This is a genomic window from Bradyrhizobium sp. LM2.9, from assembly GCF_054056555.1.
Genome location: NZ_JBSRYJ010000002.1, coordinates 55,051 through 285,736, shown reverse-complemented (window position 1 = coordinate 285,736; position 230,686 = coordinate 55,051). Strand labels below are relative to the sequence as shown.

The following is a 230,686-nucleotide window of genomic DNA, read 5'->3' as shown; positions in this document are numbered from 1 at the left end:
GGAGACCAAGATGCTAGAGATGACCACTTTTACTCACCCGATCGAACTGTCTGATGAAGAGCTCGACCTCGTGGCCGCAGGCAACGGCGGCTGTGGCTGCCATGATGGCGGATCACTGATCAGAACTGGCGACATCAATGTTCTCAGCGGAAACCAAGTTCAGGTAGGCGTGCTGTCCAACCAATCCCAAACCTTCGTGGGATAAGGGCATGATGCACCGGCGAACCGCTTCTCCATAAGGGGGAGCGGTTCATCGGTATACATCCGCGTCTTGCTGTGGCGGAAAGATACTCCGCGCAGCGCTTAAATATGAAGCAGCGCTTAAATATGAATAAGAGCACAGCAAGGTGCGTCCATGGCGAGTCAGCCAGCTCTATTTCGCAAGGAAGCTATCGACTTTTTGCGCCAGCGCCACAGCTGGGGTGAGGTCGTACTGCTGCAGCCGCTATCAAGCACGCTCCTTAGCTGGAGCCTGGCTGCGCTCGTTGGAGTCATCTTGTGTTTTCTATCCATCGCGCAATACGCGCGCAAGGAGACCGTGTCCGGGTATCTCACGCCGACCTCCGGCACAGCTAAGATTTTCGCACCACAACACGGTTTCATCAAGGCGATACAAGTGAAGGAAGGGCAAGAGGTTGCCGAGGGTGACCCGCTCCTGACCGTAGTCACTTCCCAAATCACCGCCAATGGCGATGACGTCAATTCCACCGTACTTGCAGTGTTGGCGCAGCAACGCAATGTGGTGGAGCGACAGATCGATGCGGAAGATAGCCGAACCGCCTCGGAACAGGATCGCCTCGCTGCCACGATCAAGGGGATCGAAGGAGAAATTGTTCAACTCGAGGAACAGCGAAGCATCCAAAACGAGCGACTGAAGCTTTCCGAGAGTTTTGTATCGACGGGTGCAAAGCTAACCGCAAGCGGTGCATTGCCAACGATTGAGCTGAAACGCCGCGAGCAGGCTGCACTTGAGCAAAAGCAGAGCGTGGTGTCACTCGATCAGCAGATCACCGCGCGACGCACCCAATTGACAGATGCTCGGCATACACTCGAGCAACTTCCAACTGTCGCCGCAGAGAGGATTCGAGTACTGCGTAATGATCTCTCCTCGATCGAACAGCGCGTGGCCGAGGTGAACGGGCGGCAGGCTTACGTTATCAAGGCGCCAACGGGTGGGCGCGTGTCCACGCTGCAGGCGACTGTTGGCCAGATCGCCGATCCAAGGCATATGCAGCTCGAAATAATTCCCCTTGATGCGCACCTGCAGGCGGAGCTGTTCTTTCCGACACGCGCGTTTGGTTTTGTGCGCCCCGGCCAGCAGGTTAGGATACTTTACGATGCATTTCCTTATCAGAAATTCGGCACCTACCGCGGCAGCGTGACAAAAGTCTCTCACACAATCCTGACCGGCAACGAAACGACCGGGCCGATCACCCTCAAGGAACCGGCTTACCGTGTGACTGCGGTTCTCGAACGGCCCGACATCGACGCCCATGGCCGTAAGATGCCGCTTCAGCCGGACATGCTGCTTAGGGCCGACGTTATTCTTGAGCAGCGGTCCCTCATGAGGTGGCTGCTTGACCCGGTGCTAAGCGCAAGGATGTAGCGCATGCAGGGACTATTGAATTTCAGCGGACGCAGATTCCTCCCGCTCATCAGGCAGACGGAGGCGACGGAATGCGGGCTCGCATGCCTCGCAATGGTCGCGTTCTATCATGGTCATCGAACTGACTTGAACACACTGCGTCGCCGGCATCCAGTGTCCCTAAAAGGTGTCACTCTCCGCGACCTTATGGAGATAGCAGCTCACCTGGGCCTGGCATGTCGACCGCTGCGAATCGAGATCGGCCACCTCTGCCAATTGCGCCTACCGGCTATTCTGCACTGGGACATGGCTCATTTCGTTGTACTGAAAGCGTACAGGAAGAAAGGGATCGTGGTGCACGATCCGGCAGCCGGCGAAAAATGGTTTCCCCTCACTGAAGCATCTAGACATCTCACCGGGGTCGCGCTCGAACTCTCGCCCACTGAAGAGTTCTGCCGCACAGACGAGCGAGTACGATTGCCGTTCTCGATATTCTGGAGCGGAATGAACGGCAACACTCATGCCCTCGCCCAAATATTGGTTCTGTCAGTAGTCATCGAAATTCTTCTCCTAGCCGCCCCTTTCTATATGCAGCTCACCGTTGACGAGGTCATCGCGAGAGGGGACGTCGATCTCCTGGTCGTACTCGGGCTAGGGTTCGCTCTCCTTCTCCTGATACAGGTCGGGTCGACCGCTACCCGCTCGTTCACTATACTTGTTCTGCAAAACACGTTGAGCTTTCAAATCGGCGCCCGGCTGTTCCATCATCTGGTGCGTTTGCCACTCTCATTCTTCGAAAAGCGGCACATCGGCGACATCCTTTCTCGCTTCAACTCGATCGAGCCCATTCGCAACGTGCTCGCGGAGGGACTGATCACGGGGTTGATCGACGGTCTCATGTCAGTGTTAATGCTGGCGCTAATGTTCACCTACAGCGTCCAACTCGGACTTGTCGTACTGCTGGCGTTCGCGTTGTACGCCGCCTTGCGGCTCGCTCTTTTCGGGCTGTTCCGGCAACGGAGCGAAGCGGCCATTCACAGCAAGGCAGACGAGAACTCCGCCTTCATCGAAACCGTGCGAGCGGTGCAAAGCGTAAAGTTACTCAACCGAGAGAACGAACGGGAGAGCCAGTGGCTGAACCGCTATGCTGCGTATATAAATGCCAACGTGCGGCTTGGTCGTGCAAGGGTCAGCTTCAAAGCGATGAACGACACGATATTCGGGTTGGAGAACGTAATCACGATCTACCTCGCCGCTCGCCTCGCACTAGACAACCTCATCACGGTTGGCATGATATTCGCGTTCGTCAGCTACAAGCTGCAGTTCGCTGGACGGACAGCGCTGCTGATCGAGAAGCTGGTGGATGTCCGCATTCTCGGGCTGCACCTCGAGCGTCTCGCCGACATTGCGCTCACCCCGATCGAGAGGGGGCACGACCGGGACCTGTCATATGTCCGACAGATGCGCGGCGCGATCGAACTGCGCAAGGTGTGCTTTCGGTATGCAGAACGAGAGCCTCTGATTCTTAATAACGTCAACCTATGCGTTGCTCCGGGACAATTCGTGACGATCATGGGACCCTCAGGTTGCGGCAAGTCAACCCTTGTCAAAATTATGCTTGGGCTGCTTGAGCCAACGAGCGGAGAGGTCCTGATCGACGGCCTTCCGCTGGGCCAGATCGGACCGCGCGCTTATCGCGAGCAAATTGGCGCGGTGATGCAGGAGGATCAATTGCTGTCGGGATCGATTGCCGACAATATCTGCTTTTTTGACACAACATTCGACCTGCAAGGGATGATCGAGTGCGCGCGGATTGCCGGCATCCACGACGACATCATGGCAATGCCGATGAGCTACAACAGCCTCATCGGTGACATGGGAAGCTCGTTGTCTAGCGGGCAGAAACAGCGAGTACTGCTTGCTCGCGCGCTCTATCGCCGACCAAAGATCCTGTTTCTGGACGAGGGCACGGCCCATCTCGACACCGAGAAGGAAAAAGAAATCAATGCGAATCTCCGGCACCTAAATATGACGCGCGTGAGCGTAGCGCACCGACCCGAAATTACCCAGGGAGCCGATATCATCTTCCATCTTGCCGCGGCGGCCGGGCCGTTTCAGGTCGGAATGACGAGCCTCAGACCAGAAGCGGGGCCTGCGCGAGATGTCGCGGTCACCGAGTTTTCCGAAGGTGCGAAATCGGTCGAGACCGCGCACGGACACGATGACTGCCTCGTTGACGCCACGGGCGATTGCTCGAAGCGCAATAATGGCTGGAAGGACGCCGAGGACGACGACTGCCATCCACACAAGGACTACTGCCAGCCGCGGAAAGAGTGCAACCCCAAGCCGTCTGACGACTGCGGCAAAGGCGACAACCCGGGTGAAGCGCTGGCCAAGATCGACTTCTCACGACGCTGATTTCGGCTCGCGATATGCACTGCGCACTCGCTTCGATGTCGTCCGACGACGCTCGGAGGGGCCATCGGCCGGCCAAACGCGAGACTGATTAATACCGTGATGGCCAGATTCTGGAGGGCAATCGAGATAATGGCCGTTGCCACAGAAGATGGGGCTTGCGCGCACCAAGTTGGGCTCCACTCCCACCAACCTCGGTCTCGCCATTAAAGATCACCATACAGACCGCTTCTGGAGTTGGGCGACGAAAGCCCGCTCAAGTATCTCTATTCGATCCCGAAGATGAAGAAGACGAAGAAGACGACGAACTAGAAGTGACCGTCTCTTGAACGCTGGCCTCTGGGGCTAGGGTTCGACCTGCGTCTGCACCACCTGCACAGCAGCCCACCCTCGTTGAGCCGCGAGGAGTAGGGACGCGCCGCTCCGTGCGCCCTCTCGCGATGCCTCTGAGCGAGGTTACGCCTTGGCTCCGTAGACACGGCGCCGATAGAACTTTTGCAATCTCCGGGCCGGTCGTTCCTCTTGCCGCTCTCGACCTCGGTGAACGCGGCTGCGGCCTACTCTGAGAATGTCTGTTTACCGGGGTAGACCGGAAGCCGCCGTGGTCCGGCCAAACCAACGCGAATGACCCATTGCAGAAATCCGTTCCCGCGATCTCGTGGACTGAGGCTGGAAGACCGCGCAAATACGGAAACACTCGGTTGGTTCACCGATCCTTCTCCTCTGTGCAAAAGATTTGAGAGATCGAGTACCCGCACCTGTTTCCAGCACGATCTGAAATCTGCGTAATCGATGCATTGAGACATTGGCTTTTAGCCCACTTTTGCACGGAGGTTCCACAAGGCAACACTTTCGCGCCGACTGGACAGTTTTCGGCGAATTCCCCAACGCATACCTGAAAAGACCTGATGGTCGTGCGTGTGTCAGAAGCTGTTAGCTTAAGATTATTCAATTTTCTATCCGCAAGGTTTGCAACCAAAATTGCCGCCTGAGACCGTGCGTCCTGTACATAGATTTGGTAAGCTTCGACGGCGTAAAAAATATCCGTCCCGAAGAGGGCCATCGTGGCGGCTAACAATAGGGAAGCAGGATCACGAATCGACAGAACTCGCCATTTGCGTCTGCTCCCCTTTCTCAGCGTTCGTGTAAGGCTATTCTCGCCATTCTCGAGTTCCTTCAATTTGTTCAACGGATCCCATGAATGCTTCGGAGCATCTTCTGGTATCAATCCATGGTCGATGAGTGACCGACGCGCGACGCTGAAACCGTGCGCGATAAGGGCGGTCACCTCGTAGGACGAGAACATATCGAGGTCAGTCCGAATCTTTGATAGCGTTCGCTGCCTTTCGACCGAAATTGGGTGATCGGTGCGGCCGTCCGCGCTTACTTGTTCATCGAGAACATCCTTAATGCTGAAAACTAGAGCGCTCGTTTCTGATTTAAGCGCACCGAGCTGAAGTTCGCTGACCCTGGTCATCAAGAGGTCGCTGGCGCGGACGTTCCGGCTCACCAGCCAAGTGTAGCTCTTGTCGTACTCTGAATCAAAATATCCTTCCGCGATGCTTACGATCAGCTTGTCAAAGACTTTGCTTCCGTCAGTGTTAGACCATATCCAGGGATTGATACCTAGATTATCGTACACCCCACCATCAGAGAGGTAGTGCGGATTTGGGAATTCGCCTTGCGAGCTTACAAGTGTCTGGTACGAGATTTCGATCGGCGGAAAGAGCGGCGGGAAGGCTGAGGACGCTGCAACAGCGAAGGACACTCGCATTTCGTCCGAAGTTATTAGGTCCGCTTCACCATCAGTGTTGAAACGAGTGAATCCTGTTGGTCCAAAGCAGCATGCAGAGCCGGATGTCAGGCTCGTACAGTTGAAGTAAACTTCGGGAACGCCCGATTGACGCAAATCTTCCAGGCGCCCATTCTTGAATAGTTGATCATAGTGGGACTGAAGCAGGTTCGAAATCGTCCAGCGCACCAACCTTGCTATTAGGCGCGGCATAAGCCAAATCCAGGCCAATATCCAAGAACGGACGATGCGGCCCCTAATGTCCTTTTGAACAAAACCGATTAACTCTTTTGCCGCCTCTTCAAATTTGTTCGGCTCGGCCGTGTAGCGACTCCAATTAAGCGCAAGGTGCGCAGCAATTACACTGCCACCGGACACCGCACCCACACGCTGCACAATTCCCTTACGACCAGCTTGGCCGCTTCCACCAAGGTATCCACTTTCATAGAGTAATCGGACAACGCCGAGATGAAAAAGGGTTGCGCGAAAGCCGCCGCCAGAGAGCGCCAGTCCAACGCGAACCCGTTCCTTCTCATCCATAACGGGCCTCCTATACGCTTTGAAACTTACCCTTCGTAAGGCTTGTGAGTATAGATAGCGTTGTCAGCGCCGGACAGCTTAAACCGGGTTCCTCGCCGTGGCGCACCGGTCGCGCTGACGGGAGCGCCTAGGCGTCTAGCTGACCTTGATGAACTGGCTCATCATGATCACCTCCGACACCCACCAGTGCCAGAAGTGAGTCCTGCTGGTGGCCCTTTTCAAACCTAACGCAACGGATCGGCGATGTCCGCTGATCGGGGAAAAGCGGAAGTTCGCGGCGCGCTGTCAGAGTGACGCGATTGACCCGGAACGGACTAATCCTTCAACTTGAGCCCAAGGTTTGGTGTCCAATAATGGTGGCCTGAAGGGTTGGCAAAAAACACTGATTGACTGACAGAAATAAAAACATTCCTTCAGCCCTCGAGGTTCACCCGAGGGCTCACAGCCGGGCCATCGTTCGTGACACCTGCACTGCGGACCACGCGCCCATGCCCCCGCTCGGCTGCGGTATGCCGCGCTCGGTGAGGGCCTTCGCGATCTCTCTCAGTGAGCCTGCGGCAGTCTTCCTGATCTCGGCAATGATCGGTGCTAGGTCGCTGGCCCTCTGTGCAGCACGGGCCCTCACGGCCTCCGTAGCGGCCTTCTGACCGACACCAGCAACCAGATGATGCTTCGCCTTCCGGTCCCACTGCCCATCGCGGGCAACCTTCGCAGCCAACGCGGCCTTGGTCCGCTCGCTGATAAGTCCCGCTTCCAGCTCCGCCACTGCGGACATCTGTTGCAGCATGAACCGCCCGACTGCACCGGCAGGAATTTGAGGGAGGTCGCAGAACAGCACGTCCACGCCGCCGTCAATCAGCGCCATCAGGAATGATTGGTTACGTGAGAGCCTGTCGAGTTTGGCTATTACAAGAACCGCCCGATGAACGCGACACGCAGCCAACGCGGCGGCCAACTGCGGCCGATCGACCTTTCGTCCGCTCTCGGTCTCTGTGAACTCGGAGACCGGAGGCCAACCACCGGAAGCATCAATGAAGCCCTGCACGGCAACCCGCTGTGCATCGAGGCCCAATCCAGAACGACCCTGCCGGTCTGTCGAGACGCGGTAGTACGCGACGACCTTCATCCCCCGCTTCTTGATCATGCTTCACCGCCCTTTGTACGCCGTACCATAACATCGCTACGCTGGTAGCGATGAAGTGATACTTTTGAGGGCGGGCATGGTGCTGTGGGGACGCGTTGCGGGCAAGTAGGACGACGGGTCGCCGCCGCCTCTGCTAGCCACTGAGGGAGAAGCCCACTGGTTCGCTTGATGTCGAGCGGCGCATCGAAGGCTCGACCCTCGAAATCATCGGATCGGCCGGATGAAGCCGACCGCTGGCCGCTCAAATTTGGGACGCGGTAGCAGAGATGGTGAAGGCATCGGCGATCAACAGACGCCGCCCCCGCTAGCCGATGTGCTCACAAGTTCTGTGAGCGGCCAATTGGGGTGGTCCTGACATTGCTTGAGCGAGAAGGATGCAAACCGCTGCTCAGGTTAGCGGTTGATTTTCCGAGAGATGCCGTACCAGACCATTTTCGGGGGTTCTAAGATTCGGAGAAAATTCGGTTCTCCGGCTTTCCTCAAGCCCATTTCGGAGGGCGCATGGGCGTTGTCCACGTCCGAAAAAGTAGGAAAACGGCCGAATTTCCGGCCAGTCTGCAGCGCCAAGTACGAGATGATCTTGGTGGTGTGGCGGAGGGAGAGGGATTCGAACTCCTGGTACGGCGGGTGGCAGTGGCGGTCGAACCAGTCTCCGCCGATAGTCTCTGCGAAACGGGAGCTTTTCGAGAAACAGCCGGAGACTTTCCGCCATTCAGCCCCGAAGATTGCGTGACCAGGAGCCTGGAGACCGAAGTGGAATGCAAAAGAAGCCCGGATTTCCGGGCTCGTGAGGCGCAGGTTGCAAACTTTAGCTAGCCGCGGGACTGGCTGGCTGGGGCGGGAGGGATCGAACCTCCGAATGGCGGAATCAAAATCCGTTTGATTATATAATGATTTCAAGGCGCATTTGGAAAAAATGGTCGAACACACTCCTGCAATTTCAATAGGTTGGCTGCTGTTCCAAATGAAAATGGGGATCGATTGAGCAACGCAGCTGCCCTTCGGATTCGCCTAGGCATGGCTCGCACTATCACGCCTGCAAGCGCCTTGAACTGAGCATCTGAAGATCCCGATAACCTGGACAGCAAGCACCTGGACAGCAGTCGCTGCGATTCTAAGCGCCAGGGCTTCCCGATCGGCGCAAGAAAGTCGTGCCGGCGCGGCAATCTAAGGTGGGTTAGTAGATGATGCGCTATCCTAGCAGCCCGCGAATCGCGGGGATTGCGATGCGCAAAGCCAAGGCTAAAGCTGCATTCGAGCAGAATGTTCGATGATTGGGAACGGGAGCTCGGCATCACCATCACTGCAGAGCACGACCCGAGCTTTTCCGACTTCTGTTCGTGGGCAGAGCGCAAGCACTTTTCGCACTACTTCAATCAGGCCGCCGCCTGTCGCGATGACGCTGAGCTGGAGATGGCTGCCTCCATTTGCTCCAGCTTGGCGTGATAGGCATCGACGGCGGCCTTCTTCACCGGGCCGAAGCCGCGGACATCATCCGCCAGAGAAAGTAGCCCGACTAGTCGCTGGTGGTTTGCTGGCGTGAGCTGCTTCAACGCTCTATCCGTTAGCGCTTCGTATTCAGGAATTAGCGCTCGCTCCATACGCCGTTCGGGCATGTAACCAAAAATGTCGAACGGGGTGCCTCGGAGCCGCTTCATGCGCGAAAGCATGCGCAGAACCGGCAACATGAATGCGACTGAGATCTCTCGCTTCTGCGGCCGCCCATTGACGGGCTTGCCTGCCAGAATTGGCGGCGCCAGGTTGAACGACAGTGTCGCGCCCCCCTGGAAAGTGCTTTTGATCTCGTTTGCGAGCGCGGGATCGCTCAGCAGGCGAGCGACCTCGTACTCATCCTTATAAGCGAGAAGCCGCCCATAGCCCCGGGCCACCGCCGTTGCGAGCGCTTGGGAGCCCGGAACGATGGCCTCTTCCACCGAGGCGACTTTGGCGACGAGCGCCCGGTAGCGGCGGGCGAGGAGTTCGCTTTGATACGCGACGAGACGTGCGCTGTGCACGTCCACAAGCTCATCCAGCGTCTTTGGCACGAACGGTGCTGCTGGTCGGCTGCGGCCCACCATCGCCTCAATCTGAGCCGAGTCATGGACGTACAGCCGCCCGAGCCTAAACGCCCGCAGGTTCATCGGCACGGCGACACCGTTCAATCGAATCGCTGCCTCGACGGAAGCCGGCCCGACCGGAAGCAAGCCATATTGCGAAGCTACGCCGAGGAGGACCAGCGTCGCAGCGATGCTGTCTCCCATCAGAGTCGCGCTGATGGATGATGCGTTAATGCTCAGCATGCGCTCACGGTCAACGCGTTGCGCGAGTCTGGCTTCCATCAAGTCGGGGGCGATCTTGAAGTCGCGGCTGAATTGAAAGTCGACCGTCGGACCGACATCGGCATTCAGCACGGCGCGCGTCTTGCCCGCGGCCAGGGTCGCCGCGGATTCATCGGCTAGGGCAGCGACAAGGTCGAACGCGATAAGTGAGGTCGCCTCGCCGCGGCCGATGCGTTGGGTCGCGATGGCATCCGCAGTGCGCCCGACACGGACATGACTGTACACGGCACCATTCTTTTGCGCGAGGCCCGTCATATCGAATAAGGAGGCGGCCTTGCCCTCGAGATGCGCCGCCATGCCGATCAGCGCCGCGACCGTGACCACGCCCATGCCGCCAACCCCGGCTAGTATGATGTTCTCCGTGCCGTCTTGGCGATTAGCGACGACTGGATCGCGCAGCTTCTCGAAGACGGATTCGTCGATCTCCGACGGCGCCGGCTTGCGTGGCTCCGCGTTCCGCACCGTGATGAAGGAGGGACAGAACCCGTTTAGGCAACTATAATCCTTGTTGCAGCTCGACTGGTCGATCCGCCGCTTCAGACCGAACGCAGTTTCGACCGGTTCCAGGCTTACGCAGGTCGATTGGACGGAGCAGTCCCCACATGCCTCGCACACGCCTTTTGCGATGAACAGGCGCTTCGGAGGGTCGGGGAATTTACCGCGCTTTCTCCGTCGCCGCTTCTCGGCCTCGCAGGTCTGCTCATAAATGAGCACGCTTGTGCCTTCAACCGCACGCAAACGCCGCTGAACTTCGTCGAGTCGATCGCGATGAAAGATCTCGACTTGGCTCGGCAGGACCGTGTTTTTGTGACGTCCGGGCTCGTCGCTCACGAGAACGATGGTTTTTACGCCCTCGTCGCGAACCTGTCGCGCGATGTCGGCCACCGAGATCGGCCCATCGACGGGCTGCCCCCCTGTCATTGCCACTGCGTCGTTGTACAGGATTTTGTAGGTGATGTTCACCTTGGCGGCGATGGCCGCTCGGATGGCGAGCAGTCCCGAGTGGTAGTAAGTTCCATCCCCCATGTTCTGGAAGATATGGTTCGTACCACTGAAGGGCGCGATTCCCACCCAGTTTCCGCCCTCGGCTCCCATGTGAACGGGAGGCAGCGCTTGCTCCGGCCGGACGAGGTTGATCATGCCGTGGCAACCGATGCCAGACATGCTCAGGCTTCCGTCAGGGATGCGGGTCGAGCGGTTATGCGGGCAGCCGGAGCAGAAATATGGAACGCGCTTTGGTGTCCCGACGATCTCGCTGGAAGGGCTCGACTGCTGGATGGCCGTCGTCGAGGGCGGGGAAACGCCCGAATCGCGCGCTAGAGCCTCGGCGCAGGTCTGCAACCTTGCGTCCAGCACTCCGAGCTGGGTAAGTCGACCGGCGATGGCCAATGCAATCTCGACCGGTTCAAGCAGCTTGACCGAGGAAAAAAGTGCTTCGCCGGCTTCATCAATCTTTCCAAGCAGCCGGGGCCGCTCTGACCGGTTGATCAGAATTGCTGCGGATTGCGCTTCGAGAAAGCTTTTCTTTTCTTCGACGAACAGAAGCGTGGCATGGCCTTCGGCGAACGCCGCCAGACCTTCCGGTTCGAGCGGCCAACTGCAGCCGACCTTATAGAGCGATATTCCGAGCTGTGCGGCCCCGTCCTCGTCCAATCCGAGCAACGCCAACCCCTGACGCACGTCGCCGTAGCTCTTACCTGCCGCAACGATTCCGAGCCGCGGTCGCGGCGCGCGGAATACGGTTCGATCCAGTTTGTTTGCGCGAACGAACTTGTGAACCAGAGGCAGACGCTTCTCAACAGCCACCTGCTCTTCGGCAAGCGGACTAAGGACGCCGGATCGGATGTGAATGCCATCAGCAGCTTCAGGCGGGATGACGATTTCAAAATCATCAAGCGCGAGGTCAGCCGTCATCGTCTGCTCGGCTGTCTCGTTTACGAGCTTCAGTCCGACCCATAGACCGCTATACCGCGACAGCGCATACCCGTAGAGGCCGAAGGTGACTATCTCGGCCGCTGTTGCCGGGTACAGAGACGGAATGAGGCAGGCCGCCATTGCCTGCTCGCTCTGATGCGCGACGGTTGAGGACTTGCCAGCATGGTCGTCGCCGTACAGGCAAAGCACGCCGCCAGTGGGGCTAGTCCCGGCATAGTTGCCATGCTTGAGCGCGTCAGTGGATCGATCGACGCCGGGGCCCTTACCGTACCAAGCCGCGAATACGCCATCGACCTTTGGATTTGGCAGAAACCCTAGCTGTTGGGTGCCGCGAACCGCGGTCGCCGCGAGATCCTCGTTCACCCCAGGCTGAAAGACAATTCCTGCGGCTGTCAGGCGGTCGCGGATCGCCCATAAAGCCGTATCAAGGTTGCCGACCGGGGACCCGCGGTAGCCGGAAACATAACCCGCAGTTTTAAGTCCGCGCGATCGATCCAGTTCGGATTGCACCAGCAGCATGCGCGCGATCGCTTGCATGCCGTTAATCAGAACAGGACCGCGGGTCACCGTCCACTTGTCATTGAGCGTGACCACTGACCCATCAGTGCGGCGCTCCGCCGGCAACGCTTTCCCGCGCTCCCCCAAATGCGGACCGCGCGTAACGGCAACCTTATTGTCGAGCGTGAGCCTCGAGCTATCGGTTCGATCTTGGGTTGCAGACATCTTTGCGTCGCTTTCGTTTCTCTCCCTGACGAGAGAACCTTAGCGCAAGTCTGCCTTCCACTCTGTCAAGTTGCCGACAATAGTCGGCCGCCTTTGGCGCGACGCTCCAACGCGCCGAAGTCATCAACAACAACTTTGCCGTAGGAGAGATGCACGATTCCGTCATTCTGAAACTCTCTCAGCACCTGATTGACGGATTGGCGCGTTGCACCGACCATCAGCCCGATCTCTTCCTGTGGAAGCTCAAGATGTCGGCTCCCGCTTGCATTCGGACGTGCGCATTCCAACAGCCGTGTTGCAATGCGCGCAGCACATGAGTCCAGCAGCGCGTCTGCGATGTAATCGCACGCCAGGCGCATGTGACCGCAAACGAGGCGCAAGAGCGCGTCCTCGAATTCCCGGTGAGCTCGCAGCACTTTGAAAGCGTCTCGATCAATGACCTGAACCTCAACGTCCGTATGAGCTTCGGTCGTGTGTGGTAGGCCTTTGCCGTCGACCAGATTGCTGTAACCGAAGCAATCGTTCCGTTCAAAAAAACTATATACCAGTTGGCGCCCATCCCAGTGCAGGTACGACATCCGGACCAGGCCACTGACGATGCGGTGAAATTCCTGCCCACGATCGTCTTGTACATAGATGACGTGTCCCGCGGGATACGTCCGAAATGTCGAGCGGCTTATGAACTCCTGGCGGATGGCCGGTGGCAGCGGCGCGAGAACGTCGAAAGTTCCCATCGCCGTGAACCAGTCGGATCCCGTCGGGCAGTTCCTTCGACATCGACCACCCCTTTTCAGGTTTGCGGACCCCCGAGCAGGTGTCAGTGCGAAATCTTCTCAAGTTCGAGGCCTCGCGTGCGAGGGCCCATCAGTCCGATCGCTAACATCACGATCGCCATCGCTCCTCCGATTAACAGGAACACGCCGACAACACCGAAGTGTTGGAGCGTGAAAGCGATGAAAAACGCATTCAAAATAGCGGAGAATCGGCTCCAGGAATACACAAATCCTGCGGCTCTTGCCCGGATACCGGTAGGGAATATCTCCTGCTGATACGTGTGGTAGGAGTAAGAAATGATGTTCCCGGCAAGCGTCAGCGACACGCCGAGCGCAATGATCGCCTCGGTACTGGAGGCCTGGCTGAACAGGAGGCCGCAAATGATGTTCACAGCAGCCATAACCACGATCACGTGTTTCCGTTCGATCCGGTCGGCTATCAGCATTCCGAGCAGCGGACCAACTGGCGCGGCGAGCGCAATCAATGTCGTATAGCCGAGGCTTGTCGAGACGGTGATGCCCTGCTTGATCAGCAGCGTCGGCACCCAGTTTGCAAAGCCGTAATATCCGACCGTCTGAAAGATATTGAAGATTATCATCATGATCGCCCGGCTGCGATAAGGCGGCACCCAGATTTCTGCGAATTTGCCATGTGGCACGACGGGCTCCGCAGGAGCAGGCGGGGGTAGCTTGGAACCGCAATCATTCGCCACCTTCCGTTCCAGGTCGCTCACGATGCGATCGGCCTCCTCGAGACGGCCCTTCATCGCCAGCCAGCGAGGGCTTTCCGGCAGCGCGCGGCGAATGAACCACACGCAAACCGCGCCAGCGCATCCGATCAACACGACCCAGCGCCAGCCGTCCCACCCGAACGGGTCAATCGGCACAAGCAAGTAAGAGATGAACGACACGACCGGAACGGCCGTGAACCCGACCGCCTGGACTAGGGCGAAGGCGCGCCCGCGTATCTGCTTGGGCGCAAATTCCGAAATGTAACAGCCAATTGTGATGAGCTCGACACCGAGGCCTATTCCGGCAAGGAACCGCCAGAAATTGATCGCGAATGCGGTTGACTGAAAGCACATGATCAAGTTGGCGCCACAGTACCACAGTAGCGAATAGGTGAAGATCGCGCGGCGACCGAATCGATCGGCAAGGAAGCCGCACGCCAGAGTGCCAATGAAGAGGCCGGAAAACAGCGCGGCAACGAAGCCCGCTAACCCTGTCATGCCGAACAAGCCCGGCGTCGTCGACGTCATGATGCCGGACCTGATCAACCCGGGCCCGATATACGCAGTGAAAAGCAGATCGTATCCCTCGAAGAAATTCCCGAGCGCCAATAGTGCAATCAGTTTCCAAACCGCTCGCGTTGGCGGCAAACGATCTAGCCGCGCTGAGATTTCACCGGCGTCCAGAGCGAGCGAGCGGGCGGCCACTTCACGCGAGCCGGGCGTCGGCATCTTGAACGCTGATGCCGCCTCTGTTGATATTGCCATCATATTCCTCCCTGATACGGCCTTTTTTTTGCGAGGCCGATCTTGCACGTACGATCACGTCATCTCGAACGCCCCCTGCAAGCGCTCGAGTCGCAAAGCCGACGTTGCGGCTTGTCGCATAGCCCCAGGCGTATCCGCTTTTTCGAACGCGAAGCGGACCTGCCCTCGAAAGGTGCATGTCGACGTGCTCCGCACCAAAGCGCGTGCAAATCGCTGTTTCATAGAGCAAGCGCCCTCAAGCATGGTACCGCTCCCGAAGTTCATCAAAGGAGACGATCTCGCCAGCTATCGCGCTCGCAACGACCGTTGGGGGGCTGGCAAGCCATACTTGCCCGGGTCCAGATCGGCCAGGAAAGTTGCGATTGATCGCACTGATGGTCACCTGATCCGCGGCCGCCGAAGTGCCGGGGCCGCAGTTGATGCAAGCTCCGCATGACGGTTGCAGGATCTCCGCGCCAGCCTGCTCGAAGGCTTCGAGATAGCCTTTGGCGGCGCAGTAGTCGCGCACATCGGTGGTACCGAATTGGAGAAAGAGCGCCACGTTCGGTTTGACGCGTAAGCCATGTGAGACAGCCCACGACAAGACTGCGTGATAATGGTCGAAGTCCTCGCGCTTGCCCGCCGTGCACGAGCCGCCATAGGTGATGTCCACCTTCGGGCGGCCGACTATAGAACTGAGTGGCACGCCGTTGCCTGTGTCACCCGGCCTGGCCACGATCGGTGTTAGTTTCGAGCAGTCGAATTCGATCGTCTCCGCATACTTCGCACCCGGGTCACTCTGCATCCATGGTTCAATGACAAAATCTATGCCGCGGCGTTCTCGCAGAAAGCGCAGCGTCTCAATATCCGGAGCTACGATTCCCGTGAAGCCGCCAAGCTCGGCTGTCATGTTTGTCAGCGTCGCGCGCTCGTCGGTGGAGAGTCCGGCTATCGCCGGGCCAGCATACTCGAATACCTTGCCCAGGCCTGCACCGGCTTTGATCCGTGGCGTTGCCAGCAGATGGAGCACGAGATCCTTGGCGGTCACCCCCGAGGGGAGAGAACCGGCCAGCTCGATTCTAATAGATTCTGGGGCCTTCAGGCGCACGACGCCCGTCATCAGCGCGTTCGCCATATCCGTGCTGCCGACCCCGAAGGCCAGGCAGCCGAGCGCGCCGCTATGGGTTGTATGCGAGTCAGTCCCGGTTACGACTTGCCCCGGCAATGCATAGCGCTCGGTTATGATCGCATGCGAAATGCCCTCGCTTCCTTCGCCCGCCAGTGTACCGTGGCTGCGCAACCCGTATTCACCGACGAACTTGCGATGCGCTTCAACCATATCATGTAGGCTGGACAGATTACCCGCCTTCAGATGCGCGATGCTGCGGTGTCTGTAGGAAAAGTGATCCTCGAATGCGACGACGCTGGCGGGATCGTGCAACGTCAACGGGCGACCAAACGCATCGTGCAGCATCTGCGCGATCATCCCGCCGTAAGCTTCATGGAAGAATCGCCAGTCGGCACGGACGAACGCACCAGCATCGGGCTGCAGAACTCTGGCGGTATCAGCGGTCACGACATGGTGTCGGTCGAGGATTTTCTCGGCTAGGGCCTTCGGGATTCCATCATTCGGCAATTCGCTCGCATCGCCGATAAGGCTGATACGTTCCCGGCCATAACGAAGGAGGCCGCCGCTACGGAGCACTGCCGCCTCTACGGGATCGCGCGATACCAAGAGCTCTTCAAGATCAATCACCTCGCGCTTCTGTAGCCGCTCGATGAGGCCGAAATCAGTGGACGTGAACAGACCGATGTTGTCTGCATTCTGCCGATAGATCCGCTCGAAGCTCGTCGCGATGACCAGCCGGACGCCGGCCCGCAATTCGGATAATGGGCTATGCTCGCGAGAAGAGCCCTTGCCATACCGGCTCCCTGCGACGGTGATGGCGAAATCCCCGTTCTTGACCGCATCCAACCCGATCGGATTACGGCCACCGACCTTCAGACCGATGTAGGGAATACTTGCCAAACGGTCGTCCCACATTGTCACTACGTGAGCCGGCGTGATTTCGTCCGTAGAGACGTCATCCCTGAGCTGCCCAGCTTCGGCGAGCGTCAAGTCTCCACCACCGAGCTGACGATCAAGGAGCAGCGGATCCGCGGTCAAAAAAAGGATCCGACCTTGCAGGTCAAGTTCTGCCATAACGCCCCCGTTGTCCGCCAGTATGGGTCCGCCGCAGACGAGCCAGGCCATCGCTGCAATCGGTGCTATGGTTGAAAATGCCGCCGCCGATCGCAACGGAACTAGAGTTCCTACACTCTCGTAGAAGGGAGGCTGCCGAAATAATGCGCTTCAATTTCATTCCCCTCCTCCGCCCGGGTCGCGCGCGACACGCAGGAGCAAGGAGCCCCCGGGCAATTCACCGTGCGTTAAGCGCCGGCATTTTTATCTCGCTCGCGTTTCCTCGACGCCCGAAATCATAATCCCATGTCTTGCTTCGATACTGTCAACTGCCCGACAGTTAGCTGCCGGAGAAAAATCCTCGGGCGCCGTGTCGAACCCGAGGCGCACCTTGGTGAGCGTGGCCCGAATCGCCTGCAATACGCCTGCGAAGGCGGCTTCGCTTGCCTTGACAATCGGATTATCCCGCGCCGGTAAGGCGCGACCGGGTACCCTTGCGCTCTTCGTCGCAATACTCTTGGCCGGGGGTGCTGTTCGCACTTGCGTTCACGAGCTGCCGGCCAGATAGGCAGCCGTCGCAGCGATCGCATCGGCCACCGGAATGTCGGCCTCGGTCAGTCCCTCGGGTAACACCACCAGCCCATCGCGATCGGCCACGAGGCGCCGGCCGGGAATGAAAGATACTTCTCCAAAGGTGACGGTGATGTCGGACGTGCCTTCGCCCGCGAGGGACGGTCTGTTGGGAACGGTTCCGAGGGCCTTCACCCCGATATCCATCGCGTCGATCTCCTCGCAGTCGCGGATGACTCCGTTCACGACGACGCCTGCCCAACCGTTATCCGAAGCACAATTTCGGCCATTCGGTCGCCGAACAGAGCAAACGATCGACTTCCAGCACCGTCGATGACCAGCACCTGATCATGTGCCGGCTGATTGGCCACCCGCTTGATTATGTTCATCCCTTCATCGTAGCGCACGGTGTGAATGAACCCGGCGAACGCTGGACGGCGCCCGAAGCTCATGAACTGGAGCTGGCAAGACTGGATATCTGCGCGCGCATCGCAAAGATCACTCGTTTTCAAGTTCATTCTGACCTCGCATGGTTGCAAGCAACACAAGATAGCAATCACGCATAGCCATGGAGAATCCGGCGTGGACATGCGTCAGTTCCTGGAACTGTCTGAATTTGTAGTGTCACGACACACCTGCCACCATCGAGCGCTGCAAGTGCTTGGCCATCAGCTTGGCCGCCTCGACATGCCGCCGCGATTCCAGCAAATCGAGCAGGCGCAAATGCTCACGCACATGCCGGCGGATACCGTCATGGTCGGCGAAGCTGCGATAAGCGAACAGCCGACGGATCGAGTTCACGCGCCTAAGCGATTCAACGAAAAAGGGATTGGCAGCTCCACGAATGATCTGCTCATGGAAGTCGCAGCCGCACTGATACATCTCGCCGATGGTCATCCTCTCGAACTCAACTTCCAGAACGCGCCGCTGGCGCTCGCGCAGTCTCGTGATCACCTCGTACGGCATGGCATAACCGGGCTGCGCGATCGCTGCCGGTTCGATCACTGCGCGGAATGCCATTGCTTGGGAAAGCGCTTCGGGGCTGGAGACCGTCTGGCTTCGGCGTGCAGGGTCCGGGGAAAAAGTGGTGATGCGGGCCCCGTCATGATGGCCTTGCGGCGTGTAACGAGCATGCAGCCCTCCCTCTATTTTATTTTCCATTTTTCTACCGACATGGTCCGGGAAATTTCATCCCGGCATCATGGCGATGGCACCCGACCGCTGCAGGTCCGCGACGTCGCCTAAGGAAAAGCCGATCTCATTCAGGACATCGCGCGTGTGCTGACCGATCTGTGGCGGATCGCGTCGGTTCTGCAGCCGCTGACCATCCATGGATACGGGCAGCAATGGTGTCTTGGCGCTACGACCGTCCGTCAGATGAATATCGGCGAGCCCGCCTGACGCATTGAGATGCGGATCGGCAAAGAGATCGCCGGGTTTGTTCACAGGCGCGTAAGGCAGGTCGAGCTTCTCAAGCGTGGCGGAGAGATCGACCTTGGTCCATTGCTTGAAGATCTTTGCGATCTCCGGAATGAGCCAGCCGCGCTGGTCGACGCGGTCCTGACCGGTGGCGAAGCGCGAATCACTCAGCCAAATCTCCCGGTCGAAGGCTCCGCAAAAGGCCTGCCATTGCTCCTCGCCCACGATGGTGACGAAGAGCTTCGAGCCATCCTTGGTGTCGAACAGGTCGTAAACCGGCCATGGACTGTCCTTGACGGAATAGGGGACTGACGGCTGGCCTGTGACGGTTTCGTACATCATCGCCTGCGCCATCAGGAACACATTGTTCTCGTAAAGCGCGCTCTGGATGTATCGCCCGCGGCCGGTACGCTGCCTTTCGGCGAGCGCTGCCTGAATGGCGATCACGCCGAACATGCCGCCCATGATGTCGTTGACCGACGCCCCGGCGCGCATCGGCCGATCGGGCAAACCGGTCATATAAGCGAGCCCGCCCATCATCTGCACGACTTCGTCGAGCGCGAGGCGATTCTCATAGGGGCCCGGCAGGTAGCCCTTCAGCGAGCAATAGATGACGTGCGGCGCGAAGCTTGCGACCGAGCCGTAGTCGAGCCCGGTACGCTTGAGCAGGCCGGGGCGGAAGTTTTCGATCATCACGTCGCTCTTCTCGATCAGGCGGCGTGCGACCGCCTGGCCTTCCGATGAGCTGGTGTCGATCGCCACGCTGCGCTTGTTGCGGCAGTAGGTTGCGAAGAAGCCCGCCGCCGGTCCCTTGAAGTTGCGGGTGCGATCGCCCTTGGGCGGCTCCACCTTCACGACATCGGCGCCGAGGTCGGCCAGGATGAGCCCGCAGGTCGGCCCCATGACCATCTGGCTGAACTCGACGACGCGCACACCCGCAAGCGGACGCAGGTCGTCGGCACGTGCCGTTGTGTCCTGCTCCGCCATGCTTACGCGACCCTCCGCAGTGCCTTCGGGATTCCCGCCTCGTGCAAATGGCCGGTCAAATGTTTGGCTGCAATGTTCGCGCTGAGAATGGCGCGCGTCGCCATCAGCCGGTCGAGATCGATACCGGTCGAAAGGCCCATCTCCTCCAGCATGAAGACGAGATCCTCGGTCACGATGTTGCCCCGCGCGCCAGGCGCGAACGGGCAACCGCCGAGACCGGACACCGCCGCATCGAAGCGGCGGATGCCGGCTTCCAATCCGGCGACGACATTGGCGAGGCCCAGGCCGAGGGTGTCATGCAAATGCAGCCGCAAGCTCATGGTAGCGCCCAGATCGTCTCGCACACCCTGGACGATCTGTTTTGATCAAAGGCGGCGTGGCGTAGCCGACGGTGTCGGCCAACCCGACCTCGTCGGCGCCCGCCTCGGCATAGGCCGCGGCCAATCGGCGGACCGCCCCCTCCCCGATGCGCCCCTCCAGTGAGCAGCCGAAGGCCGTCGCAATACCGCCGACGAGGTGCGGGCGATTGCCGCCCGGCCTGGCGTCGATCGCGGCACGCACGGCGCGGAAGCCTTCCAGTTGCTCCTCGATGGAGCGGCGAACATTGGCCTTGTTGTGAGTCTCGCTCACCGAGATCACGAAATAGATGGCGTCGACGCCCGCGGCGATGGCGCGCTCGGCGCCTTTGAAATTGGGAACCAATGCGCCGATGGTGACGGCTCTGTGCGCGAGCGCATGCGGCATCACAACATCAACATCGGCAAATTGCGGAACGACCTTGGGTGGCACGAAGGAGCCCGCGTCGATCTCGCGTACCCCCGCCGCGGCGATGGCGTCGATCAGCGCGCATTTCGCCTCGGTGGGAACGAAGATATCGAGGTTCTGCAGGCCGTCACGCGGACCAGTCTCGCAAATATGGACCTCAGGGACGTTCGACATCACTTAGACCTCCCGGAGACGTATTGTTATTTATTGCGACAACGAACAATCTATGAAAGGCTCTGTCAAGCCCAAATTCCGCGGTGTGCTCGTGCCGACCCTCGATAATCGCAAAAATCGGCCCGTCACGAATGGCGGCGCTCGGTCAACTTCAAGCCGCGCCGAGCTCACGGCACACCGAATTCTGGCGGTGGCGCGGCGGGAAGGCATGCAGCCGGGCGACCGGCTGATCGAGCAGCGCCTGGCGGACGAGCTCGATCTCTCACGCGGGCCGATCAGGTTGGGCCTGCAAGCACTTGCGACCGCCGGGCTGGCGACGAGCGAGCCCAATTGCGGCTTCGTCCTCGCCAAGGACACGCGCAGCGTGGCGGCAGAGTCGGCGCTCGCGACGTTCAGGCACGGCGACGAGGCGTATACCGCGATCGCTGCGGATCGCCTCTGCAACCGCCTGCCGGCGAACGTCACCGAATCCGAACTGATGCGTCGCTACGGGCTGAGCCGGCCGGAACTGCAGCGCCTGCTCGACCGCACGGCCGCGGAAGGCTGGATGGAGCGAATGCCGGGCTACGGCTGGCGCTTCGCCGAAATGTTGTCGAGTCCGGAAGCCTATGAACAGAGCCTCGCTTTCCGCGCCGTTATCGAGCCAGCCGCGATAACGCAACCGGGCTATCGCCTCTCCTCTGAAATCATCGAGCGGCTGCGTCAGCGCCACCTTCGGATTCTCGGAGGCGAATTCGAGCAAATGTCGCTCAGCGAGGTGTTCCAGTCAGGTTGCGAATTTCACGAAGAGATCATGCGCGGCACCGACAATTCGTTCTTCCTCGAAGCGCTCAAACGCGTGAACTCAATACGTCGCCTGTTCGCTTACGGTACATTTGCCGATAGACCGGGAATACGGCGCCACATCAAAGATCATCTTCGCATGCTCGACCTGCTCGACGCCGGACGCAACGCCGATGCCGCAAAGCTGATGATGCGTCACCTGCGACATTCGCCGCTCACTAGCGGTGGGTGAAAGAGTCAGCGGAATAGTTTGGTACACTAATAATCTACCCGACGATCGGAAACTTCGACGTACCGGAGATTAAGCCCAGCCAAATCTATGAATTGGTCCGGCCAGTCTGGGTCGAGAAGCGGGAGACACCTAGTGCCGGTGAATGAGGTTGATTGCGCCAATAGGGGCTACACCGAGCTACATTCGAGCATTTCCTTGACCGACGCCAACCCCGCTCTCTCACAGACGAGCTGCGCGCGACGGTGCTGGAGGATCTTCCGGAATTCGCGCAAGTTCGTAATGAGGAACTGCGCCACGATCGAGGCCTGGGCCTATGCGCTGGCGGAAGCGGATTTTCCGCGCGTCACAGCCATTCCGGGAGAGGCGACGCCTGGCGACTTCGCGCTGAAGCGCGGCAGCCAGGCGATACACCTGCGCAGCGTACCTCGTATCGCGATAGCGATCGCAGACGAGTTTGCCCGGGAATTTCCCGAAACCATGGTCGACCGCGACATCGTTCTGGCAGGTGCGCTGCTGCACGATGTCGGCAAGGCCTGGGAGTTCGACCGCGCCAACCGCAAGCGATGGGAAGCAGACAAATCGCAGGCCGGTTCGCCCTCACTGCGGCATCCAGTCTACGGCGCCCACATCTGCATCGCGGTGGGGCTGCCCGAGGAGATCGCACATTGCGCTCGGCCATTCCTCCGAGGGCGACTTGATGCAGCGCAGCCTCGAATGCCTGATCGTCCATCGCGCGGACCACATGTGGTCGATTGCAGGCGGTTCCGGCCTGCTTAAGGCGGAAACGGCGGGCATGCTCGAAACTAGAAAAGTAACGCCGCGCGCCTTGCGGTCGGCGAAAGATCGGGAGGAACAGGATGACAACGGCGAGAGGCCTGACGCGGCGGGGTAGCCTTGGCCTGCTCGGTGCGCTCGCAACTCCGTGGCTTGCCCGCGCGCAGAGCGATTATCCTAGCCGCATCATCAAGCTGATCGTGCCCTACGCAGCTGGCGCGGGCAGTGATGTCGTCGCGCGTTTCATCGCGGAGCGTATGCGCGACAAGCTGGGGCAATGGATCGTCATCGAGAACCGGCCCGGCGCGGGCGCGATTATTGGATCGCAATTCGTCGCAAAGTCGGTGTCCGACGGTTACACGTTGCTCCTCGGCGGCGTATCCACCCACGCGGTGAATCCGCGTCTGCGCAAGCTCGCCCCCTATGACGGCATCAACGACTTCACCTCGCTGGGACTGATCGGCACCGGGCCTCTGGTGATCTCGGTCAATCCTGGCGTGCCTGTCAACAATCTGCAGGAACTCATCGCCTACGGCAAGGCGAACCCAACCAAGCTCGCCTACGGTTCCGCGACGGGCGTCATTCTGCATCTCGCCGGCGAGTTGCTGAAGAACTTCGCGGGCTTCGAGATGCTGCATGTTCCCTATAGCGGAAACGGACCAGCGCTGACCGATGTGCTCGGCGGAAGGCTGCAAGTAATGGTCGACGCTGTCAGCAACTCGGCACCCTACATCGCCGATGGAAAATTGCGACCCTTGGTCGTCCCGTCGCGGCAGCGTACGCCGCTGCTGCCGGACTTGCCGAATTCGGCCGAGGCAGGCTTGCCCAACTATCAGGTCGAGACATGGTTCGCGCTCTACGGTCCGGCAGCCATGCCGGACGAAATCGTCGGCAAGATCAACACCGCACTAAATGCCGTGCTGCAGGAGCCCGACGCGGTCGCCCAGTTCGCCAAAGTCGGTCTAGACCCGCGGGCTACGAGCCCGGCTCAAGCGGCTGCGCTGCTCAAGGCGGAATCGGACGAGTGGGGCGGTGTCATCCGCCGGATCAGGCTGCAGGTGGAATAGGATCCTCGATTGACTGCCAAAGCGAAGGAACGCAATCATGAAAACACTGGCAAGAATTGGCATCATGGCACTCGCTCTCTGCGCCTCACCTCATCCGGGCGCGTTGTACGCCATAGCCGACGCACTACCTCAGGCGCCGATCGTTGGTGACCAGGATCTGTCGCCATTCTACCGCTGGACCGGCGCTTTGCCCGAGAAGCCAGGTCTCGTGCTACGCGAAGAAGATATACCCGATCAGCCAGAGATCGTTGCGGCCGCGTCGGCCAGGAGAATCCTGTACACTTCGACGGATGTAAGATGGCGATCCGGCATCATTCCGGTAAGCGGCACGCTCTATCTTCCGAAGGGGGCCGCGCCACAGGGCGGATGGCCGCTTGTTGCCTGGGCGCACGGCACGCTCGGCGTCGCCGACAGGTGCGCGCCATCCTGGAGCAGGCACCGGCCGCGCGATGGCGCGTACATCAACAATTGGCTGGAACAAGGTTTTGCCGTCGTTGCGACTGACTACCAGGGTCTTGGGGGGCCCGGCCCGCATCCTTATCTCAAGTGGGAAGCAGAAGGACGCTCAGTGCTCGATGCCGCTAGAGCGGCGGTCAACCAATCGAACGGACAGATCGCCAATGCCATCATCATCACGGGTCAGTCGCAAGGCTCCGGCGCCTCGCTCGGCGCAACGAGCCTCGCGCCTTCCTACGCGCCCGACCTCAACATCAAGGCATCGATCGCAACCGGCATCGTTTCCCGGTTTCCGGCGGCGGCCAATAAGCCTTCAAACGAGCAGTCTTTTGCGGGTTCACTTCCCCCGCAAATCGCCATTCTCATGATGATCGCTGGTGCTCTCGGGGACGTCGCAATAAAGCCAGACGACCTCGTTACTGAAATGGGGAAGCCACTGCTGCAGGCCGCCCGAGAGGGATGCAACGCGGAGCTTGCACAAGTCGTTCGCAGCAACGGTCTGACCGTGGCAAACAGCCTGAAAGATCCAGAGATTGCCGATCGTCTAAGCGTGGTAATCGAAATGAGTTCGGCTCGAATGCCAATACCGGTCTTTCTCGCCACCGGCCTGGCCGACAAGTTGATCCCACCGCAACGCCAATATGCCGCCGTTACAGCCCTATGCGAAGCCAGGAGCCATGTGGTTTGGAAAGCCTATGCCGGCGTGACCCATAACGGAACGGTCCACGCAGCCTACTCCGACGAACTTGCATTCGTTCAGGCCGCCTTGGCAGGGAACCCGATGCAGTCCAACTGCGCTTCGATTTCCGATCCGGGACTGCCGGGAGACCCGTTACCCGGCTTCAAATTCAACGATTGATGAGCCGCCGGTAAACCGCGCGATACGTCGAGTTCAGTCTTCGAAAAATGACTTCGCTCCTATCTCGCTGCTGGCGACTTGCCCTCTCGCTCTCGTCGTGCATCTCAGTGGCCGCCAATAGCCTTTGGGAATTTGTAGCGCTCGCCAAAGCGCAGCCGGGCAAGATAAACTTCGCCTCGGCCGGGCTTGGCACCGCCCATATCGAGGCGGCGGGTCGGCCGTCACCGATCTGATTGGCGGCCAGGTACAAATAAAGGGAACGGTTAGGCGCGGCTATCGAACACGGACCGGCGACCGCTGCCATTTCAATGTCGCAGCGTGCTCAAGGTGCTCGATCGCACCACATCAAACCTGAACCATTGCGCCGGCCGTTCCGTATTGGCGGCGCGGACTTTGAGTCGATAACTTCGCCGCCGAGCAAGTCGGCCGATTCCGAAGATGACGTCCAGAGAGCCGATCTTTGTGGTGCGGGCAATGGAAGTGACCGCTGGCGGCGGAACAATGCGATGGCACTTTTGGACCGGTTCGTTTCGGCGAATGCCCGCTTTGCGCCACAAGCAGCCAGTCGGAAGTCGATATCACGAAGATCCCGCGGCGCAAACGCAACTTCCGATTTACAGCGAGCAGCGGGCGTGGTCGCGCCACACGATGCGGCACACACTATGCCGGCCAGTCAGCGTTGCGAACCTGTCTGCCTTTCACTCTGTCAAGTTGCCGACAATAGTTTGCCGCCTTTGGCGCAGCGCTCCAAAGCGCCGAAGTCATCAACAACAACTTTGCCGGACTGCATAGTTCGCCGTCGGGCTCGCGATCTATTTTGCCTACGGCGGGAAGCGCCGCCGGATTTCGAAAGCGTCGTCCTAGCCGCGCCGCACGCTCGATCCGCCGTCGACCGGCAGCGTCACGCCGGTGATGAAGTTGGCCTCGTCGGAAGCCAGAAACAGCGCGGCGTTGGCGATGTCCCAGCCGGTGCCCATTTTCTTGCGCAATGGCACCTGACGATCGCGCTCGGCCTCGACCTCTGCGCGGGTCTTGTGCCATTCGCGCGCGCGGGTATCGACCGCCATCGGCGTGTTCATCAGCCCCGGCAGGATGACATTGGCGCGGATGCCGTATTCGGCGTTCTGATAGGCGAGCTGCTCGGTGAAGGCGACCATCGCCGATTTGGTGGCCTTGTAGGCGACATAAGGGTAGGTCGTGATCACCGCCATCGAGGAGATGTTGATGATGGCGCCGCTTTGTTGCTTGCGCATGATCGGGATGACGTGCTTGGCGGCGAGGATGCAGCTCTTCAGGTTGATGGCGACGCAGCGGTCGAAGGCTTCTTCGGTGATCGACAGAAGCTCGGCGTCGCCGCCGGCCAGGCTGACGCCGACATTGTTGTGCAGGACGTCGATCCGGCCCCAGCGCTTCATGGCCTCGGCCACCATCGCCTGGATCTCGGCGTGCCTGGTGACATCGGTCTTGCATGCGGCAGCCGTGCCCTGCTTCTCCGCGATCAAATCGACGGTTTCCTGCGCGGAAGCGAGGTTGTGGTCGACGCACAGAACCTTTGCGCCTTCGCGTGCGAAGGTGAGCGCGGTGGCCCGGCCGTTGCCCATGCCCTCGCCGGGGCTCTGGCCGGCGCCGACGACGATCGCAACCTTGTCTTTCAAGCGCATGTCAGTTCACTCCCGGGATCGGGTACTGCTGGAGTACCTCTTTGTAATAAGGCTCGTTGTCGATCTTCATGGTGGCGAGCACCCGCACGACGCCGCAATAGAAGGCGATGGTCAGGACGAGGTCGACCATGTGCTCGTCGGAGAGATGTGTCTTGATCTCGGCAAAAGTCGAATCCGACATCGCGGGCTCGCGCACCATCTCGCGGGCACCCTTCAGGATCACTTTCGCCAACGGCTCCAGCTTCGACGGTTTGCCCTCGGTTTCGGCCATCAGGCCTGCGATATCCTCGTCGGTGACGCCGAACTCACTACCGATCTTTACGTGATGGGTGAACTCGTATTCCGACTTCTCCATCCAACCGACTTGAAGGATCGCGAGCTCCCGCAGGCGCGGGTCGAGCTTGCTCTTGAAGCGGATATAGCCGCCGATGCCATTGAAGGCGCGCGCCATCTCCGGCGAATTGACCAAGAGCTTGTGCAGATTGGTGTTGCGCTTGAGTAGGTCGCGATATTCGGGCGCGACCTGGTCGGCCTCGAGATAGGGCAAGCGGGCCATTTCCGTTTCCTTTGTTGATGTGACTTAGTGTTCCTTCGGATTCACGTTCCGGTGCCTGCAGGGTGACACCGCCATCCACCGTCCGCACCCGTGATTTAGCGCGGGTAGTTGCTGAGTACCGCGAACCGCTGTCGCCGCGAGGTCCTCGTTCACTCCGGGCTGAAAGACAATTCCCGCCGCCTTTAGGCGGTCGCCGACAGCCCATAAAGCTGCATCAAGGTTGCAGACTGGCGACCCGCGATAGGCGGCAATGTACCCCGCCGTTTTAAGTCTGCGCGATCCGTTGCAGCGATCGCATCGGCCACCGGAATGTCCGCCTCGGTCAGGCCCTCGGGCAACACCACGACCCCATCGCGATCGGCCACGAGGCGCCGGCCGGGAATGAAAGATACTCCCCCAAAGGTAACGGTGATGTCGGACGTGCCTTCGCCCGCGAGGGACGGTCTGTTGGGAGCGGTCCCGTGGGCCTTCACCCCGATTTCCATCGCATCGATCTCCTCGCTGTCGCGGATAACTCCGTTCGCGACGACGCCCGCCCAACCGTTCCGAAGCACGATTTTCGGCCATTCGGTCGCCGAACAGAGCGAACGCCCAACTTCCGGCGCCGTCGATGACCAGTACCTGATCATGCGCCGGATGATTGGCCACCCGCTTGATTATATTCATCCCGGCGTTGTAGCGCACAGTGTGAATGAACCCGGCGAACGCAGGACGACGCCCGAAGCTCATGCACTGGAGCTGGCAAGACTGGATATCTGCACGCGTATCGCACAGATCACTCGTACTCAGGTTCATTCTGACTTCACATGGCTGCAGGCAGGCCGCTTCCGAGCGGCTGGTAACAATGCGGCCATCGAATTGCTCAACTGAAGCGCTATTTGTCTACGACTCGAGCGGGTAACGTGAGGGCTGCAATGGCGCCGATGGTTACCACCACCGTGATAAGGTACATGCCCAGCTCTGGATTCCCAGTGCGTACGTTTAACCAGCCGACAGCGAACGGGGACACGAATCCTGCCAGGTTCCCGAGAGAGTTCACGATGGCGATACCAATTGCCGCCGTTGCTCCCTGCATCATTGCCGTTGGGAACGCCCAAATCAAAATCGTCGCGGACAGTAGCCCAGCAGCAGCAACGGACAGGGCCAAGACAGTCGCAACGGGACCTCCTCCAATCGCCATTGCGCCTGCTAAGGCCGCGGCACCCATAAACATCGCCCCCGAAAAGTGTGCACGACGCATACGCGTTCGATCGGCCGTCCGGCCTGTCACCAGGATGGCGATAAGCGCAGCCGTGAAGGGGATCGCCGTAAGTAACCCCACCGTTAATTCGTTGCTCACACCCGAACGCATGATGAGCGAGGGCATCCAGAAGTTCAGACCATACAGCCCCATAAGTAAGCAGAAGTAGATGAAAGACAGCATCCAAACAGCGGGCAATCGAAACATCTCTGTTAGTGGAATGCCGGCCACCTTTTCCCGATTGTCGATCCTCAAATCTTCCTCAACCATCGACTTGTCTTCCTCCGACAACCATTTGGCACTTTTGATGTCATCGTTTAGAAAAATCAAAAGTAGAATCCCCGCGACGAGCGCTGGGAGCGCCTCAAGAACGAAGAGCCACCGCCACGGCGCCATGATCGTTGAGCCAGCGAAGGAGTGCAGAATCCATCCCGATATCGGCGCGCCGAGAATGAAGGCGAGAGGAATCGAAATGCCAACATACGAAGTGGCGCGACCTCTGCGACTGTTGGGAAACCATGTGCTAAGGTAGTAGATCACACCAGGCGCAAAGCCGGCTTCGGCGACGCCAATGAGGAATCGGACCACGTAGAACTGACCGGGTGTTTGAACAAACGCGGTCATGGCAGACATGATTCCCCACGTGATCACGATTCGCGCCAGCCAGCGCCTTGCACCAACCCGTGCCAAGATAGCGTTGCTCGGTACCTCAAAAAGGAAGTAGCCGATGAAAAAGATGCCTGCACCCAGGCCGTACACCGCATCGCTGAAATCAAGCGCGGATTGCATTTGTGCTTTGGCAAAGCCAACGTTGACGCGGTCGATTTGCGCAGCGATGAAAGCAAGCATCAAGACAGGCATCAGCCTCACAGTGATTCGCGCATACAGGCGATCCTTCAACGAGACGGCTGACGGCGGCGGAAAGGTCGACGGAATTGATGACATGTTTCCTCTGTTTCCATTTTTTCTGTCTTGTGGACGGCAGACGCAGGCTAATCAATCAGCTTTTGGCGGAGCACCCATGACAACTTTGGTCTCGATGAACTCGTCGAAGCCACATGGCGAAATGGTCGGCGGCCTACTCGATGTCTTCATTGCGCCTCCTATCTCAGAAACTCCGGACCTAGGCACGACACGCGATAGCGTCAGATCACAGCGATCGATCATTTCCGCGTAACGTCACCTGCCCCGCCGCCAATCAAATGTTTTGGATTTTCAACCGCCTTTTGGTATTCCTTGAATGAGCGTTCTGCCTCCGAACGCATAGCACCAACATCGGTGGACGCTGTGATGAAGTTGAACCCGTAGCCGATACTCCTCTTTATGGATTCGGTGCCCGATGCCAGCAACCCGACAATCAAGCCGCGGTTTTTCGCATGGCTTACGACGGAGGAAACTGCAGCATCCAGAACCTCATCATCGAAGAGCTTCGCTTCCGGTCGGCCAAGGGACATTGCCAAGTCCATGGTTCCCAAATAAATCCCACTCAGACCTTCAACCTGCGTGATTGCCTTGATGTTCTGGACCCCGAGTGCGGTTTCAATCATTGCAAATGTCGCAATGCTGGAGTTCGCCTGCTTCAGGTACTCGCCACCATACTGATTCAGCGGTAGTGTCGGGCCGAAACTTCGGCGACCCAGCGGCGGATAGTAAGAGTATTCCACCAGACGCGCAGCCTGCTCCGGCGTCTCAATCATTGGGCATGTGATGCCCATCGCCCCGGCATCCAACATCTTCATGATGATCCCCTCGTCTAACGAGGGCACTCTGACCAAAGGTGTCACATCCATGCGGCTGAGCAATTGAAGCATCGGGATCGCTTCAGAGCAGCCAATCAAGCCGTGCTGAAGGTCAACCGTTACACAGTCAAATCCTTGGGAGCCGAAAATCTCAGCACTGAATGTTCCGGGCATCATGCAATAGCCATTGCTTACGACACCCCGCTTTAAGGCGGCACGTTGTTTAACGGAGACTAGTGGCAAACGCATGATTCCGAATCCAGGTGTTCTCAGTTAAACGTTGTCGACTGCCACCAGCGTCCCGCTTGACGTCGACAAGGAGGCAAAGGTTGCCTTATGTGAGCTTGCAGCAGTCGCTGCCTTAAGGGGATCATTTCTCCAGCGGAAGACGTGGCTTTCCTATTCCCGTGCTTAGTTGCCGAAGCGCGACCTGAGTTCGGAGAAGGACAGCAGCTCGCCGCCTATCGCGCTTGCCGCTACGGTGGGTGGACTGGCGAGCCAAATCTGGCCTGGACCAGAGCGTCCTGGGAAGTTCCGGTTCTGCGCGCTCACCGTTACCTGGTCCGGCCTCAGCGATGCGCCCGGCCCGGAATTGGCACAGGCCCCGCAGTCGGGCAGCAGCACCGTCGCGCCAACTCGCTCAAACATTTTCGAGTAACCTTGAGCCTCGCAGTAATCGCGAACCGCCATTGTGCCGAATTGAAGGTAAAACTCGACTCCCTCGGCAACCCTCAAACCGTGATCGGCGGCCCATGACAAGACAGCGTAATAGGCATCGAAATCTTCGCGCTTGCCCCCCGTACAAGATCCTGCAAAGGCTATATCAATTTTGGGACGAGCGGCCAGACTAGCCAATGGGATGCCATTACCCGGATCGCCTGGAGAAGCGACCATGGGAGACAGCAGGGCCGTCTCTATGACGATGATGTCTGAGTAGTTTGCGCCCGGATCACTCTTCATCCAGGGCTCAAGGACAAAGTTGATGCCGCGTCTTTCCCGCAAAAATTCACAAGTCTTCTCGTCGGGCTCGACGATCCCGGCGAATCCCCCGAGTTCTCCGCCACCATATTTGTTAAGGTCGTTCGCTCATCGATCGACATGTGGCGCAGGCTCGTGCCACAGAACTCAAACACTTTTCCTATTCCCAAGCCTCCTCGGATCTTGGGATGAGCAAGCAAGTGCAATGCAAGGTCCTTGCCGGTAATACCCGCTGGCACCTCGCCGTTGAACTCGATGCGAATCGTTTCCGGCACCGTAAGGCGAACTGCTCCAGTAAGCATTGCGTTGGCCATGTCGGTAGTTCCTACCCCGAAGGCCAAACATCCCAGCGCTCCTGAGTGAGGAGTGTGAGAATCAGTTCCCACCAACACTTGGCCCGGTAGCGCGTAGCGTTCTGCCATGATCGGATGGCAAATGCCCTCGGACCCGCCGGGTCCCGGCAGATAGCCATGTGAGCGGATGCCGTACTCCCGCAGAAACTCTTCATGGACATCATGCATGACACTTACGCGTCGCGGCGGCGGGCCAGAATTAATGTATTTTGGATGTCGATTGATGTACGAAGCGTGCTCTGCAAATCCCAAAATGGAGCCGACATCCACAAGCTTCAACGGCCGGCCGAACGTGGCGTGCATCATGTGAGCCGCCATACCCGTGTAGACCTCAATAATATAGCGCCAGTCTGCGCGAACGAATGCGCCTTGGCCCGGAACCAATTCACCGCTGGTGTCATTACTCTCGATGACGTTCCGCGCCAAAATCTTTTCTGTGAGCGTCAAAGGCCGCGGATGCAACGCCGCTCGGCTACGTCTTACGACCTTTAAGTGCTCGCGCCCATAAAGGAGTAGTCCGCCCATTCGTAGAATGGAGGCCGCCAGCCTATCGCGTGGCGCGAGGAGTTCTTCAATCGCGATGCGTTCACCGCGCTGAATTCTTTCAATCAGACCGAAATCCGTTGATGTATATAGACCAATATTATCAGCATTCTGTCGGTAAATACGCTCGAAGCTTTCGGCAACGACAAGGCGTATTCCTGCATATCGCTCGGCTAAGGGACTATGTTCACGCGAGGAGCCCTTGCCATACCGTTTGCCCCCAACGGTAATTGAAAACCCTCCCGCAAGGGCAGCGTCCTCATTGATCGGCTGCGCCTCGCCTGCCGTAAACCCAGTGTAAACGTGCCGCCCCAACTGCTCATCAACGTAGAACAGGGAAGGGCCCGGAGTGATCTCGTCGGTCGATATGTCATTTCGCAGCGGGCCCACATCGCTGAGCCTCATATTCGCGCCGGATAGCTGAGCACGCAGCTTTTCCTCGTCACCGCAAAGAAAGAGAATGCGGCCCGGAAGATCTAGGTAAGTCATCGGCGTTTCCTCGTTGCCTCAAGTCTAGATTTCATCGGCAGGACGAAGAACTTCTCGTTAGGCAGCCCCCCGTTCTCCAAACGCGAAGCAGTCTCTACCTCAGACTTTTGGAGTTCGTGCGCCGTCCGGGCAAACAACGATTGGTACCTGCAAAACCCGCTCAAATCGCTAGAGCAAAGGGCACCGAGCACTGATTCATGCAATAGCATGCATAAAGTGGCCGCTACCCTGCGATGACGCGACCCGCCGCTTTCCCATTTGCGCACGGGTAGATGTCTACAGACGAGTGGACGAGGACAAATCTGAGCGATAGAATACCTTACGGTAAGCTTTGTCCGCGCGACGAACCAACGCGTGTGCGAGACCGTGAAAGAACTCGGTCTGACCACCGCGGACACTCAGAGACAACTCTCGATGCCAATCTTTCGACGAAATATACTGGTGCTCCTGGGTGCATTCGCGGCAGATTCTAATCGAGGCCGATCCAATGTTTAGAGGCCGCAGCTTCTATTTGCGGCGCATGGAATCGGAGCCTGTGGTTAGATACTTGCTGCCGTCAGGCCCCCTGTATTCTCAACATGTCGAGGCTGCGCGTATTCGTATTCGGGATTGGCTATGCGCACGCCACTAAATCCAAACATCTGGATTCGTAAGTTCGACCTCATGACATTGAGGCTGTTTGCCTCAATTACGGAAGAGAAGAACATCGGCCGGGCCGCATCGCGTGAGGCTATCGCAGCCTCTGCCGTGACTAAACGCATGCACGATCTTGAAGACACTTTCGGCTTCAAATTGCTCTATCGCGATCCGAAAGGGACGCGGCTGACGCCCGCGGGCGAAATTGTCGAGCGGCACGTGCGACACATCTTGAACAGCGTCGAAGATCTGCATCATGAGTTGGCCGAGTTCGCTGATGGTGTGCAAGGACATGTACGCATCTGGGCGACTAAATCGGCTTTTGTGGAGTACTTGGCGCAGGACATTAGCGAATTCGCGCGGGCCTATCCCATGGTCACGTTTGAAATCGTGGAAGAAGATAGCTCAGCTATCGTGCGAGCAGTGAGTGCGGGCATTGCCGACGTGGGGGTCTGCGTGGGGTTGAAGGAGCCAGTCGCGAAAGTATCGAGTCAGACCTATCGGCCCGATGTCCTCGTTGCAGTGATGGCACCACTGCATCCTCTTGCTGTCGCACAATCGCTCAATGCCGAGCAGTTGCTGGCTGCGGATGTCATCGCTTGGTCGGAGGCAAGTTCAACAATGCACGCCCTTCAATCAGCAGCGACAAAGCTTGGGCGCACGTTCGAACCGAAGTACCGGGTACGTTCCGGTGATGTGGCGCGCACGCTTGCGATTGCTGGATTAGGTATCGCGATCACACCGCTAGGGACGCTTCCCCCACTGGATCAGCCCGATCGTGCCACTTATGTGCCAATCCAAGAGGACTGGGCGCAACGAAAGCTCGAAATATTCGTTTCGACGGACCGAGCGCAGTCAATCGCGCTGCGGACCCTACTCAAGCACCTAATCGACGAAATAAGTTAGCCTGGTCGGCGCTCGAGTCGAGCCTGGGTGGTTACTCTAAAATGGCGGCAGTAGTTCCAGTGTACCCGACGCACGCCCGCGACTGGTGACCTGAAACTGGCGATCCGACTGCCGGCCAAATCGCCAAGATACACGGTCCCGTAGATCCCTGCCCCCGAATGCGACGCTTACGCTGCCGCAGCTTGCCTTACCCCACGGCTGGTAGGCACTCGCGATTTAAGACGTACCGGTTCACCATTTGGCAGGCCGCACTGCCCAGACTGCAGATAAACTCCATGGATCGCATATCAAGGAGAATTCATGGGCATCACGGTAGCGGACCTAGCATTTGTCGGTAGCGATTTGGAGCGCCCCGAGAGCGTCTTGGTCACATCGACCGACGTGTTCGCGGCAGATCACATTTGCGGGGTGACCCGACTAGGTGGAGCGCGAACACCGCTTCACGATGCGCCGGAGGGGTTTCTACCGAACGGCATCGCGCTAACACCAAATGGAGAGTTCCTTATTGCAAACCTCGGCGATGAGGGAGGCGTTTGGCGAATTGACGCCGACCACCATCTACACCCTTTCCTACTGGAGGTGGATGGGCGTCGGCTCAGAAACTGCAACTTCGTCGGCTTCGACGATTCGGGCCGCCTCTGGATCTCGGTATGCACTCAGCAGCGACCACGAACCAAAGCGTTCAATCGATACACGGCGGACGGTTACATCGTGCTAATAGATGAGCAGGGTGCGCGTATCGTTGCCGAGGGTCTGGGCTTTGCCAATGAGTGCCGTGCAGATCCGACCGGAAAATGGCTCTATGTCAACGAGAGCACATCGCGCCTGCTTTCACGCTTCCCCATAGAAATCGTTGATGGTCGGACTAGCCTTGGCTCGAAGGAGGTAGTGTATGCCTTCACCGATGGCGACTTCCCTGATGGCCTGAATTTTGATGTTGATGGTGGAGTGTGGGTGGCTTGCGTCCTCTCCAATCGGGTCGTTCGCATCGACCTAGCGGGCCGCCGTGAGGTCATCCTGGAGGATGCCGATCCGTGGCTGATCGCTGAGGCAGAAGAGAAATGGGAAGCCGATCAGCTCAGCGATGCCGTTGCACGAGCGGGTTTGACCCGATGTCTGCACAACGTGTCCTGCGTTGCGTTTGGAGGCGCCGACCTGAAAACCGTTTACCTAGGAAGTCTCGCGGGAAAAAAGCTCGCAACATTTAGATCGGGCATTGCGGGAGCGCGTCCCGTGCACTGGAACTACACATCAGCCATTCAGCGTTAAGAGGCCCAATGGCGACCGTCGGGCGCGCGGTATGCCTAGGTCAGGCGAATGCGTGCCAGTACGGGGGACAATTCCACGGGCGCGCACTCTCTACGCCCGTGACCATAGGAGCGTCGCCATTGAGCACTTTGCAGCGTTTGGTTCGCCCTACTATTTGGTCGAAAGCACAACCGAGAGTTCACTCCCGCAACTGCGCATAAGTCGCGCCATTGACAGTTCCCAACTAGAGGCAGAGCGCATCGAAAGTTCAAGATGTATCGCATCTTTCAAGCGTTTGTTGATCGGCTGACCGAAAGCGCGGATGCCGACGCTCTACGGCAAGGTATGGCCGAAACCGTGAATTCACTTGATCTTTGCTGCTTTGCTTATCTATCGGTATCGCCTGATCCAAAGATTGTACCGCAGCTGATCTCAACTTATCCTTCAAATTGGACAGCCCATTATGTGCAGCATCACTATGAGCGGTTCGATCCGGTAATTATTCGTGCGCTTGAGCAGCCCCTACCTTTCGAATGGGGCCTTGGAGTTGGACCACCAGTGCGTTCCGAATCCGAGCGTGAGCTATTTGAAGAGGCCGCTCGGTTTGGTATCCGATACGGATTCACAATACCAATTCACGACAAGAGCGGCGTTGTCGCCGCGGTGACCTTTGCGGCCGATGAGCGTCACTCCCGTTTCGAGCGTTCAATAAGGAAGCATGCAGAAGTTCTTCAACTCATGGCGATGTATTTTCACGCACATGCCCGCCGCAAGTTAGTGGCCGACGATGTGATTAATGGCGTTGTGTTATCACCACGCGAGATCGAATGTCTCAAATGGGCTGCCCAAGGTAAATCGGCGTGGGAAACAGGTCGCATCCTCGGCATCTCGCGTCATACCGTTGCGTTTCACCTTGATAATGCCAAGACAAAACTTGGGGTTCGCTCGACGATCCAAGCCGTGGTCCGTCTGACGGCTGCGCGACCGAACATATAGCAGCTACCAAACCATCCTCAACCCTCCGTTGTTAGGGAGGTGCGTCACGCCCTCGAATTTGACTTCAATGCAGCATAGTTTTCTGCGTTAGGAGGGCAAGATGATGCACCTGATTTCATCCGAGCATTGCGGAACTTTTGCCAAAGAGATCGCCGAAATGCACCGGCTACGATACCGCGTGTTCAAAGAAAGGCTTGATTGGGACGTCCAGACCAGCGGCGATATGGAGATTGATGAGTTCGACGCGCTCCGTCCGGTGTATCTCGTCCAGCGAGCAAACGATGGCCGCATTCAGGGCTGCGTGCGCCTGCTTCCATCTACTGGACCAACGATGCTGCGCGAAGCCTTTCCTTTGTTGTTGGAGGGGCTCGCGCCTCCCGCCAGTCCCACGATCTGGGAGAGCAGCCGTTTCGCGCTCGATGTCGGCGAAAGCACGCGGGATGCAGTTCGCGGATTAGCCAGCGCGACATACGAGCTCTTCGCCGGCATGATCGAATTTGGCTTATCTCGGGGGCTTACAGATATCATCACCGTTACAGATGCCAGAATGGATCGGATCCTGCGTCGTGCCGGCTGGCCGCTACGGGGATTTGGGGAACCCCGAAAATTCGGGAATACGCTAGCTGTTGCGGGTTATCTAGAGGTCTCGAGTAAAACTCTGGCGAAAGTGCGCGAGACAGGCGGTCTCCCTGGACCTGTTCTCTGGGCCCCCGTCATGTCGTCTGCTGCCTGAAGAAGACGCCCTACGAAGTTTGGCGACGGCGACGTCCTTGCTGAGCGGAGACGCGCAGGAACCGGTCCAGTTACCGAGAATCGGAAATAATGGCGATCGACGAAACAAGCGACAAGCGGCCTGCTGGAAGGACTCTCACGATAGACTTGCAGCAGCTGCGATTTGCGGTTGCCGCTAGTGACTGCGGAAGTCTCAGGCGAGCGGCCGACCTGCTTTCCGTTCGACACTCCTTGCTGAGCCGCTCCATCAGTCAGCTAGAGCATTTGATCGGAGCCACGATATTCGAACGCTCCAGTGGAGGGGTGAGACCAACACTCGCCGGGAAGAGAGTCCTGCGAATAGCGAGAATAGTCCTGGAACAGGTCGATGCACTTGTTGCAACAGGGAGATCTAATGGTCGGGGTGAAGCCGGCCGCATCTCGGTCGGATTCTGCACGTCCATTTCTGCCGGGAATCTGCGCGCTACCTTACTCGACTTCAGGAGGCGATTTCCGCATATTGACCTGGCAACGGTTGAGCGGCCGCGTATCCGCATGATGAATAGCCTTAGAAGTGGTACGCTCGACATAATCGTCGTCCCGGGAGACGCTCCATCATCGGAAAATCAAACTCTCAAGCTCTGGAGCGAACGGATACTTGTCACCTTGCCCGAACGCCATCCATTGGCGGCGCGCGAAGTGATCCATTGGACTGATCTGCGTGGCGAGACTGTTCTGCTAAGCCAACACGATCCTAGTCGTGAGCTTGAGGATCTCATGATCTCGAAGCTCGTATCTTCGGTCGACCGACCAAGGGTCGACCGGCACGACGTTAGCCGAGGCATTATCAAGAGCCTCATCAGTATGGGGCTTGGAATCAGTTTTGTTATGGAATCTGACACGGGAGCGAGCTTCGCCGGCCTTGTATATCGTGAGCTTCGAGACGGAACGGGATCAAGTCGAATAGATTTTTCCGCGCACTGGCGCGCCGATAACGAGAACCCGGCTTTGGGCGGTTTCCTGAAGGTATTGTCGGAACGCTATCGTTCGCCAGCATCTCCCGAATGAATTGCCCGTCTTAGCTTCGCAAACCCGCGGTCTGTGGCCATGAACCGCGCCAGCATAGGCGCAATCAGCTTGCTTGGATCGCTGATTGGCAGGCCTGATTCACTTGCGAGGGCTTTCGCGTATGTGGCGCAGATCTCGATGCACGGAAGCTGGCAATTCAAGGTTTATCTTCACAGGCTTGTCGTCGGGAAGCGTCGCAATCTTGAGCTTAGCCATAACTGCCGTCACCCTCTATATGATTCGAGAACTAGATCGCGATTGACAATCACTCGCACGGGGAATCCCGGACGGATGGTCAGCGTCGGCTGAATATTGAGGCTACGACGAACAACCTGCTGGCCGGTTTGATTCAGCGAGTCCGCTGCGCCGTGCCGCAAAGCCTGCATGATGGCACTGTCGTTGCTGTTGGTGTCGGACCCCGCGCCGAGCTCGGTGCCGACAGCAAGCAGCGTCGAAAGGGCGGCGGCTTTGAGCAATTCGCCCCAATGGTTGTCGATTTCGTCTTCGAGGCCGGCATATCCTGCTGCGTCTGCACCCGGCTGCCGCTCAAGAACGATCGAACGACCGTTCGGCATGATAAGGCGGGTCCAGACCAACAACACGCGTGACTGACCGAACGCAACCTGACTGTCGTAGACCCCGATCAAGCGGGCTCCTTGCGGGATAAGCAGGAGACGACCGGTCGGCGAATCGAAGACGCTTTCTGTTACCTGCGCGGTGATTTGCCCGGGCAAATCTGAACGGATGCCTGTGATGAGAGCTCCTGGAATAACCGTCCCCGCCTGCACCACGTACGGCGAAGCCGGCTTCGTGACGCGGTCCGGGCTTGTGGTACGGCGATCCACCGTTGCGTTGACGAAGGCAAGTTTGCGGTCCTGACCGTTCTGCGCAAAGCCGTCGTCAGCTCCCGGCATGGACAATGCGGCGGCGGCTCGGTCCACGCTCGAAGCCTGGGTTGCAGCGGACGTCGTCTCGCGAATATTGGTGGAGGCGAACAAGCGGCTGACACGCGCGGCTTGGATCTCCTGGTCACGGCGCTGCTGCTCCTGATCGAAGCCCGTCGTGGTCGTGGTTGGCGGCTGCCCCTGAGCGGCAAGGATTGGCCGGCCGAGATCACCAGGAAGCGGTGGGCCCAGCGAGGGCACCTGACGCGGAACGCCGGCATAGTCCCGCGGCAAGCCGGCGAGGCCATCAGCGACGTTATGGTGATCGGTGCTGTAGAGTTCGTCCGGCGCGGGTCCGCGAGAGCGGTTGCTTTGCAGAGCCCAAAGCACGGCACCCCCAACAAGAACCAATGCAACGGCGCTCCCTCCTGCCAGAACTTTAAGGGATAGCCTCGTGACGCGTGGATGATCTGCCCTTAACCTGAAGCCACGTGCCAATTCTTCCGACCTGTTCGGCTCGCCGGGCTGCCCGCTACTGTCATTGCTCTGAAGTGTGGTCATGACGACGGCCTCCCGTCGGTCCGGACAATCCGGACTTTCTGCTGATGCTCGCCACCGAGCCGCAACTCCGCGGCTGCAAAGAGCCGGTCGACGATCAGGACGTTGCCGTGGGCGCGGTAGTTCACGATCTCGGTCTTGCCGTCATGACCAATGACGAAGAGAGGCGGCATCTCGCCTTGAACGATGCCTTGCGGGAACTCGATATAGACCTTGCGTCCATCGTCATAAGCGGTCAGCGGCCGCCAGGGCGGACCGTCGCCCTCAATGGCATAGCGGAAACGACGCTGCGTCGGATCAGGCAATACCGGCGTCAAAGGCAGTGACCGCGTCTTGCCCTGCCGATCCTCCGGATAGTACCAAGCGACCGAAGGCATATAAGGCTTTTCGCGGGCGCGTAGCTCGATCAGGTAGGTGCGCCGATCGGTGTTGACGACAAGATTGGTTTCGATCGAAGCGCGGGTCGGCTTCACCAAAATGTGGACGCGGCGGGTATCTGCGCTGCCGCTTTCGGTATCGCCGACCACCCAACGAACGGTATCCCCTGCCGCGACCGGACCCGATCCCGTAAGTTGTTCGCCCTCCTCGAGCGCGATATCGGTGATCTGTCCGGGCGCGGCATAAACCTGGTACAGCGCACCCGGGCTGTAGGCATAGACCTGCGCGGCGTTAAAATATCCCTTCTTGCGTGGTTCGACGCGAGCTGCGCTGTTCGCCGTCTCCACCCGGTTCACCGGCTCGGTCTCCTCCTTGCTACCGGACTTGCCGCCAAGGGCCGGTTTCCACGGCGGCGGGACATGAAGCGGCTGCGGCTTGTCGTCAGCAGGTACCGGCGGCGGAGGCAATGGCGGAACATCACTGTCGTAGCTGATCTCCGGCGGCGTGAACGTGGAGCAACCACCCAAAGCTGAAGCGCAAAGTAGCAGTGCCGGAAATATCGCCTTTCGGAACGCCGAACCATCTGATCTGAATGAGACGGAGCGACTGCCCGAAGCACGGTGCGGAGAAGCCATATTGCGAAAACGCGTCTTCACTGCCCAAGCTCCTTCGACCAGTTGATGGCATGAACGTAGACGCCGAGGGGGTTCTTGCGCAGCCGATCGGCATCGCGTGGCGTCTCGATCACGACGCTAAGAATGGCAGTCCAGCGCTCGGTTGAACTGAGAGACCCGTTGTCGTAGGCGCGCTGAACCCACGCCACCCGAAAACTCTCCGTCGATGCGCGAATAACACTGGATACCTCGACCGAGACCTGCACTTTGCCGAGCCTGGCAAAGGGATCGTTGGTTCGGGCGTAGTCATTGAGAGCGGCAGCACCGCGATCGGTCGTAAAGTCGTAGGCCCGCAGCCAATTCTGACGCAGCACGATGGCGTCAGCCGGCAGACCCCTGACATCCTCGATGAATCGCGCCAGGTGGTAGGCGATCTGCGGGTCTGTCGGCTGGTAGTCTGTATTGGCCGGTGCCACGCGCTGTGCCTGGCCAAGACGATCGACCTCGACAACCCAGGGCGTGATCGTGCCTTGCGTCGACTGCCAGACGAGACTGCCGGCGAGACCCGTCGACAACGCGAGGCATCCGAATGCCATTAATCGCCAGTTTTTTGCCTGCACGCGGGCTGACCCGATACGGTCGTCCCAGACCTGCGCTGCTTTTTGATAGGGTGTGACCGGCTCGGGCGTGCGACCGTAGTGAACGGATGGACGTTTAAACATCAGTGGTTTCCTTCAGAGAGATCGATCGATGCGCCGCCTCCACCATGGTCGCCCGAGCGAACGGCATGGGTGACGGCTGATGCGCCATGGCTGACGGTCTGGGCACGCTTCATGCGCCGCGCCCACTCGGGCGGACTATCCGGCGCGGCGTTCCCGGTCTCAGCACCGGCGCCCCCGGTGGTTGGCACCTGCCCGGCCGATTGAGCGCTGTTACTGAGAGTTGCCGCGACCCGGCGCAGCGGGCTTGCCACGGCCGAGAGCCCGGCATCGGCAACACCGCTCAGGCCGCCACTGCGATAAGCCGCGGACGCACCGCTTGTGAGCGCGGCGCCGCCTCGCGCGGCTCCCGCCATCGCTCCGCCAGCGAGACCAGCACCGCCTGCAGCCAAGCCGGCGCCGGCGGCAACAATGCCGCCCGCTGCAAGTCCGGTCCCGACCGCGGCACCCGCGCCGAGTTGTGGTCCACCGGACACCAGGCCGTTCGCTATCCCTGGACCGAAAATGCCGAGACCGAGCAGCGACAATGCCGCCAGCACCAGCGCCATAGCGTCTTCGATGGTCGGCTGTCCGCTGTTGAACCCAGACGTGAACTGAGAGAACAGTGTCGAGCCGATGCCAACAATGACGGCAAGAACGAGAACTTTGATGCCTGACGAGACGACGTTACCGAGCACACGCTCAGCCGCAAATGCGGTCTTGCCGAACAAACCAAAGGGGATCAGTACGAAGCCGGCGAGCGTCGTCAGCTTGAATTCGATGAGGGTCACGAATAGCTGGATCGCCAGAATGAAGAAGGCGAGTAGCACAACGACCCAGGCGAATAACAGCACAACGATCTGGACGAAGTTCTCGAAAAAACTGATGTAACCCATCAGACTGGAGATCGAGTCGAGGATCGGCCGGCCGGCATCGAGGCCAACCTGGGCGATCCGTCCCGGCCGCAGAAAATCCGCGGATGACAGGCCCGTGCCGGGACGCCTTCAGCCCGAGACCGGCAAAGCTCTCGAAAACGATGCGGGCTAGATTGTTCCAGTTACCGATCAAGTAGGCGAAGACGCCGACGAATAGAGTCTTTTTGACGAGCCGTGCGATCAGATCGTCATCGGTCCCCCAGCTCCAGAACAAAGCCGCGAGGGTAATGTCGATTGCAGCCAACGTCGTTGCAAGAAAGCCAACTTCGCTGCCCAGAAGGCCGAAGCCAGAATCGATATAACGGGTATAGGTATCGAGGAACTGATCGATCACGCCGGTGCCGGTCATGGCTTACTCGCTCTCCGGGAGGGCCACCGATGGATAACCTTGCGGCATGCGGCTCTGATCCTTTGGCGGCAACTCAGACGGTTGGCTGGAGAGCGCGTCATTGCCAGCGGGAGCCGTCACACTTCCCTTCCGACCGAAAAACCGGCGTCGGTTCTCAGCCCAGATCCGGCGACAGTGGTCGTAGGTTGCCGTCTGCTCCGGCGTGACCGTTCGACAGCCCGCGAGGCTGGAGGCGAACGTGCCCGTGGTCTGTGGACCCGGCGAATTCGCCGCCGTTTCCTCGCCGTCACCGCGGAGCTGGATGGCGCATGCTGCCATCACCAACATCATGGACCCGGCCGCTGCGACAATTGGCAATCGTTTGAACCTGCTGAACGCGCTCATCAATGAAACATCTGCACGCTTGAGGATTGATAACCTTGGCCCGGGGTCAAAAACCGCCGCAGCTGCTCGCGGCCCTGATCCTGCGCCGCTGCGCGTTGAGCCGCTTCAAGGCTCTGCGCCCTACCCTGGGCGGCGACGGTTGCCGTGAGATCGCCGAGCTGCTGAGCCTGAAGCGCTAGGATCTGGTTGCCGGCCTGTGTCGCCTGCAGCGCGCCGCTTGCGCCCTGGCTCGATGTTACGAGCGCCGACGTCTGGGTGCGGTTGGTGTCGAGGTTGCCGACAACGCCGGCCTGCACACGCAAGGCGTCCTGCAGCGCGGCGACCGAGTTCTGCCAACGTGATTGCGCGTTGGTGATGAGTGCTTGATTGGATTGACTGCTCGTCGCCGGCGCATAATTAGTCGAGAACGCGCGGTCGATCTGCTGCACATCATAAGCAATGCGCTGGGCCTGAGCGAGCAATTGCTGGGTACGTTGGATCGACGATTGAAGTTGTTGTAGCGACGAGTATGGCAGGCTCGCCAGATTCTTCGCCTGGTTGATCAGCATCTGCGCCTGGTTTTGCAGCGACGTGATCTGGTTATTGATCTGCTGCAGCTCGCGCGCCGCCGTCAGGACATTCTGGACATAGTTGTTCGGATCGAAGACAATCCACTGCGCAGATGCTGGTGACACCGCAGCAAGCGACAACGCGACAGCGCTCGCCGCCGCAAGAACGCAAAGACGTCTCATAACAATGTCTCCAGATTGCTCAGATTTGGGATCAGATCCGTGGCCCACGAAGCGTCGCGATGCCGGAGCCAGGCGGGCACGAAGCCGTCGCGGCCGTGTTCTGCGAGTAGGCGTTCGATTGCCGCCTGGTCGGTCTTGGAAGAGGCCGCCGTAAAAGCGAGCGCGACTTCGCCCAGACCCAACTCGAACATCCGATTGCCGCGGCGGGACTGGCAGTAGTAGTCGCGCTTCGGTGTTGCCCGGCTCAACAGTTCGATCTGCCGGTCGTTGAGACCAAAGCGGCGATAGATCGCCGTGATCTGCGGCTCGATCGCGCGTTCGTTCGGCAGCAATATGCGGGTCGGACAGCTCTCAATGATGGCCGGCGCAATGCCTGAACCGTCGATGTCCGAGAGTGACTGCGTCGCGAAGATGACGGAGGCGTTCTTTTTGCGCAGGGTCTTCAGCCATTCGCGCAATTGTCCGGCAAAGTCCTCGTCATCAAGTGCGAGCCAGCCTTCGTCGACGATCAGAAGGGTTGGGCGGCCATCGAGACGTTCTCCAATGCGATGGAAGAGATAGGCAAGTACCGCTGGTGCGGCGCCGGTGCCGATCAGACCTTCGGTTTCAAAGGCCTGAACCGATGCTTCGCCGAGGCGCTCGAGTTCGGCATCTAGCAACCGGCCGTAGGGCCCGCCGAGGCAATAAGGTTGCAGGGCCCGCTTCAGTGCGCTCGACTGGAGCAACACCGACAAGCCTGTCAGGGTGCGCTCCTGGATTGGCGCCGAGGCCAACGACGTCAACGCGGACCACAGATGGTCCTTGGCCTCGGGCGTGATCTCGATCTTTTCCCGCGTCAGGATCGCGGCGATCCATTCGGTCGCCCAGCCCCGCTCGGAGGCGTCGTCGATCCAGGCCAGCGGCTGCAGCGCAACAGGTTCTGAGGCATCGTCCAACAGCGCTCCACCCAGATCATGCCAGTCGCCCCCCATAGCGATGGCAGCCGCCCGGATCGATCCGCCGAAATCGAAGGCAAAGATCTGCGCCCCCGGATAGCGGCGGAACTGCAACGCCATCAGCGCCAGCAGCACCGATTTACCGGCGCCGGTCGGACCAACCACCAGCGTATGACCGACGTCACCGACATGGAGAGAAAACCGGAACGGGGTCGAACCCTCGGCTTTTCCGAACAGAAGAGGCGGTGCCGCGAAGTGATGGTCCCTCACCTCGCCGGCCCAAACCGCGGATAGTGGAATCATATGGGCCAGGTTGAGGGTCGAGACCGGTGGTTGCCGGACATTGGCATAGGCATGTCCCGGCAAACTGCCGAGCCAGGCTTCGACAGCATTCACCGTCTCAGTCATCGAGGTGAAGTCGCGACCCTGGATCGTCTTTTCGACCAGACGCAGCTTCTCATCGGCCACGCGCGGGTCGTCATCCCATACGGTGACAGTCGCCGTGACAAAGGCTTCGCCGATCTGGTCCGAGCCTAGTTCCTGGATCGCGGCATCGGCGTCCATCGCCTTGTTGTGAGCGTCGGTGTCGAGAAGCGTCGATGCCTCGTTCGTCATCACCTCTTTGAGGATGGCGGCGATCGACTTTCTCTTGGCGAACCATTGCCGGCGGATCTTCGTCAGCAACTTGGTCGCATCGGTCTTGTCGAGCATGATCGCACGCGTCGACCAGCGATACGGAAATGCCAAACGATTCAGTTCGTCGAGTATTCCGGGCGTCGTCGCGGTCGGAAACCCGACGACAGTGAGAACGCGCAGACGCGATGTACCCACTATCGGCTCGAGGCCGCCGGTCAGCGGCTGATCCGCCAGCAGCGCATCGAGATACATCGGGATCTCGGGCACCCGCACTCGATGACGCTTCGTCGACACACAGGAGTGCAGATACGTCAGCGTCTCCGGGTCATCCAGCCAGGCGCATTCGGGCATAAAACCCTCGACCAGCTGGAGCACCCGATCGGTGCGGTCGACGAAACCGCGCAACACCTCGCGGGCGTCGGCGTTCTCGGTCCGATCGCGGCCCTCGTAGAGAAACCGCTCGGCCCGCGCGGCGTCCTCGGCCGGCGGCAGATAAAGAAAGGTGAGGAAATAGCTCGATTCATAGTGAGCTCCCGCCTCTTCGAATTGAGCTCTGCGCTCGGCATCGACCAGGGCGGACGCCACATCCGGAAACGTGCTTGCCGGATACCGGCTGGCAGAATGACGTTGAGCCTCGACAAAAACGACCCAGCCCGAACCGAGACGGCGCAAGGCGCTGTTGAGGCGGCCAGCGACGGCGACGAGTTCGGCGGGCACTGCGCTGTCGAGATCCGGTCCGCGGAACCTTGCGGTGCGCTGGAATGAGCCATCCTTGTTGAGGACGACGCCCTCCCCAACCAATGCGGCCCAAGGCAGGAAATCCGCGAGGCGGGTGTTTGAGCGGCGGTATTCGGCAAGATTCATCATGACTGAAAACTCAAATGCTGAGATGACCAGGAATGCGCAGATGACGGCGCACCACATCGACGAAGGCGGGGTCACGCTTGGCAGCCCACACCGCGGCCGCATGGCCGATCGCCCAGAGCAGGAGACCTGCGATCCAGAGCCGAAGACCGAGACCAAGGGCGGCTGCGAGCGTGCCGTTGACGATGGCGACGGCCCGGGGCGCACCACCCATCAGGATGGGCTCGGTGAGCGCACGATGCACGGGCGCCACGAAGCCGGCGACGGGCTCGTCCATCAGACCAGGACTCCGCCGCCGAACGAGAAGAACGACAGGAAGAAGCTCGATGCGGCGAAGGCGATCGAGAGGCCGAACACGATCTGGATCAACCGGCGAAAACCACCGGAGGAGTCGCCGAAGGCGAGCGTGAGACCCGTGACGATGATGATGATCACCGCGATGATCTTGGCGACCGGCCCCTCCACCGATTGCAGGATCTGATTGAGTGGCTGCTCCCACGGCATGTTGGAGCCGGCAGCCCAAGCCGGAGCTGCAGCGAATAGAACCATGCCTGATGCGGTGAGTGACATGGCACGTAGAGAAAGAACTGATCGAGGTCTCATGTTTGGTCTCCTGCTGGTGAGAGGTTGTAGTCGCCGGCGGGTCCGAGCCCGGTGACGCGGGCGAGTTCGGTGAGACGACGATCTGCGCCGCGGCCGGCAAGCACAGCGACGATGTTGATGGTCTCAGCGATCAGGGCGCGTGGAACGGTGATGACCGCTTCCTGAATGAGTTGCTCGAGCCGGCGCAGTGCGCCGAGCGCCGTCCCGGCATGAATGGTGCCGATGCCGCCGGGATGGCCGGTGCCCCAGGCCTTGAGCAGATCGAGCGCTTCGGCGCCGCGGACCTCACCGATGGGGATGCGGTCCGGCCGCAAACGAAGTGACGACCGCACGAGATCTGACAATGAGACCACGCCGTCCTTGGTGCGTAAGGCTACGAGGTTCGGCGCCTTGCACTGCAGTTCGCGCGTATCCTCGATCAGCACGACGCGGTCAGAGGTTTTGGCGACTTCCGCAAGAAGGGCGTTGGTCAACGTGGTCTTGCCGGTGGAGGTACCGCCAGCAACCAGAATGTTCCTGCGTTCGGCAACCGCGCTGCGCAAGGCCTCAGCCTGATCCGAGGTCATGATGCCGGCGGCGACGTAGTCGTCGAGCGTGAACACGGCGACCGCTGGCTTGCGGATAGCAAACGCAGGCGCCGCGACCACCGGCGGCAGCAGGCCTTCGAAGCGCTCGCCGGTCTCGGGCAGTTCAGCGGAAACGCGCGGCGCACCAGCATGCACTTCCGCACCGACGTGATGTGCCACCAGCCGAACGATGCGTTCTCCGTCAGCGGCCGAGAGGGTCTCTCCCGTGTCGGTCAAGCCGCTCGACAGCCGATCAATCCACAACCGGCCATCGGGGTTGAGCATCACCTCGACGATCGAGGCGTCCTCCAGGTATCGCGCAATAGCTGGGCCAAGCGCGCTGCGGAGCATGCGCGCGCCGCGCGAGATCGCCTCTGCTTGAGCCGAATGAATTGCCACCGCCGCCCCCAACAAAGAGGCCGCTTAAGAAGCGCCCTCAACTGGGGATAAGTAGAAAAGGCAGGAACTGGCCCGGCGCAACAATGGTCCTAAAGGCGATCGTAGATTGGCGTAGAAAGAGAAAGACTCGGCGAGATGAGTGACACCGAAGACTCTGCCATCAACGTCTTCCCCAACCTCCTGCGAAGTCCATCAGCTCCGGTCATCCGGCTTTTCGTTCACGATGTCGTCCGGGATCTCGCGTAGGAAACTCTGGCCCTTCTGTAAGCGGCGGCCAAGGGTCTCGATAAAACCTTCAAACCGCTCGCGGCCCTTGATCTGGGCGGCAGCCTGCGCGTCGTTCGGCAAGGGCGGCGTGATCGTCAGCCAGAAACGGACAAACAACGCCAGTGTTTCGGCGGTAAGGCCTACATCCCGCTCCAGCCTCTGCATTTGTCGCGACAGCCGATCGAGACGGCGCGCAAACGCCGCCTCGCGCCTGTCCTCCCCGTCCGGCGATAAGAACGAGGCGACGGCCGCTTCGACGATTGCCGATCGGGAAAGCTTCTTGCGGTCGGCAAGATCGGAGATCTGCCTCAGAAGCTCCGGCGGGAAATAAACGTTCATCCGGTCCCGCATGGTTTCACAACTCCATGCCATCATTCGGGTCAAGCGAGACCTGACGGGCGATGCCACGCATCTGCTGGCGCAGAATGCGGGCCTGACTGGCGGCATCGTCCGACTCGTCGTCGAGTACAATGGAAAACTCTTGCGCCGGCCTCGGGTCGGTCGTCTCCTTGGCGATGGCGACATGGTCGGGAAGCTCGGGTTCGCGGCGCAAGCCGCTATTGGCGGCATCCTGTTCCGCCTTCTGGATCTCACCAAGCAGCACGGCGTCCGGTGTCTGCGGTGTTAGAGCTGACCATCCGTCCGTCCGTGACGACCGGCCGGACTTCGCCGGATCAGGCGGCGTCAGCACCCGTTCGGTAAAACGGTGATCCTCGAAATAGCGAGCTTTCTTCGCGCGGATCGGGGGCGTCCCGGCAACCATGACGATCTCGTCAGTGGGCGGCAGCTGCATCACCTCGCCCGGCGTGAGCAGCGGCCTTGCCGTCTCCTGCCGCGAGACCATGAGGTGACCAAGCCACGGATTCAGCCTGTGACCAGCATAATTTTTCATGGCGCGCATCTCCGTCGCTGTCCCCAGCGCATCGGAGACACGCTTCGCCGTGCGCTCGTCGTTGGTGGCAAAGCTGACGCGGACATGGCAGTTGTCGAGGATCGAGTTGTTGGCACCATAGGCTTTCTCGATCTGGTTCAGCGATTGGGCGATCAGGAAGCTCTTGATGCCGTAACCTGCCATGAAGGCCAGCGCGGATTCGAAGAAGTCGAGCCGGCCAAGCGCCGGGAACTCGTCGAGCATCATCAGGATGCGGTGACGGCGATCCCTGGCATGTAGATCCTCGGTAAGCCTGCGGCCGATCTGGTTCAGCACCAGGCGGATCAGCGGCTTGGTCCGCGAGATATCGGACGGCGGCACCACGAGGTAGAGCGTCGCGGGCTGGGGATCGGCGCTCAGGTCGGCAATCCGCCAGTCGCAGCGGGACGTGACCTCGGCGACGACGGGGTCGCGGTAGAGGCCGAGAAACGACATGGCGGTGGAAAGCACGCCCGATCGTTCATTGTCAGACTTGTTCAGCAGCTCGCGCGCGGTCGAGGCAACGACGGGATGCGGACCTTTCTCGCCAAGGTGCGGCGTGGTCATCATCGCTTGCAGCGTCGTCTCAATCGGCCGCTTCGGATCCGAGAGGAACGCGGCAACACCGGCCAGTGTCTTGTCCACCTCGGCATAGAGGACATGCAGGATCGCGCCGACGAGCAGTGAATGGCTGGTCTTCTCCCAATGGTTCCGCTTGTCGAGTGATCCCTCCGGGTCGACCAGCACGTCGGCGACGTTCTGGACGTCACGCACCTCCCACTCGCCGCGGCGGACCTCGAGCAGCGGGTTGTACGCCGACGACTTGGCGTTGGTCGGATCGAACAGCAGCACGCGGCCATGCCGTGAGCGGTAACCCGCGGTGAGCTGCCAGTTCTCGCCCTTGATGTCGTGGACAATGGCCGAGCCCGGCCAGGTCAAGAGCGACGGAACGACCAGGCCGACGCCCTTGCCGGAGCGGGTCGGCGCGAAGCACAGCACATGCTCCGGGCCGTCATGACGCAGATAGTCATCGTCGAGCCTGCCGAGCACGACGCCATCTGCGCCGAGAAGCCCAACTGCCTTCACCTCACGCGGTTCGGCCCACCGAGCTGATCCATAGGTCTGGACATTCTTCGCCTCCCGCGCACGCCACACAGACATGCCGATCGCCGCCGCGATCGAGATGAAGCTGCCGGACGCGGCTATGAAGGCGCCCTCGACGAAGACCTGTGGCGCATAGGCGTCGTAGACGTACCACCACCAGAAGAAGACCGGCGGATAGTAGATGGGCATCCCGGCGAGTTCGAACCAGGGCCGGCCGAGCTCGGGCTGGAAGCCGAGCCTCCACGCCGTCCATTGCGTGGCGCCCCAGATCGTGAGCAACACGATCAGGAAGACGACGGTGATCTGGCCCCAGAGGATTTTGGTCGCGGACATGGCGAAAGTTTCCTTGTCTGTGATGAAGCGGTGTGGAGACGACAGAGCTACAAGCCCAGGTCTCGTTTGCGACCAAGGGTCCACTCGATGCCGCCGCCGTCCTTGGTGACGCCGGCGACGTGCTGGCCAAGCTTCTTGTCGATCTCGCGCGACCAGGGCACGAGTTGAAAACCGAGGCCGTTGTCGATCATGGCGAAGCGGCCGGAGGCGAGCGTCAGGCGTTGACGATAGGTGCCGTTCACATGCTCGCCGGTCGCGGCCTTCATGTGCGGCAATCCTGTCGTGGCTGAGAGTTTTGCGCCCGCCGCGTCCAGTTCGCGTCGACGCAAGGTGTTCAAGAGATCGCGCTGCATAATGACGCGCTGACCCTGCCGCCGGGCGAGCCCCTCGCCTGCGAGATGTTCGGCACGGGCCTGCATGGCGTCGCGCGCTTCGCGACCAAACCCGCCCATGGAGAGCGGCATGGGATCGCTCTCAACGAGGCGATGGTCGATCCAGGTCGCGCCGGGCGCGGTGATCTGCTGGTTGAGGTCGAAATCGCTGCGGTTGGCGAGCACCAACGTCGGTCGCGGGTCGTCCGATCCACCGAAGCGGCGCACCTCGACGATGCCGCCGATCGGCGGCGCCTGCTCGAAGGCCTCAACGCCCCGGAAACGAACATGGTGGGCGCGACCGTCCGTACCATCAATCACGGCATAGGCCTCGCCCGTCAGTTCGTTATGGAGTCCCCTGTCGACCAGCCGGCCGACGATCGGCGAGCCCGGCTTCTCACTATCGATCACATAATCGGCGACGCCACGGGCCTCCCCGCGGTCCGTGAAGGCGCGGTGCATGGTTTTGATGATGTCGCCGCGCATCCCGAGATCGCGAAGGTTGCGCTCGGCCTCCAGTCCGACCATCCATTCGCCGGGGCCGGCAGGCGCGGCAAGGCCCATCTTCTCCAGATGCTGGAGCCGTCCAATCATCAGGCGGCGGATTTCGAGGTCGGCCGCGCCGGTATTCTCGGGACGCAGGTCGATGGCGCCAGTTTCATCGGCGGCCAGACGGATCTCGACGTCGAGCCGCGTCCAGCGTTCGGCCGCGATCTCCTTTTCCAGGGCATTCCGAATCTCGTGCTCGGGCTTCGGACCAAGCTCGATAGAGGCCAACTCCTCGGCGCGCGAGCGCAGGCCCCGGCCGATGTAATCTCGCGAGATCACGAGGTCGGCGCCGGTCTGATCGACACCCCGCACGAGCAGATGGACATGCGGATTGTCCGTGTTCCAGTGGTCGACGGCGACCCAATCGAGCCGACTACCGAGATCGACCTCCATTTGCCTGGCTAGATCGCGCGTGAAGGCTTTGAGATCGGTCATCTCGGCGGCGTCCTCCGGCGAGACGATGAACCGAAAATGATGCCGGTCGTCCTTGCAGCGATCCGCGAAGGCTGCGTCGTCGGTGCGGTCACTACCGGCATCGAACATCACCGCCTTCTCACTGTTACGGGTGACACCGTCGCGCTTGAGGTACGAGAGATGAGTGGTCAGCGGCGCGGAACGGAAGGATCGACCCTGGTGACGAACGACGCGCGCCTTCACCACCACGCGCCGCGCCGGGCTGAACAGGCGGCTGCGGCTAAAACTGATCCGGCCGCGGCCAAAGGTCGAACGGCCATAGATCGAGGAGCGCTTTCCCGCCGCCCCACGCGACGGGCTGTGACCGGCCTTCTTCGCCGCGCGCAGCACCTGGTTGATGAAGCTCTTGGGCCTTGGCGCACGCGTGCCGCGGATGCGGCCAGGCCGGATGCGTAAATCGCTGTCGCGCACGCTCACGGCAACGGCTCCGCGGACATGAAATCACGGACAGTGCCGATTCCACTATTGAATTCGTTGGCGAAAGCATCAGGCGCGGCACGCGCCCCGACCGACCGGCACGCCCGAATCCAAGCCATGTCAATGGCTTGCGGTTCGACCGGCGAGCCCCTTTTATCTCGCCGTCCTGCCGTCGTGTTGTAGGCGTCCGAGTCCTGCACCACTCTTCGATAGTGTGTTCTCGTTCCATTTCGGGTTCTCTGCTGCATTGGAGGATCTCCGGTGGGTACGGAATATTTCAAGAACGAGGCGCTTCGTTCTTTCTGGTCGGTACACGTTGAAGCGTGGCGACGAAGCGGTCTGAGCAAGCGCAAATATTGTCGTCAGCATCGTCTCAGCGGCAGCACATTCGATCGCTGGCTGCGGCATCTGATTGACGCCGAAACCCTGAAAGTACGTGCGGAATTGCGCCGTGAGGAACGTCGGGAGCGGCTCCGCAAGAAGCGGAGTCCGGTGTCGAAGGACCAGCGCTGCAGAGCCGTGCAAGCGTTCTGGGCGATGCACGTCGAAGCGATGAGATGGTGCGGAATGGGCATGCAAGCGTATGCCAGGGCACATGGCATATCGCAGCACAGCCTGAGGCGGTGGCGCGATCTGATCGACGCCAATGAAGTGGAAATCGACTGGCGGACGCATCTTCATCCGAGTGCCCGCCCCCTAATAAGCACTAGTGCTAGCAGCGCTGCTAAAGAGTCCATCACCGGAACGCGCTTGACAGATGCGCCGACAGCTGATCCGCCGAGCGATGGACGTGCCAACCGGAGGCGCTTCAGCGACGAGGAAAAGCTCGCGATCGTGCGCGAGTCCGAACAACCCGGTGCCACCGCCGCCGACGTCTGCCGACGCCACGGCATCGTCAGCAGCATGCTGTTCCGGTGGCGGGTACAGTTCGGGTTTGGCAAGCGACCGCGGGCGAAATTGGTGGCGGTGAATGTCACCGGAGCGCAATCGGGAACGCTCGTCCTGAACGATCTGCTGCAGCCGCCTGACGGCATGACGGTCGTCGAATTGGACGATGGACGGCGCGTCTTCGCACTAATCAATTGCGGTCCAGAAGCAGTGCGCCGACATGTTGCTGAGCGGGAGATAGTACGATGATGATCGTGCCTGCCGGGGTGAAGGTGCATCTGGCCTTGGGATATACCGACATGCGCAAAGGCCTGGATGGGCTCGCTACGCTCGTTCAGGAACACCTCAAGAAGGATCCGTTCTCCGGTCATCTGTTTGCCTTCCGCGGCAGGAATGCGAGCAGACTGAAAATCCTGTTCTGGGACGGCAACGGACTCTGCCTGTTTACCAAGCGCATCGATCAAGGTGGCTTCATCTGGCCCAGAATGAGCGATCCAGGTGGCACCGTGACGCTGTCTCCAGCGCAGCTTGCGATGCTGATCGAAGGCATCGATTGGCGCACACCCGAGCGTCGATGGCGCCCCGCCATCGCGGGCTGAATCGCAGAAACCCGCATAGAATATAGCGAAGTTGCTTCTTCGAATCGGCATGTTCGAGTAGAATCGGACATGCAGCTCGATCTCAACAATCTGCCGTCGGATACGACGCTTCTGCATCGTTTGGTGCGCGACAACGCCGCGACCGTCGAGCATCAGGACAGCGAGATCGAGCGCCTTCAGGCAATCATTAAGAAGCTCCAGCGAGCGCAGTTTGGGCGTCGCTCCGAACGCCTTGATCCCGACCAGCTCGCGCTCACTCTGGAAGATATCGACAGCGATATCGGCCGCATTGAGGAAAGCCGGGCCATTGTAACGGAGCCGCCCGAGGCACCGTCGCGGCGCAAGGCGCTGCCCGACCACCTGCCGCGCGAGGACATTCTGCTTGACGTCGATGGTGAGGCTTGCAGCTGCTGCGGTGGCGCGCTGCATGCGATCGGCGAGAACGTCAGCGAGATGCTGGACTGGGTGCCGGCGCAGCTTCACGTGGTACGCATCACGCGCCCTAAATACGGCTGCCGAGCCTGCGGTAAGGTTGCCCAGGTACCTGCGCCAGAGCGGCCGATCGCCGGTGGATTGGCGACTCCAACCCTGCTCGCCCACGTGCTGGTCAGCAAATATTGCGATCACACGCCGCTCTATCGGAAGTCGCAAATCTTCGCCCGGCACGGCGTCGATCTCGGCCGCTCGACGCTGGCCGGATGGGTCGGCGGCGCATGCTGGTGGTTGGAAGTTCTGCACGAGCGATTGTGCAAGAACGTGTTTGCCTCCAACCATCTGTTCGCCGACGACACGCCGATCCCTGTGCTCGATCCGGGAAGAGGACGCACCAAGACCGGACGCCTGTGGGTCTACGCCCGCGAGCAGCGGCCCTGGAGCGGACCTGAACCGCCAGCGGCGGTCTATTTGTTCGCACCGGACCGGAAAGCGGAGCGACCGGTGGCGCATCTCGAACGGTTCAAGGGCGTCCTGCACGTCGATGGTTACGCGGGATTCGAGCGGCTGACCGGCAATGGAGATATCGTGCTCGCTGCCTGCTGGGCGCATACAAGACGCAAGTTCTACGAGGTTGCCGAGGCCACCGGTTCGCCCATGGCGACGGAAGCGTTGCGCCGGATCGGTGAACTCTATGCTATTGAAGCCCGCGTCCGTGGGCAGTCGTCTGCACATCGGCTCGCTGAGCGGCGCTCCTTCTCCAAGCCGGTCGCGCAGGCCCTGCATACCTGGCTCGAGGCGTAGCTTACTCGCGTGCCCGGCAGCAGCACGCTTGCCGAGGCGATCCGTTACGCGCTCTCGCGGTGGGACGGTCTGACACGCTTCCTGCAGGATGGCCGTATTGAACTCGACACCAACCCGGTGGAGCGCGCGATCAGGCCGGTGGCGCTCGGCCGCAAGAACCACCTCTTCGCCGGCAGCGATGGCGGCGGACATCGCTGGGCAGTCACCTGCTCGCTCATCGAGACCTGCAAGCTCAACGACGTCGAACCCTATGCCTATCTGCGTGACGTGCTGCAGCGTATGGTCGACGGACATCCTGTGAACCGTCTCGACGAACTGCTGCCGTGGAACTGGAAATCCGCAGAGCCCCTGTGATTTGAACCTGCGCCGCACGGATCTGCCAGCTTGCCCGTCATGCCAACGGCCACGAGCATCAGCTGCACTAGCCAAATATAGCGCGAAATGCCCATCCTAGAGGCACTAGCGGCCGCGAAGGGCCATACGGGCGACAACGCCTGAACAATATCGAGGCTATCCAATGGTCACTAAACGACATCAACCAAAGTTGTTCGAACGTCGTGGGGACGCACGTATCATAGACCGCAGTGATATCTCTCACTTCTTCGGCAAATGCGAGCTGTGCGGAAAGAAGGATGAGCTTCGGCCTTACGGCCCAAACCACGAAAATATCTGTTTCAACTGCGGCATGAAAAATAAGGAATTGGCGAAGAAGCGGTTCACCGACATGTTGGATGGTACCGGGCACTAAGGGACGAATGTCGGACATCGCGAAGGCGGAGGCTGCACTAGCTGAGGCCTCTCCAGATGGTTCATCTTTGCGATGTGACAGGGATATAGAGGTGACGCAGTCTTCCCGAAACGCAGCAGACGCAGGACTGCTTTCCGAAGCCATTGCCGCGCTTAGTGAGCTGGTCTCGCGCGCGCAGGAAGTCCACGATCGATCGTTCGACGATGGCCATTCCGCTGATACATGGCAGAGCGATGAACTCCGTGCCGCGATAAAGCGTGCCGAAGCGGTGATCGCGAAAGCGGAAGCTGTCATAGCTGAGCCCCGTATAGAGTAGGAGCTCCCCGAGTCGGCGCTTTGCCACCCGAGACCGCCAGGCTCGTCAAGACCCGACGTCATGTGCAGCCTCCGGACGCATACGTCGTACCTGCCCATTGCGCTCGCCTTTCCGCCCATTCATCTCCAACGTACGCCACTGCATGCCAGCTTGCGCATTCGCTCATCGCGAGCCCCCTGCATTAGATCTCGCGACGAACAACCCTGTTGCCGGTGGCACGATGGCCGAGATGTCGTGAACGGAGGTCGCCGCCGGAGCCCGATTTGACGAGCGCCCGGACTGCTGCGGGTCAGCGGTGTTCGTACTTTCAAATCGAGCAACAAAGAGCGCCGCTGCTGGTGGCCGCAGACCCGCGACGGCACTAGAAGCTGCGATGTCGCTACCGATGAGAGGCACAAGTTTCTGCAAATAGGCCTTGGTCTCGGCCGGCAGCGGACGACCGGTGAGATGTTCCTCGTAGCGACCAGGTCCCGCGTTGTAGGCTGCAAGGAAGCCCGGAGAGCCGTACCGGTCGTGCAGGTCCCGAAGGTAGGCAGTCCCCGCAAGAATGTTATCGCGGGGATCGTAGGGATTATTGCCGAGGTCGTACCGCAGGCGTAGTTCTGCCCACGTCTCCGGCATGATCTGCATCAGCCCCATGGCGCCTTTCGGTGACCTGGCACGCACGTCTCCGGCACCTTCGACGTCTATGACTGTGCGTATCCAACGCTCCGGCACGCCGAAGCGACGTGAGGCTTGCTCGACGAAATCCGCAAATGGCTCGCCAGTTGCATACCTTGCTGTGCGGTCCGCGGGTTGCGTCTCGGCGACAGCAGGAACGTTGCTCACGGTCAGCGCAGCGAACAACGGTACAACAGCGAGCAGGCTCCTCTCGAACAAACGCAAGCGTGCCGCCGTGCTCGCGCCCGTCCGGCGTAAAGCCGCTTCGCGCCGGCCTTTCGGCCGCCCTGGACCGCCGCTGCGCGCGTCGGCCTTGCAAGCTTTGGTCGGGACGGAGGAATGGTCCTGCACTTGGTCGAACAGAGGAATGGCAGGACGGGAACGAAGAACACGCACGATCATTCCTCCCACGTCCACACCGGGAGCGCACGGCCGATCACGGCCGACGCCGGAAGGAATCCGAAATATCGGCCGTCAAGGGAGTCGTCCGACTGCCAGTTCATGAGGAACAGCTCACCGTCGCCGACCACGCGGCAACCCTGCCATTTCGGCAGCGGCCGGCCGCGCCGGTCGCGATCTCGCGCCTCGCCCACTACAATTTCATCGACGGAAATCGAGAGCCCGTTTCTGCAGACCGTCTGCCCTGGCAGCGCCAAGACCCGCTTGAGCATGGGGATGCCGACCGGCAGATAGCCGTTCAGGTCGAGAAAGGTCGCAAGCGGCTCCGGCGGCTGAATGGCGACCAGCTCGGTGACATGGAAGCGCTTCGCCGATCGTAAGCTATAGAGACCGATTGGCACGCTCGCCGATGCGTTCCAAATGTAGAGTGGAAGAGGCTCCAGGGCGATCGTGGAGACGAGCGCAGCAGCAACCGCGAACGTCGTTATCAGCATCATCAGGCGGCGTGTCATCGCATCACCTTTTGACGATGAAGCCAAGCCTGGTGACGCGCTTTCGTATACGGACGCGGGTTTTCGTTGACGGACAGGCGGTTGTGAACGTGATGCCAATGATCAGGAGCGACGTCGGCGGGATCGATTCCGAGCGCCTCAACGGCATCGGTCATCTGCAACACTCTCTCGACCTTTGGCCAGCCAGAGAGACGCAGCAGAATCTCTCCACCGGGTGTCACATACGGTACGGTCGAGCAGCGCTGTCCCGGTGCAACCGCGCGCAAGATGTCAATCCGCGAAATGACCGTTCCAAAGTCATTGGACGTCCAACGAACGAAAGCAAAGATGCTGCCCGGCGCGAATGACAGCACACGTCGGTGGCGATCAATCTTCCGTTCCTCGATGATGCGGCCGAACCGAATGCGGTTTTTGATACGTTTCTCGAGCCACAGCACTTCTACTTCGGTGAGATCGCTCATGCCGCCGCTCCCGAAGACGGGAATGGGGAGCCGTAAGCATTGGCGGGGGTGAAGCACCTGTACGGCTTCTGCCGACAAGAAGGATTGACGGCCCGCGGTTGCCAGTCGCTTGCGATGCGGTTTCCGGCTTGGTCCGTTAGAGGAAATCCGAAGGATTTCTGGTTAGTAAAGTTAGAGCGGCTAGAAGGTGCGCAGAAACAAACTCTTAAGCCTGATTTCGGTCCCCGATAGCACGAGGATTGGGTCCTCGATAGCACGAGGGTTGCGGTCCCCGATAGCACGAGCTGATTCACAGGTTGTCCTCCGAATTTGGAATGAGACCGCGGCGCAGGCGTGCCGTTAAGGGATCAACAGGCGTAGGCGCGAAGTTCAGCCGCTCGGTGCCGTTCGGATCGCGTGTGAGCACGAGCTGATAGCCGGGCAGTGTCTGGCGTTGAACGATCTGCCTTACGTCGTAAGCAAAATGCTTGATCGGCGAGAGGATGCCGGACTTGGCATGGAGGTGCACAAGATCAAAGCTCCAGCCGCCGTCCTGACGACCGCCGTGCTTGCGCACGAGCCGGTAGAGCCACCGCTCAAGCCCGCCCGTCAGATCGAAATACGCGCGATCAATTGTCAGCACGAGCGCGTCATCGATGACGCCCGCATAGAACCAATCCGGCAAAATCAGCTCGAGCCCAAGCGGGCGACCATTAGCATCGGCAGTCTCCTTCCACTCGTTGATCCAGGAGAAGCGATGCCGCCGCCGTTCTGCCGGCTGACGGATCGACGTCAGCACGGTCGTTGACTGCAACCTGTCGAGACCCGCCTTCAGCCGGTCATAGTCGCGCGCGCTGGTGCCGCGGCCGACAAACGTCAGTATCTCGTAAGGCGTTGCAGCCATCAGGCGCGACGTCTTCAAGCCGGCGTCACGGGCTTCGACAATCTGGGACGCGGCCCAGATCAAAACGTCTGCATCCCAGATGGTCGCCATGCCGTGTTCCGGCACGGCTTCGACACGAATTGCGATCGCACCCGCGCGGAAATCGATTGGTAGAATCCGTTTTGTTTTGGCGAGCGAGAAGAACGGGTAAGCCATCAAATCCTGTGCGTCTCGGGGCGCGAGATCGCCGGGCAGCGCCCGAAAGAGCTCAAGCTGGTCACGCTCGGAATGGTGTTTGCGCCGCATGGTCACTGCTCTCACGCGGCGATCAGCGACGTTCCTGGCCCGCATACGGGCGCAGCACCGGGTGCCTCTTGGCGGGCAGCACGGTCCCCTTCCCGGGGTCGGACGTCGACGTCTTGGCGCCGAGATCGGCCCACGCCTTCAGATCATCCAGGGCGTAGACAACACGTCCGCCGATCTTCCGATACGTCGGCCCGGTGCCGTACGTGCGGTGCTTTTCCAGCGTACGACCGGAAAGGCCAAGGTAACGCGCGGCTTCTGGTGTACGCAGGAAGCGCGGAGGTAGACCGGCCGTCGAATCGGGCATTTGAGAACTCCAAGGTGACAACGCACCGCGCATAGCGGAGCCGGCCTGTCTGCGGTCATCATGGAGAAGAGCGATCTCGGAGGGGGATGCCGAATATTGAGGGTATGATTTTCGATACCCCTCGGCCGAGGGGCTACTTGTCCCGGCGGCCGGGCCGCAGAAGTTTGCGGTAACCTCCGCGTACTAACGCGAGGCCGCCTTGCACCAGGCGGACCGTTCGATTGCGCAAATCGTGCGTCTTCCAGGCGCGATCAGGGATGCGCTTTTTGCCGAACAGCGCTTCGGCGACAGTGCGATAGCTACCGCCACCGCTGCGAGCATCGAGCGCACGGATCGCGGCGCTCAGACGTTCGCGCCGCTGTTTAGGTAGTTTGTAAAATGCAGGACCTGGCGCGCGTCCGTTCATCGCGCGCCACAGCCGTCGGGCTGCAAACGCGCGAGCTTCCAAATCGCCATTAAACGGCAATTCGGCTGCGTATGACGCGCCGAGCACGGGAGGGCCTTTGGACCAGACACGGTGATCCATCGCCCCGATGCGAAGCACGATATGCCAACCGTCGGCTGCGCGGCGCACCTGCCCCGCTGTAAGGTCGTGCAGTGGCCGAGAGGCCGAACTGCGATCGGCGGTCGACGCGACCGTGACTGGAACAACGGTCGTTAGAACCTCAGGCGCCCAAAAGATAATCTGCTCGTCGAAGGACCGCTGGGGGTCATGGGCGAAAGCAGATGCCCCACCTCCTCCTGAACTCCGTGGTCGCTTCGCCATCTGGGCTGCTAGCGATCATCGCTTCGTAATCGCGTCGATAGTCCACGTTACGACGAAGACATTCCCAGGCGATGTCGGTGATTTCGGCGTCTTGTAGGCTCTTATAGGAATCCGGCGACCGCCAGTCGAATTCAGGCATTGCTTCCGCCCCATTGCACGCAGCTAACAAGGATTGCGGTGCAATAGTTATGAACGACGCGGTTGTAGGAAGCCCCTAGTTTGGCACCACGTGGTGCATGAGAATGACCACCGGTTGGCGAGAGAAGATTATTCGCTCGGCCAAAATTGTGCGGCGATTTTCTTCTATTTTGAGCCGGTGCCGCGTAAGAGACGACCTTGCTCAGTCACCCATTTGGCGCGCGCGAGGTGACTCTGGTATGCATTCCGCGCACGATCCGGCTCACGCACCGGGTCAATCTTGAGCACGAGCTGAGCGACTTCTCTCCAGTCAGCGCCCTCACCCTCTGCCTGCAGAAGTCGCATGTACGTCACAACATGCTGCTCGTCATACGGCGTCAGCTTCGGATCCGAGGGGGCAGCGTCCGCAATGTCGGGATCGAGCGGCGGCTTCTTCATGGCTTCCAATCCACTTACAACGATTCTAGACGCTTGGCCGCCAGAGTGGTGAACGCGTCCAAATTTAGCCGCATTCCGCCGATGGGGCCAGCACGTGATAGTTGAATACATATTATAGGAGATAAACCTCATAGTATGTAAAGCCGCAACTTGCGCCGATGGACATGCGCAAGTTGGTCGGTCGGAATTTCGCAAGACTGCGGAAGCAGAAGCGCTTCACGCAGGAGAAATTCGCCGAAGCGTCCGGCTTTACCCAACAGTATGTCAGTGACCTGGAGCGTGGCCGCCGCAATCCAACTGTCGTAACACTGTTTGAACTGGCAAGCACATTGGGCGTCAGTCACGTCGACCTCGTCCTGCCAGACGAAGAGGCGCGAAGCGAGCGATCAAAACCTGCAAAGCGGAAATGATCGGGTACGAAGCCAATTTTGAACAATCGTAGACCGTGACTTTCGCGAGCCGGGCCGGAGGCCCGGCGAGCGCCGGACGCGGATACGCGCCTTCGCCGCCGGTCCGGTTTGCCGGACCGGCGGCGATGCGTAGGCTACCGGGAAGTAGCCGCGCAACCGATTCCGATTGCGCGGCTCGCCTCTCAGATCGCGCGTTCCATCAAGCGCTTTGCCTTCCCTTCCAGTTCAAGCCTCGCGTCCTGATGCAACTTGGTGCGGGCCAGCGCCGTAATCCCCTGCACAAAATCAAAAATGCTTTCCGGCTTGCGGTTTTCCTCTCCTAGGACCGTTTCGATGATCTTCGTCGTCTCCGATCTGGAAAACCCGCCCTTGCGGAGGAAGCTTTCCCGGTCCTCGTCCGTCCGCGCAACGATCCGCTCGCGCGCGGCCTTGATGCCCGCAACGAATGGCGAGGGCGAGGAATTGGCGAAGCTCGTCAGCGCCGGCGCAGCTTCATGCGCAAAACGTTGCGCGGCAAATTTCGAATGCCGGATTGTGATCTGCTCGAAATTCTCGACGCCCCAAAGATTGCGGTTCATGCAGACGGCGCGAAGGTAGAAGCTCGCAATGCCGAGCGTCTTGCTACCGACTTCGCTGTTCCAGCAATAGAATCCCCGGAAATACAAGTCCGGTGATCCATCCGGCAACCGGCCCGCCTCGATCGGGTTGGTGTCATCGACCAGAAACAAGAAGACGTCGCGGTCGCTGGCGTAAAGCGTCGTCGTGTCCTTGGTCACGTCCACAAAGGGATTGTGAGTCATCGTCGACCAATCCAGCACGCCCGGCACCTTCCAACGCGTGTCGCCGGTGCCGTTGCCTGCGATCTTCATGACAGCGGCGACAAGCTCGTGATCCCAGATGCGACCATAGTCCGGCCCGGTGACGGCTCGAAGCTCGACCCGCCCGTTATCGGCTTCGAGGGTTTTCACGAGCTCGGCGCGGTGCGAAAGCAAGCCATGTTGCAGGTTGATGCCTGACAGAGCCGCGGGAAGTTGCCGCAGATAAGAGGTCGGCGCGCCAACCAGCGTACACAACTGGCCAAAGCTCCAATGGGTGGGCACTACGGGCTCGTCACGTCCCGGTACCATTAAGGCGAGTCGCTCGGAATTGTTGCTGTTGGCCTCCACCCGGATGGCCCGGCTTTCCACCGTCCGTGCCTGCGCGCGCTCGGCGCGTCCGCGCACGGCGTCATAGAGGTCGGGCAGGTTCAAATAACGTTCGTCATCCGGTCGCGAGAACCATTCCGACGATACGCGGCCAATCCGCTGGCCGCGCGATACATCCACACGAAAGCCGCCGGAAGCGGACTGTTGGCCTTGCGACAAAGTCATCATGTTCATGGTCGTTTCTCCTATGGGCTGAGGTTGAAGCGCAGCGCTGCGCTGCAACCCTGCCCGTCGGCGAGACCTGGGGTAGCAAGGGCAAGGGCGGCCGGAGCGGAGGGGGATCACCCGCCTGACAAGGGCGCGCTTGATAAGCGCGCGTCTGCACGCGCCATGACGATCGTGGTCGTCATGAAGATCCTTGGCGCGGAAGACCGGGGATACCGGTCCGGCCGGCACCGTCAGGTGCTTCACCCTTGCCCGCGCGAGGGCGGAGCCCTTAGCGATTCACTTCAAAAGAACAATGCTCTTCCTGCTTCCCTGCAAGGCGGTAGCAGAAACGCAAAAAGCCCCGCCTCCGAAGGAGGCGGGGCGGATGATCCAGATGGATCAGTCGCCGTTGCGGCGGGACCAGATCAGGGTGAAGCCCTCGTCGCCCTCGACCTTCACCAGCGAGGCGTAGATCGGTGCCGGAAAGCTCGGATCGTCGAGCTTGACCGAGAGGTATTCGCGTTCGGTCTCGCGGGCTGTCTTTTTCCAGGCGGCGCCGAATTCGGTGGTACCGGCGAAGATGCGAAAGTCGGGCGCCTTGTCGTTGTCCTTCTCGGACGGGGCGAACCTTGCCTTGATGTTGAGCGTCAGCGTCTTGATCGAGCCGACGTAGCCATTGTCCGAAGCGGTGAAGGTGCCGATGGTGGCCATGGTAATCTCCGTTGGTTGCTCGGGCCGCGCCCATCGCGGCCTCGATGGCGATCCTTGGCCCGGGGGAGCGATCGGCCCGCAGCCGTCAGGCCCGCAGCGCAGCGGAGGACGGCGGTAAGCCTGCTTTTTTGTCTTCCGCGAGGAATGCCGCCCCTTTGCGGCAGGGGAAAAAAGCAGGCGTAGCCGTTGCGGGAAGGCGATCGAGGCTCTTGCCGTCCCTCGGGCTTGATCAGCCCATTCGAGGTTGCGTTGGACGCCGCCCATGAAAGAGCTGACGGAGATCACCATGGCTGCCGGCATTCAAGCAGCACAAGGACCTGACTTGATCGGTCGAACACACGCTGACATCAGCGCATCAACGGCGATAGAAACGCACAAGAGAGAACGATGAGCGACCGATTTCGCATGTTGTCGTGGCGCATCGGAACGCCACTGGAAAGAGCCCCCGCCGAAAAACGATCCGAGCGGCGGCGGTCATTCATTCGATCAAGGACCGGGCCAAGGGCACGCCGCAGCTGATGAAGCGGGCCAGACGACAATTCAATGTTCGCGGTTCGCTACGATCGGCACTGATCGGAAGGACCCGCATTCCGTCCTCCAGGTGTGGGCTTGCGTTTGTCGCTGCCTTTGCATCAATTGAACCGGCCGCGCGCCGAGGCGCGCGGCCGAAATTTTTGTTAGTTCGCCGGGGCCGCATGCGCGGCCCCGGCTGAGAACTCACTCTGCAGCCTCCGAATAGGCATCGTCGCTTGCCCAGCAGTGGGCCTATCGGATTGCTCTTGCGGCTTGGCCGTCCTCAGAACGGCGGGCAGCCAGTCGGTCGCAGCGAGCAACTGCTGGGCAGCTTCCGCCATATCGACCTTCTTCATATCTGCCATTCGCTCGGCAGCCTCGCCGCTTACACCGTCGCAGACGGCCTCCAGAATGCGGGCCTTGGTGACGCGACCGAGATAGCTGCGCACGGTCGGCCGCCAGTAGCCGGTCATGTCGAGGGAAACGGCTTCCGCCAGGCGGTCGGCTGTTGCCAAAGCGCGGGGCCTTCGCTCCCACGGCAGTTTGACCGCGTTGACGGTCAGCGCGACACAATGGGCGAACAAGGCCATGCGGCTGTCGGGATCAAGCTCGGCGACGAACGCCCAAAGGCTCGTGACGTCGCGCGGTATCTGCCTTGCCCAATTGGCGTGGCGGTCCGCCCAAACTTTACCAGCAGGTGTGTCCTCGATCCCGTCCGCATGGCCTGTCAAATCCGTCTTGATTGGTTGGATACCGACAACATGGGCGTCCGCGCCGAGATAGAAGATTTGCGCAGCGAGTGCATGCGTGACCGCGACGATAGCGGCTTCCGGCTGTTCGCTCAGATTGAGCCGGAGGCCCAAGGTTCGATGCGCCGTGAGGTCACGAACGAGAACGTCAGACAACGGGGGGTCGTCCTCTTCCTCGTCGGCGGCGCCCGCACCCTCCCCGCTCTCATCTTGTATTGCCTGATCATCCGCTCCCTCCGGATCACCTGCCATTGAGGCTTCCGCGGTTTGCTCCGCTTCGGATTGCGGCTTTTCGTCCGCGGGCCGCATGAAACCGCGCTCGATCCGGATGGCACCGTCATGATTGAGGATCACGAAAGCGCCGCCGCGAGCAACGTCGTCAGCATCATAGCTCTGCCGCTTCGCTTCCAGCCGCTCGATCTCGGTCTCAAGTTCGCCGAACCGGGCATCCACTTCATCGGGAAGTTCGTCAGCCGTCTGGTGCTTTTCGGTGAGCCGGTCGAATTCGGTCTGTACCGTTGCAAGAGCGGCCTGATCTTCCACCGAAAGCTCGACCGGATGCGGATAGGTCCGCCGCATGCCGTGGGCATGCGGGAAATCGAGATGGGCTTCCGTCCATTTCCATCCCTCTGCCGCCCGAACCGCATCTGCTTCGCGACCAAGCTTTGCGGTCACCAGCAAATCAAGCAGCGCCACGTCTTCCAGATAGCCGCCGCGATCCTCGGTGAAGAGGTCCCGAAGGATCGAGCCGCCTGCTTCGGAGTACGCTTCGATACCGACAAAACGCGCGCGGCGGTCGGTTGCGGCCACATGGGTTTCGGTGAGCATGCGACGAATGGTGCTGGCATCCCGGTTATAGGATAGCCGCTCATAAACACTTTCCTGCCGGGCGTGATCATCGGTGATAGCAAAGGCCATTAACTGCTCAAGAGCCAGATCGCCCTCGCGATAGACCTGCATCAGCTTCGGAGAGACTGCGCCCAACCGCAGGCGCTGCCGCACCACATGCGGCGTCACGCCGAAGCGGGCGGCGATTTCCTCGGCGCCGAAGCCGCGCTCTTCCGCCAGCTTCTTGAACGCCTCGAACTGATCGGCGGGATGCATGTTTTCCCGGGTGACATTCTCGTCCAGGCTGATCTCGTGTGGATCGTTCGCCGTATCGACGATGCACTGGATCGGCTCGGTTTTCTTGATCTCCTTCCGCTTCACCCGCAGAAGCTGGGCAAGCCGCCTGCCCTCGCCGATGGTCACGAAATAGAACCCGGTAGGCGCATCCTCACCATCGACCTCTGGCTCGACGACCAGATTTTGCAGAATACCCTTGGCGGCGATGCTTGCCGCATAGGCCTCGATCGCCGCATCGCTGTGTGGCGTCTTGCGCGCGTTCTTCGGGGACTTTTTGAGCTTGTTGAGCGGAATGAGAACTTGCGTTCCGTTCTCGGGGAGTTGTTCAACGTGCTTGGCCGACATGATCGATCTCCTTTTGCTTTCATGGGTGCAGGGCGCACTCCGCGCCTGCGCCCCTGCCCGTCGGCGAGACCAGGGGTAGTAAGTGCCAGGGCGATCCGAGCGGAGGGGGATCGCCCGCCCGAAAGGGCCGCTCGAAGAGCGGGTCTGCACAAGCGCGTGCCAGGATTTCCGGTGTTGAAGATCTGAGAAAGCGCGGAAGACCGGGGAGACCGCTCGGGTCGGCGCCGGCATGACCGGAGCTTCACCCTGGCGCGCGCGAGGGGCGGAGCCCCTTAGAGCTAGAGGACGGGACATGTTGGCTGGTGCAGGCCGTGCCCGGCAGAGAAAAAGGCACCCGCAGGAGGGTCAGCATAGCGCCGACGCGATAGCGGCGGGACCCGGGACCGAGTGCAGTCGCGAGACCGGTTAAGAAGGCACCCGAACGAAGGGCAGTGATAGCGACGCCGGAATGAAATGACGGGGGGACCGAGGGCGAGTGCCTCCGGCGAGCGACACATTATTCTGCGCGAGGGATCGACGCCGCACGGCCGAGACGCTACGCGGCTCGGTTCACGAGAGCCCGGTCCGGCACTTGCCGGACGCGCACAAACGGAAATGAAGCGCTAGCTGGGGGCTTTGGATTTCCTCGCGGGTTCGCGGGCGGTAGCTCTCCAAACCTTGAGCTCCCGCCATTGCGAATCCCAGCCATGTGCTAGCAGCCAGAACGAATGACGGACAAAACGATTCGCCGTATCAGGAGCTATTCCAATGCTGATGACAAGCGAACGAAGGCCGGCGATACGGACGATGCGCGGATGGGCGATTGCCGTGCTTCAGGATGCTGGCGCCATCCGCGAGTGCGAGGAGCACGGTTGGATGCAGGACCGCGCCGATCCGCACGCGCGGGAGCGGGCCTTCGATATCGCCCGTGGAGTCCCGCCAGCAGGCGTCTCCCCCGATGCAGCGGCGGCCGAAGTTCACGACGTGCTGAACTCGATTGGTGATACCTGCCCAGAATGCCCTCCTGATTAGAAGGACCGGCGCCGAGCATGACCGAAACTAACCCCGCGCGCGCCGCAGCGTAGCTTCCAATCGCTTCTTCTCCTTATCCCAGCGGGCTTTTTCGGCCTGCGATCTCTTCTCGAGAGCCTCGACCTCGGCCTGGATGGCGGCGGCCCGCTTCGCGTGCTCTTGCTCAGCCTTGTCCAGCGCAGCCTGCGCCTTGTCGACCGCCTGCTGACGGCGTTCACGGTCCTTCTGCCTGGCAGTCTCCTCCTTCGCCTGTTCAAGCTGGTGCCGCTTCTGCTCCTTTTCGAAGGCGAGCGCAGCCTTCCGTTCCGCATCCTTGTCGACGGGGCGAGGGGAAGGTTTCTTCGCCCTTGGGCCTTTCGGCTTGCGGGCGGCTTTCGTTGGTCCGACGCCGCCGAGATCGGTGGGCAGCTCGGCATGTTCGCTGAAAGGTCGGTCGGTTCCAACCGGGCGCCTGAGAACGACGCCGGGCTTTGCCATGGTCGCGGCGATGACGTCCGGATCGTGGCTCTCCTTCGCCGCGCCCTGGTGGAAGAGATTACTGTCTGCGCCCCACGCTTCCAGCGCCGCCTTCATGGAGGGAGCGGCCATCACCAGATCGAAGAAGCCCAGCGAGGTCTGGTAGGTCTTCAGTTTTCTCGCCATGAGACGCTTCCCCGCACCGCCCGCTGACCGCTGCCATGCGATCAGCGGTGTTGTTTACCTCGCGAGCAGAGAACTACCAAAGCGGGCGAACAGAGCGGCCGGCCCGGGCAATATCTCGATGCACCCGGCTTGTCGGAGCGAGCTTTCCGCGAACCCACCGCAAAGATACCTTAAGCCGACTTCCGCTGCGGTTTGGAAACCAGCTTCTTCGCCGCGGCCTCCTTGGCCGGTTTCTTGCCGGCAATCGGCATCAGCATTTCCTTTTGCCCGGCCGCCGCCTTGCGCGCCTTCTTGGCTGACTTCTTCGGCCCCTCTGTCGTTGCCGCCGCGTCTCGTCCGATGCTCTTGCGCAGCGCATCCATCAGATCGACCACGTTCTCACCGCGGGGACGAGCTTTCGCGGTGATGGGTTTGCCGGCGCGCTTCTGGTTGATGAGATCGATGAGGGCGGTTTCGTACTGGTCTTCGAACTTCTCCGGCTCGAAATGGCCGGCTTTCTGGTTGACGATGTGCTTGGCGAGATCAAGCATATCTTTGGTGACTTTGACGTCCTGAATATCGTCGAAATACTCGTCTGCGGAGCGGACTTCGTAGGGATAACGCAGCAGCGTCCCCATCAGCCCCTTATCGAGAGGCTCGAGCGCGATGATATGCTCGCGATTGGTCAGCACCACCCGTCCGATGGCGACCTTGTTCATCTCGCGGATGGTTTCGCGGACGACGGCGAAGGCGTCGTGACCGACCTTTCCGTCCGGCACCAGGTAGTAGGGACGGATCAGATACCTCGGGTCGATCTCGCTGCGGTCGACGAACTCGTCGATCTCGATGGTTCGCGTCGATTCCAGCGCGACGTTCTCGAGCTCCTCCTTCGTCACCTCGATGAAGGTGTCGGTGTCGACCTTGTACCCCTTGACGATGTCCTCGTTGGCGACCTCCTCGCCGGTGTCGGCGTCCACCTTGGCGTATTTGATCCTGTGGCCGGTCTTCCGGTTGAGCTGGTTGAACGAGACCTTTTCGGATTCCGACGTGGCCGGATAGAGCGCTACCGGACAGGTGACGAGGGAAAGGCGCAGGAAGCCTTTCCAGTTAGCGCGGGGGGCCATGGCGAGGAAAACTCCGATACTGATGCCGGATTCAAGACGAACGGCGCGGCCTGGTTCCGACATTGCGACCCTCCCCACTGGATGATTTTTTCTCAGCGACCACCGCAGCCGGACTCGACTTTTGTTCACTTTATGTTCTAATTCGGAATGACCGACCGACCCGCGAGCTGGCGTATGCCGACCCCGAAGCAGATGGAAAAACTGGCCGCTGAAGCCGCCCGCAGGCCGGCTCCTCCGGCTGCGGCTCCAGATGCGCCGCTCCCGGCCGAATACTGGGAGTCGGTCCTCAAGGACCCGCGCGCCGAGGCGACCGGGGCCCAGATGCGGCAACGGCGTCTTTCGGAAATTCAGCGTCACGTCCTGCGCGTCTGCTGCCGCCGGTGCGAGCGGATCGTGGAAATCCAGACCGCCGATGCAGTCCGATTGTATGGCGGCAACGCGATCTGGAGGGACGTCGCGCAGCGGCTGCTCGACAACACCTGCCAGCAGCGCACCGGCAGGCATGAAGAAGACGGGTGCTGGCCGGCGTTCGAGACGCCGTAGCCCGCTGGATTGCCGATCCGATCTCTTTGCGCCTGGATGTCCGGATGGCCGCGAAATATCACCCTACGCCCCTGTCCGGCGGCGACCGCAAGGCTCTGGCGAAAGAGCTCGGCAAGGCGCGGGCAATGGCCAACATCCTGGCGACCCGATCGGCGGAGACGCGAGCGAAGGGGGAAGCGCTCATCCAGCAGGCGGACAAGCTGCTCTGCGAGAGCTGGAATGAACGCATGTGGTCAGATGGAGAACCGATTGATCCGTCGCCCACCATCGACCAAGCGGTGAATGGCGGCTTCCCTTGGCTGGAGATCCAGTGCGCGCGCTGCAAGACGCCGAGCGACGTTGACCTCGCGGCGATGAAGCATCCGCCGACCACCTTCGTGCACGATCTCGCCAGCCGGCTGCGCTGCCGCAAATGCGCCAAGGCGGGCCGGCGTCCTTCCGCGACTCTGCTACAACTGGCCTGCCAGCCGCGCCACCCTCGGACCGAAGCCTGACCGATGTGCAATCTCTACTCGATCACGACCAACCAGGCCGCCATCAGCGCGCTGTTCCGCGTCGTGAACCGATACGTCGGCAATCTGGCGCCGATGCCAGGGGTTTTTCCGGACTACACGGCGCCAATCGTGCGCAACGGTGCCGAGGGCCGCGAACTCGCCACGGCGCGGTGGGGCATGCCATCGTCATCAAAGGCGCTGATGGACGCCACCAAAAAGCGAGCCGAGAAGCTGCAGGCGAAAGGCAAAACCGTCGATTTCAAGGAACTGCTGCGGATGGAGCCGGACGGCGGTACGACAAACATCCGCAACGTAAAGAGCAAACACTGGACGCGATGGCTGGGGACCGAAAACCGCTGTGTGGTGCCGTTCAACTCGTTCAGCGAGTTCAACAAGGCCGAGGGCGGTGACATCTGGTTCGCGCTCGACGAGACCCGTCCCCTCGCCTGTTTCGCCGGCATCTGGACCAATTGGACGTCCGTTCGGAAGGTCAAGGAAGGCGAGACGACCAACGACCTCTTCGCGTTCCTCACGACGGAGCCCAACGCCGAGGTGGGCGCCATCCACCCCAAGGCGATGCCGGTGATCTTGACGACGCCGGAAGAGGTCGAGATCTGGATGACGGCTCCTGCGGACGACGCCCTGAAACTGCAGCGACCGCTACCGGACGAGACACTTCGGATCGTCGCCCGCAGCGTCAAGGAAGACCCGCCAGGTACATGACGCGACTAACGATGACGACGACCAGACGGAGCCCTTGCCATCAATGCCCGATATATAGGGTCGTTCGTGACAGCGGCGCGTCGCTACGCGCGGACGTGATGCGGCTGCTCACCTTCCTTGCGCTCGTGGCTTTCGAGCATCTCGCCGACGGCAAGGCCTAGCAGGACATGACCACGGGCTGCGACCCGCGGTACTGGGCCGCGATCACGCCATATGTGATGGAAGCGCCGTAGCTCAATTCGCGAGCGATGACTGCATGCGCGCCGAAACCCGGCGGCGACAGACGTCATGAGGAGCGCTTCTTGGCCGGCTTTCCGCTCTTATTGGTCGCTCCTCTAACCCCGGAGGTAGTGAATGACACGCCTACGCGCTCGGAACAACATGCGCGAGATCACGAGAATTGCGACCGCGCATGCTCAAAGCGTCGGACAAAAGTGTCGGCGATTTTATTGAGTTCGACGAATACGCCAATCTCTTTTCGGGGACTCGCTTGAGACGAACTCGCTGACAGCCAATTCTGACTACTCACTGCCAGTGCGTCATCATCCCAGCACAGAACCTTCGCGTGAAGTCTCGGCTGGAAGATCGGACGAATACGGACGCCTTGACGCTCGAACTCGCGTGTAAGTTCCGCCGCATCGACGCCAGACAATGGGCCGGTAGCACGTCCAAAAAATAGCGACGCTTGAATCTTCCTTTCTTGTGCAGCCGTGACGGCAGGCACAATCGCCATGGGAAGGCCGGCGATACCAATGCGATGGCTGGTGATTGCGATCCGCTTTCTCGCGTGGTCGCGCGCTTCCAACGGGATCGATGCATGATCCGGCGACAAAAGAATTCGTACCTTGGCCTTTCTTCCCGATCCGGGTTTGGTACTCGCGATGCGACGGGCGAGTACGGTGAGTTCGTCCGCCAAAGGATGCCAAACTCCGCGCGAGCCCAAGGACATAGCCGCTACGTGGTTTACGATGCGTCCAGCAAGCCGCGAATCCCTCAATCGAACCGTGGCTTCGAAACTGTCGAACTCCGTCGAAAGCCAATTGCAGGAACCGACCAATGCGCTCCATGCACCGTTCCCGTCGTCGCTCGCGATGATCTTGGCATGCGAATCCGTCGTCAAAGTATGCACCTTAACTAGGTCCGAGCGCCCGGCCTGCTGGATCGACTGTCTAAGCGTCGACGAAGCGGTGCGGGACGTGGAATTGTCCGTAGGATCGTCTGATTGCCCCCACAAGATATCGACCCGGACATTCCGCGCCGCCGCGGCCAGTATCGGCTTCAGGAAATCGTCCTGACGATCCGATATGAAAGTCGAATGGATGACGACGTGCTCCCGCGCGCGCGACAAGGCATCCAAGAAGGCCGTCTTGTGCTCCCCGTCTCCAAGTATCAGGTCGTTCTGATCGAAGAGTGCGTCGACTACGGGTTCGGTCCAGTCGGTAGGATCGGTGACCGTCACCTCGGTGCCGGCGTTCGTCTTCGCTGCAGGCGTCGCTGCGGCCGAGGCCGCCTTCAGGATGGCACTGCGCAACGGCTGTTCCGCGCGCGCGGATACGTCATCGATCACGCCTCCCATCACTCTCACGACCGCATATCCTTCGATTGGCAGGTGCGGCGACGAGTCGGATCCGATAATGACCTCGTTGTCTCCTTCCAATGCACTATAGATCTGGCTCAGATCTTCCGCATCCTTTCGCGGGTCGGGGCTGAGAAATACCAGCGCATCGGCATCCGACGATTTCAAGATTCGATTGCGGGCTCGAATGGAAAATTCGCTGCCTCGAAACGCCTGCCCGGTCACGCGATCATAGGCGAAACTCATCATTCTGGGTCTGATCGTCGTCAGTCCCCGGAGCTCACCGAACTTTATCTGCTCCTTACCCGCGACCGTCGCCCGAAATATCGTCGCGCTCGGATTGTCGATGATCTCAACCCAACCCGCCCGCATCAGACGGATGAACGCCTCGACGACGATCCGGCGATGCAAGTTCGAGCGTTTCGAGAGCTCCGCCGTCGTGGCTGGCGCCCGCGACACGGCCTCCAGCATTAGGTGCTCAATGACGCTCCACCGCCGCCCCTTCTCGACGTGGAAGCGGCGCCGACCTCTCCTCATCGGAATGGCTACTTCGATCAAGCTCATGAGTTCTTCCGTAATGTGTCCCAAGGGACGATGCTGGCGTCCCCATCTCGTTCAGCCGCTTCCAAGCAGGCCAGGAACTTCTTCAGAAATCCGATATCCGCCGTGGGCACCTTTTCCGAGTAGTTCATCACGTGACGATAGAAGCTCAGACTGCCGACGACAATCATGCGCCACTTCGCGCGACTGAGCAGAACGTTCATCCGACGGCTGTCCTCGAGGAATCCGAGCGCGCTCTTGATCGTCGCCTTTTCGTTATTCCTCACAAGCGAGATTAGAACCGCGTCCGCCTGGTCGCCTTGAAAAGAGTCGACCGTCCCGCAATAGCCGTCCTCGCCCAATGCCGGCTCAAACTGGGATAGCTGCTTCAACGAGCCCGCCATCTCCGATCTGATGGCCTGTCGGAGCCTCTTGACCTGTTCATTATAGGGAGAAAGCACGGCGAGCGACGGCCGCGAGCGATCGGTCACCCGCAGCAATCGGAGCACCTGCAGCGCAGCGGTCACTTCATCCGGGTTTATCCATGGGGGCGCACGATCACCGCCCCGATAACCGATGGTCGCGCGGCTATAAGGCATATCGACGAATACAATCGGCCGTTCCGGAAGCCGCGCTTCCGAAAACTTGAACGGAGGCTTGCCTTCGCGATACTTCTTCTCGACCTTCTCGTTCGTCTTGATAGTGCCATCGTAAAAGCAGTCCGACACGATCTTTGCGATCGCCGGATGCATGCGATGTTGCTCGTCGAGCTTGTGAAAGATCGGGCGCCGTACTCGGCCGTTGTCGGTCCTTGCGGCGATCTCGCCGCGTACCAACGTTTCGAACAGCGTTAGGACGGCGAGCGTATCCGCACAAAGCCGACCGAAATCCGCATCATCGACTTCTATGACGTTGAAGATTTCCTCGATACCCGGCTCCTTCTGGTACCGAGCTATGTACGGCATCGCCGCCCGCAGCGCCTTCTTGACCGACTCGGCGCTCGACAGAAGCTTGATCATGTTGTCGGCGCCATAAGGCGCCAATTGCTGATGATCGCCTATCATCAGCCGCCGATGCGAAAGCAGCAGAGGCGAAAGCAGTTCGCTGCCCGTCGCCTTGCCCGCTTCCTCGATGATCGTCCAGTCGAAAAGGCTGGATTCCTCGATCAGCTGCTCGACTGCCGCCGAGTTCGTCGTCGCGAATACGAGGTTCGCCGAACGAAGGATCATCGCCTCGAACGCTCGCGCCTCCGCAATCATCGCGCGCGCGGCCTTCGACTTACCCGAACCTTTTGCCTTACGGGCGGCCGCCAAGTCCCGGATCTTGTTGCGGACGCTCGGATCGGCCTCCTCGACGAGATTGCTGTCGGCAAGAGCGTCCAGCCAGATGTCCGCTTGGCGATCGATCTCCAGGTCCGTATCGCTGGCGTCGTCATCAGCCGGCCGCGCCCGGACAGCCACCGGCTCGATGTCGTTCGGCAGCATCGCCATCACTTCCTGCATCAAGTGATCAATCGCAGCGTTGCTCTGCGCGGAAAGCAGAAGTCGCGAGGTCGGTTCATCCATGAAGCGACGTCGCACGATTTCGGACACAGCATAGGTCTTGCCGACACCCGGAGGACCTTGCAGCAAAAAGAAGGGTATGGTTGAGAGAATGCTCGTCAACGCTTCCTGTTTCGATTTGTCCAGGCTCTTGAAATCACTGTCCTGCTTTACGGGATCGTGACTATCTTCGATGCGACCGCGTGGATCGGTCAGCATACGCAGCAATTCGGAATGCTCCCGCAACGCACGGAGCGCCTTCAGACGACGGCGCAATTGCGTGAGCTTTCCACGCATCTCCCCCGGGATCAAAAATGCTTCGTCGCGGATCCTGGTCGCGAAGGAGCCTTCGAACTTGAAGGTCTCCCTCTGCTTCGCCGCATCGACACCGACGTATCGCCAGTGGTTCTCGACGTCTCGTTCGCCCAGCGATCCAGTCTGGGCCAGGGACCAACCATCGTTGCTCTTGTCGGTCGCTTCTCCCTTGTCGAGCAGCTCGGAAAGGCGCACCGCGGGCGAGCTGCGGAAGAGCAGCGCCTTCGATAGCGCCTCCCTCTCTTCATCGTGCCGCGACGTGGCGACCACGCCGTGATTCCCCCCTTCCGACGGCCGGCCCGGCTGCACGGAAACAGGAAAGATATCTGCCACCGCATATTGCCATCTCGAGCGCGGTCAGCAGCGCGAAGGCTTCGTACTTGCGGTCCAGATCGGTCTTCCGCTGCTCCGCAGGCTTGAGGGCGTCGATGTGCGGCTGCCAATGAGCTACGCGGCCTCGACGTCGGGCAAAGCTCTGTTCCTGGGCCTTACCCGTGGGCAGGATGTCGATCATTTCCGGAAGCAAAACTTCCGAACCCATGATCGCATGCGGCCTGGCAAGCTCCGCCTTTTCGCAAACCACGAATTCGAAGGTCGGAACGTCGGTGGTTTCCGGTGCGCGATAGGGAGACAGCCAGTAGGTCATCTGATTGCCCAGCAACGCGACCTTGACGCCGCTCGCACCGTCTTTCACGAGCGTCAGATAGGGCTCGCCGGCAAGATCGTCCTTAACGTAGGCGATCAAACCATCGATATCATTCGCCTCGATCTCATTTCCCGTAGCGAGCCGGATGTCCTTCGTCAGTTGCGAGCGCGGATCCAGCCGGAAGGCCGCCGCGAGCTTGAGCTCTCCCCCGGCTGCCTGAGCCTGAATGGTTTCAATCACGTCGGAGATCTCGCGACAGATCTGTTCACCATCAAGACGCTCGACGGGGATGGTACCGGTAAGTTTGCGCAAGATCCGCACTTCGGAAACCGAAAGGTGATCGGCGACCTCAGAGAGAAGCAAGCGCAAGTCGATGACCCTGCCCGGCGACACGTCGAGCAGTTCCGAGATCATCAAACCTAGATTGCGCCAATCCTGGCCAAACGACGCCGCTTGGGACTCGGCACCGCCAGCGCCGGCGCGCGGAACGTCTTCAACCGTGGCCAGTCGCATGGACCACTCGAAGCCGGTCAGTCTGAAATCGGGTTCTTCCCCGAACGATCCGACGATCGACCAAGGGTCGAGATTGCGATGTATGATCCCCTGCGAGTGCAGCAGTTCGAGGGCCCGGGCAACGCGTAGGAAATTGTCCCACAGCAACCTCCGGTTCCGAGGCAACCTTGGGGCCGACAAGACCGGCGGTTTCGAGGTGGCATTTCGAAAAGTCTCAAGAGGATCGCCGCGGCCGGGGTCGAGTACGATATAGAACCCATCCTTGTCCGATCCTGCCGAAATCATCGGAACGAACAGATCATCGGCCTTCGGCACTGCAGCAAGCCTTTGCAGTTGGCGTATCTCGCTCCGCCAGATGTCTCTCATGTCCGCATCCGAGGCGGCGCCCTCGCGATTCCAAGCCTTGACCAGAACCGGAAGTCCCTCCGGATTGCGCGCCCTGAAAAGAGCCGGTCGCCCGCGCGCCGGATCTCCGCCAACCAGATCGTTCGGCGCGGGTTTGTATCCCTTCAAAAACGACGTCACCTTCTCCGCCCTGCTTGGGGCCATGATGCTTTCTCTCGTGCAAGACGTTCGTAACGCCCTCTTACGCATTCATTCATCTGCCGGCTATACACCGAAGTGATAGTCCACTGCTTTCCAACCGCTAGTTGAGGGCGCCAACGTCCGCTCACAGGGCTCGAAACTGGCCCTTAAGAACGTCGGACAGCCTTCCGTCCATAGCGTCGAGCTCGGACAAAGCTTGGGATACAGTCGTCCAAGGCGGGGTGCCGTTCGACGCACTCCAAGCGTTCGTTGGCCAGCCGATCCAGAACTTCTACCGAAACGCCGTGCGGGGGTCCGATGGTCGGCTTGACCGGCGGCGCTCGCGTCGGCACGGCGGTCGTTCCCATGGCGTTCCAGTCCGCACTGGCCGGGATTATGCTCGCTGCGGATCTCGTGAAGCATGCCGCCGGGTTGCGGGCCGCATCGACCACCACGACGCGGATAGATCTTCTTCGGCCGCTCGCACCGTTCCTGGGCGACCCGCGTGCCAAGGATTCGAGCGGACGCTGCATATACTGCGATCGCGATTTCCTCGACGCGTACAGGCGAAAATACGCAGCCTGAAGTCCCCTCCGGTCGATCAGGTCTCACACGATTGAGCGTGCTCCGCTTGAATTGTGCCGACTAGAGATACGTCGCCAACTCCAGATACCGACAAAAGGCGTTGGCGAGTTGCATCTGTCGGGGCGTTCTGCATTCCACCTCGAACAGTCCAGGAGATGCCACGATGATGCAGATGCATTTTGCGCGCGAAGTCGCCACGTTCAGTCGGTTCGCGCTGTAGAGAAACTCCATTCCTCGGGGAGCGTCCAGGTAGCTGGACGTCGTCATCGAATAGATCACGATGGGGGCTTCGCGTCCCTGGAACTTGTCCACGGTCCCGATGCGGGCGCCGGGGATGCGCTCCTGAAGCTCGAACACCTGCGCGTTGTAGGGAGCGATGATCAGGATTTCGCCCAAACCGACCGGTGCCTCGACGCCGTCGCGATCGGTCCAGGTCGTTCCGCTACCTAGAATCTCCGAAACGAGGTCGCGGATCGCGTCGGCCTCCTCCCGTGACGAGCTCTGATTGCCGTCGTGCGTGACGGGTAGATAGCGGAGACCCGCCCCGTCGAGTCTACTAGTGGACGAGATCTTCTGATTCTCCAGGCCGGGATGGGGATGCAGGCGGCCATCGTAGAACATCTCAGAATTGAACGAGCATATCTGAGGATGAAGGCGCCAAGTCTCGGGCAGGAAGAGCCCTCGGTCGGGGGGCACGGTGGCGTGGAGACCGAGGACGTGGTCGAGAGAGGAGACGTCGACGCCGTCGGGATGGCTCCCCTTGATCGGCTGTTCGAGTTGCCGCGGATCGCCCAACAGGACGATGCTCTGCGCGGTCTGCGAGACGGCGAGAACGTTCGCGAGCGACATCTGGGCGGCTTCGTCGATGAAGAGTACGTCGACGATCCCTGCCGCATCGGGTCGGGCCCAGAACCAGGCAGTCGCACCTCCGACCGTGCAGTCGGAATCCAGAGCATCGAGAAACGCTGCGTTGTCCGTCGTGAAGCGCAGTCCCGGCAGATCATCCTCCTTTTCGGACGGCTTCTGAATGCATTCGATCGGTAGGCCCTGCTGGCGAGCGGTGGAGACGACCTCGTCCAGAAGGTTGCGGACGACCTTATGGCTGTTCGCCGTGATCCCGACCTTCTTCCCCTCTTTGGCGAGGGCACAGATCATACGAGCGCCGGTATATGTCTTTCCCGCCCCCGGGGGGCCTTGCACCGGAAAGACGCTGCTGTCGAGGTTGAGGGCTGTCCGGATCGCGGCCTGCATGGTCGTCTCGCCATCCACCTGGAACTGCTGCCCCACCAGTCGCGGAGCCCCCGCCATCAACAGATCGCGGGTGGCGCGATGATCGCCTTCCCCGACCATTCCATAGTCGGCCACGTACTCGCCGATCCGCATCAGCGAGTCGGCGAGAACCTGAGTGCCGACGAAGCTGTGCGTGAAGACCGCGTCGGGATGCAACGAGGCCGTATCTCCGCGCTTCTTGATGTCGATGGTACGATCGTCGAGCGACATCGCGACGACCCGTCCGAAATCGTCGCCGCCGATGCTGTGCAACTTGTCTTCGACGCGGATGTCGGTGTCCTGCAGCGCGAAGCGATACCGATGGACCGGGACCTTGGCCGTTCCGCCGACCTGCTGCAGGAACGTCAATTCCGCGATCCCGTCGCGCTCGTGAAGCAGATCTTCGGCGGACAGGTCCCGCAGCCGGAAGTATTCCCACCAGACGGCCTTGTTCTCCCGCCCGTGCCAATCCAGCATGAACGCCAAAAGCCAGCGCGCCTGCTGCTCGGGGCTTCGTTCCGCGACGTCGTCCGGCACGCCTGCGGTTAGACGTCCTACGAGCGCGGCGACCTTTTTGTGCCATTCGTCGAGTTCGGCGCTGATCTCCGACGTCCCCGGCGCCGGCCGGTCGACTATCGCCCCGGCGGCGACGACCTCGGCCCGAACCGACTCGAGCCAACGTCGCAAAGCATCCGTCGAGGAGCAGTCGTCCCGGTTGTAGCCCCTGATCGCTTCCTTGTCGCTTTCGGGTATGCCGGCCGCGTCCGACAACTCAAGCCGCGCCTGAGTCCGGGCCATCACCGCACCGACGTCGTCGAGCGGAACGGCTCTGACGAAGGAATACAGAGGCTCGAGTTTTTTGATGGAGTAGCTCTCCACGCTTGCCCTGATGGCGTGGCGGACGACGGAATAGAGGTCGACGAAGGTTTCGGCGCGCAGGAGGCTGTCGACCTCGTTCTCGCGCGTTGCATATCGGCCCATGAGCCGTTTCATCGCAGCCGGTTCGTAGGGCGCGAAATGGTAGATATGCAGGTCCGGATAGGTCTTGAGGCGATCGGTCACGAAATCGACGAAACGCTCGAAGGCGATCCTTTCTTCCTGACGGTTGGAAGCCCAATCGCCGACGTATCGCGGCTGGCCGCCTTCGTCGGAGTAGGTATATCCGAACAGAAATTCCAATCCGCCGTCGCCTACGAACGGATCGCCCTCGAAGTCGAAGAATATGTCGCCTTGGGAAGGTTCGGGCAGCCGTGACAGGCCGAATCCCGCGATCGGCGGCAAGGTCTCGTAGAGGACCGCGCCGCTCTCGCGCCCTTGGACCTGTATGCGGGCCTGCTCGCGGATCTTCTCGAAGCTTTTGACGTTTCCTCGTTCGGGTCTCCACTGCAGCGGCAACGGCAGGGCGGCGAGCGCGGCCATCGTCTCCACCGCGTTCCTCTCCAGTTCGCTCATCTGCGATTTGCTGATGCCGGCGACGAGCGACATGTGATCGTCCGCCCTCCTTCGCTCGTCGCAGTGTCGCCGCCACCGGCATATCTCGCAGTGGTCGATGGGCTCGGGATAGACGGAGCTCGAGAGCGGTCCCGACACGGCCTCCTCCAGGCTGCGGCGGACATGCCGGTAGTAGGCGGCATAATCGGCGATCCGGTACGTCTCCGGCATGAAATTGGTACCGGGCGTGACGACCAGCGCGGACGTCGGCTCAGCCTGTTGGATTTCGGACAACAGATCCGAATAGAGCGATATCTGAAGGATCGTGCTGCCCTTAGTCTGTCGCGCGAGCTTGGTGTCGATGACTTCGTACGACCAGGAGCCGAAGCGGCTCGGCGTTTCGACTCTCGTGAGGATGTCCGCGCGACCGTTCCAGCGCCCTGCCTGCAACGCGCCCTGGACGATGATCGCGTCTCCCCGGGCCATGGCGGCGCTGGTGGCGGCGAGCGAATTGGCGTCGACGCCGACGCCTTCCACGACCGTCGCGGTTCGACCGTCGGCCTCGAGGCGCTCGACGAATTCACGTTCGTGCAGCGAACCTCGCTCGGCCAGCACTTCGAGCACCGGATCCCAGATCTTGGGCTTGTCCAACTCGCCGTCGACGACCTTGAGGTCGAGCGACGTCAGATAGCGGCAGTTCAGATGCCCCACCAGATCGCCGGCACTGAGGTTGAGCGTTCCCGCGACTTTGTACATTTTCCCACCTCATTGGATCGCGTCAGCGGAGTCCGCCGTCGCTTCCCGCTCCTTGCGCCTGGCACACAGTCCGCGCCATGCCGTTGATTCCGGTTATCGCCGCAGCGTTCTGTCTGGCCCACAAGGCCTTGGCCAAGGGTTGCGGGACCTGCTCCCGGAACTTGCCGGCCGCCACGTTCTCGACGAACGCCGCTACCCCGATGGGATCCACCTCCTCCGCATCTGCCAGGAGCTTCAACTTCGCCGAAGCATCGGACACGTTCGTCTCGGAAAGCGTAAGACCGAGGTCATGGACCTCGCCCGGAATTCCGACCATCGCGGCGGCGGCTCCGAAGACGGCGGTCGCCTGGGACCCCCGCCACAGAAAGACGTGAAGGTTCTTTTCCTCCTGCACGCAGGTCGCCGTCTCGAGACCGAGAGACCGGAACATCTCTCGTCCGTCGGCCAGCAGCGAACGCCCCTTGTCATCGAGATAGGGCGGCATGTCCGATGCCAGGTAGACCTGTCGCATCTCCGCAGCCAATCGGTCGTGGAGGCGCTCTCCGTTGGCTCGTTCGAACCGGGGCACCACGCCGCCCGGATGCGGCGCCACGAATAGAGTGTTCGTCTTCTCGTCGAGATCCTGCACGATCCAGCGTTGGCCGGCGAAGACGACCAGGCTGTCCTTATGGACGGGAAATGAAATCGGGAGAGTCCCGAGCGTCCGCCCTCCGACCGTGAGGCGCCATTCGTCGGGTGACTCGAACACGGCGAAGAAATTGCGCGATTGAACGATCTGCTCGCCCTCCTTTCCGAGCATGATGGTGCCGTCGCTCGCCTGCTCGACGAATTTGACCGCCTCGGAAGACAGGTGCCGGAGCAGATCGGCGAATTCGGACACCGAGATCGACGCGAAGGGACCCGGGCCACACAACAGATCGTACATCGGTCGAGCCCTTATGCCGCCGCGTTCCGCGATGACCGACAGGATCTGGTGGACGAGCGTCGACGCCGTTTCGGGCACCTCGCCCGCCGGCTCGACGAACCGTTCCAGGAGCAGCCGGACGACGGCGACCGACCGTATCGTGTTGGACCGAAGCCTATCCAACATCCCGGAGTCCTGATCGATGTTGGGTTCGCGCACGTAGACCCGCAGGATCGAAGGCGTGCCGCGCCGGCGCCCCGTGCGTCCGAGCCTCTGCTTCAGCGACGATAGCGATCTGGGCGAGCCGATCTGGGCGACCGACTTCACGGATCCGATGTCGACGCCGAGTTCCAAGGTCGACGTGCAGATCGCGGTCGTCGGAAGCTTCGCGTCCTTCAAGCGATCTTCGAGATCCTCGCGCAAGGCCTTCGAGAGGCTGCCGTGATGGGGGAAGAATTCGTTCGGGACCTTCGCAGCCTCGCAACGCCTCCTCAATCTGTCCGCGGCCGACTCGACCGTGCGGCGCGACCCGCCGAAGACGAGATTGTTCGTCCCGCGGAGCGTGGCGAACAGATGATCCGCGATGTCGTCCAGCGCGATCCTTCTCGGCGTTTCTTCTGCACCGGCGGCACCTTCGGCGTGATCGGGATCATCGAGCTCAGGCGGCTCGACATATCCCCGTATTTGAAGCCTGAGCTCTGGCGAAATCGGATTTCGCCTCGAGGATCTCGACCGAGTGCGGTACGGCAGGACGCAGCCAAGCGGCGGCCTGCGGAAGATCGCCGATCGTCGCGGAAAGCCCGACGCGCCGCGCGGCCTTTTTCGACATCGCATCGATGCGGCGCAGCAGGCTCGCCACATGAAGTCCCCTCGGCCCCTGGAGGAAGGAATGGAGCTCGTCGATCACGATGAACGCGGCCGTCGACAGCAACCGCGCGGCGTCGGCCGGTCGGCGGGTGAACACGGCTTCGATCGACTCGGGCGTGATCAGGGCGATGCCCTGCGGCTTGGCCAAGGCCCGCTTCGCGTGCCTGGGTTCTGTTCGAGCACCGACAGCATGTGAACGAACGCCTTCACTGTCGACCGCGGGGTCCTGAAATACGCCTCTCCGATCTTTCGATCGCAGTGTTCCATGAATCCGGTCAGTGCCTCGTCGGGTACCAGATATTTCGACGGGTCGCCGCTTGCGAACACCATCCTGATGTTGCCTAGCAGCACCAGCAGATCCTCGGGCGTCAGACTCTGGAGTCGGATGACGGGTCCCGAAAGGTCGACGAGACCGCCGTGCGCGAAGGCATTCTCCGCCAACCGCGATTGAAGGGCTTCGTAGCTGAACAAGCCGCGGCGGGTATCGAGCAGAAATTCGGGTGTCCCGCACATGACGAATCCGATGCCGGACGTGGTGCCCTGCAGCGAGTCGTTCACGATGTCCAGGATCTGTTCGTAGTTCTGCTTCCGGGCCTGGGAATTCTGCAGCTTGTAGATGTTGGCCATTTCGTCGAACATCACGACCAGACCCGCGTAGCCCGCGACCTTCACGAGGCATGCCAGCGATTTCAGCGAGTCGTAGACGTTTTCGTCGTCGATGATCGTCCGAACTCCGAGATCCTTCTTCGCATCCGTCTTCGTCGAATATTCGCCGCGCAGCCATCGGACGGCGCATTGCTTGAGGGCATCGTTCGATTCCTCGCTGCCCCGCCAGTATGCCTTCAGGACGGTGGCGAAGTCGTATCCGCCGGCGAAACCGGTGATCGGCGTGAGCTTCTCGTCGATGACCTTCTCGACCGGCACGCCCTTCTCGCCGCCTTCCTTCGCGGCGTCGGTCACCAGCCTTTCGATCACGCTCTGGAGGGCGCCGCCTTCGGGCTTGTTACGCGTGGCCATGTTGTTCACGGCTTCGGAATAGAGCGCACGCGCCTGGCCGCCGCTCGCGTGAATGCGCCTGTTGGGCGACAGATCGGCGTGCATTGTCACGCATTTCCGCTCAAGCGCGATGAGACGCACGATGCTCGCGAAGAAGGTCTTTCCCGCTCCGTACTCGCCAATGATGAATCTCACCGCGGCTCCGGAGTCCGCTATCCGGTCGATGTCGCGCAGCAGGGCCGCGATCTCTCCGGCGCGCCCCACCTGTATGTGCGCCAGACCCAGGCGAGGCACCACGCCCGCCGACAGGGCCTGAATGATCGTATCGCGCTCCTTGGGCCGGATCGTCTTGGCGGATTTGCTCATGCGGCCTTGTCCTTCATCTCGGCGATTTTCCCTCGAAGATGCGGCGTGACGACGACTTCATCGCCGTCCTCGATCAGCGCTTCATCGAAGCGATCGAACGACCAGTCGTTGATCCGTTCGATGGCGCCATCCGGCAACAGGCGCATCTCCTTCGCGTGTCGGTCGAATTCGGTCCGCGTCATCGACCCGCGAAGCTCCAGGAGCTCCACCAGTTCGGTGTGCGGCCCGTCGAGTCCGTCCAGAGCGGCCTGTTCGGGTGGAGCTTGTTGCGGCTGGACGACGTCCTCGGCGAAGATATCCGAAAGGAGAGCCGACACCGCCTCCGTATCCCTGCGCGTTCGTGCCAGTCGTGCGGCATCGATCGAAATTCCCCTGGCGGCAACGGCAGGAGGAATCGGCGACGGCGCTTCCTTCGGTAGCGGTACCCCTACGGCCCGATCCTCGCCGCTAATGGGCACGGGATCGTCGCCCTGTCTTGCGGCAGCGCTATGGAGTCCGGAGTACACACGCTCCTTCGGCAGCCCGAGCGACTTGTGAAGCCTTTCCAGGAATCTCACTTCGCCGGCGTCAACGTTTCCGCTTCCGCCGATCACTGCTATGGCCGCGTCCGCGATGGCCTGGCGTTCGCCTTCGGTGGTATCGGCGAGCTTCCGCATCACCCTCGCCTGCTTCGGCGGGTTGTTGAACGTCGTGACCGCGAAAGCGATCAGCCGCGCCTGCTCGACCCCGGACAGATCGGTGGCGGAGCGGATCCGCGCGATCGTGCGCTGGAGCTCCTCGTAGGATACGTCTCCGTCCGCCACGGCCGCCAGCACCGCGACCTCGACTTGCGCCCTTACGGCTCTGAACGATGCCCGGGCGGGATCGACGGGGCCGCCGTTCGGAGCCCTGAATACGAACACCTGCTCATCGGCACGCGGGACGCTGCTTCCGTATCGGCGGTCGGGCTCGATGGCGACCCCGATCGAATCAAGCGCGCGGCCGAGTTCGTCGGCGGCCGCGGCCGAAATCTTCCCGTCCGCGGGCACTTCGATTCCCGCCATCTCCAACAGTACCTGCGCCGTACTGCTTCCGCGTCCTTGGTCACCCATGACTGCTTCGATCCGGTGCCGGAAATCGACGATCGCGCCCGCGGTCGTGCCTTGTTGCAGATCTGCAGGCAGCAATTTCGCCGCGGCCATCGAGTTCCTGGCCGAAGGTTTGCGACCGACGAAGCGGCTGAAGGAGTCCAACTCGTCGGTGCAGTCGGTCACCAGCTTCTGCAGTCCAGGCAAAGGTTTCGTCACTCGTGCCACATCGATGTGCTGCTCGTGCGGGCCGCGGACCGCCACGTCGAATGCACCGCTCGCCGCCCGGTATCGCAGCGCGATCCGGTCTTTGCCGTTCACCGGAAGGCCTGCGGGATAGATCCGGTCAAACCGCAACCGCCACAACTCGACGAACTCGCCGAAGCAACGGACTGCCGGTGTCCTCAGGTACGTGTCCGGTATCGCAAGAACCCAGCGCAACGCGTCTTCGGCCGACAACGCTGGCGCTTCGGCTAAGCGGTTGCCGAGGTACAGGCGGGTCGGTAAATCCATCTCGGGTCCGCCGCGCCGCTCCGGAGACAGCCCGCTTACCTCGAGGCCTTCGCCTTGGGCTAGTCGGGCAAAATTGAGGAAACTGCTCGCATAGCCGTGGAACGAGTTGTTGGCGCCATAGATCGCGAGAAGTCTCTCGACCTCTCGGACGAGCAGGGGTGCATCGTCTCCTCCCTCCAGGAACAGACGATGTTCGAGGCCATACAGGAATATGAAGACCAGCCCGATTCCGTAGGACGGATCCCGCCTGCCGCCAGCCATCCAATCGAGGAAAGCACGACGAGCTCCGGGAGACATGTCCGCGTAGGACGGCCAGTACGGCATCGAGCGGCCCTCGACGTCCGCCGATCCCGAGGCCGGAAGTTTCGGGTTGATGGTGTATTGGCGCGTGGCGCTTTCCGCGAGCGGGAGCCAGTCCCCGTAGTAGAACATTCCGCCGGAAAGCTCGGCCCTACCGAACTTCACGGTTTCACCGCTCCGGATCCACCGTGCTGGAGGCGAGCGTTCGGCCCGTGCGGAAGGACCTTGGGAAGCGCGGGTCCGCAACCCGGTATCCAGAGGCGGTGGCTTGAGACCGGTCGGATCGGCGCGTTTCGCCGACCTCGCACGGGACACGAAGTACGGAACGGAGATCAGCCCGCAAACGAGGGCTATTCCCCCGATTGCCGCCGCGTTCTCCACCGCGAAGCGGTAGACGGCCGACACCGCGGCGGCCAAAGCGCCGAACAAAATCAACAGGATCGTCCCACCCGACGAATTGCCCCGCCGCCTAGCCATGAAAATCCATAAGATAATACTGCCGGTCCCGGCCCGTCTTATGGGGCGACATTCGCACGACACACAACCGTAAGGAAAGGGCCCGGTCTCGATAATTCGGACGGCGGATCTGGCTTGGTGGGCTGGCTTAGGTGGGCGCCTTGCCCGGGGCAGCGTCAGTGCGGCGGGCAGGATTGCCAGCTAGGCGCCGTCCTGGCGCATCAAGCGCATGGTGTAGCTGTAGCGATCGGACCGGCGAGCAGTACGACCAGCATGTTGATCCCCCGCGGATGGTCCGGCCGAACTGAAATCAGGTCACCGCAGAGCGCCGACCATCCTCGGCGCTGCCGCGCGAACAACGATCAGCTGTCTGCCCAGGGCCGCGCCAACCGGTGGCCGACGCGCAGCGAAAACATCGTATCTTTCAATTGCCCCTCCGACTGCTTGGCCTTGTCATGAACGCGCTTCCAGCTGAGCGCGATGAAGTCTTTCTGCCTCTGGGAGCGCGTGTTCAAACGCGCCCTGATGCGTGCCGCCGCGAGGGGAATAGCGTTCTTTTCGCACAAATGGATGAACAGTTCCCAAGCCACAAAGAAGCTCTCGTCGTTCTTTGCAGCTAGCGCGACATCCAGCCATCCCAGACATCGCTGCGTCTTCTGGAAGTTTGCCTTGGCCCGCCGGTAGACAGCCTCGATCCAGCCGCCGAGCGGAGCCTTAACAAGTTCATTCTTCCACAGGGCACGCATGGCCGCAGAGTCATCCAGATATCCGGCGATCATGACAGCTCTTGCGATATCCCCGGAAGTTTCGGCCGTGCTGAGCAACTCCTTGACGAGCGCGACCGCCCAAGCGCTCCGCTTGTGGCGGACGATGAAGGTGGAAAGGGTCAGGAGTTTCCAGTCGCTGCTTGCGTCCATGATTTGCTGACGGCGCAATTGATTGACGTGCTCGCCGTCGTCCGCTTCAAACGGCATCTGCTCGATATCTTCTCCCGCTTTGAACATTCCGTCGGAGCGGCTCAATTTAGTCCAGTATTGCGCGCCCTTGGCCGGGTCGAGGTCCAGGAACGCCCGCACGAGATCCACTCTTGGAAATTCATAACGTGCGAAGGCGGGATTGTCGTCGGTCGCAAACAGCCGGTCAGCGAGTGCAGTCAATTCGCTGGGCTTTTGCTCGACCAGCTTCTTCGTTGCGGCAAAGTGGTTGACCCTGTAACCGAGCATCGTGTGTGACGCCGGCGGATTCAATTCCCGTTCGACGGCGTCTTTCAGAAAGGCATCGAACACATAGGCGCAATCGGGCCGGTATTTGACCTTACGCCATAAGATCATGCTCCACTCGTTACTCGCTCGCTCAGCCATCGCTTTGAAGGACTTGGGGGTTACATGCATCGCCAACAGCGACACGCCCGTACTGTTCTCCTTGGCAGAGCGATCCGGCGATGCGGCCCATGCCGACTGCAGATGCCGCTTTGCCTGAAACGTATCTTGGGCATTCAAGGCAACCAAGAAGGCTGTTTCACGTATGCTTGTGTCTTCATGGGTGAGTAATGTGGCCAGCACCTCCCAGTTCTTGGGAAGTTGTTTCGGTGCGCTGAGCACGAGATAGACCAGCCATCCCGCTAGCCGGTCAATGGGCTGATCCGGTGCAAGCCGCGGCCCAAGGCTCTTCACCATAGCGGGCGGCGGAGCGCGCAACACATGTTCCAAGGACATCAGAACGGAGCGGGGAGCGCCGAGTTCATCCCACAGCGCGATCTGATCGCGAGGCGCGCATCCGAAAAAAGCCGCAGCGATCAGCGCGTGGTCAACCTGATCGAGCTCGCTTTGGCGCCGGTCCTTGCGGCGCTTGGTCAAGACCGTGCGGATCCTCTTCTGGATGGGTGGCGTCAGCAGGAGCAACAAGCTCTCGAGTGAGAAGCTAAATCCGAGGAGACGCGTCTCATCGCGGCGGCCGACGGAGAGCAGGAAGCGCCGGTGGAGAGCGACGAGGTCATTGGGCGCCCAGCGCGCCAAGGCCGGCATGGCCCGTTCGAGATCGAGGCTTGCAGCCGTGCGGCCACGTCCACCGCCAAGCTTCGAGACAGGGAAGGAACGGGCGTAGGCGCGCAGTCGCTTGACATACCGCGGCGCGATATTCGCATCGGGATCGTTCGCGAAATCCGAGAGGACGAAGATTGTTTGCAATACGTCTGGCGGCTCGCCTCCCACGAAGGTCACGGTGCCGTCGATCAGCGACGCGGTGTCCTTCCAGGCGCTCGGTTGGTGTGGCTCGCCTTCCGGTCGCAAGGAAGCAAGTCTGGCGGTGGCGGCAGGCCCGCCATGGGCTTCGAGCAGATCGAAAGCCGTCTCCCTGATCCCGGAAGCGCGAAGGGCCAACAACTCGTCGACGGTCTGCAAAAATATCGGGGTCGCAGCGGCTGCGTCGATCGGGTTGAGGCGCAGCGACCATGCGACATCATCCAGATGGTTTGCGCTGCCCATCACGGCGCGGCTGAGTGCCCATCCACGCCAGAGGGGCGCCTGTACCGCGCGTGGCAGATAGGTGGCTATCGTGTTGACGCGGTAGAATACCCAGCTCGCACTGGTGCCATCCTCGATACGGATGAGATCGAGCTCCGCAAGAGCCTTCGAGCCGATATCGCGTCGCAGGCCGTCAAGGCGTTCTTCGGTTGCCGCGAAAGCCTCAGCTCTCAACTGCGGGCTGGGGTTATAGTTGATAAACTGCCCTTCCCGCGGGTCCGGCCAATAGGTCCGGGCCCATTTCGCAAGAAACGCGATCACGTCCGTTTGCCGTCCGCCATCCCCGGCGACGTTGGCGATACTCTTGATCAGTATCTCATCGACGGAAGAGCCCCCCGCACGCTGCAGCCACACGGTTTCGGCGACATCAAGCAGCGGCGCGGGATTGACGCTACCGATCCGCCAGAGGTGCTGGAAATGCGCGGTCGAGAAATTGTGCGAGGAAATCCAGCGTCGCAACAGGGCCCGGATCGCGTGGGCGGGATAGGTGGGATCGAGGAAAATCAGCGAAATCACGGCGGCCAGGATATCGACGCCAAGGGTCTGATCTTCGGTCGGACCAAGAAACCGGTCGACGCTGCTGTCGACTTCTTCCTCTGTGGCGAGCGATCGAAGTTCGCTGTGCAACGCCAGGCCAATCGCCAACGGCAGAACGGCCTTGTCCATTTCGAATTGTAGGGCTCCCGCCGGGCGAAACCACACGCCAGACGTCACGTCATCGAGGGCCTGCAGGATATCTTTGTCCGGCTGCCCCGTGAAGCCGGCCAGCTTGGTCTTGAGCGCGACGCGGGAGAAGGTGCTGCTGGTGTTCCAGGTGCTCTGAATGTCGCGTCCGAGGTCCGACATGAATTCACGGAACACCGCATCATCCAACATCGGCGTGCTCAAGCGCGCGCTGAGCCGATGCTGAATATAACGCAGCATCAGGTGCTCGGCTGAATGCGCCGTCCAGTCGTGTTCCCGGTCGAACATTTCCGCCGCCACAGCAAACCAGCTCGGCCATTTGATCAGGCCCAGGACATGCGGTGAGAAGGAGGCGCGCTTTTTCCCGTGTCGTGCGAGCAGCGCATCCAGTTCAGAGTCATGGAAATGGCTGAGCTCGACAGTCGCGGGTCGCGGCTCGAGAAACTGGCCCGACCGGAAACCCGACCGCCAATGCGACGGCCGGTCGGTCAGAACGATCCGGATGGTCCCGTTCCAGTCCGTGTCGGCGGCTTCCGCCAAGAGTTGCTGGACAAGCGGCTGGCTGGTGCCCTCATTGGTTCCGTCGAGCATCAGCCAGATGAAGGGCCCCTCCCCGGGATGCGCCAATGCGGCTTGGCGCCAGCGCTGGACACGCTTGGTCCAAAAGGAAGCGGTTCGGCCTGGCGCCGGCACCCATTTGGCGAGCGCGGTGCCGAGCACGTCGGCGAGCGACACGGAGGCGACGTCGCGGGCGGCGAACCAGACGCATAGCCGCGAGGGATCGCGTTCGCTTTCCCGTTGCCACCAGTCGAACAGGAGCCAGGTCTTGCCGGCACCTTCGTCGCCCAGAACAGCGCAAACCGCTGGCGCGTCCGCGTCCATCGACCAGCGTTCGAGCGCGTTGCATTCCTTGTCGCGCGGCGCCCAGATGCAGCCGGGCGCACGAAGATCGACGCTATTCTGCAATCTCGATTTGGAATCCGCGCGGGTTTGCAGCGTTTGACCAATCCGCGCTCGAACGGCGTGGGCCGTGAAAGCCTGCCCGAGATCGGGATGCTGCACATCGCGCAGGAAGGCAGTTTTTCTGGCTTCGAACGCGGGATGATCGGCGATTTTCCGGACTGACTGGGCGAGCTTCGCTCCCAGCACGCGCTCGACCGTGTGGGGCGCGAGCGCCAGCAGAAGCGGAAGGGGCGCAAAGACGTCGTCGCGCGCGCGCCAGTCGAGCACAAGCACGCCCAGCCCTTGCTCCTCGCCGATTTTCTCGAGCGCGCCGACATCGTCGGCGGACACCTCTTTGCTGGCGGCGAGAATCCAGAGCTCGATGGGGCTTCCGGACCGGGTGGCCGCATCGAACAGTTTCTTCTTGAGATCATCAAGCTTCAGGGTGGTGGTTTCCTGATAGCGCTTGGCTTCGATGCCAATAGCGATCCGGCCGCCGGCTCCGCCGGCGGTGATGTCGACGCCCCCTTGCTGGGAGGATTTCTGAACGCGCCCGGAGGTGCCGGTGGCCTCGTTGAAGGCATCGCGGATCAAGCCTTCAAAGCCGTCGGCTCCGCTCGCGTGAAGCCGCACGAGCGCGCGTTGAAGGGAAGAACACAATTTGGTCGCATCGAACGGCACTACCGCACCTGTCGAAGGGGACGAACCAGCGATCTGAGCATCTTGATGCCTTCGCGTCCCGGGCACCTTGATCGCGGCCCCAGTGGTCGGAAGACGCTTGAGAGAGGGCTCGCCAGCGGCGGCGAGCATGCCGCTGCGCCGATAAGGGCCTGATTCTTCGGGCGCGCGCAACATTGGCCGCCGAGGCCTGCGAGCAGCCCGGGCAATCCGCCGACGTTGTGGATTTCGGCCCCATTCGGGTGCGACCTAGACCGAGGACGCAGAGAAACAGAGACTGTAGTGCCAGACCGCCGAACCGTTGTCGGGTCACGTTAGCTCTTCACAGCTACCAAAAGTTGTGAAAGGCTGCCTTTATTGCTGGGTTGGATTCATTTCAGAAATGTCTATTTTGTGCTTGCGATTTGATGTCGCGCTGCGAAACATCGGCGCCGCTGCGCGTCGAAGTGGAGCGCTGGCTGCCCTCTTGCTCGTCGCATCCGCCAGCCCGATGCATGCGCAAACAACCGACGCGCGGGCCGACAACCTGGAAAAAGCCGCCAAGATCATTCTGGAAAACGATAAGGCTTGGACGCCAGTGTTTTCTCCCTCGATCCGCTTGAAGTCGTTCGATGTCGGGTTAAGCGATTTTGTATCAAGGCTTGCCCCGCCTGATTTCAACCCGGGGCGCCCAACCTCAAACGCCTGCGGCATGCAGCGTTTCCAAATGAAGCTGTTCGACAGCGGCGGCGGCGTGGCCAACGAGTTTGCTGTGCTTCTTGATCCGCAAACGGCGGGCAGTCCCGTGAAGCCCGGCTATCTCCTTGTGCGTACCGAAGTGCTCCACGTGGATTCGGATGGAAGCCCGCGCTCGTACCATCCTGAAGATCCGCTCGGACGCAAACCATGCACGCTGACACCATCGCCGAACGGCGTCGGTTATGTTTCCGATCGGGCCTGCGCGATGGACAAGATCGGTAACGCCCGTATCCGCGTCTTCCGCTCGGGAGGCGAACTCAAGAAAGATGAGCTGGCGACGGCCTGGACGGGGCTGTGGCCACGCATCCGCGACAAGGTGACCCCTGCGATCGATCGGCAAGACATGCCGCCAGACCTTGCCACATCCTACTATGGCTACGAGGACCGGGCGAACGATTTGATGGCGTTCCTGAAGCGCGGCATCATTCCCGAGACGAATGACAAGCTTCCGTGCGTTCGAAAGTCAGCATCGCGCTTCAAAGGCTATTTTGTCGCGGCGACCGCGCTGACCCACAAAGAGGATGTGCCGGGAGCCGACATCGATGATGCCGGTGCCATCGCCGAAAAGGAGTGCAGTCCGCTGCGCTTCCTGGACGCGGCGGTCACGCCGTTCTTCGTTTTGCCCGGGCGTCCGTTTGGCGCGGTCGGTCAGGGAGATATCGCCATTCTTTATGCCGTCGTGAATGGCCAGGAGCGGGTCGTGCATGCCGTCATCGGCGACTCCGGCCCGACAGAAAGCTTCGGAGAGGCGTCCGTGGCCCTGCTTCAGCTCCTGAAGCGCGGCAGCATCCTTCCAGTCCGGAACAACGCTGAGTTGAAAACTTGGGACATCGACGGCTCGCTGACCGTGACCGTCCTGCTCCTCGGCAACACACGGTCGGCGGTCGGGCCGCGTTTCACGCGCGATGCCATCGACGTGGCGGGGCGTCAGGCGCTTGAGGTCTGGAACAACCATCAAGCCGACCTGCTGGCGCGTCTTCGGGCGTGCTCCACGCAGGCGCCCGTTAACAAGCACAGTTGAATATCTGGGGAGATTGCTGAATGGCCAGCCGGTATCTGCATGGCGCAGTTGGAATCGCTATGGCGCTTCTCGCATCTCCCGCGGCGGCCGACATGGCTCCAACCGAGCCCGCGGAGGTCGACTGGAAGGTGGCGATTGCAGCCTACAAGAGCCAGGCCGGAGACAATCTTGAGGGCTTGCGCGGTATACGAGCCATTCGAGACCACATCGCGCAGCGCCATCCGATCGAGGGACTTGAGGCGGATACGCAGCAAGACCTCGCCACGATCAACGCGCTCATTGCTCCGATCCGGCCGAACATTGCATTCGCAGGATCGCCGGTGCTTCTGCCATTCGACGTCAAGCGGCTGTCGGATGATTTCCTCCGGAGCGGCTCGCCACGGGGAGCCGAAAACACCGCGGTCTATTTCGGCAGATTCAAATCGCTGGCCTTTCATCCGGGACCGTACGGCTATCGCGCCTACCTCGGGCTGAAAAAGAGCTCGACCGTCATGATCTCGGGCTCGAGCATCTTCTATAAGCTACCCGGCAATCCGACGCTGCCTGCGCTCAAATCCTGCGTCGGCCTGGTCGCCGAAGCCAAGAAAGCGGCCTCGGATTCCAATGCTAGAAATGCATTCTTTTCCGATCTTGCGAAGTATGAGCGCAATATCGGCGAAGTTCAGGCCCAGAACTTCAGCGAGATCGAAGCCGCGATCCCCTGCATGTTCGCCGGCGCCTTGGTCGAGGTAAACATCCTTTGCGACGAGGTCGGTGATCCCGACTGCAAGGTCAAGGATCTGGCGCAGGAGATCATCGCAAGCCTGACCTTCGTCGGCGGCGCGCCGCGCAGCCGGCAAGCCGCGAACACGAATGATCCGATCCAGCGGCTTGGCAAGGAGGTGAAGGATCTCACAGCCGCCGCCAAGGGCAGCAACAAGAAAACTCCAGCCTACGGCGAACCCGGAGATATCATCCCGTTTTCGGGTGTGCATGGCAAAGGCGGGTCGAAGGATCCCAACGTCTATGGGCCGATCCTTTTCCCGACGGATCTGTCGGCGGCCGCTCAAACCGTCGTTTACCGAAGCGACGAGGAATGTCAGACGGGCGAGGTCAACGGGACGACCGATTGCAAGACGCAGACCGGGCTGACGATCGTCAAATCCAAGCCTGGAGAGTGGCGAGATAACTTTTGCGAGAAGCGGTCGGGCGGCAGTCTTCTGACATGTCCCGAAGGCATCGGTCACGCAGGCCAGGATATTTGGGGGAAGGGATGGAACGAGTCCACACTCAAGTATCCGCTGCACGCGGTGGCCGACGGCATCGCGTTCCGCAGATTTCCGACCCAGCCGGCGGTCACACTGTCAGACGTGAATGCGTCAAATATCGACTACATCTATCGGCACATGCGACCGAGTGAGCTGAACAGGACGGTCGCAGCCGCCGTCCCGCAAAAGGTCAAGCGCGGCTGCACGCTGGCACCGGTGGACCGGCTGCAGTCGGTTGCGAAGAACGGTCCTCTCGTTGACGGGAATACGCGGTTCGATGCGACCGCACGGCATTTGCACTTTGAAATCCGTGTCCCGACGCGCGCGGGCTACCAGAATGTATCGCCGTATCAGACGGTAATGCACGCGCATCGTGTCAACGTCACGGGCGTGGATACATCAGCGGCAGTGGTCGGCCCCTGTCCGCGATCCTAGCGCCTTCAACACTGAGACGATCAATCTATTGGTCGCTGGATTGCTCACCGTAATTTCTGCTGGACGGCGTAGATGACGACATCTGCCCTGCGTACATCGTTTCCCGCTGCGATCGACATTCTCTTCACCATCTCCGGCCCTTATCGCGCGATCCGCCGCGCGGAAATGGACGCGCACAAAGCTTTGGTGGATTGCGCACTCGGCGGGGAATATTTCGACGCATCGCCCGAGCGGGCTCTCGAAGCAACCCTATCGGCACTGGCTCGTCACGGCATCAAGACGCCTTGACCCTTCCTTTCGGGACAACATTCTTCCTCCCGTACAGACCACGCCAAGCGCCGGAGCCGGTTATCGATATAGGACGTGATGAATGGCAAAGACTTGTATTATCTGCGGCAATCGAGCCGGTTCGGCCGAACACGTCTTCCCGGCCGTGCTCGGCGGCAGGCGCACCAATCGGGGCATTTATTGCGGTCCGCATAACGAGGGGTTCTCTCCGCTGGCAAAAGCGATCGGCGGCCAGCTCAAGACGATTAATGCATTGCTGGCCGTTCGCCCTGATCATGCGGACAAGGCCGAACCTTTTCGCTGCACGTCGCCCACGGGCGAACAACTGGTTGTCTTTGACGGCAAAGTCGAGCGCGCAACGCCAACAGCCGCCAACAAGGATCAACGCCCCCAGCTTCGGCTCGTTCTTGGCGGAGACGACGGGCTCAAGGCGATCGCCTACGTCGCCTTGACCTTCTTTGCCGCGCATTTTCAAGACCACGCGCGCAAACCCGGCATGCAGCCGATCAAGGACTTCCTCCTTGGAGCCGGCGCCAATGAGTTTGTTTGGTGGGAGAGTGAGGCCTTACTGGAGGGTTTGCCTCAGAATCCTTTTGCATTTGGTCATACCATCGTGCTCGCAACGTCTGCTGCGACCGGCGAAGCGACCGCTTTCGTATCTTTGTTCGGGAGCCTAAACTTTGGAATTGCGATCGCCACGGTTGACGGGCTGTCCGACGAGACCGTGGTGGTTTTCATTGACCCACAGGCCGACCATCCGCCGCACGATATCCAAGTGGCGAGGCACAACACGATATTGATCGAGGTAGAGCGACCCGAGCCATTGCACGCCCATCTTGCCAGGACCGTCTCCGAGGGTACGGGAGAAAAGACCTTGCAACGGCTTGTGGAACGGATCGAGGAATGGAAATTCGGGAAGGAAATGGCTGCCGACCTCGACCGGTTGAATGGGATCCGTAGCTTGCCAGCGACGGCGCAAAAGGCGGCTGTTGAGAAGATCGTCCAGGAGCACGCGCGTCGCATCTACCGCCTTATGCGACATATCGCCGATGACTTTGAAGCGGCCAAGAAGGGCGGGCAAGGCCCCGAGCGCATCATTATCCCCATCTTGAAGGCGATGGTCGCTCTGAACGCGCCGCCCGGCCCGACTTTCAGCGTAGACGGTGAACGGGTCATGATCGCGTCGCTGGATGCGTTCACGAAGGATCTTGCCGCAAAGCTCGCCGTGGGCGACGTCGATATGGACTACCTGTGGGGCCTGTTCAGCGGCGGTCATGGCGCCGGCATCGTGGGTCACATCATGTTTGCCGCCGCGGCAAAATCGTTACCGGAGTGAGTGCAATCGCAACGTATCCGGCAAGAGGTGTCTCTTCCGCGGTACGCCAGACATGGGCGGCATGATCGCGCTGCGTCGGAGCCACGCCACAGTTTCCGATGCAACCAATCTCAAGCGGATCGCGAAAACAACAAACCGATGCTTGCGGGCACTCTGTATTTGTGCCAACCTCTAGTTGACTTCTTACATATTGCTTCCAATATTTTTAAGCCGCGGGGCTTAACGATGATTTTGATGGGCCGGCATTTTCTGTCGAGAGCGCTCGTTGCTTTGACATTCGGCGCGCTTCTCATCTATGCATCCGAGGCTGAAGCGCAAGCAGCGCTTCCGGCAGGGGTGAGCAAAGAAGAAGCCTTTGGTACCATCCTTCGCGCCTCGAAGTGGGAGCGTCTGAACGTTCAAGTTTGCTGGGAAAATCCAGCAAGTGACGACGCGCCCTATCGTTCGATTGTGCGGTCGGCTGCGGAAGACACCTGGCAACGCAATTCAAAAATCAAGTTCGAGGGCTGGGGAAAATGCGCGCAGGATACCCCAGGCATCCATATTCGCATTTCGGATGAAGGCCCTCATACCAAAGCGCTCGGCCGTTTTCTCGACAAGCGGCCTGATGGCATGGTCCTTAATTTCACATTCGCGTCCTGGAGCCAGAGTTGTCAGAAGACGCGCGATTTCTGTGTTTACGCCGTCGCGGCCCATGAGTTTGGACATGCGTTGGGGTTCGCCCATGAGCAGAATCGTGAGGACGCGCCGAGCGAGTGTCGAAAAGACGCTCAAGGCACGACGGGCGACTACAACGTTACGAAATACGACCCACAATCCATCATGAACTATTGTAACCCGATATGGAACGGCGACGGAAAATTGAGCACGCTCGATATCGAAGCGCTGCAAACCATTTATGGACCGCCCGGCTAGCGCTTTTCATCGCGCTGTGGGCTCCCGTCAGCGCCGTTGCTGACGACGCCGCTGTTAGGGTGGCCGGGAGATACGACGCGCGCGTCGGCCACGTGGAGACGATAGGGACGCTCTTCAATGACACTCAAGACGTAGGAGGCGGCTCCGGCCTTCTGATCGGTGATACCTTCGTCATCACCAACAACCACGTTATCCCGGCCGAGAACAACTACAAGCGCCTTGATATTCTTGTTCGGCTCAAGTCGCGTCTGAACAATCCAAAAACGGCCACCCTTGTCGCGCGCGACCCCGGCCGCGACCTTGCGCTGCTGCAATTGAACGCACCTGCTGCGGACGCCGGTGGCGACCGCTGTCCGATGCCGATCCTGGTGAAGCCGGTGCAAGCCCCGATGGGGACAACGGTCTATGTGCTGGGCTTCCCGCTGAACCAGGACCTCAGTTTGTCGGGAGGCTTGATCAGCAACCACGGCAGCCCGCCGACGGAACTCCGCTGGCAGACGGACACCGTCATGAATCCCGGCAACAGCGGCGGTCCGGTGTTCGAAAGTCACGGCTTTCTTCTGGGGATTGCGGCCGGCGGAATCGTCAAGTGGACATACGGGGGCGAAACCCATGACGTTGATGGCGTCAATTTCTTCATCCCCGCCGCGGAACTGATCGCCAGCCCCTTGTTTACGCATATCGCCGGCGTGCCAGCGGACAAGAGATGCTGGCGCGTACTCCTGGACGATCTTATCGCGGATGCAAGCATTGCCATCGCGATCGATGATGGGCCTTCGAAAGCACGCTCGGGTCCGGATAAACTCGACAGGGATTACACGGTGTCCGAGACAAAAGACGATCATCCGGTCGTCTTTGCATCGCATTCCCGAAACTATCAATCGCGCTTCCAGGCCGAGCCTGGCTATAAAATTGTTGCGTGCACGCCAAGGCCCCAGAGCGCCAACCACGCGCACGATATCACGTGCAACATCGATAGTGGCGGAGGCTCAGCTGTCTTTGCCTACCGGCTGGAAAGCGGACCTTCGGTCGATCAGTGGCGGGGATGGTGGACCGGGTTCGTCACTTTGCGGCAGGAGCGAAAGCCGGCGGCCGGCCAACAATAGAGATGCAACGCGGCCGACGTCGGTGGATCACGGACCGGGCTGACGCCGGCAAATTGTCTTCAAGGGCGTTATGATGAAGGACTAACCATCCTAAGGGGGGCGTGACGTGTCATCAGGAATGCGACGAGCGGTGCTTACGCTTGCATGCGGGCTGGGCGGGTGCGCCGTCATGCCTGATATAGCCCCCGATTGGGCGCTGCCTATGCGAGAGATCATGCTGCATTCCGCGTGCGAGCTTCAGGATGCGCTCGGTGCGCTCGATCACGAGGTGCCGCCTGAGTTGTTCAACGCGCGAAACTGGAAAATCGCAATCACGCTGAATCCAAAATCGGAAGCGGACATTGTTCCTGGCGCGGGCCTGACGCGGAGGGGCCCCGCCAACACGGCCACACGCTTTTCCAACTGGGTTGTCGGTGGCAGCAACGGCGTGACCCTCGATATGAGAGGCAACCGTGCCGGGAGCGTGGACTTCAATTTCGATTCCGAAAAGCTCATCCTCGATCGCAGGTTACCTTGTGAGCGGGAAACCATTTCCTATCATGCGCTCACCAAGAATCTGGCCGTCAAGGACTGGCTCTACCGTTCCGTCCAGGCCACTGCCCTGGCGGGCTCGACCATCGATAATCCAAAGTTCGCAGCCCAGGTGGTGGTCAAGTTCAACGGCAGCGCCAGCTACACCTACACATTCCCGGTAGGCACCGACCTTCTGACGCTGGGCGGCTATTACCAGCTCGATGAAACCTTGAGCATCGTCTTCACGAAGAAGCCGGCCGTCGTGGCGAAGTATGACCTGGTGACGCTGCCGGCAGGCGGAGCGGGCTTCAATCGAAACCAGGCGCGTCCTGTCTCATCGACAATTTCGATACTTGAAGATCAACAGCTCTCTCTTCAGCAGATCAGGCAGCAGTTGCAGAATATCAGGCCGGTTGGCCAATAAGGGGACTCGTCATGGACGCCGGAGATACTTTGCAGACGACGCTTTTGATCCTGTACTTCGTTGGGCAGCCGCCAGCAGATCCCAAGGGTATTCCCAAAGCCGAGCTCGAAACCAAGATTAATTGGACGCTGCAAAGCACCAGTCAGATCGAAACACGCAGCCCGGAAGCGTGCCGCGCGATTGGCAACCAGCTGATCGAGAGAATGGACAAGGTGAATACAATGACCGTGCGCGCGTATTGTCTTTGCGCGGATGGATCGGGCGCGATCTGCAAGGGCACGGAGGAAATGTCCAAATCGCGCGATCAGAGTGATGCAAAGGTCCAGAGAGATACGCAGGCGCGAAAGGACGAGAAAGGAACCGTTGAAGTGCTCGGTCGACCGGGAGCGCAGCGACGGGGCCTGCCCAGGAACTGACGGCGGTCTGCTTTCCTGCGCGGATGACCGCAATGATGCGAACGCGTTGTGGCAGCGCGCCGCAAGCTGGATAGTCTGATCGAGCGCTCCTACGCCGCCACGTTGTCCTGGGCGCTCTTGGCGTCCAGGACAAGCGCCCGGGCTTTCTCTTGCATGGCAGCGTGCCTGACGCCCCACGGATCCGTTGCGCAACTGGTCTAACACGTAGCCGAGGGGACGCGCTCGCGCTCGACCACCTCCCGCGCGTCGGTCGAGCCGACGCGCACCGTGGCGTAGGGACGTGGCCGCCACCTTACAGAGCTGTTCGGCAGACGTCAGAAAGTAAACCTCATGCCAGCGGTGGGACTAAATTCAGACGTGTTGAGATGCGAGAACGCGAAGCCCCCGCTGACCTTCGAGTACGCGATTCCGGCGTACAACTTCAGATTCTTCGTCCAATCATAGTCGACCCGGGCCGACAAAACCTGTTCCGATCCGGCGCAATTTATGAAGGCACTGCTGTTACAGGCCTTGCTTGAGAAAATCGGCGCCACGATGCCTGGAATACTGTTGACGCCTAGTCCGTAGCTATTTTGATCATAACGATAGTAGGCGACCGCGGCCGACCACTGCGAATCGTATTTATATTTTCCGGCGATGAAGCTGGCGTATACGATGCGATTACCCCCGGTGAACGCATAGTTTACGATGCCTGCCGCGCTCGATCTCAGGGTTGATTACCTGGGCGCCCCATCCGTACTCGACGAAGAACGATGACGGGGAATGCGCGTAGAAGGACGTCATGTGATCATTGGTGTGCCGGCCGAGCGAATAGGCGATGCGGCCGTCCTCGAGCTGCGCGAGATCATAACCCTGCCCAACATCATCGAGGCTCTGCATCTCGACCATGAAATGGTGGAAGCTGCGTTTGCCGGATCCGACCATCGCGAAGCTGTGATGGCGGCCGACGAGGACACAGTCAAACTCTACGTGCCCCAACTCGACATCGGCAATCAGGGCCTTGAGGCCGTCGCGCCAGTGAATGGCAAGGCCACTGAGACCTTCGTCGGCATAGGTGCGAACGATGGTAATGTTGCGATCTCTGGCGTAGGCCGCGATCACCTCAGCCTGGTTTGCCGACGAGTAGCGCTGACTGTCTCGGGACATGCGGACATACTGTGCCGCTCGGGTCGGCGGCATGGAACGACCGGACGCAATCGGTATCTCGTAGAACACCACCGCACCTCGCCACAGGTCGGTCAGGTCAGCCCGAACTCAAGATAGGCCACAAAACCAATCGAGCCGTTTACGCGACCGCGGCGAGTTGAAGCTTAGATGACTCAAAATGCGACGGCCCTGACCACGCGCGGGCTGTGCGCAAGTGGGCCACCTCACATTTCGCCTCCTGCAATCTGTGGTACAGATTGGCCTTTGGCGCACTTTGGGGGAACGGTGTGCGATGCCGAAGAATATTGTGATCTTTTCCGACGGCACAGGCCAAGCCGGCGGAATCAATTTCGACGAAGCGCGGACGAACGTTTACAAGCTCTACCGAGCCTGCCGCATCGGCCCGGACACGAAGGTCGAACCATCCGAACAGGTCGCCTTCTACGATGCCGGTCTCGGTTCGGCCTCGGATGGCGGTCACTTCAAGATCGGCTGGATGCGCTGGCTCTACAACCTCGCCAGCATGGCGACGGGCCTCGGGATCACGCGGAACATCGTCGATTGCTACGCCGCGATCATTGCCCTTTATGAGGTAGGCGACAGCATCTTTCTGATCGGTTTCAGCCGCGGGGCTTATACTGTGCGATCGGTTGCCGGCGTCATGACCTATTGCGGCGTCCCGCGTCATATGCCCGATGGCTCGCCCCTGCGCCGCGATCCAAAGAGTATCCACAAGCTGGCCGAGCATGCCGTCAAGGATGTCTATCAATTCTGCCCGTCCTACTCGCGCAAGACTCTTGGATATCGGCAGTTCCTGTTGGAGACCCGAGACGCGATCGCCGCACAATTCAGACAGCAGTACGGTAGCACAACCACCATCAACGGCGCCGAGCGGGCGAACGTCTTTCCATACTTCATCGGCGTGTTCGATACGGTCGCCGCCCTCGGCCACAAATATCTCGGCACGGCGCTCGTGACCTCCAGCGTTGCGCTGCTGATCGGGGTGTACTGGCTCGGTGGCTTCCTTCAGCCGGTCTTTCCATGGGCGGGATGGGGAACTTGGATTCTGAGTTACCCCGGCGTCGCCGCAGCCCTGATCGTTTTTCTCATGAACTATCTGAAGATCGCGCCATCCTTGCCCGGCTACGGGTTCTTGAAGCGCCTCCGGACCGTGCATTTCGCACCGCCGAAGCACAAGTTCTACGACACGACGCTGAATCCAAATGTCGGCTATGCCAAGCATGCGATCTCGATCGACGAGAACCGCGCGGACTTCAAGCGCGTCGGCTGGTCGCCCACGGCCGAGAAGCAGGACGTACGCGACGCGCATGGCAACCTCTATTTCGAACAGGTTTGGTTTCCGGGGGTGCATGCTGATGTCGGCGGCGGTTACCTGGAAAATGAGGCCCGCTTGTCGGATGCGGCGTTGAACTGGCTGCTCGCCGGAGCCTCACTCGTCCCGAACGGCCTGAAACACGACGGCAGTGTCCTAAGGCTGTCACCTGATCACGCCGGCCACCAACACAATGAGCAGGCGGGTAGTTTCCTAAAGGCCGGGGTTCGCGATCTTCCCATTGATCCGAAGACTGGGGAGTCGAGATCACCGATGCACAAATCGGTCTATCGGCGCTTCGCGGCAGGATCGGTTCTCCTCTACGACCGCATGGCAGCTTATCGGCCGGACAACATGAGAGTTCACGTCGACTTCAAGCACTATTTCGATGGCAGCGCGGCGGAGCTGCCCCAATGCGGCGCCGACGACATAGAACAGAAGTGGGAAAATGCCCGCCATGTCGGGCGGCTCTGACCCAGATAGAACCTTGAAAAGCGGTTCTGTCTGGCGGCCTTCGAGGCAGCTTCGCCTCCGCCTAAGCGAGCAAGGTAGATCACAATGCCGAGAGTGGATCCGCCGATCGGCCGCCAAAATCACCGTTTGAAAAACCGTTTTACTTCGGCTCTCTCAACCGGTTTCTCTCGCTAAGATCTTGATTTATATGGTGGGCGCACCAGGGCTCGAACCTGGGACCCGCTGATTAAGAGTCCGCTCAGGACTGTTGCCGATTCACCCTATGTGCGCATCAGTAACAACCTTGTCCGGCGCCGCTACCACGCAGGTAGTGCGAACATCACGTTATCGATTAGACGCGTCGAGCCGATGTAAGCTGCGGCGCACAAGGCCGCTGGCCGAAGTAGCGGACTTTCAGCTGGCCCGAGCGTATCGGCGTCGACAAGCTCGAGATATTGCAGCCGGTCAACAGCCTCCAAATACTGCTTGGCGATCGCGAGCAGTTCCTTCGCGTTGCGCTCTCCGGCCTGAAATTCAGCCATCGCGGCGAAGAGGCCGCGACTGATAGCAAGGGCGCGCCCACGTTCTTCCTCGCTGAGGTACCGGTTGCGACTGCTCATCGCAAGGCCGTCGCTTTCGCGAATTGTAGGGATCGTGACGATCTCGATCGGAAGATTGAGATCAATCACCATCCGGCGCACGACCGCACATTGCTGAAAATCCTTCTGTCCGAAAAAGGCGACGTCCGGCTGCACCATGTTGAACAGCTTGGACACCACAGTCGCTACACCACGAAAATGACCTGGCCTGAAGGCGCCGCATAGAGGCTTCGCAATCTCGTCAGGCTCGACGAAGGTGTGGAATCCCGGCGGATATACCTCCTGCGCGTCGGGCGCGAAGAGGATCGCGACACCGGCATCGTAACATAGCTTCTCATCGCGCGGAAAGTCGCGCGGGTAGACACTGAGGTCTTCGTTCGGGCCGAACTGGGTAGGATTGACGAAGATGCTAACGATGGTGATGTCGCATTGCATCTGGCTTGCCTTGACAAGCGCCAAATGGCCATCGTGCAGATAACCCATTGTTGGCACGAAGCCGACGCTTTTGCCGCCAGAGCGGGCCTCACTGATCGCACGGCGAAGCTCGGCGACCTTTGTGATTGTTTGCATGGTTGCGTCAGGCCTTCACGTTGGGCGGAGTCCAACTTGCGATTGGATCGGCAAGAGCTTCGGGAAGACGGTAGGACTCCTGTGATCCGGGGAATGCTCCGCTACGCACATCGGCAGCCCAGCGTGAGAGCGCGCCCTGCAATAAGTCGAACCCATCCGCATAGGCACGAACAAATTTGGGACGATGCGCCCGGGTCAGGCCCAGCACATCGTGGAATACTAGCACCTGGCCCGAACAGCCAGAACCTGCGCCGATACCAATAGTCGGTATGTCGAGAGACTCTGTCGCTCGCGCAGCCAGCTCGGCAGGAATACCTTCTAGGACCAAGGCGAAGCATCCGGCTTCCTGCAAACGGTAAGCATCGTCGAGCAGACGTACAGCGTCATCGGCGCTCCGTCCCTGCACCTTGAAGCCACCCATGACATTGACGCTCTGCGGCGTAAGGCCCAGATGGCCCATCACAGGAATTTCGCAATCGACCAGGGCGCGCACTATTTCGATGCGTTTGGCGCCGCCCTCGAGTTTGACCGCAGCTGCGCCACGTTGCAGGAATCCGCCGGCATTGCGAATCGTTTCCTCGACACCAAGATGAAAGCTGAGAAATGGCATGTCGGCGACGAGCAAAGCACGTGGCTTGGTGCGGGCAACCGCTTCCAGGTGATGGTTCATCATCGCCACGCTGACCGGCAACGTGTTGTCGAACCCAAGGCAAACGTTGCCGACACTGTCGCCGACCAGGATGATATCGACGACAGAATCCGCGATGCGCGCCGTTACTGCATCATAAGCGGTGGTCATGACGAGACTGCGATCCTCCCGCTTCCACCGCTGCAGCATTGGAATGGTCACACACTCGTTCGGCGACTCGGAAACGTGGCTCACTTTGGATCCCCGATCAGTTGACGACCTCAGTTCGATTCTGCGGCGCGAAGCGGTATGGCCTTGATATCGCCTGACTCGCCCATGATCTCGAAGCGATAACGCCCCGAAGGCTCTGGAGTGACCACATATGTCAGGCGATCGGCAATCTGGTTGTCGCGATCAAAAGTGAGAATCTTCGGCCTCAGCTGAACCATTCGCGTCTCGTCCAGGTAAGTTGAACTACAGACGATGATCTGATCGCCGGCTTGGCAGGTGCGCGCGGCAGCCCCGTTCAGGATGCAGCAGCGCGAGCCGCGTGGTCCAAAGATCACATAGGTCCATATCCGTGCCCCGGAATTCTTGTTCCAAATCTCCACGAATTCCATCGGCAGAATGCCAGCTTCGTGGCAGTGCTCCGGATCAAGCGTGATGGAACCGTGATAGTGAAGATTGGCTTCCGTAACATGGATGCCATGCAGCTTGGCAGCGAGCACTTTTCTCATTTGAGAACACCGTTCAGCTTGCAGGCATCGGCGGGAAACAGTGCTTCCTAAAGAGCACGAGAAAAACACTGTCAACAATCGGAAGAAGAAAGAAATTTCCATCTCGAAAACGACCTGTTGGCGCATCGAAACCTCTAATGATCGCGCCATCATCAAATTGGAATCCCCGAGCCACAATATGTCGTCATATGGCAGGGCTTGTTTCGCTCGCCTCGCCGGCATTTCAAGCGCTGCACTAGGAGCAGTGTCGTCGTGGAGTTGAATCTGAGGCCATCGGCGCTGGGCGCAAAGTGACTCGAACCTAGTACAAGCTGACCAGGGTCCCTAGGTCGTCCGATTTGCGCTCCAGAGTCGCCGATTGCCGCACTGCCAAAGGCACCAAGCTGCCCGAAGAACAGATTTCCCGGTACACGCTGAAAGGAACGGCCGAGGCAGAGGTCTCGTGAAGCTGTGAGTACCGGCCAACAGATGCGCAAGCGTAACAGCGACAAGCTCGCCCGCGTTAAAGCACGCCCCGATCCCTCCCAATGGGGAGAGGACGAGATAATGACCCTTATCGAGGCTGTCGCTGTATTTTTTCCGCAAGGTCCATTGACATTATCATCATTGCGAAGGGCAGCAGCGGCTGGGACTCTTGAAATCGCCAAAGTAGCAGGCAAAGATTTGACCACCCCTCGTGCCATCCGCAAACTGGTCAAGCCGACATGCCGGGCCGCAAAGCCAAGCCGCCACGACTCTGGTTCCGAGAGGACGATGAGACCTGGATCATCCTCGACCGCGGCCGGCAGATCCGCACAGGCTGCAGCCGCGACGACATTGATGGCGCTGCGAAGGCACTCGAAACCTACATCGGCGGGCGGCATACTAGTACAATCGGTGCCACCGACCCGGGCGCCCTCGCCATAGCTGATGTTCTCACTGCTTACGAGATTTCAAAGCGCCCCAAGGATAAGAGCGACCAACGCGCATGGGCACAACACGATCTGCTGCTCATTCGCTTGCTCGACCTCAACAACTTCTTCGGCGACAAGACGGTCAGCGAGCTCAAAGCCCAACTCTGCCGCGATTTCGTAGACTGGTCTTCGGGCACGCCGAACGAGAACAACAGAAAGGCCGGCATCAAGCCCCGCAACAACTCGGTCTCGGATCAGACCGCGCGACGCCGACTTGAGGATTTGCGGGCTGCGGTCAACGCCTATCACGCAGAACACACCCTTAGCGTCGTCCCGAAGATCACTCTGCCTCCAAAGGCAGAGGGGCGTCACCGATGGCTAACACGCAATGAAGCCGCTCGCTTGCTTGGAGCAGCGATTGGTTATGTGTGGGACAATGAGCGAGAGACCTGGAAACGAGGTGAAGATGGCAAGCTCTTGAGACGTGAGCGGTGGATCATCCGCCGTCGCTATCTGGCGGCGCGTTTCACGTTGGTCGGTATTTACAGCGCGCGCCGCGAAGAGACTGTCCGCCGCACACAGTGGTTACCGACAACGACTCATCCTTGGATGAATCTGGACGCAATGGTGTATCAAGGTAAAGGAGCCTTGGAGCGGTCGACGAAGAAGCGACGCCCGCCTGCGAAGATCGCCAGCCGGCTGCGCCCTCACCTAGTCCGCTGGCGCAAGATCGATGAGAAGCGTTCCTCCGAACTCAGAGCGGCGGGCATCATGAAGAACGGCGAGCAGATACGGTTCGTCGTCAACCGCATCCATGATGGCCAGCCGCTTGCCGGCAAGATCAGGTCGGCTTGGGAAGGAATCCTGGAGGATGCGGGACTGGGCGATGATGTGGTTCGCCACTCGCTGCGCCACACCGCCGCGACCTGGCTCATGCAAGCCGGCGTCGATATGTGGGAAGCCGCCGGCTGGCTTGGGATGACCGTGGAGCAGCTGGAGGCCAACTATGGCCATCACCATCCAGATTTCCAGGAAGAGGCGGCGGAGGCGTTTGGAGGAAGGCGCTGAGGTTGCCTCCATTCGGCGGGCCATTCGCCCCGGAGGTCGCTCCGAATCAGCTCGAAGGTCCGGAGGGAGGACCATGGTGGATGATCATGTCCTGGTGACATCGCGCCAAGGGCCGCTTTCCCTCGCGTTCCCCGATCGTCATAGAGGCGCAAGATCGTCGCGAACTTGCTGGTCCTCGCCGTCCCAGGCGTGGGCCCTCAGGTCGGCGGGCATGGCTGCCGCCCCTCAAATCATTGCGCATTTCATTGCGCCCGAAAAACATCGAAACTATAAGTACTTGAAATAATGGTCGGAGTGGCAGGATTCGAACCTGCGACCCCTGCGTCCCGAACGCAGTGCTCTACCGGGCTGAGCCACACTCCGACAAGAGGCCGGCTTATAGCGTCGGGTGTGGCGCACCGCAAGCGGCCGAGCCGAGGAATTTTATCCCTGTGAAAACGGGTCTTGAAACGCTGATTTTACCGGCCGGCGAGGCCGGCGCGGAAGCTGCCGCCCGGATACTGGCCCGCGGCGGGCTGGTCGCGTTCCCGACCGAGACGGTCTACGGGCTCGGGGCGGACGCTGGAAATGCCGGCGCGATCGCCCATCTTTACGCCGCCAAGGGGCGGCCGGCCTTCAATCCGCTGATTGCGCATGTCGCCGACCTCGCGGCCGCGCGGAGGATCGGGCGATTCGACGCCTGCGCCCTAGGCCTTGCGGAGGCGTTCTGGCCGGGGCCGCTGACGCTAGTGGTGCCGAAGACGGAAAACTGCCCGGTGGCCGATCTCGCCACCGCGGGCCTCGACACGGTCGCGATCCGCATTCCGGCCCATCCGGTGGCGCAGGCGATCCTGCGCGCCTTTGGCGGGGCGGTGGTGGCGCCGTCCGCCAACCTTTCCGGCCACGTCTCGCCGACGCTGGCCGCCCATGTCGAAAGCGACCTTGCGGGGCGGATCGACCTGATCGTGGACGGCGGGCCTGTTACGGTCGGCGTCGAATCGACCATTGTCGGCTGCCTCAATGCGCCGATGCTGCTCCGCCCCGGCGGGCTGTCACGCGAGCGGATCGAAGCCGTGCTCGGCGCACCGCTGGCGCGACTGCCCACGGAGGCCGAGAGCAACGACAGCCAGCCGCTGGCGCCGGGCATGATGGCCTCGCATTACGCGCCGCGCGCCAATGTGCGGCTCAATGCACAGGACGTTGCGCCCGGAGAAGCGCTGCTGGCGTTCGGCCCCGCGCGCCTGCCGGGCGTTGATGCCGCCGCCGCTGTCATGAATTTGTCGCCCACCGGTGATCTCGATGAAGCCGCCGCCAATCTGTTCGGCTATCTTCGCGCCCTCGATGCCAGGAGGCCGCGCGCAATCGCCGTGATGGCGATCCCCGAAGACGATTTGGGCGAAGCGATCAACGACCGGCTGCGCCGGGCCGCGGTAGCGAAATAAGAGCAAGCAAGAGACGAGACGATGAACATCAACACATCAGCCACCCCTCCGCTTGCGCCCGAGTTGATCGAACAATTCCGCAAGATCGTCGGCGATCGCCACGCCATCACCGATGCGGCCGACATCGAGGCGTACGTCACCGAGGAGCGCAATTTGTTTCACGGCCGCTCGCCGCTGGTGCTGCGCCCGGGCTCGACCGCGGAGGTCTCCGCGATCTGCAAGCTGGCTTCCGAGCACAAAATTGCGCTGGTGCCGCAGGGCGGCAACACCGGCCTCGTCGGCGGACAGACGCCACACAATGGCGAGGTGGTGGTGTCGCTGCGGCGGCTGGACAAGATCCGCGAGGTCGACGTCGCCTCCAACACCATGACTTGCGAGGCCGGCGTGGTGCTGCAGATCGCGCAGCAGAAGGCCGCTGAAATGGACCGGCTGTTTCCGCTCTCGCTCGGCGCGGAAGGGAGCTGCACCATCGGCGGCAATCTCTCGACCAATGCCGGCGGCACGGCCGCACTCGCCTATGGCGTCCGCGCGCGAGATGGCGCTGGGGCTCGAGGTGGTGCTGGCCGACGGGCGCGTGCTGGGCGTGCTGTCGAAGCTGAAGAAGGACAACACTGGCTACAATCTGCACAACCTCTTCATCGGCGCCGAAGGCACGCTCGGCATCATCACGGCCGCGACGCTGAAGCTGTTTCCAAAGCCGCGGTCGATCGAGACCGCCTTCGTCGGGCTGAAGTCGCCTGACGCAGCGCTGAAGCTCCTGACGATCGCGCAAAGCGAGGCTGCCAATGCGTTGACGAGCTTCGAGTTGCTCTCGGAGCTGGCGGTCGATTTCTCGATCCGACACGGCATCGACGTGCGCGACCCGCTCGCGCAGAAACATCCCTGGTACGTGCTGATGGAATTGTCCTCTCCGGGCGACGACGCCCGCACGCCGCTGGAAACGATCCTCGGCCGCGCCATGGAGGACGAGATCGTCGACGACGCCGTGATCGCGGCCAATCTCACCCAGCGCGCCGACTTCTGGAAGCTGCGCGACGAGATGTCGTCGGCGCAGAAGCCGGAGGGCGGCTCGATCAAGCACGACATTTCCGTGCCGGTGGCCACTGTTCCCGCCTTCATCACGGAGGCCAATGCCGCCGTGATCAAACTGATCCCCGGCGCGCGGCCGGTGCCGTTCGGCCATCTCGGCGACGGCAATCTGCATTACAATGTCAGCCAGCCGATCGGCGCCAACACCGCGGATTACCTGGCGCGCTGGCACGAGATGAACGCCGTGGTGTTCGCGATCGTGTTGCGCATGGGCGGCTCGATCTCGGCCGAGCACGGCATCGGCGTGCTCAAGCGCGACGAGCTGCCTGACGTGAAGGACAAAACCGCGATCGAGCTGATGCGGTCCATCAAGGCGATGCTCGATCCGCTTGGAATCATGAACCCGGGAAAAGTGCTGTGAGTGCTCTCGAGATCGATGCGATCGCCGATGCCGATGTCGAGCCTGTCGTCGCGCTGTGGCAGCGCTGCGGCCTGACGCGGCCGTGGAACGATCCGCACTCGGACATCGCGCTGGCGCGACGGCGCGACAATTCCACGATCCTGATCGGTCGCGACGGCGGCGCGATCGTCGCGACCGTCATGGTCGGCCATGACGGCCATCGCGGCTGGATCTATTACGTCGCCGTCGACCCCGATGGCCGCAAGCGCGGCCATGGCCGGGTGATCATGGCCGCCGCCGAGGACTGGCTGCGCCAGGCCGGCATTGCAAAGCTCCAGCTCCTGGTCCGGCGCGGGAACGCGCAGGCCAATGCGTTCTATCAGTCGCTGGGTTTTGAAGAATCGACCTCGGTGATGTTCCAGAAGTGGCTCGACGGCCGCGACACGACTCCAAGCAACTGAACAAGCAACTGAGATCGAGCCATGACCATTTCCGACCGCGTCCGCATCAAGGACGTCCGCGTGCTCTCGGACAACTGGACCACCCTCAAGAACACCACGTTGGAGTACCGGCGCGCCAATGGCGAATGGCAGACGCAGCACCGGGAGACCTACGAGCGCGACAACGCCGCCGCCGTGCTGCCGTATAATCTCGCACGGCGCACGGTGATCCTGGTGAAGCAATTCCGCCTGCCGGCCTTCATCCGCGGCTACGACGATTTGCTGATCGAGGCGGCCGCCGGCGTGCTGGACGATGCCTCGCCCGAGGTACGCATCCGCGCCGAGGCCGAGGAGGAAACCGGCTATCGCCTGCACCACGTCGAAAAAGTGTTCGAGGCGTTCATGAGTCCCGGCGCCATCACCGAGAAGCTGCACTTCTTCGTCGCCGAGTACGAGCCGGAGATGCGGGTCAGCGACGGCGGCGGCCTCGAACATGAAGGCGAGGACATCGAGGTGCTGGAGCTCGGTATCGACGAGGCGCTGGCGATGATCGCGGACGGGCGCATCATCGACGCCAAGGCGATCATGCTGTTGCAATACGCGGCGCTGCATCTGTTTCGGTGAGCTTGCTTACCCTTGAGCTCACCTCCAACTATCAATAGTCTGTCGCCAACAAGAACCAGGAGACGCGCCCCATGACCGCTTCGCGCGACGACGAATTCGGCTTTGCGCCCGACTATGACGTCCCCGTCCCCTATATGCAGCGCACGCGGGACTATTACACCGCGATCGGCTACACCACGGCGTATCGCTGGGCCCACTACACCGAGGCGCCGTTCCAGCCGCTGAAGAAGCCGCTGGCGCAATCGCGCGTCACCATCATCACCACGGCCGCGCCGTACGATCCCACCAAGGGCGACCAGGGGCCGGGCGCGGCGTATAACGGCAGCGCAAAGTTCTACCAGGTCTATGACGGCGACACCGCGAAGCCGCACGACCTGCGCATCTCCCATATCGGCTACGACCGCAAGCACACCTCGGCCACCGACAACGGCACCTGGTTTCCGCTGCCGCAACTCTTGAAGGCTTCAGCCGCCGGCCGCATCGGCGAGGTTGCCCCGCGCTTCTTCGGCGCGCCGACCAACCGCAGCCATCGCGTCACGCTCGATACCGACGCGCCGGAAATTCTGGCGCGGGCCGTTGCCGACAAGGTCGATGTCGCCGTGCTGGTGCCGAACTGCCCGGTCTGTCACCAGACCACCGCGCTGGTGGCGCGGCATCTCGAGGCGAACGGCATTCCAACCGTGATCATGGGCTGCGCCAAGGACATCATCGAACACGCCGCCGTGCCGCGCTTCTTGTTCAGCGATTTCCCGCTCGGCAATTCCGCGGGCAAGCCGCACGACATCGCCTCGCAGGCGCAGACGCTCGAACTGGCGCTGAAACTGCTGGAGACTGCGAGCGGCCCGCAGACCACCATGCAGTCGCCGCTGCGCTGGAGCGAGGATGCCTCCTGGAAGCTCGACTACAACAACGTCGCGCAGCTCTCACCTGAAGAGCTGGCGCGCCGCCGTGCCGAATTCGACAAGCAGAAGGAGCTCGCGCGCGGCAACCGCGCCGCCTGACGTCCTCCGACAACCAAAACAAAAGGGAGAGCGACGTGACGCGACCGTTCGAGGGCGTGAAGATCCTGGACTTCACGCAAGTGCTGGCCGGCCCTTATGCGAGCTACCAGCTCGCGCTGCTGGGCGCCGACGTCATCAAGGTCGAGCGGCGCGAGGGCGAGGACATGCGCCGCACGCCGCTGTCGCGAGAATGGGCCGACCGCGGGTTGGCGCCGGCGTTCCAGGCCGTCAACGGCAACAAGCGCAGCCTGACCCTCGATCTGCAAAAGCCCGATGCAATCGCGATCGTGAAGAAGCTCGCGGCAAATGTCGACGTCGTCATGGAAAATTTCCGGCCGGGCGTGATGGACAAGCTCGGCATCGGTTATGCGGCGCTGTCCGCGATCAATCCGAAGCTGATCTACTGCGCGGTATCCGGCTTCGGCCAGACCGGTCCGGATCGGCTGCGCCGCGGCTATGACGGCAAGATGCAGGCGCTGTCGGGCATCATGGCGATCACGGGCCATCCGGAGACCGGCCCGACGCGTGCGGGCTTTGCGGTGTGCGACGTGCTCTCGGGAGCCACGGCCGCCTTTGGCGTGTCGAGCGCGCTGTACCAGCGCGATCGCACCGGCAAGGGCCAGCTCATCGACGTCTCCATGCTGGAGGCGACGATGGCGTTTCTGTCGGGGCAGATCGCGGACTGGTCGGTCGCGGGCCACCGGCAAACACTGTCGGGCAATCAGGCCGTGAGCCGCCGGACCACGGCGAATTTGTTTCGATGTGGCGACGGCCACATCCTGCTCGCCGTCAACAACGAGAAACAATATCGCGCGCTGATGTCTGCGCTCGGCCGCGAGGACACGCTGACCGACCCGCGCTTCGCCGACTGGTTTGCGCGCAACGACAACGAGCCGGCGCTGCGTGCCATCATCGAGGAGGCGCTCGCGGCCAGGCCTGCGCGCGAATGGGAGACGATTTTGGAAGATGCCGGCGCGCCCTGCGCCAGTATCTGGAAGGTCGAGGAGATGATCGACCATCCGCAGATCAAGGCGCGCGGCGCGATCCAGGAGCTGGATACGCCCTACGGCCGCCTGCGCTTCGCCGGCAGCGGGTTCAAGCTCGCCCATGGCGGCGGCAAGCTCGACCGAATGGCGCCGGAACTCGGCGCGGATACGGATGCGGTGCTGGGCGAGCTAGGTTTTGACGCGGCGGCGATTGCGGAGTTGAAGGCGCGGGAGATTGTTTGAGGGCGGCGCCGCCTAAAACAACGACCCCTGCCCGCCATCCTCCGATCCGACCGCCTTCCGCACGACCTTCTTCGACTTCACCGCTTCCGCCTCGATCTCATCCGCGCTGATCGGCAGCAACAGCTGCTCGTCATCATTTGCGACGCGGTTGACTCGAGTAGTGACCGGGTGCCAGGCGAATTCGCCGATGCGCGGGGCGGTCATCAGCGGCAACACGGTGTCGACGTCATCGCTGCGGCTGTCCAGCCAGCGCTCGAAATCGCGCGGGCCGATGGTGACAGGCACGCGGTCATGCAACGTGCCGAGATCCTCGCTCGCCGCCGCCGTGACGATCGCGGCCGTGTCGAGCTCTTCGCCGTTGGGCCCGACCCAAGTCTCGAACAATGCGGCAAAGCCGAGCGGCTCGCCGTCGGCGCGGTGGATGAAGAAGGGCTGCTTGCGGCCGTCGATCGACTTCCATTCGTAATAGCCGTCGGCCGGAATCAGGCCGCGCCGCCGGCGGATCGCGCGCTTGAACGCGGGCTTCTCCAGCACCGTCTCGGAGCGGGCGTTGATCAGCAGCGTAAATCCTTTGAGATCCTTGAGCCAGCCCGGCAACAGGCCCCAGCGCATCAGGCGGAAATGACGCGCGCCGTTCTCGGCCAGCACGACCGGAATCGGTTGTGTCGGGGCCACGTTGAACCGGGGCGGGAAATTCGGCTGCTCGATGTAGCCGAACAGCTGCCGCAAAGCCGCGGGGGCTGAAGTTATGACGAAGCGTCCACACATCCTTGAGCGCCTATATAGGGTCCGTTCAGGTCCTTTTAACCCCGAACGTTAACACTGCGGCAGATGAGCTCAACGGTCTCCCAGCCGGCGCGAATGCATGGACAGACGGGGCCCGAGGCCGCGGCCTGGGCCGAGCGGCTGCGCGTCGCCAACATCAACCCGCGGACCGGGCTTGCCACCGACTATCTCAACCATTTCAATGAAGCCGTGATGCTGCTGGAAATGGTCCCGGACATGCCAGAATGCGCGGAAGATTTCTTGACCTGGTCGCCGCTGTCCTACGCCGAGCATTTCACCGCCTCGAATTTCAAGGCCCGGGATCTGGCGATCGAGGCCTATGACAAGGCCGACCCGAACGTGCGCGCCCAGTTCGACCATCTCACCGACACCATGACCTCGATTCTGTCAGCGGTCGGCTCGGCCATGCGCGAGGTCGAGAAGGACACGACCCGCGTCCGCCTCGCCGAGCAGGCCGCAGTCTGGGTCAGGCCGCTGATCGCGGCCTGCGGCGGCATCATCAATGGCGGCGCGGAAGCCGACGTCGACACCATCATGGCGAACTGAGCCCGAGCAGGTGAAGTCATGGCCGCGGTCGTCCAGCCCACCCATCCCCAGCTCGCGGTCAGTGCCGCGATTTTTCGCGACGGCAAGGTGCTCCTGACCCGCCGCGCGCGCTCGCCCGCAAAGGGGTTCTATTCGCTGCCCGGCGGCCGGGTCGAGTTCGGCGAATCGCTGCACCAGGCGCTGGCACGCGAGGTCGACGAGGAGACGGCGCTCGATATCGACATCATTGGCCTGGCCGGCTGGCGTGAAGTGCTGCCGCCCCCGGGCGGCGCCGGCCATTACCTGATCATGTCCTTTGCCGCCCGCTGGGTGGCGCGGGAGCCTGTTCTCAACGACGAGCTCGACGATTACCGCTGGGTCGCCCCAGAGGCCCTGGCGAGCCTCGGCGACCTCAAGCTGACCGGAGGGCTGGAAGAGGTCATCCAGTCGGCCCACCGGCTGATCGGCCCCTGACCCCGCCTTGCGTCTACCGCCCCGAGGAGGCATACACCCCGCCGATGTCCACGCGATTTCTGGCCATTTTTGCCCTGCTTCTCGCCTGCGCCTCCGCGCCCGCCCGGGCTCAGGATGGGGCAGCGCCGTTTGACGGCGATTTGCAGCGGCTGGCGGAGATCCTCGGCGGGCTGCACTATCTGCGCGGCATCTGCGGGTCCAACGAGGGTAACAAATGGCGCAGCGAGATGCAGGCGCTGATCGATGCCGAAACCCCTGCGGGCGAGCGCCGCACCCGCATGATCGCCGGCTTCAACCGCGGCTATAACGGTTTTCAGCAGACCTACCGCAGCTGCACGCCGGCCGCGACGGTGGCGATCCGCCGCTACATCGAGGAAGGCTCGAAGATCTCGCGCGATCTCACGGCACGCTACGCGAACTGATTTACTGCCAACCGCATCCAGACCGTGAACTCCTCATCCTGAGGAGCGCGGAACGCGCGTCTCGAAGGATGAAAGGCCCTGCTGCTGCAGGGCCTCTATGGTTCGAGACGCGTGCTTCGCACGCTCCTCACCATGAGGGTTGGGCATCGGGGAACCCTGTCATCGTCTTTGTACACAGCCGTTAACCGTTCCTAAAGATGTGGCCTAGCGGGCGTTAACGCGCGTGCTACACCTCTCGCACAGCGCATCGCCGTGGACGCGCCTCCAGCCCTGTCGAGTTTCATGAGCCATCCAGTGTCCTACGCCCCCGCCCGCGCGCCGCTGCCCGATCACGAGCAGAAACAGGCCGCACTGAGCTATCTCAACGAGGCCTGGGCCGAAGCGCGCCATGATGGCGTCGACGGCGACTGCCTGGCGCAGGCGAGCCTGTTCGCGGCCCTGGCCGAACTCGTCGGCACCTATGGCGAGGACGCGGTGGCGAAATTCGTCGAGGGCTTTCCCGGCCGCATCCGCAACGGCGAATTCTCGGTCGACATCTCCAGACAGTAAGCCTTTCTCCAGGCAGTAAGCCTTGCCGAAAATGACCCCGCCGAACGGGCGGGGCCAGTCTACGGATGAATGACTTTACGACGAAGTCTTGGCGAAGACGTCGCGAAGTCTGCCGTGTTTATCGCACGGAAGCGGCCTCCACCGGCCAAGCATTAGTCTCGTCAGGGCCGGGAGTTGTTCCCGCAGCCATCGGGAATGCGCGCCCCAGCCCGTCACGGCTCGATCTTGAGCGTCGCTTTCATGTTGGGATGATAGCGGCAGTAATAATCGACCGTGCCCGCCTTCTTCAAAACGAACGTCCCCGATTTCTTCGCCGGCAGGTTCACGTCGAAATCGCCATTCCCAGCGGTCGCGGTGTGGGCGAAGACGTCCTTGTTGATCCATTCCACGGTGTCGCCGACCTTCGCCGAAGCGTCTTTCGGCGACATTTCGAGATTCTCCATCGTGATTTCTATGGTCGCGGCGTGCGCCGGGACGGCCATCGCCACGAGCACGACCGCTGTCGCGATCGCAGACAATCGTCCCGGCATCATCGCCTCTCCCTATTTCAGTTCGGCCGCGACGTGCTCGGCGTGCTGCTCATGCCCCTGGAAGATTTTCAGGCCGGTCTGCAGCAAGCTCTTCAGCTCGGCATTGTTGGCGGACGGAATGAGCTGCGTCTCCAGCGCGCCGTTGACCGCCTTGTGGTAGGCGACCTCGTTCGCGACATAAGCCTTGTCGAAGGCCGCACCGTCCAGCTTGCCGAGCTCGGCCAGCTTATCGCTCGCCTGCTTCGACAGCGCCTTGCTGGTGTCGTTGTCTTCAGGCGTAACGTTCAGCTTCTTGACTAGCGCCAGCGCCTGCTTGTTGACGGCCTCGTGGTCGCGCAGCATGTCCTCTGCAAATGCCTTCACATCCTTGTTCTTGGCCTTCTTCTGCGCTTGCTTGGCCGCGTTGATGTCGATCACGCCCGCGGTGTAGGCGATGTGAGCGATCTGCGGATCGGTCGGCTTGTCGGCTGCTCTGGCGCCTTGCAGCAGCGCGGGGCTCGACAACAAAATTGCTGCGGCGATCGCCGCACTCCAACGAACAAACATGGTTTGACACTCCTGTGCTGCCGGGCGGATTGCCGGCGCTTTGCTTCACAGGCGTTGGATGGAATTTTCGCGCGAACGTTCCCGAAAAACTTCAGCCGCCGATGCCGAGCCGCTTCAGCACTGACACGGTCAGCCGCTCGCAGCGCCACCCGGCGAACGGGAACGCATCCATCACCAACGGACCGATCTCCTTCTCGACGTTCTCGCGCAGCATGGTACGCGCACGGTGCAGCCGCGTCTTCACGGTCTCGGGCTTGACGCCGAGCAGCTCGGCGGTCTCCTCGATGTTCATGCCTTCCATGACGCGTGCGACGAAGACCATGCGGAAGACGTCCGGCAACTCGTCGATGGCGCGCTCGACGACGCGCTGGATTTCACGTTGGGCCATGGTCCTTTCCGGATCGCCTGCGGGAGAAACGGGAAATTTTATGATCTGCGCCTCGAGCATCGCTTCGGGCATCGAGCCGAGCTCGACATGCGGCCTGGCGCTTCGCGCCCGGCCAAGCGCCTCGTTGATGGCGATGCGCGACAGCCAGGTCGACAGTCCGGACTCGCCGCGGAAGCCGTCGAGATGGGTGAAGGCGCGGACGTAGGTTTCCTGAACCACATCCTCGGCTTCGCTGTCGCTGCGCAAAATCCCGCGCGCCAGCCGATAGAGCCTGCGGTTGTTGGCCTGCATGATCTCACGGAGCGCGGCCTCGTCCCGGCCCCGCGCCCGGTCGACCAGTTCGGCTTCCAATGCCCGGATTTCTGATGTCTTGGCGCCGGCGGACAGGCCGGCTGCGGTCCGTTGCATGGCGGTCACCTGCTCGTTTCGCTTCGTTCCGGACATTGGATGCCGGCTCAAGGGAAAGGTTCCCAACTTTCTGATCCTCTTCTCGGGGTTCCCTTGGGGGAAGGGTTAAGGGATATCCTAGTCCGTCTCGATCGGCAGCCCCGGATCCCTTGCCCACTCGCCCATCGAGGCGTCGGTAGAGCGTCAGCTTGTCGTAGCCGAGTTGCGTCAGCAGCAGCAGGTCGATCGTCGCCGAGATGCCGCCACCGCAATAAAGGATCACATTCTTGTCGCGGGTGACGCCTGCCGCGGCGAATTTGGCCTCAGCATCGGCAAGCGTCGTCAGCGTCTTGTCGGCATTGGCGAGCGTTGCCGCTGATACGTTGACGCTGCCGGGAACGCGACCCGGCCGGCCGTAGCGGCTCGGCTCGAGCCCGCGATGAAATTGCGGACCGAGCGCGTTGACGATAACAGTCGCGGGATCGCCAAGCCGCGCCTTCACGGCGGTCTTGTCGACGAACAAGCCTGCGCGCGGCGTGGCCTTGAAGGTCGTGGGCGGATATCCCTTTGAGGCGCCCATCTCGAGCGGCCGCCCCTCGGCTTTCCATTTGTCGAGCCCGCCATCGAGCACCTGCGCATCGACGCCGAGTGAGCGCAGCATCCACCAGAACCGCGTGGACCACATCATGGTGCCGATGCTGTAGAGCACGATGGTCTTGCTAGCATCGAGGCCGTGGCGGCCGAAGGCGGCCTCCAGCTGGGCTACGCCAGGCATCATGAAGAATTGTTGCGCGGAGGCGTCGGAGAACTCGCCCTGCAGGTCGAGAAAATCGGCGCCCGGGATGTGGCCGGCCTCGAACGTCTTGTCGCCGGGGACGGCGCGATAGGGCACGTCGCTGCCCGGCGGCACCGGCTCGTTGTAGGTCGTGCAGTCGTAGAGGCGGAGATTGGGGTCGCCGAGCTGGGCTGCGAGTTGCTCGGTGGTGATGAGGGGGGTCGGTTGGGGCATTGACTACTCTCCCTATCGAGGGAGTGTAGCTCTCTCCACTTGTCATTGCGAGCGCAGCGAAGCAATCCCGTCTGCCTCCGCGGAAAGACCCTGGATTGCTTCGCTGCGCTCGCAATGACGAATGTGTGGCAACACCGCGGCTACGCCTTCAACGTCTCCAGAAACCGCACCGGCTCGCCCTGCGAGGCCGTCACGAGGTCACCCTGCCACATCACCCGGCGACCGCGGATGAAGGTGCCGACGGGCCAGCCTGTAACGCGCACGCCGTCATAGGGGGTCCAGCCTGCTTTGGAGGCCACCCATTTGTTGGTGATGATCTCGCTGCGCTTGAGATCGACGACGGTGAAGTCGGCGTCATAGCCGGCGGCAATGCGGCCCTTGCAGGCCATGTTGTAGAGGCGCGCGGGGCCGGCGCTGGTGAGATCGACGAACCTTGCCAGCGACAGGCGGCCGGCATTGACGTGATCAAGCATGAGCGGCACCAGCGTCTGCACGCCGGTCATGCCGGAGGGCGAGGCCGGATAGGTCTTCTGCTTCTCTTCCAGCGTATGCGGGGCGTGGTCGGAGCCGAGCACGTCGATGATGCCCTGCTCGATGCCGCGCCAGATCCCGGCGCGATGTTCGGCGCCGCGCACCGGCGGATTCATCTGCGCCAGCGTGCCGAGCCGCTCGTAGCATTCGGGCGCAACCAGCGTGAGATGATGCGGCGTCGCCTCGCAGGAGGCGACGTCCTTGTGGTCGCGCAAAAACTCGATCTCTTCCTTGGTCGAGATGTGCAGTACATGGATGCGCTTGCCCGTCTCGTGCGCGAGCTTGACCAGGCGCTGCGTCGCCATCAGCGCCGCGGTCTCGTCGCGCCACACCGGATGCGAGCGCGGATCACCCTCGATGCGCAGCGATTTGCGGTCGTTGAGGCGGTACTCGTCCTCGGCGTGGAACGCGGCACGGCGGCGGATCACCTGAAAGATGCGGCGCAGGCTTTCGTCGTCCTCCACCAGCAGCGCGCCGGTCGAGGAGCCGATAAAGACTTTGACGCCGGCGCAACCCGGCGAACGCTCCAGCACCGGCAGGTCCTGCACGTTTTCGCGGGTGCCGCCGATGAAGAAAGCAAAATCGCAATGCATGCGATGATGGGCGCGCTTCACCTTGTCGGTGAAGGTGGCCTCCGTCACGGTCAATGGCGAGGTGTTCGGCATCTCGAACACGGCGGTGACGCCGCCCATCACTGCGCTGCGCGAGCCGGTCTCAAGGTCTTCCTTCTGCTCCAGCCCGGGCTCGCGGAAATGCACCTGCGTGTCCATGACGCCGGGCAGGATGTGCAGGCCCTTGCAGTCGATCATTTCGGCGGCGGAAGCCTGCGACAGCGCGCCGATATCGGCAATGCGGCCGTTGACGACGCCGATATCGCGGGCTCCCTCGCCGTCCTGGTTGACGACAGTGCCGCCCTTGAGGATCAGGTCGAAACGCTGGGTCATGGCTGGAGGCCTCTCTCGTCCCCAAGCGCAAGGCTTGAGGTCTTGTCGTTTTTGCCTTGCGGGCTTACGTTCCGGAGCAACATGTCGCAAGAGATTTTCGTATGAAATCAGCGTTTCTTCCTGACCGGGGCGTGGTGAAGGTCGCGGGCGAGGACGCGCGCAACTTCCTCAACGGCCTCGTCACGACCGATGTCGACAAGCTCAAGCCGGGCCTGGGGCGATTCGGCGCGTTGCTGACGCCGCAGGGCAAGATCACCGTCGATTTTCTGATCACGGAGTCGCCTGCCGGCCATGGCGGCGGGTTCCTGATCGATTGTCCGAAGCCGCTTGCCGACGGCCTCGCCACCAAGCTGAAATTCTACAAGCTGCGCGCCAAGGTCACGGTGGAAAACCTGTCCGACGATCTCGGCGTGCTCGCGGCCTGGGACGGCAAGCCCGCGGCCCAGCCCGACCTCGCCTTCGCCGATCCGCGCAATGGCGAACTCGGTTACCGCATCCTGATCCCTGAAGATCTCAAACAGAAGCTCTCCGATCTGATCGGCGCCGAGCTGGTCGACGCCGCCGCATACGAGGCCCACCGCATCGCGCTCGGCGTGCCGCGCGGCGGGCTCGATTTCATGTACAGCGATGCGTTCCCGCACGAGACCAACATGGACCGCCTTTCCGGCGTCGATTTCGACAAGGGCTGCTATGTCGGCCAGGAGGTCGTCTCGCGCATGCAGCATCGCGGCACCGCGCGCACCCGCAGCGTCAAGGTGCTGCTGGAGGATCTCTCGCCTGAGCTCGGCGTCAGCGTTCTTGCCGGCGACAAGCCGGTCGGCACGATGGGCTCGTCGGCGCAGGGCAAGGGTATCGCGCTGGTGCGCATCGACCGTGTCGCCGATGCGCTCGATGCGGGACAGGCGCTGACTGCCGGTGGCCTCGCTGTGAGGCTAGCGGACCCTGACGTTGTCCGCATTCCAGCCAAGCAGCCCATCGCATGAGCCGTGCCCCTCGCCTGCATCCCGACGGAATCACGCGCTGCCCCTGGCCCGGCGAAGATCCGGTCTACGTCGCCTATCACGACACCGAATGGGGCGTGCCGGAGTATGACGACCGTGCGCTCTATGAAAAGCTGATCCTCGACGGTTTCCAGGCGGGCCTGTCCTGGATCACGATTTTGCGCAAGCGCGACAATTTCCGCAAAGCCTTCGACGATTTCCAGCCGGAGAAAGATCGCGCGCTACAACGAGAAGAAAGTCCACGCGCTGATGAACGATGCCGGCATCGTGCGCAACAAGGCCAAGATCGACGGCGCGATAGCAAGCGCGAAATCCTATCTCGATATCATGGAGAAGGGCCCCGGCTTCTCGAAACTGCTGTGGGACTTCATGGACGGTAGCCCCAAGGTCAATCATTTCAAGACCACCGCGAGCGTGCCGGCCTCGACGCCGCTCTCCATGCAGATCTCCAAGGAGCTGTCCTCGCGTGGGTTCAAGTTCGTCGGCCCGACCATCGTCTATGCCTTCATGGAGGCAACCGGCCTGGTCAACGATCATCTCGTCGACTGCCATTGTCACGCGAGCTGCGGCAAGACGCAGCGCAAGCCTCGCCTCAAATCCAAATGACGGCCAAGAAGTCGTCACGCGATGTGGCGTCCCGCGCCTGGCAGCGCATGCTGTCGGGCCGGCGGCTCGATTTGCTCGATCCCTCCCCGCTCGACGTCGAGATCGGCGACATCGCGCATGGGCTGGCGCGTGTCGCCCGCTGGAACGGCCAGACCATTGGCGCGCACATCTTCTCGGTCGCGCAGCACACGCTGCTGGTGGAGACCGTGATGCGGCACGAGATGCCGCGCGTCGACCAGCGCATGCGGCTTGCCGCGCTGCTGCATGACGCGCCCGAATACGTCATCGGCGACATGATCTCGCCGTTCAAGGCCGTGCTCGATGGCCATTACAAGGCGGTCGAAAAACGCCTGCTCGGCGCCATCCACATCCGGTTCGGGCTACCGCCGGTGCTGGCTGACGAGATCACGCTGGCGATCAAGGCCGCCGATCGCGGCGCGGCCTATCTGGAAGCCACCGAGCTCGCCGGCTTCAGCGAAAGCGAGGCCAGGCGCCTGTTCGGCCGCGATCCGGGCCTGTCCGACAGCGTCCGGCGCGACTATCTCACGCCCTGGACGGCGGCCCGGGCGGAGAAGCAGTTCCTGGAGCGGTTTGGCGCGGTATTTGCGTGAGCGTTGTCGTGGGTTAGAGTCCTGTAGGGTGGCAAAGGCGCCCTTGCGCCGTCCCCACCAATTTTTCCCAAATGCGACGAAAGTGGTGGGCACGCTTCGCTTTGCCCACCCTACGAACGCCCGCTATAATCTGCGGAAAAGGTCCGCCATGATTCACGTCTGTTCCCTCGCCGCCCTTCCCCAAACCGTCCGTCTCACCAAGGCCAGTCACGTGCTGACCGTAATGGCCAATGTCGAACAGGTCGCGCGGCCGGTGTCGGTGCTGCCGGCCAATCATCTCAAGGTGTCGATGGACGACATCACCGAGGAGATCGACGGCTTTGTCGCGCCGTCCGAGAGCCATATCGAGCAGGTGCTGAACTTCGTGCGCGGCTGGGACCGCGGCGCAGCGCTGGTGGTGCATTGTTATGCCGGAATCAGCCGCTCCACCGCGAGCGCCTTTGCCGCCGTCTGCGCGCTCAATCCGGATCGCGACGAGACCGAGATCGCGAAGAAGATCCGCGCGGCTTCCCCGATCGCCTCGCCGAACCGGCGCATCGTCGGCCTCGCCGACCGTGCGCTGGGGCGCAAAGGCCGCATGCTGCGCGCACTCGACGAGATGGGCCCGGGCGCGATGATGGTCGAGGGTCGCCCCTTCGTGATCGAGCTCGAATGAGAAGAGAGTCGAATAGCAGCCCCAACGGGACTGCGCTCCCTCTCCCGCTTGCGGGAGAGGGATGGGGAGAGGGTATCTCCGCATCGGGACAGTCCCCCAGAGGAGAAAGCCCTCACCCGGCGCTGTGCGCCGACCTCTCCCGCAAGCGGGAGAGGTTGCAGCGAGCCCGCGGCGAGACCGGCGCAATCAACCTTCTCACAACACCGGCGATCGCCACCGCATGAGCGACAAGCTCCTGACGCCGATCGAGATCGGCCTGACTGCTGCGATCGTCGCGATCGAGGATCATGAACCGCTGATTCTCACCGCGCGCGGCAGCGACGGACTGGCCGGACTGCCGTTCGGCCCGTTCGATGCGCCGAGCCATCGCACTTTCGAGATCGGCCTGCGGGCCTGGGTCGAGCAACAGACGGGCCTGCGGCTCGGCTATGTCGAACAACTCTACACGTTTGGCGATCGCGGCCGGCATGCCGAGGCCGGCGATACCGGCGCGCACATGGTGTCGATCGGCTATCTCGCACTGACGCGCGCCGTCGGCGAACTCGCAGCCACGAGTGCGAGCTTCGCGCCGTGGTATAGCTTCCTGCCCTGGGAAGACTGGCGCGAGGAGCCGCCGGCGATCATCGCGCGCGACATCATCCCGGCACTGACAACATGGGCCGAAGGGGAGACGCCGGAGACGACGCGCGCGCTGCCGCGCCGGGATCGCGTACGGTTCTATTTCGGTCTCGACGGCGCCCCCTGGGACGAGGAGCGTGTGCTCGACCGCTACGAGCTCCTGTACGAGGCCGGACTGATCGAGGAGGCACGGCGCGACGGCCGCCCCGCGGCATTAGCGCGCAAGACGCTTCCCGCGCTCGGCACATCCATGCGCTTCGACCACCGCCGGATTCTTGCGACAGCGATCGCGCGGCTACGCGCAAAACTGAAGTATCGTCCTGTGGTCTTTGAACTTTTGCCCGCCGAATTCACACTCACCGAATTGCAGCACACGGTGGAGGCGATCTCCGGCCGCCACCTGCACAAACAAAATTTCCGCCGCCTGGTCGAAATGGAAGCCCTGGTCGAACCGACCGGAGTGATGTCGACACAGACGGGTGGACGTCCGGCGGCGCTCTACCGCTTCCGTCGCGACGTGCTCCAGGAGCGGCCCGCGCCGGGCTTGCGCGTTCGCTCCCGGCGATGAGCATAATCCGGAAAAGTGCGTAGCGGTTTTCCGAGCAAGATCATGCTCGAAACTAGGATTCTTAAGATTTGCGCGATCGGCCCCTGCCCGCCGATTGCCTGGAGGCTTTATGTCCGACGGCCCGTTCGACGTCTTCGCGCTGATCATTGCGATACATCGCTTTCATAATCGCGATCAAGGCCTCCAGCCAGGCGGCCGGGCTGCGCCGCCGGCTGAGCTCGCTCGAAGAGATGTTTTACGCGCAGCGGCAAGTGCAGCCGCCGCCACTGATGCCCGCGCCGCCGATGCGGGCCGAAGCGCCCGCAGCAACCTCCGAAGCGCCGCCGCCGCTTGCGCCCGACGCCGAGGCGCCGCCCCCTCCCGTCACGGAGGATGTTTCACCGTCTCCGCTCGCAGCGAGCACCGAGGCCGACGCGCCGCCGCCGCTGCCTGCACCCGCGCCCGGCTTCGAGGAACGGCTCGGCACGCGCTGGGTGGTGTGGATCGGCGGCCTCGCGCTTGCGCTCGGCGGCTTCTTCATGGTGCGCTATTCGATCGAGGCCGGCCTGGTCGGCCCCGGCGTGCGCGTGTTCCTTGGCGGCGTGTTCGCGCTGGCGCTGCTTGGCGCCGGCGAATGGTCGCGGCGCAAGGAGAGCATCTCCAACATCGCCGCGCTGCCGATCGCCAACATTCCCGCGATCCTCACCGCGGCCGGCACGGCGGTGGCGTTTGCGACCATCTACGCTGCCTACGCGCTCTATGGCTTCCTGGTGCCCGCGACCGCTTTCGTGCTGCTCGGCCTTGTCGCGCTCGGCACGCTGGCCGCAGCGCTCTTGCACGGGCCTGCGCTCGCGGGCCTCGGCGTGGTCGGCGCGTTCGTGACGCCGATCCTCGTCTCCAGCGACAAGCCGGACTATTGGGCGCTCTACATCTATCTCGCTATCGTCACCGCCGCGAGCTTCGGTCTCGCGCGTATCCGGCTGTGGCGCTGGCTTGCAGTCACGACAATCGCCTTCGCCGTGCTCTGGATCTTCCCGGGTCTCGGCACCAGCGAATTGCAGGTCGCGCCGCACGCTTTCCACGTGATCGCAGGCTTTGTCCTCGCGGCCCTGCTCGTCGTCTGCGGCTTCATGTTCGGCCCGACGATCGAGGACGGAGAGATCGAGCCGGTCTCGTCGAACTCGCTCGGCGCCTATCTGTTCGGCGCGATGCTGATCGTGCTGTCGAGCGCGCATGCGGATCTGGCGCTGATCGCCTTCACGCTGCTCGTCGGCGCGACGCTGCTCGTCGCCTGGCGCGCGCCGGCGGCTACGGGTGCGCTGGGCGCGGCCGCCGCGACCGTCTTCATCGTATTCGCCGAATGGGCGGTGCGCGCCAATCCCGACATGCTGGTGCTGCCGGGCGGCCCCCTGGCCGGCATCGCACCGACAGCGACCGACAGCGCGGTGACGCTGCATCTGGTGATGGCGGCGGTCTTCGCCGCCGGCTTCGGCATCGCGGGCTTCCTCGCGCAGGGACGCTCGAACTCGGCGATCATTCCGGTGGTGTGGTCGGCCGCGGCTGTCGCGACGCCGATCGCGATCCTGGTCGCGCTCTACGCACGCATCGCGCATCTCGACCGCTCGATCCCGTTCGCCATCCTCGCAGTACTGCTCGCCGCCGCCTTTGGCGCAGCCACCGAAGCGCTAGCGCGCCGCGAGACCCGGCCGGGCGGCAAGATCTCCACGGCCTTGTTTGCGACCGGCACGCTCGGTGCGCTGGCGCTGGCGCTGACGTTTGCGCTGGAGAAGGGCTGGCTCACGATCGCACTGGCGCTGATGTCGCTCGGCACCGCCTGGATCTCGATGCAGCGGCCTATCCCGTTCCTGCGCTGGCTGGCCGCGATCTTCGCTGGGCTGGTCACCGCACGCATCGGCTATGATCCGCGCATTGTCGGCGACGCCGTCGGGACCACGCCGATCTTCAACTGGCTGTTGTGGGGCTACGGCTTGCCGGCGGCATCGTTCTGGGCAGCGAGCCTGTTCCTGCGCCGCCGCGGCGACGACGGCCCGCTGCGCATGGTCGAGAGCGCCGCGATCCTGTTCACCGCGCTGCTCGCCTTCATGGAGATCCGCCACCTTGCGACCGGCGGCAACATGACTTCAGCACCGTCGCTGCTCGAATGCGCGCTGCAAGTCTGCGTCACGCTCGCCATGGCGATCGGGCTGGAGCGCCTGCGACTGCGCAGCCGCAGTATCGTGCACAATGTCGGCGCGGTCGTGCTCACGGCGATCGGCGGGCTCGTCAGCGTGTTTGGCCTCTTGATCCTGGAGAACCCAATGCTGTGGCGCACCGATGTCGGCGGCGCCGTGTTCAACCTGCTCATGCTCGGCTACGCGCTGCCGGCGGTGCTGATGCTGCTCTTGTCCTATGCCGTGGTCGGCGAACGCGGCAAGGCCTACGCCAACACGATCGCGGGTGGCGCGCTGCTGTTCGCGCTTGCCTATGTCACGCTGGAGATCCGCCGCTTCTATCACGGCCCGATCCTCTCCACCGGGGCGACGACGGGCGCCGAGCAATACACCTATTCGATCGGCTGGCTCGGCTTCGGCGTGGTGCTGCTTGGCGTCGGCATTCTCGTCAACTCGGAGCGGGCGCGGCTGGCCTCGGCCGCCGTAATCGCGCTGACGATCCTGAAGGCCTTCGTCATCGACATGTCGACGCTGACGGGCGTCTACCGCGCGTTGTCGTTCATGTGCCTTGGCATCGTGCTGGTCGCGATCGGCTGGCTCTACCAGCGTATCCTGTTCCGGCGGCAGGTCGCACCGCCGCCGGCTCCGCAGACAAGCATTTGAGGATCAGGCCGCGCGGACCGATTCCAGGAACTGCGCGACTTCGACCTTGAGCCGCGTGCTGTCGGTCGCCAGCGATTTCGCCGCCGACAGCACCTCGTTCGAAGCCTCGCCGGTCTCGATCGCACCGCGCTGCACGTCGGTGATGTTCGACGAGACCTCCTGCGTGCCGACCGAGGCCTGCTGCACGTTACGCGAGATTTCCTGCGTGGCCGCGCCCTGCTGCTCGACGGCGGCAGCGATGGCCGCGGCCACCTCGGACAGCCGCTCGATGGTGCCGCCGATCTCCTGGATGGCACTGACCGATTCCTGCGTCGCCGCCTGGATGCCGGAGACCTGCGCCCCGATCTCACCGGTTGCTTTCGCAGTCTGCTCGGCCAGCGCCTTGACTTCGGAGGCCACGACCGCGAAGCCGCGGCCAGCCTCGCCGGCACGCGCGGCCTCGATGGTCGCGTTCAGCGCCAGCAAATTGGTCTGGCCCGCGATGGTGTTGATAAGTTCGACGACGTCGCCGATACGGGACGCCGCCTGCGACAGCGCGTTGACGCGGTCGTTGGTCCGCGTCGCCTGTTCGACGGCTTCCGCTGCCATCCGTGCCGAATCCTGCACGCGACGGCTGATCTCGGTGATGGAGGACGACAGCTCCTCCGAAGCGGATGCCACCGCCTGCACGTTGGTGGAGGCTTCCTCGGACGCGGCTGCGACGACAGTCGCCAGCTCCTGTCCGCGCTGCGCGGTGTTGGTCAGCGTCGACGCGGAGGCCTCGAGCTCGGTCGAGGCGGAGGAGACGGTGCCGACGACCTCGCCGATCATGGCTTCGAATTTGCGGGTGATGGCGTCGACGCGGCGGCCGCGCTCGATCTTGGCTTCGGCGTCGTGCGCGGCGGCCTCGTCGGCGGCCTTCTTGGCGATCAGCGCCTCCTTGAAGATCTGGAGCGCATCCGCCATCGAGCCGATCTCGGTCCGCTCGCCGCGATGCGGCACCTCGGCCGAAAGGTCGCCTTCGCCGAGCGACTGCATCGGGCGGATGATTGAAGCGATGCCACGGGAAACGTCGCGCACGAGATAATAGGCGGCGCCGATCGCGATCACGACCGAGAGCACGATGATGCCGACCAGCACGCGGAAGATCATGGCATAACTGTCGGCCGCCTGCTTCGTCTCCAGCTCGGCGCCCCGGTTGTTGAGCTCGATGCCCTTTTGGAGCAGCGGATCTGCAGCCTGGGCCATCTTCGCCACCTTGGTCTGCAACAACTCGTTGGCATCAGTCGGGAAATGGCCAACGCCCTTGCGCGACAGCGCCATCACGTCCTGCACGCCGATCAAATATTCGGCCCACGCCTTGGCCCACTGCCCGTAGAGCGAGCGCTCCTCCGCGGTGGTGATCAGCGGCTCGTAGACCTTGCGCGTCTGGTCGATGCGTGCCTGCAGCGAGGCGAGGCGCTTCTCGGCGGCGTCCTTGCCCTCAATGGTGTCCTGCATCAGATGCAGGCGGAGCGCGACGCGCAGCTCGTTGATGTCGGCGCGAAGCGAGCCGAGCGCGCGCACGCCGGGCAGCCAGCTCTCCGCGATCTCGACCGTATGGGAATTGATGTTCTGCATGGTGCCGATCGCCGTCACGCCGACACCGGCGAGCGAAAGAACCAGGACCGACAGCACGGCCAAAAGCTTGAAGACGATCGACAATTTCGACATCACGACAAATCCCGATGATACCTAGCAACGCGCAGATCACCTGCGCCGCAATCGCCACGAACGGTGGCGAGACGGAGGTCAGTTCAACAACGCTGGCTGGTTCTTGTCCCGTGAGATTGCTCCCATAGTTGCAAACAGCCGTTAAACAGGAGCCTACGTAAAACTACGGGATGGTCTAACCGTCACTATTTCTCCTGCAACTGTCTGTTGCAGCTGCAACGGCGCCTCATGCTGCGACGCGCAGCGCTACGCTTGCGTCGCAACATTCAACCCAAGTGGCCGCCGTCACGCAGCCCGCACCGACTCCAGGAAGCGCGCGACCTCGCTCTTCAGCCGGTTGCTCTCCTGCGACAGCGATTGCGCGGCCGAATGCACCTGCGCCGAGGCAGCCCCGGTTTCGCCTGCGCCGCGCTGGACGTCGCCGATATTCGCCGAGACTTCGGAGGTGCCGTGCGCGGCGTGCTGAATGTTGCGGGAGATCTCCTGCGTGGCGGCGCCCTGCTCCTCGACCGCGGCGGCGATGGCCGACGAGATTTCCGACATCCGCGCGATGGTGTCGCCGATCTCCTTGATCGCACCGACTGAGTCTTGCGTCGCGGTCTGGATCGCACCGATGTGCTGGCTGATTTCGCCGGTGGCTTTCGCAGTCTGCTCGGCGAGCGCCTTCACCTCGGTTGCGACCACGGCAAAGCCCTTGCCGGCTTCGCCCGCCCGTGCCGCCTCGATCGTCGCGTTGAGCGCCAGCAGATTGGTCTGGCTGGCGATGGTGTTGATCAGCTCGACCACGTCGCCAATGCGGGAGGCGGCCTTGGTCAGCTCGGCGACGCGCCCATTGGTGCGCTGGGCCTGCTCGACGGCGACGTCGGCGACACGCGCCGATTCCTGCACCTGACGGCTGATCTCGGAGATCGAGGAGGTCATTTCCTCGCTCGCGGAAGACACCGACTGTACGTTGGCGGAAGCCTCTTCGGAGGCCGCCGCCACGACGGTGGCAAGCCCGTTGCCGCGCTCGGCGGCCTGCGTCAGCGTGTTCGAGGATGCCTCGAGCTCGGTTGCCGCCGACGACACGGTCTCGATGATCTCGCCGACCGCGCCCTCGAAATTGTCGGCGAGCTCCTGCATGTCGGCCTTGCGCTGCTGGCGAAACCGCGCACATCGGCTGCGACCTGCTCAGTGCGCAGCCGCTCGGCCTCCGCCATGTTGGTCCTGAACACCTCGACGGCACCAGCCATCTCACCGATCTCGTCCCTGCGCCCGATGCCGGGAACGGAAGTCGAAAGCTCGCCGCGCGCAAGCCGCGTCATCGCACCGACCATGCCGGCAAGCGCTTTCGAGATCGAGCGTCCCAGGAGGAAGCCGACCGCGGCGAGTACCACAACGGTGACGCCGAAGGCGACGGCCATCCACAGGCGTACGGAATCGCGGGTCGCAGCTTCCGCCGCCTCGGCCTGCTTGTACAGGTCTTCGACTGTGTTGCGCACCTCGATCATACCCGGTTCTAACCCACGGAACGTCTTCATCATGCTGGCGTCGAGTGCCGCGGTTTGCTGCGCCGTCTCCGCCCAGGACGCGAACTCGGACTGATATTTCTGCAGCTCGGCCGTGACCTCGTTCATCGCCTCCGTAGGGATTGCGACGAGCTCTATCGCCTTGGAGAATTCGGCTGCAGCCTTCTTCATCTCGACAATGTATTTTGGGTCGCGCCGCAGCATGAAGTCCTTCTCGTGCCGGCGCATCATCAGCATCCAGCTCGTGGTCCGCGGATCGTCGATCTCCTTGAGCTTGGCCTCGATGTCGTGCACCGCGGCGCGGAGCGAGCCGGACAGGCCCAGGGTCTCGTTCAGGCCGAGCCGGGTCTCGGCGCCGACCAGCGCATTGAAGTCCGACGCATAGCGCTTGAAGCCGCCCTGCGCTTCCTTCATCCTCTCTGAGAGCGTACTCATGCCGCCGGCCGTCATCAGCCGCTCGACCTCGTCGAAATCGCGGTTGATCGGGCCGATCAGCTCGGCATGCGCCTTGGCGTAGCTCTCGTTTCGGCGCTGCTGAAAGTTCTTCTCGTTGCGCCGCGCCTCCAGCATCTCGATCGAGAGCTGCTTGTTCAGATCGGCGATCGCACGAGCACGGTTGGCGACGGCCCGGGAGGCGTCCTGGGAGAGGCTGCCGATCTGGTAGATTGCGCCGAAGGCGGCGAGACCGACCAGGCCGAAGAGTCCGATGGCCATGACCTTGTGAGTGAGACGGATGGAAAGGCCGCTCATGAGTGTGCTCCAATACGTCGATACGCAATACAAGGAGGGCGACTCAGCGCCCGGAATATTGCGGGGATCATGACCGCATCGGTTTTCCGCAAGGTTAACCCTGCGCGGTCTTCGGCACGGCGCCGCAATGTGCCCGCGCGCAAACGCCGCGCTTGTACGCGCGGCGGTTGCAGTTCTCTCAGGACATGCCCCGTCAAGCTGCGCGGACGGTGTCGAGGAACTTGCCGACCTCGAGCTTGAGCCGGTTGCTGTCGCCGGACAATGACTGTGCGGCTGCCAGCACCTGCGACGATGCCGAACCGGTCTCGCTCGCGCCGCGCTGCACGTCGGTGATGTTGGACGAGACTTGATGGGTGCCTTCCGCCGCCTGCTGCACGTTGCGGGAAATCTCCTGCGTCGCCGCGCCCTGCTCCTCGACAGCCGCCGCGATGGTCGAGGAAATCTCCGACAGCTTTTCGATGGTGTCGCTGATGTCCCTGATGGCGCCGACCGAATGCTCGGTCGCGGTCTGGATGCTGGCGATCTGCTGGCCAATCTCGCCGGTCGCCTTCGCGGTCTGCTCGGCCAGCGCCTTGACCTCGGAAGCGACCACGGCAAAGCCGCGTCCGGCCTCGCCGGCCCGTGCCGCCTCGATGGTCGCATTGAGCGCCAGCAGGTTGGTCTGGCCGGCGATGGTGTTGATCAGCTCGACCACGTCGCCGATCCGCGTCGCGGCCTTGGACAGTTCGCTGACGCGCTCGGTCGTGGTGCGGGCCTGGCCGACGGCCTCGCTTGCCACACGCGCGGATTCCTGGACTTGCCGGCTGATCTCCGTAATCGAAGACGACAGCTCTTCCGTTGCCGACGCCACCGACTGCACGTTGGTCGAGGCTTCCTCCGAGGCTGCCGCAACCACGGTCGTGAGCCGTTGCGTGCGCTCGGCGGTCGAGGTCAGCGTCGTGGCGGACGCTTCGAGCTCGGTCGAGGCCGACGACACCGTTCCGACGATCTCGCCGACGGCGCCTTCGAAACTGTCGGCAAGCTTGCGCATCTCGGCCTTGCGCTGCTCGGCCGCCATCTGGTCCTGCCGCATCTTGGCTTCCGCTTCCTCGCGCGCTTTCTGCTCGGATACGGTCTTGAATTTTTCGACCGCGCCGGCAACGCCGCCGACCTCGTCCTTACGGCCGAGGCCAGGTAGCACCACGGCGAAGTCGCCGCCGGCGAGCTTCTCCATCGCGGCAGTCAGGACGCGCATGGGACGGGCAATGCTGAAGATGGAGAAGACGCAGGCGCCGATCAGGACGAACGCGACCACCACAGCGGCGATGAACGACGTCCGCGCAACGGACGCAGCCTCTGCTTCCGCCGCCGTGCGCGCCTCTGCACTTTTCTGCTTGGCAAAATTCGTGATCTGGTCGGCGAGTTCCGATATTTCTGCGTTGATCGGAGCCAGCACTTCCTTGCGGATGTGGTCGACCTCAGCAGTCAGCTTTGCCAATTGCGTCGCCGCTTCGCCGTCCTTCTTTGACTCAAGCGCGAGCTCCTGCTTGCGGATCGCCTCGATCTGCTGCGCGCCCTTCTGGAAACTGCCGATCAACACGGTCAGGCGGTCGATACGCTTGTGGTTCTCCGGCGATTGCGAGAGCCTTGCCATTTCACCGGAGAACTTCAGGGCCGCCGTCTGCCGGTCGTTGAAATAGCTGGTGGCCTTCTGGATCTCGGTCGGCGAGCCGGACGTCAGGATGTCGCGAATGCCGATCTGCATTCCCCGCACCGACGCCTTCGCTTCCGCGGCGTTTTGCGCGACCGCCTGCTGTCCCGATGCGCCATTGCTGAGCTTCTGGACCTCGGCGCCTCCGCTCATCTGGAGCAGGATCATCAGCGCGACGAGCGCGAGGGTGAGCGCCGATGGTGATGGCGAGCTTGGTGCCGATTCGCAGGTTCTGAATGAACATCATCGAAAAATCCCCGGGATACGCATTGTCGCCGCGACGAAGCGCGTGAATAGCGTGGGAGACTAGTCTGCGAGCTTTCCATTAACGTTAAGCGGGAGGCGACACCGCTTGGGTAGAAATACTGAATATGCAGCTCCAATTGCAGGATTATCGCAACCATTCCGCGCAATCGAAATATGCTTCGCGAATTTACGGAGGTCACGTGCGTTAACGTCGATCCCCTTGCGCGAGCGCGTCATCGCTGACGGAGCGGATTTCGCGTTCGGCTTGCATCTGCGCGCGATGCCGCCGTCAGGCGGCGCGCACGGTGTCGGGGACAAACCGCCGCGATGGTCACCCGCTCGCCCCGCAGGTCAGTCGATGCGGTTGGGAAGCGGATGGCTCTCACCGACGAGACTGATACGAAACACCGGCTTCTTGTTCTCGTCGAGCAGCTCCATGCGCCACTCGGCGTTCGGCTTCAGGCTGCGCGAGATGCCGCCGAGCAAATTGGCGCAGACCTCGGTCATCTCGGTCCAGGCCGCGGCACGATCCTCGAACTCGTATGGCTGGTCGGCAGCGCCGGAATAGCGGCCGGTGCTGATACGGAAGAAATACAGCGACATCGTCGAACCCTTTTATCGGGCCGCGCCCCCCGGCCGTACGCAAATTGGGGCGCGAACAGCTACCAACGCATAAAAGCCGCCGCCCGTATGACTACGGCGCGGCGGCTTCGTGTTCGACGGCAGCTCTCAACGACAAAGTGCGCGGACTGTCAGCAAACTCACTGGGTCGAGCGGCGCAGCTCCAGCGGGGCGTCGTTCTTGGCGGGCTCTGATTTGGCTTCCGGCTTCACCGGCTCGAGCCGGCTGCTCTCGACGCGCGGGGTCTCGACGCGCGCGGCGACTTCGGTGTTGGATGCACCGACCGAACCCGTGTGTTCCGAGCTGCGCAGCGAGCGCGGCCGCGCTGCGGCGCGCGCCATCAGCATTTGGTTGCCGCCCTGGTGATGGAAGTCGCAATAGGCGAAGCCCATCCCCGACACCGAGCCGCGGAAACTGCGATCGTCGGTCTTTTCAAGGTTGAAACAGGGCTCGAACGGAATGCCCTTGATCGAGGCGCAGACGTTCTGGCCGCGGATCTGAAGCGTGTTGCCGGGCAGGCGGAGATGCTTCACCGGACCTGCGCCCGAGAACTGCACGGCGCCGGCGGCGCCGAGGTCGTCCATGATACGGCCCGCGCCGCGGGTGCCGTCAAAACAGGTGAATGCAAACACCTTGCCGGCGACGAAGCGGCGCGCCTCGTCGGCGTTCATGCCACCGGCAATGGCCGGCGCAAACGTCACGGCCGCCGTGACAGCCCCCAACACAATACGCGCAAGCATGCTCAACTCCGAACCAACCCCGCAGCGGGCTATGCCTTGTCCCTTTACCTGCTGCTTACCATACTAACCATGGCGACATTGAAGCAGCTTGGTTGGTAAAGTCTGAACGTCGTTAGACAATTTTTACCACGATGCGACCGCGGACCTGGCCGGCCAGGATTTTCGCGCCCCACTCGGAAACTTCGGAAAGCGAAATTTCGTGAGTGATTTCAGCTAGTTTTGTCCGATCCAGATCGGACGCCAGGCGTTGCCAGGCGGCTTTCCGCGGCTCCATCGGGCACATCACGGAATCGATGCCGAGAAGGCACACCCCGCGCAAAATGAAGGGTGCGACAGAAGACGGCAGGTCCATGCCGGCAGCCAGGCCGCACGCCGCAATCGCGCCGCCGTACTTCGTCATCGACAGCAAATTCGCGAGCGTGGTCGAGCCGACACTGTCGACGCCACCAGCCCAGCGTTCCTTGCCAATGGGCTTGGCCGCTGCCGACAATTCGTTGCGGTCGATCACCTCAGTTGCGCCGATCTCCTTCAGATAGTCGGCTTCGGACGCACGGCCGGTGGACGCGATGACGTGATAACCGAGCTTCGAGAGCACGGCGGTCGCAACCGAGCCGACGCCACCGGCCGCGCCCGTCACCACGACCGGACCACTCTTCGGCGACAGCCCGTGCTTCTCCAGCGCCAGCACGGACAGCATCGCGGTGAAGCCGGCGGTGCCGATCGCCATGGCGTCGCGCGCCGACAGGCCCTGCGGCAAGGCGACCAGCCAGTCGCCCTTCACCCGCGCCTTCTCGGCATAGGCGCCGAGATGGGTCTCGCCCATGCCCCAGCCGGTACAGACGACCTTGTCGCCCGCCTTCCACTGCGGATGCGAGGACTGCTCGACCGTGCCGGCGAAATCGATGCCGGCGATCATCGGGAAGCGGCGCACCACCGGCGCCTTGCCGGTGAGCGCGAGGCCGTCCTTGTAGTTCAGCGTCGACCATTCCACGCGAACGGTGACGTCGCCCTCCATCAGCTCTGCTTCGTCGAACTGCGTGAGCTGCGCGGTGGTGCCCTTGTCCGCCTTGTCGATCCGGATCGCCTTGAAATTGGCCATAGCAAAACTCCCTGACTTGTTTCAGGGATGTTTAGCCGATCAGGCAGGCTGCGCAACCGCTCGGACGACAGGTTTCTCCACGATCGGAAGATTGATCAGCGCGGAGAGCACGCCAAACAGGATCGAGAGCCACCAGATCGGCGTGTAGGAACCGAACCGCTCGAACACGATGCCGCCGAGCCAGACGCCGAGGAAGCCGCCGACCTGATGACTGACGAAGGCAAAGCCATAGAGGGTGGCGAACCAGCGCGTGCCGAACATCAATGCGACCAGCGCCGAGGTCGGCGGCACCGTCGACAGCCACGTCAGACCCGAGACCGCACCGAACGCGATCGCCGAGAACGGCGTGATCGGGAACGAGATGAAGGCAAGCGTCGCAAGCGCGCGGGTAAAATAGATGGTCGAGAGGATGTAGCGCTTGGGTAGTGAGTTCTGGAGATAGCCGACGCTCAGCGATCCCATGATGTTGAACAGGCCGATCGCCGCGATCACCCAGCCGCCGGTTTGCGTGGAGATGCCGCTATCGACCAGGAAGGCCGGCAGATGCACGGTGATGAAGGCGAGCTGGAAGCCGCAGGTGAAGAAACCGAGCACCAGCAGCACGTAGGAGCGATGGCCGAAGGCCTCCGCGAGTGCTTTGGTGAAGGTCTGCTCGTCCGCTGGCGCCGCGGTGGCTGTGCTTGCGACCGGTGGGGTCGAGAGCGCCAGCGACAGCGGGATGATCAGCAGCATCAGGAAGCTGAACACGGTGAGCGCCTGCTGCCAGCCGAAATTGTCGATCAGCGCCACGCCGATCGGCGCGAACAGAAACTGCCCGAACGAGCCCGCCGCAGTGCCGGCGCCAAGCGCAAGGCCGCGCTTTTCCGCCGGCAGCAGCTTGGTGAACGCCGACAGCACCAGATTGAACGAGCAGCCGGCAAGGCCGAAGCCGACCATGACGCCCGCGCCGATGTTGAGCGACAGCGGCGTCGAGGAGTAGCGCATCAGGAGCAGGCCGCCGGCATAAAGCAGAGCGCCGACGCACATCACCCGGAACAGGCCGAAGCGATCGGCGACTGCGCCGGCGACGGGCTGGCCCAGTCCCCACAGCAAATTCTGAAAAGCGATGGCGAGGCCGAACACGTCGCGGCCCCAGGCGAACTCGTGACTCATCGGCTGCACGAAGAAGCCCAGCGCCGAGCGCGGGCCGAAGCCGAGCATGCCGATTGCACAACCACAGAGAATGATGATCGCCGGCGTGCGCCAGGAGGAGGAACGCGAAACCGGACCGAGCTCGCCCGCTTGAATCGACATGGTGTTCCCCATCAGTCGGTGGCGCATCCGGAATAGGCCGCCACGAGTCAGGCGTTTAATGCAGGTGCATGAAAACCCCAAGTCAAAAATGATTGCGTTCCACGAAGAGCTGCCGCGGGAGCATTGCGTTTCGCCGAGACCTCCTGGGCGAGATGCGCCACGCCTTGACGAGAATGTGTGCGGCGGGACCTAGCGACCCTCTCCACGACGTGTTATCTTCAATTTACTCAGATTGAGCATATCAGATGCTCCGCCGGCCTCTCGGCCGGATTTCTCGGGCTCTATATATACTCATATTGAGTATATATGACATGTACGGGAGGCTTCAATGCCGCTAACTGGAATTTACGGCCCCGACGACTTTGCCAACCGGCCGCAGGGCCAGGTCATCGCCTCGCCTCGGGCTGCGCCTGCGCGAACCGGACCTCCGCTGCCGATGCCTTCGCTGGAATGGACGCCGGAGGTCGAACGCGCCACCGCACCGCTCTATGAGCGCGTCAAGCGCGTGATCCCGCCAATCGAGTGGCCGCTGATGGCGCCGACCATCAAGGCGATCAACGAGCTGAAGCGCGCGCGAGGCGCGGTGATCCTCGCGCACAATTACCAGGCGCCGGAGATCTTCCACTGCGTCGCCGACATCGGTGGCGATTCACTCCAGCTCGCGGTCGAAGCCACCAAGGTGAAGGCCGACATCATCGTCCAGTGCGGCGTGCACTTCATGGCGGAGACGTCAAAGCTGCTCAATCCGGACAAGATGGTGCTGATCCCTGATACGCGCGCCGGCTGCTCGCTCGCCGCCAGCATTACCGGCGCGGACGTTCGCCTGCTGCGTGAAAAATTTCCCGGCGTGCCCGTCGTTGCCTATGTCAACACCTCGGCGGAGGTGAAGGCCGAGGTCGACATCTGCTGCACCTCCTCGAACGCCGTGCAGGTGGTCGAGAGCCTGGGCGTGCCAAGCGTGATCTTCCTGCCCGATCGCTATCTCGCCACCTACGTGGCTTCGAAGACCGACGTGAAAATCATCGCGTGGAAGGGCGCCTGCGAGGTGCACGAGCGCTTTACGGGCGCGGAGCTGCGCAGCTACCGCGAGGCCGATCCCTCCGTGCAAATCATCGCGCATCCCGAATGCCCGCCGGACGTGCTGGCGGAGGCCGACTTCACAGGCTCGACCGCGCACATGATCAACTGGGTGCGCGAAAAGCGGCCGCGGCGGCTGGTGATGATCACGGAATGCTCGATGGCCGACAATGTGCGCGCCGAGCTCCCCGATGTGGAGATGCTGCGCCCCTGCAATATCTGCCCGCACATGAAGCGCATCACGCTCGCCAACATTCTGGAGAGCCTGCTGACGCTCCGCGAGGAGGTGACGATCGATCCCGCGCTCGCGGAACGCGCAAGGCGTTCGGTCGAGCGGATGATCAATCTGAAGAATTGAGAGCACGACATGCAAGATAACATCCATAACCTCACCCGTTCCGACGACGTCGTCATCGTCGGTGGCGGGCTTGCCGGATTGTTCTGCGCGCTAAAACTCGCGCCGCGACCGGTGACATTGATCTCGGCCGCGCCGCTGGGACAGGGCGCGTCGTCCGCATGGGCGCAAGGCGGCATCGCGGCGGCAGTAGCCGAAGGCGATACGCCGGAAGCACATGCTGCGGATACGATTTCGGTCGGCGGCGGCCTCGTCGACGAAGCGGTGGCACTGGGAATCGCGCGCGAGGCCGCCCCACGGGTTCACGATCTTCTCGCCTATGGCGTGCCGTTCGACCGCGATCTCGAAGGCAAGCTCGCAGTCGGGCGCGAAGCCGCACACTCCGCGCGGCGCATCGTGCACGTGCGAGGCGATGGTGCGGGGGCGGCCATCATTGCCGCGCTGAGCGATGCCGTGCGGCGCACGCCGTCGATCCGACTGATCGAAGGTCTCGTCGCCGAAGCGCTGTTGACCGAGGATGGCGCCGTCACCGGACTTCAATTGCGTGAAGCCGGCAATTTCGCCGCACAGACGATCCTGCTCGCCGCTCGCACGGTGGTGCTCGCCACCGGCGGCATCGGACATCTCTATGCCACCACCACCAATCCGCACGAGGCCAGCGGATCCGGCCTTGCGATCGCCGCGCGCGCGGGCGCGGTGATTGCAGATCCCGAGTTCGTGCAATTCCACCCGACCGCCATCATGGCCGGACGCGATCCGGCGCCGCTCGCGACTGAAGCTCTGCGCGGCGAAGGCGCGACGCTGATCAACGGCCATGGCGAGCGTTTCATGGCCGCGCGCCATCCGCTTGCCGAGCTCGCACCGCGCGACATCGTGGCTCGCGGCGTATTCGCGGAGATCGCGGGCGGGCGCGGCGCCTTCCTCGATGCGCGGCAAGCGCTGGGCGCGCGCTTCGCCGAAAGATTTCCAACGGTGCATGCGAGCTGCATCGCCGCCGGCATCGATCCCGCCACGCAGGCCATCCCTATCGCACCGGCGGCGCACTATCACATGGGTGGCATCGCGGTGGACGATCGCGGCCGCAGCTCGATCGACGGGCTCTGGGCCGGCGGCGAAGTGTCGTCCACCGGCGCGCATGGTGCCAATCGCCTCGCCTCGAATTCGCTGTTGGAGGCCGTGGTCTACGCCGCGCGCATCGCCGACGACATCGCCGGGCGCACGATCCCCTCGCCTGCCCGTCTTTCGGACGTGGTGACGCCGCGCGGCGGCGCGCCGGATGCTGCGGCGGTGAAGCGGCTGCGGACGATGATGAGCGCGCATGTCGGTGTGATCCGCGACGGCGACGGGCTCGCGGAAGCGGTTCGCAGCTTCGCCACGCTCGAACGCGAGGCCACGAGCATCGCAGTCTGCAACATGGCAACGGCAGCCCTGCTTGTGGCGGCTTCCGCCTGGAACCGGCGCGAGAGCCGTGGCGCGCATTTCCGGTCCGACCATCCGGCCGATGTACCTGCGCTGGCACGACGCACCATGACCACGCTCTCGGCGACACGCGAGCTCTCGGACAGCTTGACCGAACGTCCGACCCCACGCACCGCACAACCTATAATCGCCTGAAGGAAAACCCCATGATCGCCCCGACTTCTCTGCTCTATCCCGACGCCTTCCTCTCCCCGCTCGCGATCGACGCGGCCGTGCAGCGCGCGCTCGACGAGGATCTCGGCCGCGCCGGCGATATCACCTCGGTGGCGACGATTCCCGAAGCAACCAAGGCGCAGGCGATCCTGGTCGCACGCCAGTCCGGCGTGATCGCCGGCTTGCCGCTGGCGCTCGCAACCTTGCAAAAGCTCTCGGCCGACATCGAGGTGCGCGCACATGTTCGCGACGCCGCGCGCGTCGCCCGCGGTCAGCAGGTGCTGACGATCTCCGGACCGGCACGCGCCATTCTCACGGCGGAGCGGACCGCGCTGAATTTCGTCGGCCGCCTGTCGGGCGTTGCGACGCTCACGGCGGACTACGTAGCGCGCACCGAAGGCACCAGGATGCGGATCTGCTGCACGCGAAAGACCACGCCGGGGCTGCGCGCACTGGAGAAATATGCGGTGCGCTGCGGCGGCGGCTTCAATCACCGCTTCGGCCTCGACGATGCGATCCTGATCAAGGACAATCACATCGCGGTCGCCGGCGGCATCCGCCCCGTGCTCGAGCGCGCCCGCGCCCATGCCGGCCATCTCGTCAAGATCGAGATCGAGGTCGATACGCTGTCGCAGCTGCGCGAGGTGCTCGACACCGGCCTCGCCGATGCCGTCCTGCTCGACAACATGGACAATGCGACGCTGCGCGATGCGGTCAGGCTCAACGAGGGGCGCCTCAAACTGGAGGCCTCCGGCGGCGTCACGCTGGATTCCATCGCCGCGATCGCAGCGACCGGCGTTGATTACGCGTCGGCAGGCGCGTTGACGCATTCGGCGCCGAATTTCGATTGCGCGTTGGACATCGAAGCTTAGCGGCTACCGCCGCTCGGTCGCGCCCATCTCGGCGGAGCTCTTGGCTTCCTGGGTGAGCTCGGCGGAGAGCGCGGCGGTTTGCGCCGGGGTGCCCCAGCTCGGCTCCTCGCTGCCGTCGCCCCAGGCGCGCGGGCGATAGAAGGTGTGGACGCCGGTCTTGTACATCTTCTTCATCTCGGCGACCCAGGACGGACGCACCCAATAGGCGTGGTAGTGCGTGGACTTGCCGACTTCGGGCAGCCAGATCTGGCCGTCGAGCATCGCCTTCGATATCTTCTTCGCACGCTCCCACATCTCGGGCTCGCGGATCACGTCGGCGTTGTTGTCGCAGGCGAAGGTGAACTGGCAGGCGAGATGGCGATGCTTGTTCTGATAGACCGCGCCGCACACGGTATCTGGATATTTGCCGGAGAACACGCGGTTCATCACCACCTGCGCAACCGCCATCTGGCCGCGCACGGCCTCGCCGCGCGATTCAAAGTAGACAGCCTCCGCGAGGCACTTCTCGGACTTCGCGCGCGACTTATCGTCGAGTGCGAGCCGCTCCGCCGGTGATCTGGCGCGCTGGTTGTCGACGTTGACCTCGCCCTTCGGCGCGACGCTCTCGCCGCTCTCGATGTCCTTCGCAATCTCCTCCGTCGGCGGCGTCAACGAGGCCGTCACCTTCATATCAGGGTCGGGCATCACGATCAGCGGCTCGGCACCGGGCTGCCAGCTCTCGATGCTCTCGACATTGCCGCCGAGCGAGGAGCTGCCGAAGAACAGGTTCGATGTCTTGACGCGGAATGGATCGCGCGGCGGTGCAGCCGGAATGGTGGCCCGCTTCAGCGCTTCGAGCGGCTGGAGCGCGAGCGAGCGCGCAGCGTCACTGGCTCGTGGCGTATTGGTGTATTGCGGCAGCGGCGGCGCACGCAGTGCTTCCGCGAGCTCGGGATCGAGCGCGGCCGCGGACTCCGGCGACATCGCTTGTGGCAGCGCGACGGTCTTGGCGCCGAACACCGAGCTGTTCGAGGTCGCGGGATCTTCCTGCGCGGGCGCTGCCGTCGGCGCGCTCGCCTCGGGAGCCTGCGTCGGTGTGATCATTGCGAGACGATCACCCTTCATGGAGCGATCGACCTTGGGAAAATCAGAGGCTTGGTAGCGGGGCGGCGCCTGAAGCGCCGGGTTGCGGTTGATCGCGCCGGTGACGTCGCGGCCATCGAGGCTTGCGAGGCGAACCATCGTGCTCTGCGGAACCGAAGTGCCGATCGGCCGTGAAAAACTGTAGGTGGCGAGCTGTATGGAGGACGCAGCAGAGAACACCTGCTTTTGCCAGCGCTCAGCGACACCGGGTTGGCGCGCCAGCAGCGAGGCAATGTCCTGATAGCCGGTCTCTCTCGGCATCAATGCGAAGATGCAGAGACCGATGCCGAAGGACGCGAACCGCGCGCCCTTCGGATGGTTACGCAACAAAAACATCGCTACGCTCACGCTACGCTTACGCTAGAAAAATCGAGCAGCAGTACATCCGTGCAATTCGATCTTTATCGTGAGTATCTAATTTAGGTTGCCGGGGCGTTAATCGACGTTGCGCATGCGGCACACGCAAGCGATCTCAGGTGTTTTCACCGGGCGACGATGCGCATTGGTAAATGCGGCCTCACGCGACAAGGTAAACAATTGGTCAACGCGAATGGTGAAGGAACTCTTGCGCGCACGTATCCTTACGCGAGGCGCGCGGTTCCCTCCCCGACGTTGTGCTTCAAATGAAAGAGGCGGGGTTTTTGCCCCCGCCTCCTTCGCTGTCAATATTTCAACTCTTCGATTTACGCCTGGCTCGCGACCGCCTTGCCGAGCGCGGCTTGCGCCGCGGCGAGGCGGGCGATCGGGACCCGGTAGGGCGAGCAGGAGACGTAGTCGAGGCCGATCGCGTGGCAGAAGGCGACTGAGGCCGGATCGCCGCCGTGCTCACCGCAGATTCCGACCTTGAGCGAGGCGCGCGTCTTGCGGCCGCGCGCGACGCCAATCTTGACGAGCTCGCCGACGCCTTCCTGGTCGAGCGCCACAAAGGGATCGACCAACAGGATGCCCTTCGTCACGTACGGACCGAGGAAGCTCGCCGCGTCGTCACGGCTGATGCCGTACGTCGTCTGCGTGAGGTCGTTGGTGCCGAACGAGAAGAACTCGGCACTCTCCGCGATCTCGCCCGCGAGCAGGCAGGCGCGCGGCAACTCGATCATGGTACCGACCTGATAGGTCAGCTTGGTGTTGGTGTCGCGCATCACCGCCTTCGCGGTGGAATCGATCCGCGCCTTGACGAGATCGAGCTCCATCTTGGTGGCAATCAGCGGCACCATCACCTCGAGGCCGACGGCCTTGCCGGTGCGCTTCTCGGCCTCGACCGCCGCCTCGAAGATCGCGCGCGCCTGCATTTCGGCGATCTCTGGATAGGCGATCGCGATACGACAGCCGCGGAAGCCGAGCATCGGATTGAACTCCGACAGCTCGCGCGCGCGGTCGGCCAGGCGCCGCGGGTCGGTGTTCATGGCGCGCGCCACTTCCTCGACCTCGGCATGGGTGTGCGGCAGGAACTCGTGCAGCGGCGGATCAAGCAAGCGGATCGTGACGGGCAGGCCCTTCATGATCTCGAACAGCTCGACGAAGTCGGCGCGCTGCATCGGCAGCAGTTTTGCCAGCGCGGCGCGGCGCGACTGCTCGTCCTCGGAGAGGATCATCTCGCGCACCGTGCGGATGCGCGTTTCCTCGAAGAACATGTGCTCGGTGCGGCAGAGGCCGATGCCTTCCGCGCCGAACTTGATCGCTGTGTGCGCGTCCTCCGGCGTGTCGGCGTTGACGCGCACGCCGAGCTTGCGGACCTGGTCGGCCCATTTCATCAGCGTGCCGAACTCGCCGGACAGCTCCGGCTCGATCATCGGCATGCGGCCGGCGAGCACCTGGCCGAGCGAGCCGTCGATGGTGATGACGTCGCCGGTCTTGTAGGTACGCGAGCCGATGCTCATGGTGCCGCGGCCGTAATCGACGCGGATGGTGCCACAGCCGGAGACGCAGGGCTTGCCCATGCCGCGCGCGACCACCGCAGCATGCGAGGTCATGCCGCCGCGGGTCGTCAGGATGCCTTCGGCGGCATGCATGCCGTGGATGTCTTCGGGGCTGGTCTCGATGCGGACCAGAATCACCTTGCGTCCGTCCGCCTGAAGCTTGGCCGCCTCGTCCGAGGAGAACACGATCTCGCCGGAAGCCGCACCCGGCGAGGCCGGCAGGCCGGGTCGCGATCACGTCGCGCTTGGCGTTGGGATCGATGGTCGGATGCAGGAGCTGGTCGAGCGAAGCGGGGTCGACTCGTGTCACCGCTTCCTTCTTGGTGATCAGGCCTTCATTGGCGAGCTCGACCGCGATGCGCAGCGCCGCTTTCGCAGTGCGCTTGCCGCCGCGGGTCTGGAGCATCCAGAGCTTGCCCTGCTCGACCGTGAACTCCATGTCCTGCATGTCGCGGTAGTGCTTCTCGAGCTGCGTGTAGATCCGCGTCAGCTCCTTGAAGGCCTCCGGCATCGCCGATTCCATCGACGCCTTGTCGGAGCCGGAGTCCTTTCGCGCTTCCTCGGTGATGTCGTGCGGCGTGCGGATGCCCGCCACCACGTCCTCACCTTGCGCGTTGATCAGGAACTCGCCGTAAAGCTTGCTCTCGCCGGTCGACGGGTTGCGGGTGAAGGCAACGCCGGTTGCCGAGGTCTCGCCCATGTTGCCGAACACCATGGCCTGCACGTTGACCGCGGTGCCCCAGGATTCCGGAATGTCGTGCAGCTTGCGGTAGGTCACCGCGCGCGCGTTCATCCAGGATGAAAACACCGCGCCGATCGCGCCCCAGAGCTGGTCGTGCGGATCCTGCGGAAAATCCTTGCCGGTCTCGCGCGCGACTGCGTCCTTGTATTTGCCGACCAGATCGACCCAGTCCTCGGCGGTGAGGTCGGTGTCGAGCGTGTAGCCCTGGCCGTCCTTGAAGGTGTCGAGGATTTCCTCGAAATGATGATGCTCGAAGCCGAGCACCACGTCCGAATACATGGTGATGAAGCGGCGATAGCTGTCATAGGCGAAGCGGCGGTCGCCCGACAGTTCCGACAGCGCTTCCACGGTCTCGTCGTTGAGGCCGAGATTGAGCACGGTGTCCATCATGCCCGGCATCGAGGCGCGGCCGCCGGAGCGAACCGAAACGAGCAGCGGGTTCCTGGAATCGCCGAAGCTCTTGCCGGTCAACTTGCCGACATGCGCGAGCGCCTTCTCAACCTGCGACTGCAATTCCTTCGGGTAGGATTTGTCGTGCGCGTAGAAATAGGTGCAGACCGAGGTCGGGATGGTGAAGCCCGGAGGCACCGGCAGGCCGAGATTGGCCATCTCGGCGAGGTTGGCGCCCTTGCCGCCGAGCAGGTCGCGCATCTCCGCTTTGCCCTCGGCCTTCCCGTCCCCGAACGTATAGACCCACTTGCCGGCCTTGGCCGTAACAGGCGCTGCCTTGGCCGGCGCAGCCTTGCTCGGCGCGGGCTTCACGGCGAGCTTCGGCGCAACCGGCTTGGTCGGTGCCTTTGAAGCACGCTTGGAAACAGTCTTGGAAACAGTCTTGGAAACAGCCTTGGAAACAGTCTTGGCGGCAGGCTTCACAGCCGGCTTGGCAGCGGGTTTCACAGCGGCCTTGGCCACTGGCTTCGGGGCGCTCTTGGCAAGTGCCTTGCGGGCCACCGGCGCGGCTTTCGCCTTGGCGGAGGACTTTGATTTCGCTGGGATTTTCGAGGCGGCTTTGGCCATAGCTTGCACACAACCTGCGAGAGGAATGGGTAATGGCGCGCCTTACACCACTTTGGGCAGGCCCGCGCAAGTCGAAGAGTTCCGGAGAATGAAGGCCTAGAGATGGAGCCACTTCAACAATCCGAGCCCGATCGCACCATTTATGATGAGAAAAATCGCGACGATCAGGTTCAGGAGGCGCGGCATGATCAGGATGAGCACGCCCGCAAGCAGCGACAGGATTGGCGAGATGTGGGCGACGGTGATGTGCATGAATTGTCTTTCCGTGGGTGGGGCGAATCGCGGCCGGATCATAGCGGACCGGGTTCCGCGGGTAGAGACGCACAGGGGACGTGGGAGTTCCCGGCTCCGCGAAAACTGCCCGAAAATGCCGCGAATGCGGCAGGTGTTTTCCGGAACATCGCGAAGACGCGCGCATTGGCAACCGGTTGCGCCGCTGGCGCTTCCCGAAAACCTTCTCGAAGGAGTTGCACATGCGGAACAGGATTCTTGCTCTTGCAGCGCTCGCGGCCGCGATCGGCTCGCCCCTTGCGGCGCAGGCGCAAAGCGGCACGGTGGGACGCGCACCCGTCGTCGTCGACAGCGGCCCGACCATTCCGGTCGAACAGCGGCCCGCTTTCCGCGACTATGTCGTCGAACAACGTGTGCCGGCTTTCCGTATCCCCGATCGCGTGGTAGTCGGTGCCACCTTACCCGAAAGCGGCGTCACCTACTATGACGTGCCGCAACGTTTTGGCGCCACCACCTATCGCTACACCGTCGTGAACGGCGAGACCGTGCTGGTCGAGCCGCGCTCGCGGCGCATCGTCGAGGTGATGGACTAACGCTTTCAAGGATCAACTAGATGTCCGCCGCGTCACATCAATCAGGCTGACGCGAACAGTGTAATCGGACATCAGGCCCTGCCCGGTCTTCCCCCCGCCGGGCGGGGCTTTTTTGTGCATCTCGTGTGCGTGCTCTCGTGTCCCGGGCAAGCGAAGCGTGACCCGGGACCCAGAAGCTCCAAGCCCCCCGCGGTACGCGCCCCGGCTCTGCAGCGCACCGCAAAGATGCGCTGCGCTGCCGAGCCGGGGCACCAGATCAATCCTGGATCTTCGAGAAATCCGCCACCGCACGCGTGGCGCTGCGGATTTCGTTGAGCAGCTTGAGGCGGTTCTCGCGCACCTTCGCATCGTCGTCGTTGACCCGAACTTTCTCGAAGAACGCATCGACCGGCGGGCGCAGCTTTGCCATCGCACTCATCGCAGCGGCAAAATCTTCCTTGGCGACCGCGGCACTGGCTTCCGCCTGCACCTCGCCGATCGCCTTCGCCAACGCCTTTTCCTCGTCGAGGCTGTAGAGCGCGGCATCAGGTGCGCCGTCGAAGCTGCGCTTGTCCTTCTTCTCCTCGATGCCGAGAATATTGCTGGCGCGCTTGATACCGGCGAGCAGGTTCTTGCCGTCGTCGGTCTCGAGGAATTTGCCGAGCGCCTCGACGCGGCGGACGATCATCAGGAGATCGTCCTGACCACCGAGCGCGAACACGGCGTCGACGAGATCGTGACGCGCGCCCTGTTCGCGGAGCTGGACCTTCAAGCGGTCGGCGAAGAAAGCCAACAGGTCGCTCGGAAGCTTCTGCGCATCGGCAGGCTTCATGGACAAGCCGGCGAATGCGGACGCCGCCACCTTCATGAGCGACAGACGCAGTGCGTTCTCGGCGATCAGCCTGATCACACCCAGCGCCGCGCGACGCAGCGCATACGGGTCCTTGCTCCCCGTCGGCTTCTCATCGATGGCCCAGAAGCCAACGAGCGTGTCGAGCTTGTCGGCGAGCGCCACTGCGACGCTGACCGGATCGGTCGGCACGCGATCAGCAGGGCCTTGCGGCTTGTAGTGCTCCTCGCAGGCGGCGGCGACGGAAGCGTCCTCGCCTTGGGCCAGCGCGTAGTACTTGCCCATCAGGCCCTGCACCTCGGGGAATTCGCCGACGACTTCGGTCAGCAAATCCGCCTTCGCCAGATGCGCGGCGCGCGTTGCCTTCGCGACATCGGCGCCGACCAGTGGGGCGATCTCGGCGGCGAGGCGTTCGATCCGCTTGATACGCTCCGCCTGCGTCCCGAGCTTCTCGTGGAACACGATCTGCTCGAATTTCGGCAGGCGATCCTCGAGCTTCGTCTTCAGGTCGGTCTCGTAGAAGAACTTCGCATCCGACAGACGCGGGCGGATCACGCGTTCATTGCCGGCGACGATGGTGTTGCCGCCGTCGGCCGCCTCGATATTGGCGGTGAGGACAAACTTATTGGTCAGCTTGCCGGTCTTGGAATCCTTGACGACGAAGCACTTCTGGTTGTTGCGGATGGTGGCGCGGATCACCTCGTCCGGGATCGCGAGGTATTCCGCTTCGAACGATCCCATCATGACGACCGGCCATTCGACGAGGCCGGACACTTCGTCCAGCAGCACCTGATCTTCGACGAGCTCGAACCCTTGCGCGAATGTCAGCTCCTTGGCGTCCGCAAAGATGATATCCTTGCGCGCCTGCGGATCGAGGATGACTTTTGCAGCCTTCAGCTTGGCTTCGTAGTCCTCGAACCGGCGCACGCTTATCGCGTCAGGCGCCATGAAGCGATGGCCATAGGTGGTCTGGCCGGTCTCAATGCCGTCCACCGAGAATTTGACGACATCGGGCTCTTCGGTCTCGGGCCCGAAGGTCGCGGTGATCGCATGCAGCGGGCGCACCCAGCTCAGCGAACCCGGTTTCCCCGAGCGCGCGCCCCAGCGCATCGATTTCGGCCAGGGGAAGGTGCGGATAATCACGGGGAGGATTTCTGCGAGCACGTCGATGGCATCGCGGCCGGGCTTTTCGATCAGCGCGATGTAGAAATCGCCCTTCGCGTCGCGCTGGATCTTGGCTTCGTCGAGCGATGTCAGACCCGTCGCTTTCAGAAAACCCTGCACGGCCGCATCGGGCGCGCCCATTTTCGGTCCGCGGCGTTCGGTCTTCAGATCGGGCTGGCGCGCGGGGATGCCGTGCACGGTGAGCGCGAGGCGGCGCGGCGTCGCGAACGCCTTCGCGCCCTCGTAGACGAGGCCTTCGGCGACGAGCTTGTCGGTGACCATGCGGCGCAGATCGTCGGCCGCCTTGGCCTGCATGCGCGCGGGGATTTCTTCCGAGAACAGTTCAAGCAAAAGATCGGGCATCAGGCCGCTCCGCCCGCTTCAGTATGGATCCAGGCCTCGCCGCAGGCCTTGGCCAGCTCGCGCACGCGAAGAATGTAGCTCTGCCGCTCGGTCACCGAGATCACGCCGCGCGCGTCGAGCAGGTTGAAGACATGACTCGCCTTGATGCACTGGTCATAGGCCGGCAGCGCCATCAGATGCGCGTCGCGTTTGCTATCCTTCCAACCGGCGTCGAGATATTTCCTGCAGGCAGTCTCGGCCATCTTGAATTGCTCGAACAGCATCGCGGTGTCGGCGACTTCGAAAGTTGTGCTTCGAATATTCCCGCTCGGCCTGCAGGAAGACGTCGCCATAGGTGACCTTGGCGTCACCATCGCGGCCGTTGAAGTTGAGGTCGTAGACGCGATCGACGCCCTGCACATACATCGCGAGGCGTTCGAGCCCGTAGGTGAGCTCGCCCGCGACCGGCGCGCATTCGACACCCGCGACCTGCTGGAAATAGGTGAACTGGCTCACTTCCATGCCGTCGCACCAGCACTCCCAGCCGAGGCCCCAGGCGCCCAGCGTCGGGCTCTCCCAATCGTCCTCGACGAAGCGGATGTCGTGCACGGCAGAATCGATGCCGATCGCGGCGAGCGACTTCAGGTATAGCTCCTGAAGGTTCGGCGGCGACGGCTTCATGATCACCTGGAACTGGTAATAGTGCTGCATCCGGTTCGGATTCTCGCCGTAGCGGCCGTCCTTGGGCCGGCGCGAGGGCTGCACATAGGCCGCGTTCCAGGGCTTTGGCCCGAGCGCGCGGAGTGTGGTGGCCGGATGGAAGGTACCCGCGCCCATCTCCATGTCGTAGGGCTGCAGGATCACGCAGCCCTGCTCGGCCCAGAACCGCTGGAGCGCGAGGATAAAACCCTGGAACGAGCGTTCCGGGCGCATATGGGCGGGCAATGAGGCGTCCATCGTCAGATCAGGCTCTCGCGGGGGTTTGAATCGCGCGGGACCGTATCGACGGCAGGGATGGGAATCAAGGTGAAGGGGGCCGTTTCGAGCCAAACACTCCATCGTCCCGGGACGATGCGGCAGTGTGGGCCAAGGCGCAATTGCGTCGTGCCCACCATCTTTCCAAGATCGCGATGCCGGTGGTGGGCACGCTTCGCTTTGCCTAGCCTACGGCACCAATTAACCCGGCCGGTAGGCTCCGGTGACGGGGTCCTGTTTCAGCGTCTGGACGGCCCCTCTGTGGGCGGCCTCGGCGACGCGCGAGAGGCGCATCTCCTCCAGCTCCCGGTTGATCCTGACAGCGGTCTTGTAGGCCCAGCGGACCACGGCAAGCCCGCCCAGGACGCCCGCGAATGCGACGAACGGCGGCATTGGTCGTTCCTTGTTCACAATGCTCAGCCCCCACGCGCATTCTTGCGCAGACCGGGCCGCGCCGCAATCGGCACGCCCCGGGCGAAATGGCGCGGGCGGCCTCGGTCTAGAACCCGAATTTCGCCCAGATCGCCCGTGTCTCGACAGCCGAGATCAGATCGTCCGGCAGGCCAGCCACTGATTCCATGGCCGAAAGCTGCCCGGCGCCCGGCGATTTCCGGCCCAAAAGACTGGAAAGCAGACCGCTCGGCTGGGCAATCACGGGCGTGAGAACCTTCTCACCAAAGCGGGCACGAAGAGTTGAGCGGAGATCGCCGATGCTGTCGGCGAGCCCCAGCGCGATTGAGCTTTCGCCAGCCCAATATTCGCCCGTGAACAGGGTGTCGTCGTCGCCCTTCAACCGCGCGCCGCGGCTCTCCTTCACCAGCGCGATGAAGATCCGGTGGATCTCGCGCTGGAGCGCCTTCAGCTTGGCGACGTCGTCGGGATTCTCGGGGAGGAACGGATCGAGCATCGCCTTGTGCGCACCGGCGGTGTAGAGGCGCCGCTCTATGCCGAGCCGCCTGATCGCCTCCTGGAAACCAAAGCTGCCCCCGACCACGCCGATCGAGCCGAGGACCGAGGACGGATCGCAGATGATCTCGTCGCCGGCGCAGGCGATCATGTAGCCGCCGGATGCGGCGACATCCTCGACGAACACCAGCACCGGCAGCTTCTTCTCCGCCGCGAGTTGCTTGATGCGCAGATAGATCTGGCGCGACTGCACCGGCGAGCCGCCGGGCGAGTTGATCACCAGCGCCACCGCCTTGGCGTTGCGCATCGAAAACGCCCGCTCCAGCACCCGCGCAACGGTCGCGAGCGTCATGCCCGGGCGCAGCGGCGTCACCGCGCCGATCACGCCGAACAGCCGCACCACCGGCACCACGGCCGTGCCGGGACGGAAGCGCGCCGGCAGATATTGCATGAGCTTGTCGGCCAGGCCGGAACTCTCACGATCGTTCAATTGTTCGGCCATGCCGTTACCTCTGATTAACCATTTCTTATCACGCGACTGTCATTGGAAGGGCCCGGAACGTGTTTTGCGGAAACTCCGTTGAGAGGCTGCAATGGGCCAGCGGAGAACACCATGAAAATCTATCTGCTGATGCTGCTGATCGGTGCGCTGTTCATGGCGATCCGCCTGACGACTCCGCAAGAGCAGCAGTCGGAATCGCTTCCGCAGTAGGGCGTCACGGCTCCACCAGCGGCAACACCGCCCTTCCCTCCAGAATATCCCTCACCTCGTTGTTCGGCGCGCGCGGCCCGTCGTTGAGCATGAGGCCAGGCAGCACGCGCGTCGGAGCCCGGCCTCCCTTGACGGCGTGCACCAACACGCGGATCGCGGGCCGTCCCGCTTCGCCATGAACCGGCAGGATCACGAGACTTCCGAAGCCGCGTGACAGCGCTGCCAAAACGTCGGCGATCCCATCTGCGCGCCAAATCAATGTCAGCGCGCCATCCGATCGGAGCATGCGCCGTGCCGCATGCACCCACGCATTCAACGTCTCGTCGGTCGCCACATGCGCGGTGTGGCGCGCTTGATCGGGCGAGCCACGATGGCGAGCGGGATCGTTGAAGGGCGGATTCATCAGCACCACGTCGACGCTGTCGGGCGCGAGCCCGCTCGCCGCAAACGCCTGTGCGTCCGTGGTGACGTCGAGCACGATGGTCTCGGCGGCAATCGCATTCGCCGCCGCATTGGCGCGCGCAAGCCCTGCCAGTTCCGGATCGATCTCGACCAGGCTGAGCCTGATACCGGCCACGCGCCGGGCCAGCGCCAACCCGGCTGTGCCGATGCCGGCGCCGAGATCGACCACGCGATCGCCCGCTTGGGCCTGCGTCGCCGCCGCGAGCAAAATGGCGTCGTGCCCGGCGCGATGGCCGGACCGCTTCTGCTTCAGTCGCAACTGCCCGCCGAGAAAGGCGTCTTCGGTGAGATCTGTCAGCGCTTCACCTATCGCTGCGGAGTTCGTGGCTGAGGCCGGCCTCGGTCAGGAGCTGCCGGGCCTCGAGGGCGTCGTCTTCATGGACCAGGATCCGCCGCGGCAAAATGCCCAGCGAGCCCTCGATGATGCTCATGTTCTGGTCCAGCACCAGATGATGGATGTTGGCGCCGTCGAGCAGCGCGCCGACCGCCGACACCAGCACCATATCGTTGGTCCGAACCAGTTCTCGCAAAACACAGGCCTCCTGCCTGACGGGGATTAAGCGGCAATGTCAATGGTTCCACGGCCCTTGCCGCATCCCCGTCCAGTTTCTATTGTCTTTCGATCAGAATAGCCCTTCCGGGGCAAATATTGGAGACCGGCGTGGCCGTCATCGTACCTTTCGAAACTCCCGGCGCGTCGATCGAAGAGCTGGTTGTCCTTGTCGCCGGTGACATGGAGCGCGTCAACGCCACGATCCTGTCGCGGACCGGTTCTGATGTGACCATGATCCCCGAGGTCGCCAACCATTTGATCTCCTCCGGGGGCAAGCGCCTGCGACCAATGCTGACGCTCGCCATGGCCAACCTCGCCGGCTACGCCGGTGACGGCCATATCAAGCTCGCCGCCTCCGTCGAGTTCATGCATACCGCCACGCTCCTGCACGACGACGTCGTCGACGAGAGCGAGATGCGCCGCGGCAAGCTGTCGGCGCGGATGCTCTGGGGCAACGAAGCGAGCGTGCTGGTCGGCGACTTCCTGCTCGGCCAGGCTTTTCGCATGATGGTCGAGGTCGGCTCGCTCCGCGCGCTCGACATCCTCTCCGCGGCCGCCGCGACCATCGCCGAGGGCGAGGTGATGCAGCTTGCCGCCGCCAAGAACACCGCGACCACCGAAGACGAATATCTCGCCGTGATCCGCGGCAAGACCGCCGAGCTGTTCGCCGCCGCCTGCGAGGTCGGCCCTGTCATCGCCAACCGCCCCAAGGCGGAACAGACCGCCTGCCGATCGGTCGGCATGAATCTCGGCATCGCTTTTCAGCTCGTCGACGACGTGCTCGACTATGGCGGCAAGAGCGCAAAACTCGGCAAGAACACCGGCGACGATTTTCGCGAGGGCAAGATCACGCTGCCCGTCGTGCTCGCCTTCCGCCGCGGCAACGACACCGAGCGCGCCTTCTGGATCCGCGCGCTCGAGCGCGGCGAGATCGGCGACACCGACCTCGACCACGCCATCGGGTTGATGAACAAGCACCGCGCGCTCGAAGACACGCGGAGCCGCGCCCAGCACTACGGCGCCATGGCCGTGGACGCGCTGGCGCTGTTCCCGTCCTCGCCAATGAAGAGCGCACTGGAGCAGGTCGTGGCGTTCTGTCTGGCACGGTCGCATTAGGGCTCGCACGCTACCCGCACATTTCGGTGTCTTGCCGGCGAAGGTCGGTGAGACAGCGCCCGACTGCATCAACAATCGTCATTGCGAGCGCAGCGAAGCAATCCAGTCTGCCACCGCGGCAAGACTCTGGATTGCTTCGCTGCGCTCGCAATGACGAGTAACTTGCATTTTGCAAGCTACACTCGTACTTTCCCCCTATGCAGCCCAAATCCCCCTCGATCCTGGAATGCCCGGTCGGCCGCGCCGTGGAGACCGTTGGTGAATGGTGGAGCATTTTGATCCTGCGGGATGCGTTCCAGGGCGCAACAAAGTTCGACGAATTTTCACAAAGTCTCGGGATCGCGCCGAACATCCTGTCGCGGCGGTTGGCCCATCTCACCGAAAGCGGCATGTTCGTGCGCCGCCGCTATCACGAGCGGCCGCCGCGTTACGAATATGTGCTGACGGACAAGGCGCGGGATTTCTTTCCCGTGATCGTCGCGCTGCTCGCCTGGGGCAACAAGCATCTCACGCCGAAAGGCGAATCCATTTTGCTGGCGAACCGCGACGATAGTCGTCCGTTCGATCCGGTCGTGGTCGATGCCGCCGACATGCAGCCGATCACGCTCGCCAATGCGGTCATCATCGCCGGCCCCCGCGCCAGCGGTGTCATGCGCAAACGGCTGACCTCGCTCAAAGCCATGAACCCGGCCATCGCGCCGGTGGGAGACTGACATGCGTCGTATCGTCGTGACGGGAATGGGCGCGGTGTCGCCGCTTGGCTGCGGTGTCGAACTGTCCTGGCGCCGGCTGCTGGCCGGTCAAAGCGGGCTGCGCCCGCTGCCCGAATGGTCGCTGGCGCTGCCCGCGCGCATTGCCGGCCTCGTGCCCGACAAGACCAATGACGCGGATGGCGGCTTCGATCCCGCGCAGGCCGCCGCGCCGAAAGACCAGCGCAAGATGGACCGGTTTATCCTGTTCGCGCTGCTCGCCACCGCAGAAGCGGTCGCGCAGTCCAAATGGACGCCACAGGATGCGACCGCACTGGAACGAACCGCGACGATCATCGCCTCCGGTGTCGGCGGCTTTCCGGCGATGGCGGAGGCGGTGCGCATCACCGAACAGCGCGGCCCGCGCCGGCTGTCGCCGTTCACGATTCCCTCCTTCCTCGCCAATCTCGCGGCCGGCCACGTCTCGATCAAATACGGCTACAAGGGTGCGCTGGGCACACCGGTCACGGCGTGCGCCGCCGGCGTTCAGGCGATCGGTGATGCCGCGCGCATGATCCGCGCAGGCGAGATTGATGTGGCGATCTGCGGCGGCGCGGAGGCCTGCATCGACATCGTCAGTCTCGGCGGCTTTGCCGCGGCCCGCGCACTGTCGAGCTCCTTCAACGACGAGCCCGCACGCGCCTCGCGCCCGTTCGATCGCGACCGCGACGGTTTTGTCATGGGCGAAGGCGCCGGCATCCTGGTGATCGAGGAGCTGGAGCATGCATTGGCGCGCGGCGCGACGCCGATCGCGGAGATCGTCGGATACGGCACGACCGCGGACGCCTATCACATGACGTCGGGTCCGCCTGATGGCGACGGCGCCCGGCGCGCGATGGAGATCGCGCTCCGACAGGCGAAGCTTGCGCCCGCGGACTTGCAGCACCTGAACGCGCACGCGACGTCGACGCCGGCCGGCGACGAGAGCGAGCTTGGCGCGATTGCCGCGCTGTTCGGCCGTCACCGCGGCATTGCCGTGAGCGCGACCAAATCGGCCACCGGCCATCTGCTCGGCGCCGCCGGAGGGCTCGAGGCGATCTTCACTATCCTCGCCCTGCGCGACCAGATCGCGCCGCCGACGCTCAATCTCGAAAACCCTGATCCGGGTGCGGACGGCATCGACATCGTCGCCGGCGCGGCCCGGCCGATGCCGATGCTCAACGCCATCTCCAACGGGTTCGGCTTCGGCGGGGTGAATGCCAGCGTGATCTTCCGCCGGATCGGCTAGGCAAGAGGGCTTGCAATCGCGGCAAGCTGCGCTACGAAACAGGATGATCGAAACGAATTTCTGGCTGTTCCTGGCCGCCGCTTGTCTCATTGCCGCCGTTCCCGGCCCCGGCATTTTCTACGTCGCGGCACGGACCATGTCGGAAGGGCGCGCTAGCGGTTTTGCATCGACCGCGGGCACCGCGCTCGGCGGGCTGGTTCATGTGGTCGCGGGCAGCCTCGGCATCTCCGCGATCATCCTTGCCAGCGCCGAGCTGTTTGTCGCCGTGAAATTAGTCGGCGCACTCTATCTGGTCTGGCTCGGCATCAGAACTTTCCGCAGCGCCAGCCGCGCGCTGTCATTCGACAGCGAGCCCGTCGGCGACAAGCGCGCCTTTCGCGACGGCGTGCTGGTCGAGGCGCTGAACCCGAAGACCGCCGCGTTCTTCCTCGCCTTCATTCCGCAGTTCCTTGACCCGGCGGGATCGAACCCGACGCTGCAATTCATCGTGTTCGGCGCGATCTCGGTGACGCTGAACACGCTCGCCGATATCGTGGTGGTGCTGATGGCCTCCGCGACACGTACGCAGCTGATTGGAAGGCCGCATTTGATGCGGCGTCTCACCCAAGGCTCGGGCGTCTTCATCGCGGGCCTCGGCCTGTCGCTCGCACTGGCGCGGCGGCCCGTGAATGGATAGCTCCACGCTCGCCCCGCAAAGCCGCACTTACGAATCTCACGGCCTGCGGCTGCATTATGCCGACTGGGGCAACGACGGCGCGCCCGTTGCCGTCCTGGTTCACGGCGGCCGCGATCACTGCCGGAGCTGGGACGTCATCGCCCGCTCGCTGCAGCCGCATTTTCACGTGCTCGCGCCCGACCTGCGCGGGCACGGCGATTCCGAATGGACCAAGGGCGGCAGCTACGCGCTGACCGAATATGTGTACGATCTCACCCAACTCGTTCGCAGCATCGCCGCGCCCCAAGTCACTCTCGTCGGCCATTCGATGGGCGGCATGGTGAGCCTGATTTTTTCAGGATCATTCCCCGAACTGGTCTCGAAGCTGGTCGTGCTCGACGGTGTGACCATGCTGCCGGATACGCCGAAGTCACCGACGCATGAGCGCATCAGCAAATGGGTCGGCCAGCTTGACAGACTGCACGACCGCACACCACGCCGCTATTCGACCCTTGAGGATGCGGCCGCGCAGATGGTGCTTCACAACAAGCGGCTGTCCCGCGACCTCGCGCTGCATCTTGCCACCCACGGCGCGCGGCAGAACGACGACGGCACCTATAGCTGGAAGTTCGATCCCTATCAGCGCGCCTCTGCGCCGCACCGGCTCTGGCCGGACGACCACGTCGCGCTGTGGTCGCGCATCACCTGTCCGACGCTGCTCTTGAATGCCGGCGAAAGCTTTCTCGCGGGCGCCAGGGCCGCAGGCCTTGAGCGCTACTTCCCGCAGGCGCGCGTCGTGACCATCGCCGAGGCCGGACACTGGCTGCAGCATGACAAGCCGCAAGAGGTGTCGGGTGAGATTCGAAAGTTTCTCGGGCTGGCCTAGCTCAATGTCCCCGCGTGCACCCACCAGCGGGAATGATCCCTGCGGATCTTCTCGGCGGCGGCATGCGCATCAGTGGACGCGCCATAGATCGCAAAGCACGTCGCACCCGAGCCGGACATGCGGGCGAGCTTGACGCCGGCGGAGTCACGCAAGGCTTCCAGCACGTCGCCGATCACCGGTTCGATGCGCATCGCCGGCGCTTCGAGATCGTTGGCGACGGTCTCGAGAGTATCGACCCAATCGGCAATGGAGGCGCCCTCGTCCGGCCAGGCCGGGGCGTCGAAGACGGAGGTGGCGCCGACCAGGAGTTCGCCGTTGCGCAGGCCCAGCGCCTGGAACACATCCTTGGTCGCGACCGGCACGCGCGGATTGACCATCACGCAGGGCATGCTCGGCAGCATCAAGGGCAGCAGCTGCTCACCGACACCGGTCATGTCGCAGGCGCGCGAGAACAGGCACACCGGCACGTCGGCGCCGGTCGCAAGCGCGACCTTCTGGAGTCGTGGATCGTCGAGCGACAGATTGTTGAGACGTGCCAGCAACCGCAGCCCCGCCGCGGCGTCGGCCGAGCCGCCGCCAATGCCGGCCGCGACGGGGAGCACCTTGTCGAGCGCGAAGGCGCCCAGCTTCAGGTTCGGCACGGCGTCGGCCAGGAGCTTGGCCGCCTTGAACACGAGGTTGTCGGCCATATCACCGCAGGCCGCCGCGAGCGGGCCCGTGGTGATGAGCTTCAACTCGCCGCCGGGCTCCAACGTCAGCCGGTCGGCGCAGTCGGCAAACGCGACGACGCTTTCGAGATCATGATAGCCGTCGGCACGACGGCCGACCACGCGAAGGCTCAAATTGACCTTCGCACGCCCTTCTTCAATGAACGCCGGCATTGGCGACACGCCCCCAGAACTTAGTCTTTCCTTCGCATGATCTTGCCGGAAAACCGCTACACACTTTCCGGACCATGCGCTCAGCTCAGCCGCCGCCCTTGCCGTCGTCCTTCTTCTTCTCCTTCTCCGCCTGCGCAGCCGAGGAGTTCGAATTGTCGTCGGTCATGCCGTTTGCGATCTTGGCTTCGATCTTCGGAAGCTCATCCGCCTCGGGCTTGAGATCGCGGGCGTGCGCCCACTGGAACTTGGCTTCCAGCGTGCGGCCGACGCGCCAATAGGCGTCGCCAAGGTGATCGTTGATGGTGGGATCCTCGGGCTTGAGGTCGATCGCGCGCTCGAGGTTCTTCACCGCGTCCTCGTAATTGCCGATGCGGTAATAGGCCCAGCCGAGGGAGTCGACGATGTAGCCGTCGTCCGGGCGCTGCTCGACCGCCCGCTTGATCATCTTCATGCCTTCGTCGAGATTGACGCCCTGGTCGATCCAGGAATAGCCGAGATAGTTGAGGACGTGCGGCTGGTCGGGCTGCAGCTCGAGCGCCTTCTTCATGTCGGCTTCGGCCTTGCCCCACTGCTTGGAGCGCTCCTCGCAGATGCCGCGATAATAGTACCAGACGCTGTTGGCCTTGTCGTTGCCGGCCGGCAGCACGTCGACGCCTTGCGAATAGGTCGCGCCGCATTCGCCGAACTTCTTGCGGCCGCGCTCGATGTTGCCGAGCGCCATGATGGCTTCGAGATCCTTGGAATCCTCAGTGGTGACACCCTTGAGGATCTTGATCGCCTCGTCGGTGCGGTCGGCGGAATCCAGATCGATGGCGAGCTGGATCTGCGCGTTGCGCTTGAGCGGCGAGGACGACGGCACCCGCTCATAGACCTTGATCGCCATCTGCGGCCGCTTCACCGATTCATAGAGATCGGCGAGCGAGAGCAGCGCCAGGGGATGGCTGGGCTGGAGGTAGAGCGAGAGCTGGAGATAGACCAGCGCCAGATCCTCGCCGCCGCGGCGGGTCAGCGTGGCGCCAATGCCGTAGAGCGCTTCGGCGGCGCCGGCTTGCGCGGAATCGGCCAGCGGCGGCATCTTCTTGCCGGCCTTGGTCTCGCGCAGGCCTTCCACGATCAGCGGATGGCGGGCGAGCTTCTTGTCGAACGCCTGGTAGACGGTGGTCGCGGCGGCCGAGTCCTTGTTGCGCGACAGCCAGCGCGCATAGGCCTCGGTGACACGCAGCATGGAATCGTCCAGTTTGTAGGCGCGCTCGAACCGGGTGCCGGCGTCCTTCTCCTTGCCGGAGAGCTCGAGGATCATGCCGGCGTGGAGGTCCTTGAACAGCGGATACCATTCCGGACCGGCCAGCTTGTCGATGGTCGCGACACCGCCCTTGGCATCGCCCGCACCATAGGCGGCCCAGCCCGACAGCAGCGTGGCGACGAGATCGGTGATCGGACCGCGGATCGACTGGTTGATGTTGGTCTGCGCGGTCGCGTACTTCTTGAACTTGAGATCGTGCACGCCGACGACGAGGCGCGCGACGCGGTTGGTCTTGTCGATGGTGAGGATGCGCTCGGCGAGCTTGACGGCTTCGTCGATGTCACCGTCGGCGACCGACGAGATGAAGGCGCGGTCGAGCAGCTCGTTGTTCTTCGGGTCGGTGCGCAGAGCGGAGCGGTAGAACGCGGCGGCGGAGGCAGCGTCGCGCTCGACGCTGGCGTGGCGGGCGGCGAGATAGCTGCCGGAGGTGGTGAGCGCCTTCAGATCGTTTCGGGTCGGAAACTGCACCGCCGTGTCGGACGGATGATCCGGCGTCTGCGCCAGGACCGCGCCGGGGACCGTCGCGATCGCTGTGCCCATGAGGGCGATGGCGGCAACAGTCCAGCGGTTGAAACGATTTGAAAGCATCAGGGCTCGCCTTGAGTTGGTAGTGCCTGGGTCTGCAGCAAAAGGCCGTATCGCAAGCGAACGCGGCCGGTGGCATCGGGACCCGGAACCGTCGGGCCGACAATGCCGCTTTTGGCGCTTCACCGCAAGGATTCGGGCCGGGCGATCCCCGCCGCACGTCCCAAATCGGCCAAGTGACCGGTCAAGTGCGCCCCAAGACGCTGCTAGTATGGCCTTATCGTGGCCACGGGCCGCAACCGCAGCCGGGTTCTCACGCGAACGTGCGTCACAGGGCCTGGGTCACGTCGCTTTGGTCACATTGGGCCTTGATCACCAGGGTCTTGGCTCGGTGACCCCCCTTACATCGCCTCGTAGTTCGGGCCGCCGCCGCCCTCCGGAGGAACCCAGGTGATGTTGCCGTTGGGGTCCTTCACGTCGCAGGTTTTGCAGTGAACGCAATTCTGGGCGTTGATCTGGTAGCGCGGGCTCGAACCCTCCTCAACCCATTCATAAACGCCGGCCGGGCAATAGCGATTCGAAGGACCCGCGAACACGTCGTGCTCCGAGGTCTTCTGAAGATTCATGTCCGTGACCTTGAGATGGACCGGCTGGTCCTCCTCATGATTGGTATTGGACAGGAACACCGAGGACAGCTTGTCGAAGGTAATCTTGCCGTCCGGCTTCGGGTAGTTCTTCGGCGCGTGGGCTTTGGCCGGATCGAGTGTCGAGCGATCAGGCTTGGCGTGCGGCTGGGTTCCGAACAGCGAACCTCCGAACAGCGTGTTGCACCACATGTCAAAGCCGCCGAGCGCGACGCCGAGCACGGTGCCGAATTTCGACCACAGCGGCTTGACGTTGCGGACCAGGAACAAATCCTTGCCGACCGAGGAAGAGCGCCAGGCGTTCTCGTAGTCGACGATCTCGTCGTTGGCGCGATTGGCGGCGAGCGCGGCAGCGACATGCTCGGCGGCAAGCATGCCTGTGCCCATCGCATTGTGCACGCCCTTGATGCGGGGAACGTTGACGAAGCCAGCCGCGCAGCCGATCAGCGCGCCGCCGGGGAAGCTGAGTTTCGGCACCGACTGATAGCCGCCCTCGGTGATGGCCCGCGCGCCATAGGCGAGCCGCTTGGCGCCCTCGAAGGTGCCGCGGATCGAGGGGTGCGTCTTGAAGCGCTGGAACTCGTCGAACGGCGACAGATACGGATCGTCGTAGTTGAGATGCACGACAAAGCCGACGGCAACGAGATTGTCGTCGTAGTGATAGAGGAACGAGCCGCCGCCGGTCTTCAGGTCGAGCGGCCAGCCGAACGAATGCTGGATCATGCCCTTCTGATGCTTGGCGGGATCGATCTGCCAGACTTCCTTGAGCCCGATGCCGAACTTCGACGGTTCGCTGTTGGAGTCCAGCGCGAACTTCGCGATCAGCTGCTTGGTCAGGCTGCCGCGGGCGCCTTCGGCGAACAGGGTGTACTTGCCGAGCAATTCCATGCCGCGGGTGAAGGAGTCCTTCGGCTTGCCGTCCCGGCCGATGCCCATGTCGCCGGTGGCGATGCCCTTCACCGCGCCCTGCTCGTCATAGAGCACCTCGGCAGCGGCAAAGCCCGGATAGATCTCGACACCGAGCGCCTCGGCCTTGCGCGCGAGCCAACGGCAGACATTGCCGAGCGAGCCGATATAGCAATGATGGTTGTCCATCAGCGGCGGCATCATGAAATTCGGCAGCTTGATCGCGCCGCCGCCCGTCATCCAGTAGAAGCGGTCGTCCTTGACTTGCGTCTTTAGCGGGCAGTCGGAATCCTCGCGCCAGTCCGGGATCAGCTTGTCGAGCCCGGCCGGATCGATCACGGCGCCGGAGAGAATATGCGCGCCGACCTCGGAGCCCTTCTCCACCACGACAACGTTGAGATCGGCATTGATCTGCTTCAACCGGATCGCCGCGGCCAGGCCCGAGGGGCCGGCGCCGACGATGACGACGTCGAATTCCATGGATTCGCGCGCGGGAAGTTCTTCGGTGCTCATCTGATCTCAGCCCTTGAGACGGTCCTTGGTCGATTGCGCCCTCTTGTTTCCGATTTTTCCGGGTAGGACAACCTAGGAAATGCGTTTCGCTGGGATACAAGGCGGCCTAAACTGAACCAATAGTCAGACTTTCCAAATGATCCCAGAACCCGCACCCACCGTCCGAGAGCTTCTCGCCTTCTATCTGGAGGCTGGAGTCGATTGCGCGCTCGCGGAGGAACCGACCGACCGCCTGGCGGAATTGGATACCCCGTCTCCGGCCCCGCGTGCGCCACCTCCGGTCGAAGCACCGCGACCGGTGGCCGTCCCCGCGGTGATACGCGGCGAGACCGCACCCGCGCCCGACATCGCGATCGCCTCGGCGCGCGAGGCTGCGCGCACCGCGCCGACGCTGGAGGCGCTACGCGAGTTGATGCAAAGTTTTGACGGCTGCGCGCTAAAACACACGGCGACGCGGTTGGTGTTCGCCGACGGCAATCCGCAGGCGCGCATCATGTTCGTCGGCGAGGCACCGGGCCGCGACGAGGACATCGAGGGGCTGCCCTTCGTCGGGCGCAGCGGCAAGCTGCTCGATTTGATGATAGGAGCCATAGGCCTCAACCGCACCACCGCCTACATCGCCAACGTGATTCCGTGGCGGCCGCCCGGCAACCGCACGCCGACACCGCAGGAGACGCAAATCTGCCTGCCCTTCATCCAGCGCCAGATCGAGCTGGTGAATCCGGATGTGCTGGTGACGCTCGGCAATCCCGCGACGCAGACGCTGCTCTCGACCCGCGAAGGCATCATGCGCACCCGCGGCCGCTGGTTCGACTACGAGACGGGTGGCCGCACCATCCGCGCGCTGCCGACCTTCCACCCGGCCTATCTGTTGCGCTCGCCTTCGTACAAAAGGCTGGCTTGGCAGGATCTGCGGGCGATTGCGAAGATCCTGGCGGGATAGTCCTCTCGTGTCCCGGACGCGATGCAGCGCGATAGCGCTGCTTCGCAGAGCCGGGACCCAGACTGCTGCAACATGGGCCCCGGCTCTGCAGCGCATCACTTCGTGCTGCGCAGCGTCCGGGGCACGAGCGCAGTCTAACCCCCCTTCGGCCGCACGATGGCCCAGCCGATACGCAGGAGCTGCTGGCGTCCGGTCACCAGCCATTCGAAGGCGCGCGGCACTTCCGGGACGATGCCGGGAAAGCGCGCCAGGATTTCCGGCGGTGGGGTGCCGGCGGTATCGGAGGCGCGCCAGACCACGACGCCGCCGGTCTCGCTGAATTTGGCCTGATTCATCCACGGCGTACGCGCGGGCTCGGCATAGATGAAGAGATGCGGCCGGCCGGAATGCAGCGTGATCAGGCTCGCAAGTTGTGTCTCGCCGGCGACCGCGCGCAGGCGATGATTGGTGCGGCGGGCAAAGCTTTCGTCGAAGAAGTCCGAAATCGCCCGCGCCGGCATCGAGGTCGCGATCTCGTTGGCACCGGTCCAGGGCAGGAACAGGACGGCGAGCACGACGCCGATTGCGGGCGCCACGACGGCGCCGGCCCACACCATCCGCAGCATCTTCGCCCGGCGCATCGCGATGAGATCACCGGCCATCACGACCACGGCAAGCCCCGATATGACCAGCACGACGCCGGCGCCGCCGACGACGGCATCGAGGCCCAGCAGGCCGGAGATCAGCACCGCGCCGAGCGCTGGCGCCAGCGCGAAGAAATAGACGAAGTTGCGCGCGAGCGGCTCGACCGGCGGCCGGTAGATGATCGGCGCCTCCTCGCTCCTGGGAACGAACAGGCCGGTGTTGAGGATCGTCAGCGCCGGGATCGCCGCCGCGCCGAGCAGGAGCCCTCCGAGCAGCCAGCCCGCGTGCAGCGCGCGGGCATTGAGTTCGGCGACCTCAGGCCAAGCCGGCAGGACGAGCGCCTCGGCGCGCATCAGCCAGACCGCATAGGGCAATGCCAGCACGGCGACGACCACCAGCGCAAACAGCGGGTCGAATGCGCGCAACGTGCGGCGGCCGCCCGCGGTTGCGAGCGCGAAGGCGATAAGCAGCAGCAGGAGGAAGATCGCCGCGGGCGTCGTCAGCAGCAGGAGGCCGGCCTCGATCGACCAGGCGAACCAGGCATTGCCGCGGCGCTGGCCGATGATCTGCCAGGAATGCAGCAGCAGCAGTGCCCAGAGCGGCCGCGCCAGCACAAGGGGCCCGAAGTCGAGTGCGGGCGACGAGAAGGCCAGCATCGTCATGGTCAGCAGCACGGCCAGCACCGCCTGCTGGGGGCCGACCACGGCGCGGGACAGATGATAGAGCGTAATGAAGGTTGCGATCCCGCAGAACTCGGCCAGGACGTAGACGCCGAACACGTGGCCGCCGGCGGCGCGATAGGCGATGTCGGCGAGCCAGACCGGCAAGGGCGGGCCCAAATCAGTGCCGACCTGGTATTCGCGGCCGAAGGCCAGCAGCGTCGCGAGGCTGCCGGGCGGGCTGCGATAGAACGCCAGCGCCACGAACAGCCACATCGCGGCCTGGAGCAGCACGGCGATCCACACGATCAGCCGCGGCCGGGCGCGAATGAGCTCGATAACCAGGGAGGTAAACCGCATGCAACGTCCGAAAGATGCAGCCAACCCGTCCAGCCGGCCCTATTCGCTCACGACTGTTTTGATAGAGGGCGCTGCGCGTCGTGGCAACCGAGTCTGGTCTAGAGATTTGCCGACGCGTCCACTTCCAGGCTGGTGTCCACCTGCACCTCGATCTCGGTCACCGCAAACAGGTCCTGCGCCGGCTCAACCGTCCAGGGCATGTGCTTGGCGCGGGCGGCGACGACGGGGGCAAAGAAGCTGCGGTGGTGGACGGTGGGGCCGAGGCGGTTGAGCGCGTCGAGGTGCTCGGGAACGGCGTAGCCCTTGTGCTGCTCGAAACCGTAGCCGGGGCAGTCCTGCGCCAGCGCGCACATCAGGCGGTCCCGCGTCACCTTGGCGACGATCGAGGCCGCCGCGATCGACAGGACGATGCCGTCGCCGCCGATCACGGCCTCGCAGTCGCATTCGGTATCGAGCCGGTCGCGGCCGTCGACGAAGACGTGGCGGGGCTGCTCGGGCAGCGCCACCACGGCGCGCTTCAGCGCCCACAGCGAGGCGCGCAGGATGTTGTCGCGGTCGATGCGGGAGCGCGAAGCGACGGCGACCGAGACCTGCGCGGTGGCGCAGATCTTGTCGAACAGCTTTTCGCGCGCCTCGGGCGTCAGGCGCTTGGAATCGTCGATGCCGCGCGGGATGCGGTCGGGATCGAGAATCACCGCAGCCGCCACCACAGGACCGGCCAGCGGCCCGCGGCCGGCCTCATCGCAGCCCGCGACCGGCCAGATCCCGCACTTGAACAGCGCGCGCTCGCGGCGGAAGCTTGGGGGAACGATGATGGCGCTTTTTCCGCCGGCCAGCGCCTTGGCCAATTTTTTGGGCGCAGCTTTCTTGTTACTGGGCGCAGCCTTCTTGGGCGCACCTTTGGCCGGCTTCTTGGCGGATTGATCCCGAATCATGGCCGGGATCGTGCGCAAGCGGCGTGGCCTGCGCAACCGGGAACCTCGGACAATTCCCGTTATTTAGGGTCAGCCGCCCTATTCCGCCAGATGCACCCGCCGGTCCTCGCCGACCTCGATGCCTGGCGCGACCACGACCTCCCAGGGATGGCCGTCAGGATCGGCGAAATAGCCGGAATAGCCGCCGTAGTCGGTCTGATGCGCGGCCTTCAGCAGCGCGGCTCCCTTGCTGAGGGCGAATGCCAACACCGCGTCCACCTCCTCACGCGCGCGACAGTTCCATGCGAGCGTCATGCCGCGGAACGTCGATGGCCTCGGAGTATCGGGCAATATGGCGTCGGCCGCGAGCTGATTCCAGGGAAACAGCGCAAGCACCGGACCGCCGGTGTCATAGAACGCAGCGGCCTCACCGGTCACCTTCAGCCGGCGCGAAAACCCGAGCGCGTCGTAGAAAGCGATGCTGGCGCGGATGTCGCTGACACCCAGCGTGATGACGGTGAGCCGCGGGATAGGAGCTGGCAATTCCTTACTCATACAACACCTCGTCCACTTCGTCGCTCAGAACAGGCTGAGCTGATCGCCGTTCCGCTTCGGTTTGGCAAAATGATCCGTCGTCAGCTTGGAGCGCCGTTTGTTCAGCCCCAGCCTGTCGCAGGCGATCTCGAAGCGGCGGCCGATGGTCCAGGCCATCGGGCCGGTGCCCTTCATCCGCTCGCCCCATTTCGCGTCGTAGTCGCGGCCGCCGCGCATGTCGCGGATCAGCGTGAAGACGTGGCGGTAGCGGTCCGGATAGTTCGCCATCAGCCATTCACGAAAGAGATCGCGTACCTCAAGCGGCAACCGCAGCAGCACGTAGGAAGCTTCCTTGACGCCAGCATGGGCGGCGGCATCCAGGATGCGCTCGATCTCGGAATCGTTCAGCGCGGGGATCACGGGCGCGACCATGACGGTGGTCGGAATGCCGGCCTCCGAGAGCTGCTTCAGCGCCTCCAGCCGCTTCGGCGGCGTCGATGCCCGCGGCTCCATGGTGCGCGCGAGCTTCGGATCGAGCGAGGTCACCGAAATCCCGACCTTGGCGAGGTTGCGCTTGGCCATGCGCGCGAGAATGTCGATGTCGCGGGTCACCAGCGCCGACTTGGTGACGATGCCGACGGGATGGCCGGCGCGTTCCAGCACCTCCAGAATGCCGCGCATGATCTTGCGGTCGCGCTCGATCGGCTGATAGGGATCGGTGTTGGTGCCGATCGCGATCATCCGCGGCTCGTAGCCGGGCGCAGCAAGCTCCTTCTCGAGCAGCGCCGGTGCCTCAGGCTTCACGAACAGCTTCGATTCGAAGTCGAGCCCCGGCGACAGGCCGAGATAGGCATGGGTCGGCCGCGCGAAGCAATAGACGCAGCCGTGCTCGCAGCCGCGATACGGATTGATCGAGCGATCGAACCCGATGTCGGGAGAATCGTTGCGGGTGATCACTTTGCGCGAGGTGTCGACGCCGACGGTGGTCTTGAACGGCGGCAGCTCTTCCAGGCTCTGCCAGCCATCGTCGAAGGCGACGCGCGCCTCAGCCTCGTACCGGCCGCTGGCATTGGATTGGGCGCCCCGCCCTCGCCTGCGCTGCTTGTCGATGGCGACCGCAAGCTCAGGGAAAGCAGAAGGCGCACCCGCCGGCTCGGAGGGCGCCGTGACCGGCGGGTGCTTGAGAGCATGAGAGGATGCTGGACTCATGAAGCCAAGATAGCATGCCGAAGGAACAAATCAAGAACACAAACAAAAAACTGAAAAACAACCCCATGCACAGTAACCGCCCAAATTTCGGGCGGGCGCCTTTGACCTCGCGCAACACGCCAGTTCCGACGACTTCGTTTGATGCCGGTCAGGGATCAATCGCCGCAGATCGATGTTGGTGACAATCGCTGGGTGAAGGTCGGCAAGAACATGACAAATCGAAGACAATCGCCTGCGGCGAGCAGCGACCTCGGCCTCCTCGATCGCTACTGGCGCGCTGCGAACTATCTCTCCGTCGGGCAAATCTACCTGCTCGACAACCCGCTGCTGCGCGAGCCCTTGCGGCCCGAGCACATCAAGCCGCGTTTGCTCGGCCATTGGGGCACGACGCCGGGTTTGAACTTCATTTATGCCCATCTCAACCGCGTCATCCGCGCGCTGGACCTGAGCGTGATCTATGTCTGCGGTCCCGGCCACGGCGGCCCCGGCATGGTCGCCAACACCTATCTCGAAGGCAGCTACAGCGAGATCTATCCCGATATCGCACGCGATACGGACGGATTGCGCAAGCTGTTCAGACAGTTCTCCTTCCCCGGCGGCATTCCCAGCCACGCGGCGCCGGAAACGCCGGGCTCGATCCATGAAGGCGGCGAGCTCGGTTACGCGCTGGTGCATGCCTATGGCGCGGCCTTCGACAATCCCGACCTGATCGTCGCCTGTGTCGTCGGCGACGGCGAGGCCGAGACCGGCCCGCTCGCAGCGTCCTGGCACTCCAACAAGTTCCTCAATCCCGCCCATGACGGCGCGGTGCTGCCGATCCTGCATCTCAACGGCTACAAGATTGCCAATCCGACCGTGCTCGGGCGGATGCGCGATGAAGAGATCCGCGATCTCTTCCACGGGCTCGGCCACGAGCCGCTGTTCGTCGAGGGCGACGATCCCAAATTGATGCACCGGGCCATGGCGGACGCGCTCGACGTCGCGCTCGCCGGCATCCGGTCGATCCAGCAGCACGCCCGAGACGGCCGCAAGAGCGTCGAACGTCCGCGTTCGCCGATGATCGTGCTGCGCAGCCCGAAGGGCTGGACCGGCCCCAAGGAGGTCGACGGCAAGAAGGTCGAAGGTTTTTGGCGTGCACATCAGGTGCCGGTCGCGAACTGCCGGGAGAATCCGGCGCATCTGAAGATTCTCGAAGACTGGATGCGCAGCTACGAGCCGGAAAAGCTGTTCGACGGGAGCGGCGCGCTCATTGCCGAGCTCCAGGCGCTCGCGCCCGAAGGCAATCGCCGCATGGGCGCCAATCCGCACGCCAATGGCGGCCTTCTGAAGAAGGAGCTGAAGCTGCCGGACTTCCGCAGCTTCGCAGTGGACGTGCGAGCGCCCGGCGGCGTCATGGGGGAAGCAACGCGCGAGCTCGGCAAATTCCTGCGCGACGTCATCCGCCTCAACGCGCAAGAGCGCAACTTCCGTATCATGGGTCCGGACGAGACCGCGTCAAACAGGTTAGACGCGGTGTTCGAGGCGACCGAACGCGTCTGGATGGAGCCGATCGAATCTTACGACGTGCATCTCGCGCAGGATGGCCGCGTGATGGAGGTACTGAGCGAGCATCTCTGCCAGGGCTGGTTAGAGGGATATCTGCTCACCGGACGGCACGGCTTGTTCTCCTGCTACGAGGCCTTCATCCACATCGTGGATTCCATGTTCAACCAGCACGCCAAATGGCTCAAGGTGACGCGGCATCTCGCATGGCGGCGCCCGATCGCCTCGCTCAATTATTTGCTGACCTCGCATGTCTGGCGCCAGGACCACAACGGCTTCAGCCATCAGGATCCCGGCTTCGTCGATCTCGTCGCCAACAAGAAGGCCGACATCGTCCGCATCTACTTCCCGCCTGATGCCAACACGCTGCTGTGGATCGCGGACCATTGCCTGCGCACCTATGATCGCATCAACGTGATCGTCGCCGGCAAGCAGCCGGCGCCGCAATGGCTGTCGATGCAGGAAGCGGCCACGCATTGCGATGCCGGCATCGGCATCTGGAGCTGGGCCGGCACGGAAGACGTGGGACAAGAGCCCGACGTGGTGATGGCCTGCGCCGGTGACGTGCCGACGCTGGAAACGCTCGCCGCGGTCGACCTCCTGCGCAAGGCACTGCCCGACCTGAAGATGCGCGTCGTCAATGTCGTCGACCTGATGACCCTGCAACCTCGGGAGCAGCATCCGCACGGCCTCGACGACCGCGACTTCGACAGCCTGTTCACGCGCGACAAACCAGTGATCTTCGCCTATCACGGCTATCCTTACCTGATCCACCGTCTCACCTACAACCGCACCAACCATGCCGGCATGCATGTGCGCGGCTTTGCCGAGGAAGGCACCACCACCACGCCGTTCGACATGGTCGTGCTCAACGGGCTCGACCGCTATCACCTCGCGATCGAGGCGATCGAACGTGTGCCTGGGCTCGCCGCCAAGGCGGCGCAGGTGAAGCAGCAATTCCGTGACAAGCTGATCGAGCATTCGCGCTATGTGCGCGAGCACGGCGAGGACATGCCGGATGTCCAGGGCTGGGTCTGGCCGAACAGCGCAGGCGGCAACACTCCGGCGGAGGCAGGCGACTGACAGCAGCCATGTCGAAAACGGTTCTCGTTCTTAATTCGGGATCTTCGAGCATCAAGTTCGGCCTGTTCGGCATGTCGGCGGCCGAGCCCACCCTGCTCTGCAAGGGCTTGCTCGACGAGCACGAGACCAGGCCGCGACTCGTCGTGAAGAGCCCCGCGGGCGACGATCTGTTCGAGAAGCAGAGGAAAGCATCGGATCCGGACAGCGATCATCTTTTCGCCGACGTGCTGGGCTTCATCGAGAACCGGTTTGGCGACCGCCGCTTGGTCGCCGTCGGCCACCGCATCGTCCATGGCGGCCTGGACTATTCCGGTCCGGTCGAGCTGACGGACGATGTCTACGCGAAGCTGGAGGCGCTGACGCCGCTTGCCCCGCTGCACCAGCCGCGTTGTCTGGAGCCGGTCCGCACCATCAAGGCGATCCGGCCGGCGCTGACGCAGATCGCCTGTTTCGACACCGCCTTCCATCACGGCCTGACGCCGCCCGCGAACCGATTCGCCATCCCGAGGCGCTATGAAAAGCGCGGCGTCCGGCGCTACGGATTTCACGGCCTCTCATTCGAATATGTCGCGGGGCGTCTCGCTGCGACCGCGCCGCAGCTCATCACAAAGTGCACGGTCATCGCACATCTCGGCAACGGCGCAAGCCTGTGCGGCTTGCGCGATGGCCGCAGCATCGACACCACGATGGGCCTGACGCCGCTCGACGGTCTGGTGATGGGCACGCGCTGCGGCACGATCGACCCCGGCATGCTGCTCTATCTGCAACAGCACGAGAAGATGTCGGTCGAAGATGTCCAGCGCCTGCTCTATCACGAGTCAGGCTTGCTCGGCGTCTCCGGCATCTCCTCGGACATGCGCGTGCTGCTTGCGAGCGGCGAGCCTGCGGCGCGGGAGGCGGTCGAGCTCTTCACGTTCCGCGCGGCGCAGCAGGTCGCGATGATGGCGACCACGCTCGGCGGCCTGGACTGCCTGGTCTTCACCGGCGGCATCGGCGAGCACGCCAAGGAAATCCGCAGCGCAATCGCCGAGCGTCTCGGCTGGCTCGGTGTGCGCGTGGATGCCGCGGCGAATGACGAGGGATGCGAGCGTATCAGCAGTGGCGATAGTACAGTCGATGTCTTCGTCATTCCAACGAACGAGGAACTGATGATCGCACGGCATTGTGCGGCGGTGCTGCGACAAGAAAATCACATTTGAGAGTACGTGGCAGGGCAATCTTTTCGTAGCCCATCCTTCGAGACGCCCGCCGTTGGCGGGCTCCTCAGGATGAGGTCCTGCTCCGCGGCGAAATCTTAGACCCTCATGGTGAGGAGCGCCGCCCTACGGCGCGTCTCGAACTATAAGGCCAAGGACGCTCGCAGAGTCAGTGCGTCCCCGACCAAATCTGGAAACAGCCGATCGCAACCTCGATCACGATCAGAACCACCACCGCGATTTCGAGGCGGAGCGAGCGCTGGGTGTCGATGATGTCGGTGAGCGCGTTGGCAGTCTCGGACACGGCGGTGAGCTTGCGCTCGAGCGTGTCGAGGCGCTCCTTCAGTTCATACTCGTCTTCCAGGCGGGCATAGAGCCGGTCGAGCTCGGGCTTCTCCCAAAGCACGTCCGGCTTCTCGGCCACCGCAACACGGCCGGCGACGCGCTGCTGGACCAGAAGCGCATTGCCGATCAGTTGCAGGATGCCCTTGCGCCGGGGCGGTGTGCGGCCCTGCTCGGCGAGCTTGCGCGCAAAGGGCTCGATCACGTCGAAGACCGCGGCGACACGCCGCTCGTCGCGCGCAAGCGAGGTACTCTTGGCGAGCGCGTCCGCGATCAGCAGCAGCCGGTCGTCGGAGAATTTGGCGAGGCAGATCGGGCCGCCCGGCTGGATCGCCTCGGCGCTTTCGTCCTTGCAGAGCTGCGCCTGCGCGATCTCCTCCTCATAGGGGCTGAGCTCGCCGGTCACGCGGGGCTTCAGGCTGTCGATCAGCACCTTCTCTTCCGAAGGGAGGAGGCCGATCAGCACCACGACGCCGTAGCGGAAGATCACCGCAAGGCCGGCATGGACGCGGAAGGCGGCTGGCGTCGAGGAGACGGTCGCGCCTATCTCGAGGCCCGAGGGATTGATGCGTTCGCCCAGCATCACGGCGCGGATCCGCAAGATCGGCGCGCCGTCCAGCCTGGGAGAAGTTGCCGGCGTGTTAACAGCAAGTTGATCGGCGTTCATTCGAAGCCCCTCGTCAGCGGCGCGATTGCACGTTTTTTCCGTTCCCGCGCTGGTCAGCTATCGGATGCTCTTCTTGCAGGATTGCGAACGGCCTGCGCGTCGCGCAATGTTGCGGCAACCTCCGCACTAATACGGTCAAGCAAGGACGGCGCCGAAACATTCGGCAATATCGCCACCCCGCACGGGACATATTTGGAGCCGACGGCTCCAGCGGTTTACCATCGTAGACCGAAGCGCGGCCGAAAAGTTGCACTCGGCAACGCTGCATGTTTATGACAACATCATAATATAATTAGTTGCGCTTCTCCCGAAGTGCGGAGACTGAAGCCTCAATCATGCTAAGCGTCATCATTCCGACCGAAGGCGTCGAGCAGACGGCGGTCGCAACCCTGGCCGCGCTGGTACCCGGTGCCGCTGCGGGCATCATCCGGGAAGTCCTCCTGGTCGATGGCACCCGCAACGGCGTCATCGAGCGCGTTGCCGACGTCGCGGGCTGCCGTTTCATCGGCTTCGAGGGATCCTCGCAAGGCGCAGCCCTCGCCGCCGGCGCACTCCAGGCCCATTCGCCCTGGCTGATGTTCCTGCCCGCAGGCGCAGTGCTGGAAACCGGCTGGATCGAGGAAACCACCCAGTTCATCCAGACCGTCGCGTCCAGCGGCCGGGACCGTGCGGCCGTCTTCCGCTATGCGCGCTCGCCATACGCCGACGCCGGATTCCGCGACATCTTCCGGGCCGTGACGCGCAAGCTCATCGGCCCCTTCGGCGATCAGGGACTTTTGATCGCGCGTGATCACTACGACCGGATCGGCGGCTACCCGCCCCAGGCCCGCCGCCCCGAGGCACGGCTGCTGCGGCGGCTCGGCCGCTCGTCCCGGATCATGCTGCGCAGCCGGATCGTCATGGTCGGCTGAGGCCACCAGATACTTGCCAAAGTCAATTAATTGTTTGACAATGGCAAATATCGAGGTGACCCATGCCGTTCAACGGTACCGACGACCACATCGCAGCGGTCCGCGCCTTCAACCGCTTCTACACTCGCAAGCTTGGCGTGCTCGACCAGCACCTTGGAAAGAGCCCGTTCTCGCTCAGCGAGGCCCGCGTGCTCTACGAACTCGCGCAACGGGACGACCTTGCCGCAAAGGAGATCGGCAACGAGCTTGGCCTCGATCCCGGCTATCTCAGCCGCATCGTGCAAAGCTTCGACGAAAAGGGGGCTGATCACCCGCAGGCCCCTGCCCGCGGATCGCAGGCAATACCAGCTCAGTCTCACCGCTAAGGGCCGCCAGACCTTTGCCAAGCTGAACCTGGGCTCGCAAAATGAGGTCGCCGCAATGCTGGCTCAGCTTTCGGCCAGCGATGCAACGCGGCTCACGCAGGCCATGGCGACCATCGAGGCTGTGCTGGAGCAACGTCGAAGCCAGCCCGCGGCTTTCATGCTGCGCAGCCATCGCGTCGGTGACATGGGCTGGGTCATCTCCCGGCAGGCCGCCGCCTATGCGGCCGACTACAACTGGGATATCAGCTACGAGGCCCTGGTCGCCGAGATCTGCGCACAGTTCATCAAGGGCTATGACGCCGCGCGCGAGCACTGCTGGATTGCGGAAGTGGGTGGCGAGCCGGTCGGCTCGATCTTCCTGGTCAAGGCCACGGACGAGATTGCGAAGCTGCGCCTGTTGCAGGTGGAGAAGAAAGCGCGGGGACTCGGCGTCGGCCCGCGCGCTGGTCGAGCAATGCATCCAGGGCGCACGCGAGAGAGGCTACAGCAGGATGACGCTGTGGACCCAAAGCATCCTGGTCGCCGCGCGTGGCATCTATCAAAGTGCAGGCTTCAAGCTCGTGAAGGCAGAGAAGCACCACAGCTTCGGTGCCGATCTGATCGGCGAGACTTGGGAGCGGGATCTCTGATTATTCGCAACGAGCGAGATGCAAGTAAATGTGCCCGTGCGGATGGACCCTCATCCGGCGCTTCGCGCCACCTTCTCCCACAAGGGGGAGAAGAGCGCGACTACACCGTCGCGCCCTGGGCCTTCGGGCGGCGCAGGTGTTCGTCCAGCCGCGGCATGATCTCGACGAAATTGCAGGGACGCGTGCGGTAGTCGAGCTGGGCCTTGAGAATACCGTCCCAGCCGTCGCGGCAGGCTCCGGGCGAGCCGGGCAAGCAGAAGATGTAGGTCGCGCCAGTCACGCCGGCGGTGGCGCGGCTCTGGATCGTCGAGGTGCCGATCTTGGCGTGGCTCAGCATGTGGAATGCGATCGAGAAACCGTCCATGCGCTTCTCGAACAAGGGCTCGATCGCCTCCGGCGTGACGTCGCGTCCCGTAAAACCGGTGCCGCCGGTGGTGATGACGACATCAACGCCCGCGTCCGCAATCCAGCCGCGGATGACGGCGCGGATCGCCTCGACGTCGTCGGTGACGATCTCGCGCGCGGCGAGATGATGGCCGGCCGCGAGGATCCGGTCGGCGAGCGTCTGGCCGGACTTGTCGTCAGCGAGCGCGCGCGTGTCGGAAACGGTGAGAACCGCAATGTTGAGCGGGATGAATTGTTTTGTTTCGTCGATGGACGCCATAGGATCTCATCTCCTTACCCAACCACCGACGTCATCCTGAGGTGCGCGCACTTGCGCGCCTCGAAGGATGGCCGGAGGCTCGCCATCCTCTAGGGCCCGTCGAAGAGGCGAGCACCTCAGGATGACGCCACTACTAGCTCATTACGACCCGCCACCGAACGTGTTGCAAGCCTGGACCGTGCCCTGCTGGTAGCCGGTCATGAACCACTGTTTGCGTTGCGCCGCCGAGCCGTGGGTGAAGGAATCGGGCACGACGCGGCCCGTGGCCTGGCGCTGCAGCGTGTCGTCGCCGATCGCGCTCGCCGTGGTGAGTGCGGCGTCAATGTCGCCCGGCTCCAGGAAGTTCGGCCGCTTCTTCGCCTCGCGATTGACCCAGACACCGGACAGGCAATCGGCCTGCAATTCAACCTTCACCTGGAGCGCATTCGACTCCGCCTTGCTGCCGGCCTGCTGCTGCAGTCGCGTCACGCGCGGAATGATGCCGAGCAGGTTCTGGATGTGATGGCCCGCCTCATGGGCAATGATGTAGGCGGTGGTGAAGTTACAGGCGGACTTGCCGGAGCAGCCGCGAAAACGTGTCTCGACCTCGCGGAAGAAACCGGTATCGAGGAAGATGGTCTTGTCGGGCGGACAATAGAACGGTCCCCATTGCCGACTCTGCCCGGCCGCAACGGCCGCCATTGGTGACGTTGCGGAACAACACGACCTTCGGACCGGTGTAGGACTGGCCCGAAGCCTGGAAGATCTCGCTCCAGCGATCGTCGATCTCGCCGAGGATGCCGGAGATCATGCTGCCCATCTCGTCGGTCGGCGCGCCACGCTTGGCGTTGGAGGACGACTGGCGATCGGTCTGGTAGGACGGCGCCTGACCGCCGCCGGTGAGGATTTCGGCGCCGCCGATCAGGATGCGCGGATCGATGCCGAAGGCGTAGCCGACCAGGCCGAGCACGATGATGGTACCGATGCCGAGCCCGCCGCCGCCCATGGGGAGACCGAATCCGCCTCCTCCACCGCCCCCGCCACCATCGTCGCGACGATCCTCGATGTCGTCGCTGCGGCGGAAATCATCGTAGCGCATGGCGGCTTCCCTCGGTCCTGGATGGCATCATTTGGGCGCAAGAAAGCTCAACGCGCCACACACGTAAAATTTCCATGGCGTTAATCAATATCCCGCTCGGCAATTATTGCCTAGTGCGACAGCATGGCCATGGCAGCAATATTTTCCGGGCGTCGTGCAATTTTCTCCGAGAGAAATTTGAAGTCTTTTGGCACTCCGGCCGCTCTCGCAACACGAAGAAACGCGAAATGCGCTGTAAAACACGGCTAAAGCGTGCAGCAAACCACGCGCGACGCACGACGCGACGACTGCTCGCGAAAGCGCCGGGTTAAGTCGATTTTTACTTTGCCGCTGCAATGTAACGGTCAGTCGGTTGTTTGGTCCCGCGTCGCCGACAGCGTCGCCTGAGTCAGAGTTCTTGAGTCATGGTAGAGTCGCGTCGCGGGGCGTCTGCAAGGGCGCCCCGCACAAATTTTGAATCTCCTTCGCACAGCATCGTCCTCGGCGATTGCGTCGCCGAGATGTCGAAGCTTCAGGCTGGTTCGGTCGACCTGGTGTTCGCCGATCCGCCCTACAATCTCCAGCTCAAGGGCGATCTCAAACGCCCCGACGAATCCCATGTCGACGCCGTCAACGACGACTGGGACAAGTTCGATTCGTTTTCCGCCTATGACGATTTCACCCGCGCCTGGCTGCTTGCCGCCCGCCGCGCGATGAAGCCGTCGGCGACGATCTGGGTGATCGGCTCCTATCACAACATCTTCCGCGTCGGCGCGGTCATGCAGGACCTCGGCTTCTGGCTCCTGAACGACATCGTCTGGCGCAAGACCAATCCGATGCCGAATTTCCGCGGCCGCCGCTTCACCAACGCACACGAGACCATGATCTGGGCCGCGCGCGACGAAAAGGCCAAGGGCTACACGTTCAACTACGAGGCGCTGAAGGCCGCCAACGAGGACGTGCAGGCACGGTCCGACTGGCTGATCCCGCTCTGCACCGGCGAGGAGCGCCTCAAGGGCGCCGACGGCAAGAAAGTACATCCGACGCAGAAGCCGGAAGGCCTGCTCGCGCGCGTGCTGCTGTCGTCATCGAAGCCCGGCGATCTCGTGATCGATCCCTTCAACGGCACCGGCACGACGGGCGCGGTCGCAAAGCGCCTCGGCCGCTCCTATATCGGCTTCGAGCGCGACAAGACCTATGCGAAAGCGGCCCAAGCGCGCATCGCCGCGGTCGAGCCGCTGCCGGAGGCGAGCCTTGCCCCGTTCATGACCGCGCGCGAAGCGCCGCGGGTGGCGTTCTCCGAGCTGATCGAGCGCGGCATGATCATGCCCGGCACGAAACTGTTCGACGCCAAGAAGAAGCTCGGCGCACTGGTGCGCGCCGACGGCGCCATCATGTTCGGCGACAAGGTCGGCTCCATCCACCGCATGGGCGCGGTGGCGCAAGGTGCGCAAGCCTGCAACGGCTGGACCTTCTGGCACATCGAGACCAAGAAGGGTCTCAAGCTGATCGACGAACTCCGCGCCGAAATCCGCGCCGGCATGGCGGCCGGGTAGGCTTCCCGCGATCTTGAAGGGTGGGCAAAGCGAATCGTGCCCACCATCCCTGTCAATCCGAACCGAAGCAGTGCTGGTGGGCACGGCGCTTTGCGCCTTTGCCCACCCCACGGCGTCTTGAATGACGTGACGGCCGGGACTAGATTTGAGAAGTTAGTCCCGACCGGTCGGCTCCCATGCGACGACAGTCCGAGACATTGCTGCTGCTACCGCTACTGCCGATCTTCCTGGTCGGCATGTTTCCGATGTTCCTGATCGCGCTGCTGGGCTTCTTCGGCCTCGCCTTGTTCGGCGTGCTCGTGGTCTGCGTCGGGCTCGCCAGCAGCAACGAGGCACACGACAATTTCAATCATGACGTCATCGTTCACGGCAACGCGCGCGGATCTGAGCGCAAGGCGCGGGCCTCCGACATGCATATCGCCACGCGACTCGGGCTGCGCCTGGAGGCTGTGGGCGCGGCGATGGTCATTACGGCGGCGATTGGCCTTTGTTACGCCGGCTGATCTGCGTGGCGCGCAGACACCGCCCGGCAAACTCGCCGGTTGCTCCCACCGACAAGGTTCAGGCAAGAGAAGGCCGTCAGCGACAGTGACGCTGCCTCCGCTCTCGGCCACCAAACACTGGGGAGACGCCCGATGCTCAAATTCTATTTCAACGGTTCGCCGAACCCGACCAAGGTCGCGCTTTATCTCGAAGAGTCCGGCCTGCCCTTCGAGCCGGTGAAGATCGACACCCGCAAGGGCGAGCAGTTCACGCCGGACTATCTGAAGATCAATCCGAACGGCAAGGTGCCGGCGATCGACGACAACGGCACCATCGTGTTCGATTCCAACGCCATCCTGCTCTATCTCGCCGAGACAACCGGCAAATTCCTGCCCGCCGCCAATTTTCGTGGCGAGACGCTGTCATGGCTGATGTTCATCGCCACCGGCGTCGGGCCCTATTCGGGTCAGGCCGTGCACTTCAAGCATTTCGCGCCGAAAGACCAGAACCACGACTACGCGCATAACCGCTATCAGTTCGAGACCGATCGCCACTACAAGATTCTCGACGGCCATCTCGCCAGCCGCCGCTATATGGTCGGCGACAGCTATTCGATCGTCGACATGGCGCTATGGGGTTGGGCACGGATGGTGCCGTTCAAGCTCGGCGACGACGCCTTTGCACGATACCCGAACGTGAAGCGGCTGGTGGACGAGGTCTCGGCGCGGCCCGCGGCGGCGCGCGCGATCGCGTTGAAGGACAAGTTCACCTTCAAGGCCGAGATGGACGACGAGGCCCGCGGCAACATGTTCAAGCACATGACGACGAAAGTGGCCTGATCGCGCGCCACGCCGCTATGCGAGGCCACGCGCATGCGCGTGGCCTTTTGCTTTGGACTCAGGCGGCGTGGACCGAGTTGAGGAACTTGGTGACCTCTTGCTTCAACCGGTTGCTGTCGGCCGACAGCGAGCGCGCCGCCGAGAGCACCTGCGAGGAGGCTGAGCCGGTCTCGGAGGCGCCGCGCTGCACGTCGCCGATGTTGGACGACACAAGCTGCGTGCCTTGGGCAGCCTGCTGGACGTTGCGGGAGATCTCCTGCGTGGCCGCACCCTGCTCTTCGACGGCAGCGGCGACGGTCGACGAGATCTCCGACAGCCGCTGGATGGTGCCGCTGATTTCCCTGATCGAGCCAACCGACTCCTCCGTCGCGGCCTGGATGCCCGAAACCTGCTGAGCGATCTCGCCAGTGGCCTTCGCGGTCTGCTCGGCGAGCGCCTTGACCTCCGAGGCCACCACGGCAAAGCCGCGGCCGGCTTCGCCTGCGCGCGCCGCTTCGATGGTGGCGTTCAGCGCCAGGAGGTTGGTCTGGCCGGCGATGGTGCTGATCAGTTCAACCACGTCACCGATGCGGGCCGCGGCCTTGGAAAGCTCGCCGACACGCGCGTTGGTCCTGCTCGCCTGACCGACGGCTTCGCCGGCGATGCGGGCCGATTCCTGTACCTGGCGCGCGATCTCCGTCACCGACGAGGACAGCTGTTCCGTCGCCGAGGCGACCGCCTGCACGTTGGCCGTGGCTTCCTGCGACGCGGAGGCGACTTCCGTCGATAGATCCTGGGCCCGCGAAGCGGTCGTGGTCAGGGTGCCTGCGGACGCCTCGAGCTCGTGCGATGCCGACGACACGGTGTCGACGATCTCGCCCACGGCCTGCTCGAACTGGTCGGCCAGTTTCACCATGTCGGCTTTGCGGCTCTCGGCCTGGCGCGCCTCGATTTCGGTCTGCTCATGGCGCAGGCGCTCGGTGTCGATCATGTTGGTCTTGAACACCTCGATCGCCTTGGCCATGTCGCCGATCTCGTCAGGCTTGCCGCGGCCGGGGATCGCGACCTCGAGATTGCCGCCGGCAAGCAGCCCCATCGCGCGCGTCATCGAGGTCAGGGGACCGACGATGCTGCGGGCGATCAGGAAGGCGACGATCAATCCAAACAGGATGGCAAGGCCGCCCGCGATCTCCTGCACGGTCGTCGTGCCGTCAATGACGGCTTCGGCCCTGCTGCGCGAATCCTTGTAGTCCTTCTTCAAGGCCGTTTCCGCGACCTTGAGCTTGGCGATACTGTCGACGATGAGAGGCGCGAGGTTCTTGTGGTAGATCTCGTCGGCCTGGAGCATCGCCGCCGACGTCGTCTCGAAGGCGGTTTTGTAGATTCCGAGCGAAGTCTTCACCGGGGCGAGCGTGGTTCGTAATTCGGTCGCCTGCGGGCTCTTTTCGATCGCTGCGAGCCGCTGCGACGCCCTGTCTACATTGGTTCTGAAGTTCGCGGGCCCCTTCACGTCGCGCAGGGCCAGGAAACGCCAGTTTGCGATCTGAACGAGAAGAAGCCTGGATTCGAGGTCGGCGACGAGGGACGCAGTGTCTTCATCGACGGCTGCGCGCGCCACATCGACCAGCTTGTTCATCTTGACGGTGAGCTCATCGCCGCTCGGCAGCAGCGTCGCCTTGCCGGTTCTCGCTTCGTTGACAGCGTCGCCGAGATTGTCACGCAGGCTTCGCATCTTGGCGATGTCGGCGATCAGATCATTGTAGAGCTTTCGGCGCTCCTCGGAGAGCGTGCCCTTCGCCCCGACCTGCAACAGCTCGGTCGCCGCGGCCTCCCGTTCCGCCGCCTCCCGCATTGCAGGCTCGTTGGCGTCATAAATGTATCGCAGATTGGCCCGCTGGATCGCCTGAAGATGGGTCGATATCTCCAGAACCCGTGCCGTGCTGTCCGAAAACGCCGAGGCCTTTGCGACCTGATCCTGCACGGTCCGTAAATTCCAGACGGCGACCACCGCCATTACGAGACCAACCGCCACCAAGGCCATGAAACCTGCGTACAGGCGTCCCCTGATCCGCAAACGAAAACTCGGCATTCCCACTGTCCACCCAGATGCATGTGAATTCGGGCGGACGAACAACTCCGGCGATCGTCACGGCCACCCCCGGCAGCCGCGCGTCACGCTTTACGCGACTCACGCTGCACTGCGACACAATGGGGGACACTCGTTAATTGATACCTTCAAATTTTTCGAGCGCGCATGCGTCAGATGGCACAACATCGCTGATTTTATCGGCAGGTTGAGCACGGTTTTGGCGCGAAGCCCGTAGCAGCGTGCAGGCCGCTGCAGCTTATCCGGACTGCGCCAGACCGACACGACCATCGCCGACGGGGCGGACGGCAGCGGTCGCCGGACGCGACGCCGCTCGACCGCTCAGCTCACGGCCGTTTGCGGATACGGGCCGAGTGCCTTCTCGGTCAGCACCGAGTCGCAATATTCCCGGATTTCCTTGATCTTGCCGTTATCGAGACGAAACACGAGACAATAGTCGTTGTCATAGCGCACCCCCTCGGGCGTGACGTTGTCGCCCTTGGCCTCCACGACGACGATGTCGCCGTCGGCAATGAAGCGGTGGGCGACCGTCCGTGTCCGGTCGACCAGACGAGTCCGCACATAGGCATGCAGATCGTTGAGGATCGCCTCTTTCCCAGCGAAGGTGCGCGACCAGGAGTACTGGCCGGTCACGACCCATCTGGCGTCGTCGGCAAGACTTGCGGTGAACAAGGCGCGGTCGCGCGCGACCGGATCGGAACTGGCGGCGGCCGCGAAAATATCCTGCATCAGTTTTTTGTTGGCACTTGCGCTCATGGCGGCATCTCCGTTGGTGAGAACACTGGGATCATCGCCGCGGGCTCTAAATTCTTCAAATCGATAGCGGATATGATATCTATTCGCGTCATGAATTTGAATTCGCTCGACCTCAACCTTCTGACCGCGCTCGACGCGCTCCTGCGCGAGGCCAGCGTCAGCCGCGCCGCCTTGCGGATCGGACTCTCGCAACCGGCGGCGAGCCATGCGCTGCAGCGCCTGCGCGACATCTTTGGCGATCCGCTCCTGGTGCGCACAGGCGCGCGGATGGAGCTGACGCCACGGGCGCAAGCCTTGCGCGCGCCGCTGGCGCAGGCGCTCGACCAGGTGCGCGGGCTGTTCGTGCCTGACGACTTCGACGCCGGCCGCAGCGAACGGCAATTCCGCCTGATGATGCCGGATCTCGCGGTTGAGCTCCTGATGCCGCCGTTGATGGAGAAGGTGACGCGCGTTGCGCCCAACGTCCGCATCGACATCGTGCCGTGGCGGGGACCTTCGATCTTCAACACCGAGTTCGCTCGCACCATCGATCTCGTGATCTCGATCGGCAACGCGTTCAAGGGCTTTCATCGGCAGCTGCTCTACACCGACAGCGATGCGTTGGCAGTGCGGCGCGGCCATCCCATGGCTGCGAAGCTGAAGCGGCGCGAGACATTCCTCGCCGCACGCCATGTCGGCGTCATCATCCGCGGCAGCGCAGAGGACCTGATCGACACCTGGCTGCGCACCAAGGGCATCGACCGGCACATTTCACTGGTGGTGTCAGGCTATCTCGAAGCGCTGCACGTCACTGCCCGCACCGACCTCGTTGCCTTCGTGCCGCGCCGGCTGATCGCGGCGCTGTCGAAGCAGTTCGGCCTCGTCACGGTGACGCCGCCACTCGACCCCGGCATCGACGAGCAGTTCATGTTCTACCCGACCCGCGCACAGATGGATCCCGGTTCGATCTGGTTGCGGCGGCTGATGCTGGAGACGGGACGGGAGTTGGAGAAGCGAAAGGCTTCTTAACATCGCAGTCCCATAGGGTGGGCAAAGCGAAGCGTGCCCACCCCTTCTGTTGTCGCGTGGAAGTTGGTGGGGCACGGCGCTTTGCGCTTTTGCCTGCCCTACAAGATCCTACGCCTTCTGCGCGTCCATCACCTTGCGCACGGCGGGGCGGTCGGACATGCGCTTAAAGTGATCGGCGATCTTCGGCGTTGCGTTGATGTCGACACTGTCGCCTTCAAGCCAGGTCGACAGGGTGTAGAGATAGGGGTCGCAGATCGTGTACTGCTCGCCCATCACCCAGGGCCCCTTGTACATCTTCTGCTCGATCAGGGAGAAGCACGCGCCCATGGTCTTCGGGATCATCTGCTTCATGTCGGCGAACGAGCTCTCTTCGCTCGCCCAGCGGGCGCCGCGCATCTTGTGGGCATGGTTGATGTGTACGGTCGAGCAGAGGTAGGAGTTGAACGACTGCACCTGGGCGAAGTCGAAGGGATCGTCCAGTGGCGCGAGCTTCGCCTTGGGGAAGGTCTGCGCAAGATAGGCCAGCATCGCCGGCGTCTCGGTCAGGACGCCGCGATCGGTCACCAGGGCGGGCACGCGGCCCTTCGGGTTGATCGCGAGATAATCCGCGCTGTTCTGCTGATTGGTCTTGAAGCTCAGCCGCTCGGCCGAATAGTCGGCACCGGCCTCTTCCAGGGTGATGTAGGTGGCGAGCGCGCATGTGCCGGTGGCGTAGTAGAGCTTGAGCATGTCTGACCTCATGGGAAAGCTGGAAAATAACGGCTGTCGCCCCTAAGGTCCATAGCACATCGTTCTCTTCGCAGTTGCCCACCGGCGCCCGCCTGTGCCAAGACGCCCCCAATTGGAGGGGTTTTCTCATGACCGTACTCATCGCCGGTGGCGGCATCGGCGGGCTGACGCTTGCGCTCAGCCTGCACGGAATCGGCATTCCCACGAAAGTGTTCGAGAGCGTCGCCGAACTGCGGCCGCTCGGCGTCGGCATCAACGTGCTGCCGCATGCGGTGCGCGAGCTGATCGAGCTCGGCCTGATGGACAAGCTCGATGCCAGCGGCGTGCGCACCCGCGAGCTTGCCTATTTCTCCAAGCACGGCAAGCCGATCTGGAGCGAGCCGCGCGGGCTTGAGGCCGGTTATCAATGGCCGCAATTTTCGATCCATCGCGGCACGCTCCAGCAGCTCCTGCTCGACACCGCGATCGAACGCCTCGGACGCGACAACATCCTGAACAGCCATCATCTGACCGGCTGGAGCGAAACCGCTGACGGCGTGCGCGCCGATTTCATCGACAAGGCGACCGGCAAGGCCGCGGGGACTTACGACGGCACGATCCTGATCGCCGCCGACGGCATCCATTCCGCCGCGCGAGAAAAACTCTATCCCGACGAGGGCCCCCCGATCTGGAACGGCCGCATCCTCTGGCGCGGCGTCACGCCTGCAAAAGCCTTCCTTACCGGCCGCACCATGATCATGGCCGGACATGAGGTCCTGAAATTCGTCTGCTATCCGATATCGAAAGAGCCGGACGCGGCGGGCAACCATTTGATCAACTGGGTTGCCGAGCGCCACATGCCGCCGACCTATCAATGGCGGCGCGAGGACTATAACCGCACAGCGCGGCTGGAAGAGTTTTTGCCCTGGTTCGAGAGTTGGCAGTTCGACTGGCTCGACGTGCCCGGTCTGATCAAGAACTGCCCGCATGCCTACGAATACCCGCTGGTCGACCGCGATCCGGTCTCGCAATGGACCTTCGGCCGCGTCACGCTGATGGGCGATGCCGCGCATCCGATGTACCCGATCGGCTCCAACGGCGCCTCGCAGGCGATCCTCGATGCGCGCACCATCACCCGCGAAATCCTGGCGCATGGCCCGACGCAGGCGGCGCTGCTGGCCTATGAGGCCGAGCGGAGGCCTGCGACCACCGACCTGGTCCTGCTCAACCGCAAGAACGGCCCCGAGCAGGTGATGCAGCTCGTCGAGGAGCGCGCGCCCGATGGCTACAAGGTCGTCACCGACGTGCTGTCGCAGCAGGAGCTGGAGAATATTGCCGCCAACTACAAGCGCGTCGCCGGGTTTCAGGTGGAGGCGCTGAATGCGAAGCCACCGATCGTCAGCGCGGGTGCGAAGCGCGTGGGTGGATAAGCCCTCACAAGTGGCGAGATGCGCGTTGATGTGCCCTCGCCCCTTGTGGGAGAGGGCAGCGACGCCGGTAGACGCAGACTCACTTGGGTGAGGGGGTTATCTCCACGCGTTCGTCCCTCACGATTTGAACGCGCGGAGAGATACCCCTCATCCGGCGCTTTGCGCCACCTTCTCCCGCAAGCAAGGGGAGAAGGGGTACCGCACGCGCGGCTAGATTATTTGCCGCACCACCCTCGCCGCCTCCAGCAGCCGCTCGCTCGCGGTCGCCGTCGCCAGCAGCGTGCCGTCTTCCGCCGTCAGCCGGGCCTCGACGAATGCGATCGTCTTGCCGAGCTGCGTCACCTTGGCCTCGCCGATGATCGGTCCGGGCTTTGCGGGCGCCAGGAAATTCACGGTCATGCTGATCGTCGTGGTGTAGAGCCGGCCCTCGCTCATCACCAGCACGGCGGGACCCATGGTGTCATCGAGCATGGCCGAGAGCATGCCGCCCTGGATGAAACCGGCCGGATTGCAGAACTCAGGCTTGCCGTCGAAGGCGAGCTTGATCCAGCCTTCCTCCGGGCGAGCATCGAGCAGGCGCCATCCGAGCAGCTCGGCGCAGGGCGGCCTCTTGAAGTTGTCGAGCGCGGTCTTGACCATGCGAACCCTCCGTTGCCCTGCGTGAGTAGCCCAGGGTTGCTGACAGCATGGTGTCAGCAGGATAGGTTCTAGCGACCCAATCCATGCGCAATCACCTTGCGCATGACATTGGGCAGCGCTTCGCCGGCCAAGGTCCCAATCGGAACCCAGCGCATCCCCTCGGGCGCGCGCGTGCGGGCCTCGGCCCTGGCCGTGTAGACCACCAGTTCCAGCGGAAAATGCGTGAAGACGTGGGTGACCACGCCGACCTTGCGCTGCCAGCGCGACAACCCCTTCAGCTCCGGCGCCTGCTGCTTCGCCTTGGCATCGTCCTGCCCGGCCAGCCAGGCCGAGCCCGGCACCTCGGTCATGCCGCCGAGCAGGCCCTTTTCGGGACGGCTGCGGACGAGAAGCTCGTCGCCGCGCGTGACGACGAAAGCCGCACCGCGCCGCAGCGCGCCGGTCTTCTTTGGCGCCTTGCGCGGAAACGTTTCCTGCGTTCCCAGCGCGCGCCCCGTGCAGTCCTCGTTCAGGGGGCATAACGAGCAGGACGGCTTTTTCGGCGTGCAGATCGAAGAGCCGAGGTCCATCAGCGCCTGTGCACTGTCGCCCGCGCGAGAATCGGCAAGCAGCGTCGCCGCCAGTTGCTGGATCAGCGGTTTTGCCTGCGGGAGCTCTTCTTCAACTGCAAAGAGCCGCGACACCACCCGCTCGATATTGCCGTCGACCGGCATGGTGCGGCGGTCGAAGGCGATCGCCGCGATCGCGGCCGCCGTGTAAGGCCCGATACCCGGCAGCGCGCGCAAGCCCTCTTCGGTGCCGGGAAAGGTGCCCCCATGCTCGCGCGTCACCGCAACCGCGCAGGCATAAAGGTTTCGCGCGCGCGAGTAATAGCCGAGCCCGGCCCACATCCGCAGCACGTCGTCCTGCGAGGCCCGCCCCAGCGCCGTGACATCAGGCCAGCGCGCGACGAACTTTTCGAAATAGGGCCCGACCGCCTTCACCGTGGTCTGCTGAAGCATGATCTCGGACATCCAGACACGGTAAGGGTCGGACGCCTCCCCGGGCGCAGCGCGCCAGGGCAATCGGCGCCGGTGGCGGTCGTACCAGGCAAGGAGCGCGAGCGGACGCGACGAGGTCTCCGGCTGGACTGGTTCCGATTTCGTCTTGAGGGCAGATTTTGGGCTCATGCTTTCACTGTAACGGCGTCAGGCCGATCTCTCCACGTCATGCCCGCGCTCGTCGCGGGCATCCACGTCTTTCTTCGCAGCGAGGAGCCTATGGGTCACGCCCCGGAGTGCTATAAGGGCGCATGTCCAAGCTTCGTCCCATCAAACCCGGTCCCATCAGCGCAAAGCCGCTCGCGGTCCTGCTCAACGACGTCTTTGCCGAGGCCTATGCCAAGCAGGGGTTTGCCGCGCGCGAACTGGTGACGCGGTGGGCGCAGATTGCCGGGCCGGAGATCGCGGCCCATGCCGAGCCGCTGAAGATGCAGTGGCCGCGCCCGGTCGAGGGCCAGCCGCAGGAGCCGGCGACGCTGGTGCTGCGGGTTGAGGGGCCGATCGCGCTGGAGATCCAGCACTCCGCCGACGTGATCCTGGAGCGGGTCAACCGCTTCTTCGGCTGGAGCGCGGTCGGCAAGCTGGCCTTCCGCCAGGCCCCGCTCTCGCGCGCCCGGCGGCCGGCACGCCCCGCCCCGCCGGACGCCAAATCGGTGGCCAAGGTGGCGGAGAGCCTGGGTGACATCGAAGATGAACAGCTCAAGTCGGCGCTGGCACGGCTCGGGGCCGCCATCAAGCGAAATTGAGCCTCATTCGGCTGCCAATCTGGACCCGTCCTTGTCGCTCGCCATTGCCTCAAACGAGGTTTCAAGCTAGCGACAGGCCGCCCGAACGGGAATCTCGGGCGAGACCACGCCAATCCGGGAGCCGACCTTGATCATCACCCGCCGCGCCTTCACCACGATCCTGTCGCTGACCGGGCTTGCCGCGGTCGCCGGGTTCTCGCCGCTGCGGTTCATCTCCGAAGCAATGGCGCAGGCTGCCACCGATGTGGCGAAGCCGGTGTCGTTGCCCGACATGGCGCTGGGCCCGAAGGACGCCGCCGTCACCATCACCGAATACGCCTCGATGACCTGCCCGCATTGCGCGGCCTTCAACGAGCAGGTGTTCCCAAAGATCAAGTCGGAATACATCGACACCGGCAAGGTGCGTTACATCTTCCGCGAGTTCCCGCTCGACATCAAAGCCGCCGCCGGCTCGATGCTGTCGCGCTGTATCGCCAATGGCGACGCGCCGAAATACTTCGCAGTCACCGACATGCTGTTCCGCCAGCAGAACGACTGGGTGGTGAAGAACACCACGGAGACCTTGACGCGGATCGGCAAGCAGGCCGGCCTTACCCAGCAGCAGGTCGAGGCCTGCCTGAAGGACCAGGCTCTGCTCGACAAGATTGCCGCCGACCAGAAATACGCCAGCGACGTTCTAAAGGTCGATTCGACGCCGACCTTCTTCATCAACGGTGAGAAGATCAAGGGCGAGACCACGTTCGAGGAATTCGCCAAGAAGATCAATCCGCTGCTGAAGAGCTGATTCTTCGCATACAAAGCCTGATTCGCATCTCGATGGCCGTATCTTTCCCGGCATAAATCCCTTGGGAAAAGCGGCTTTGGCCGGTTGCCCTCGCGGCACACCGCGGCCATTGTCCAGCCGCATGAGGCGCCTCGCGCGACTCGCCCGGATAGCGACATTGCCTTCCATGGTAGTGTCCCGGCAGGGGGATTCGCGCCTGCCAACAGAGATGCGTGCTTATGAAAATCACCCGCCTGCGCCTTCACGGCTTCAAGTCCTTCGTTGAGGCCACCGACTTCGTCATCGAACCCGGCCTGACCGGCGTGGTCGGCCCCAACGGCTGCGGCAAGTCGAATCTCGTCGAGGCGCTGCGTTGGGCGATGGGCGAGACCTCCTATAAGTCGCTGCGCGCTGCCGACATGGACGCGGTGATCTTCGCCGGCTCCGGCAATCGTCCGGCGCGCAACCACGCCGAAGTGACGATGACGATCGACAATGCCGATCGCACCGCGCCGGCGGCGATGAACGACAGCCAGCTTCTGGAAATCTCCCGCCGCATCGAGCGCGAGGCCGGTTCGGTCTATCGCATCAACGGCCGCGACGTGCGCGCCCGCGACGTGCAGATTCTGTTCGCCGACGCCGCCACCGGCGCGCGCTCGCCGGCCCTGGTCCACCAGGGCAAGATCGGCGAGATCATTCAGGCCAAGCCCGAGCAGCGCCGCCGCGTGCTGGAAGACGCCGCCGGCGTCGCCGGTCTGCATGCCCGCCGCCACGAGGCCGAGCTGCGGCTGAAGGCGGCCGAAACCAACCTCACCCGCGTCGAGGACGTGATCGGCCAGCTCGCAGGGCAAGTGGAAGGCCTGAAGAAGCAGGCTCGCCAGGCCGTGCGCTATCGCGAAGTTGCGGCCAAGGTCCGCAAGGCCGAGGCAACCCTGTTCCATTTGCGCTGGATCGGCGCCCACGCCGACGTCACGGAATCCGGCCAGACCCACGACCTCGCGGTCCGCGAGATGGCGGAGCGTACCCAGCACCAGGCCGAGGCCGCCCGCATCCAGGCGATCCGCGCCTCCGAAATGCCGGCGCTGCGCGATGCCGAAGCGCGCGCGGCAGCCGGGCTGCAGCGCCTGACCAACGCCCGCGAGCTGCTCGACCGCGAGGAAGAGCGCGCCAAGGAGCGCGTCGCCGAACTCGAGCGCCGTCTCGCACAATTCGAAGGCGACATCTCGCGCGCCCAGCAGCAGACCATGGACGCCGACGTGGCGCTGCAGCGCCTCGACGCCGAAGATTCCGAGCTCAAGGAAGAGATCAAGTCGCGCGTCGAGAAGCGCTCAGGCGTCGACGAGCGCGTCGGCGAAGCCGAGGCGGTGCTGACCGAGACCGAGCACCAGTTCGCCGAGCTCACCACCGCGCTCGCCGACCTCACCGCCAAGCGCCATCAGCTCGAAGCCAACGTTCGCACCCACCGCGACAAGCTCGCCCGGTTAGACCAGGAGATTTCGAACGTCGCGGCGGAAGAGCAGAAGCTCACTGCGGAGACCGGCGGCTTCGGCAATCTCGACGAGTTGACCGCAACGGTCGAGAACGCCGAGCAGACGCTTGCGGCCTCGGAAGCCGCCGCTCAGGACAGCGAAGCCGCCCACGTCGCCGCGCGGCAGACGCTGGAATCCTCGCGCTCGCCGCTCGTCGAAGCCGACAAGCGCGTGCAGCGGCTCGATACCGAAGCGCGCACGATCTCCAAGATCCTCAACGGCGAGACCAAAAATCTGTGGCCGCCGATCATCGACGGCATCACCGTCGACAAGGGTTTTGAAAAGGCGATCGGCGCAGCCCTCGGCGACGATCTCGACGCCCCGGTCGATCCGTCCGCGCCGATGCGCTGGACCAATGCCGGTGTCACCGACGGCGATCCGGAGTTGCCCGAGGGCGTTGTGCCGCTCGCCAGCCACGTGCAGGCACCGACCGAGCTGGCCCGCCGCCTGGCGCAGATCGGCGTGGTTCCGCGCGAACGCGGCGCCGAGCTGGTCTCGCAGCTCAAGACCGGCCAGCGGCTGGTCTCGCCCGAAGGCGACGTCTGGCGCTGGGACGGTTTTGTTGCCGCGGCCCACGCGCCGACCGGCGCCGCGCGGCGCCTTGCCGAGCGCGCCCGCCTCGTCGACATCGAGAACGATCTGGAGCAGGCCCGCATCGACGCGCAGATCAAGCGTCAGGCGCTGGAAGACGCCGAGTCCGAGCTGCAGATGGCCGCCAGCACCGAAGGCGCAAGCCGCGAAGCCTGGCGCGCCGCGCAGCGCGAGCTCAACGTCGCGCGCGAGCGCCACGCCACCACCGAGCGCGAGATCAATCGCCACGCCGCGCGCAAGGCGACGTTGTCGGAAGCGCACAGCCGTCTCGCCGCCGACCGCGCCGAGGCCGAAGCCGCCTACGAATACGCCGAAGCCGGAATCTCCGAGCTGCCGTCGAGCGAGGACACCGAAACCCGTCTCGCCGCGGTCCGCAGCGACATCGAAGGCCATCGCCGCATGGCCGCCCAGGTCCGTGCCGAGGCGCAGGCGCTGGCGCGCGAGGCCGAGCTTGCCGACCGCCGCGTGCAGGCGATCCTCGCCGAACGCACCGAGTGGCAGAACCGCAAGGAGAGCGCGGCCTCCCACATCGACACCATCCAGGCCCGTATCTCCGAAGTCACCATCGAGCGCAGCGACCTCGAGAACGCACCGGCCGTGTTCGCGGAGAAGCGCAGCGCGCTGATCACCGAGATCGAATATGCCGAAAACGACCGCCGCATGGCCGCCGACGCGCTCGCCAGCGCGGAAACCGCGATGGCCGAAACCGATCGCGCCGCGAAGCTGACGCTCGAGGCGCTGTCCAGCTCCCGCGAGGCCACGGCCCGCGCCGAGGAGCGCATGGAAGGCGCGCGGCGCCGGCTCGAGGACATCGAGCGCGAAATCCGCGACATGCTGGAAGTCGAGCCGCAGGCCGTAGCCGGCCTTGCCGAGATCGAGCCCGGCGCGGAGCTGCCGCCGCTGCACGACATCGAGGAAGACCTCGAAAAAATGCGCCGCGATCGCGAGCGTCTGGGCGCGGTCAACCTGCGCGCCGAGGAAGAGCTGCGCGAGGTCGAGACCCAGCACAACGGTCTGGTCACCGAGCGCGACGACCTCGTCGAAGCCATCAAGCGGCTGCGCCAGGGCATCCAGAGCCTCAACAAGGAGGCGCGCGAGCGGCTCCTGACCTCGTTCGAGGTCGTCAACAGCCACTTCAAGCGCCTGTTCGTCGAGCTGTTCGGTGGCGGCGAGGCCGCGCTGCATCTGATCGAGAGCGACGACCCGCTGGAAGCCGGCCTCGAAATCATCGCCAAGCCGCCGGGCAAGAAGCCGCAGACGCTGTCGCTGCTCTCGGGCGGTGAGCAGGCCCTGACCGCGATGGCGCTGATTTTCGCGGTGTTCCTCACCAACCCCTCGCCGATCTGCGTGCTGGACGAAGTCGACGCGCCGCTCGACGACCACAACGTCGAGCGCTATTGCAACCTGTTGCACGAGATGACCAGCTCGACCGACACGCGCTTCATCATCATCACCCACAACCCGATCACGATGGCGCGGATGAACCGCCTGTTCGGCGTCACCATGGCCGAGCGCGGCGTCTCGCAACTGGTGTCTGTGAATCTGCAAGAGGCAGTGGACATTCTCGACCAGAACGTTGCGTGAGGCTACGGACGAGCCGCAGCCATTGACGTCATCATCCGCCTTGTGCGCAATTGCGCACTCGGGCAGATGATGGCCACGAATGATGATCTCACCCAACCTCCCGGCGGAACTGAAAGCGGCCCTCGACGGCAAGCTCCAGGGCTTTTCGCGCACCGATGCGGCACGACGATCGTCGCAAATCTCGACCACCTATCGCGCAGGCGGCGGCTCCGGCACCATCAAGTCGGATGCCGATGCGCTCGCCTACGCGCTCGCGCGCATGCCCGCGACCTACGCGACTGTGGCGGCAAGTCTGAATGCGCTGACCGAGATCGTACCGGACCTCGCTCCGGAAACGTTGCTCGACGTCGGCGCAGGCCCGGGCACCGCGAGCTGGGCCGCCGCAGAGGCGTTCTCCTCGCTGCAGGATTTCACCCTGCTCGACGCCAACGGCGCACTGAGCAGGCTGGCGCTCGAACTGGCGCGTGATAGCTCGCGACTTGCGCAGTGCCGCTATCTGCCGGGCGATGCCGGCGCGAACCTCGCCGAGGTCTCGCAAGCCGATCTCGTGGTTGCGAGCTACGTCATCGGCGAGCTCCGTGAGGGCGATCGGCGCAAGCTCGCGGAAACGATGTGGGCGAAAGCGCGCCACGCATTGGTCGTGATCGAACCCGGCACGCCCGCCGGCTATGCGCGCATCCTCGCTTTACGCCAGCAACTGATCACGGCGGGCGCCTATGTCGCCGCGCCCTGCCCCCACGAAAAGCCGTGTCCGCTCATGGCGCCGGACTGGTGCCATTTCTCCCAGCGCCTGCCGCGCTCTCAGGCGCACCGCCAGATCAAGGGCGCCGACGTGCCGTTCGAGGACGAACGCTTCATTTACGTGGCGCTGACCCGTACGCCGCCCGCTGCACGCGCCGCGCGCGTGCTGGCGCCGCCGGATGTCGGCAAGGCCGAGATCACGGCCAAGCTCTGCACCGAGCAGAGTGTTGAACTTGCCAGGATCCCCCGCCGCGACAAGGCCGCCTATGCAAGCGCCCGGCGCTGGCGCTGGGGTGACGCCGTCATGTCCGAAAGTTAACCTCGTCCGGCGCTTTTGGCTTGAACTCGGATGGTTCCAGATCCGACCAAGTCTTACCTTCTCTCCGCGGCGGGCTCTCGCCGGGCGCTAATTTGGTCTAGGCTGCGCCAGCCTCAATCCCCTTCAGGAGTTCTCCATGTCGACCGGCTGGATCGTTCTCGGCGTCATCGTCGTCCTCGTGCTGTTCGCCTTCAGCGCCTACAACCGTCTGGTGGCGCTGGGCCAGCGCGTCGGCCAGGCCTTTGCCGACATCGACGTGCAGCTCAAGCAGCGCCACGATCTGATCCCGAACCTGGTCGAGACGGTGAAGGGCTATGCATCGCATGAGCGCGGCACGCTCGACGACGTCGTCAAGGCGCGCAATTCGGCGATGTCGGCGCAGGGACCGGCGCAGGTGTCCGCAGCCGAGAACCAGCTCTCCGGCGCGCTCGGCCGGCTGATCGCGCTGTCGGAGGCCTATCCCGACCTCAAGGCCAACGCCAATTTCCAGCAGCTCGCCAGCGAGCTCTCCGACCTCGAGAACAAGATCGCGGCCAGCCGGCGCTTCTTCAACAGCGCGGTCCAGGAATACAACACCGGCATCCAGCAGATGCCCGCCGCCTTGTTCGCCGGCATGTTCGGCTTCACCAAAAAGGACTTCTTCGATCTCGGCGCCAGCCGCACCGAGGTCGAGGCCACGCCGCAGGTGAAGTTCTGAGTTGAGCCGATAGGCCGGCAGGGCATTGCGTCATGGCCGCGTATGGTCTCTACACGCACATCGCCTCGAACAAGTTTCGTTCGATGCTGCTGCTCGCCGGCCTGTTCGCGCTGGTCTATGTGCTGGTCTATGCCGGTGCGCTGATCGCCGAAGTCGTCATCAACGGCAATGAGACCGTCGTCTATTATCTGAGCCGCGCCTTCTATGACCTGAAAGTCGCCGCGCCGGTTGCGACCGTCGTGGCAGCGGCCTGGATCGTGATCGCCTATTTCTTCCACCAGTCGATGATCGATGCCGTGACCGGCGGCCACGACGTCACCCGGCAGGAACAGCCGCGGCTCTATAATCTGCTCGAAAACCTCTGTATCTCGCGCGGCATCACGATGCCGAAGCTGAAGATCATGGAGAACCCGGCGCTGAACGCGTTCGCGACCGGCCTCAACCCGGGGCAATATTCGATCACCGTCACCACCGGTCTCCTCAACGCACTGAACGACAAGGAGATCGAGGCGGTGCTGGGCCACGAGCTGACCCACATCAAGAACGGCGACGTGCAGCTCATGGTGGTCGCCGTCATCATCGCGGGTGTAGTCGGCTTCTTCGGCGAATTGTTCTTCCGCCTGTTCACGAATTTCGGCTGGAGCTCCGGCGGCGGCTCGTGGTCGTCAGGCTCCTCCTCGTCATCGCGATCGTCCTCGTCGTCGAACGACAGCAAGAGCTCCGGCGGCGGCGCGGTGGTCGTCATCATCATCGCGGTGGTGCTGATCGTGGTGGCATGGCTGTTGTCGCAAGTGGTGAAGCTCGCGCTGTCGCGCTCGCGCGAATATCTCGCCGATGCGGGCTCGGTCGAGCTGACGAAAAACCCGGACGCCATGATCTCGGCGCTGCGCAAGATCGAAAACCGCGGCGAGCTGCCGGGCGCAACCTCGGCGGTGATGGAGCTCTGCGTCGACAATCCGCGCGAGGGCTTTGCAGACCTGTTTGCCACTCACCCATCGGTGCAGTCCCGAGTCGACGCGCTGGTCAAGTTCGCCGGCGGCCACGATCCCGGCCCGCTGCCGCCACCCGGCTATGAGGAGGCAGAACCGGAAGCACAAGCCGGCCAGCAAGGCACGCCGCCGCCGCTGCGCCAGGGTCCTTGGGACGATGCAGGCGGCTCGGCCAGTCCACCGCCCGTGCCCGCATCCAGCCCTGCCGGAACCGCAAGCGGCAATCCGATAGGCAATGCCATCGGCAATCCCTTGGGCAATCCAATGGGTCCTTGGGGCCGCCGTTAAACGCGTGATTTGACGCGACGCGCGGAAGGTTTGGTCGCGATTGGGAAAAACCTCGGGAATTGCCGTAACTGCATGCCGAGGAATTGAATTCTCCCTTGTTTCTGCCATGTTCGCGCCCAACAGCAGACTTGGGACATCCTCGGGACATCCTTGGGACATCGATTTGGGGCCCGGCCGATTGCGATCTCGCGATCGGGGGCGCGTTAGGGGACAGCAATGGCAAAGCCGGCAGTGGTTGTGGTAGGCGCGGACAAGGGCGGGGTCGGCAAGACCACGGTGTCGCGCACCCTGCTCGATTATTTTTCCGCCAACAATGTGCCGACGCGCGCCTTCGACACCGAGTCGCCGCGCGGAACCCTGAAGCGCTTCCACCCTGATATCACCGAGATCGTCGACATGACGACGACGTCCGATCAGATGAAGATCTTCGATACGCTCAACGCGACGAGCCCGTCGGTGACCGTGATCGACGTCCGCGCCGGCCTGCTCTCGCCGGCGCTGGCCTCGCTGCGCGACATCGGTTTCCTCGACGCCGCCAAGGCCGGTCAGATCACCTTCGCAGTGTTCCACATCCTCGGACCCTCGATCGCCTCACTGGATGAGATCGCCGAGACAGCCGGCTTCATGACCGGCGCAAAGTATTTCCTGGTGAAGAACTTCATCAACGACACGCAGTTCTTCCAATGGGACCAGGCGACCTACAATTCATACTTCCACCGCATCAAGGATGCGACCGAGCTGACCATCCCAAAACTCAACGAAATGGCCTATGAGCAGGTCGAGGTGTCCTCGGGTCCCGTTCCTCAAATTCGTCGCCAACAAGGGCATCAACGACGAGGCCGCGAACTATTCGTTCGTGCTCCGCGGCTATGTCCGGCATTGGCTGGCGAACGTCTGGAGCGAATTCGACCGGATCCGACTGACCGACATCGTCGGCTCCAAGCCCGCCGTCCGCAACAGCGAAAAATAGTTGCGGACCCCGGGTGGATACGGCTGGATTGGGCGGTGAGTTCGCTCAGATAATAGTTCGTGATGCCAGCAACGCCCCTCTACATCATCTGCTCGCCCCGCCCGCAGGTCGGCAAGACCTTGCTGGCGCGGCTTTTGAGCGAATTTTTGCTGCTCAAGAACGGCAACGTCGCGGCCTTCGACGTCAACCTGAAGGAGCCGTCGCTGCTCGACTATCTGCCAAAGATCACGGAGACCGCCGACGTGATCGACACCTATGGCAAGATGCAGCTGATGGATCGCGTCATCGTCGATGACGGGCTTGCCAAGGTGATCGACCTCGGCTTCCACGCCTTTGACGAGTTCTTCAAGATGGCCGACGAGATCGGCCTGTTGAAAGAGGCCGCGCGCCGCCACGTCGCGCCGATCATCCTGTTCGTCGCCGACACCGACCGCGCCTCGGCCCGCGCCTACGAAATGCTGCGCGAACAGATCCCGCGGATGAACCTGATCACGGTCGATAACGAGCACATCGTGCGCGGCGAGCTGCCGGCCGCAATGGCTGCCGGGCGGGTGTTCCGCCTGCCCGCGCTGCCCGGCTTCCTGAAGACCTATGTCGGCCGGCTGAACTTCTCCTTCACCGGGTATCTGCGCCAGGAGAAGGATGCCTCGACCGAGCTGCACCAGTGGACCCGGCGCAATTACCTCGCCTTCCGTGAGCTCGAGCTCAGCCTGATCCTGCAACGGTCCTGAATATTTTACCCGGATAATATTGGCTTGCGGCGGACCCGCCGTTACTGAGTTTGCGCACCAGCATCCCTCAGCAAGGCCCCTCACAGTGACCATCGACCGGAAAGCCGCCATCGCCGCCTACAGGGAGCGGAAGACCGTCGCAGGCATCTACGTCGTCCGCTGCGCGGCATCGGGCGAGACATGGGTCGGACAGGCGCCGAACCTCGAGACAATCCAGAACCGCATCTGGTTCTCGTTGCGCCACGGCAGCCACCCCTGCCGCAGCCTTCAGGCTGCGTGGACCACGCATGGCGAGCCCGGCCTGACATTTGGCGAATGCGAGCGTCTGGAGGACGAGGCGAGCGCCTATGTCAGGAATGCGCTGCTCAAAGAGCGCATGCTGCACTGGCTGTCGGAGCTAAAGGCCGAGGCGATCTGAACGTCGCCAGCGGCGCCGTTGCCGTTCAGTGTCCCTCGAACGTCATCAGCGTGCGCACGGGCACGTCCATCGCGCGCAGCTTGGCGGCACCGCCGAGCTCGGGCAGGTCGATGATGAAGCAGGCGGCCACCACATTGGCGCCGATCTGCCGCAGCAGCTTCACCGCGCCTTCCGCGGTGCCGCCCGTGGCAATGAGATCGTCGACCAGGATGACGCGCTCGCCGGGCTGGATGGCGTCGACATGCATCTCCATCTCGTCGATGCCGTATTCGAGGGAGTAAGCGATGCGCACGGTGGTGTGTGGCAGCTTGCCTTTCTTGCGGATCGGCACGAACCCGGCGGACACCTGATGCGCCACCGCGCCGCCGATGATGAAGCCGCGCGCCTCCATGCCGGCGACCTTGTCGATCTTGTTGCCGGCCCAGGGATTGACGAGTTCGTCAACCGCACGGCGGAACGCGCGCGCATCTGCGAGCAGCGTGGTGATGTCGCGGAACATGATCCCCGGCTTTGGGTAGTCCGGGATGGTGCGAACGCTCGCCTTCAGATCGTGGTCGAAATTCATTGGTGCCTCTCAATCAACGCGCGCTTCCAGCCGGAACGCATTCTCGACAATTCGTAATCCCACCTCGCCGCTGAGCGACATCAGCGATTCCGGATGGAATTGCACGCCGGGCGACCGGCAGGGTCTTGTGCTCCAGCGCCATGGCCACGCCGTCCTCGGTGCTGGCCGTGACATCGAGAACTTCGGGCATGCTGTCGCGCTCGACATAAAGCGAGTGATAGCGGCCGATAACGATCTCGTTCGGCAGATTGCGCATCAACCTCCCGCCGCGGACCTGCACCCGCGAGGGCCGGCCGTGGGCGGGATGCGTGAGCTGCCCGAGTTCGCCGCCGAAATACTCGCCGATCGCCTGGACGCCGAGGCAGACGCCGAACACCGGCAGCTTGTTGTCCAGCGCCGCGTCGATGGTCTTCTTGATCCCGAAATCCTCAGGCCTGCCGGGGCCGGGCGACAGCACCAGCAAATCCCACCTCTTCTGCCTGAGCATGTCGAGCGCATGCACATGGCGGACCACGGTGACGTCAGCCCCGACCTGGCGGAAATAGTCGGCCAGCATATGGACGAAGCTGTCGTCGTGGTCGATCAGCAGCACCCGCTTGCCCGAACCGGTGGCATCGGGCGCAAAGGCCGACAGCGGCTTCGGCGGATCGCCGCGCAGCGCCTGGAACAAGGCGGCAGCCTTGACCTGGCATTCGCGATCTTCGGCGGCGGGATCGGAGTCGAACAAACAGGTCGCCCCGACACGCACCTCCGCGAGGCCTTCCTTCATCCGGATGGTACGGATGGTGAGGCCGGTGTTGATACTGCCGTCGAAATTCACCGCGCCGATGGCGCCGGCATACCAGCGCCGTGGCGAGCGCTCGTGATCCTCGACGAACTGCATCGCCCAGAGCTTTGGTGCGCCGGTGACGGTGACGGCCCAGGCGTGGGTGAGGAACGCATCGAGCGCATCGAAGCCGGGGCGCAGCATGCCCTCGACATGGTCCACGGTGTGAAACAGCTTCGAGTAGGTCTCGATCTGCCGGCGTGCCAGCACCTTGATCGTGCCGGGAACGCAGACGCGCGCCTTGTCGTTGCGATCGACGTCGGTGCACATGTTGAGCTCGAACTCGTCCTTCTCCGAGTTCAGGAGCTGGCGGATCTGCTCGGCGTCGCCGATCGCGTCGGTGCCGCGCGCGATCGTGCCCGAGATCGGGCAGGTCTCGACCCGGCGTCCGTCCGAGCGCACGAACATTTCGGGCGAGGCAGAAACGAGAAACTCGCCCTCGCCAAGATTCATCAGCGCGCCATAGGGCGACGGATTGATGACGCAGAGCCGCTGGAACACTTCCGCCGGCGAGCGGTCGCAAGGCTCGGCGAACAGCTGGCCAGGTACGGCTTCGAAGAGATCGCCGCGCGCGAAGGCCGCGCGCGCGGTTTCCACCGTGGCCTGATATTCGCCGGGCGCGTGATCCGCAAAACCCTGGCGCGACGTCTTGAGGTACGGGCTCTCGGCGGTCTCGTGCGGCAGGCCCGCGGTGGACTTGCCCTTCCACGCGAAATCGTAAGTGAGCACGACGCCGCGGCCGGTGGCGCGGTCATAGGCCAGCAGGCGGTCCGGGACGTAGAGCACGATGTCGCGCTGATCGCTCTCTCGCGCGCGCTTCTGCACGAGATCCTCGATCTGGAAGACGAGGTCGTAGGCGAAGGCGCCGAACAGGCCGAGCAACCCGTCGTCGTTGGCGGAGAAGGCGGCGACGAGATCGCGCACCAGCGACATCACGCTGGCACGCCGCGTGCGCTGGTCTTCGTCGATCGGCGCTTCGCCGCGGACGATATGACCGGCAAGGCGCGTGGACGTCTTCTCGGAGATCACGACGCAGGGCTCGCGCAAGACGTCGGCGACGAAGGCGATCAGCACCTGCCCGCGCTCGTTCAATGCTTCCAGATTGAAATTGAAACCTGTTGTCTCGAGCTTGAGCGGCGGATCGGAGAAGCCGAGGTCGAAACTCTCGTAGCGGCCGGGCACGGTCGTGCCCGAGGACAGCACCACGCCGCGGCGACGGTCGAGCAGGTTGACGAGATCGTCGAGCCGGTTGGCGCCGCCGGTGAACTGCTCGGCCACGCGCGTGATCGCAAGCCCCGCGCGGGTCACATAGTCGCTTCGAGCCGGGAGGGCAAAGACGGTCCTGTTCATGTCGTCCTCTTACGAAACTTGCCGAGGGAACGCCACACAGGACAAACGATCAGGCCGCCGCACTGCGTGGGCGACCTCAGACGATTTTGGGAGAATAAATCGCACCGGCCACCTCTTAGGAGGTGCGCCACCAAAGACGGGATGGGCGGACGGCGGTGCTCATAGAGCGGATACTCATCATGGCGCGGGGACGGCGTCAAGAGCGGCGATCACGCCAGTTCGCCCGGTCTCGGTGCCTCACGACCTCCATGACGGACGTGAAGAATGGCCAATTCATCATCGGTGATGCGGTAGTAGATCAGGTACGGAAGCGGGACGATCGGAAACACCCGAACTCCGACCATGTCGGTCCCGCGTCCAAGGCCTGGATACTTCGCGAGCAATCGGTAGACCGAATGCGCCGAACGACCGCGCTCGCGGCGCGCCTGTTGTGCTGCGCGATGTATTCGTGAACGCCCTCGTTATCAATGCGGGCACGCCAAGCGTACCGCAGCTTCACGGGCCGCACTTCTTCCAGAGTGCGGCCATTTCCTCGTCGGTCGCGAACTCGCCTCGCTCCGCTTGCCCGAGCCCCTCGAGCACGGCCTCGCGATGTTCTTCGGGCACAACGAACGGATCGCCATCGCTGGCGACGATCTGCTCTAGCACCTCGGCGACGTAGGCTTGCCGATCTTCCGGCAACCTTCTCACCTTCTCGATGACATCTTCCCGGACCTTGGTCATGGGCGGAATATATACCACCTCCGCTCCCAAAACGACCTATTCCCCTCAGCCCAGATGCTTCCTAAAAAACTCCGTCGCCCTGCCCCAGGCGAGCTCGGCGGCTTCGCGGTCGTGCACGGCCTGGCGCTGCTCGTTGACGAAGGCGTGCTCGGCGTCATAGCGGAACAGCTCCAGCGACTTGCCGGCCGCTTTCATGCCCTTTTCGAAGGCATCCACGACCTGCGGCGTGCACCAATCGTCCTTGTTGGCGAAATGGGCCTGGAGCGGGATCTTGACGTCGGCAGGCTTGGCAGCCTGCTCCGGCGGAATGCCGTAGAACACCACGCCGGCCGCAAGCTCCGGGATCTTGGTCGCACCAATGATGGTCACCGCACCGCCGAGGCAGAAGCCTGTCAGCCCCACCTTGGCCCCATTGCGCGACAGATATTGCGTGGCGCCGCGCACGGTCTGCGTGGTGGCGTCCATGAAATCGAGCGAGTTCATCTCTTTGCCGGCGGCGTCCGTATCGTGATACGGCACCACCTTGCCCTTGTAGAGATCGGGCGCGAGCGCGTCGAAACCGGCCAGCGCAAAGCGATCGCACAGGCCCTTGATCTGGTCCGACAGGCCCCACCATTCCTGGATCACGACCACGCCCGGCGCGTTGCCGCGCGCGGTGTTGGCGAGATAGCCCGATCCGTCCTTGCCGTCCGGGCGCTTGAAGGTGATGGCGGTTCCCATGGTGTCCTCCGATGGGTTTCTGGGGAGCGGTTGGCGGTACTTTGGCCGCTAGGAGCGCGATAGGCAATCGCGCCTGACAACACACGCTCGTGTGCAACAAAAAAGCCCCCTCGCGGGGGCTTCTTAAATTCTCGTTTCGCCTCGAACCGCTCAGTGCGAGTCGGCCCAGACCTTCTTCTTGGTGAAGTACATCAGGCCGGCGAAGATGATCAGGAAAATGAAGACCTGAAAGCCCATGCGCTTGCGCGCTTCCATGTGCGGCTCCGCGGTCCACATCAGGAACGTGGTGACGTCCTTGGCGTACTGCGCGACGGTCGTCGGCGAGCCGTCGTCATAGGTGACCTGGCCGTCGCTGAGCGGCTTCGGCATCTTGATGGCGTGGCCCGGGAAGTACTTGTTGTAGTAGGAGCCCTCCGGGATGGTCACACCCTCAGGCGCCTTGTCCTCAAAGCCCTGCAGCACCGCCGAGACGTAGTCTGGGCCCTGCTCCTGCTCCTGAAACTGGGTGAAGAAGTCGACGATGAACATCGGGAAGCCGCGCCCGTAGGACCGCGCCTTCGTGATCAGCGACAGATCTGGCGGCGCCGCACCGCCGTTCGCCGCACGTGCGGCCTGCTCGTTTGGAAATGGCGAGGGGAAATAGTCCGCGGGCCGGCCCGGGCGCTCGAACATGTCGCCCTGATCGTTCGGACCGTCCTTGACCTTGTAGTCGGAGGCGAAGGCTGCCACCTGCGCGGTCGAATAGCCGGGGCCGCCGGGATCTCCGAGATTGCGGAAGGCGATGAAGGACAGGCCGTGGCAGTTGGCGCAGACTTCCTTGTAGACCTTGAGGCCGCGCTGGAGTGCGCCGCGGTCGAACGTGCCGAACGGGCCGGAGAAGGACCAGTTGTTGCCCGGCGGCCTGGTGCCGCCTTCCTCGGCGCGGGCGCTGTCGACTGAGCCCGCAAACAACGCGCCCACCAGCGCAAGAGCGATCACGGTCGACACCATCGGCGTCGACTTGCTGCCGGTCTTTGCAAGAACCGCCTCTGCGATCGAATTCGGCACCGGCCGCGGCGTCTCGATGCGCGAGAGCAGCGGCAGCACGATCAGGAAGTAGGCGAAGTAGCAGAACGTCAGCACCCGGCCGGCGATCACGTAGATGCCTTCCGGCGGCTGCGCGCCGAGATAGCCGAGCAGGATGCAGACCGCGACGAAGATCCAGAAGAACTGCTTGGCCAGCGGACGGTACTTCGACGACTTCGTCCTGGCGGCGTCGAGCCAGGGCAGGAAGCACAGGATGATGATCGCCGAGAACATCCCGATCACGCCCGCGAGCTTGTTCGGGATCGAACGCAGGATCGCGTAGAACGGCAGGTAATACCATTCCGGCACGATGTGCGGCGGGGTCACGCCCGGGTTCGCCGGAATGTAGTTGTCGGCGTCGCCGAGATAGTTCGGCATGTAGAAGATGAACCAGGCGTAGAGCAGCATGAAGCAGGCGACGCCGAAGCCGTCCTTGATGGTGGCGTGCGGCGTGAACGGAACCGTGTCCTTTTCCGTCTTCGGCTCGACGCCGTCAGGATTGTTCTGGCCGGCGACGTGCAGCGCCCAGACGTGGAGCACGACGACGCCCGCGATCAGGAACGGCAGCAGATAGTGCAGCGAGAAGAAGCGGTTCAGCGTCGGGTTACCGACCGAATAGCCGCCCCACAGCAGCGTCACGATGCTCTCGCCAACATAGGGAATGGCGGAGAACAGATTGGTGATGACGGTGGCGCCCCAGAAGCTCATCTGGCCCCAGGGGAGCACGTAGCCCATGAAACCGGTCGCCATCATCAGGAGGTAGATGATGACGCCGAGGATCCAGAGCACTTCGCGCGGCTCCTTGTAGGAGCCGTAATAGAGGCCGCGCAGCATGTGGACGTAGACAGCGACGAAGAACATGGAGGCGCCGACGGCGTGCATGTTGCGCAGCAGCCAGCCGTAATTGACGTCACGGACCAATAGCTCGACCGACTTGAAGGCGAGATCGGCATGCGGCGTGTAGTGCATCGCCAGGATCACGCCGGTCAGGATCTGGATCCCAAGCATGAAGGAGAGGATGGCGCCGAAGGTCCACCAGTAGTTCAGGTTGCGCGGGGTGGGATAGATAACGAAGGACGAGTGGACGAGACCCATGATCGGCAGACGTCGCTCGATCCATTGCAGGGCCGGATTGCTCGGCTGGTAGTCGGATGGTCCGCTCATGATGCGATCCTGAGGAAATATAACGACGAGACGGCGCGAAGCTTCGGACGCGGGTCCGAAGCTCAGCCGATCTGGATTTTGGTGTCGGAAACGAACTGGTAAGGCGGCACGGGCAGGTTCGCGGGCGCGGGCCCCTGGCGGATGCGGCCGGACGAATCGTACTGCGAACCATGGCAGGGGCAGAAGAACCCGTCGTAATTGCCTTCATGGGCGATCGGGATACAGCCGAGATGGGTGCAGATGCCGATCACAACCAGCCACTGGTCGTGGCCGGACTTGACCCGGGCCTCGTCGGACTGCGGATCGGGCAGGCTCGCCACATTGACGGCGCGCGCCTCGTCGATCTGCTTCTTGGTGCGGTGGCTGATATAGATCGGCTTGCCACGCCAGAACACCTTGATGTCCTGTCCCTCGGCGACCGGGCTGAGATCGACCTCGATCGGCGCACCGGCGGCGATGGTCGACGCATCAGGATTCATTTGGGAGACGAAGGGCCAGAGCGCGGCTGCGCCCCCTACTGCTGCGGCTGCCCCAGTTGCAACGAATAAGAAATCACGGCGTGTCGGATGGTCCGCCGAAGACGCTGTCGTCACGATTCCAACCCTTTCTTCTTATTCTGCCGGCGGAACCGCTCCAGAGGGCCCCAAGGTCCCCAGAACAGCCTGCTAGCGCCCGCGGCCCCCCCGCGGCGGCAGAACTTCACGTGTCCCCACCAAAACAAGGCGAAAACAGCAGTCCAGAATCGTTCTATTGGCACCCTTGCCGGGCGAGCGCAAGCCCGCTATCGGCGCGGGAGCGTGCAATGCACGAATTCCGCGGCCAGCGATGTTTTATTGAGACATTTCCGGCCCGCACCGAACCCGGCACAGCCCATGCAGATAGCGCTTTTCCAACCCGACATCCCCCAGAACACCGGCACGATTCTCAGGCTCTGCGCCTGTCTGGGCGTGGCCGCCCATATCATCGAACCGGCAGGCTTTCCCGTCTCCGACCGGCATTTCCGCCGGGCGGGAATGGATTACCTCGATCAGGTCAGCATCACCCGCCACGACTCGTGGTCGAAATTCGAGCAATGGCGCGCGGCACAGGGCTACCGCCTGCTGCTGTTCACCACCAAAGGGGCCACCGATTACCGCGATTTCCGTTACCAGACGACGGACATCCTGCTATTCGGGCGCGAGAGCGCCGGCGTCACCGACGCGGTGGTCGAGGCCGCGGACGCGCGGCTGGTGATCCCGATCACGGCGGGGCTACGGTCGCTCAATGTCGCCATGACCGCGGCGATGGCCGCAGGCGAAGCGCTGCGGCAGATCCGGAACCCCGAGGCCTCACAGGATTGAAGGGCCCACAGGATTGAGGAGAGACGGTTGAGTTACGCGGTCAAGGAAATCTTCCTGACTCTGCAAGGCGAAGGCGCACATGCCGGGCGCGCGTCCGTATTTTGCCGTTTTGCCGGCTGCAACCTCTGGAGCGGGCGAGAGGCCGACCGCGCGGGCGCCACCTGCAAATTCTGCGACACGGACTTCGTCGGCACCGACGGCACGCTGGGCGGGCGCTACGCCTCGGCCGCGGAACTCGCCGGCACCATCGCCGCGCAATGGACAGCCTCTACCGACAACCGTTACGTGGTGCTCACCGGCGGCGAGCCGCTGCTCCAGGTCGATGCCGCACTGGTCGATGCGCTCCATGCTCGCGGCTTCGAGATCGGCGTCGAGACCAATGGGACGATCGCCCCGCCCGAGGGGCTCGACTGGATCTGCGTCAGCCCGAAGGGCGGCAGCGACCTGGTGGTCCGGCGCGGCCACGAGCTGAAGCTGGTCTATCCGCAGCCACTCGCCGCACCGGAGGCCTACGCCGGCCTCGCCTTCGAGCGCTTCTCGCTGCAGCCGATGGACGGGCCCGAGGTCGCCGAAAACACCGCGCGCGCGATCGACTACTGCCTCAATCATCCGCAATGGCGGCTCAGCGTGCAGACGCACAAGTCGCTCGGTATCAGATAGGATTGGTTTTCGAACAGATGTGGGAATTGACGAAATCGTTTCGCTTCGAGGCGGCGCACTCATTGTCGGGAACGACGTTCGGCGCGGCCAGCGAAGAGATCCACGGCCACTCCTTTCGCGCCGAGGTGACGGTGCGCGGCACGCCGGACCCTGCGACCGGCATGGTGGTCGATCTCGGCCTCCTTCAGCGCGCCATCGAGGATGTGCGCGTGATGCTGGACCACAAATTCCTCAACAAGATCGAGGGGCTGGGCACACCGACGCTGGAAAACCTCTCGCTCTTCGTCTGGGACCGGCTGGCGCATATCGGCAAGCTGACCCGCGTCAGCATCCACCGCGACAGTTGCAGCGAGAGCTGCACCTATTACGGTCCGCAGGGCTGAAAGAATGACATCCACATTGGACCCGAGCTTGATCGAAGACCGCAAGACGCGGGCACGCGCCTGGTTCGAAGTCTTGCGCGACGACATCTGCGCGAGCTTCGAGCGGCTGGAGGATGATGCCCCGCGAAGCCTTTATCCGGGCGAGCCGGGCCGCTTCAAACGCACGCCCTGGCAGCGCACCGATCATACCGGCGCGGGCGGCGGCGGCGGCGTGATGTCGATGATGTCCGGCCGCCTGTTCGAGAAGGTCGGCGTGCATTGCTCGACCGTGCACGGCGAATTCGCGCCGGAGTTTCGCGCGCAAATTCCGGGCGCGGCGGACGACCCGAAGTTCTGGGCCTCCGGCATCTCGCTGATCGCGCATCTGCGCAATCCGCACGTGCCGGCGGTGCACATGAACACGCGCTTTGTCGTCACCACAAAAGCCTGGTTCGGCGGCGGCGCCGATCTGACGCCGGTGCTCGAGCGCCGGCGGACGCAGGACGACGCCGACACCATCGCCTTCCACGCCGCGATGAAACAGGCCTGCACGCAGCCGAACGGCATCGCCGATTACGACAAGTACAAAAAGTGGTGCGACGAGTATTTCCACCTGCCGCATCGGAAAGAAGCCCGCGGCATCGGTGGCATCTTCTACGACTGGCACGACAGCGGCGACTGGGACGCCGACCTCGCCTTCACCGGGGATGTCGGCCGCGCCTTCCTGAAGATCTATCCTGAGATCGTGCGGCGCAATTTCGCGACCGCCTGGACGGCCGAGGATCGCGAGGAGCAATTGATCCGGCGCGGCCGCTATGTCGAGTTCAATCTGCTCTACGATCGCGGCACCATCTTCGGGCTCAGGACCGGCGGCAATGTCGATTCGATCCTGTCGTCGCTGCCGCCGGAGGTGAAATGGCCATGACTCCGATGAAGCCCGCAATCAGGCCGCTGCCGCGCGCCATGCTGATCGACATGGACGACACCATCCTGTCGGCCTATGGCCGGCCCGAGATCGCCTGGAACACGATCGCGAACGAGTTTGCCGAAGAGCTCGCGCCGCTGCCGCCGCAGCAGGTCGCAACCACGGTGCTCGCGTTCGCGAAAAACTTCTGGGCCAATGCGGACGCCTCGTGGCGGCTCAGGCTTGCCGAAGCTCGTCACCTCACGGTCAAGGGCGGTTTTGCCGCGCTCGCCGCCGCCGGCTACCGCGCCCTGCCCGACGACCTCGCCATTCGCCTCGCCGACCGCTTCACCACCTATCGCGAGGAGGAGATGTTCGTCTTCCCCGGCGCGCATGAGGCCATCGACAAATTGAAAGCGCTCGGCATCAAGCTCGCGCTGGTGACCAACGGCGCCGCCGACACCCAGCGCGCCAAGGTCGAGCGCTTCGAGCTGGCGCACCGCTTCCACCACATCCAGATCGAAGGCGAGCACGGTTTTGGCAAGCCCGAGGAGCGCGCCTACCTGCACGCGATGGACACGCTGGGCGTCACCGCAAAAGATACCTGGATGATCGGCGACAATCTGGAATGGGAAGTGGTGACTCCGCAGCGTCTCGGCATCTATTCGATCTGGATCGACGTGCATGGCGACGGCCTGCCCGAAGGGTCGCCCGTCAAGCCTGACCGCATCATCCGCTCGCTCGGCGAACTTTTGCCGGGATGATCAAGGCCGCGAAAACAAAAACATCGAAAACAACCCCATGCACAGTAGCCGATCGCTGCAAAACCAATGACTTACGGATTTTACGAAACCCTTTGACTCGTCGGGCAAAACACGGGCATGGTGGCATCATCGCCGCGCCCAGGACCGAAGAGCCCTTGCGTGCCTCTCGAGCGATCCCCCACTCGAACCTCCGTCATCGACGTTTCAGTCTGCGCGGCGGACACGCGCAGCCGTAGCGCATCCGCGGACCCGCAGCCGTGATCGGCATGTCATGACGGCTTGCTAACTCTTCTCTCGTCAATCAACTCTCTGTCAATCAACCTGAAAGGACCATCCATGGAACTGAAAGTCGGCGATATCGTAATGCTGAAATCCGGCGGGCAGCCGCTCACCGTTGCGGAAGTGAAGGGCGACGACGTGCTCTGCCTCTGGATGGGCGCGGAAGGCGACCTGTTCCGCGAGACGCTGCCGCTGGCCGTGCTCGAACAGCTGGAAGAGTTGGACGAGGACGAGGATGACGAGGACGAAGACGAGGAGTAGGCACGCCTGAGACCGCGTCCTCGTTAGGTCGGAGTGCTCGGCTCCGCCGCACGTGATGTCCGCTTCTATGCCAACAACGGCGCAAGAGCGGACATCGCTGGATGCTTCGAACGTCAATCCAACGGAACGTTCAGACTGGTACCTCCGGTGATAATGCCGCCACGGTTGCCAATCTCAATCGAACCATAGCGCTGTTTGAAACAATCGGGCAGCGGCCGGTCGCCTTCCATGCTGAGCCAAAGGCGCAACAAGTGACGCTTTTGGCTTGCAATGGGCCAATCACGGAATCCGGTCCGATCATGCAACAAAGCATGATTGTAAACGAACTGCATGTCACCCGGCTGAAGCCGCATGCCGAAATGCAGAGTGGGGCTGTTTGCGAGCGCGTCAAAGAGATCGAGCGCCTCGACGTGAGCGGGCGTCAGTCTCGGCGCATCGGGAAAGCGCTGCGCACTATCGATATACTGGCGCTGATAGAACCCGGTCAGGAACCCCGCATGCCAATTCAGCACCGGGATTTCAAGATATGGCTTTTCGTTCTCCGGCACCTCGCCTCGCCGGTCTGTCGCGATCGGATCAAACAAGAGAGCGGCAAGGTCGGGACGTCTGTCAAACATCTCGTTGTAGATTGTCGTCGTGCTGACAAGGAGAGAATCCCCTCCCTCCATCGCCTCGCGAATGCATAACAATCCGACCACGTCGGACGAATCCGTATGGAATGTCTGACGTTCCGAAGTTTGATAAATTCGAGTGTTCGGATCCTTCGCATCGGCGCCTATGTCACGGACGTGACCGAGAATGTGACCCGCTGCATTCTGAGACCGCGCCGATCCAAGATGCGCGCCCACCCCGCAAAATATCGTAGCGGCAAACTCCTGGCTATATTTTGCCACCGGGAGGCCGCGTATGACTTCGAAGCCCAAGCCGACCAACAGCTTCTTCTTGAGATCTTCCAGGTGCGCGCCGAAGTGAGGAAGCGGAAAGCTTTCCTTCGTGATCTCTGCGATTTCTTTGCTTCTGCCGAGATATGTTTCAGCCGCGTTCTCGAGCTCGGCGATCTCGCCGGCAGCAAGCAATATCAACCATCGATCAGGATTGGCCTTGGCCTTCATCTCAGCGCCTTGCCAGGCAGACGCGATATCGACCCTCCCTGGAGGACGATTGATCCCGCTGGGCACTGAGACCACATTCATCGTGTTGGCTCCTGAGAAGATCGGACGTCAGAAATGGGGGCGGACGATCGACGATATTGTGCCGACCGCTTGTTTGCAACTTGGCGACCCCTGCGAACGGACATCCCGCAGCCCAAGGCCATTTCTGAAAAGTGACCAACGGAAGTTACTGCCAAGAGAAAAGCCGCCCGAAGGCGGCTAGTCGTTCTCTCCGCTGAAAGGAACTTGGGAGCAGTTCCACCAGCCGCTGGTGACCAAGTGAACGTCGTCACGCAACGAGCCAATGCCCCTTATGAATATCGAATTTCACGGCGCCGTCGTCACGCATCTTCAACAGGAGCGATTGGCAGTCGTCCTGGTTCTTTATGTTGACGCGCTTCATGATTTCGAAAGTCTTCAGAGGCTTTTCTCGAAGGGCGATTAGAATCTTTTCTCGATCAGTCATTGGGTTCCTTGCATCGTATCGGCGACCGTACGTGTTGTACAGATCGTCTGCAACAGGTGCGTTCGCTTGACGAGGTCCGTTCCGGTTCAAAATCTCAGATCTCAACTTGCGCACATTCAGTCCGCTCCGCGGGGCTCGTTCGGTAAGATAGCTCTAAACCATTCAACTGCAGGCCGCACGAGCTGCCATCCTCGCAGCCCAAGAACCTTCTTGCAGGCAAGAAACCACCAACGACGCGTTCTTCGAACGGTCGGATCAATACCGACCGCAAGTTTAGAAAGGCCTGCTGAGCTTTCTATCGCTCCTTCGTTGAAGGCAGTGCTTGCGCAACCGATCGCTTCAAGTGCCAACATGTGGTTCATCCAGGCACGAAGATCAGCAGCGTTGGTCAACCTGGCAGCACCATTAGTCAGGAAATGTTCAATCGCCGCCTTGCGTTGGAGCAGGTCTTGCTCCCGCGAAGGCTCGCTTGACATGTTGGCCGAGTGCGCTCGATACACGGCTTGATCAGCGGCAATGACCCCGACGTCGCCGTGCGCGGCGAGCCGGAACCACATTTCCATGTCAGAAGCGTAGGGTAAATCAGCTAAATACCCGCCCAATCTTTTCTGCAGGCTCGTACGAACCACTACTGTTGGTGATAGCACAATGTTTTTTGCGCCGCTAAGTGTAATGAAATCGAGGCCCGACAAAATGTTGGTTCTTGATCCCACGCCTGTTCTACGCCGCGAACGCTCCCCCTGTTGATCAAGAACAACCGCGCCGCCGAAGGTGAAAGCGACAGACGGATGATCGTCCATCAGCTCGACCGATCTCGCAAGGGCGCCGGGCAACAGGTAATCGTCCGCAGACAGCAGAAGCATATAGTCGGCTCTCGTCCAGGCGATGCCTTCATTGGCGGTAGCAATGAGCCCTTGATTCGAGGTGTGCCTGCGATAATCCACCCGGGGATCGGAGTGGGCTAACTCTTCCGCAACTTCCGCTGTATTGTCGGGCGACGCATCATCGATAATGAGCACGCGCAACTCGGGGCCGGATTGCGCCAAAACGCTCTCGACACACTCTCGCAGGAAGTGCCCATACCGGAAGCAGGGAACAACAATGTCTACGGAGCTCATTTCTTGTCTCCACAGACCATCGCAAAGAGGGTCGAGGCCTAGGCTCCACTCTTGGCCGGGCGGAATTGCCGTCGACATCCTTGAATAGAGCGAAGCTCGTGGCCTCTCGCCACGCGGCTTTGTCGTCTCGCAGTTCCTCCCCTTGCTCGTCCTTGCTGGACGCAACATTGTGGACGCGGAAGACGTACCTCGGCCTGCTCCGGAAACGCCCGACGAAGCGCCTCCGTTCCAAAAGCACATATGACACTTAGAACCGGCGGAGCGATACCGGAAGGCGAAGGCCACGGCAGCGGGAATTACGGTACACCCAATTGACCCGACCCGCTTCAAGCCCGGCAAGCACGGACCGAAGCCAGCGCAGTCTGACGGCGATGATGATGATTAAGTGCACTGTCATCGTAACCCAAAAGGTCGTCATGCCCGGGCTTGTACGGACAGGCCCGGCCGTGACGTTGTGGAAGCTTCGGCGCCCATATGCGCTCTGTCCCGGGGAGAGGTAACTACGCGTCCCGCTCCGCGATAATCTATCAGATCAGCTGTCGTGCAGCCGCCGAGATCATCACCAGCCCGCCGGTGATCACCGCGACATCGAGGATCGCGGTGTGGATATGCACCGGCATCCGCTCGACGAAGGCTTTGGCGAGGAACGCGCCGGGGATCGCGATCCCGCCGATCAGCAGCGCAAAGGCGAGCACCCGCGCGGTGACCGCGCCGGCGAGGCCGAACACCGAAATCTTGATCAGACCCGTGCCGAGCGAGATCATCGCGTCGGTCGCGATCACGGCGGCGCCCTCGAGTCCCGCGGCCATCAGCAGCGAGAGCAGGATCACGCCGGAGCCCGAGGTGCCGCCGACCAGCACGCCGTAGCCGACGGAGCCAGCCGCAAGGCCGGTGTCGCCGATCCTGACCTGGCGACGGCGGAGCATCCGGCGCAGCGGTACGCTCAGGATCAGCATGGAGCCGATCACCAGCGCGGCGCCGGCGTTGGTCAGCCGGGTGTAGCCGTAAGCGCCGAGCGCCGTCGTCAGCGCCGCGCAGGCGAGCACGATCAGCGCGCGGCGGCGGTCGGCGTAACGCAGATAGGCAATCGCGCGGCTGGAATTGGTGAAGATCGCGGAGATCGCGATGATCGGCACTACCGGCTCGGCGCCAACGAGAGGGACCAGCACCAGCGGCATCAGAGCCGCCGGTGCCGTAGCCGGCGAGACCCCCGATGATCGAAGCAAACAGCGCCATCAACGCGACCAGCAGAAGCTGAAAGATCGAGATGTCGGCGAAGCCTGAGACGATGGTCACGTTTTCTCGTCGCGGCTGACGCGTGCCGCTGCTTGATCGGCGATGGAAGCGAGTGCGGTGTCCTCTAGGGGAAAATCCGCCGCAAGCCAAGCGTCCTCGGCGAGCGTCAACACATGCCCGAGCGCGGGTCCTTCCGCCATGCCGCGCGCGATGAAGTCGGCAGCTTTCAGCGGAAATTTCGGCGCAGTCCAGCGCTGCGGCAGCTCGGCGAGCACACGCCATCGCGACGAGCCGACGTGATCGCCGCCTCGCGCCCAGCCAAGCAACACGCGATCGTGATAGCGCTCCGCACCGAGCCGGTAGAGCAGCCGCCGCGCATCGGCTTCGTCCTTGATCGCCAGGCGCCACCAGCGGTGCCCCATCGAATCCAGCGCCTTGGTTTCCGCATTGGAGAGTCTCAAGCGCGCGGCGACGCGTTTTGCATCTTCAGTCACGGCGACCGTCAGCGCAGCGAGCCGCCGCGTTGCGCTGGCAGCGAGGCCGAGCTCACGCTCGATCGCGATCATCGCCGAGAGCGGCCCGGTGTAGGCGACGCCGCCGGTCAGCGCTTGCAGCAATCCGCCATCCGCCATCGCAAGCGCGGCGGCAGACGCGCCGCGAGCGACCAGCAGCTTCAGCATCTCCATGCGCAGCCGCTCGGCCGACAGGCTCGCTAGGCCGGCGCGGGCCGCGGATGCAGGCGAGATAGCCGTCGCGGTCGGGATCGCCGGCGCCAAACGCGGCGTGGATGCGGAAGAAGCGCAGGATGCGCAGGAAATCCTCGGCGATGCGCTGGTCGGGATCACCGATGAAGCGCACGCGCCGCGCGGCCGCATCCGCGACGCCTCCGACGTAATCGTAGACAACGCCATCAGCATCGACCGAGAGCCCGTTCATCGTGAAGTCGCGCCGCTCGGCGTCCTTCACCCAGTCGCGGCCGAACGCGACCTTGGCTTTGCGGCCGAAGGTCTCGGTGTCCTCGCGCAGCGTCGTGACTTCGTATGGCTGGCTGTCGATGACGAGCGTGACGGTGCCGTGGTCCATGCCGGTCGGCACGCTCTTGATGCCGGCGTTCTTGGCGCGCCGCACCACCTCGTGCGGGAGCGCCGTGGTCGCGATGTCGATATCACCGGGCACGAGACCGAGCAGCGCGTTGCGCACGGCGCCGCCGACCACCCGCGCCTCCTCCCCATCGGCGTTGAGCAGCTCCAGGACGCGCGCGGTCCCTCCCGAAATCAGCCAGGGCGCATCGGCGAGCATGGGCTCCGCGCTCATCGGCCGGCCCCTATCTTTCCACGCCCGGCACGAGCTTGCCGTTTTCGACATGGGCGGGGACATAGGTCGAATCCGGAGCCGCGCCGGAGAAATGCGCAAACCCGATCAGCCCCGCGATCACCAGCACGAGTGCCGCCAGCATGAGACGCGCGACGATGGTGATCGGCCAGGACGATTGCACGAACAGCCCGGAACGGCTGGCGGCCAGGAACAGCGCATAGACGGCGAAGGGAACGAGGAAAATTCCGATCTCGGTCAGAACTGGACGGATCATGATGAATAGATCCGCTCGTAAAGCACACGCAGCATTCCGGCCGTCGCCCCCCAGATGTAGCGTTCCGCAAACGGCATCGCGTAGTAGGACCGCTCCATGCCGCGGAATTCCTTGCTGTGCACCTGGTGGTTGGCCGGGTTTCATCAGGAAGGATAGCGGCACTTCGAACGCATCATCAACCTCGGAATGGTTGATCGTCAGCTCAAAACCCGGCCGCACCCGGGCTACGGTCGGCAGGATGCGGAAGCCGAACGCGGTGCCGTAGAGATCGAGATAGCCGATCGGCTCGACGAAGTCGCGCGACAGCCCGATCTCCTCCTCCGCCTCGCGCAGCGCCGCATCGAGCGGCGAGGAGTCGGTCGCGTCGATCTTGCCGCCGGGAAAAGCAATCTGGCCCGCATGGTCGTTCAGATGCGCCGAGCGCTGCGTCAGCAGGATGGTCGGCTCGGGATGATCGACCACCGCGATCAAAACCGCCGCCGGCCGCACCGGCTGCTCACGCGCGATGATCTCGAGCATCTTGTCGGTGCCGGGATCGCCCGAGGCCGGAATGATGTTGGGATCGAACAGGCCGGGCGGCACGTCGAAGCCTAATCGCGCCTTGGAGCGGGCGAAAAAATCGGCCGCTCCGAACGTGGCGGGATCGGTCTTCAGGATAGGCTTGTTCAAAGCGCGGCCCTCACCTGCTCCGCATCGGCCATGGCGAAGAATTCGCCGGCCGATTCGACGCCGAACATCGGCTGGCCATCGACCATCCGCTCCTCACCCATGTCAACCAGATCATAATAGAGCGCGCGGGTGACCTTGGCCCAGAGTTCGGCGCGGACATGCAGATAGGGCGTCAGTCCGCCGCCCTCGCCCTGCTCGAAGCGCAGCCGGTGCGCCGCATCGCAGGTGACCCAGTCGTCGACATTGGTGCGGAAGCGGAGCACGCGGTGGTTGTCCTCGCCGTCCTTCTGCATTTCGACCGCCATGAACGGCGCGTCGTCGACGCGAATGCCAACCTTCTCCACCGGCGTGACGAGGAAATGCTTGTCGCCTTCACGCTTGAGGATGGTCGAGAACAGACGGACCAGCGCGTGGCGGCCGATTGGCGTCCCCATGTAGTACCAAGTGCCATCGGAAGCGATTCGAATGTCGAGATCGCCACAAAACGGCGGATTCCACAGATGCACCGGAGGCAGGCCCTTTTTGACGCCTTCGGCATCGGCAGCACTTTTGGCGGCGGCAGTCAGCCCCTCAAGACCGCGATCGGCGCTCTGCCCTTGGTTCGCCATGGTTTGCCCTGACTCTGTCATTTGGCACGTTTGGTGCAGGTCTGAATTGTAAGTCTACGTCGTCTGTCGGTGCACGGTTCCACTCCGGATCAGTCCGGTGTGGAGGTCTCCACTTCGTGATGCCCTACATAGCCCTAAGCCGATAAGGTGGGGATAGGTTAATTCAACGAATACATGGCCTTCCTGCAAGTCTAGCATAGGGCCCATGTGATGACATGACGACGCAAGCGAGCCGCATGGCAGGCTGAAGGAGCTAACGGATGGCGGAGAGTGTCGAGAAGCTCGAAGACGGAGTAGTCCGTTCGGCCGAGCAGGTGTCGAGCCAGATTCGCGCGGCAAAGGATGCGATCGCGTCCGTCATCTTCGGCCAGGACCGCGTGATCGAGAACACGCTGGTCACCATCCTCTCCGGCGGTCATGCGCTGTTGATCGGCGTCCCCGGTCTCGCCAAGACCAAGCTGGTCGAGACGCTCGGCATCACCCTCGGCCTCGATGCCAAGCGCATCCAGTTCACGCCCGACCTGATGCCATCGGACATTCTCGGCGCCGAAGTGCTCGACGAAAGCACGAGCGGCAAGCGTGCCTTCCGCTTCATCTCCGGCCCCGTGTTCGCGCAGCTGCTGATGGCCGACGAGATCAACCGCGCCAGCCCGCGCACGCAGTCGGCGCTGCTGCAGGCGATGCAGGAGCAGCACATCACCGTGGCCGGCGCGCGCCACGATCTGCCGAAGCCGTTCCATGTGCTCGCCACGCAAAATCCGCTGGAGCAGGAAGGCACCTACCCGCTGCCGGAAGCGCAGCTCGACCGTTTCCTGATGGAGATCGACGTCGACTATCCCGATCGCGACGCCGAGCGCCGTATCCTGTTCGAGACCACCGGCGCGGAAGAGACGCTGGCCAGGGGATCGATGACCGCAGATGCGCTGATCACCGCACAGCGGCTGATCCGGCGCCTGCCGGTCGGCGATTCCGTTGTCGAGGCGATCCTGTCGCTGGTCCGTTCGGCCCGTCCGGGTCCGGAGAGCGGCGAGACCGGCAAGTTCATCGCCTGGGGACCGGGCCCGCGCGCCAGCCAATCGCTGATGCTCGCGGTGCGCGCACGCGCGCTGATCGACGGGCGCCTCGCGCCCTCGATCGACGACGTGCTCGACCTCGCCGAGCCCGTGCTGAAGCACCGCATGGCGCTGACATTCCAGGCGCGCGCCGAAGGCCGCACGATTCCGGACGTGATCCGGCAATTGAAAACACGGATCGGTTGATGGCCGCAGAGAACGGGCAAGCAGCGAAGGAGATCATCGCGATCCGACGTGCCGATGGCGAAAGCCGCACGCTCGCCGCTTCGCTGCCGCGCCTGGTGCTCGAGGCCCGCCGTATCGCCGCCAACGTCATTCACGGTCTGCACGGCCGACGGCGCGCAGGCGCCGGCGAAAATTTCTGGCAGTACCGCCGCTTCGTCTCCGGCGAGCCGGCGCAGAACGTCGACTGGCGGCGCTCGGCGCGTGACGATCATCTCTATGTCCGCGAGCTTGAATGGGAAGCCTCGCACACGGTCTGGATCTGGCCCGACCGCTCCCCCTCGATGGCCTTCGCCTCGAAGACTGCGCGCGAATCCAAGCTCGAGCGGACGCTGATCGTCGCCTTCGCGTTGGCCGAGCTGCTCGTCTCCGGCGGCGAACGTGTCGGCATTCCCGGGCTGATGACACCGACCGCGAGCCGCAGCGTCATCGACAAGATGGCGCAGGCGATGATGCATGACGATGCCGACCGGCTGAGCCTGCCGCCGTCCTTCGTGCCCGCGGCGCTGGCCGAGACGATCGTGCTGTCGGATTTCTGGTCGCCGATCTCCGAGATCGGGACGACGCTCGCGGGCCTGTCCGGCTCCGGCGCCCATGGCATGCTGGTGCAGATCGTCGATCCCGCCGAAGAGTCGTTTCCTTATTCCGGACGCGTCGAGTTTGTCGAGCCCGAAGGGTTCGGCGTGATCACCGCCGGCCGCGCCGAGAGCTGGGCGCAGGATTACACCGCGCGGCTCGCGCTGCACCGCGACCAGATCCGCGCCGAGACCAACAAGCTCGATTGGCTGTTCACGACGCACGCGACCGACCGCTCCGCGGCCGAGCTCTTGCTGTTCCTGCATGCCGGCATGCAGGTGAGCAAGTCGGGCGCCCGCACCACGACCATCAAGGCGGGGCCCGCCGCATGATGGGACTGCCGCTCGCCTTCACCGAACCGCTGCTCCTGATCGGCCTCGTCAGCCTGCCGGTGCTGTGGTGGCTGCTGCGCGTGATGCCGCCACGGCCGCGCCGCATCGAGTTTCCGCCGACGCGCCTGTTGTTCGACATCGCACCGCGCGAAGAGACGCCCTCACGGACGCCGTGGTGGCTGACCGCATTGCGGCTCCTGGCTGCGGCCCTCGTCATTTTCGCCGCCGCCGGCCCGATCTGGAATCCGCAAACAGGCATCGCCGCCAGCAAGGCGCCGCTGATGATCATGTTCGACGACGGCTGGAGCGCGGCATCGAACTGGGACATCCGGATCAGGGCCGCCGACGAGCTGATCGCCAATGCCGAGAACGACCGCCGTGCGATTGCGCTGGCGCCGCTGTCCGAGCCGAACCGCGATATCACCCTGATGCCGGCGGGCGCCGCGCGCGTGGCGCTGCGGCAGCTCACGCCGAAGCCCTATTCGATCGACCGCGTCGAGACCCTGACCGCAATCGATCGCTTCCTGAAAGCGACCGGCGACTGCGAGATCGCCTGGCTTTCCGACGGCGTCGACACCGGTCGCGGCGAGGAATTCGTGGCTGGCCTCGGCAAGAGCATCGGCGACCGCAGCCTGACCGTGTTCGAAGGCGGCACCTCCTCAGCCCTGGCCCTGGTCGCGGCCGAGAACGCCGCCGCCAGGATGACGGTGAAGGTGCTGCGCACCGACAGCGGCATTGCCATCGGCACCGTGCGCGCGCTGGACCAGAAGGCCTCGCCGATCGGCGAAGCGCGTTATTCGTTCGGCCCGCAGGACAAGGAAACCGAAGCGGCGTTCGATCTGCCGGTCGAGCTGCGCAACGACATCACGCGGCTTGAAATTGCCGGTGAGCGCTCCGCCGGCGCGGTCCAGCTGCTCGACAAGCGCTGGCGCCGCCGCGCCATCGGCATCGTCTCGGGCGCGAGCAGCGAGACAGCGCAGCCGCTGCTGGCGCCGACCTTCTATCTCACCCGCGCGCTGGCGCCGTTCGCGGACGTGCGGCTCGCCGACAAGGGCGCGCCGCAGCAGGGCATCACGCAGTTCCTCGACCAGAAGCTGCCGATGATCATCCTTGCCGATGTCGGCACCATCGCCCCTGAAATCCGCGAGCGTCTCAATGCCTGGATCAACCAGGGCGGCGTGCTGGTGCGGTTCGCCGGTCCGCGGCTGGCGCAGGCCGAAGACGATCTCGTGCCGGTCAAGCTGCGCAAGGGCGGCCGGACTCTCGGCGGCAGCCTGACCTGGGAAAAGCCGCAACATCTGGCCTCGTTCGCGGCGGACGGTCCGTTTGCCGGCGTCGTGGTCCCCAAGGACGTCACCATAAACCGCCAGGTGCTGGCCGAGCCCGACGCCGTGCTCGCCACCAAGAGCTGGGCGTCGCTGGAAGACGGCACGCCGCTGGTGACCGGTGAGCATCGCGGCAAGGGCGTGGTCAGCCTGTTCCACGTCAGCGCCGACATGCGCTGGTCGGATCTGCCGATGTCCGGCACCTTCGTCGAAATCCTGCGGCGTGTCGTCGACATGTCCGGCTATACTGCCAAGCCCGGCGCCGGGGTTGCCACTGAGGCGACCGCCGAGACGGTGGCGCCGCTGCACATCCTCGACGGCTTCGGAGCCTTCGGGCCCGCCGCCCGCCGCCGCAAAGCCGCTGCCCGCGGATTATCGCGACCGCGCCACACCCGATCATCCGCCGGGCTTCTATGGTCCGGCAGAAGGACCGCTCGCCGTGAACACGCTTGCCAGCGCCGACCGTATCGCAGCCCTGAACACCGCGAGCCTGCGCGCCCGGCACGCCACCTACACCAATGCCGAGCCGCGCGACTTGCGCGGCTGGCTGCTGTCGACGGCGCTCGCGCTGTTCCTGATCGACGCCATCATCGTCGCGGTGCTCGGCGGCGGCCTCGCCGCGCTGCTGCGCCGCCGCGCCGCGCCCGCGATGATCGTCTTCGGACTGGCGCTCGCAGGCTTCGTGGCGCTCGTGCCGACGCCGTCGCACGCGGACAGTGCGTCCGACGAGTTCGCGATGAAGGCGGTGTCGCAGACCCGACTCGCCTATGTCGTGACCGGCAATGCCGACGTCGATTCCATCGTCAAGGCCGGCCTGTCCGGACTGACGCTGTTCCTGGCGCAGCGCACCGCGCTCGAGGCCGGCGATCCCGTCGGCATCGATCCGGCGCGCGACGAACTCGCCTTCTTCCCGCTGATCTACTGGCCGATCGTGCCCGGCGCGCCCAAGCCGCCGCAGGACGCCATCAACAAGATCGACGCCTACATGAAGCAGGGCGGCACCGTGCTGTTCGATACCCGCGACGCGGTCGAAGCACCGCCCGGCGCAAACGGCGCCGCGCAGACCCCCGCCATGCAGACGCTCCGCGAAATCCTGTCCTCGCTCGACGTGCCCGAGCTCGAGCCGGTGCCGCGCGAGCACGTGCTGACCAAGACCTTCTATCTCCTGCGCGACTTCCCCGGCCGCTTCAACACCGGCCAGACCTGGGTCGAGACCTTGCCGCGGGATGAGGACGACGACAGCGCGCAGCGGCCGGCACGCGGCGGCGACGGCGTCTCGCCGATCATCATCACCTCGAACGACCTTGCCGGCGCTTGGGCCGTGCGGCCCGACGGCCAGGCCATGCTGCCGGTGACCGGCGGCGACCCCCGCCAGCGCGAATTCGCCTACCGCGCCGGCGCCAACATCGTGATGTACACGCTGACCGGCAACTACAAGGCCGACCAGGTGCACGCACCGGCGTTGATTGAACGGCTGGGGCAATAAGCATGATCCGGAAGAGTGGGAACCGGTTTTCCGAAGAGGTCATGCTCACAATGAATAGAAGTGCGATATGAATTACGGCATCGCGTTCACACCGCTTGTTCCAGCGATCGTCCTGTGGCTCGCACTGGCCGCGATCGTCGTCATCGCGCTCGTGCTGCTGCTGGCGCGTGCGCGCGGCGCTGCCGTGCGCGTCGCCGCGCTGGTGCTGTTCCTGCTGGCGCTCGCCAATCCCTCCTTCACCCGCGAGGACCGCGATCCCCTCACCTCGGTCGCAGCAGTCGTCGTCGACAAAAGCCCGAGCCAGAACTTTGGCAACCGCAATCGCGAGGCTGCGCAGGCGCAGGAGGCGCTGGTCGACAGTCTGAAGAAGATCAAGGGGCTCGAGGTCCGCGTCGTCGACGCCGGACAGGCCGATGGCGAGACCGACGGCACCAAGCTGTTCGGCGCGCTGGCCTCGGCACTTGCCGACGTGCCGGTCGACCGCGTCGCCGGCGCCTTCCTGATCACCGACGGCCGCGTCCACGACATTCCGGCCAACGCCGCCGGGCTCGGCTTCCAGGCGCCGGTACACGCGCTGATCACCGGACAGAAAGACGAGCGCGACCGCCGCATCGCGATCCTGGCGGCGCCGCGCTTCGGCATCGTCGGGCAGCCCCAGACCATCACCTACCGCCTCGACGACCAGGGCGTCAGCGGCGAGCGCGCCAAGGTCACGGTCCGCAGGGACGGCGAGGTCATCAACGAGCGCACCCTGGGAAGCGGCCAGGCCGCAAGCGTGGACGTCGACATCAAGCATGCCGGGCCGAACATCGTCGAGATCGAGGCCTCGCCGCTCGAACGGGAATTGACGCCGGTGAACAACCGCGCCGTCGTCGCCATCGACGGTGTGCGCGACAAGCTGCGCGTGCTGCTGGTCTCGGGCGAGCCGCATTCCGGCGAGCGCACCTGGCGCAATTTGCTCAAGTCCGACGCCAGCGTCGATCTCGTCCACTTCACCATTCTGCGTCCGCCGGAGAAGCAGGACGGCACACCGATCAACGAATTGTCGCTGATCGCGTTTCCGACCCGCGAGCTGTTCCAGCAGAAGATCAACGAATTCCAGTTGATCATCTTCGACCGCTATGCCCGCCAGGGCGTGCTGCCGATCGCCTATTTCGACAACATCGCACGCTACGTTCGCGGCGGCGGCGCGGTGCTGGTCTCGGCCGGCCCCGACTACGCCTCCAACACCAGCATCTGGCGCACGCCGCTGGATTCGGTGCTGCCCGCCGAACCGGTCGGGGTGACGGAAAAGCCGTTCTACGCGCATCTGTCCGACGTCGGCAAACGCCATCCCGTCACGCGCGGCCTCGAAGGCTCCGCCAGCGAGCCGCCGCACTGGAGCCGCTTCTTCCGCACTGTCGACACCCGCAATTCCGTCAACCCGCCGGTGATGACCGGCGCCGACGGCAAGCCGCTGCTGTTCCTGTCGCGTTTTGGCGAGGGCCGCGTCGCGCTGCTGCTCTCCGACCACATCTGGCTGTGGGCGCGCGGCTATGAAGGCGGCGGCCCGCATCTCGATCTGTTGCGGCGCATGTCGCACTGGCTGATGAAGCAGCCCGATCTGGACGAGGAAGCGCTGCGCCTGCAGGTGCAGGGCAAGAATCTCGTGGTGGTGCGCCAGACCATGGCGGACAGCGTCCAGCCGGTCAGCGTGACCTCGCCGTCGGGCGTGGCGCGCGATCTGACGCTTGCGCCCGGCGATCCCGGCGAATGGCGCGCCAGCCTGCCGGCGAGCGAGCTCGGCCTGTGGCAGGCGACCGACGGCACGCTGAAGGCGCTGATCAATGTCGGCCCGACCAATCCGAAGGAGTTTTCGGAAGTTACCTCGACCACCGAGACTCTCAAGCCGCTGACGCAGGCCACGGGCGGCAACGCCGTGCGCGTGGTTGACGGCGCCAACGTCGAGCTGCCGCGCGTCCTGCCGGTCCGCTCGGCGAGCGTCTTCCATGGCGACGGCTGGATGGGCGTGCGGATGCGCGACGCCAGCGTCGTGAAGGGCGTCGGCGTGCTGCCGATCTTCGCCGGCCTGATCGGGCTGTTGCTGCTGCTCGGCGCCTTTGCCGCGACCTGGGTCCGCGAAGGGCGCTAGTACAGCGCGCCTCTATACTGCGAAAGATGTTAAGTGAGTCCCGTAATGCGGGAATATGTCCTCAAAGCGAGACCAGCAGCTTTCTTAGCTGGTCAATTAGGCGATAGACCGCAGCAAGTGCCGCAAGCGCGGTAGCTTTATTACAAGATTCGGCCGAACGCAGCGCTCGGCCGGGATGAACGAGGTTGCGCGCGTCTTTGGCAAGGCGTGCCTGTTGTTCAGTCGCAGCATCGATAACGCCATTTGACGTAGCAAGGCTGATCAGGTCGGCGAGATGAAGCTGGTCAAGCGGCCGTTTGGGCGTGCTGGCGAGTGTCACCTGCTTTAATGCCCAGAGAAGAAGGGCTTCCAGGGCCGCACCTGCAAAAACGGTCGCCCCCATCCATTCGCGGGCGTTGAAATCTGTCCATGCGGCGCGGATGCGATCCTCGATCCCAAGGCGAACGTCGGTATCCGCGATAAAGGGCAGTTCGGGCTCTGGCGGTGGCAGTTCGTCATGACATTGCTTCATTAGTCGTCGGATTCGCTCGACCGCGTCCTTGCCGCCGACGTCTCGTGCAGGCCGAGTATCGCCGACGTTCCAGAGCGCAAGCGAGGTCGCGAGCACCGCGCGGCAGCGCGAATACTCAAGATATTCCGTGGCCGGCAGATCGACCAATTCGCTTGGAACTTGATCAAGAAGACCTAGCAGCGCGTGAACTTCGGCGCGATGGACATAGGGTGATCGCGCCGCCGTCGACCTCGCTACGGCTGGCGCCGAACATGCCGTCGATGGCGCTTATGATCTGGCTCGGGAGAACTTTTGCCATTGATGATCCGGTGTTAGCCAATCCGTCTTGCCAAGTCCCGGGCAGACAAACAACGACAATCGCGCAGGCGTGCAGCCGCAGGCTTTCTATGCTATTGGTTTTATAAAAGATTCGTCGTTTTCTGGCTGGGGCCCGAGGCGGATCCTTGATTTTTTTTGGGCGGCACGTGCGCGACGATTTCACCAAGCGAACCGTTACCGAGATTGCCAAGGGCGTAGCTTACCGCTGCTCCAATCCTGAATGCCGGCGGCCGACTCTCGGCGCAAACGCGACGCAGGACGGCACGATCATCATAGGCGTGGCAGCGCATATCTGTGCGGCCTCTCCCGGTGGCCCGCGCTACAATGCGGTCCAAACGTCGGAGGAACGGCGCAGCAAGGAAAATGGACTCTGGCTTTGCCAGAATTGCGCGGGCGATTGGTCGACGCCGATCCCAACCGGTTTACCGTCGAACAATTGGTCACATGGAAGCGCAACGCGCAAGCGCGGGCTTTCCGCGAGCTTGTCGCACCCGGTGCCGCCCTCGCGGAGGACGTTGCACGGGTCGGTGCGGCGATTGAGGCGGATGATCGACCCGTTGATGCCGCGTTCAACTCGATATTCGACAGGATTCATGCTGCTGCAACGACCGATCTTGCAACGCACAAGCGCGGGCCGCTCTGGTCACACGCCTCAGTTGAACTCACTCTAAGGATAGACGGTGACGGCGCTGCACCGTCTTTCGGTATCGGCAAATTGCCGCTGGCTATCGAGGCCGCGCCTGACGTGACGATCGTGGCGCCACCAGGTACAGGCAAGACCACGACGCTTTTGCAACTGGCCGGGCATGCGCTTACAGCGCAGTCGATCGTACCGCTGTATTTCAGATTGGGTGATTGGTCCGCGGGATCAGCAGGGCTGCTTGCCAGCCTGCATCAACGCGCCGCTTTCCGGACGATAGGCGCTGACGAAATTGGCGCGCTTGCCCAGCGCGGGCGGATTTTGCTGTTGCTCGACGGTTGGAACGAGCTCGCGCCCGATGCTCTCAAGCGGCTACGCGTCGAGATTGGGCAAATCCGCCGCGATTGGCCCGATGTTCGTATTGTGGTCACGACACGGCGGCGGGCACTTGATGTTCCGATATCGGGGCCACGCGTCGAGATCGAACCGCTGTCTGAGGATCAGCAGATTTCGATCGCGGACGCGCTTTATGGTGCGGCTGGTACGAAGATAGTCGACAACGCCTGGCGAACGCCGGGCGTTCGCGCGTTAATCGCGACACCTTTGTACCTGTCTGCCCTGCTTAGCGGTGGCGCGCAAGGCGCCATGCCGGATACCAAAGAAGCCGTGCTGCGCCTGTTCGTCGAGCAACATGAGAAGGCGGGTGATCATGCCGAAGCCCTGCGTTCGGCGCTGCTCGGATGCCACTCGGACATTCTGACGGATCTGGCGAGCCATCTGAATGCCGTCGGCGCGACCACAATGTCCGAGGCGGATGCGCGCCGGATTGTGACCACAACGGCCGCCAGACTGCGAGAGCAAGGTCAGATTGCCACTCCGCTGGAGCCGATTTCAGTTCTTGAAGCGTTGACGAGCCATCACACCTTGATGCGCTCCGGCGGCGGCATCGCGTTTCAGCACCAGCAATTCCAGGAATGGTACGCCAGTCACAGGGTTACAGGATTGATGCGGGCCGCTGCCGGGGGCGACGCCGGCGCCCGTGTGCAACTGCGCGCCACGATTTTGGATCAGCCCGGATGGGAGGAATCCGTCTTATTCGCAACGGAGCGACTCTCACGCGAAAACGGCGGTCCGGCGATCGTGGCGCAAGCTGTGCGTCTCGCCCTGCCTATCGATCCTATGCTGGCAGCCGAGATGATCTATCGTGCGACGTCCTCCGTATGGGACCTCGTGAGCGCCGATATGGTGGCGTTTGCAAAACGTTGGCATAGACCCGGTGCAGTGGATCGTGCGGTCCGCTTCATGATCATGACGGGTCGGCTCGAATTTGCGCCGCAGATTTGGCCGCTCGCATCGAGCAACGACAGACAAATACTGATCCGGACTTTGCGCATCGCGCCGCGCTTTCGTCGAGGAGTCCTTGGTCCTGATGTGCAGACGAAGATCGCCGAGCTTCCCGAGGAAACGCGGAAAGACCTGCTCGGGTTGATCGCCGGCGAGAGCGGCGTGGACGGAATGGATCTGGCGGTCGATCTAGCGAAGGTTGATCCGAGCCCAAAGGTTCAGGCGGATGTCGTACAACATCTTCAGTTTCGGCTGGCCGAGCGTCATGTAGCAGCCTTGCTGTCAGTTGCGCACGAAGAGACATGGACGCTTGTCGCGAGACGCGCCTATGCGGACGACATCCAGGACGCCGCGATCGCAGAGAAGCTAAGCACCATTCGAGTTGCAGCTCTTGAACAGGCAACCGAACCGGCGGAGCGGCTGAGCCTTCTTCTTCAACAATCCGCCGACGATTCCAGACGCGACGCGGGGATTGCGGCCGCGATTGCCGACCCGCGATTTCTGGTCATTGACCGGCAAAGTGGCCCACTATATGTCGCGCAACAACGCGCGCCCCTGGCGGTCTTGCAAGGGCTCCGCCAACGCCTGGAGGCGGGCCTCGAATTGCCCTACCACGCGGGTGAGCTCCTTCTGAATTTGGATGTGACAGATGAAGGGCCGATCGTAGATTCCATTCTCGATGTGAGCCGTGAAAACCGCGGCCTCAATGCTGCGGCGGTTATGGCAGGTCCAAGGACCGTCGATGCACTGATCGAGAAATTCCTAGCGTGCGCGCAAGCTTTGCGCGCGGCACGGAACGATCGCGCACTCAGCGAGGAGCGCCGTCGTCTCGAAGATAGAATTCGTGGCACGCGTGCCACCATTTTCGCTTCAGCCATCGCACGTAAAGCAAATTCAAACGAACTCGGCGATATTTCATCTCTGGCGTCGCTGGTGGCAGCGCATGGAACTGATCATGAGGACCGTAAGCAGCCATTGGCGATCGATCCAGCTACCAGGACCGCGTGGGTTGTGGTTCTACGGCGCTGGGTCGATGCCGTGATTTCAGCGCCTGCTGGAAGACGGCATGATCTTAGCGAGCTGTCGAGCGCCATAAGTCGCCTCGGTCTTCCGGAACTCGTACCCGAACTAAGACGACTCCTGGACGAAGATCTGTCGCGGCTAAAAGCGGCGCGCGCAGGCTATATGGAGGCTCGGAGACGCGGCAATATTGAAGCGTCATCTGAGGCAAGCACGAATTACGACATTCAATACCGCACGGCCTTTATTCGCATCGGCGGTGATGACGTGGCCGCAGTTGCGACGCAATATCTCGAAGACAGGGATTTTGGTTTTTCGGCCGCGGTCATATTGAAATCGATATCGGACCGGCAACTCAATGTGCCTGAACCAGGTACTCATCGTCGATGGCCGTGGTTCGATGAAGTAGAGGCGGCCCGCAAATTTCGTACAGTATCGCCGAGGCCCGAGCCATTGAACACTCTTGCGGCGCCCATCTTTGCCGCCATGGATCGGCTGGCGAGGCCGGAGGCGGCGAAAGAGGACCAGTTGCTCGCGATTAGCTTGGCGCGCATTGCGCTGGGCATGCCGCATGACGATCAGGACGAGCTGATGGCGCGTGTGGTGGGCCTGCCGCAGGCATTGAACCAAAAGCGGACGTTACTGGCTGCCATGGTGCTCGATGGGCAAACTCTCGATGCCGACCTCGTTATGAGCGCGATCGATGAATGGCTGATCACGGCAGCGAGTGATCCGACAACAGCATGGCACAAGCGACAGAACACTTGGGAAGTTGAACCGTGGGTGGAGCTGCTGCCATTCACGACACGGCCACAAGCCGTGCTCGATGGCTTGACGAAGGTCAAGGCATTCTACGGCCGCGACTGGGCGCAACGGTGGGAACGCGTGTTAACCGCGGTTGCGACGGTGCCCGGCGCCGAAGGGCTCGCCCTGGTAACGAGCCTCGCACGCGCGCACAAGGATATCGCAGACGAGTATGCGTGGATGCAGGCAATCCTAAACCGGGGCACTCTCGAATCCGTGCTGCTCTATGTCGATCTCTTTATCGAGTGCACTTTGGGGACGGACCCCCACGGGGCCGACGCCTGGCATGTCGGCCGCCAGTTGGCGGAATATGCACAGAGACTTCCTGAACTAAAGCCTGAATTGAGGAGGCGGTACGAGACAGTTGGCAACGGTCCAGGCCGGGCGATGCTGGAGCATTTCTTTGGCGAGGCGGCAACTGGGGAGGATCTTCTTGCTATGGTCAAGAAATATGCGGCGAATAGTCAGGGCTATGATGGGCAGATGGCGCGCGCCGTAGAGGCCGTGGCGGTTGACAAAGTGCCCGTCGCCGAAGGCTCGAACTCCTACAGCATCTATCCTGCTCCGGTGGGCGGCTTGCGCAAGGCACTCTTCGATCTGCTCAACGGCTCGGCAACAGAAGCAGCCATCGCGAAGAATTGTTTGGAGGCTATCGACACGCTTCGGGATGAACATGGCATCGCGGCCAACGATGCTCGGCACCCCGATGTCATGTCCGAACGTTCGTGGCCCCCGGAGGCGCCGTAGCTACGCCTAATTTTCGAGTTGCGCGAACGACACATTGAGGAGCCGGCCCGCGCCGGTCTGCCCGGCAGCGGTTGACATCCGTTCACCAATGCTGCGATGTTACATTATAACGTCGCGGGATCAGGGGATGATGCCCCCGCGATGTGGGGTGGCGTTTTCAGATGAAGTGGTTCCGGTCGAATATCAGGCACGGCGCCCGGCTCGCGATATTCGCGATGCTGGTGCAGTTCGCGCTGACGTTCGGCCACAGCCATTGGTTCGCCCAGGCCGCTCCCCTCGCCCAGGCCGCGCTCCAGCAGACCGACAGCGCCAACGGTCTCGCTTCGATCCACCGTGCCGCGGTCGAGAGGCAATCGCCGGCAGGTCCCGACCGGGAGCAGCCGGGCGAGGACAATTGCGCGATCTGCGCATTGGTCGCGATGGCGGGCACCGTCATGTTCGCGGCGCCGCCTGTGCTGCTGCTGCCGCAGGCGATCGAGCTGCTCTATCGCACCACCGACGCTGAATTCAGCCATCTGAAGTCGGCCGGCTCGGCGTTCCAGCCGCGCGCCCCTCCCGCGTCCTGACTCCAGACATCACGTGATCACGTCTGGGCTCGCCGAAAGTCGGCGCATGCTCGGGAGTTGAAGTCGAATTCCGTCGCGCAGCGACGGCAGGCCGCCTCCGATCAACACACAATCATGCGGACGGCGCCTGACTGGAATCAGAACCATGTCATTTGAATTGCGGCGCGCGCAGCGCCTTGGCGGAGCAAGCCTGCTCCTGCTCGGCGCCGCCGCCACCCCGGCGCTGGCTCAGGACCAGCCGGCGTCTACCGAAATCCCCGCCGTCACCGTGACGGCTCCGAGCCCCATCGTGCGCAGGGCGGTGGTGCCGACCCGCAACCCGGGCCGCGCCACGCGAACCGCGCGGGCACGCAGCCATGAACGCGCAGCGGACGCCACGCCGGCAGCCTCCACGCCCGCCGCACCTCAGCAGGGCGTGCTGCCGATCGTGACCAACCAGTTCGCCACCGTCACGGTCGTGCCGAACGAGGAGATCCGCCGCGAAGGCGGCGGTCAGCTCGGCGATCTCCTGTTCTCCAAGCCGGGCATCACCGGCTCGAGCTTCGCGCCCGGCGCCTCCAGCCGGCCGATCATCCGGGGTCTCGACGTCAACCGCGTCGGCATCATCGAGAACGGCACCAATGCCGGTGGTGCCTCCGACCTCGGCGAGGATCACTTCGTCCCGATTGATCCGCTGGCGACCAACCAGGTCGAGGTGGTGCGCGGGCCGGCCGCGCTGCGCTATGGCTCGACCTCGATCGGTGGCGTCGTCAGCGCCACCAACAACCGGATTCCGGATGCGCTGCCGAACTGCGGTGCCCAGCCGTTCCAGAGTTTCGGCCTGCCGGTCAAGGCGCCGCTCGCCGGCGCCGCGACGTCGCCTTGCGTCACCGCCGAAACGCGCAGCGCGTTCAGCTCGGTCGATCGCGGCGTCGAGAGCGGCGTGCTGCTCGACACCGGGGGCGGCAATTACGCCTTCCATGCTGACGTCTACGGCCGCAACACCACCGATTACAGCATCCCGAGCTACCCGTACCTCGCCGACCAGACGCGCTCCATCGCCAACGGGCGCCAGCCCAATTCGGCGACGCGCTCGGACGGCGGCTCGATCGGCGGCTCCTACTTCTTCCAGGGCGGCTATATCGGTGCGGCGATCACGCAGAACGACGCGCTCTACCACATCCCCGGCATCGACGGCGCCGACCACAACACCCGGATCGACGCTCACCAGACCAAGATCAACGTCAAGGGCGAGTACCATCCCGACGCTGCGGCGATCGAAATCGTTCGCTTCTGGGCCGGCGCGACCGACTACCGGCACAACGAGATCGGGCTTGCCGATCCCGCCGACCCCAACACCGACGGCGTGCGGCAGACCTTCACCAACAAGGAGCAGGAGATCCGCACCGAGGTGCAGCTGATGCCGTTCAACGCCCGTTTTGCCGAGGTGACGACCGCGTTCGGCTTCCAGGCGGGCCACCAGGAGCTGACGGCGCCAAGTCCGGACGATCCGGGCGCGCTGTTCAACGGGTTGTGGGACCCGAACCGAAACTACCGCGTCGCGGGTTACGTCTTCAACGAGTTCAAGTTCAGCGAACAGACCAGGGCGCAAATCGCGGGCCGGATCGAACATGTCGAACTGCACGGGTCCACGCCCGATTTCCCCGCAGACTTCCTGCCCGACGGGTCACCGCAAACAAGCATCGTCCACAATCCGTCGTTCACGCCGAAGAGCGGCAGCATCGGCCTGTTGCAGGACCTGCCGGGCGGCATGGTCGGCAGCATCACCGCACAATATGTCGAGCGCGCGCCGAAGCCGGCCGAATTGTTCTCGCGCGGTGGCCATGATGCGACCGCGACCTTCGACATCGGCAATCCGAACCTCACGATCGAGACCGCGAAGTCCGTCGAAATCGGCTTGCGCAAGGCGACCGGACCGTTCCGGTTCGAGGCGACCGCCTTTTACACGCATTTCGACAATTTCATCTATCGCCGCCTCACCGGCGTGATGTGCGACGGCGACTTTGCCTCCTGCGGCACGCCCGGTGCCGAGCTGAACCTGGCGGTCTATTCGCAGCGGAATGCCAACTTCCGCGGCGGCGAATTCCAGTCGCAGTTCGATGTCGGTGCATTCCAGGGCGGCATCTGGGGCATCGAGAACCAGTTCGACGTCGTGCGTGCCACCTTCACCGACGGCACCAACGTGCCGCGGATTCCGCCGCTGAGACTGGGCGGCGGCGTGTTCTGGCGCGACGACAACTGGCTGATGCGCGTCAATCTGTTGCACGCCCCCCTTCGCTCAGAACAACGTCGCTGTGATCGCGGAGACGCCGACACCGGGCTACAATTTGCTGAAGGCCGAGGTCAGCTACAAGACCAAGCTCAACCCGAATGCATTCGGCGCGCGCGAGATGCTGGTCGGCCTCGTCGGCAACAATCTGTTGAACGAGAACATCCGCAACTCGGTATCCTACACCAAGGACGAGGTCTTGATGCCCGGCATCGGCGTCAGGGCGTTCGCCAACTTCAAGTTCTAAAAGGCTGCCTCGAACCCGTCATTGCGAGGAGCCTTGCGACGAAGCAATCCAGACTGCCTATGCGGTAAGATGGATTGCTTAGCTTCCGCCTTCGCTCTCGAGCTTCGGCGGACAAGCCGCTCGCAATGACGGAGTATGAGGCGTGGCCGCGCCGAAAGCGCGATAGCTAACCTGAATTCATCGCGCTTTGGCTAACGCGGCCGCTCCAGGGGCATCCTCTGCCGCTTCCTGGAACAGGACGGCAAACAGCAGGCTCCACAGTGTCAGGAGGGAAATGGGGATCGTGTAATATGGCGTCGCGATCGGATAGGTGAAGAAGAAGGCGAGATTGAGCGCCAGATTGGTCATCGTGAGCTGCGCGACACGGCGAGTGCCATTCGCCTGCCGCAACAGCCAGATCGAGCCTGCAATTCCGATGACGATCAGCAAGGTCTGGAGCGGGTCGGCGAGATAGTCCCGGACCACTGCGAACGAAAAATCCAGCGGCCTGACATCGGGGTTGTTGCCGTAGGTCGACGCGAACGGACTGCCGGCGTTGACGGCGTAAGAGAGGATGGTCGGTATCACGCCGGCCAGCAACGCGACGCCGAACACGGCCCCCTGCAAAAACCGCGACATCGTCCGTTCCGCAAGGAACATGACGAGAAGAAACAGGCCATAGCCGGACGCCAGGAAGAGGTTGGCCAATCGGAAATCGACGGTCAATCCGAGCAGGAAACCGATTGGCGTCAGCAGCCAGATCCTCGGTTGGGATTGCGGGCCCGCCAGCCATCGCGCCGTGAGACATCCTGCGAGCGCGCACACGACCACCGTCGGGGCCATCGAGTAGCTCGCCTTGACCGGATTGACCATCAGGTAGATCGCAAGACAGCCGAACGTCCCGGCCATCAGGACCGACCTCATGCTGCGCGCGAGCGAAAGGGAAAACAGCGCAAAGCCGAGGACGACGATGGTCGCCAGCATGTACATGGGCACGACCTGGTGCCCTGGCGGAAACAACGCCAACACGAGGCCGACACCCGGCGGGTATTGAATGACGACCTTCCCTGTGGCCGGCATCGAGTTGTGACAGGGCGCGGCGGTCGTATCGGCCCAGTTCGGATAGCCGATCGCCTTCAGCTTTGCTTTCAGATAGCCATCGTCGTCGCGGGTGAGGCTGGTGTCGAAGCCCTCCGCGAGACCGAACCTCTGGAAAAGATGCGCCTGCCGCAGGTAGCAGATGTCGTCATAGACGCCGCGGTCCTCATTCCATCGCAACATCGTCCAGAAATGGCCGGCCAGCACCGCGAAAAACAAGACGGCGAAGACGGCTTTGCTGGTATGGATTTTCTTCATCGGGATCATGATGCGGCGGGCGGCGCCGGCGCTGCTTTAGCGGAATGCGAGATAGAGATTGGACGATAGCGGGCCGAGCGACAAACCGGTGTAGCCCACTGCTGCGGACTTGGCACCCGCAGACTTGACGATCTCGGACCTGGCGACCAGCGCGGCGAGCCCCAGCAGCCGTTTTCGCGTCATCAGGATCAGGTTCTGCTCGTCGGTCCATTCCGATTTGCCGGCGATCCTGCAGGCGATCCTGAAGGTGCCGTCCAGATAGTGCGCCAGCGGGATGGCCGTGTGGTGCTCGACCGGAAAGAACCTGTTGGGCACCGTGATGAACACCCGCCTCGCAACGCGGCAAAGCTCCTTGACCAGGAGCACCTGTTTTCC

Annotated in this window: 185 protein-coding genes, 1 tRNA gene and 23 pseudogenes (1 of these 209 cut by a window edge); 90 read left to right on the top strand and 119 right to left on the bottom strand. The window is 62.7% G+C overall.

The genetic code is table 11. The features are described from left to right. Nucleotides 1-10: 10 nt before the first annotated feature. The 3 genes from ACVWW3_RS02875 (at nucleotide 11) to ACVWW3_RS02865 (ending at nucleotide 4,003) form a co-directional block, all read left to right on the top strand. Nucleotides 11-205, top strand: coding sequence for a hypothetical protein (locus ACVWW3_RS02875; RefSeq protein WP_247447010.1), 195 nt, complete (start codon nucleotides 11-13; stop codon nucleotides 203-205). A 150-nt stretch (nucleotides 206-355) separates the two neighbouring features. Further along, nucleotides 356-1,606 carry an HlyD family efflux transporter periplasmic adaptor subunit gene (locus tag ACVWW3_RS02870; protein ID WP_456650968.1) on the top strand — a complete coding sequence of 417 codons (1,251 nt, stop codon included), beginning with the start codon at nucleotides 356-358 and terminating at the stop codon, nucleotides 1,604-1,606. Between the two features lie 3 nt (nucleotides 1,607-1,609). Beyond that, nucleotides 1,610-4,003 (top strand): peptidase domain-containing ABC transporter, encoded by a 2,394-nt coding sequence (locus ACVWW3_RS02865; RefSeq protein ID WP_456671855.1) that lies wholly within the window; start codon nucleotides 1,610-1,612, stop codon nucleotides 4,001-4,003. A 703-nt stretch (nucleotides 4,004-4,706) separates the two neighbouring features. On the opposite strand, the gene ACVWW3_RS02860 is transcribed toward ACVWW3_RS02865, so the two are convergent. The 12 genes from ACVWW3_RS02860 to ACVWW3_RS02805 all read right to left on the bottom strand — a co-directional run bounded on the left by ACVWW3_RS02860 (nucleotide 4,707) and on the right by ACVWW3_RS02805 (nucleotide 20,818). Then, on the bottom strand, nucleotides 4,707-6,332 hold the full coding sequence (locus tag ACVWW3_RS02860) for a patatin-like phospholipase family protein (RefSeq protein ID WP_456650971.1): 1,626 nt from the start codon (nucleotides 6,330-6,332) through the stop codon (nucleotides 4,707-4,709). Between the two features lie 439 nt (nucleotides 6,333-6,771). Next, on the bottom strand, nucleotides 6,772-7,476 hold the full coding sequence (locus tag ACVWW3_RS02855) for a recombinase family protein (RefSeq protein ID WP_456650972.1): 705 nt from the start codon (nucleotides 7,474-7,476) through the stop codon (nucleotides 6,772-6,774). A gap of 1,376 nt (nucleotides 7,477-8,852) precedes the next feature. Then, nucleotides 8,853-12,473: an indolepyruvate ferredoxin oxidoreductase family protein gene (locus tag ACVWW3_RS02850; protein WP_456671854.1), complete on the bottom strand. Its 3,621-nt coding sequence runs from the start codon at nucleotides 12,471-12,473 to the stop codon at nucleotides 8,853-8,855. A 65-nt stretch (nucleotides 12,474-12,538) separates the two neighbouring features. Continuing rightward, nucleotides 12,539-13,207, bottom strand: a complete 669-nt coding sequence (locus ACVWW3_RS02845) for a Crp/Fnr family transcriptional regulator (protein ID WP_456671853.1) — start codon at nucleotides 13,205-13,207, stop codon at nucleotides 12,539-12,541. A gap of 83 nt (nucleotides 13,208-13,290) precedes the next feature. Beyond that, nucleotides 13,291-14,742, bottom strand: coding sequence for an MFS transporter (locus ACVWW3_RS02840; protein ID WP_247453146.1), 1,452 nt, complete (start codon nucleotides 14,740-14,742; stop codon nucleotides 13,291-13,293). A 235-nt stretch (nucleotides 14,743-14,977) separates the two neighbouring features. Next, complete coding sequence (locus ACVWW3_RS02835; protein WP_456650975.1) at nucleotides 14,978-16,975, bottom strand: aconitase family protein; 1,998 nt, start codon at nucleotides 16,973-16,975, stop codon at nucleotides 14,978-14,980. A 474-nt stretch (nucleotides 16,976-17,449) separates the two neighbouring features. Next, complete coding sequence (locus ACVWW3_RS02830) at nucleotides 17,450-17,719, bottom strand: RraA family protein (RefSeq protein WP_456671852.1); 270 nt, start codon at nucleotides 17,717-17,719, stop codon at nucleotides 17,450-17,452. Continuing rightward, nucleotides 17,716-17,991 carry an RraA family protein gene (locus tag ACVWW3_RS02825; RefSeq protein WP_456671851.1) on the bottom strand — a complete coding sequence of 92 codons (276 nt, stop codon included), beginning with the start codon at nucleotides 17,989-17,991 and terminating at the stop codon, nucleotides 17,716-17,718. The genes ACVWW3_RS02830 and ACVWW3_RS02825 overlap by 4 nt, the downstream gene beginning before the upstream one ends. A gap of 106 nt (nucleotides 17,992-18,097) precedes the next feature. After that, nucleotides 18,098-18,634 carry a GntR family transcriptional regulator gene (locus ACVWW3_RS02820; RefSeq protein WP_247453143.1) on the bottom strand — a complete coding sequence of 179 codons (537 nt, stop codon included), beginning with the start codon at nucleotides 18,632-18,634 and terminating at the stop codon, nucleotides 18,098-18,100. A 27-nt stretch (nucleotides 18,635-18,661) separates the two neighbouring features. Beyond that, nucleotides 18,662-19,879 (bottom strand): CaiB/BaiF CoA transferase family protein, encoded by a 1,218-nt coding sequence (locus ACVWW3_RS02815; RefSeq protein WP_247453142.1) that lies wholly within the window; start codon nucleotides 19,877-19,879, stop codon nucleotides 18,662-18,664. Between the two features lie 2 nt (nucleotides 19,880-19,881). Next, entirely contained in the window at nucleotides 19,882-20,199 is a 318-nt protein-coding gene (locus tag ACVWW3_RS02810; RefSeq protein ID WP_456671850.1) for a hypothetical protein, read from the bottom strand. Continuing rightward, nucleotides 20,174-20,818, bottom strand: coding sequence for a hypothetical protein (locus ACVWW3_RS02805; RefSeq protein WP_456671849.1), 645 nt, complete (start codon nucleotides 20,816-20,818; stop codon nucleotides 20,174-20,176). The genes ACVWW3_RS02810 and ACVWW3_RS02805 overlap by 26 nt, the downstream gene beginning before the upstream one ends. Before the next feature lie 52 nt (nucleotides 20,819-20,870). Here ACVWW3_RS02805 and ACVWW3_RS02800 point away from each other — a divergent pair, with 52 nt between their 5' ends. The 4 genes from ACVWW3_RS02800 to ACVWW3_RS02785 all read left to right on the top strand — a co-directional run bounded on the left by ACVWW3_RS02800 (nucleotide 20,871) and on the right by ACVWW3_RS02785 (nucleotide 24,989). Beyond that, a complete protein-coding gene (locus ACVWW3_RS02800) occupies nucleotides 20,871-21,833 on the top strand; it encodes a GntR family transcriptional regulator (RefSeq protein ID WP_456671848.1) in 963 nt (320 codons plus the stop codon). A 279-nt stretch (nucleotides 21,834-22,112) separates the two neighbouring features. Next, nucleotides 22,113-22,610 (top strand): HD domain-containing protein, encoded by a 498-nt coding sequence (locus ACVWW3_RS02795; protein ID WP_247453139.1) that lies wholly within the window; start codon nucleotides 22,113-22,115, stop codon nucleotides 22,608-22,610. A gap of 80 nt (nucleotides 22,611-22,690) precedes the next feature. Further along, nucleotides 22,691-23,674 carry a Bug family tripartite tricarboxylate transporter substrate binding protein gene (locus tag ACVWW3_RS02790; protein ID WP_456650977.1) on the top strand — a complete coding sequence of 328 codons (984 nt, stop codon included), beginning with the start codon at nucleotides 22,691-22,693 and terminating at the stop codon, nucleotides 23,672-23,674. A gap of 37 nt (nucleotides 23,675-23,711) precedes the next feature. Beyond that, nucleotides 23,712-24,989, top strand: a complete 1,278-nt coding sequence (locus ACVWW3_RS02785; protein ID WP_247480984.1) for a lipase family protein — start codon at nucleotides 23,712-23,714, stop codon at nucleotides 24,987-24,989. Nucleotides 24,990-25,849: 860 nt separating this feature from the next. On the opposite strand, the gene ACVWW3_RS02780 is transcribed toward ACVWW3_RS02785, so the two are convergent. The 9 genes and pseudogenes from ACVWW3_RS02780 to ACVWW3_RS02740 all read right to left on the bottom strand — a co-directional run bounded on the left by ACVWW3_RS02780 (nucleotide 25,850) and on the right by ACVWW3_RS02740 (nucleotide 32,548). After that, on the bottom strand, nucleotides 25,850-26,650 hold the full coding sequence (locus ACVWW3_RS02780) for an SDR family NAD(P)-dependent oxidoreductase (RefSeq protein ID WP_247453124.1): 801 nt from the start codon (nucleotides 26,648-26,650) through the stop codon (nucleotides 25,850-25,852). Nucleotide 26,651: 1 nt separating this feature from the next. Continuing rightward, the gene (locus ACVWW3_RS02775) at nucleotides 26,652-27,206 is read right to left on the bottom strand and encodes a carboxymuconolactone decarboxylase family protein (protein WP_247453122.1); all 555 of its coding nucleotides are present in this window, start codon (nucleotides 27,204-27,206) and stop codon (nucleotides 26,652-26,654) included. 182 nt (nucleotides 27,207-27,388) lie between these two features. Then, nucleotides 27,389-27,550: a hypothetical protein gene (locus ACVWW3_RS02770; RefSeq protein WP_456672453.1), complete on the bottom strand. Its 162-nt coding sequence runs from the start codon at nucleotides 27,548-27,550 to the stop codon at nucleotides 27,389-27,391. 54 nt (nucleotides 27,551-27,604) lie between these two features. Further along, nucleotides 27,605-27,835, bottom strand: a pseudogene (locus tag ACVWW3_RS02765) (RraA family protein); the annotation flags it as partial. Continuing rightward, a pseudogene (locus ACVWW3_RS02760) lies at nucleotides 27,822-27,935 on the bottom strand (hypothetical protein); the annotation flags it as partial. The pseudogenes ACVWW3_RS02765 and ACVWW3_RS02760, both read right to left, overlap by 14 nt. Nucleotides 27,936-28,080: 145 nt before the next feature. Continuing rightward, complete coding sequence (locus tag ACVWW3_RS02755) at nucleotides 28,081-29,391, bottom strand: MFS transporter (protein WP_247453116.1); 1,311 nt, start codon at nucleotides 29,389-29,391, stop codon at nucleotides 28,081-28,083. 218 nt (nucleotides 29,392-29,609) lie between these two features. Continuing rightward, nucleotides 29,610-30,434: an HpcH/HpaI aldolase family protein gene (locus tag ACVWW3_RS02750; protein WP_247453114.1), complete on the bottom strand. Its 825-nt coding sequence runs from the start codon at nucleotides 30,432-30,434 to the stop codon at nucleotides 29,610-29,612. 162 nt (nucleotides 30,435-30,596) lie between these two features. Then, a complete protein-coding gene (locus ACVWW3_RS02745; RefSeq protein ID WP_456671847.1) occupies nucleotides 30,597-31,187 on the bottom strand; it encodes an aconitase family protein in 591 nt (196 codons plus the stop codon). Further along, nucleotides 31,142-32,548 (bottom strand): aconitase family protein, encoded by a 1,407-nt coding sequence (locus tag ACVWW3_RS02740; RefSeq protein WP_456671846.1) that lies wholly within the window; start codon nucleotides 32,546-32,548, stop codon nucleotides 31,142-31,144. The genes ACVWW3_RS02745 and ACVWW3_RS02740 overlap by 46 nt, the downstream gene beginning before the upstream one ends. A gap of 615 nt (nucleotides 32,549-33,163) precedes the next feature. On the opposite strand from ACVWW3_RS02740, the gene ACVWW3_RS02735 reads away from it, so the two are divergent. The 5 genes from ACVWW3_RS02735 to ACVWW3_RS02715 all read left to right on the top strand — a co-directional run bounded on the left by ACVWW3_RS02735 (nucleotide 33,164) and on the right by ACVWW3_RS02715 (nucleotide 38,113). Continuing rightward, a complete protein-coding gene (locus tag ACVWW3_RS02735; RefSeq protein ID WP_456650978.1) occupies nucleotides 33,164-34,090 on the top strand; it encodes a LysR family transcriptional regulator in 927 nt (308 codons plus the stop codon). Nucleotides 34,091-34,390: 300 nt separating this feature from the next. After that, nucleotides 34,391-35,359, top strand: coding sequence for an SMP-30/gluconolactonase/LRE family protein (locus ACVWW3_RS02730; RefSeq protein ID WP_456650979.1), 969 nt, complete (start codon nucleotides 34,391-34,393; stop codon nucleotides 35,357-35,359). 252 nt (nucleotides 35,360-35,611) lie between these two features. Further along, nucleotides 35,612-36,334: a LuxR family transcriptional regulator gene (locus ACVWW3_RS02725; protein ID WP_247453109.1), complete on the top strand. Its 723-nt coding sequence runs from the start codon at nucleotides 35,612-35,614 to the stop codon at nucleotides 36,332-36,334. A gap of 100 nt (nucleotides 36,335-36,434) precedes the next feature. Continuing rightward, nucleotides 36,435-37,067, top strand: a complete 633-nt coding sequence (locus ACVWW3_RS02720) for an acyl-homoserine-lactone synthase (RefSeq protein WP_247481004.1) — start codon at nucleotides 36,435-36,437, stop codon at nucleotides 37,065-37,067. Nucleotides 37,068-37,156: 89 nt separating this feature from the next. Further along, nucleotides 37,157-38,113 carry a LysR family transcriptional regulator gene (locus tag ACVWW3_RS02715; RefSeq protein ID WP_247453105.1) on the top strand — a complete coding sequence of 319 codons (957 nt, stop codon included), beginning with the start codon at nucleotides 37,157-37,159 and terminating at the stop codon, nucleotides 38,111-38,113. On the opposite strand, the pseudogene ACVWW3_RS02710 reads toward ACVWW3_RS02715, so the two are convergent. The 14 genes and pseudogenes from ACVWW3_RS02710 to ACVWW3_RS02645 form a co-directional block, all read right to left on the bottom strand. After that, nucleotides 38,086-38,329, bottom strand: a pseudogene (locus ACVWW3_RS02710) (DUF2274 domain-containing protein). The gene ACVWW3_RS02715 and the pseudogene ACVWW3_RS02710 overlap by 28 nt on opposite strands. A gap of 8 nt (nucleotides 38,330-38,337) precedes the next feature. Continuing rightward, entirely contained in the window at nucleotides 38,338-39,558 is a 1,221-nt protein-coding gene (locus ACVWW3_RS02705) for a TrbI/VirB10 family protein (protein ID WP_456671845.1), read from the bottom strand. Next, complete coding sequence (gene trbG, locus ACVWW3_RS02700; protein WP_456672397.1) at nucleotides 39,555-40,568, bottom strand: P-type conjugative transfer protein TrbG; 1,014 nt, start codon at nucleotides 40,566-40,568, stop codon at nucleotides 39,555-39,557. The genes ACVWW3_RS02705 and trbG overlap by 4 nt, the downstream gene beginning before the upstream one ends. Nucleotides 40,569-40,585: 17 nt before the next feature. Further along, nucleotides 40,586-41,269 (bottom strand): conjugal transfer protein TrbF, encoded by a 684-nt coding sequence (trbF, locus tag ACVWW3_RS02695; RefSeq protein ID WP_247453100.1) that lies wholly within the window; start codon nucleotides 41,267-41,269, stop codon nucleotides 40,586-40,588. After that, a pseudogene (gene trbL / locus ACVWW3_RS02690) lies at nucleotides 41,269-42,529 on the bottom strand (P-type conjugative transfer protein TrbL). Before trbL ends, trbF begins: the two are co-directional and overlap by 1 nt. A 3-nt stretch (nucleotides 42,530-42,532) precedes the next feature. After that, nucleotides 42,533-42,847 (bottom strand): putative entry exclusion protein TrbK-alt, encoded by a 315-nt coding sequence (gene trbK-alt / locus ACVWW3_RS02685; protein WP_247453242.1) that lies wholly within the window; start codon nucleotides 42,845-42,847, stop codon nucleotides 42,533-42,535. 65 nt (nucleotides 42,848-42,912) lie between these two features. Further along, entirely contained in the window at nucleotides 42,913-43,644 is a 732-nt protein-coding gene (gene trbJ, locus ACVWW3_RS02680; RefSeq protein WP_247453240.1) for a P-type conjugative transfer protein TrbJ, read from the bottom strand. After that, complete coding sequence (trbE, locus tag ACVWW3_RS02675; RefSeq protein ID WP_456650981.1) at nucleotides 43,641-46,082, bottom strand: conjugal transfer protein TrbE; 2,442 nt, start codon at nucleotides 46,080-46,082, stop codon at nucleotides 43,641-43,643. The genes trbJ and trbE overlap by 4 nt, the downstream gene beginning before the upstream one ends. A gap of 10 nt (nucleotides 46,083-46,092) precedes the next feature. Continuing rightward, nucleotides 46,093-46,356, bottom strand: a complete 264-nt coding sequence (locus ACVWW3_RS02670; RefSeq protein WP_044587821.1) for a VirB3 family type IV secretion system protein — start codon at nucleotides 46,354-46,356, stop codon at nucleotides 46,093-46,095. After that, nucleotides 46,356-46,682: a TrbC/VirB2 family protein gene (locus ACVWW3_RS02665; protein ID WP_456650982.1), complete on the bottom strand. Its 327-nt coding sequence runs from the start codon at nucleotides 46,680-46,682 to the stop codon at nucleotides 46,356-46,358. Before ACVWW3_RS02665 ends, ACVWW3_RS02670 begins: the two co-directional genes overlap by 1 nt. Further along, entirely contained in the window at nucleotides 46,679-47,599 is a 921-nt protein-coding gene (gene trbB, locus ACVWW3_RS02660; protein ID WP_247453236.1) for a P-type conjugative transfer ATPase TrbB, read from the bottom strand. The genes ACVWW3_RS02665 and trbB overlap by 4 nt, the downstream gene beginning before the upstream one ends. Nucleotides 47,600-47,839: 240 nt before the next feature. Next, entirely contained in the window at nucleotides 47,840-48,265 is a 426-nt protein-coding gene (locus tag ACVWW3_RS02655; protein ID WP_247481034.1) for a CopG family transcriptional regulator, read from the bottom strand. Nucleotides 48,266-48,269: 4 nt separating this feature from the next. Continuing rightward, a complete protein-coding gene (locus ACVWW3_RS02650; protein ID WP_247481036.1) occupies nucleotides 48,270-50,261 on the bottom strand; it encodes a conjugal transfer protein TraG in 1,992 nt (663 codons plus the stop codon). A 47-nt stretch (nucleotides 50,262-50,308) separates the two neighbouring features. Continuing rightward, nucleotides 50,309-52,072 (bottom strand): DUF3363 domain-containing protein, encoded by a 1,764-nt coding sequence (locus ACVWW3_RS02645; RefSeq protein ID WP_247453093.1) that lies wholly within the window; start codon nucleotides 52,070-52,072, stop codon nucleotides 50,309-50,311. Nucleotides 52,073-52,333: 261 nt separating this feature from the next. Between ACVWW3_RS02645 and tnpA the strand changes: the two genes are divergently transcribed. The 4 genes and pseudogenes from tnpA to ACVWW3_RS02625 all read left to right on the top strand — a co-directional run bounded on the left by tnpA (nucleotide 52,334) and on the right by ACVWW3_RS02625 (nucleotide 55,859). After that, the gene (gene tnpA, locus ACVWW3_RS02640) at nucleotides 52,334-53,209 is read left to right on the top strand and encodes an IS66 family insertion sequence element accessory protein TnpA (RefSeq protein WP_456650983.1); all 876 of its coding nucleotides are present in this window, start codon (nucleotides 52,334-52,336) and stop codon (nucleotides 53,207-53,209) included. Further along, nucleotides 53,206-53,559 (top strand): IS66 family insertion sequence element accessory protein TnpB, encoded by a 354-nt coding sequence (gene tnpB, locus ACVWW3_RS02635; protein ID WP_027545505.1) that lies wholly within the window; start codon nucleotides 53,206-53,208, stop codon nucleotides 53,557-53,559. Before tnpA ends, tnpB begins: the two co-directional genes overlap by 4 nt. Nucleotides 53,560-53,628: 69 nt before the next feature. Continuing rightward, nucleotides 53,629-55,149 (top strand): annotated as a pseudogene (tnpC, locus tag ACVWW3_RS02630) (IS66 family transposase). Between the two features lie 485 nt (nucleotides 55,150-55,634). Continuing rightward, on the top strand, nucleotides 55,635-55,859 hold the full coding sequence (locus ACVWW3_RS02625) for a hypothetical protein (protein WP_456650984.1): 225 nt from the start codon (nucleotides 55,635-55,637) through the stop codon (nucleotides 55,857-55,859). Between the two features lie 162 nt (nucleotides 55,860-56,021). Here ACVWW3_RS02625 and ACVWW3_RS02620 read toward each other — a convergent pair whose 3' ends face one another. The 8 genes from ACVWW3_RS02620 to ACVWW3_RS02585 all read right to left on the bottom strand — a co-directional run bounded on the left by ACVWW3_RS02620 (nucleotide 56,022) and on the right by ACVWW3_RS02585 (nucleotide 60,705). After that, complete coding sequence (locus ACVWW3_RS02620) at nucleotides 56,022-56,921, bottom strand: lytic transglycosylase domain-containing protein (protein WP_456650985.1); 900 nt, start codon at nucleotides 56,919-56,921, stop codon at nucleotides 56,022-56,024. Then, nucleotides 56,918-57,430, bottom strand: coding sequence for a S26 family signal peptidase (locus ACVWW3_RS02615; RefSeq protein WP_456648075.1), 513 nt, complete (start codon nucleotides 57,428-57,430; stop codon nucleotides 56,918-56,920). Before ACVWW3_RS02615 ends, ACVWW3_RS02620 begins: the two co-directional genes overlap by 4 nt. Continuing rightward, on the bottom strand, nucleotides 57,427-57,891 hold the full coding sequence (locus tag ACVWW3_RS02610; protein ID WP_456648074.1) for a DUF2840 domain-containing protein: 465 nt from the start codon (nucleotides 57,889-57,891) through the stop codon (nucleotides 57,427-57,429). Before ACVWW3_RS02610 ends, ACVWW3_RS02615 begins: the two co-directional genes overlap by 4 nt. Nucleotides 57,892-58,180: 289 nt before the next feature. Then, nucleotides 58,181-59,059 carry a replication initiator protein A gene (locus ACVWW3_RS02605; RefSeq protein ID WP_456650986.1) on the bottom strand — a complete coding sequence of 293 codons (879 nt, stop codon included), beginning with the start codon at nucleotides 59,057-59,059 and terminating at the stop codon, nucleotides 58,181-58,183. A 22-nt stretch (nucleotides 59,060-59,081) separates the two neighbouring features. Further along, nucleotides 59,082-59,363 carry a helix-turn-helix transcriptional regulator gene (locus ACVWW3_RS02600; RefSeq protein ID WP_354248639.1) on the bottom strand — a complete coding sequence of 94 codons (282 nt, stop codon included), beginning with the start codon at nucleotides 59,361-59,363 and terminating at the stop codon, nucleotides 59,082-59,084. A gap of 133 nt (nucleotides 59,364-59,496) precedes the next feature. Continuing rightward, nucleotides 59,497-59,937, bottom strand: a complete 441-nt coding sequence (locus tag ACVWW3_RS02595; RefSeq protein WP_456650987.1) for a DUF2285 domain-containing protein — start codon at nucleotides 59,935-59,937, stop codon at nucleotides 59,497-59,499. 136 nt (nucleotides 59,938-60,073) lie between these two features. Next, nucleotides 60,074-60,268, bottom strand: coding sequence for a transcriptional regulator domain-containing protein (locus tag ACVWW3_RS02590; protein WP_456650988.1), 195 nt, complete (start codon nucleotides 60,266-60,268; stop codon nucleotides 60,074-60,076). 164 nt (nucleotides 60,269-60,432) lie between these two features. Next, a complete protein-coding gene (locus ACVWW3_RS02585; protein WP_279663933.1) occupies nucleotides 60,433-60,705 on the bottom strand; it encodes a DUF2285 domain-containing protein in 273 nt (90 codons plus the stop codon). A 158-nt stretch (nucleotides 60,706-60,863) separates the two neighbouring features. Here ACVWW3_RS02585 and ACVWW3_RS02580 point away from each other — a divergent pair, with 158 nt between their 5' ends. Next, nucleotides 60,864-61,115, top strand: a complete 252-nt coding sequence (locus ACVWW3_RS02580; RefSeq protein ID WP_208086328.1) for a helix-turn-helix domain-containing protein — start codon at nucleotides 60,864-60,866, stop codon at nucleotides 61,113-61,115. Between the two features lie 182 nt (nucleotides 61,116-61,297). On the opposite strand, the gene ACVWW3_RS02575 is transcribed toward ACVWW3_RS02580, so the two are convergent. Together ACVWW3_RS02575 and ACVWW3_RS02570 are read right to left on the bottom strand one after the other, a co-directional pair. Then, a complete protein-coding gene (locus ACVWW3_RS02575; RefSeq protein WP_456650989.1) occupies nucleotides 61,298-62,488 on the bottom strand; it encodes a DUF932 domain-containing protein in 1,191 nt (396 codons plus the stop codon). 378 nt (nucleotides 62,489-62,866) lie between these two features. Beyond that, nucleotides 62,867-63,178 carry a DUF736 domain-containing protein gene (locus ACVWW3_RS02570; RefSeq protein WP_247407056.1) on the bottom strand — a complete coding sequence of 104 codons (312 nt, stop codon included), beginning with the start codon at nucleotides 63,176-63,178 and terminating at the stop codon, nucleotides 62,867-62,869. Nucleotides 63,179-63,440: 262 nt separating this feature from the next. Here ACVWW3_RS02570 and ACVWW3_RS02565 point away from each other — a divergent pair, with 262 nt between their 5' ends. Continuing rightward, nucleotides 63,441-63,569, top strand: a complete 129-nt coding sequence (locus ACVWW3_RS02565) for a hypothetical protein (RefSeq protein WP_456650990.1) — start codon at nucleotides 63,441-63,443, stop codon at nucleotides 63,567-63,569. 286 nt (nucleotides 63,570-63,855) lie between these two features. On the opposite strand, the gene ACVWW3_RS02560 is transcribed toward ACVWW3_RS02565, so the two are convergent. Beyond that, entirely contained in the window at nucleotides 63,856-65,910 is a 2,055-nt protein-coding gene (locus ACVWW3_RS02560; protein ID WP_456650991.1) for a ParB/RepB/Spo0J family partition protein, read from the bottom strand. A gap of 747 nt (nucleotides 65,911-66,657) precedes the next feature. Between ACVWW3_RS02560 and ACVWW3_RS02555 the strand changes: the two genes are divergently transcribed. Beyond that, a complete protein-coding gene (locus ACVWW3_RS02555) occupies nucleotides 66,658-66,921 on the top strand; it encodes a hypothetical protein (RefSeq protein ID WP_354122405.1) in 264 nt (87 codons plus the stop codon). Between the two features lie 27 nt (nucleotides 66,922-66,948). On the opposite strand, the gene ACVWW3_RS02550 is transcribed toward ACVWW3_RS02555, so the two are convergent. Both ACVWW3_RS02550 and ku read right to left on the bottom strand, forming a co-directional pair. After that, nucleotides 66,949-67,563 (bottom strand): cell envelope biogenesis protein TolA, encoded by a 615-nt coding sequence (locus ACVWW3_RS02550; RefSeq protein ID WP_456650992.1) that lies wholly within the window; start codon nucleotides 67,561-67,563, stop codon nucleotides 66,949-66,951. Nucleotides 67,564-67,733: 170 nt separating this feature from the next. Further along, nucleotides 67,734-68,666, bottom strand: a complete 933-nt coding sequence (ku, locus tag ACVWW3_RS02545) for a non-homologous end joining protein Ku (protein ID WP_456652073.1) — start codon at nucleotides 68,664-68,666, stop codon at nucleotides 67,734-67,736. Nucleotides 68,667-68,813: 147 nt separating this feature from the next. Here ku and ACVWW3_RS02540 point away from each other — a divergent pair, with 147 nt between their 5' ends. The 3 genes from ACVWW3_RS02540 to ACVWW3_RS02530 are packed head-to-tail and all read left to right on the top strand — an operon-like array spanning nucleotide 68,814 to nucleotide 70,426. Further along, nucleotides 68,814-69,209 carry a hypothetical protein gene (locus tag ACVWW3_RS02540; RefSeq protein ID WP_456650993.1) on the top strand — a complete coding sequence of 132 codons (396 nt, stop codon included), beginning with the start codon at nucleotides 68,814-68,816 and terminating at the stop codon, nucleotides 69,207-69,209. A 44-nt stretch (nucleotides 69,210-69,253) separates the two neighbouring features. After that, entirely contained in the window at nucleotides 69,254-69,703 is a 450-nt protein-coding gene (locus ACVWW3_RS02535; protein WP_456652074.1) for a hypothetical protein, read from the top strand. 3 nt (nucleotides 69,704-69,706) lie between these two features. Continuing rightward, on the top strand, nucleotides 69,707-70,426 hold the full coding sequence (locus tag ACVWW3_RS02530; protein WP_456650994.1) for an SOS response-associated peptidase: 720 nt from the start codon (nucleotides 69,707-69,709) through the stop codon (nucleotides 70,424-70,426). Nucleotides 70,427-70,817: 391 nt separating this feature from the next. On the opposite strand, the gene ACVWW3_RS02525 is transcribed toward ACVWW3_RS02530, so the two are convergent. The 3 genes from ACVWW3_RS02525 to ACVWW3_RS02515 are packed head-to-tail and all read right to left on the bottom strand — an operon-like array spanning nucleotide 70,818 to nucleotide 76,082. Further along, nucleotides 70,818-72,566, bottom strand: a complete 1,749-nt coding sequence (locus ACVWW3_RS02525; protein ID WP_456650995.1) for a phospholipase D-like domain-containing protein — start codon at nucleotides 72,564-72,566, stop codon at nucleotides 70,818-70,820. Next, nucleotides 72,563-74,668, bottom strand: a complete 2,106-nt coding sequence (locus ACVWW3_RS02520; protein WP_456671844.1) for an AAA domain-containing protein — start codon at nucleotides 74,666-74,668, stop codon at nucleotides 72,563-72,565. Before ACVWW3_RS02520 ends, ACVWW3_RS02525 begins: the two co-directional genes overlap by 4 nt. Next, nucleotides 74,643-76,082 (bottom strand): hypothetical protein, encoded by a 1,440-nt coding sequence (locus ACVWW3_RS02515; protein WP_456671843.1) that lies wholly within the window; start codon nucleotides 76,080-76,082, stop codon nucleotides 74,643-74,645. The genes ACVWW3_RS02520 and ACVWW3_RS02515 overlap by 26 nt, the downstream gene beginning before the upstream one ends. Before the next feature lie 318 nt (nucleotides 76,083-76,400). Here ACVWW3_RS02515 and ACVWW3_RS02510 point away from each other — a divergent pair, with 318 nt between their 5' ends. After that, nucleotides 76,401-76,667, top strand: a complete 267-nt coding sequence (locus ACVWW3_RS02510) for a hypothetical protein (protein ID WP_456650998.1) — start codon at nucleotides 76,401-76,403, stop codon at nucleotides 76,665-76,667. A gap of 60 nt (nucleotides 76,668-76,727) precedes the next feature. On the opposite strand, the gene ACVWW3_RS02505 is transcribed toward ACVWW3_RS02510, so the two are convergent. The 6 genes from ACVWW3_RS02505 to ACVWW3_RS02480 all read right to left on the bottom strand — a co-directional run bounded on the left by ACVWW3_RS02505 (nucleotide 76,728) and on the right by ACVWW3_RS02480 (nucleotide 90,550). Beyond that, nucleotides 76,728-80,123, bottom strand: a complete 3,396-nt coding sequence (locus ACVWW3_RS02505; RefSeq protein ID WP_456671842.1) for a TM0106 family RecB-like putative nuclease — start codon at nucleotides 80,121-80,123, stop codon at nucleotides 76,728-76,730. Nucleotides 80,124-80,145: 22 nt separating this feature from the next. Beyond that, a complete protein-coding gene (locus ACVWW3_RS02500) occupies nucleotides 80,146-81,600 on the bottom strand; it encodes a helicase-related protein (RefSeq protein ID WP_456672396.1) in 1,455 nt (484 codons plus the stop codon). 85 nt (nucleotides 81,601-81,685) lie between these two features. Then, entirely contained in the window at nucleotides 81,686-82,042 is a 357-nt protein-coding gene (locus tag ACVWW3_RS02495) for a DEAD/DEAH box helicase (RefSeq protein ID WP_456671841.1), read from the bottom strand. Beyond that, on the bottom strand, nucleotides 82,015-83,256 hold the full coding sequence (locus ACVWW3_RS02490) for an ATP-binding protein (RefSeq protein WP_456651001.1): 1,242 nt from the start codon (nucleotides 83,254-83,256) through the stop codon (nucleotides 82,015-82,017). Before ACVWW3_RS02490 ends, ACVWW3_RS02495 begins: the two co-directional genes overlap by 28 nt. After that, entirely contained in the window at nucleotides 83,253-85,571 is a 2,319-nt protein-coding gene (locus tag ACVWW3_RS02485; RefSeq protein ID WP_456651002.1) for a tellurite resistance TerB family protein, read from the bottom strand. The genes ACVWW3_RS02490 and ACVWW3_RS02485 overlap by 4 nt, the downstream gene beginning before the upstream one ends. A 383-nt stretch (nucleotides 85,572-85,954) precedes the next feature. Further along, nucleotides 85,955-90,550 carry a hypothetical protein gene (locus tag ACVWW3_RS02480; RefSeq protein ID WP_456671840.1) on the bottom strand — a complete coding sequence of 1,532 codons (4,596 nt, stop codon included), beginning with the start codon at nucleotides 90,548-90,550 and terminating at the stop codon, nucleotides 85,955-85,957. A 250-nt stretch (nucleotides 90,551-90,800) separates the two neighbouring features. Between ACVWW3_RS02480 and ACVWW3_RS02475 the strand changes: the two genes are divergently transcribed. The 8 genes from ACVWW3_RS02475 (at nucleotide 90,801) to ACVWW3_RS02440 (ending at nucleotide 98,857) form a co-directional block, all read left to right on the top strand. Then, complete coding sequence (locus tag ACVWW3_RS02475; protein ID WP_456651004.1) at nucleotides 90,801-92,177, top strand: hypothetical protein; 1,377 nt, start codon at nucleotides 90,801-90,803, stop codon at nucleotides 92,175-92,177. Nucleotides 92,178-92,197: 20 nt separating this feature from the next. Continuing rightward, on the top strand, nucleotides 92,198-93,859 hold the full coding sequence (locus ACVWW3_RS02470) for a hypothetical protein (protein WP_456651005.1): 1,662 nt from the start codon (nucleotides 92,198-92,200) through the stop codon (nucleotides 93,857-93,859). 72 nt (nucleotides 93,860-93,931) lie between these two features. Next, nucleotides 93,932-94,147 carry a hypothetical protein gene (locus ACVWW3_RS02465; RefSeq protein WP_456651006.1) on the top strand — a complete coding sequence of 72 codons (216 nt, stop codon included), beginning with the start codon at nucleotides 93,932-93,934 and terminating at the stop codon, nucleotides 94,145-94,147. 82 nt (nucleotides 94,148-94,229) lie between these two features. Next, nucleotides 94,230-95,483, top strand: a complete 1,254-nt coding sequence (locus ACVWW3_RS02460) for a hypothetical protein (protein WP_456651007.1) — start codon at nucleotides 94,230-94,232, stop codon at nucleotides 95,481-95,483. Nucleotides 95,484-95,708: 225 nt separating this feature from the next. Then, entirely contained in the window at nucleotides 95,709-96,398 is a 690-nt protein-coding gene (locus ACVWW3_RS02455) for a matrixin family metalloprotease (protein ID WP_456651008.1), read from the top strand. Between the two features lie 92 nt (nucleotides 96,399-96,490). Then, on the top strand, nucleotides 96,491-97,504 hold the full coding sequence (locus ACVWW3_RS02450; RefSeq protein ID WP_456651009.1) for a S1C family serine protease: 1,014 nt from the start codon (nucleotides 96,491-96,493) through the stop codon (nucleotides 97,502-97,504). 214 nt (nucleotides 97,505-97,718) lie between these two features. Beyond that, a complete protein-coding gene (locus ACVWW3_RS02445) occupies nucleotides 97,719-98,441 on the top strand; it encodes a hypothetical protein (protein WP_456671839.1) in 723 nt (240 codons plus the stop codon). An 11-nt stretch (nucleotides 98,442-98,452) separates the two neighbouring features. Next, on the top strand, nucleotides 98,453-98,857 hold the full coding sequence (locus ACVWW3_RS02440) for a hypothetical protein (RefSeq protein WP_456651011.1): 405 nt from the start codon (nucleotides 98,453-98,455) through the stop codon (nucleotides 98,855-98,857). Nucleotides 98,858-99,565: 708 nt separating this feature from the next. On the opposite strand, the pseudogene ACVWW3_RS02435 reads toward ACVWW3_RS02440, so the two are convergent. Continuing rightward, nucleotides 99,566-99,802, bottom strand: a pseudogene (locus tag ACVWW3_RS02435) (VOC family protein); the annotation flags it as partial. A 3-nt stretch (nucleotides 99,803-99,805) separates the two neighbouring features. Then, nucleotides 99,806-100,036 (bottom strand): annotated as a pseudogene (locus tag ACVWW3_RS02430) (recombinase family protein); the annotation flags it as partial. 181 nt (nucleotides 100,037-100,217) lie between these two features. On the opposite strand from ACVWW3_RS02430, the gene ACVWW3_RS02425 reads away from it, so the two are divergent. Next, the gene (locus ACVWW3_RS02425; RefSeq protein WP_456651012.1) at nucleotides 100,218-101,810 is read left to right on the top strand and encodes a phospholipase effector Tle1 domain-containing protein; all 1,593 of its coding nucleotides are present in this window, start codon (nucleotides 100,218-100,220) and stop codon (nucleotides 101,808-101,810) included. 296 nt (nucleotides 101,811-102,106) lie between these two features. On the opposite strand, the gene panC is transcribed toward ACVWW3_RS02425, so the two are convergent. From panC to panD, 3 genes are read right to left on the bottom strand one after another with little or no spacing between them, the layout of a single operon-like run. Beyond that, nucleotides 102,107-102,958, bottom strand: a complete 852-nt coding sequence (gene panC, locus ACVWW3_RS02420; protein WP_456651013.1) for a pantoate--beta-alanine ligase — start codon at nucleotides 102,956-102,958, stop codon at nucleotides 102,107-102,109. A gap of 7 nt (nucleotides 102,959-102,965) precedes the next feature. After that, entirely contained in the window at nucleotides 102,966-103,841 is an 876-nt protein-coding gene (panB, locus tag ACVWW3_RS02415) for a 3-methyl-2-oxobutanoate hydroxymethyltransferase (protein ID WP_456651014.1), read from the bottom strand. A 26-nt stretch (nucleotides 103,842-103,867) separates the two neighbouring features. After that, nucleotides 103,868-104,323 carry an aspartate 1-decarboxylase gene (gene panD, locus ACVWW3_RS02410; protein ID WP_456652075.1) on the bottom strand — a complete coding sequence of 152 codons (456 nt, stop codon included), beginning with the start codon at nucleotides 104,321-104,323 and terminating at the stop codon, nucleotides 103,868-103,870. Nucleotides 104,324-105,027: 704 nt separating this feature from the next. Between panD and ACVWW3_RS02405 the strand changes: the two genes are divergently transcribed. After that, the gene (locus tag ACVWW3_RS02405) at nucleotides 105,028-106,284 is read left to right on the top strand and encodes a hypothetical protein (RefSeq protein ID WP_456651015.1); all 1,257 of its coding nucleotides are present in this window, start codon (nucleotides 105,028-105,030) and stop codon (nucleotides 106,282-106,284) included. 286 nt (nucleotides 106,285-106,570) lie between these two features. On the opposite strand, the gene ACVWW3_RS02400 is transcribed toward ACVWW3_RS02405, so the two are convergent. Then, nucleotides 106,571-106,647, bottom strand: a tRNA-Pro gene (locus ACVWW3_RS02400). Nucleotides 106,648-106,715: 68 nt separating this feature from the next. On the opposite strand from ACVWW3_RS02400, the gene ACVWW3_RS02395 reads away from it, so the two are divergent. From ACVWW3_RS02395 to ACVWW3_RS02370, 6 genes and pseudogenes are all read left to right on the top strand, one after another. After that, nucleotides 106,716-107,705: an L-threonylcarbamoyladenylate synthase gene (locus ACVWW3_RS02395; RefSeq protein ID WP_456651016.1), complete on the top strand. Its 990-nt coding sequence runs from the start codon at nucleotides 106,716-106,718 to the stop codon at nucleotides 107,703-107,705. A gap of 21 nt (nucleotides 107,706-107,726) precedes the next feature. Then, a pseudogene (locus ACVWW3_RS02390) lies at nucleotides 107,727-109,155 on the top strand (FAD-binding oxidoreductase). Then, nucleotides 109,152-109,595, top strand: coding sequence for a GNAT family acetyltransferase (locus ACVWW3_RS02385; RefSeq protein ID WP_456651018.1), 444 nt, complete (start codon nucleotides 109,152-109,154; stop codon nucleotides 109,593-109,595). Before ACVWW3_RS02390 ends, ACVWW3_RS02385 begins: the two are co-directional and overlap by 4 nt. 21 nt (nucleotides 109,596-109,616) lie before the next feature. Beyond that, nucleotides 109,617-110,198 (top strand): NUDIX hydrolase, encoded by a 582-nt coding sequence (locus ACVWW3_RS02380; RefSeq protein ID WP_247340212.1) that lies wholly within the window; start codon nucleotides 109,617-109,619, stop codon nucleotides 110,196-110,198. A 71-nt stretch (nucleotides 110,199-110,269) separates the two neighbouring features. Next, on the top strand, nucleotides 110,270-111,199 hold the full coding sequence (locus ACVWW3_RS02375; RefSeq protein WP_456651019.1) for a glycine reductase: 930 nt from the start codon (nucleotides 110,270-110,272) through the stop codon (nucleotides 111,197-111,199). A gap of 35 nt (nucleotides 111,200-111,234) precedes the next feature. Further along, complete coding sequence (locus ACVWW3_RS02370) at nucleotides 111,235-112,428, top strand: CaiB/BaiF CoA transferase family protein (protein ID WP_456651020.1); 1,194 nt, start codon at nucleotides 111,235-111,237, stop codon at nucleotides 112,426-112,428. Between the two features lie 12 nt (nucleotides 112,429-112,440). Here the strand turns inward: ACVWW3_RS02370 and ACVWW3_RS02365 are convergent, their stop codons facing one another. Further along, complete coding sequence (locus ACVWW3_RS02365) at nucleotides 112,441-113,196, bottom strand: SOS response-associated peptidase (RefSeq protein ID WP_456651021.1); 756 nt, start codon at nucleotides 113,194-113,196, stop codon at nucleotides 112,441-112,443. Between the two features lie 63 nt (nucleotides 113,197-113,259). Between ACVWW3_RS02365 and ACVWW3_RS02360 the strand changes: the two genes are divergently transcribed. The 4 genes from ACVWW3_RS02360 (at nucleotide 113,260) to ACVWW3_RS02345 (ending at nucleotide 115,184) form a co-directional block, all read left to right on the top strand. Further along, the gene (locus ACVWW3_RS02360) at nucleotides 113,260-113,760 is read left to right on the top strand and encodes a hypothetical protein (RefSeq protein WP_354045892.1); all 501 of its coding nucleotides are present in this window, start codon (nucleotides 113,260-113,262) and stop codon (nucleotides 113,758-113,760) included. 18 nt (nucleotides 113,761-113,778) lie between these two features. Further along, the gene (locus tag ACVWW3_RS02355; protein WP_247440892.1) at nucleotides 113,779-114,213 is read left to right on the top strand and encodes an NUDIX hydrolase; all 435 of its coding nucleotides are present in this window, start codon (nucleotides 113,779-113,781) and stop codon (nucleotides 114,211-114,213) included. 44 nt (nucleotides 114,214-114,257) lie between these two features. Continuing rightward, complete coding sequence (locus tag ACVWW3_RS02350) at nucleotides 114,258-114,635, top strand: TIGR02301 family protein (RefSeq protein WP_247440890.1); 378 nt, start codon at nucleotides 114,258-114,260, stop codon at nucleotides 114,633-114,635. A gap of 282 nt (nucleotides 114,636-114,917) precedes the next feature. Next, nucleotides 114,918-115,184, top strand: a complete 267-nt coding sequence (locus tag ACVWW3_RS02345) for a hypothetical protein (protein ID WP_007594892.1) — start codon at nucleotides 114,918-114,920, stop codon at nucleotides 115,182-115,184. A 212-nt stretch (nucleotides 115,185-115,396) separates the two neighbouring features. Here ACVWW3_RS02345 and ACVWW3_RS02340 read toward each other — a convergent pair whose 3' ends face one another. The 5 genes and pseudogenes from ACVWW3_RS02340 to ACVWW3_RS02320 form a co-directional block, all read right to left on the bottom strand. Continuing rightward, on the bottom strand, nucleotides 115,397-115,714 hold the full coding sequence (locus ACVWW3_RS02340; RefSeq protein ID WP_247340225.1) for a cupredoxin domain-containing protein: 318 nt from the start codon (nucleotides 115,712-115,714) through the stop codon (nucleotides 115,397-115,399). Between the two features lie 12 nt (nucleotides 115,715-115,726). Then, nucleotides 115,727-116,260: a DUF4142 domain-containing protein gene (locus ACVWW3_RS02335; protein WP_456651022.1), complete on the bottom strand. Its 534-nt coding sequence runs from the start codon at nucleotides 116,258-116,260 to the stop codon at nucleotides 115,727-115,729. 91 nt (nucleotides 116,261-116,351) lie between these two features. Further along, nucleotides 116,352-117,056 (bottom strand): RNA polymerase sigma factor, encoded by a 705-nt coding sequence (locus tag ACVWW3_RS02330; RefSeq protein WP_456651023.1) that lies wholly within the window; start codon nucleotides 117,054-117,056, stop codon nucleotides 116,352-116,354. A gap of 117 nt (nucleotides 117,057-117,173) precedes the next feature. Further along, nucleotides 117,174-118,044: pseudogene (locus tag ACVWW3_RS02325) on the bottom strand (sulfurtransferase). A 140-nt stretch (nucleotides 118,045-118,184) separates the two neighbouring features. After that, on the bottom strand, nucleotides 118,185-119,519 hold the full coding sequence (locus ACVWW3_RS02320) for a dihydroorotase (protein ID WP_456651025.1): 1,335 nt from the start codon (nucleotides 119,517-119,519) through the stop codon (nucleotides 118,185-118,187). A gap of 101 nt (nucleotides 119,520-119,620) precedes the next feature. Between ACVWW3_RS02320 and ygfZ the strand changes: the two genes are divergently transcribed. From ygfZ to ACVWW3_RS02290, 6 genes and pseudogenes are all read left to right on the top strand, one after another. Then, nucleotides 119,621-120,502 carry a CAF17-like 4Fe-4S cluster assembly/insertion protein YgfZ gene (gene ygfZ, locus ACVWW3_RS02315; protein ID WP_456651026.1) on the top strand — a complete coding sequence of 294 codons (882 nt, stop codon included), beginning with the start codon at nucleotides 119,621-119,623 and terminating at the stop codon, nucleotides 120,500-120,502. Continuing rightward, a pseudogene (locus tag ACVWW3_RS02310) lies at nucleotides 120,499-121,126 on the top strand (DNA-3-methyladenine glycosylase I). The gene ygfZ and the pseudogene ACVWW3_RS02310 overlap by 4 nt, the downstream one beginning before the upstream one ends. After that, nucleotides 121,123-121,737 carry a YfbR-like 5'-deoxynucleotidase gene (locus ACVWW3_RS02305; protein WP_247340251.1) on the top strand — a complete coding sequence of 205 codons (615 nt, stop codon included), beginning with the start codon at nucleotides 121,123-121,125 and terminating at the stop codon, nucleotides 121,735-121,737. Before ACVWW3_RS02310 ends, ACVWW3_RS02305 begins: the two are co-directional and overlap by 4 nt. Nucleotides 121,738-121,885: 148 nt before the next feature. Beyond that, nucleotides 121,886-122,392: a tyrosine phosphatase family protein gene (locus tag ACVWW3_RS02300; RefSeq protein WP_456651027.1), complete on the top strand. Its 507-nt coding sequence runs from the start codon at nucleotides 121,886-121,888 to the stop codon at nucleotides 122,390-122,392. A gap of 220 nt (nucleotides 122,393-122,612) precedes the next feature. Then, on the top strand, nucleotides 122,613-123,578 hold the full coding sequence (locus ACVWW3_RS02295) for an NUDIX hydrolase (RefSeq protein ID WP_456651028.1): 966 nt from the start codon (nucleotides 122,613-122,615) through the stop codon (nucleotides 123,576-123,578). Between the two features lie 109 nt (nucleotides 123,579-123,687). Further along, nucleotides 123,688-126,391 (top strand): annotated as a pseudogene (locus tag ACVWW3_RS02290) (DUF2339 domain-containing protein). A gap of 3 nt (nucleotides 126,392-126,394) precedes the next feature. Here ACVWW3_RS02290 and ACVWW3_RS02285 read toward each other — a convergent pair. From ACVWW3_RS02285 to ACVWW3_RS02250, 8 genes and pseudogenes are all read right to left on the bottom strand, one after another. Then, on the bottom strand, nucleotides 126,395-128,083 hold the full coding sequence (locus ACVWW3_RS02285; protein ID WP_456651030.1) for a methyl-accepting chemotaxis protein: 1,689 nt from the start codon (nucleotides 128,081-128,083) through the stop codon (nucleotides 126,395-126,397). A gap of 285 nt (nucleotides 128,084-128,368) precedes the next feature. Then, entirely contained in the window at nucleotides 128,369-129,004 is a 636-nt protein-coding gene (locus tag ACVWW3_RS02280) for a methyl-accepting chemotaxis protein (protein WP_456672395.1), read from the bottom strand. Between the two features lie 101 nt (nucleotides 129,005-129,105). Further along, the gene (locus ACVWW3_RS02275) at nucleotides 129,106-130,341 is read right to left on the bottom strand and encodes a HAMP domain-containing protein (protein ID WP_456671838.1); all 1,236 of its coding nucleotides are present in this window, start codon (nucleotides 130,339-130,341) and stop codon (nucleotides 129,106-129,108) included. A 193-nt stretch (nucleotides 130,342-130,534) separates the two neighbouring features. Beyond that, nucleotides 130,535-132,278, bottom strand: a pseudogene (locus ACVWW3_RS02270) (methyl-accepting chemotaxis protein). Between the two features lie 350 nt (nucleotides 132,279-132,628). After that, nucleotides 132,629-132,880 carry a DUF6894 family protein gene (locus tag ACVWW3_RS02265; RefSeq protein WP_247340271.1) on the bottom strand — a complete coding sequence of 84 codons (252 nt, stop codon included), beginning with the start codon at nucleotides 132,878-132,880 and terminating at the stop codon, nucleotides 132,629-132,631. A 158-nt stretch (nucleotides 132,881-133,038) separates the two neighbouring features. Next, complete coding sequence (locus ACVWW3_RS02260) at nucleotides 133,039-133,638, bottom strand: hypothetical protein (protein ID WP_456651032.1); 600 nt, start codon at nucleotides 133,636-133,638, stop codon at nucleotides 133,039-133,041. Between the two features lie 112 nt (nucleotides 133,639-133,750). Continuing rightward, a complete protein-coding gene (acuI, locus tag ACVWW3_RS02255) occupies nucleotides 133,751-134,737 on the bottom strand; it encodes an acrylyl-CoA reductase (NADPH) (protein WP_456651033.1) in 987 nt (328 codons plus the stop codon). A gap of 39 nt (nucleotides 134,738-134,776) precedes the next feature. Continuing rightward, nucleotides 134,777-136,030, bottom strand: coding sequence for an MFS transporter (locus ACVWW3_RS02250; protein ID WP_247340278.1), 1,254 nt, complete (start codon nucleotides 136,028-136,030; stop codon nucleotides 134,777-134,779). Between the two features lie 328 nt (nucleotides 136,031-136,358). On the opposite strand from ACVWW3_RS02250, the gene nadA reads away from it, so the two are divergent. The 3 genes from nadA to nadC are packed head-to-tail and all read left to right on the top strand — an operon-like array spanning nucleotide 136,359 to nucleotide 139,966. Then, the gene (gene nadA, locus ACVWW3_RS02245; RefSeq protein ID WP_456651034.1) at nucleotides 136,359-137,465 is read left to right on the top strand and encodes a quinolinate synthase NadA; all 1,107 of its coding nucleotides are present in this window, start codon (nucleotides 136,359-136,361) and stop codon (nucleotides 137,463-137,465) included. Between the two features lie 9 nt (nucleotides 137,466-137,474). Continuing rightward, on the top strand, nucleotides 137,475-139,076 hold the full coding sequence (locus tag ACVWW3_RS02240) for an L-aspartate oxidase (protein WP_456651035.1): 1,602 nt from the start codon (nucleotides 137,475-137,477) through the stop codon (nucleotides 139,074-139,076). A gap of 11 nt (nucleotides 139,077-139,087) precedes the next feature. Beyond that, the gene (gene nadC / locus ACVWW3_RS02235) at nucleotides 139,088-139,966 is read left to right on the top strand and encodes a carboxylating nicotinate-nucleotide diphosphorylase (protein ID WP_456651036.1); all 879 of its coding nucleotides are present in this window, start codon (nucleotides 139,088-139,090) and stop codon (nucleotides 139,964-139,966) included. A gap of 3 nt (nucleotides 139,967-139,969) precedes the next feature. Here nadC and ACVWW3_RS02230 read toward each other — a convergent pair whose 3' ends face one another. The 3 genes and pseudogenes from ACVWW3_RS02230 to ACVWW3_RS02220 form a co-directional block, all read right to left on the bottom strand. Further along, nucleotides 139,970-141,424: a cell wall hydrolase gene (locus tag ACVWW3_RS02230; RefSeq protein WP_456651037.1), complete on the bottom strand. Its 1,455-nt coding sequence runs from the start codon at nucleotides 141,422-141,424 to the stop codon at nucleotides 139,970-139,972. Between the two features lie 347 nt (nucleotides 141,425-141,771). Then, a pseudogene (ppdK, locus tag ACVWW3_RS02225) lies at nucleotides 141,772-144,763 on the bottom strand (pyruvate, phosphate dikinase). A 96-nt stretch (nucleotides 144,764-144,859) separates the two neighbouring features. Next, on the bottom strand, nucleotides 144,860-145,015 hold the full coding sequence (locus tag ACVWW3_RS02220) for a DUF3096 domain-containing protein (RefSeq protein WP_007594951.1): 156 nt from the start codon (nucleotides 145,013-145,015) through the stop codon (nucleotides 144,860-144,862). A 221-nt stretch (nucleotides 145,016-145,236) separates the two neighbouring features. Here ACVWW3_RS02220 and ACVWW3_RS02215 point away from each other — a divergent pair, with 221 nt between their 5' ends. Beyond that, a complete protein-coding gene (locus tag ACVWW3_RS02215) occupies nucleotides 145,237-145,587 on the top strand; it encodes a DUF1236 domain-containing protein (RefSeq protein WP_247340295.1) in 351 nt (116 codons plus the stop codon). 256 nt (nucleotides 145,588-145,843) lie between these two features. Here ACVWW3_RS02215 and glyS read toward each other — a convergent pair whose 3' ends face one another. The 6 genes and pseudogenes from glyS to ACVWW3_RS02185 all read right to left on the bottom strand — a co-directional run bounded on the left by glyS (nucleotide 145,844) and on the right by ACVWW3_RS02185 (nucleotide 151,507). Beyond that, the gene (gene glyS / locus ACVWW3_RS02210; protein ID WP_456651039.1) at nucleotides 145,844-147,943 is read right to left on the bottom strand and encodes a glycine--tRNA ligase subunit beta; all 2,100 of its coding nucleotides are present in this window, start codon (nucleotides 147,941-147,943) and stop codon (nucleotides 145,844-145,846) included. Beyond that, nucleotides 147,943-148,855, bottom strand: a pseudogene (locus ACVWW3_RS02205) (glycine--tRNA ligase subunit alpha). Before ACVWW3_RS02205 ends, glyS begins: the two are co-directional and overlap by 1 nt. Before the next feature lie 243 nt (nucleotides 148,856-149,098). Next, complete coding sequence (locus ACVWW3_RS02200) at nucleotides 149,099-149,290, bottom strand: hypothetical protein (RefSeq protein WP_247340302.1); 192 nt, start codon at nucleotides 149,288-149,290, stop codon at nucleotides 149,099-149,101. A gap of 106 nt (nucleotides 149,291-149,396) precedes the next feature. Next, nucleotides 149,397-150,305 (bottom strand): S49 family peptidase, encoded by a 909-nt coding sequence (locus tag ACVWW3_RS02195; RefSeq protein WP_456651041.1) that lies wholly within the window; start codon nucleotides 150,303-150,305, stop codon nucleotides 149,397-149,399. A 214-nt stretch (nucleotides 150,306-150,519) separates the two neighbouring features. Continuing rightward, nucleotides 150,520-151,287, bottom strand: coding sequence for a tRNA1(Val) (adenine(37)-N6)-methyltransferase (locus tag ACVWW3_RS02190; protein ID WP_456652076.1), 768 nt, complete (start codon nucleotides 151,285-151,287; stop codon nucleotides 150,520-150,522). Then, a complete protein-coding gene (locus ACVWW3_RS02185) occupies nucleotides 151,280-151,507 on the bottom strand; it encodes a putative signal transducing protein (RefSeq protein ID WP_247340307.1) in 228 nt (75 codons plus the stop codon). The genes ACVWW3_RS02190 and ACVWW3_RS02185 overlap by 8 nt, the downstream gene beginning before the upstream one ends. A gap of 131 nt (nucleotides 151,508-151,638) precedes the next feature. Here ACVWW3_RS02185 and ACVWW3_RS02180 point away from each other — a divergent pair, with 131 nt between their 5' ends. The 5 genes from ACVWW3_RS02180 (at nucleotide 151,639) to ACVWW3_RS02160 (ending at nucleotide 156,164) form a co-directional block, all read left to right on the top strand. Continuing rightward, nucleotides 151,639-152,646 (top strand): polyprenyl synthetase family protein, encoded by a 1,008-nt coding sequence (locus ACVWW3_RS02180; RefSeq protein WP_247440845.1) that lies wholly within the window; start codon nucleotides 151,639-151,641, stop codon nucleotides 152,644-152,646. A gap of 197 nt (nucleotides 152,647-152,843) precedes the next feature. Next, complete coding sequence (locus ACVWW3_RS02175; RefSeq protein WP_456651042.1) at nucleotides 152,844-153,359, top strand: winged helix-turn-helix transcriptional regulator; 516 nt, start codon at nucleotides 152,844-152,846, stop codon at nucleotides 153,357-153,359. Between the two features lies 1 nt (nucleotide 153,360). Further along, nucleotides 153,361-154,623, top strand: coding sequence for a beta-ketoacyl-ACP synthase II (gene fabF, locus ACVWW3_RS02170; protein WP_247440841.1), 1,263 nt, complete (start codon nucleotides 153,361-153,363; stop codon nucleotides 154,621-154,623). 43 nt (nucleotides 154,624-154,666) lie between these two features. Then, entirely contained in the window at nucleotides 154,667-155,299 is a 633-nt protein-coding gene (locus tag ACVWW3_RS02165) for a LysE family translocator (RefSeq protein ID WP_354105285.1), read from the top strand. Beyond that, nucleotides 155,292-156,164: an alpha/beta fold hydrolase gene (locus ACVWW3_RS02160; protein ID WP_456651043.1), complete on the top strand. Its 873-nt coding sequence runs from the start codon at nucleotides 155,292-155,294 to the stop codon at nucleotides 156,162-156,164. Before ACVWW3_RS02165 ends, ACVWW3_RS02160 begins: the two co-directional genes overlap by 8 nt. Here ACVWW3_RS02160 and ACVWW3_RS02155 read toward each other — a convergent pair. The 3 genes from ACVWW3_RS02155 to ACVWW3_RS02145 all read right to left on the bottom strand — a co-directional run bounded on the left by ACVWW3_RS02155 (nucleotide 156,161) and on the right by ACVWW3_RS02145 (nucleotide 160,936). Then, on the bottom strand, nucleotides 156,161-157,045 hold the full coding sequence (locus ACVWW3_RS02155; protein ID WP_456651044.1) for a 4-(cytidine 5'-diphospho)-2-C-methyl-D-erythritol kinase: 885 nt from the start codon (nucleotides 157,043-157,045) through the stop codon (nucleotides 156,161-156,163). The two genes, ACVWW3_RS02160 and ACVWW3_RS02155, sit on opposite strands and share 4 nt — an antisense overlap. A gap of 85 nt (nucleotides 157,046-157,130) precedes the next feature. Next, nucleotides 157,131-158,936, bottom strand: coding sequence for a tetratricopeptide repeat protein (locus ACVWW3_RS02150; RefSeq protein ID WP_247340322.1), 1,806 nt, complete (start codon nucleotides 158,934-158,936; stop codon nucleotides 157,131-157,133). 338 nt (nucleotides 158,937-159,274) lie between these two features. Further along, a complete protein-coding gene (locus tag ACVWW3_RS02145) occupies nucleotides 159,275-160,936 on the bottom strand; it encodes an electron transfer flavoprotein-ubiquinone oxidoreductase (protein ID WP_456671837.1) in 1,662 nt (553 codons plus the stop codon). A 136-nt stretch (nucleotides 160,937-161,072) separates the two neighbouring features. Here ACVWW3_RS02145 and ACVWW3_RS02140 point away from each other — a divergent pair, with 136 nt between their 5' ends. Next, complete coding sequence (locus ACVWW3_RS02140; protein WP_456651045.1) at nucleotides 161,073-161,879, top strand: uracil-DNA glycosylase; 807 nt, start codon at nucleotides 161,073-161,075, stop codon at nucleotides 161,877-161,879. A 134-nt stretch (nucleotides 161,880-162,013) separates the two neighbouring features. Here the strand turns inward: ACVWW3_RS02140 and ACVWW3_RS02135 are convergent, their stop codons facing one another. The 4 genes from ACVWW3_RS02135 to ACVWW3_RS02120 form a co-directional block, all read right to left on the bottom strand. After that, nucleotides 162,014-163,522, bottom strand: coding sequence for a glycosyltransferase family 39 protein (locus ACVWW3_RS02135; protein WP_456671836.1), 1,509 nt, complete (start codon nucleotides 163,520-163,522; stop codon nucleotides 162,014-162,016). Nucleotides 163,523-163,620: 98 nt separating this feature from the next. After that, complete coding sequence (locus ACVWW3_RS02130) at nucleotides 163,621-164,457, bottom strand: ribonuclease HII (protein ID WP_456671835.1); 837 nt, start codon at nucleotides 164,455-164,457, stop codon at nucleotides 163,621-163,623. Nucleotides 164,458-164,535: 78 nt separating this feature from the next. After that, on the bottom strand, nucleotides 164,536-164,991 hold the full coding sequence (locus ACVWW3_RS02125) for a VOC family protein (protein WP_456651046.1): 456 nt from the start codon (nucleotides 164,989-164,991) through the stop codon (nucleotides 164,536-164,538). Nucleotides 164,992-165,015: 24 nt separating this feature from the next. Then, on the bottom strand, nucleotides 165,016-166,179 hold the full coding sequence (locus ACVWW3_RS02120) for a PA0069 family radical SAM protein (RefSeq protein WP_247340329.1): 1,164 nt from the start codon (nucleotides 166,177-166,179) through the stop codon (nucleotides 165,016-165,018). A 210-nt stretch (nucleotides 166,180-166,389) separates the two neighbouring features. Between ACVWW3_RS02120 and ACVWW3_RS02115 the strand changes: the two genes are divergently transcribed. Then, nucleotides 166,390-168,804 (top strand): phosphoketolase family protein, encoded by a 2,415-nt coding sequence (locus ACVWW3_RS02115; protein WP_456652077.1) that lies wholly within the window; start codon nucleotides 166,390-166,392, stop codon nucleotides 168,802-168,804. Nucleotides 168,805-168,812: 8 nt separating this feature from the next. Next, nucleotides 168,813-170,003, top strand: a complete 1,191-nt coding sequence (locus tag ACVWW3_RS02110) for an acetate/propionate family kinase (protein WP_456651047.1) — start codon at nucleotides 168,813-168,815, stop codon at nucleotides 170,001-170,003. Between the two features lie 166 nt (nucleotides 170,004-170,169). Here the strand turns inward: ACVWW3_RS02110 and ACVWW3_RS02105 are convergent, their stop codons facing one another. Then, entirely contained in the window at nucleotides 170,170-171,009 is an 840-nt protein-coding gene (locus tag ACVWW3_RS02105) for an RMD1 family protein (RefSeq protein WP_247340334.1), read from the bottom strand. Between the two features lie 335 nt (nucleotides 171,010-171,344). On the opposite strand from ACVWW3_RS02105, the gene ACVWW3_RS02100 reads away from it, so the two are divergent. Then, nucleotides 171,345-171,920, top strand: a complete 576-nt coding sequence (locus tag ACVWW3_RS02100) for a glycosyltransferase family protein (RefSeq protein WP_247340335.1) — start codon at nucleotides 171,345-171,347, stop codon at nucleotides 171,918-171,920. Between the two features lie 62 nt (nucleotides 171,921-171,982). Next, nucleotides 171,983-172,914, top strand: a pseudogene (locus ACVWW3_RS02095) (bifunctional helix-turn-helix transcriptional regulator/GNAT family N-acetyltransferase). A 100-nt stretch (nucleotides 172,915-173,014) separates the two neighbouring features. Here the strand turns inward: ACVWW3_RS02095 and moaB are convergent. Next, the gene (moaB, locus tag ACVWW3_RS02090; RefSeq protein ID WP_247340341.1) at nucleotides 173,015-173,578 is read right to left on the bottom strand and encodes a molybdenum cofactor biosynthesis protein B; all 564 of its coding nucleotides are present in this window, start codon (nucleotides 173,576-173,578) and stop codon (nucleotides 173,015-173,017) included. Between the two features lie 216 nt (nucleotides 173,579-173,794). Next, a pseudogene (gene ypfJ, locus ACVWW3_RS02085) lies at nucleotides 173,795-174,656 on the bottom strand (KPN_02809 family neutral zinc metallopeptidase); the annotation flags it as partial. A gap of 404 nt (nucleotides 174,657-175,060) precedes the next feature. On the opposite strand from ypfJ, the gene ACVWW3_RS02080 reads away from it, so the two are divergent. The 3 genes from ACVWW3_RS02080 (at nucleotide 175,061) to ACVWW3_RS02070 (ending at nucleotide 177,513) form a co-directional block, all read left to right on the top strand. Then, nucleotides 175,061-176,191 carry a site-specific DNA-methyltransferase gene (locus tag ACVWW3_RS02080; protein WP_276000874.1) on the top strand — a complete coding sequence of 377 codons (1,131 nt, stop codon included), beginning with the start codon at nucleotides 175,061-175,063 and terminating at the stop codon, nucleotides 176,189-176,191. Between the two features lie 176 nt (nucleotides 176,192-176,367). Beyond that, complete coding sequence (locus ACVWW3_RS02075) at nucleotides 176,368-176,694, top strand: hypothetical protein (protein WP_354105273.1); 327 nt, start codon at nucleotides 176,368-176,370, stop codon at nucleotides 176,692-176,694. A gap of 132 nt (nucleotides 176,695-176,826) precedes the next feature. Beyond that, nucleotides 176,827-177,513 carry a glutathione S-transferase family protein gene (locus ACVWW3_RS02070; RefSeq protein ID WP_456651048.1) on the top strand — a complete coding sequence of 229 codons (687 nt, stop codon included), beginning with the start codon at nucleotides 176,827-176,829 and terminating at the stop codon, nucleotides 177,511-177,513. Between the two features lie 58 nt (nucleotides 177,514-177,571). On the opposite strand, the gene ACVWW3_RS02065 is transcribed toward ACVWW3_RS02070, so the two are convergent. Beyond that, nucleotides 177,572-179,581 carry a methyl-accepting chemotaxis protein gene (locus ACVWW3_RS02065; RefSeq protein WP_247340353.1) on the bottom strand — a complete coding sequence of 670 codons (2,010 nt, stop codon included), beginning with the start codon at nucleotides 179,579-179,581 and terminating at the stop codon, nucleotides 177,572-177,574. 339 nt (nucleotides 179,582-179,920) lie between these two features. After that, entirely contained in the window at nucleotides 179,921-180,355 is a 435-nt protein-coding gene (locus ACVWW3_RS02060; RefSeq protein WP_456651049.1) for a nuclear transport factor 2 family protein, read from the bottom strand. Between the two features lie 90 nt (nucleotides 180,356-180,445). Here ACVWW3_RS02060 and ACVWW3_RS02055 point away from each other — a divergent pair, with 90 nt between their 5' ends. Then, nucleotides 180,446-181,363 carry a LysR family transcriptional regulator gene (locus ACVWW3_RS02055; protein WP_456652078.1) on the top strand — a complete coding sequence of 306 codons (918 nt, stop codon included), beginning with the start codon at nucleotides 180,446-180,448 and terminating at the stop codon, nucleotides 181,361-181,363. Between the two features lie 108 nt (nucleotides 181,364-181,471). On the opposite strand, the gene ACVWW3_RS02050 is transcribed toward ACVWW3_RS02055, so the two are convergent. Next, complete coding sequence (locus ACVWW3_RS02050) at nucleotides 181,472-182,092, bottom strand: glutathione S-transferase family protein (RefSeq protein ID WP_354105268.1); 621 nt, start codon at nucleotides 182,090-182,092, stop codon at nucleotides 181,472-181,474. 128 nt (nucleotides 182,093-182,220) lie between these two features. On the opposite strand from ACVWW3_RS02050, the gene ACVWW3_RS02045 reads away from it, so the two are divergent. Then, nucleotides 182,221-183,501 carry a flavin-dependent oxidoreductase gene (locus ACVWW3_RS02045; protein ID WP_456651050.1) on the top strand — a complete coding sequence of 427 codons (1,281 nt, stop codon included), beginning with the start codon at nucleotides 182,221-182,223 and terminating at the stop codon, nucleotides 183,499-183,501. Between the two features lie 210 nt (nucleotides 183,502-183,711). Here ACVWW3_RS02045 and ACVWW3_RS02040 read toward each other — a convergent pair whose 3' ends face one another. Continuing rightward, complete coding sequence (locus ACVWW3_RS02040) at nucleotides 183,712-184,140, bottom strand: PaaI family thioesterase (RefSeq protein ID WP_247440808.1); 429 nt, start codon at nucleotides 184,138-184,140, stop codon at nucleotides 183,712-183,714. 68 nt (nucleotides 184,141-184,208) lie between these two features. Then, complete coding sequence (gene mutY / locus ACVWW3_RS02035; RefSeq protein WP_456651051.1) at nucleotides 184,209-185,309, bottom strand: A/G-specific adenine glycosylase; 1,101 nt, start codon at nucleotides 185,307-185,309, stop codon at nucleotides 184,209-184,211. A 122-nt stretch (nucleotides 185,310-185,431) separates the two neighbouring features. Here mutY and ACVWW3_RS02030 point away from each other — a divergent pair, with 122 nt between their 5' ends. The 9 genes and pseudogenes from ACVWW3_RS02030 to ACVWW3_RS01990 all read left to right on the top strand — a co-directional run bounded on the left by ACVWW3_RS02030 (nucleotide 185,432) and on the right by ACVWW3_RS01990 (nucleotide 195,546). Beyond that, nucleotides 185,432-185,926 (top strand): DUF721 domain-containing protein, encoded by a 495-nt coding sequence (locus ACVWW3_RS02030; RefSeq protein ID WP_247340360.1) that lies wholly within the window; start codon nucleotides 185,432-185,434, stop codon nucleotides 185,924-185,926. 127 nt (nucleotides 185,927-186,053) lie between these two features. After that, the gene (locus tag ACVWW3_RS02025; protein ID WP_456651052.1) at nucleotides 186,054-186,710 is read left to right on the top strand and encodes a DsbA family protein; all 657 of its coding nucleotides are present in this window, start codon (nucleotides 186,054-186,056) and stop codon (nucleotides 186,708-186,710) included. A gap of 218 nt (nucleotides 186,711-186,928) precedes the next feature. Then, nucleotides 186,929-190,393, top strand: coding sequence for a chromosome segregation protein SMC (gene smc, locus ACVWW3_RS02020; RefSeq protein ID WP_456651053.1), 3,465 nt, complete (start codon nucleotides 186,929-186,931; stop codon nucleotides 190,391-190,393). A gap of 79 nt (nucleotides 190,394-190,472) precedes the next feature. Next, nucleotides 190,473-191,453 (top strand): small ribosomal subunit Rsm22 family protein, encoded by a 981-nt coding sequence (locus ACVWW3_RS02015; protein ID WP_456651054.1) that lies wholly within the window; start codon nucleotides 190,473-190,475, stop codon nucleotides 191,451-191,453. Between the two features lie 136 nt (nucleotides 191,454-191,589). Next, nucleotides 191,590-192,150: a LemA family protein gene (locus tag ACVWW3_RS02010; protein ID WP_247340369.1), complete on the top strand. Its 561-nt coding sequence runs from the start codon at nucleotides 191,590-191,592 to the stop codon at nucleotides 192,148-192,150. Between the two features lie 32 nt (nucleotides 192,151-192,182). Beyond that, entirely contained in the window at nucleotides 192,183-193,427 is a 1,245-nt protein-coding gene (locus ACVWW3_RS02005) for a M48 family metallopeptidase (RefSeq protein ID WP_456651055.1), read from the top strand. A 216-nt stretch (nucleotides 193,428-193,643) separates the two neighbouring features. Further along, a pseudogene (locus ACVWW3_RS02000) lies at nucleotides 193,644-194,397 on the top strand (hypothetical protein). A 62-nt stretch (nucleotides 194,398-194,459) separates the two neighbouring features. After that, complete coding sequence (locus ACVWW3_RS01995) at nucleotides 194,460-195,128, top strand: hypothetical protein (RefSeq protein WP_247440802.1); 669 nt, start codon at nucleotides 194,460-194,462, stop codon at nucleotides 195,126-195,128. 85 nt (nucleotides 195,129-195,213) lie between these two features. Beyond that, nucleotides 195,214-195,546: a GIY-YIG nuclease family protein gene (locus ACVWW3_RS01990; RefSeq protein ID WP_247340379.1), complete on the top strand. Its 333-nt coding sequence runs from the start codon at nucleotides 195,214-195,216 to the stop codon at nucleotides 195,544-195,546. Between the two features lie 25 nt (nucleotides 195,547-195,571). On the opposite strand, the gene ACVWW3_RS01985 is transcribed toward ACVWW3_RS01990, so the two are convergent. From ACVWW3_RS01985 to petA, 7 genes and pseudogenes are all read right to left on the bottom strand, one after another. Continuing rightward, nucleotides 195,572-196,111 carry an adenine phosphoribosyltransferase gene (locus tag ACVWW3_RS01985; RefSeq protein ID WP_045005226.1) on the bottom strand — a complete coding sequence of 180 codons (540 nt, stop codon included), beginning with the start codon at nucleotides 196,109-196,111 and terminating at the stop codon, nucleotides 195,572-195,574. Between the two features lie 9 nt (nucleotides 196,112-196,120). Next, nucleotides 196,121-198,287: pseudogene (locus tag ACVWW3_RS01980) on the bottom strand (anthranilate synthase component I). A gap of 209 nt (nucleotides 198,288-198,496) precedes the next feature. Next, nucleotides 198,497-198,733, bottom strand: coding sequence for a type II toxin-antitoxin system RelE/ParE family toxin (locus ACVWW3_RS01975; RefSeq protein ID WP_456652079.1), 237 nt, complete (start codon nucleotides 198,731-198,733; stop codon nucleotides 198,497-198,499). A 49-nt stretch (nucleotides 198,734-198,782) separates the two neighbouring features. Beyond that, entirely contained in the window at nucleotides 198,783-199,010 is a 228-nt protein-coding gene (locus ACVWW3_RS01970; protein WP_456651057.1) for a hypothetical protein, read from the bottom strand. 45 nt (nucleotides 199,011-199,055) lie between these two features. After that, nucleotides 199,056-199,730, bottom strand: a complete 675-nt coding sequence (locus ACVWW3_RS01965) for a dienelactone hydrolase family protein (protein ID WP_456651058.1) — start codon at nucleotides 199,728-199,730, stop codon at nucleotides 199,056-199,058. 150 nt (nucleotides 199,731-199,880) lie between these two features. Next, nucleotides 199,881-201,959 carry a cytochrome b/c1 gene (gene fbcH, locus ACVWW3_RS01960; protein WP_456671834.1) on the bottom strand — a complete coding sequence of 693 codons (2,079 nt, stop codon included), beginning with the start codon at nucleotides 201,957-201,959 and terminating at the stop codon, nucleotides 199,881-199,883. Nucleotides 201,960-202,021: 62 nt separating this feature from the next. Beyond that, a complete protein-coding gene (gene petA / locus ACVWW3_RS01955; RefSeq protein WP_247340393.1) occupies nucleotides 202,022-202,552 on the bottom strand; it encodes a ubiquinol-cytochrome c reductase iron-sulfur subunit in 531 nt (176 codons plus the stop codon). Nucleotides 202,553-202,831: 279 nt separating this feature from the next. Here petA and ACVWW3_RS01950 point away from each other — a divergent pair, with 279 nt between their 5' ends. The 6 genes from ACVWW3_RS01950 to ACVWW3_RS01925 all read left to right on the top strand — a co-directional run bounded on the left by ACVWW3_RS01950 (nucleotide 202,832) and on the right by ACVWW3_RS01925 (nucleotide 206,529). Then, a complete protein-coding gene (locus ACVWW3_RS01950) occupies nucleotides 202,832-203,299 on the top strand; it encodes a tRNA (cytidine(34)-2'-O)-methyltransferase (protein ID WP_456651059.1) in 468 nt (155 codons plus the stop codon). 27 nt (nucleotides 203,300-203,326) lie between these two features. After that, nucleotides 203,327-203,959: a 7-carboxy-7-deazaguanine synthase gene (queE, locus tag ACVWW3_RS01945; protein WP_456651060.1), complete on the top strand. Its 633-nt coding sequence runs from the start codon at nucleotides 203,327-203,329 to the stop codon at nucleotides 203,957-203,959. 17 nt (nucleotides 203,960-203,976) lie between these two features. Next, nucleotides 203,977-204,342 carry a 6-pyruvoyl trahydropterin synthase family protein gene (locus ACVWW3_RS01940; RefSeq protein ID WP_456651061.1) on the top strand — a complete coding sequence of 122 codons (366 nt, stop codon included), beginning with the start codon at nucleotides 203,977-203,979 and terminating at the stop codon, nucleotides 204,340-204,342. A gap of 4 nt (nucleotides 204,343-204,346) precedes the next feature. Further along, nucleotides 204,347-205,246 (top strand): oxygen-dependent coproporphyrinogen oxidase, encoded by a 900-nt coding sequence (hemF, locus tag ACVWW3_RS01935; protein WP_456651062.1) that lies wholly within the window; start codon nucleotides 204,347-204,349, stop codon nucleotides 205,244-205,246. Further along, the gene (locus tag ACVWW3_RS01930) at nucleotides 205,237-205,989 is read left to right on the top strand and encodes an HAD family hydrolase (protein WP_354045788.1); all 753 of its coding nucleotides are present in this window, start codon (nucleotides 205,237-205,239) and stop codon (nucleotides 205,987-205,989) included. The genes hemF and ACVWW3_RS01930 overlap by 10 nt, the downstream gene beginning before the upstream one ends. Before the next feature lie 336 nt (nucleotides 205,990-206,325). Next, complete coding sequence (locus ACVWW3_RS01925) at nucleotides 206,326-206,529, top strand: YodC family protein (RefSeq protein WP_247340403.1); 204 nt, start codon at nucleotides 206,326-206,328, stop codon at nucleotides 206,527-206,529. Nucleotides 206,530-206,642: 113 nt separating this feature from the next. On the opposite strand, the gene ACVWW3_RS01920 is transcribed toward ACVWW3_RS01925, so the two are convergent. The 8 genes and pseudogenes from ACVWW3_RS01920 to ACVWW3_RS01885 all read right to left on the bottom strand — a co-directional run bounded on the left by ACVWW3_RS01920 (nucleotide 206,643) and on the right by ACVWW3_RS01885 (nucleotide 213,365). Then, a complete protein-coding gene (locus ACVWW3_RS01920) occupies nucleotides 206,643-207,722 on the bottom strand; it encodes a TauD/TfdA family dioxygenase (protein WP_456651063.1) in 1,080 nt (359 codons plus the stop codon). A 540-nt stretch (nucleotides 207,723-208,262) separates the two neighbouring features. After that, a complete protein-coding gene (locus ACVWW3_RS01915; RefSeq protein ID WP_456651064.1) occupies nucleotides 208,263-209,264 on the bottom strand; it encodes a glycosyltransferase family 2 protein in 1,002 nt (333 codons plus the stop codon). Beyond that, on the bottom strand, nucleotides 209,149-209,502 hold the full coding sequence (locus ACVWW3_RS01910) for a DUF6894 family protein (RefSeq protein WP_456671833.1): 354 nt from the start codon (nucleotides 209,500-209,502) through the stop codon (nucleotides 209,149-209,151). Before ACVWW3_RS01910 ends, ACVWW3_RS01915 begins: the two co-directional genes overlap by 116 nt. A 289-nt stretch (nucleotides 209,503-209,791) precedes the next feature. Continuing rightward, nucleotides 209,792-210,560: pseudogene (locus tag ACVWW3_RS01905) on the bottom strand (sulfite exporter TauE/SafE family protein). Then, nucleotides 210,557-211,814, bottom strand: a pseudogene (locus tag ACVWW3_RS01900) (CCA tRNA nucleotidyltransferase). The pseudogenes ACVWW3_RS01905 and ACVWW3_RS01900 overlap by 4 nt, the downstream one beginning before the upstream one ends. Before the next feature lie 10 nt (nucleotides 211,815-211,824). Continuing rightward, nucleotides 211,825-212,088 carry a DUF6111 family protein gene (locus ACVWW3_RS01895; protein WP_247340410.1) on the bottom strand — a complete coding sequence of 88 codons (264 nt, stop codon included), beginning with the start codon at nucleotides 212,086-212,088 and terminating at the stop codon, nucleotides 211,825-211,827. After that, nucleotides 212,085-212,757, bottom strand: a pseudogene (locus ACVWW3_RS01890) (CoA pyrophosphatase). Before ACVWW3_RS01890 ends, ACVWW3_RS01895 begins: the two are co-directional and overlap by 4 nt. Further along, complete coding sequence (locus ACVWW3_RS01885; protein WP_456651067.1) at nucleotides 212,754-213,365, bottom strand: DUF1285 domain-containing protein; 612 nt, start codon at nucleotides 213,363-213,365, stop codon at nucleotides 212,754-212,756. The pseudogene ACVWW3_RS01890 and the gene ACVWW3_RS01885 overlap by 4 nt, the downstream one beginning before the upstream one ends. A gap of 260 nt (nucleotides 213,366-213,625) precedes the next feature. On the opposite strand from ACVWW3_RS01885, the gene ACVWW3_RS01880 reads away from it, so the two are divergent. From ACVWW3_RS01880 to ACVWW3_RS01865, 4 genes and pseudogenes are all read left to right on the top strand, one after another. Then, on the top strand, nucleotides 213,626-214,624 hold the full coding sequence (locus ACVWW3_RS01880; RefSeq protein WP_247340414.1) for an AAA family ATPase: 999 nt from the start codon (nucleotides 213,626-213,628) through the stop codon (nucleotides 214,622-214,624). Further along, a complete protein-coding gene (locus tag ACVWW3_RS01875) occupies nucleotides 214,624-215,568 on the top strand; it encodes a DUF58 domain-containing protein (protein ID WP_247440774.1) in 945 nt (314 codons plus the stop codon). The genes ACVWW3_RS01880 and ACVWW3_RS01875 overlap by 1 nt, the downstream gene beginning before the upstream one ends. Further along, a pseudogene (locus ACVWW3_RS01870) lies at nucleotides 215,565-218,379 on the top strand (DUF4159 domain-containing protein). The gene ACVWW3_RS01875 and the pseudogene ACVWW3_RS01870 overlap by 4 nt, the downstream one beginning before the upstream one ends. 67 nt (nucleotides 218,380-218,446) lie before the next feature. After that, nucleotides 218,447-220,510: a hypothetical protein gene (locus ACVWW3_RS01865; protein ID WP_456651068.1), complete on the top strand. Its 2,064-nt coding sequence runs from the start codon at nucleotides 218,447-218,449 to the stop codon at nucleotides 220,508-220,510. A gap of 61 nt (nucleotides 220,511-220,571) precedes the next feature. Here ACVWW3_RS01865 and ACVWW3_RS01860 read toward each other — a convergent pair whose 3' ends face one another. Beyond that, nucleotides 220,572-221,168, bottom strand: coding sequence for a hypothetical protein (locus tag ACVWW3_RS01860; protein ID WP_456671832.1), 597 nt, complete (start codon nucleotides 221,166-221,168; stop codon nucleotides 220,572-220,574). 568 nt (nucleotides 221,169-221,736) lie between these two features. Here ACVWW3_RS01860 and ACVWW3_RS01855 point away from each other — a divergent pair. From ACVWW3_RS01855 to ACVWW3_RS01845, 3 genes and pseudogenes are all read left to right on the top strand, one after another. After that, nucleotides 221,737-225,894 (top strand): hypothetical protein, encoded by a 4,158-nt coding sequence (locus ACVWW3_RS01855; RefSeq protein WP_456671831.1) that lies wholly within the window; start codon nucleotides 221,737-221,739, stop codon nucleotides 225,892-225,894. 161 nt (nucleotides 225,895-226,055) lie between these two features. After that, the gene (locus ACVWW3_RS01850; RefSeq protein WP_456651071.1) at nucleotides 226,056-226,460 is read left to right on the top strand and encodes a DUF2946 domain-containing protein; all 405 of its coding nucleotides are present in this window, start codon (nucleotides 226,056-226,058) and stop codon (nucleotides 226,458-226,460) included. 145 nt (nucleotides 226,461-226,605) lie between these two features. After that, nucleotides 226,606-228,976: pseudogene (locus ACVWW3_RS01845) on the top strand (TonB-dependent receptor). Between the two features lie 177 nt (nucleotides 228,977-229,153). On the opposite strand, the gene ACVWW3_RS01840 reads toward ACVWW3_RS01845, so the two are convergent. Together ACVWW3_RS01840 and ACVWW3_RS01835 are read right to left on the bottom strand one after the other, a co-directional pair. Next, nucleotides 229,154-230,320 (bottom strand): hypothetical protein, encoded by a 1,167-nt coding sequence (locus tag ACVWW3_RS01840; protein ID WP_456651073.1) that lies wholly within the window; start codon nucleotides 230,318-230,320, stop codon nucleotides 229,154-229,156. A gap of 27 nt (nucleotides 230,321-230,347) precedes the next feature. Further along, on the bottom strand, nucleotides 230,348-230,686 hold the 3' end of the coding sequence (locus ACVWW3_RS01835) for a methyltransferase domain-containing protein (protein ID WP_456651074.1). The gene runs 363 nt beyond the window's last position; 339 of the gene's 702 nt are visible here — the last part of the coding sequence; the start codon falls outside the window, past its right edge; it ends in the stop codon at nucleotides 230,348-230,350.

Coding starts and splice junctions, on each gene's coding strand:
- ku (WP_456652073.1), bottom strand. CDS start 68,666: ATGGCCCCCCGCGCTAACTGGAAAGGCTTCCTGCGCCTTTCCCTCGTC.
- ACVWW3_RS02100 (WP_247340335.1), top strand. CDS start 171,345: ATGCTAAGCGTCATCATTCCGACCGAAGGCGTCGAGCAGACGGCGGTC.
- ACVWW3_RS02365 (WP_456651021.1), bottom strand. CDS start 113,196: ATGTGTGGACGCTTCGTCATAACTTCAGCCCCCGCGGCTTTGCGGCAG.
- ACVWW3_RS02250 (WP_247340278.1), bottom strand. CDS start 136,030: ATGTCGATTCAAGCGGGCGAGCTCGGTCCGGTTTCGCGTTCCTCCTCC.
- ACVWW3_RS02465 (WP_456651006.1), top strand. CDS start 93,932: ATGACGACATCTGCCCTGCGTACATCGTTTCCCGCTGCGATCGACATT.
- ACVWW3_RS01985 (WP_045005226.1), bottom strand. CDS start 196,111: ATGAATTTCGACCACGATCTGAAGGCGAGCGTTCGCACCATCCCGGAC.
- ACVWW3_RS02175 (WP_456651042.1), top strand. CDS start 152,844: ATGCAGCCCAAATCCCCCTCGATCCTGGAATGCCCGGTCGGCCGCGCC.
- ACVWW3_RS02130 (WP_456671835.1), bottom strand. CDS start 164,457: ATGATTCGGGATCAATCCGCCAAGAAGCCGGCCAAAGGTGCGCCCAAG.
- ACVWW3_RS02725 (WP_247453109.1), top strand. CDS start 35,612: ATGTATCGCATCTTTCAAGCGTTTGTTGATCGGCTGACCGAAAGCGCG.
- ACVWW3_RS02300 (WP_456651027.1), top strand. CDS start 121,886: ATGATTCACGTCTGTTCCCTCGCCGCCCTTCCCCAAACCGTCCGTCTC.
- ACVWW3_RS02110 (WP_456651047.1), top strand. CDS start 168,813: ATGTCGAAAACGGTTCTCGTTCTTAATTCGGGATCTTCGAGCATCAAG.
- ACVWW3_RS02805 (WP_456671849.1), bottom strand. CDS start 20,818: ATGTCGAACGTCCCTGAGGTCCATATTTGCGAGACTGGTCCGCGTGAC.
- ACVWW3_RS02120 (WP_247340329.1), bottom strand. CDS start 166,179: ATGAGTCCAGCATCCTCTCATGCTCTCAAGCACCCGCCGGTCACGGCG.
- ACVWW3_RS02535 (WP_456652074.1), top strand. CDS start 69,254: ATGGCCGCGAAATATCACCCTACGCCCCTGTCCGGCGGCGACCGCAAG.
- ACVWW3_RS02580 (WP_208086328.1), top strand. CDS start 60,864: ATGGACATGCGCAAGTTGGTCGGTCGGAATTTCGCAAGACTGCGGAAG.
- trbJ (WP_247453240.1), bottom strand. CDS start 43,644: ATGAGACGTCTTTGCGTTCTTGCGGCGGCGAGCGCTGTCGCGTTGTCG.
- ACVWW3_RS01965 (WP_456651058.1), bottom strand. CDS start 199,730: ATGGGAACCGCCATCACCTTCAAGCGCCCGGACGGCAAGGACGGATCG.
- ACVWW3_RS01865 (WP_456651068.1), top strand. CDS start 218,447: ATGAATTACGGCATCGCGTTCACACCGCTTGTTCCAGCGATCGTCCTG.
- ACVWW3_RS02840 (WP_247453146.1), bottom strand. CDS start 14,742: ATGGCAATATCAACAGAGGCGGCATCAGCGTTCAAGATGCCGACGCCC.
- ACVWW3_RS02825 (WP_456671851.1), bottom strand. CDS start 17,991: ATGAACTTGAAAACGAGTGATCTTTGCGATGCGCGCGCAGATATCCAG.
- ACVWW3_RS02650 (WP_247481036.1), bottom strand. CDS start 50,261: ATGTCCGCGACCAAAATCCTCTGGGGCCAGATCACCGTCGTCTTCCTG.
- ACVWW3_RS02655 (WP_247481034.1), bottom strand. CDS start 48,265: ATGCGGGACCGGATGAACGTTTATTTCCCGCCGGAGCTTCTGAGGCAG.
- ACVWW3_RS02015 (WP_456651054.1), top strand. CDS start 190,473: ATGATGATCTCACCCAACCTCCCGGCGGAACTGAAAGCGGCCCTCGAC.
- ACVWW3_RS02490 (WP_456651001.1), bottom strand. CDS start 83,256: ATGAGCAAATCCGCCAAGACGATCCGGCCCAAGGAGCGCGATACGATC.
- ACVWW3_RS02845 (WP_456671853.1), bottom strand. CDS start 13,207: ATGGGAACTTTCGACGTTCTCGCGCCGCTGCCACCGGCCATCCGCCAG.
- ACVWW3_RS02080 (WP_276000874.1), top strand. CDS start 175,061: ATGGTAGAGTCGCGTCGCGGGGCGTCTGCAAGGGCGCCCCGCACAAAT.
- ACVWW3_RS02215 (WP_247340295.1), top strand. CDS start 145,237: ATGCGGAACAGGATTCTTGCTCTTGCAGCGCTCGCGGCCGCGATCGGC.
- ACVWW3_RS02010 (WP_247340369.1), top strand. CDS start 191,590: ATGTCGACCGGCTGGATCGTTCTCGGCGTCATCGTCGTCCTCGTGCTG.
- moaB (WP_247340341.1), bottom strand. CDS start 173,578: ATGGCGTCCATCGACGAAACAAAACAATTCATCCCGCTCAACATTGCG.
- ACVWW3_RS01920 (WP_456651063.1), bottom strand. CDS start 207,722: ATGAATGTGGTCTCAGTGCCCAGCGGGATCAATCGTCCTCCAGGGAGG.
- ACVWW3_RS02195 (WP_456651041.1), bottom strand. CDS start 150,305: ATGGCCGAACAATTGAACGATCGTGAGAGTTCCGGCCTGGCCGACAAG.
- ACVWW3_RS02030 (WP_247340360.1), top strand. CDS start 185,432: ATGTCCAAGCTTCGTCCCATCAAACCCGGTCCCATCAGCGCAAAGCCG.
- ACVWW3_RS02615 (WP_456648075.1), bottom strand. CDS start 57,430: ATGACACGCCGCCTGATGATGCTGATAACGACGTTCGCGGTTGCTGCT.
- ACVWW3_RS02060 (WP_456651049.1), bottom strand. CDS start 180,355: ATGAGCGCAAGTGCCAACAAAAAACTGATGCAGGATATTTTCGCGGCC.
- ACVWW3_RS02340 (WP_247340225.1), bottom strand. CDS start 115,714: ATGCCGGGACGATTGTCTGCGATCGCGACAGCGGTCGTGCTCGTGGCG.
- fabF (WP_247440841.1), top strand. CDS start 153,361: ATGCGTCGTATCGTCGTGACGGGAATGGGCGCGGTGTCGCCGCTTGGC.
- ACVWW3_RS02460 (WP_456651007.1), top strand. CDS start 94,230: ATGGCAAAGACTTGTATTATCTGCGGCAATCGAGCCGGTTCGGCCGAA.
- ACVWW3_RS02600 (WP_354248639.1), bottom strand. CDS start 59,363: ATGCCCGATTCGACGGCCGGTCTACCTCCGCGCTTCCTGCGTACACCA.
- ACVWW3_RS01930 (WP_354045788.1), top strand. CDS start 205,237: ATGGCCATGACTCCGATGAAGCCCGCAATCAGGCCGCTGCCGCGCGCC.
- ACVWW3_RS02815 (WP_247453142.1), bottom strand. CDS start 19,879: ATGGCGGAGCAGGACACAACGGCACGTGCCGACGACCTGCGTCCGCTT.
- ACVWW3_RS02470 (WP_456651005.1), top strand. CDS start 92,198: ATGGCCAGCCGGTATCTGCATGGCGCAGTTGGAATCGCTATGGCGCTT.
- ACVWW3_RS02610 (WP_456648074.1), bottom strand. CDS start 57,891: ATGAGCGATCTCACCGAAGTAGAAGTGCTGTGGCTCGAGAAACGTATC.
- ACVWW3_RS02790 (WP_456650977.1), top strand. CDS start 22,691: ATGACAACGGCGAGAGGCCTGACGCGGCGGGGTAGCCTTGGCCTGCTC.
- ACVWW3_RS02715 (WP_247453105.1), top strand. CDS start 37,157: ATGGCGATCGACGAAACAAGCGACAAGCGGCCTGCTGGAAGGACTCTC.
- ACVWW3_RS02335 (WP_456651022.1), bottom strand. CDS start 116,260: ATGTTTGTTCGTTGGAGTGCGGCGATCGCCGCAGCAATTTTGTTGTCG.
- ACVWW3_RS02875 (WP_247447010.1), top strand. CDS start 11: ATGCTAGAGATGACCACTTTTACTCACCCGATCGAACTGTCTGATGAA.
- ACVWW3_RS02125 (WP_456651046.1), bottom strand. CDS start 164,991: ATGAGTAAGGAATTGCCAGCTCCTATCCCGCGGCTCACCGTCATCACG.
- ACVWW3_RS02850 (WP_456671854.1), bottom strand. CDS start 12,473: ATGTCTGCAACCCAAGATCGAACCGATAGCTCGAGGCTCACGCTCGAC.
- ACVWW3_RS02275 (WP_456671838.1), bottom strand. CDS start 130,341: ATGAGCGGCCTTTCCATCCGTCTCACTCACAAGGTCATGGCCATCGGA.
- tnpB (WP_027545505.1), top strand. CDS start 53,206: ATGATGATCGTGCCTGCCGGGGTGAAGGTGCATCTGGCCTTGGGATAT.
- ACVWW3_RS01875 (WP_247440774.1), top strand. CDS start 214,624: ATGGCCGCAGAGAACGGGCAAGCAGCGAAGGAGATCATCGCGATCCGA.
- ACVWW3_RS02565 (WP_456650990.1), top strand. CDS start 63,441: ATGAAAGAGCTGACGGAGATCACCATGGCTGCCGGCATTCAAGCAGCA.
- panD (WP_456652075.1), bottom strand. CDS start 104,323: ATGAGAAAAGTGCTCGCTGCCAAGCTGCATGGCATCCATGTTACGGAA.
- ACVWW3_RS02550 (WP_456650992.1), bottom strand. CDS start 67,563: ATGGCGAGAAAACTGAAGACCTACCAGACCTCGCTGGGCTTCTTCGAT.
- ACVWW3_RS01925 (WP_247340403.1), top strand. CDS start 206,326: ATGGAACTGAAAGTCGGCGATATCGTAATGCTGAAATCCGGCGGGCAG.
- acuI (WP_456651033.1), bottom strand. CDS start 134,737: ATGGCCAATTTCAAGGCGATCCGGATCGACAAGGCGGACAAGGGCACC.
- ACVWW3_RS02730 (WP_456650979.1), top strand. CDS start 34,391: ATGGGCATCACGGTAGCGGACCTAGCATTTGTCGGTAGCGATTTGGAG.
- ACVWW3_RS02775 (WP_247453122.1), bottom strand. CDS start 27,206: ATGGCCCGCTTGCCCTATCTCGAGGCCGACCAGGTCGCGCCCGAATAT.
- ACVWW3_RS02750 (WP_247453114.1), bottom strand. CDS start 30,434: ATGCGTTTGCCACTAGTCTCCGTTAAACAACGTGCCGCCTTAAAGCGG.
- ACVWW3_RS02220 (WP_007594951.1), bottom strand. CDS start 145,015: ATGCACATCACCGTCGCCCACATCTCGCCAATCCTGTCGCTGCTTGCG.
- ACVWW3_RS01840 (WP_456651073.1), bottom strand. CDS start 230,320: ATGATCCCGATGAAGAAAATCCATACCAGCAAAGCCGTCTTCGCCGTC.
- ACVWW3_RS02045 (WP_456651050.1), top strand. CDS start 182,221: ATGACCGTACTCATCGCCGGTGGCGGCATCGGCGGGCTGACGCTTGCG.
- ygfZ (WP_456651026.1), top strand. CDS start 119,621: ATGAAATCAGCGTTTCTTCCTGACCGGGGCGTGGTGAAGGTCGCGGGC.
- ACVWW3_RS02575 (WP_456650989.1), bottom strand. CDS start 62,488: ATGATGACTTTGTCGCAAGGCCAACAGTCCGCTTCCGGCGGCTTTCGT.
- smc (WP_456651053.1), top strand. CDS start 186,929: ATGAAAATCACCCGCCTGCGCCTTCACGGCTTCAAGTCCTTCGTTGAG.
- ACVWW3_RS02755 (WP_247453116.1), bottom strand. CDS start 29,391: ATGTCATCAATTCCGTCGACCTTTCCGCCGCCGTCAGCCGTCTCGTTG.
- ACVWW3_RS02860 (WP_456650971.1), bottom strand. CDS start 6,332: ATGGATGAGAAGGAACGGGTTCGCGTTGGACTGGCGCTCTCTGGCGGC.
- ACVWW3_RS02140 (WP_456651045.1), top strand. CDS start 161,073: ATGATCCCAGAACCCGCACCCACCGTCCGAGAGCTTCTCGCCTTCTAT.
- ACVWW3_RS02380 (WP_247340212.1), top strand. CDS start 109,617: ATGACCATTTCCGACCGCGTCCGCATCAAGGACGTCCGCGTGCTCTCG.
- ACVWW3_RS02455 (WP_456651008.1), top strand. CDS start 95,709: ATGATTTTGATGGGCCGGCATTTTCTGTCGAGAGCGCTCGTTGCTTTG.
- ACVWW3_RS02800 (WP_456671848.1), top strand. CDS start 20,871: ATGAAAGGCTCTGTCAAGCCCAAATTCCGCGGTGTGCTCGTGCCGACC.
- panC (WP_456651013.1), bottom strand. CDS start 102,958: ATGCAAACAATCACAAAGGTCGCCGAGCTTCGCCGTGCGATCAGTGAG.
- trbK-alt (WP_247453242.1), bottom strand. CDS start 42,847: ATGGCAGCATGCGCCATCCAGCTCCGCGGTGACGGCGAGGAAACGGCG.
- ACVWW3_RS02375 (WP_456651019.1), top strand. CDS start 110,270: ATGACCGCTTCGCGCGACGACGAATTCGGCTTTGCGCCCGACTATGAC.
- ACVWW3_RS02330 (WP_456651023.1), bottom strand. CDS start 117,056: ATGCAACGGACCGCAGCCGGCCTGTCCGCCGGCGCCAAGACATCAGAA.
- ACVWW3_RS02295 (WP_456651028.1), top strand. CDS start 122,613: ATGAGCGACAAGCTCCTGACGCCGATCGAGATCGGCCTGACTGCTGCG.
- ACVWW3_RS02050 (WP_354105268.1), bottom strand. CDS start 182,092: ATGCTCAAGCTCTACTACGCCACCGGCACATGCGCGCTCGCCACCTAC.
- ACVWW3_RS02405 (WP_456651015.1), top strand. CDS start 105,028: ATGCCGGGCCGCAAAGCCAAGCCGCCACGACTCTGGTTCCGAGAGGAC.
- ACVWW3_RS02115 (WP_456652077.1), top strand. CDS start 166,390: ATGACAAATCGAAGACAATCGCCTGCGGCGAGCAGCGACCTCGGCCTC.
- trbE (WP_456650981.1), bottom strand. CDS start 46,082: ATGATGAATCTTGCCGAATACCGCCGCTCAAACACCCGCCTCGCGGAT.
- ACVWW3_RS02735 (WP_456650978.1), top strand. CDS start 33,164: ATGCGCACGCCACTAAATCCAAACATCTGGATTCGTAAGTTCGACCTC.
- fbcH (WP_456671834.1), bottom strand. CDS start 201,959: ATGAGCGGACCATCCGACTACCAGCCGAGCAATCCGGCCCTGCAATGG.
- ACVWW3_RS02835 (WP_456650975.1), bottom strand. CDS start 16,975: ATGGCCTGGCTCGTCTGCGGCGGACCCATACTGGCGGACAACGGGGGC.
- ACVWW3_RS02620 (WP_456650985.1), bottom strand. CDS start 56,921: ATGATCGTGCGTGTTCTTCGTTCCCGTCCTGCCATTCCTCTGTTCGAC.
- ACVWW3_RS02350 (WP_247440890.1), top strand. CDS start 114,258: ATGTCCACGCGATTTCTGGCCATTTTTGCCCTGCTTCTCGCCTGCGCC.
- ACVWW3_RS02530 (WP_456650994.1), top strand. CDS start 69,707: ATGTGCAATCTCTACTCGATCACGACCAACCAGGCCGCCATCAGCGCG.
- ACVWW3_RS02445 (WP_456671839.1), top strand. CDS start 97,719: ATGCTGCATTCCGCGTGCGAGCTTCAGGATGCGCTCGGTGCGCTCGAT.
- ACVWW3_RS02320 (WP_456651025.1), bottom strand. CDS start 119,519: ATGACCCAGCGTTTCGACCTGATCCTCAAGGGCGGCACTGTCGTCAAC.
- ACVWW3_RS02865 (WP_456671855.1), top strand. CDS start 1,610: ATGCAGGGACTATTGAATTTCAGCGGACGCAGATTCCTCCCGCTCATC.
- ACVWW3_RS02440 (WP_456651011.1), top strand. CDS start 98,453: ATGGACGCCGGAGATACTTTGCAGACGACGCTTTTGATCCTGTACTTC.
- ACVWW3_RS02560 (WP_456650991.1), bottom strand. CDS start 65,910: ATGTCGGCCAAGCACGTTGAACAACTCCCCGAGAACGGAACGCAAGTT.
- ACVWW3_RS02740 (WP_456671846.1), bottom strand. CDS start 32,548: ATGACTTACCTAGATCTTCCGGGCCGCATTCTCTTTCTTTGCGGTGAC.
- ACVWW3_RS02795 (WP_247453139.1), top strand. CDS start 22,113: ATGAGGAACTGCGCCACGATCGAGGCCTGGGCCTATGCGCTGGCGGAA.
- ACVWW3_RS02605 (WP_456650986.1), bottom strand. CDS start 59,059: ATGCGGCGCAAACACCATTCCGAGCGTGACCAGCTTGAGCTCTTTCGG.
- ACVWW3_RS02505 (WP_456671842.1), bottom strand. CDS start 80,123: ATGTACAAAGTCGCGGGAACGCTCAACCTCAGTGCCGGCGATCTGGTG.
- hemF (WP_456651062.1), top strand. CDS start 204,347: ATGACATCCACATTGGACCCGAGCTTGATCGAAGACCGCAAGACGCGG.
- ACVWW3_RS02070 (WP_456651048.1), top strand. CDS start 176,827: ATGCTCAAATTCTATTTCAACGGTTCGCCGAACCCGACCAAGGTCGCG.
- ACVWW3_RS02525 (WP_456650995.1), bottom strand. CDS start 72,566: ATGAGCTTGATCGAAGTAGCCATTCCGATGAGGAGAGGTCGGCGCCGC.
- ACVWW3_RS02280 (WP_456672395.1), bottom strand. CDS start 129,004: ATGACCTCCTCGATCTCCGAGATCAGCCGTCAGGTGCAGGAATCGGCG.
- trbG (WP_456672397.1), bottom strand. CDS start 40,568: ATGGCTTCTCCGCACCGTGCTTCGGGCAGTCGCTCCGTCTCATTCAGA.
- ACVWW3_RS02230 (WP_456651037.1), bottom strand. CDS start 141,424: ATGTTTTTGTTGCGTAACCATCCGAAGGGCGCGCGGTTCGCGTCCTTC.
- ACVWW3_RS02075 (WP_354105273.1), top strand. CDS start 176,368: ATGCGACGACAGTCCGAGACATTGCTGCTGCTACCGCTACTGCCGATC.
- ACVWW3_RS02670 (WP_044587821.1), bottom strand. CDS start 46,356: ATGGACGAGCCCGTCGCCGGCTTCGTGGCGCCCGTGCATCGTGCGCTC.
- ACVWW3_RS02360 (WP_354045892.1), top strand. CDS start 113,260: ATGAGCTCAACGGTCTCCCAGCCGGCGCGAATGCATGGACAGACGGGG.
- ACVWW3_RS01995 (WP_247440802.1), top strand. CDS start 194,460: ATGCCAGCAACGCCCCTCTACATCATCTGCTCGCCCCGCCCGCAGGTC.
- ACVWW3_RS02150 (WP_247340322.1), bottom strand. CDS start 158,936: ATGCTTTCAAATCGTTTCAACCGCTGGACTGTTGCCGCCATCGCCCTC.
- ACVWW3_RS02240 (WP_456651035.1), top strand. CDS start 137,475: ATGCAAGATAACATCCATAACCTCACCCGTTCCGACGACGTCGTCATC.
- ACVWW3_RS02200 (WP_247340302.1), bottom strand. CDS start 149,290: ATGCCGCCGTTCGTCGCATTCGCGGGCGTCCTGGGCGGGCTTGCCGTG.
- ACVWW3_RS02870 (WP_456650968.1), top strand. CDS start 356: ATGGCGAGTCAGCCAGCTCTATTTCGCAAGGAAGCTATCGACTTTTTG.
- ACVWW3_RS02555 (WP_354122405.1), top strand. CDS start 66,658: ATGCTGATGACAAGCGAACGAAGGCCGGCGATACGGACGATGCGCGGA.
- ACVWW3_RS02005 (WP_456651055.1), top strand. CDS start 192,183: ATGGCCGCGTATGGTCTCTACACGCACATCGCCTCGAACAAGTTTCGT.
- glyS (WP_456651039.1), bottom strand. CDS start 147,943: ATGCCCGATCTTTTGCTTGAACTGTTCTCGGAAGAAATCCCCGCGCGC.
- ACVWW3_RS01915 (WP_456651064.1), bottom strand. CDS start 209,264: ATGAGCTCCGTAGACATTGTTGTTCCCTGCTTCCGGTATGGGCACTTC.
- ACVWW3_RS02055 (WP_456652078.1), top strand. CDS start 180,446: ATGAATTTGAATTCGCTCGACCTCAACCTTCTGACCGCGCTCGACGCG.
- ACVWW3_RS02510 (WP_456650998.1), top strand. CDS start 76,401: ATGGTCGGCTTGACCGGCGGCGCTCGCGTCGGCACGGCGGTCGTTCCC.
- ACVWW3_RS02785 (WP_247480984.1), top strand. CDS start 23,712: ATGAAAACACTGGCAAGAATTGGCATCATGGCACTCGCTCTCTGCGCC.
- ACVWW3_RS01950 (WP_456651059.1), top strand. CDS start 202,832: ATGCAGATAGCGCTTTTCCAACCCGACATCCCCCAGAACACCGGCACG.
- ACVWW3_RS02590 (WP_456650988.1), bottom strand. CDS start 60,268: ATGCCTGAATTCGACTGGCGGTCGCCGGATTCCTATAAGAGCCTACAA.
- ACVWW3_RS02855 (WP_456650972.1), bottom strand. CDS start 7,476: ATGATCAAGAAGCGGGGGATGAAGGTCGTCGCGTACTACCGCGTCTCG.
- ACVWW3_RS02540 (WP_456650993.1), top strand. CDS start 68,814: ATGACCGACCGACCCGCGAGCTGGCGTATGCCGACCCCGAAGCAGATG.
- ACVWW3_RS02820 (WP_247453143.1), bottom strand. CDS start 18,634: ATGGAAAATAAAATAGAGGGAGGGCTGCATGCTCGTTACACGCCGCAA.
- ACVWW3_RS02705 (WP_456671845.1), bottom strand. CDS start 39,558: ATGACCACACTTCAGAGCAATGACAGTAGCGGGCAGCCCGGCGAGCCG.
- ACVWW3_RS02345 (WP_007594892.1), top strand. CDS start 114,918: ATGAGCCATCCAGTGTCCTACGCCCCCGCCCGCGCGCCGCTGCCCGAT.
- ACVWW3_RS02285 (WP_456651030.1), bottom strand. CDS start 128,083: ATGTCGAAATTGTCGATCGTCTTCAAGCTTTTGGCCGTGCTGTCGGTC.
- ACVWW3_RS02145 (WP_456671837.1), bottom strand. CDS start 160,936: ATGAGCACCGAAGAACTTCCCGCGCGCGAATCCATGGAATTCGACGTC.
- ACVWW3_RS01880 (WP_247340414.1), top strand. CDS start 213,626: ATGGCGGAGAGTGTCGAGAAGCTCGAAGACGGAGTAGTCCGTTCGGCC.
- ACVWW3_RS02135 (WP_456671836.1), bottom strand. CDS start 163,522: ATGCGGTTTACCTCCCTGGTTATCGAGCTCATTCGCGCCCGGCCGCGG.
- ACVWW3_RS02810 (WP_456671850.1), bottom strand. CDS start 20,199: ATGAGCTTGCGGCTGCATTTGCATGACACCCTCGGCCTGGGCCTCGCC.
- ACVWW3_RS01885 (WP_456651067.1), bottom strand. CDS start 213,365: ATGGCGAACCAAGGGCAGAGCGCCGATCGCGGTCTTGAGGGGCTGACT.
- ACVWW3_RS02040 (WP_247440808.1), bottom strand. CDS start 184,140: ATGGTCAAGACCGCGCTCGACAACTTCAAGAGGCCGCCCTGCGCCGAG.
- ACVWW3_RS02480 (WP_456671840.1), bottom strand. CDS start 90,550: ATGCTCGCCGCCGCTGGCGAGCCCTCTCTCAAGCGTCTTCCGACCACT.
- mutY (WP_456651051.1), bottom strand. CDS start 185,309: ATGAGCCCAAAATCTGCCCTCAAGACGAAATCGGAACCAGTCCAGCCG.
- trbF (WP_247453100.1), bottom strand. CDS start 41,269: ATGTTTAAACGTCCATCCGTTCACTACGGTCGCACGCCCGAGCCGGTC.
- ACVWW3_RS01970 (WP_456651057.1), bottom strand. CDS start 199,010: ATGACCAAGGTCCGGGAAGATGTCATCGAGAAGGTGAGAAGGTTGCCG.
- nadC (WP_456651036.1), top strand. CDS start 139,088: ATGATCGCCCCGACTTCTCTGCTCTATCCCGACGCCTTCCTCTCCCCG.
- ACVWW3_RS02105 (WP_247340334.1), bottom strand. CDS start 171,009: ATGAACGCCGATCAACTTGCTGTTAACACGCCGGCAACTTCTCCCAGG.
- ACVWW3_RS02585 (WP_279663933.1), bottom strand. CDS start 60,705: ATGAAGAAGCCGCCGCTCGATCCCGACATTGCGGACGCTGCCCCCTCG.
- nadA (WP_456651034.1), top strand. CDS start 136,359: ATGCCGCTAACTGGAATTTACGGCCCCGACGACTTTGCCAACCGGCCG.
- ACVWW3_RS02720 (WP_247481004.1), top strand. CDS start 36,435: ATGATGCACCTGATTTCATCCGAGCATTGCGGAACTTTTGCCAAAGAG.
- ACVWW3_RS01850 (WP_456651071.1), top strand. CDS start 226,056: ATGAAGTGGTTCCGGTCGAATATCAGGCACGGCGCCCGGCTCGCGATA.
- ACVWW3_RS02475 (WP_456651004.1), top strand. CDS start 90,801: ATGTCTATTTTGTGCTTGCGATTTGATGTCGCGCTGCGAAACATCGGC.
- ACVWW3_RS02665 (WP_456650982.1), bottom strand. CDS start 46,682: ATGAGACCTCGATCAGTTCTTTCTCTACGTGCCATGTCACTCACCGCA.
- ACVWW3_RS02065 (WP_247340353.1), bottom strand. CDS start 179,581: ATGCCGAGTTTTCGTTTGCGGATCAGGGGACGCCTGTACGCAGGTTTC.
- ACVWW3_RS02780 (WP_247453124.1), bottom strand. CDS start 26,650: ATGCGCTTGAAAGACAAGGTTGCGATCGTCGTCGGCGCCGGCCAGAGC.
- ACVWW3_RS01940 (WP_456651061.1), top strand. CDS start 203,977: ATGTGGGAATTGACGAAATCGTTTCGCTTCGAGGCGGCGCACTCATTG.
- ACVWW3_RS02355 (WP_247440892.1), top strand. CDS start 113,779: ATGGCCGCGGTCGTCCAGCCCACCCATCCCCAGCTCGCGGTCAGTGCC.
- trbB (WP_247453236.1), bottom strand. CDS start 47,599: ATGCTCCGCAGCGCGCTTGGCCCAGCTATTGCGCGATACCTGGAGGAC.
- ACVWW3_RS02265 (WP_247340271.1), bottom strand. CDS start 132,880: ATGTCGCTGTATTTCTTCCGTATCAGCACCGGCCGCTATTCCGGCGCT.
- ACVWW3_RS02155 (WP_456651044.1), bottom strand. CDS start 157,045: ATGCCGGCGTTCATTGAAGAAGGGCGTGCGAAGGTCAATTTGAGCCTT.
- ACVWW3_RS02570 (WP_247407056.1), bottom strand. CDS start 63,178: ATGGCCACCATCGGCACCTTCACCGCTTCGGACAATGGCTACGTCGGC.
- ACVWW3_RS02165 (WP_354105285.1), top strand. CDS start 154,667: ATGATCGAAACGAATTTCTGGCTGTTCCTGGCCGCCGCTTGTCTCATT.
- ACVWW3_RS02305 (WP_247340251.1), top strand. CDS start 121,123: ATGACGGCCAAGAAGTCGTCACGCGATGTGGCGTCCCGCGCCTGGCAG.
- ACVWW3_RS01895 (WP_247340410.1), bottom strand. CDS start 212,088: ATGATCCGTCCAGTTCTGACCGAGATCGGAATTTTCCTCGTTCCCTTC.
- ACVWW3_RS02160 (WP_456651043.1), top strand. CDS start 155,292: ATGGATAGCTCCACGCTCGCCCCGCAAAGCCGCACTTACGAATCTCAC.
- ACVWW3_RS02260 (WP_456651032.1), bottom strand. CDS start 133,638: ATGCTTGCGCGTATTGTGTTGGGGGCTGTCACGGCGGCCGTGACGTTT.